Genomic DNA, 230,686 nt, shown 5'->3' with positions numbered 1-230,686 from the left:
GTTTCAAAATGGCTCTTGTAAGTCAATTGATATTGGTGATCAGTGCCTGATTTTAACGGTTCTTTAAACGCCACGGTAAACCCATCGGCTGTCGCCACCAGTGTATATTGATTCGCTGGCACAACTTGTTTTGTCGTTTTATCCATGATTTGGAAGCTATCTGTCAAAAACGTTTGGCCTTTTGATAACGTATCGGTTAAATACCAGTTTTCCATCATGTAACCGGCATTATTGATATCAATTTTCCACGGAATTTCGCGATTCGTATAATCAACACTTCCATCGATATTTTTAACGATACCCTCTTGATTAGCCGTCCCTTCTGAATGAGCATCTTCCCCTGTATCATTCGTGACCTTATTCGAAATTTTAGTTGGATCATCGACGTAACCGTCAACCTTCGTTGTGTAATCAATTTTAACCGCGTAATCAATATCTTTTAAAAATTCAATTTTAAACTTATTGGGATTTTTAGGATCCGGGATTAACTTGTAATCAACGCCTTCAACCAGCGCCGCCCCTTCAACTGGCTTACCGTTGTTATCAAACGTTACTTTATGCAACACAATACTATCTTGATTTAACGTTAAGCCATCGCCCATTGTATCTTCAATATAAGCGCCTTTATGATGCAATACTTCATTATAATTGTAATCAACTTCCCATTTGTACTCCTGATTTTCACCAGTCGAAGTAGGACCCGATTTCGTCAATGCTTTTTTATATTCAGCCGTAACACTAGCTGAAGCATCGGATTCGGTCACACCATCATCCAAGACCGCTGTGTTTTTGAAAGTAACGTCGCCACCATTAGTTGGTTTGACGTCATCGTCAATCTTGCTGGTATATACAACTTGAAAAGCCTGATTTGTTTCGGCATATTGGCCAATCAAAGTGACTTTGCCTTGCGCATCGACACGGTAATCAGTGCCTTCTTTTAACGGATGCGTTTTATCGATTGGTTTAATGACATTACCTTGTGCATCCACCTTAATCGGATAAATCGCAACACTCTCAAACTTGGTGCCACTTGGCATTGGATCAGTAACCGTTGCATCGGTCATCGTCGTCAATGGTCGGTTAATATTAACTTCCCAAATCACTTGATCCGGATTAGGGGTCTTATCAAAATGACCCGCCTTATCTATCGCTTGGTCATAATCTGGTCGAACATGAACGGGTTGTCCCGGGAAATGTTCCTCCGTTGGCGTCGTAATGACGATATCCCCGGTCCCAATCGTCTTATCAAATTTAGCATCATAATCAAACGTCCCATGAATATCATGATCAGTGTCGACTTTATCATTAAATTCAAAATGAACCGTGCCATCCGCGTTAACCGTATACGTCCCGTATTCACCCAACTTACCACTGCAAGGTTTGATTTCAACCCCATCTGGCAGTTTGAAATCAAAATAATCACCGGCTTGCATCTTTTGTAATACTTCTTCTGGGATTGACCAAGTATAGCTAACGTGGACTTGTGCATCAATTGGCACATCGGTTTGATCCGGATATGGATCACCATTCTTATCTAAATAAGTCACCGTTGCACTTTCAACAATCGTTGCTGGATCAATTCCTGCCTGAGTTAACAGATCACGAATATCTTGAGCTGCAGCTTTTTCTTGTTTAGGTTTAACGACTGCTTTAACCGAACTGCTCGAGCTAGTCGTCACTGTCGATTCCGATTGACTGTCAGTTTTAACCGATTCACTCTGGCTAGTCGCGCTGCTTGTCGAGCTTGAACTAACTTGATTATCCGTCAATTCAGCCGTCACTTGTTGTTGATTTAAGTGCGCCACTAAAGTTGTCTGACTCTTTAGAATTGTTGGGTCTAGTTTCAAATTCAAATTCAACGTCCCTTGTGTTTGGGGCGCAATTTTCAATTCAATTTGATTGTCTTTGATCGTATAACTAACGCCAGCAAGCGTTTGAGCTTGTTTAACGTCTAAAATATGGGCATCATCGATTTGAATCGCCTCAGTTTGTTCAGTATCCGTTTGGTTATTCACCTGTGTCTCAAGTTGTGCATCAACCGTCTGTGTCGTCGATTCTTTAACCTGCAACTTCTTCAACTGAACATAATCTGTTCGTTGCGCAATTGTTTCTGCTACAACTATTGCCGGTGTCGCCAAATATTGAACGATAATTATTAATGCCATTAATATAAAGACAGACCGACTCCAACCCTTTTTCTTTCCCATGATACCCCTCCATTACAAGCTACAATTAGTAGAACTTGCTTTCATTTTAGCACTGCAGTTGTTAAACACAACTAATCAATTGTCATATATCTGCAAAATTAACTGGTATGCAATTTAATTTAAAACTATTTATATTCAAAATCCATTAACATAATTGTTATTAAAAACATAATAGTATTAGGCCTTAACAGCCGATAACGGCAGTATATCATTTACACCGGATATCGTAAATACCGTTCACAATGTTCAATTTCATAAAATCAATTATCAGATATTGCTATTGTTGAGTTTCCGGATTTTTTATTAATTGCACAAAAAAACCGAATCGACTATCTTCACCATCGATTCGGTTTTTTAAATGTTATATATTAGTAAATAATAATAGTTATATTGATAATCGCCAATTGAAATCAGCGGTATAGGCGCCCACTGAATAGTGATTGCTGAACGGCAATCTAAAATACAAATATCGTTGTGTGCTAACAATAGCCGGAACAGAACGATTACCACCAATCCCAGCATCCGCCATAACCCCAATCGGACTCTGACTATTTGGATCGACCATAGGTGCGTAACCGCTCGTTTCACCACTCAATTGATACAATAAATTATTCGGTAAATCAAACGGTGAACCACCTGTCATCAATCGACCTAAATGTAATTGGTACTGCGCTTGTAATGGATTATAAACCGCTATTTCTGGTTGTTGTGCCGTTCCATGATTGGCTACTTTTAATTGTTTTAAGCTAATCGTATTCAACAACATTTTGACATCGCTATGACCAGTTTGTCCGAGTTGTTCTGTCCCAAAATCTAATGAATTAGGCACCGACACTTGTAGGCTCCCTTGCATGGCCAAGTTAAAGGTCAATTGACTACTCAATTGGCTCCCCATCGCATCCAAATCAGCTGTGGTGACAGCGGTCGATGCAACGCCAAATTCAATTTGATTCTGACGTTGCATTTGATAGCCCATCATATTAGTCGAATCAGCAAGCTGCCCGCTTTTTTGCGCTATCTTTTGGTAATCAGTATCCTTAGACAACACGCTTTCTAAATCTGGAATCGTCACCGAATCACCACTCAGATTGGCTTGATATTGACGCCATTTTCCTTTGTTTCCATTCGTGATTACTCGATAGAATAAATGATATTGATCAGCCGGATTCGTGATGTTGACCGTTGCCTGAATTCCCGATTTCGGCAACGGCTGTAATTGACTGGCTGCATCATCGTAATTAAACGCGGCAGTTTGATTAGCTGTAACCCTTTGCTGTCGATTGCCATTCTTTAACGTTATTGACGCTAACTGTTGTGGTAAATTAGCCGGGTTATTCGGATCCAACTTCTCAATCGTGTCGGTACTCAGCCCATCGGCGTCAAACCGACTAACAAGCGAACGTTCAGCGGTGATGTTGTTTTGAATACTTAAATCGCTACCCGTAATAATATTACCGAAAAAGTTCCCACCATCACCTAAATTTTCTATCGTGAATGAAGATGCATTTGGCGTTAGAATTGTTCCTGAAAAAAAGTAATTATTATCTTGACCTTTAAAACTAAATTTTTCAGTTTGATTCGGAAAGTTATTCAAAATATGACCAGAGACTAATTTATTGATTTTATTTTGACCATCTTTTGCGTTCGTGAGTACGTTGTTCTGTAAATCCTTAATAATAATTTGAAATTTACTCGAATGGTTATCCGTAAACTCAACACCCTTTGTCCAATTCAGAATTATATATGGGCTATACTTATATACTGAATTTCCTTCGCCCACATCTTCGCTTGTCGTATCCTGACCATTAATTTTAATCGTTAAATTATTTGGCTTTCCAGATAAATTCACAAACACCAATGGCGGATTATTCGCGTAATTTTTAGTGTAACCCGCATTTAAATTAATATTTATCACTGGATCAGCACCAATCCCATCATCGACCGTTACTGAATCAACAGTATCTTGGCTATAACTAATTGGTTTTTCCACAGATGTAAAACTTGCATAGAAACGACTAATTTTCTTTAATTGTTCCACCGCAGCTGAAAAATATGAGGACTCATCACCATTATTATTGATAGTTCCCGTTAATTTAGTTGCATTATCCTGAAAGCTAGGTGTATCTGAAACTAATTCTTTAGAAGTCCGGTTACTAAGAATTGTCGTTATTGCGCCTTTATCTGGATACAGGTCACCTAGTGTATTATCCTTAATTGCCATGTTAACATTGTTCGCAATAATCTGATTTGATTGTCCAAATTGACGAGAAGAATTCGCAAATTTTAAAGCATTATCCGACAATTTATTCGTTACAATTACCGGACGATTTTTAGTTACCTTAAAATATTCATCTGTTGTTGTTCCAAAATAATTAGGGACATCTAGCGAGCGACTGGCAAACCGACCTTCTAGTTGATGTGTACTACCCCCAACCGTCAAATTCCCTCCCGCGAACACCCCGTAATACGAGGCAACACCCAGCGGATAATTATCTTGGCCGTCTTTAGTGACTGGAATCGGTAAACTATCGTCATAATCACTAGCTTGTACAACAACAGTACGACCGTTTAAACAAAGAAACGTCGTTGCGAGCAAACAAGCCATTAACCATCTATTAAACTGTGCGACTCGCATCTTTCTCCCCCTCGGATTATTCTAGCGTTCTTTCTTGACGCGTTTTCTAGTCCCTAAATAGTAAGTTAAACCTAATAATAATACGACGATGACGATTGCTAATAACAACCACCAGAACCAATTAAACCGTTGATTATGCCGATTGATTTGAGTTGCTTGTTTTAAGCTAATCGTGAAATTTTGATTAAACGTCCAACGATATTGACTGTTACTAGCGACTAAATGAACTCGGTACTGACCCGGATTTAACCATTGATCGCCAACCGGAATTTGATAATTAAAATGAGAATTGGCCGCCATACTGCGATTCGTTTGTTTTTGGCGGAAAAGCACTTTATTCGGTTGCCCTTTTTTCGTAACCGTCGAATCAATCGTTAATTGACCAACTGTTGCCGGTTGATCATTTATCAATTGTGCCAGAATAGCTGGATTGGATTGATTGTTCTGACTTAATTTGATTTTTTGTAACTGTAATTTAGGTTGAGCATGCACCGTCGCGCTTTCACGGAGAATTACGCCGATACCCATTGCAAATTTATTCTTAATACTGAATCCGGATTGATTCGTTGCTTGCGCCTGACCAGCTGCTAAATCTTCGAAATAAAAGGCGCCTTCTAGAATTCCTGAATAAGCCTTCGCTGGCATTTGCGCCGTAAAAGTGACTTGCTTCGTTTCATTGGGTTTTAAAGTTATCCTTTGTACATCACCAAAAATTTGACTGAATTGATACGGCGCGGTTGATAGCACGCCTAAGTCATGTCGATTTATACTTTCTTGACCATCATCGGTCGTATACCCCGTATTGGCCTCGGCCTTGATGGTCTTCGATTGATTCTCTAAATTCTTAACGGTCACTGTGAAAGTTTGTTTAGCCCCCGGCGCCATTAAAACGTCAAAATAACTAACGGCTTGATTATATTGATTGCTCGGTAAATTAGCCTTCACTGTAAAACCCGTTCCCGCAGCTCGAACGGTTTGAACGCCACCAAATAGCATCATGAAAAAAAGTAAACTGCTTAATATTAATTTGAATTGTCGTTGATTACGCATTTATGCTCCTTATTAGTCATCTAAAAAAGGGCCGGCACTTTTGCCAACCCTTTTATTGCCGTCATTTTAACCTTGGCTTACTGTACTTGATTGATCATTTGCTAACGTCCACGTCATAGTGCCTTTATACGTACCGTTTTGCAAACCTTCTTTATTCGTTAAATCTAACTGAGTACCAGAACCCAAAGTCGCGGTAGCCTGATCAATCCCGTTAGTATTAGCCTCTTTGGCACTCCAAACTAACGAATCACCACTGCCGATTGTTCCACCATTGAATGTTGAAACGGCATCTGTATTCGCCAAGTCGGCCGTACCAGCTAGTGTCATCGTTCCTTCAACCGTGCTTGAACCATTCTTAAAACTAGACACATTAGCCTTTAGATTCCATTCCGAACCGGTTCCACGGTAATCTTGGACAACGATGGTTGGATTAACAGACGTTTTGGCGTCCATTGCTAACGATGGTGTTTTTGTTGCTAACAATTGATCCAAAGTCGCGGATTCAAAATTAATTTCCGTTGGAACACTAACTAAACTTAACGTCCCAGGATTAACCGTAAAATTGGCCCTTGTCGTCGTTTTACCATCCGTTGTGTCATCTGCATGTGCGATAACCGTGTTGCCCAATACCGTTGCAGCTAGGACTGTTGTTGCTAGTAACGTCATTTTTGTTAATTGCATGATGGATATCTCCCCAAATTAAATAGTTAGCGAGGTCTATACCATTATCGCTATAAACCTGCCCGATTGTGATAATTTTAGCCTAGTTTTCTGAAAAAGACAATTAGTTCACTTTGTTTATCATTTATGCCAGTTGTATTTAAATTCCAATGATTCAATTATCAATATAACTATTCTCCATAATCACTTCACCCGATGAATGGCATTCAATTAATTACCAATCGAAAATCGCTTACCGCGCTAAGTAAAACCCTTCACTAGTAAATAAATTAATTATTATGCATATTAAATTCATCTATTTTACCTGCAGATATAGATTTTTTTAAATTAATCCTCACTTTATTAAAAAAAAATTCATTATTTCCATATTGAAAATCCTCATTTTAAACGATTGTATTTCCGGAAATAACGACGCAACTCGCATTACTTAATACGAAAAATAATTAACAATTAAGAAAATACTGGTACATCAACATCAATTATTAAAAATATTTATTTCGATTATCTTTCGAAATTTAATAAATGACATTCATTATTTTCATTTTAATATTTAAAAAAGTGAACATCCTGAATACGACATTGTATTAATAGCAATTACTGTCAAATTGATTACTTTTGTTCATTTTCTAATTTGGAATAGTGCTCTAATCAACATAGATTTGTATTCAACGTGTGATACCAGTCTTTACTCAATCTTTGCTCGTGTTTAATCATCACATCCAGAAGTTGTTAGCCCCTCTATTATCATGCGTACAATTTTATTTCGCGCTATTATCTGATAGTTTCATCTGCAACTTTTCAAAAAAAGCGATAATTTACTTACCAAATATTAACCACTGTCAATCTCGACAACAGTTAAGTCATGTTCAGGCTTTAATCTAACCGCTAGATTCAGTATACTTAAACTATCTAATATCTTGGGGGAAATTTCATGCGGACTTGGCAAAAAATAACTTTATTAGCACTCGTAATTATCGCAATACCATTATTTTATTTTGAAAATCGGTATTTCAGTCAAAAAATGCAATCCACAACTTTAAAACAACAACAACAAAGTACGCTGCAAGTCTATCATACGGATGCCACCAATCAATACGCGGCTTTTAAAACTTATTTACAAACCGAGCCACAAGCTAATATTTATTATTTTGTTCCAAAAAATATTCAGAATCAACCGATTGACTTACTGGATGAAGCAAAAGTTTTGGGGGATCGGCTTTATCAACAGATGAAACAACAATCACCTAGCATTAAACGACTCACCCTCTATGTGACTTACCAAAGCACGAATATTCAAGATGATACATACGCGTTTAAATTATCGGCCGCCGCTTATGGCGAAACAACTAAGGGCTTTAAAACAGTCTATCAAAAATTAGACCACTTAGATGGTGCTGAACAAATTTATAACTTAACGAATCAGACCAAACCGGTCACCTTCCAGGCACTCGCAAAAAATAGTACCACCAAGACCACCTTACAACAATTAGCGGTCGCACAGTTAATCAAAAATCATCAATATACTTGGACTGATGTTCAAAAATTACAGTCCCTGACACTAGACAGTCAATTCAACTACACAACTGACGGTCTCGCCTTATATTTCAAAGATAATCCATTAAAGATTAATAAAATTGATTTACCCATTGAAACAGTTGGTCCTTATTTAAAGCCCGATTATGTTCCCTCTGACCATCAGTCAACTGCCGTCAAAGGCCGCAAGAAAGCCATCGCTTTAACGTTCAATACAACCTTAAAACCCAAAGTGACCAACGCGATTTTAGAAACATTAACGGATAATGATGTGCCAGCAACCTTCTTAACAACTGGGGCGGGTGCCAAAGACCATCCTGACGTTCTAAAAGCATTGGTGGCAGCTCATCAAGGCGTTGGCACGCAAACCTACGCTAGTGACGACAACCCCGCTACAATGACCACCGCCGATTGGCAAACCAACGTCACGAAAACTAATCAGGCCTTCTATCAAGTAACTGGCCAACTTCCCGCTTATCAACGGTTACCACTAGATACCGCTAATGCGAGTTTAGCCCAAGTCACGCACCTGCCATTCATTGAATGGAGTGTCGATTCACAAGATTGGTCAACAACCATTGATGCCGCAACGATTACGAGTAATGTTATTAAAGGCGTTAGTGGCGGCGATGTCGTCTTATTGCACACGACAGACGTCACTAATCAAGCGCTCCCCGGACTGATTAAACAACTCAAAGCTAAAGGTTATCATTTCACCACGGTTGACGCATTATTCAACCAACAATTAACACCCCAACAACAAATTTTCAAAGTCGGCGATCTTCGTACTTTAAAATAAAAATCAGGACTAGGCAGTCAGCTCAACTCGCGGTATAATCAGGATAAGCGTTTTCAAAAACCGTTTACATCCAAGGAGGATTTATCGTGTTAATTGGCAGTATTGAAGCAGGTGGCACTAAATTTGTGTGCGCCGTCGGAAATGAGAATTATCAAGTTCAAGATCAGGTCAGCATTCCGACCACAACCCCTGACGAAACTATCAAAGCCGTCATCGCGTATTTCAAACAATTCGAATTAGATGCAATGGGAATTGCTTCATTTGGCCCCATCGAAATTCGTAAAAATAATCCATTATACGGATACATCACCACCACGCCGAAACCTAACTGGCATAATACCGATTTATTAGGTCAAATTAAAGCCGCTTTCGACGTTCCAACAACTTGGACGACCGACGTTAACGGTTCGGCTTACGGTGAATACGTGATGTCCACTTTAGCGAATGAAAAAATTCATTCCCTCGCCTACTATACCGTCGGCACTGGTGTCGGTGCTGGTGCCGTCATTGACGATCACTTCTTAGGTGGCATTGGTCATCCAGAAATGGGTCACACTTTCGTTAAACGCCATCCAGACGACCTTGATTTCAAGGGAATCTGTCCTTACCATGCTGATTGTTTAGAAGGCTTGGTTGCCGGTCCCACTTTTGAAGCCCGTCTCGGGAAAAAAGGCGAAACAGTGCCGTTGACCGACCCAGTTTGGGATATTCTAGCTTACTATTTAGCGCAAGCCGTAATTCAGGCAACTTTAATCGTGCGTCCGGCTAAAATCGTCTTCGGTGGCAGTGTGATTAATGACGTCTTATTAAATAAAATTCGTCAATCCGTGACTGAGCAATTAAATGGCTACGTCGAATTACCACCACTTGATCAATACATTACCCGCCCCGCAATTGCCAACAACGGTTCAGCAACCCTCGGTAATTTTGCATTAGGCTTAAAAGAATTACAAGCATAACCCCAAAAGACCGGTACTCTCCTAATCTAGGAAAGTGCCGGTCTTTTTACTGCAGTGTCTAATCGAGTCCCGAACTAGATGAACCATCATCCGAACTGAGATGGTGGTTCATTTTGAATTGGACGGAGATTGATGAGTGCTAGAACGCGATTAAAAACAAAAAATATTTTAGAAATTGAGAAAATTTAACCCCAAAAGCGTAATTGAATATGTAGCCGTTACTGCAAAACGCCAGACTCTGTCAATCAAATATTGACTCTAGGAGGTGAGCGTCTTGCAAAAAACAAAAGGAGAATCGTTCATGAGTCTGTTTTTACAGATTCTAGCTGCGATCAAATTAATCTTGGTCATCTGGAAACAGATCCAAGATTTAATTGATCGCAATAAAAAAAGCCGCTAATTAGCGGCTGATCACCATTTTGCAATGCGACTACGTGAGGCGAGGTGTTGGACGACACCTTGCCTCTTTTGCATGGTTTTAGTATAACATGGAATTAATGATAATGGATGAAAAAGAATTTTTAGAAGATGCTCAAGGTTTAATCGCTCAAGTCGCGCTCTTATTTTTGAAACGCGCTCGTTCTCACAGTTTCCTGTGCTTAGCGACGTCTGTCAAACAAAGCCCTAAACCCGGCCTTTATTCGACAGACTAGGCTAATGCTCAGAAACTACCGTGAGAACTCGCGCTCTATTTTGTTAGGTCCACTTCTTCTAGTGGAATCAACTTTGTTTTGTGTTTAATTTTGTAATAAGTAAATAAGACGATGAATAACGGAATACTCATATAGCTGACACCGATGGCGGTCCAATCGAAGTTCTTGAAAGCTTGGATGTCTTGGCCGATAATCACCAACACACATAAGAACAACGCAAAGATTGGGCCAAACGGGAACAAACGGGCGTGATATTTCAACTCGCTAACATCGTGACCTTGCGCTTTGAAAGCGCGCCGGAAACGATAATGTGACACGGCAATCCCGAGCCACGCAATAAAACCGGTTAGACCACTGGCAGCGACTAAGAATAAATAAATTCGATCGCCAAAAATACTCGTGACAAACGTTAATGCGCCAACAATCGTTGTCCCAATTAGCGCAGCAATCGGAATCCCACGGTTGTTAGTCTTAGCGAAAATTTTAGAAGCAAAACCTTGTTCAGCCATTGCCCATAACATCCGCGTCGAAGCGTACATCCCTGAATTAGCGGCTGATAAAACGGACGTTAAAATCACGGCGTTCATAATACTGGCAGCCGACGCTAAACCAGCACGTTTGAAAACTAAGGTAAACGGACTAACGGCAATATTACTTTCGCTAGCGCCCAATAATGAATGACTGTCGTAAGGAATTAAACAAGCAATCACGAAAATTGATAGGATGTAGAATAATAAAATCCGCCAGAAAACTTGTTTAATCGCCTTCGGAATACTCTTTTCAGGCGTCTTAGATTCACCAGCCGTAATCCCAATTAATTCGGTGCCTTGGAACGAGAAGCCAGCGACAACGAAGACACTCAGAATCATTGGCATGCCACCAACAAAAGGTGCTTTACGGTAAGTGAAATTACTTAAACCGGTCCGATGACCACCCATAATCCCAAAAATTGTTAATAACCCGATCGCCAAGAAAATGAAGACCGTCACGACTTTAATCAAAGCAAACCAATATTCGGTTTCACCAAATGATTTCACACTAATCAAATTGATTAAGAAAATTAAGAATAGCGCGACCGAGCTAAAAATCCAACCGGGAATATCCGGCAACCAGAACTGCATGACAATTGCGGCGGTACTGACATCAACCGCTAGGGTAATCGCCCAATTAAACCAATAATTCCAGCCCAACGCAAAACCGAGCGCTGGATCAACAAAGCGCGTTGCATAAGTTGAAAACGACCCCGAAACGGGTAAATACGTCGCCATTTCTCCTAAACTGGTCATCAAGAAGAAGACCATAATCCCAATCCCGCAATACGCCAACAGCGCACCGCCGGGACCCGCCTTTGCAATCGCTGAACCACTTGTGACGAATAAACCCGTCCCAATACTCCCGCCTAAGGCAATCATCGACAAATGACGAGTCTTAAGCTCACGTTTCATTCCATTTTGTGCCATACTACTTCCGCTCTTTTCTTAATTATTTCAAGAAAATCGCACCAACACTGTCCTAATCAGCAAACAAAAAGAGTCCTCTTGTCTGCTAAAAACGACAAAAAGACTCTACGTCTCATTTCAACCGTTGATAGCGCCCCGCAACAAATTGTTACGACAGTTCTTGATTTATTCAACCAAGTCCCAACATCAATTTCATTAAGCAAACCGACATTTCGGCAAATTCCCCTTTCACTCTTCCTCATCGTTGCTTAATCAACTGAAAAGACTTACTCTTGGTTTTTGCGACCTCTTATCTTGTTAGCCATTAGTATAACGAACTTCACTAAATTCGTCAATCACCTTTATGATTTTTTTGAAGCACTCGAAACCGCATCCACTACTGGCATCGTCGGCTTTTCGGATGCAGCTGGTGCTGATTGGGTTTTCGAAGCGCTTGAAACCGCGTCAACTTGACCGCCCGCTAAAGTTTGCCCCGTTTGTGCTAGGTACCAATCAACAATTGGTTTGAAATCAAGGATGTATTCATTAATCCCCATATATTGGCCATCCGTCGCATGCAACGCTTGATAGTTATGCACAACGAATTGGTCATCACCGTGCTTAGGGACGTGCATCCGGACAACATCTTGTTTGCCAGCCCGCAATTGTTGAATCACCCATTCAACGTGTTTTTGGGCAGCCTTCGGATGACATTTCGCCAACGGATTACCGGCTTGACCGGGTTGGCGTGGTGCGAACATTTCATCCGATGGTTGGCGGTTTAAATTATAGTAGAGCGATTGATTATTGCTGTCAGCATAGGTAATTTCCATTGGCAATGATGCCAATAGTGCATTGAGTTGATCGACGGTTAATATCCCGCGGTCAAGTTGCACGTATTGATTACCCGAAATCGCACCGACTTTGGCGGCCGCTTGTTCGACCCAATCTTCAGCTTCTTTATCGATGCCTTCGATGGTCGTGTCAATTGAACCACTCGCCGTTAAATCTTCAGTTGGCAGTTCTTCTGGTTGCGGCTGATTCATCGTCTGTGTGACTTTAACGAACTGTAGGAATTTACCCAGACAGGTTTGCAAAAAGGCGACCGTGTCCGCGTCTTTCAAATTATGGGCATCGTCGAACGCTTCTTTAACCGTCCCTAGCAAGAATTCATTGCCCGGCATCACGACCGCGTTGACCCCTGGTGCATCTAGCACTTGACGTAAATGCAATTGCGCCCGCGATGAACCTTGATCGTAATACGATGCGCCGACAATCATCACTGGTTTACCATCAAGTGGGTGCAGTTGATACGACAACCATTCCAACGTATTTTTCAAACTGGCGGGAATCGTATGATTATGTTCCGGCGTGGCAATGATGACCCCATCCGCAGCCATAATCTTACGATTTAAATATTGAATCGCCGGATTGGCACTTTGGTCATCGTCTTGACTAAACATCGGCACATCGCGAATCTCAAGTACTTCAACGTCGACGATTTCTGCAAAATGGGTGGCGATATATTTCAACAATAACCGATTATAAGATTGTTCAGCATTCGAACCAACAATTCCAACTAACTTCATCTGAAACACTCCGTTCTATCTATAGATTCTCCCACGAAAAATGGGCCGCTTCTTTTTGAGCCATCTCATGCGCATGATTAAGTTGTTCGGTAATCCCAACAAACACGAGAAAATCGGCCAATAAACCATCGAGCTTCTGAACTTGATCCGCAGATTTCAATTGACCGTGTTCATCAAACGCGGCTAATGAGTTGCCCAATAAGAATTCAGAACTAGGCATCACCCGCGCTTTAATCTCGGGTGCATCCAAAATCTGACGTAAATGACTTTGCGCCCGCGATGAACCCAAACCACCATACGACGCCCCGATAATCATCACCGGTTTATCGAGCAACGGATAAATCTTATATGATAACCACGCTAACAAACTCGTTAAGACGGCTGGGACTGAATGATCGTACTCTGGTGTGCTGATAATCACACCGTCCGCTGCGGTGATTTTAGCCGCAATCTCAGTCACGGCTGCCGGCACTTGAAAATCGCTTGGTTTATCGAATAACGGAATCTGATTCAAATCAATGATTTCAATCGCCGCTTCCGATTCAAAGCGCTGTTGCATAAATTGCAATAGCGCCCTATTCGTCGATTGACGTGAATTACTACCCACAATTCCGATGAACTGTTTCATCTATATCAACTTCTTTCCGAAGAGTATGTGATTAAATAAACAAATATACCTTCTTAATGATAATCAATTTCATTTACAAAATCAATTATTTTAAACTAAGCCGTTCGACTTCATAATCGTGCCCGTCGCTGTCACAAGAATACCTTCAATTCCCGGCGTCGCGTTAATCTGGACTAGAATTTCAGCGTCGGGTAAGCCAAATAAACGGGTCGTCCAAATTTCACCGGTGACTGATAAATCACTGATAATCGTCAAACTCAATAGATCGCTTTGAATCGGATAACCGGTCTGACGGTCGAAGATGTGATGATAAGTCTGACCGTTGCGTTCTAAATGGCGTTCATAGATCCCTGACGTGACGACCGATTGATTCTGCACCAGCACCACGTCCAAATAGACGTCGCGGGGTTCACGCGGATCTTGAATCCCAATCCGCCAGTTGCCATCAGATTGGCGTTGATTCGGCCCATAAACTACGATATTACCGCCGAGATTGATTAAGGCCGATTGAACCGGCAAAGTCTTGAGTTCGACCATGATTAAATCGGCGATATAACCTTTCGCCAACGCGCCTAAATCAATCGCCATCCCCGCTTTAGGCAAGCGGACTTGGTGGGTATCATCGTTCAGTTCAATCTGACGCGGATCAACTAACTGCATGACCGCCTTAATTTCGGCCGCACTAGGGACCCGCGCATCATCAAAACCAATCCGCCAAGTCTGAACTAACGGACCGATGGTGATGTTTAAATTGCCATTCGCAGCCAAACTATGTTGTTGCCCTAGTTTGATTAATTGGTAGAGTTCTGGTGCGACCGTCACTGCTTGTTGCCCAGCGGCTAAATTAACCGCCATCAGTTCGGAAGTGTCATCATTGGCGCTAAAACGGTGTTCATATTCCGCTAATCGTCGTTCAACTAGCGCAATAATTGGTGCCGGTTGGTCGGCTTCAATTTGAATATCGATCACCGTTCCCATTAAATAGACCTGACTCGTTTCAAGCATTTGACCACTCCTTAATTGTGATTAGTTTAACATATTATCTAGGTCATCTCATCCAGTATCTGGCTCAATTACCCCCTAAATGAGCCAGATACTTCCCATAAAAAAAGCCAATCACATAGCTCGTGATCGACTTCCTTCTATATTAAGCATTATTCCGTTGGTTCATCTTCATCATTTTTACGACGTTTCCATAGTAACCAGATTAAGAACAAGATGATTACTGCTAGTAAGCCGATAATGATGTATGGCCACCAATTCATCTTTGGTAATTCGACCGCTTTATCATTGTACTTATTCGCTTGTTGACGGGTAATTGTGAATTCCTTGGTCAGAACCCAGCTGCCCTTGTTCCCTTTAATCGTCATTTTAAGTTGATAACGTCCCGCTTTTAACGGTTTATTCTTTAAATCAATGCCGTAATTAAAATTCGAGTTGGGCGCCATCTGTAAGTCTGTTTTGTGATTTTGATAAAGAACCTTTGATTGACCTACTTTACGAATTTCAGCTTTCACGTCCATTTCGCCGAGTGATTCAGCGCGGGTGTTTTGCAAGTTAGCAAGAATCGCCGTGTGCGAATTAACTAAGCCCGGTTTAACTGTCTGTAAGCGTAGATTGGGTTTAACGGCTGGTTGACCCTCTTGCCGTAAGATAACTCCCACCACGTAAGCATACTGATTGGTTAAAGTGGCCCCCTTGTCAGAAATCGACTTAGTCACTGAATCTTCAGCCACTTCAGTAACATAAAAACCACCGGAAATCTTACCCGTAAAAGCCGCTTTGGGCGATTGTAACGTGAAGGTCACCGTTTGACTACTATTTGCCGGAATCGTCACCCGTTGGCTCGCCGACATCAAATCACTAAAGGCATACTTCAATGTCTTGTCTTTCTTAGCCTCACTTGGCCGATAATCAATGAGACCACTATTATTAGTGGTCGCCGTTGTTGGCGTCACATCGATTTTTGCAGCTTTGCTCCCCGTATTTTGAACAACGATGCTAACGGTTTGCTTCTGACCCGGTTTAACCTTCAAATCGTAATAACCTAAGTTTGGATCAGTTTGATTTGCTGGATAAACTGGCGTTACCGAATAATTCACTTTTTCGGCTTGCACACTGTGCGGTTGCGCCACTAACATCATCAATGGCAAAGCCAATAGACTTAAACCGACTAACCATAATTTTTTAAATTGCTTCATTATTATCACTCTCTCATTAAGGTTCCGGTACGGACGCTAGCGTCCAATCAACCGTGCCCGTGTAATCGCCAACATAGGCGTCAGCATTCACATTCAACAAAATACCTTGATCAGCCGCCCAATTGACCGCGGTTAGTTCTTCATTATCAGTCGTCGTCGTTTTACTGGCAATCATGATTGGTGTGCTGGTCAACGGTGTTTGCTTCTGACCGTCAACATACATCATGCGACCCGCTAACTTTTTACCATCGGTTGTTCGGGTTAATCCCGTGGTACTCGCCGAAAGAGTCCACTGACTATCTCGGCCTCGTGAATCAGCGACGGTCGGTGCCCAATCAGTCGTTGCGCGTTGTGCCGTGACTGTCTTACCAACTTGAACTGGGTTAAAAGCGACGGTGGGATTAACCTTAGCAAACTTTAATTCGCCACCTTTAATCTGGAAATAAGCCGTCTTAATATTTGATTTCTCGTTATAACCCGCATTCGTCATGTAAGCAGTAATCTTATGTGGTTGATTCATCGTCAGACCGGCCGTCGAAATTGGAGCTGCCATTGCACCACCCGTCGAATCCAGTGCAACTGTCTGTTCAGCACCGTCATCAATCGAATAGTGCAACGTCCCTTTCGCATCGGCGTCAATCGCACCAGTTTTGGAAGATTGTTCCCAATTGCCGGTAAGATTAAACGCCTTGTCCTTCTCAACAATTGCTGGATTTTTGGCCGACGTATCCAAGAACTGACCATTTAACGTCATCGTTGGAATACTGGTGACATAGGTCATGAAGGTGCTCTTCTGTCCCACCGTACCGTTAGCTAGCCAAGCAGTTGCTTGTTGGCCCATATTCGTTTTACCGTTAGTATCGGTCGGATCCATCGCCGTTAATTGCATTTTAATCACCGACTGCCCACCAGGCGCGATGTTCCCCGTATTAACGCCTAGACCGAACCCGGCGCTATCTTTAGGCTCAAAAATATTGGTATCAACGGCCTTAGCCGGATTAGCAATCGGATTGCCATCCGTATCCCACTTAGAGGTCGTGAACAATCCCGTTGAAACCCCATTTGTACTGATATTTTGGTCATTAATCGTCAATCCAGTTTTCGCCAAGTAGCGAATACCGCGATCATCAGTCGTCCCTTCGTTATAACGTAACGCCACGTCTGACCATACCATTTGACTATCAGTACTAATATTATTCGCCGTCACTATCCCTAATAACTTCTCGTTAGGTTTGGCTGGATTCGTTTGGGTCACCACTGCGCCTTGACTACCATCTGCATTCTGATGGTAGATTTGGTAATTCTGCGACGTTTTGGGGACATTCGAAACACTAGCAAACGCCACTTTATTTTCTTCAGAACTATCACCCGTTTTAGCGGTAAACCCCCAGTAAACACTGGTTGTCCCCGCGCCAAACGCATCCGCTGGCACCGTAATTTCAACCGGTGAATTTCCTTCAAATGTATACTTCAACTTACGGGTACTGGCCGTCCATTCAACCGTAAACGCGTACCATTTATTATCCGATCCCGGGAAAGACTGGTCGTTCATATGGATTAATCGAATTTTAGGAAATAACCAAGAACCAAAATTTTTATAGGAGTCAGATTTAGCAGGATAATTCCACGCAATATGCTGAGCATCCAAATTAATACTACCTAATATACCCGATCTAGTATCCCAATTTTCATTATGATTCGTGTCAAATTCAATTGCCAAACTATTCTGAATTGCTGCACTAACATCAACTTTAGTTGTACTTCCCCAAACACCGAGCTGTTGCCCATTCCCGCCGGTTTGGATGGTATTAGTTCCGCGAGCATCATTGTGCATCACAAAGGCCATCCCATCGGCGGCATTACTGCCTTTATTACCGAAGTTTAATAACATCTCGGCTTTAAAATTCTTAGTCAAATCCATTTTATTCGCCGGTTTCGACCAAATCACACCCGATTGATTCGCTAAATCCTTGGTAATCACCGTCACACCTTCACTGTCTGTCGGCTGACTATTCGAACCAACTGGTGGAGCAGCAAATAGATTCGCTAAATTCGTGATATGGGGTGGCAATGTCACACTACCTGCAGCCTCAACATTCCCCATCGTCATCAAGGTACCAAAAAAGGCTAGCAATAATACTAACCCTTGAACACGCCGTAGATTTCGCATTATCCCTACCCCTTTCATGTTCAGATCAACTGTTACCTCAACCAACTTAAACTAAGTTAGCTGAGGTAACAGCTCATCGCTGAGCTATTACTAAATCTGGATCGATTAGGCTTTTTCTGTAGCCGTTAATGTCCATGTTAATTCACCAGTATAAGCACCAGCGTACATCCCAGGCAACACTCTCAAACCAGTCCGTGTAATTTGATAGTTCCAAGTTCCTAAGCCTTCATCCGTAGCAGCATTGATAATCTTATCAGTTGATCCCTTGCCACTTAAATCTGCATGACCACCTTTATCAATCTTAACTTCACTACCACTATCAGAACTTGTACCGTAATCGTTATTCATTGCTAAAGTTGAACCCGTTAATTCGTGTGATTCAGCGCTCGTAAATTGTTGACTCATCGCAACATCAACTGTATACCCTGCACCAGTCCCACGAGAATCAGAAACAGTTACTGTGCTATCTTTAGGATCTGTATTCGTTAAATTCATAGTTTCTAAACTCGTTGGTACGGCAGTTGTTCCAAAGTCTAAGTTAGGTACCGATACTAAACTAATTGTGCCCCCTGTTAATTCAGCAGTGGTTACAGATGTTTTTGCTTCAGGTGTCGTTGCTGCATATGCTTGGCCGACTGTTGCGACCATGCCTGCTGTCATTAATAATGTGCTTAATAATACGGTTGTCTTCTTCATATCATTACCCCTATTCTTTAATAGCCATTCGGCTTAATTAATCCCACTAGTAACGCCCCTAAAAAGGTTCAGATGGATACCTTTTCATGGTGAGTGTAACATGATTAACCCATTGTTGCAAATTTATTTGCTCACAATTTATTTAGCCGGTTAATGGCCAGCCATTAATCTCCACAATCCCTTGGGAGACAACGCTAGCCATCATCCGTGCAAATATTTATTTACAGCACCAATTCCAATAATATATCATCTTTTTAAACGGTTGTAAACAATTTAATGCCGTTAATTCTAAATATACAAAACCATTATTAATTGTATATAATGTAACCATTAATTAATTTAAAAAAAGTGTGATTTCGGACTAGTTTAATTAGCCGAAATCATACTTTTAAAAAAACTAAGTCGCTGCTTTTGCAGGCGGTTGTGTTGAAATTAAATTCCAAGTAATCGTACTACTGAAAGCCTCACCATCCGCTAATTGAATTGTCGGATTAGGATTCATCAATAGACTTGCTTTGACAGAGGATGTCAAATGCTCCGGTAAATCCGACGGCTCAGTCGCAATTGTACTTTCAGCCTCCGTTAAATCTTTCGATCCATAGGTTCCTAAGATATTCGATAACTGTAAAGTAACTGGATTTAATTCTTTAGCACCCGATGTGAACTTAGAGGCTTTCGCCGTTAAAGTCCAGTCATCAGAAGCAACTGCTCGTGTATCACTCACGGTTAAATCATCTTCAGCAGTTGGTGCAGTGGCGACATCTAGCGTCCCATTATATAGCTTAGAAGCCGTCAATTGGCCGAAGTTAAAATCTGGCACGGCATCTAAGGAAAGCGCACCCGTAGTAGCTGTTACTTTCAAACTTGCTGCATTAGAGTTAATTGTGATTGTCTGGTCTTTACCGCCACCACTTGGATCGGTAACATGCGCCGTTAAGACTTCACGCAATACATAATTGGTACCAGCAGCAGTAGCTTCCGCTGCTTTATTAATAAAACCACTTGTTTTACTAAAAGTTAAAGCATTTGCCGCTCCAAGGTCATTAGCAGTCGTAATAGAACCCCCTGCAAAATTCGTGACCCCATCGCCATTGCTCGCCTTTATATCATCAAAATTCTTACCAGCATCCGTACTATATTGCCATTGATACTTCCAAGTGACTCCTGTACCAGACGGATTAATAGCCGTTTCTAGCGACGCTAAGCCGTCAGTATCTAAATGCCATGTTCCGCCAGCATCCGAAGCCATTTCCTTTGCCACTAGTCCACCTGTAAGCGCACTAGTCGAACCGCTAACATCCCCTGGAGTGTCGCCGGTATTGGTGATAGTTGATGTAAAATTCACAGGGAGTCCAGCATTAATTGTGCTTGTATTAACAGTCGCATTTTGAGCATCAAAGCTAAAGTTTACATTACGACCTGTCTGTTGGTTCCAAGCAAGCCCTGCGGCATCCCCGGTCCAATTGATTTTGCCTGTTGCACTAACTGGATTGGTTGTCGCTGTCCCATCATAATCGATATTTTCAAATAGGACATTAGGAACTTTAGGTATAATCGTTCTAGCATCAACCGGCGCATCAACAACGACGACCTTAACCAATTTAGATATCTTATGATCTTTCCCTATTAGCCAGCCATTAAAGCCACCATCATATTGAATATAAAACGTTCCTAACGGTAGTGTTACCGTATTATCAACATGTGGGTTACCGTTCATCCAATATGATGCTGAATCATAATTTGTAATTTTTCTCGACCAACTTGTACCACCCCATGACCACACAGTTTGATCCAAATTAACCTTTGCACCTAATGGAGAAGCAACAAATGAAGCTTTAAAAGATAAATCTGCTACCCCAGTATGATCTGATGCATTAGCCACAACATATTGTTCAGCTTGCGGTTGCACTTGAAATCCCGTAATAATCGGAATAAAGAAAAACATCCCATTCCAATCGGCTTTCTGGACGCCCTCAGTCTCTGTTGGTGCTGGTGGATCTTCCCGCGGTGTCACCGCTTTAATTGTTGATTGATTCTGCACTTTCGACACACTTTTTTCACTGCTCGTACTTGTTGCTGCTTGACTACTGCTCGACAACATCACCGATTGGCTACTTTCACTGCTTGAACTGGTCGTTTCGGAACTTGCTGCTGATTCTGAACTTTGACTGACCTCACTGCTTGAAACACTTGAACTATTACTACTACTTTCTGCTGCACTAACTTGAGTTGGAAGATTAGTGAGACTAGCACTACTTAATAAAATAGCGAGCCCTAAGTAGATTACTTGCTTAGCCTTCATCGTTACCCTCCTTCTCAGTTTCGCGACGCGTTTGGCGTCCAATAATAACTATCAGAATCAAGCTCATCCCGATTAAAACTAGAATCGAACTTTGCAAAACACCAGTTTGTGGTAATTTTTCTGGGTTACTGCTAGCCGCTTCATAATGAATTTCTTGTCCGTTATCCGGAATATGCGGTTGGTCAACCCCACCGCCATTGCCAGAACCGTTTCCATTGCCGTCACCACCACCATCACCTGGGGCTGGACGATCGACGTTAATAACAAATCCGGCAGTACTACTGGCAGCCTGTGTTGATTGACTATTCAATAGTAAAAAAGTCCCAAGGAATATCGCCAAAAATGCGATAAACGACTTTGTAATCGTATGCGTCATGATCTCCTACATCTCTTTTTCTACCCACTTAAGTAGGTCAACTAGTTATTTTAGAAAAAACACAACGTTGACCAATCACTCAGTCTCGATTGTGCTTTTTCAAATCGTTATTTTGCCGCTAATGCAGCTGGTTGCGTGGTTGTTAAATCCCACGTAATCGTACTTCCAAAAGCGTCGCCATCTGTTAATTGAATCTTCGGATTAGGGTTCATCAGTAGACTTGCTTTTACTTTTGAAGTATCCGTACTTGCGGTTGCTTTCGTACTAATTACACTTTTACTTGTCGTTAAATCTTTGGTATCTGTTGCGCTCGCACCTAAGATGTTCGATAAGCGTAACGTTACTGGATTTAAAGTCTTACTACCTGATGTGAAATCAGTCGCAGTTGCTTTTAACGTCCAATCGTTAGTCACACCACTTGCTGGTACTCGTGTATCAGTAACCGTTAAGTCACCCTCAGCAGTTGGGGCTGTCGTTTCGTCTGTCCCAGCGTAAATCTGAGAAGACTTTAGCTGACCAAAGTTAAAATCTGGCACAGCATCTAATGAAAGCTTGCCGCCCACCGATTGTAATTCAGCAAGGTTAGAAAAAATCACAACTTTATTATCTTTTGCTGCTTTTGTATCTCCAGTGTCAGTAGCGGTTGTTGTAAATTTAATCTGTGCTCGGTATGGTTTACCCGATTGATTTGCCTTAGCAGCATCTTGCATAAACGAGCTCGTTTTATCAAATGTTAAAATATTTTCAGCACTATTCAAGGTAGTGATATCAGTGATTGATTTGCTTGTATTTTTCACACCCTGTGCAGTCGTTGGCGTTACAATTTTATTGCCATCCCCATCGAAGAACTGCCAATCATATTGCCATTTCGTAGTAGCATCAGAACCCAATGTTTGTGCAAGATCTGCAAGCCCCGCTACTTCCCAAGTCGATCCAGCATTGCTAGCTGCCTTCTTAGCAGCTAAACCGCCTACAACGATATCAGCTGGTTTATCGGCGGATATCGTCCCGGCAGTTGCATTGATTCTAGTTGGGAATCCAGGAACTGTCGTACTTGTATTGACCATTCGATTCCCCTGAACTGGGGTATCATTATCTTTCATCCCGGCATACAAAATATCAGCTAAGATATGGGTTTCCCGACCTTTATCTGGCGAGAATGTTAATTTGTCAGTAGTGTTCCATTTAACAATATCTGTTGAATTATTTGGTGTTATTGTTGCAGACGTTGCATAACTAACATTTGGGAATACTACCGGTTTAGCATTAATCGATAGGGCTGTCGCTGGTGCAGGTTTATCGGCAACTACGACCTTCGCTAATTTAGAATAATGGGTAGTCCCCACAACTGGCAAGCCAGTAAAGAAAGAAAACTGATAATAATAGGTTCCGACTTTATCTTCCGTTGGAAAATAATTTAATTCGTTAACCTGATTTCCTGTCCAATCAACTGCAGGTGCCCTTTTTGTCACAGCTTCCTTAGTCCACTTTGCCTTAGTTTCATCATAGGTCCATTTCGTAACAAAAATATTTTTATCCAATAAAGATATCCCATGAGCTATCTTGACGTAGAAATCTGGTTGATTAGCAGGATCGCCGGCCACCACATATTGTTCACTTTGCGGTTGATCTAGAAAACCATTTATTAAAGTGAAGACAATCCATAAGCCACCCCAACCAGGTGTCCCAACACCATCACCTTTACCAGGTGGCGCAATTTCAGCTTTCGGGGCCGCCATTAATACTGATTGATTTTGCGCGGTCTCTTTATCTTGCGTAGACTGGCTAGCTTGCTCGGAGGTACTCTTCTCATTGCTAGCACTTGAACCCGATAGCATCACCGATTGGCTACTTTCACTTTTAGAGCTTTCTGACGTTGAAGTTGCACTCTCTTTTGAATCTGAACTTTGACTCACTTCACTACTTGAAACGCTTGAGCTAGCGCTACTTTCTGCTGCACTAACTTGAGTTGGAAGATTAGTGAGACTAGCACTACTTAACAAAATAGCGAGCCCTAAGTAGATTACTTGCTTAGTCTTCATCATTACCCCTCCTCCTCAGTTTCACGGCGTGTTTGGCGCCAAATAATAACCATCAGGATTAAGCTCATCCCGACTAAAACTAGAATTGAACTTTGTAAAACCCCAGTTTGTGGTAATTTTCCTGGATTATTGCCATCCGCTTGATAATGGATTTCTTGACCGTTACCCGGAATGTGCGGTTGTTCAACGCCACCGCCATTACCAGAACCGTTTCCATTGCCGTCACCTGGGGCTGGACGATCGACGTTAATAACAAATCCGGCAGTACTACTGGCAGCCTGTGTTGATTGACTATTCAATAGTAAAAAAGTCCCAAGGAATATCGCCAAAAATGCGATAAACGACTTTGTAATCGTATGCGTCATGATCTCCTACACCTCTTTTTCTGACCACTTAAGTAGGTCAACTAGTTATTTTAGAAAAAACACAATGTTGACCAATCACTCAGTTTCGATTGTGCTTTTTCAAATCGTTATTTTGCCGCTAATGCAGCTGGTTGTGTGGTTGTTAAATCCCACGTAATCGTACTTGTAAAAGCTTCGCCATCCGTTAATTGAATCTTCGGATTAGGATTCATCAGCAGTTGCGCCTTCACTTTTGAAGTATCTGCAGTCGCAGTCGCTTTTGTGCTAATTGTATTTTCACTCGTCGTTATATCCTTTTCTTCAGTTGCGCCTAAGATATTCGATAAGTGTAATGTAATCGGATTTAACGAATTACTCGTTGATTTGAACTCAACATCAGATGCCTTTAACGTCCAATCATTGGTATCACCACTTGCTGGTACTCGTGTATCAGTGACCGTTAAATCAGATTCAGCAGTTGGTGCTGTAGTTGAATCCAACGTCCCATCATACAGCTGAGAAGCGGTTAATTGGCCAAAGTTAAAATCTGGCACAGCGTCTAAGGAAAGAGCTCCCACCGCTGGGGTTACAGTCAAACGTGCTTTATTTGAATTATACGTAGTTTTCGTTGTGCTACCGTCGTCTGCAGTAGTTATTGAACCTAATACAGCACGCATCACATAAGGTGTTGTTGCTGTAGATGCGGTTTTAATGAAAGCACTTGTTTTATCAAAAGTTAACTGCTTAGCTGTGGTACTCAATTCGTTAGCACTATTTGCAGTCCCCGAGGAATTAGAAACACCATCCCCATCTTTCATATCTGTAAAGTTACTCCCGCCATCCTTACTATATTGCCACTTGTAGGTCCAAGCAACCTTAAGACTATCACCTGGATTGACGGCTGTCTCCAAATCAGCGAGCCCCTGAGTATCTAAGCCCCAAGTTCCGCCGGCATTAGCAGCCATTGTTTTAGCCCTCAATCCACCAGTAAAGGGATCGGTGTAACCAAGCTTAGTCCCACCATCTGTATTAGTAATGGTTGCAGAAATTCTTCTTTTGATACCAGGATCAGTTGTACTTATATTGACATCTGTTGGTTGGTTAAAAGTAAATTCAGAATTACGTCCGGTCGCTTGAGCCCATGTGATATTTCCATACAGAGGATCACTCTTCCAAGCAATAGCACCAGTTGCATCTACTGGACTCGTTGTTGCGGTACCAGCATAATTTGCTTTTTCAAAAATTACCGGCGGTACAGCAACAGCAATGCTATCTGCTTCAACCGGACCGGCAAGCACTTTAACCTTTACTAATTTTGATACTTTATCAGTATAAGTCACCAAGAAATCACGAAGACTAGCAGAGTATTGGAAATAATAAGTCCCGACTGATAATTTTGTTTTATTGGTAACGGTTGGATTCCCAGTAAGTCCACTCTGTTTAATAACTGTATCAGTCGACTTCGTCCATGTTTGTCCGTCAGCATTAAGTGTCCACCTAGTAGGCGTTATGTTTGCACTACTACCAAATACAGGGGCCCACCAATAAGCAATACTAAAAGATAAATCTGCTGTTGCTTGTTTAGTCGTAGAATCTGCTACAAGATATTGTTCTGCTTGTGGCTGTTTTGTAAACCCAGTTAAAAGAGGAATAACGATATATATACCACCCCAGTTTGGTGTTTTAACACCTTCTGTTGGTGCAGCGGGTTCAACTACTGGCGAAACAGCCATTTTAGACTGTGTTGCTGCCTTTTTATTTGTTGTACTTTCAGTACTTTTCGCCTCAGAATTTTGACTACTACTCGACAACATCACCGATTGGCTACTTTCACTACTAGCGCTTTCTGACGTTGATGTTGCACTCTCTTTTGAATCTGAACTTTGACTCACTTCACTACTTGAAACGCTTGAGCTAGCGCTACTTTCTGCTGCACTAACTTGAGTTGGAAGATTAGTGAGACTAGCACTACTTAATAAAATAGCGAGCCCTAAGTAGATTGCTTGCTTAGTCTTCATCATTACCCCTCCTTCTCAGTTTCGCGGCGTGTTTGGCGCCAAATAATAACCATCAGGATTAAACTCATCCCGACTAAAACTAAAATTGAATTTTGTAAAACCCCAGTTTGTGGTAATTTCCCTGGATTATTACCATCCGCTTGATAATGGATTTCTTGACCGTTACCCGGAATGTGCGGTTGTTCAACGCCACCGCCATTGCCAGAACCGTTGTCACTTCCATTACCATTGCCACCAGTTCCTGGAGCCGGGGCATCAACGTTAATCGTAAAATTAACGGTACTATTAGTATCTGCCTGTGTCGGTTGACTATTCAATAGTACAAAAGTCCCCAAGAATATCGCTAGAAATGCGATAAACGACTTTGTAATCTTATGCGTCATGATCTCCTACACCTCTTTTTCGACCTACTAGATAAGCCATCAGCGCAACGACTAGAATGAGCAACGCAATTAATGAACCCCATAGCCACCAGTTTGGACCTGGTTTTTCTGGATTATTTAATTGTTGGTTAACCTTCTCACGGGCTGCACCACTGACTGTGAAATTATGTTTTGTATTGAATGTTTTTTTGCCTGAAACCATCTTGACGTGCATTGTATAACGTCCAGTTGGTAACAACTGATTATTGGTATCAATACTATATTCGAACGTTGAACGGGGTGCCATTTCATATTTATCCGCTTTTTTCTGATAGAGTTTCTTAGTTTGACCCCGTTTGGTGACCCAAGCATTGATCTTAATCTCGCCAAACATCGTTGGTGCTGAATTAGCAATTCGACCTCTAACCTGTGGCACACCGGAACCAGCAACTAATTTAGCACTCGTTAAAGCGATTTTAGGTGTTAGCCGTTGATTCAAATTTTGTGAAATCAAAACTGGGATAGTCATCGCAAAAGCGTTCTGAATACCGACGCTCTTCTTAGGTGTGGTTTGATGAGTGGAGGTCCGTTTAACATAGACACTCCCTAAAATTAGACCTTTAAAGCCTTTTTTAGGGACTTCCACTTGGAAAGTCACATCTTTGTTAGCGCCTGGTTCTAACGTAATCGATTGCTTCCGTGTTGCTTTAGACACTAAATCGGGTAAGAGTGGCGCCTTTGTTTTGACCATTTTTTGAGTGCTAACCCCATAATCAATCGTACCAGTATTCGACGTGGAGGCTTTGATGACTTGTGCGTCAAAGTCATTTGATTGCTTTGTATTTAGATTTAACACGTTGACAGTTAACGGATACGATTCACCCGGTTTCGCCGTAATCGAGAAATACCCCGCCGACTTATCCGATTGACCCAAGCCATACACTGGAGTGATCGTAAATTCCGCACCACTCGCAGCGTGTGTCGGATGGATTCCAATCCCGATACCCACTAACAATGCCATCATACTCAATACTGCAATTAAACTTCTCTTCTTCAACAATAGTCTGCCTCCTATAAAAATAAGGGGTGGGCAAATCGCTTTGCCTGCCCCTTAGTCAATCTTTCATTTACTTGTTAATACCATTATACCGCAATCCAGACTAGTTGGTTTGAATTATGGTGCTGTTGGTGGTGTTACAACTGGTTTAGCTGATTTTAATGTCCAAGTAATTGTTGATGAAACAGCTTCGCCATCAGTGAAGGTAGCAGCAGCGTTAGGATCAATGGTTACTTTGTTATCTGCAGCAGCAAATGTGTATGTTGAGATACCATGGGTGCCGGCAGCTTTAGAAGCAACAGCTGAAGCAGTTCCGTCAGTTAATACGTTTACAGCAGTAATGTCTGAGGCTGTGGCTGTACTAACCTTTGTTGCTGTTAAATCAACTGAACCTGTAAGGTTAGTTGTTGTCCCGTTAAATGTAGTCATAGATGCTGTTAAATCCCAATCATCTCCTGCGTCCGCACGTAAATCAGAAACAACTAATGTTTGATCAGCACCTGTTGCTGCTTTAGTGATCCCTTTATAGATATCACTTGTTTGGATTTCACCGAAATCGAAATCAGGAACTGCTTGTAATTGTAATTTACCATTAGGATCAGTAGGGTCTGTAGGATCAACCGGTGTTGTCTTAACAGTGAATTTAGCATCTGAAGTCCCGCTTTGTTTATCAGTAGCAATCGTATTTGCTGCTGATGCTGACCCCATTGATAATGCTGCTGGTGCAAGTAAAGCCAATACTGCTACTGCTGAGAATAATTTTGTTTTCATAATATAATTCCTCCCGTGAATTATTAAAATTTGATATTAATTTCGTGGTCAACTACTCGCTGACAAATGTATTATATATCATTAACGTTCTTAAGGTCAATCATTTAGCTATAAAATATTTTATGATTATGAGCATTGTTAATATTGTAAATTAAATTAGTTTTCATAAGCAGTGAATTCAATGTATATGCTATTATATCAACGATTATTTACATTTGAAACCTTTCGTTTTCATTTAAATCCATGGAAATACTTTGATAAAGCATTTTTTAGCCGCCCTTTAGCGTTCACTTGTGATCATCTGTAAACATTGACGTATCAACGTTTATTGCCCTTGTTAATATTTTTAGTGCAAATTGTATGCCATACAATTTTCATCAATTTTAATCATAATTATAAAAATAAATATATCGATTGTTTAATTAGAGTCTGCCGTTAAATTAATGGCGCCATGTTATTTAGCACGCAACCTTTCATTGCTACAGACGGCTTTCTCGTCATTTTTTACAATTTTATTTATTCATTTCCTGCAAATATCACCCCGAAATAACCATTTTCGGCTACTAACCGCTAATCTCATCATAAATTAATGAAACGCCAAAAAAGCAAAGACCAATTCTTACGAATACAACGATTCTTGCTTTTTTTAGTGCTAGTTTAGTTTTTGGAACAAACATCTATTCCGCTGCCAATTTATTTTTGTTAATCAAAAATAACCGGCAATCTTAAAATCAAGATGACCGGTTACCTCTATCGTTACTATTTAATTGCTGACTAGAACGGATGGTGTACTTTTTTAAACGTGCTAATCCATGAAAGTTCCTGTGCTTAGCTACGTTTCGCAAACAAAGTCTAAAGCCCAGACTTTATTCACGAAACTAGGCTAATGCTCAGAACTTACCACATGGATGAGCGCTCTAACCAAAACGTGCTTTTGCTTGCAACAACTTCCGCTTAATCTAAAATAACCGATAATCTTAAGTGCAAGATTACCGGTTATTTATAATTAATGCTCAGTTGCTACCGCAACCAAAAGCACTCTCATCTTAAACGCGCTTCTTGAGCGATCTTCTCCGCCTAACTACATAATGACAATTATGGTCAAGTTCAACCACAATTCTTTATTTTAGGCTATACTCAGAAGCTGACCAGCTCAGTCAGCGCTCTACTTTAAATTTTTAATGACTTTCTGGATCAACATTTCGCGTTGTTCGGCCGATTGGTTCCAGTCGATGACTGGGATTGCTTCGTGGCCGATGGTTTCGATAATTAACGCCGAAACGGTTTGTTTCTTCAATTCGTTGGCCCATAACATATCAGCTTTGTGGAACGCTGCGTTAATGATGAGGGTCCCTTGTTTGGCAACCGGCTGGAAATCGTTGAAGACGGTATCCAATTTGCCGGAATCTGGATAAGACTTAATCTGACCTTCAGTGGCTAAAACAACGTCGTATATTGAGACTTCACTCGATGGACGTGCCAAAGTAAAACCACCGCTATTCCCAGAAGCCGATTTAACCAATCCCGCCACGACTAACCGCCGAATAATCTTGCGTAAGTATGTCTGCGAGCCACCCAAACGATGATGGATGACTTCTGATGAGATTGGGTGTTCCGGATCCTGAGTTGCTAGCAATACAATAATGCAAGTTGCTTGTTCAAAAGCCCGTGTCAGTTGCATCAGTCTTATCCCCTTTTTTTGATGAAGGTCCCTGAAGCTTGGTCTGGTTCTGATTGAACCTCGAAATCATATTTCTTTAGAATATGTGCGACCTTTTTAAAACTTTCTTGATCGAACGTACTAATATTACCATTAATTTGTTCAATTTCAGCTTTATTGGCTAAATTACAAAATGCTTTTAACGCTAATTGTGCTAGACCGAGGTTTTGGAAATCATAAACGGCTAAGCGTGTTTCAGCACCTAACGTTTCTAAAACCGTCATGTGCATTTGTTTTTTCCATTTGTTCGTTTCAAATAAGAGTTGCGCTTGAAATTCGACCTTAGAATGACCGAACTTGTCCACATTAGCGTACGGTGTGTACACAAAAACTGAATTAGTTGTTTGTTGACTACCTTCTCGATAATCAGTATACACGATGTACTGATTAACTTTCTCATCATTTGCTTGATTCATACTCGATAGAATCGTTAAACTAGAATCCGCCTCAATTTTTGCCAGTTTTCTTGCAAAGGCTTGGTCATTTTCATTCGCCATTTGATAACCCCCATTTGTCTTTCATTCCGATTATACCACAGGTTAGTGATAAAAAGAGCATTTAACATGGCATTTTAATGAAAACACTTTCTTTTTAATCTTGTGGACTTTCAGATAATTAAATAACGAAAGTATTGCACGGTTTGACCGCCTAAATAGGCTGGTAATTGGGTTTGATAGTCTGCTTGAAAGCCTAATTTAAGCAATAGTTTTTGTGAATCGCGGTTGTCTAAGAAGCACGCGGCGTTAAAAACCGTCACCGCTTGTGTTTGCTGATAATGTTGCATGATCGCAGGCAATGCGGTGCTCATCAACCCGTGTTTTTGAAAGGCTGGTAAGAGCGCAAAACTCAATTCATAGCCGGCCACACTGACTTGGTCGGCCGCTAAATTCGGTGCCAACATCACAATCCCACAAACTTCTTGCGTCGTTTTCAAGGTCAGCGCCCAAGCATCCGGATCGGTTTGCAACATCTGTAAAAAACGTTGGGCTTCTGCGTCAGATTGAAACGCCGTCATATTCAACGGTTGCGTCAGCTCTGGATTGCTACCAATTTGGTAGACCGCTTCCGTGTCGTTTGATTGAAATGCCCGAATTAATAATTGATTGGTTGTGATTATCATCCCTTAAAACTCCTTTGAATCAACTTTTTAGCGCGCTTAAACTTTACATTTCGGTTAAGGATAGGCAAAAAAATTAGTCCTAGACCACTTTTTTCTTTATAATTAGTGTTGAAATTCACACAGTTGAAAGTTGGTAGCCCTATGACAATTCGCGATTATTTCCACGCATTCTCCACCGTCTCAGAACAAGCTGAAGCCTATGACTATCTGATTCAATTCATCGGTGACACCCCAGCTGATCTACATGATTATCCACAAATCACCCAGATCTGCGATTGGGCGACCTACACTAAAAATAGTTTTCGGATTTGGACCGATTTTCCGATTCCAGAATTCGAAGCCCGATTCGTCCAATTATCCGGGATTAATCCCAGTGACTTCCAAATTGATTATAGCCATAATTTCAAAGATAGCAATTTTTTCTAAAACTTGCTGCTTGACTTTTATAGTTATCTATCGTAAATTTAATAACAATTCTTAAACACGTGTCATTCAAACTAAGTAGTGCATTATCTGTGGGTCAGGAAGTCGGTGGTTGCTGCGAACCGATCAGGGTAATGTTGTCGAAATACTGAATGCTAGTTTCGGTCGTAACAGGTCCGTTATCCCCTGTCAGAGTGGTTCACTGTCTTAAAATTGGTGAATTAACTGGGTGGTACCGCGGTTTCCTGATCGTCCCTATTTCGCATATGCGAGGTAGGGATTTTTTTGTGGAAGCGGAGGAGACCGATATGCAACAACGAACTTGCGGCGGCTTATTACGATATTATTTTTTGACGATTCAACCTTAGATTACAATATGAAAAGGATGTTTTAGCATGTCAAAAAAATCAATTAGTTTACTAGAGGCCAGCTTGGTCTTAATCGGAATGTTAATCATTATGGGTAGCGGCGTGATAATTTTTCATTTATCACCCCAAACCCCAGTACTTGCCACGATTGCTTTATTAATGTTGTGGGCTCGCATTCACCGTTTTGAGTGGGCCGAGATTCATGGTGGGATTGAAGATGGTCTCAAAAGCGGGATTATCCCCATCATTATCTTTATTCTAGTCGGCGCGCTGATCAGTACTTGGATGGCGGCCGGCGTGATTCCGACCTTGATGGTTTGGGGCTTTCAAATCGTCAACGTGCATTGGTTCATCCCGTCGATTTTCGTCGTCTGCGCGCTCGTTGGGAGTGCTATCGGCAGTGCCTTTACCGTGATTTCAACGGTCGGTATCGCCTTCTTCGGCATCGGCGCCACCCTCGGTTTGAATACCACAATTGTCGCCGCTGCAATCATTTCCGGCGCGATTTTCGGTGATAAATCATCCCCACTATCTCAATCAACCAATTTAACGGCCGCCGTCACTGAAACTGATTTGTTCGATCACATCAAAAATCTAATGTGGTCTACGATTCCTGCCTTTGTCGGCGCCCTAATTCTATACGCCATTATTGGCCACACGTCACAAGACGCTTCGTTGACCAAGATTCACACAACCGTCGCGATTTTGAAAGCTAATTCACACATTAGTTTATTGGCCTTAATTCCAATTATCTTAATTTTCGTTTGTGCCCGTTTAAAAATGCCAGCCATTCCAACGTTATTTTTGAACATCGCCGTTTCGATTGGCCTCATCTTTTTCCACAATCCACACACATCACTCCAAACAATCGCTAACCTCATCGAAAACGGCTTCGTTGCGCATACCGGCAACCAAAGCATCAATGCTTTGCTCTCGCGCGGTGGTATTAACAGTATGCTCAGCACCGTCGCCTTGATTATTCTCACCTTAACCTTAGGTGGCTTACTAATGCGACTCGGTTTAATCGAACGCGTGATGACGCCCTTGGCCAAACATTTGCAAACACCTGGTCAATTGATCAGCGCCGTGATTGCTTCCGGCATTGGCGTCAACCTCTTTATCGGTGAAGAATTCCTATCCGTGATTCTGCCCGGCAAGGCTTTCAAATCAACTTTTGAAAAATCTGATTTAAGCAACCTCGCCCTCGGCCGTGCCTTAGAAGACGGCGGAACTGTCATTAACTACTTGATCCCATGGGGCGTCGCCGGCGTCTTCGCCGCCAACACACTAGGCGTCCCAACCCTCAGCTACCTACCATTCTGCTTCTTCAGCATCCTCTCCCCAATCTTCTCAATCCTAAGCGCAGTAACGGGAATAGGACTCAAACATAAAGAGCGCTGATACATGCGGATAAGTTCTGAGCATTAGCCTAGTTCCGTGAATAAAGTCCGGGCTATGGACTTTATTTGCGAAACGTAGCTAAGCACAGGAACTTGCATGTAGAAGCGCGTTTTCGTTAGAGCGTGACTTGGGCGTTTAATCTTCGAGTATAACCTAATAATGATAATTGTGGTTGGTCTTGACCACAATTGTCATTATGTAGTTAGACGGAGAAGATTGCTCAAGGAACGCGTTTAGAGCACTGATACATGCGGATAAGTTCTGAGCATTAGCCTAGTTTCGTGAATAAAGTCCGGGTTATGGACTTTGTTTGCGAAACGTAGCTAAGCACAGGAACTTGCATGTAGAAGCGCGTTTTCGTTAGAGCGCTGATTGAGCGTTTAAACCTTGAGCATCTTTTAACAATTCTTTTTCATTCATTACCATTAATTCCATGTTATACTAAAACCATGCAAAAGAGGCAAGGTGTCGTCCAACACCTCGCCTCACGTAGTCGCATTGCAAAAGTTGATTGGCCGCTAACTAGCGGCTTTTTTTATTGCGATCAATTAAATCTTGGATCTATTTCCAGATGACCAAGATTAGCTTAACCGCAGCAAGAATCTGTAAAAACAGACTCATGAACGATTCTCCTTTTGTTTTTCGCAAGACGCTCACCTCCTAGAGTCAATATTTGATTGACAGAGTCTGGCGTTTTGCAGTAACGGCTACATATTCAATTACGTTTTTGGAACAAAATTTTTCTTGAATTCTAAAATAACTTTCGATTTATTATTAATTATTCTACTCGCTTATCTTCCAATTATTTCTTACTCATCAATTCCTACTTTTACTCACCAATTCTATTCTTCAATTATACTATAGATATTGTCATTTCGTGATTAAGTGAATACCAAAAAAGACTGTGGTATAAGTCTTAATAGTCCAATATTAAACGAACTTTTTTTGACGCGCGCCAGAACTCATCAATTTCCGTTCAAATCAAAATAACTGATTATCCTCAGTTCGGGATAATCAGTTATTTTAACTTGATACTCGATTGATAACCGAGTGCTGTCACAGTTTATTTTTCGGACTAACCTTTTGTTTGCTTTAATTTTAGAAGAGGCCCATTAAGAATTGGCCACCGTAAACGAGTGCGAAACTGTATGCGATAATCGATGCGGGTTTGCACAAGATGATAATCCAGGTAAATTTCTTCAATGACATTTCGGTTAAGCCAGCCATCAAACATAACACATCATCCGGTGCGACCGGTAGGAAGATAGCGAGTGCGAAGAAGCGGGTGAAATTTTTCTTTTCAGTAATCGTGCCAATATATTTATCATAGGTTTTTTCACTAATCACGTGGAGGATAAACGGTTTGCCGAATTGGCGCGCCAGTAAAAAGTTGAAAATGGAACCAATCGCAATCCCCACGTAGTTATAAACGAAACCCCAGACGGGCCCGAAGACGAGCACGCCGGCTGCGGTACTAATCCCGCCCGGAATGACCGGGATGACGACTTGAATGATTTGAATCGTGATAAAAATAATCGGTCCAACCATCACTGACTGCCCCAGGTAATGCTGTAAGGCCGTTGTGTTACTGAATAATCCTAATCGTGACCAATAAACTGCTAGCGCAATGCTGCCGATTAATGCCATGATCGATGTCATACTAATCAACCGTCTTGAGATTACCGCACTCATCCCCGTCACCCTTCCTAGTTATCACTTTATTTATAATTTAGCACATTAACACACGCGTTGTTGTCCGCCGATAGTCTGATTTATAAAATCTTAATGATTTGATAGCCGACAATAAAACAGCGAATACTGATTCGTATTCACTATTTTATAAGACGCACTAACCACAACGCTAATTTTATGCCTCGTATTGTTCCAATATTGCTCTAAATGGGATTAACCCTTGAGCGTGATACTTTTTAATAAACGCTTCAACGGCTTGTGGGTCTTGCGTTTCGGGATCAATCACCAATTGTTCAACTGGTAATGGTCGTTCGTTGGCAATCTTCACATCGATTACAACCGGCCCCTTAGCAATTTTAGCGGCTGCAAAGGCGGTTTTTAGTTCAGCTAAATTATGCACCGTGAACCCTTGTGCTCCGAGTGCGGTTGCGACTGCACCGTAATCCGCACCTTGGATGGCCACGCCTGAATGGGGTTGGCCTTTATCATCTTGTTCCGCTTCAATGAATCCGAATGAATCGTTGCTTAACACAACGTTGATGATTGGCATCTGATATTTGGCTTGCGTAATGATATCTTGCATGACCATCGTGAAGCCACCATCACCACTGATTGACCAAACTTGACGATCAGGAAAAGCGGTTTGGGTACCAATCGCGGCTGGCACCGCACAGCCCATTGTGGCGTACCAAGCTGATAAGGTCATCTTTTGACCCGGATGCATGTCTAAGAACCGCACGCCGTCGATTGAAACGTTGCCGACATCTAAGTTAAAAATGGCATCGTCATTCGCCATTTCATTAATCGCTTTGAAGACGGGTTCGACCCGCATTGGGACTTGATCACTCTCAGTAAAACCAGCTTTCCAATCTTCCCAGTTGGCTTTGTTAGCCATGGCAGCTTGGTAGAAATCAGTTGGCGTTTCAACCATTTGACTAGCATCTAATAAGGCTTGTAAGGCCGTTTTAGCGTCCGCCAAAATACCGACATCGACATGGTGGCGGTGACCAATTTTAGTGGCATCAATATCAATTTGAATAAATTTAGCGTCTGGTTTGAAGAAATACGCGCCAAATTCATAATTACTACCAACGAAGAGGATTAAATCGGCAGCTTTCGCTAAATCAACCCCCGGTTTGGTCGCGACCCGGCCAGCCGAAACCATGTAAGCTGGGTTTTGATCAGCGATAATGCCTTTCGCCAATGCTGAAGACATCATTGGCATTTTTAATTTCTCTGATAAAGCCCCGATTTGTTGACCCGCGGCTTTGGCACCTTGGCCAAAATAAATAATCGGGTGTTTGGCCGCTTTAATCAATTTCAAAGCATCAGTAATATCAGTCGTCCGTGGTAACGGATAATGGCCTTGTTGGAATAGATTGGCCGTTGGTTCGAAATTATCGTCGATTGCTTGCCAACCTAAATCAGTTGGAATCGTGACGACCGCGACACCATTGTGTTTATAGGCCTGTTGGATTGCTTGATCGACGACCGCCGGCATTTGCGCCGCAGTCATGACCGTCCGATTGTAGACCGCGACATCCGCAAACATTGGATTTTCATTCATTTCTTGGAAATAATCAGTGTTCATCATATTCGTCGCTACTTGACCAACTAAAGCCAACATCGGAACGTTATCATATTTAGCGTCGTATAATCCATTTAATAAATGAACGGCGCCGGGACCAGCTGAACCAAACGCGGCGGCAATTTTACCCGTCACCTTCGCTTCACCGGCAGCGGCAAGTGTCCCCACTTCTTCGTGCCGAACTTGAATATAACGCATTGTTTTTTGGCGATTGTGTAACGCATTCATCGTCGAATCAAAAGAGCCACCAGGCAAGCCGAAAATGTGGTTGATACCCCACGCCTCCATGACTTTTAACATTGCATCTGATGCATTTATTTTTTCTACCAATTAGAAAGCCTCCAATTAAAATTCAACGTTCATGTCCATTATACGAGCATCAATGTAAGCGGTAAACTAAAAAGCATTTTAACGACTAATTTCAGCCGTTTTGACTGGTAACAAAGACACTTTTCTGCTATGCTTGCAGTGTCTTAGATAATAATGATTATTAATAATGAACAGTTTTTTGAGGAGGATGTTAGTATGGCTATTGAACCAAAAGATGCCCAAGATGTTTTTAAAGATGCTGGCGAAAATATTATTTTTACAACTCAGGAATTACACCGTAAGGATTATCAAAGTGATCGCGATGCGATTTCAGAATTGGCGGAGCGTCTCCCAGCCATTATTAATAGTATGAATATCCGTTATCCGGATGCGCATTTAAGCGTTGCGTTTGGGATTGGTTCTGACGCTTGGGATTATTTGTTCCCTAACGCCCCCAAACCAAAACAGCTTGAACCTTTTACAACCATTCCAAGCCCCAAACACGATGCGGTCGCAACGGGCGGCGATTTGTTCTACCATATTCGTGCTAAAGAAATGGCCGTTTGTTACGAAGTTATGGATCAATTGATGCAATTCATCGGCGACAACGTGACAACGATTGATGAAACCCACGGCTTCCGCTATTTTGAAGGCCGAGCAATCATCGGTTTCATCGATGGCACCGAAAATCCTGCGATTAACGAAACGGCTGAATACGCCTTAGTCGGTGACGAAGATCCCGAATTTGAAAATGGCTCATACGCCTTTGCCCAGAAATATATCCACGCGATGGATACTTGGAATAAGACCGCCACTGAAGAACAAGAAAAAACAATCGGTCGCAAGAAATTTTCTGATTTAGAATTACGTGATGCTGAAAAACCAACGAATGCCCACAACGTCGTTTCACAAGACAACGAAGACGGTGTTGAACATAAAATCGTTCGCATGAACGTCCCTTACGCTAACCCCGGCGAAAAAATGACCGGTACGTATTTCATCGGTTATTCGCGCGAATGGGCCGTTACGAAACGGATGTTAACCAACATGTTCGTCGGCAAACCAGCCGGCAACTACGATCACCTACTAGATTTCAGCGAACCAACCACCGGCGCTTTATTCTTCATCCCATCAAAAACAGTATTAACAAAGATAGCGGAAGAAGAAATTTAGAGCGCTGACAAGCCCGGTTAACTTCTGAGTATAGCCTAGAGTAATCAATTATGACCGGTTTTAGTCATAGTTGATTACTCGTAGCTAAACGGAAGAAGTTGGCTTGGAAGCGCGTTTAGAGCGCTGACTCGAGTTGGTCAGGCTTTGAGGATTAACCTAGGAACTCAAATTACGGTCGGGTTTAACCGTGGTTTGAATTCCGTAGTTAACCGGAAAAGGCTACTCGAGAAGCGCGTTTTCGTTAGAGCGCTAATTGAGCGTTTAAACCTTGAGCATAACCTAAGAATCTACATTATGATTTGAATTTTAATCATAATGCAGATTTTGTAGTTAGGCGGAAAGGTTTGCTCAAGAAGCGCGTTTACAAAGCAACCCACACATAAATAAAGACCCGTTAATCGCTATTGATTAACGGGTCTTTATTTATCAAGGACGATTCTTTGACTTTCAATTTCACACTTGGTAAACTACCGTATACTTACTTTTTATAAGAGAAAATAATGAGGCGATTTGATAATGACAGATACGATGCAAGCCGTTGTGATCAACCAATACGGCGATGAACACCAATTAGAAATGGCGACGTTACCCATCCCGACACTTGGTGCACACCAAGTATTAGTCCAAGTGAAAGCCACTTCCATCAATCCGATTGACTGGAAATTACGCGAAGGTTACCTGCAGAAGATGTTCGACTGGCCTTTCCCAATCGTTTTAGGCTGGGATTTAGCCGGCGTCATCACCCAAGTCGGCGCTGACGTAACCGCTTGGCAAGTTGGCGATGAAGTCTTCGCGCGCCCTGACACCACTAATCGAGGGACTTACGCTGAATTCGCAGCGGTTGATGACCATTTGTTAGCGCACAAACCCGCAAATATTTCTTTTGCGGAAGCAGCAGCTGTGCCATTAGCCGGTGAAACTGCTTGGCAAGCTCTTTTTGAACACGGTCAATTAAAAGCCGGGCAAACCGTCTTAGTCCAAGCTGGTTCAGGTGGTGTCGGTTCTTACGCGATTCAACTCGCCAAAGCAGCCGGTGCCCACGTCATTACAACGACTAGCGCCAAGCATTTCGACCTCGTTCGCGACTTAGGCGCCGATGAAATAATTGATTACCGAACTGAAAAAATCACCGATAAAATTCATAACATTGATTTAGTCATCGATACCCTTGGTGGCCAAAGTCAGATTGATGCTTGGCAAGTCTTAAATCCTCAAACTGGTCGGCAAATTTCGATTGTCGGTCCCGCTGAGCAAACGCCCGCAATCATTGCGGATACGGCTTTAACCTTTAAAGCGATTTGGTTGATGCCCAGTGGTGCTGACCTCACTGCGATTGCCGACCTAATGGCGGCCAAAAAAGTTAAATCAGTGATTGATTCCACAATTCCTTTTTCAGCAGCCGGCTTAATTCAAGCCCATCAATTGAGTGCGACGAACCATGCGACTGGTAAAATTGTGATTACTTTCTAAGCAAGCACCGAAATCATTAACAATCTAAAAGTTGTTAATGATTTTTTGTTGTTCAGTTTGCAAATTAACCCCATTAACAGAAAGTAATTGCTTAATGAATGGGGTTGATAGTATAATTTAAGATACTGAACAAAAGGAGGACGTTTTAATGCAAAATTCAACAAAAACACGCGCTGAACTCAAAAGCGAAGTTAAGTCGCTATTTGCTGGCCATTGGGGATTGGCCGTCAGATTAAACTTAGTACCAGTTCTTTTAACGATTTTAGGGCTACTGATTAGTGGGATGGCAATTGTGGCGCTACTTGCTTTTTTGGCCACTACACCTGATGTCATCAGTAGTTCAGCTGATGGGGCCAGCGGTAGTGCTGGTTCACCATTCGGCAGTACCATCGGTAGTTTCGTTATCAGCCTGATTATGGTTGGGATTAGCTTTACATCCCTCGATTGGTTGCGGACTAAAGAAGCTGACTTTAGTGCACTGAAAGGTACCTTCAGCGTCTTTTCGAAACGCTATTTCTTAGGCGTTTTTGTGATTCAATTACTTGTTAATCTTTTTACTTTCTTATGGACCCTTTTACTAATCATTCCTGGGATTATCAAAGTTTATTCTTATTCGCAAGCAAATCTAATTTTTAAAGATTTAACGGATGCTGATCCAGAAGCTGATGTTAGCTACTTTGACTGCATTACTAAGAGTCGTAAGTTAATGGATGGTCATAAATGGCGCCTCTTCGTTCTTCAGTTGAGCTTCCTTGGCTGGGATATTCTCGCTTGCTGTACTTTCGGTATCGGGTATATCTGGTTAGCCCCTTATAAAAATGCAACTTACGCAGCTTTCTACAAAGACTTAGTCGATTAATTAGCAATAGCGATTCTCAAACTTGAGAATCGCTATTTTTTATTGTACGGTGGAACTAACTCATAAAGGACGTGATTTTATGACCATCAATCACCAAATAACCTTAGATGCCGATTTGAATTGGCAACTCACTTCAGGAACAATCCCGACGCCGGCCGCCGACGAACTCTTAATCAAAGTCCTCGCTACCAGTTTGAATCCGGTTGACTTAAAACGCCGAACGGTGACTAAGACCGTCCTCGGTTATGACGGCTACGGCGAAATCATCGCTTGTGGCACCGCCGTCACTGCTTGGCACGTGGGCCAACTCGTCTATTATGCGGGCACGACTCAAAAAGACGGTAGTTTCCAAGACTATCAAGTCGTGAACGCCGCAATTTGTGCCTTAACCCCGACCAACCTAACCGGACCTGAAACTGCCGGTCTGCCGCTCGTCAGCTTAACCGCTTATGAACTACTCTTCGAACAATTTCATTTTCCAGCCCAAGCCAATGCTAATTTGGGCAAAAAACTATTAATCATCAACGGCGCGGGTGGTGTCGGTTCAATCATGAGCCAGCTGGCTAAATGGAGCGGTTTTGAAGTCTATGCCACTAGTAGCCCCAGTCATTTCGATTGGTTAACAAGCAACGGCGTCGACTTTCCAATTGATTACCATAATAATCGTTCACATAAAACGCTAGCCGATTATCCCGATCAAGCCTTTGATGCGATTGCCGTTTTATACGATATGACTGACTACCTCCCTGAAATCACACGGTTAATCAAACCGTTTGGACAAGTCGGCTCAATTGTCGGGACCGCCGAACCACTGGCGTTAACCCCTTTGAAAGCCAAATCGATTTCTTTTGCGTGGGAATACATGTTTACCAAAACGGATTACAACTATCAAGTCGCGAGCCAAGGGCAGATATTGCAACAAATCGCCGACCTTATGACAGCTGGCACCCTACACCCGATTATAACCCAAGATTACCACGGCCTAACGGTTGCAACTTTCGATGCCATCACAACCGAAGTAACAACCGGTCACTTGCCTGGTAAAAAAGTGATTGTTTATTAATGGAACTCAAAAGACGTTAAATTCCGGATATGGAATTTAACGTCTTTTTGGGTTGCAACAACTTTCGCTTAATCTAAAATAGCGAACCATGACTGGAAATCGTCATAATCCGCTATTTTTATTAATGCTCAGTTGCTGCCCGCAACCAACACACTCTGATTTTTTAAACGCGCTTCTCGAGTAGCCTTTTCCGGTTAACTTCAGGATCCAAATTATGGTTAAACCCAACCATAATCTGTATCCTTAGGTTAATCCTCAAAGCCTAACCAACTCGAGTCAGCGCTCTTCTGTTTAAACGCGCTTCTCAAGCAAACCTTTCCGCCTAACTACAGAAGTAGCCACTATGGTTAAACTTCAAACCATAGTGGCTATTCTTAGGTTATGCTCAAGGTTTAACCGCTTGATCAGCGCTCTTATTCTAGTAACCCATATTTGATCTTAAATCGTTTGATGATTCTGGACCACGATTCGTAGAATAAGAAGAGAAAAAAGACATTCGACAACGCGTGCGCTAAATCGAAATAGAAGCTAGCTACATAGGCGGCAATGAACGTTTTAACCGTCAACGGATTAACGTAGGCCACGACGTACCATAGATTCATGATCCACCCGAATAAGAAGCCCCAGACAAATCCAAAGACACAGAGCCAATACTTATTCTGAGCCCATTTATATCGGCCAATTAAGCCGGCGGTGACGCCCATCATCCCCCAGCAAAACATTTGCCACGGTGTCCATGGACCCTGTCCAAGGAACATGTTTGAGACGATTGCCGCCGTTGAGCCCACGATAAAACCTGATTCTGGGCCTAAAACCAACGCTGAAACGATAATCACAAAGCTAGTTGGTTGCACACTCGGTAGTGGTGCGAATGGTACCCGACTGACTGCGGCAATCGCGGCCAGCACTGCGATAAAAATAATCTCGCGGGCCCGAATATCCCGAGTTTCAAAACGCCAATAAAACGGCAACATACTGGCCACTAAACAAATCAAACTGAACAGTAGAAAGTGTTGGCCTTGAAGTGTGACGATAAAGAGGAGGAAAATCGCCATAATGATAAATGCTAGGCCAAACGACGACCAACTATTTTTTAGAATTGACTTCATACGCGTACTTCCTCCCAATTCAACGCGGCCGGTAATTGCGACCGCAACATCCGATTAACCGCCGTTGTATAAAAGAAATTATGGGCAAAAAAGTCATACGGTTCTTCTTGGGAAACCACTTCACCATCAAATAAGAGAGCACATTGGGTCGCAAAACGCGCGCTAAACTCCATATCATGACTGGCCATCACAATTGTTAAACCATCATTCTGTAGTTGCCGTAAAAGTTGTCCTAATTGCTGCTTCCGCACTGGATCAAGGCCCTTAGTCGGTTCATCCAATAACAAGAGTTTTGGTTGTGACAATAAGATGATACCTAACGCAATCAATTGTTGTTCACCACCACTGGCATCGTGCGGATTGCGTCCCGCTAAATAGGTAATCCCTAATTTAGCCAACATTTCCTGGGCAATAACCGTTGGATTTGGCAACTCTAATTGTTGCGCGCGTTCAAAGAATTCCATTTGGACCGTATCGTAACTGAAATGGTCACTCGGTGTTTGGGATAAATAACCTAGCGTCTTGAATAAATCATCTGATGCCCATTTACCCAATTTCTTCTGCTGTAGCTTAATTTCACCCCGACGCGGTTGTAACAATCCGACCAAAGCTTTCAACAAAGTTGATTTACCCGTCCCATTTTTACCAACGATTGCGACCCAATCACCCGCTTGCACCGTTAAATTTAGATGTTCTAGGATCATTGGATCGTTCTTTTCGTATTGGAAACTAATATTCTTGACGCTCAGAATCGGTGCGGCTTGGCTGACATTAATCGCACGTCGCACATGCTGCAGTTGCCAATGCCGTTGTTCAATCAGCTGTTTACCACTCACCACGGTTAGCGGCAATTCGGTGATTTGGTCTGGTTGAATCAACCCATTTTGCAAAAAAACGTGTGGCACATCGGGAACGAAATCGCGTAATGCCGGTTTCTCCCAGATAGCTTGTAAGCCGCCAGTAACTGACCCTTGGTAACTGATTTGACCTTGATCCATTAACCATAATTGGTTGGATAACGGTAAAATATCATCCAAATGATGTTCACTGATAATCACCGTAATCCCCAATTCATCGTGGACCCGTTGCAACAAGCTGATGAATTCCTTCGTCGCAATCGGATCAAGTTGGGCGGTTGGTTCATCCAACAATAATAAATCTGGCTGTAAGATTAAGACCGATGCTAAATTAACCAGCTGTTTTTGCCCACCTGATAAATCGTGAACAGACGCATACAATAGATCCTGAAAACCTAAGAAACTAACTAATTCAGCAATTCGTTTTTGAATATTGGCATTTGGGACGCCAATATTCTCGAGCGAAAAGGCGAGTTCTTGAATTACCGTATCCATCACTAATTGATTATCCGGATTCTGGAAGACCATCCCAATTTTCTGGGCACTCTGGCTTTGCGGTAGGTCAACAAGCGGCTGTCCTTCAAATTCAATCTCACCTGAACGTTCACCAACTGGCCATAATTCCTTTTTCAATTGACGTAATAATGTCGTTTTCCCACTACCAGAATTACCAGCCAATGTGATAAAATCGCCGTTATTAACCGTTAAATTGATAGCCGTTAAATTCGGTTCCGTCGCGAGGGCGTATTGAAAATTTAGATTTGTTACTTGCGCAATGACCACCATAGATATTCCCATCCTTCTAACAATAGCGGTAAGCTATCAATTATTAATACAAACCATAAACACAACCAACCGGGTCCGGTCAGTTGGACCGACCCTAGCACTGGATAAATCGGTAACCGACCAACACCGTGACTTGCTTGCCAAAAACAAAAACTACTAATCCCGACCAAACCGGCCAAGAGCCAGCCATCACGTTGCGTAAAGCGATAACGTTGATAACTGGTTCGTTTTTGGGCGCCAAAACCGCGGGCCGTCATTGAATCAGCAGTCTGCAATGCTTCAACCAATGAATTGGTTAACAACACTTCCATTAACCGCATGCCGGCATGCGCACGTTCTCGCAATTTACCCGTTTCCATCTGAACACCACGCGTTTTTTGAACATTTTTGATATTCGTAAAGCGCCGAATAAACAGCGGTACAAAACGCATCGTAATCATCGTCAACAGCGTTAGTTGTGGCGAAATTCGCACAAACAAATACATAAACTTATGATTGGTCATACTGTGATTATACGAAACAAAAACCAGCATCAGTATCGCTAATGAAAGGGCCATTAATAGACCATAAACGACCGCTTCAGCCGTAATCACCGTCCCGCCAATTGTCCAAATGATGTGCGCCCCGCGGTTATTAATAATCGGGTTCAGCACAACGATAAAAACCATCATAAACAAGGCCCCTTGCAAAGTCGCAAAGGTCTTTTTTTGTTGTTTAGCACTAAAATTAACCGCAATAATCACTAATAATTCGGCGACTAGAAAGATTGGATGGATAAAGACCATCGAAAACGCAATCGCAATCACATAATACGCAAAAATAACGATTGGATTTAACTGATCAAAAACAAGTTGTGATTTTAGCCCTGAGGCGCGTGACGATCGTTGCCGAGACTTTCCGTATACATCCAATTGATCACATCTCCACTCTTGACAGTATAACTACCACAGGAGTAGCTAGGGAATGTCCCATTGACTTGGTAAATCCAGCCACTCTGAGAACCTTTATCGAATTCGAACAAACCATTAATGCCTTTTACGTACACTGCACTACCAGTTCCCTTATAAGATAAGGCCATCCCGTGACTACTCATATCTCGTTTTAATATATCAATCACCGTTTCCCCGTCGTTCATGGCAACTGAATCATGATTAACGATTAACTGATTGCCTTCAGTCATTGGCCCATAGACACTAACTGTCACTTTTTTAGTCGTTGGTTGGGCTGTTGGCGTCGTTGCTTGTGATTGTTGATTGGTATTAGCCGTTGGTTGTTTAGTTGCTTGGCTAGCCACGGCTTGTTTCGATTGAACCGCCGCCCGGCTAGTTGAAGTCGCGTCAGCTTGTTGTTGTGCAACTTGTTTAGTTGATGACGCTTGAGCTGCCTTTTGAGCCGCTACTTTCTGACTGCTACTAGCTTGACTAGCAGCGACTTTCTTTTCAGATTCGGCTTTAATCGATTCCGCCTTTTTAGAAGCCTTAGTCGTCTTGGCTGATTTCTTAACTTTAGCTTTACCCTTTAACCCAATTTCTTGAGGTTGGGCATCTTTAGAACTCGTTTTCTTTTTTGAAACCTGGCTCGTGCTGGCGGTCGCGGAATGATTCTGCGTTAAACTAGCGTATGCACCGTAACCGATTCCGAAAATAATCAACAAACTGGCAACTAGCGCAATAATTCTTTTTTTCGACATATGAAAGCCCCCTAAGCTTCTTTAACCGATTTACGACGTAAAACGCCTACTGTCCCGACAATTAAAATAACCCCAATGACACTACCCGCAACTGCTGTTTCAACCCCTGTTTGTGGTAAAAAGCCAACCTCTGTTGAATCATTATTACGACCATCCCTTGTCCCAGGTACCGTCATTGATGCGGGTGCTGACTTGTCTATCTTCTTAGCAGGCACTAAATCAGCCATCGGTACTGTTTTAGAAGCCTGTTCTTCAAACGGTGTCGCTGGATTTACAATGAAATCGTAGACGCTACCTTGCCCAGCTGCATTTAATTGATAAGCTTTGATGGCTAATAACGCTTGACCCATCGCCATTGCTGTTGAATAATCAGCTTTAAAAATACCATCTTTACCTTGAAAACTCAATAAAGCCGTTAAAGCTGAATTGTCACCATTTTTAACGGTACTGGCATCAATTCCCATCGTTGATAATGCAACAATCGCCATTGCGGTACTGTTACTGTTAGATGTCTTAGCGCCTTCATAACCAAAACCGCCATCTGTCATTTGAGCGGATTGCATATACGCCGTTGTATTTTTCAACAATTCATTTGTTTGGCTGATTAATTGATCAGCTAATTGATACGTTTTAGCGGTATTAACCGTTGTTTTTAGCGCAATCATGGCAATCGCAGTCGTATCTAAATCCTTCATGAAAACACCAGCCGTTTCATAACCCCAACCAGCATTGCCATAATTACCCGCTTCAGTTACTAAATATTGAATCAACTCTTGAACGGTGAATTGCGCATTAGCAGGTGCTTGATAGTGACCACTAACCAATGCCAATAGGATTGTAGCAGTCATATACGTGCCTTGTTTCGTAATATCTTTAGTTTGGTAAAGTTCATTGACCAAGTTGCGGCCCGCAAACTTCGTTGGATTAAAGCCCATCGCTTGTAAGTTTAATATTACCCGGGCAATATCGTTTGGTCGGCTCACATTTCCGGCCTTAGCTTGCGCGACCATTTGATTATATAGTGTTTTAAGTTGCGTTTTGTTCAGTTGGTTGGTGCGTGCGGCCCCAAAAATTAAATCTGAACCGGTAAATTGGTTTTCTTTAATTTCATTAGCCACCATTGTTTGAATGGGTCCTTTTGTAGCGGCCAAACTATTATTAATAGTTTTCGTATCGGCACTCGTCGCTTGATCCGTATCAGGAATCGTTGGTGTCGTTGGATCAGTCGGTGTAACCGGGTCAACTGGATCAACAGGTTCAACCGGCGTTATTGTTTTAAAGTTATAAATTGAACCTTTGCCGGCTAACATAAATTGATATTGATCTAACGCATAAACCGATTGTTCAGTAGCCATTGCTAAAGCACCGATATCACTATCGAACTTCCATCGGAACTGACCATCGGCTTTTTGGAAAGCTAATAATCGACTGATTGGATTGACACCATTATCCCCAACAATCGTTGTTGGATTCACGTTGTTGGCCATCAACCCCATCAGTACCATCGCGATACTGCTAGAGTTCTCTTCCTTTGAAAAAGCACCTGGGATTAAGAAACCACCCGTACTTTTAACAAAAGCGGTTGTTTTTAACATTGTCGTTGCTCGATCCATAGCGGATTGGACCGCCGGTTGATCACGATGCAGCCCTAAAGCAGTCATCGCCATCCCGGTGATATCTAAATCACTCTTAGAACCACCAAATGACCAGCCGCCCGCTTGATTTTGTTTCGTTAAAAGGGCTTGAATCATATCGTCAATTGTTTGATTGGCTTCAGCACCGTAATCTTTCATGCTCAACGCAATAATTGCGTAAATTTGACCGTTAATTCCTGTTTTTTTAATATTTTCAGTTATTTTAGCAATTAAATTAATCCCATCAAAATTGGTTGCATCGTCCCCAATCGCCGTCACCCCAATTGAAATCCGTTCCAAATCAGTTGGTGTAAAACTATCATCACTAACCATGCTGTCCACTGACGCCTTCAAGGCTGCGCGATACGTCGCTTTTTGGGCATCCGTCATCGTGACGTTTGATTGCATGAGGGCTAATGCGCCCCAAGCACTTTGATAGTTACCACCCAAAATTTGGTTCACGCCTGCCGTAATCGCTGCTTGGTAATCCGTCTTCAACGGTACTGTTGCTGCTTTTGTCGTTGTCTCTTTCACCCCAGTTGTCGAAGACGATGGTGCGCTTGATTGCGCGACCTTTGCCGTCGACTGACTGCTACTAGCGACTTGGCGGCTCGCACTGCTGCTAATGCTTGATTGACTAACACTTGTGCCGCTAGTCGATTGTGCTGCCTGATTACTGCTAGCTGACGAGACCAAGCTACTAGTGCTAGCTTGATTGTTTTCTGCTGCTTGAACCCCTGTCACCGCCGTTAGAATAGGGGCTGTTAATAAAATACCAGCACAAATCGCTGTATAAATACTATGTCTTTGTTTCATTACACTCTCTCCTTGATTAACAATATGTAGTATATTAACCCGAAATACAGTTCCTTATTATACTACATCTCGTATGATATGAAATGTTGAACTTTAGATTATTCTATGGTAAGACGGTGAATGCTAACGCAGTATTATTTTTATCAATCGTAATTATTCCAAGAAAGGCCACTAAATCCCCCTTTAAAATTCACAGTTTATTCTAACAATCCGCCTAGAATTAATTTCATCAAGTTTTTTAAGGAGGACGTATCCATGAATTTTATCAAGCGTGCTTGGCAAAATGTCATTTTCAAAAAAGGGCGCAGCTTGCTACTAATTATTGTGATGACCGTGATCATGATTTTCATCATGGCCGGTTTATTAATTAGAAACGCTGCGGTTACCACCGTCAATACCACCAAACAGCAGGTCGGAGCGACTGTCTCACTAACCGCTAATCGGGAGCAAGCCTTCTCGAAGATGCGTAAATCAACGAGCACCTCTACTGATAAAACCACGAAACCGACTTTGTCGATGCCGTCCGTTTCATTGGCGAGTGCTAAAAAGATTGCTAAATTGCAGGCCGTTGCTAACTACAACGTTTCCGTCACCACTTCGGTCAACGCTTCCTCAATTGATGCGATTACCACCTCATCTTCTAGCAATAGCACCATGATGGGCGGCGGCCCAGGCGGTGAAACCACGTCATCAACGAGCACTGGTGATTTACAAGTTACTGGGGTGCTTAACATGAGTACCTTAACCGACTTCAAGAATAGCACCAATAAAATTACCAAGGGCCGTGCTTTAAATAGTAGCGATGTCGGCACTAAAAACGTCGTAATCGAATCTGAATTAGCGAAACAAAACAGCTTAAGTGTTGGTGATACCGTCAAAGTTAAAGCAACGACGACCGGTAAGACCGCTTATACATTAAAAGTCGTTGGGATATATAAGGCCAGCTCAACCAGCAGCACGAGCATGGGTCCTCAACAAAGTGATCCATCCAACACAATCTACACGTCTTATACGTTAGCCAACCAATTTAAAGGCCAAACGGGTAAAGTCGACAGCGCGACTTATACACTCAGTGATCCAACTAAGAAAACCAGCTTCTTGAAATCAGCCAAGAAACTCGTCAACACGAAGAAATTCAGTTTGACGGCTGACGATAGTACTTATCAAGCTTTGAAACAATCCATGACTAAAATGGCTAGCTTCGCCAACAAAATCGTTTGGTTAGTGGCGATTGCCGGCACGATTATTTTAGCTTTAATCATCATCCTAATGGTTCGTGAACGCCGTTATGAAATGGGCGTCCTCCTCTCACTCGGTGAAGGTCGGGCCAAAATTATTGGTCAACTGCTCGTCGAAATGTTAATGCTGCTCGTGGTCAGCCTAGCCCTCGCCGGAATCGGTGGCCGCTTCGCCGGCAATGTCTTGAGTAAACAAGTCCTTTCTTCGGTTAATTCAAGTCAAACAACCACCTCGACTTCAACCACCAGTCAAGCTGGCGGTCCTGGTGGCGGTGGCCAAGCCCCTGGCGGTCAACAAGGTGGTAAGCAAACCGGTGGCCAAATGCAACAGGCCGGGCAAACCACGGCCAACAAAGCCGTCAAGAGCAGTGATCTCAAACTGAAAATCAGCGCGGTTACCTTACTTCAATTAGGCGCATTCGGCTTTACGATTATCGCCTTTGCCGTATTACTTGCTTCAGCCAATATTCTCAGACTTGAGCCACGAAAAATTCTAATCGGATAACTAGGAGGAATGATGATGTTAACAGCTAAAAATGTGAGTTATTGGTACGATACGGAAGCCAATACACTCTATAAAGATGTCAATTTAGACTTTGAAGCCGGCCGCCTCTACGGCATTATTGGTAGCAGTGGTGCTGGTAAAACGACGATGCTGACCATGTTAGCCGGTTTAGACAAACCGCGGCGTGGCGAAATCCTTTACGAAGGGACTTCACTCCAAAAAATTGGCTTAACGCAATACCGTAATCGTTATGTATCGATTGTTTTCCAAGCCTATAATTTGTTACCTTACATGTCAGCTTTGGATAATGTCTTAACCGCCATGCAGATCACCCATTCAACTCAAGCTAATCCGACTGAATACGCCCTCAATATGCTAACCAAGGTCGGGATTGATGAAACGCTGGCTCGCAAGAACGTTCAGAAACTTTCCGGTGGCCAACAACAGCGAATCGCGATTGTTCGCGCGATGTGCTGTTCCGCACCAGTCGTCGTTGCTGACGAACCAACCGGTAATTTAGACGAAACCAATACGCAAGAAATTATCAAACTCTTCCAAGAATTAGCGCATGATCAACAAAAATGTGTGATTCTCGTCACTCATGAAAAAGAAGTCGCCGCTAGTTGTGACGTTCAATTCCATCTTCAAAATAAAACGTTCGAAGAAGTTTCTTAATTCATCCAATAAACGCAATGTCCCTGTAATCAATCGAGGGCGTTGCGTTTATTTTTGGTCTTATTTAGGCTACACTATCTAAAAAAGGCGGTTTACGATGACAACAATTTACTATGGCGAATGCATTCTGGATACTCAACGTTACTACCTCGCAACAACCGTCAATGGTCTCTGTTTCGTTGGTAGTCCCAATCAACCTTTAATTGAGATTGAGCACTTTCTGCCCGTTAACCAACTGGTTTTAGACCAAGCACGACTCGCACCATTTGTGACCGCCATCCAAACCTATTGGACTGGTCAAACAACCAATTGGTCTGTGCCGATTGATCTGATTGGCGGGACTGATTTGCAACACCAAGTTTGGACCGCGCTTCAAACAATTCCTTACGGGCAAACACGCGACTACAGTCAGATTGCCCAACAAATTGGTCGACCGACCGCCATCCGCGCGGTGGCTTCCGCAATTGGTCGTAATCCATTATTGCTGTTAATTCCTTGCCACCGCGTCCTACGTAAAGGTGGCACCCTCGGTGGTTATCGCGGCGGTTTGGCCCTAAAACAGCAACTACTTAAACTGGAACAAAATCCCCACCATTAAAAAACATCCGTTGCCGAATGATGGCAACGGATGTTTTGGGTTAATCCTCAAAGTCTGACCAACTTGAGTGAGCACTCAGACTATAACGTGCTAACCCAAGCAGACCTTTCCGCCTAACTACAGAATTGCCCATATGATTAAAGTTCAAATCATATGGGCAATTCTTAGGTTATACTCAAGGTCAAACCGCTTGTGTAAGCACTTCTTTATAACGTGCAGTCACTCACAGTTTCCTGTGCTTAGCGACGTTTCGCAACCAAAGTCCAAAGTACGGACTTTATTCACGAAACTAGGCTAATGCTCCGAAACTACCCGTGAGTGACGACACTTCGATGATAACGTGCTTTTGAGTTGCAACAACTTCCGCTTAACAAAAAATACCAATTATCTTAAGTTCAAGATAACTGGTATTTTTTGTTAATGCTCAGTTGCTACCCGCAACTCAACACACTTACTTATTTAAAATTAATTTTCTTCGCTACCGAATAATTGACCCGCTAATGCGGCCAAAATGGCGCCGACAACTGGTGCGGCGACGTATAACCAATAATGTGTTAAAGCAGCCCCACCCGCGAAAACAGCTGGTCCAAAACTTCTAGCAGGGTTTAATGAAGCACCCGTTAAGTTTAACGCCACGATGATTAATAGACTCAAAGTCACACCAATGGCTAAAGGTGCCATTTGGCTATTACCATAACGGTTACTAGTGACCATCAAGATCACTAAGATAAAGGCAAATGTCACAACTGTTTCAACTAAGAAGGCAACGCCGCCACCGATTTTAGGGAAATCAGTTTGACCGAACCCAGTCTTGCTCAAGCTTAAAGCGTTGATTAAAATCGCCATCAAACCAGAAGCTAATGCTGACCCGATAAATTGAGCCACGATATACGCAATCCCATCTTTAACTGACAAGCGTTGGTTAATCATCATCGCAATTGAAACCGCCGGATTAAAATGCCCACCAGAGATAGCGCCAAAAGCGTAGGCCATTACTGTGACCGTTAAACCAAAAGCTAGTGCAATCGTTAACGTATCGCCCTTAGCAATGACTACTGCCCCAGTCCCCACGAATACTAACATAAAAGTACCAATTAATTCTGCTACATATTTCCGCATTGTTAAACTCCCTTTTTTCTGCATTGTGAACCCAGTTAATTATAACACAACTCCAGAAGTTGTGAGCAATCAGTTTCAGTTTAACACCATTAATCCAGAAATTTGAATTAATCTGCCAAAACAACTATACTTATTAGTAAGACGCGGTTAATTACGTTTACCGCAAAATCCAATTAAAAGAGATGATTATTACGCAAGTCACTGATGTCTATGGTATTACGCATGAAAACTGTAAAGTCATTGAAACTGAAAATCAGTTTACGCGTATTTTTTTAGCTGAAGGTCCTGATGGTACTCGCTACACTTGTTTATTGCCTGATGCTAAACCGAATCCTAAATCTAATCAGCATTTTGAATACGGCAATCCAGCCGATGCACCTTACTAGCCAATAGCTTAAGGCCAACGTTTTCTTGACGTTTTGGTCCTAAGCTATTTTTATGGCCAATTTAAAGACGGATTATTTCCCGGGCTATACTGCCTCGTTTAAAACGTCTAAGAATAAATCGCCATATTTTTCCAATTTACTTTCGCCGACCCCTTTGACATCTAACATTTCGGTTAAGGAAGTGGGCATTAACTCACACATCGAATACAACGTTTTGTCCGAGAAAATCACAAACGGTGGTACGCCTTGTTCCTCGGCTAAATCGCGACGCAATTCGCGTAAACGTTCGAATAACTCGTTATCTTCAGGTAATGTTTTTTGAACTTTGACCGCCATTTTACGGGTCACCGCCGTTTGGCCTTTCAAGACTGCGACACCCTCAGCTGTTAGTTGGAGTACCGGAAACTGACCGCTTGAAGGCTGTAAAAAACCAGAAGCAACTAAATAATCAATCAATCCGCTGACTTCTTTTTGTGAATCTCCCCGTAATAGACCGTAAGTGGGTAATTCATCAAAGCGAAATTGCATAATTTTTTGATTTTTTGATCCGGTTAAGACTTGTGCGACTAGGACTTTACCAAATCGCTGATCCATTCGTTTGACACAGGATAAGACTTTTTGCGCTTCAATCGTAATATCTTGTTCATCGCGCGTATCTAAACAATTGCTGCAGCGCCCGCAAGGTTCACAGTGATCGTCGAAATAATTCACGATATATTGTTGCAAACATTGCTGAGTACTAGCGTATTGGGTCATTTCTTGTAATTTCGCATATTCACGTTGCTTATGTTCCTCATCCATTTCGGATTGATCGATAAAGAAATGTTGAATTTGGACGTCATTTTGTCTAAATAATAAAATGGCTTCACTTGGTAAACCATCACGACCGGCCCGCCCCGCTTCTTGGTAATAAGCTTCTAAACTACCGGGAATCTGAGCGTGCACGACAAAGCGTACATTACTCTTATCAATCCCCATCCCAAAGGCGTTGGTCGCGACCATAATTGGTTTGCGATCGTACAAGAAATCTTCTTGATTCTGACGACGAACCATTTCGTTAAGTCCACCGTGATACATCGCGACTGGCAGCTTTGCCTTTTCAATCAACTTGGTCAGCCGTTCAACCTCTTTACGGGTACTGGCATAAATAATGCCGGCTTTTTGTCGATTAACCTTTAAGTAATCGAGTAAATAGCGATCACTATTTTGATTTTTAACCACTTGAAACGCCAAATTTTCTCGTGAAAAGCCGGTTTTAACTTCGCGTTGAATACTTAACCGTTGCATAATATCCGTCGCCACTTGCGAGGTCGCAGTAGCCGTCAATGCAATAATCGTTGGTTGACTTTGGACCCTTTGAATCGTATCCGTTAAGCGTAAGTAGCTGGGCCGGAAATCATGGCCCCATTGCGAAATACAATGGGCTTCATCAATCGCAATCAAATCAATCTTCAATCCCGCCAAATCGCTTAGAAATTGTTCAGAATCTAACCGTTCCGGCGAAACGTACAATAGTTTAACGGCGCCTTGTGCTGCTTGATTTAAACGTTCTTGAACTTCGAAATAATCCAACGTACTATTGATAAAAGTCGCGGCAATCCCATTTTCATTTAGAGCATCCACTTGGTCTTTCATCAATGAAATTAATGGTGAGATTACCAAAGTTAACCCGGGCAATATTAAGGCCGGAATTTGATAACAGAGTGATTTGCCCCCACCAGTTGGCATGATGGCTAACACATTATCGCCCGCTAAAACAGACTCAATCACCTCTGATTGGCCTTGTCTAAATTGATCATATCCAAATTTTTCTTTTAAAACGGTTTGTGGTTGCATATTCTCTCCTAGTTCCTCATCAATCGCTACTCCTATCATACCAAAAAATGGGGTTCTTAAACGAACTGATCCGTTAATTGTTCAAATTAATGGTCCGTAGCTGACAGTCCGGTTTAATTAGTGTTTAATGGAAGTATATTCTCTTGAGGAGGTTCACGATAATGCTTAATTTAAAAGTTACCTTGTCCCCTGACCAGACTGAAATTCACTACAACCAACAATCGCTCATCACAATTGCGGCAAAACTACCCGCAAGCCAGTCACTGGCAAATGGTTTATGGCTCATCGCAACTCACCAACGACTGACTAACATTGGGGTACTGACTAGTTCAAATCCGCTACCAGTACTCACCGAACAACAAACACTGATCACTTTTACTGATCCGGATTGGACCGAACAACTTACGCTACTCGCTCAATTATTAACTGAAGAACTACCCCATTTAATCACGACGCAACTTGTCGTTCAAATTCCTAGCAATTATCGCGCCAGTTTACAACCAGTAATGGCCCAAATATTACTGATCCTGACCCGTTTCGGAATGAGTGTTCAACAACCGGCAGACGCAAAGCCAACCAAAGCACCGGCTAAGACCCGCCATCGTTGGACGAAGGCCGTTAGTGAGATTCCTTTTCAAATTAATACCCGCCAAGCAACCGGCACCGCCATTTGGCAAAAGCGCAATGAACTATTATTACAAGCCGGTGCGCATTTAATGCCGGAAATCCCCTTGAATAAAGACGGTTCACTCGGATTTGCCGCTAAGATGGGCACCCAATTACGGACCGAATACGCCGATGCTATTCAAAACCACCAGACCACGACCGACATCATTTTCAAAAGTGTCAACGAATTAGGGCTCTTTTTGTATTTTGGTGGCACCAATAGTTGGCTGGAACTCCTCGATAACGATGGTCGTTCGATTGACGATTGGACTAAAATTTAATCAGAATGAGGTTATAACGATGAAAATAACAAGTACTGGTATTGAAAATGGCTATTACAAGCCCATTTATGGTGGCAATGGCGACTTAATTAATGAAAACGGCATGCCGACCTATTCGATTCCGTTTACGATTCATGAAGCGCCAACCGACACTGTTAGTTTTGCGGCGATTTTCTATGATTTAGATGCCTACGAAGTCACTCAAGGTTTCCCGTGGATTCATTGGATGCTCGCTAATCTAATGACCACCGATATCTTAGAAAACAGCAGTCAACAAGCACCCGATTTCGTGCAAGGGGTCAACACTTGGCACAGTCCCATGACTGATCATCAGTCGGCCGAATTATCTGCCCATTACGGTGGCATGACGCCGCCGAATCGTGATCACACCTATACGCTCAAAGTTTACGCGCTAGATACGACGTTAGCCTTAAACGACGGCTTTTATCTCAACCAATTGACGGACGCCATCAAAGGCCACATCCTGTCCAGTGCAATCCTCGAAGCGCAATACGAACAATTTAAACATTAAAAAACGGCCTATCCTTCATTTTCAGGACAGGCCGTTTTTCTAGCTGTTAATTTGTCGATTTAAGCTCTGCCGTTCGTCTTCAGTGACCTTCACATAATCCTGTTCAATTGCTGCTGATAGCGTCGCAATGACGGTTTGCGCTTGTTTAAACTGTTGCGCATCCTCCTCAGTTAGAATCGCATTGTTGGCTAAACTCAAAATGCTGCGCGTTAATTGGACGTATTTCGGTAAATGATCATATAAAAATTCTGAAACATTTAAAATTTGTCGGGGGGCGCCCAATAATTCATTAAAGATCAAATTGATGATCCAAATATCTTGCGCGGCAGTCGGACTATGTTCGCCCGCCCGCACTTGCACCTTTTTAAGGTAAGTTAGTTGTTCATAAGATTTCTTAATTTCGCGTTTAAAGAATGACCGTTCCTCATCCGTTAAACCACTTTCCTTCAATAACCGATCACTAATCATTAATTGTTTAGTCTGACCGGATTGATTAATCTGTTGGGCAAATTGATTGGTTTGAACTCGACGCCAGAGGTATAAGCCCCCTTCAAACAAACTCGCGAGCACAAGCACTAATAATAAGATTGGTAGCACCGTATAATTATCCAGCGCATCCGTTCGGGGCAATAATATCAATAGACAGCCCGTCACGAGCGGTGTATAAAGCCCCCACGCGCGCCGCACATTAAATAACCATTGCAACACTAAACCGACTAATAAGAATAGCGCAAAGCTCACGGATCGATTGAACATCAAAACTACGAGCACAACGATTGTACTGATTTTAAGCAGTTGTGACTGCCGATATTGAATTAGATATTGCATGCTTACTGCCTCCCATTTGGTGCAACTTGGCTGGCAAACACCCCGTTTTGACTGGGGATTTTCTGGAGATTGATTGTATGCACTTTATCGGTGCCGGTATCCACCAGTAATCGTTGGTCATTATTGGGATAAAGCACAAATAAAACAGTATATTGTTTATGCTTGCCCGGTTTAACGGTCAGCTCTCTTTTGGTATTTAAGAGTGTCCCTTTTTTAAGTTGTTTCGGAATGTCCTCATCGATTGGTGATAATTCGTTAGGACCGACTTCCAAATGATAATCATAACGACCAGTCGTCCATTTTCGCCCGTTTTTAACAACGCTCAGTTCAAACGTCGCTAACAAATAACGTTCGAGTTCATCCGTATCGCTGTATTCAAACTTCGGTAACGGCGTCGTTAGTATTTGATAGTTCAATAGGGTGATGTGGACGCCCGCATTCTTCATCATAATTGGTTGATCCGGTTTATAATCGTACGTTTTAGCTTGAACCGCATGGCTATTGATTCGCCAACAACCGAGCAACAGCATGAGTAGTAAAAATCCTTTTTTAACCATTCGTCAATTCCTCCAGTTGCTCCGATTGCACGTGAATCACCGCCGAAGTATCGTCATAGTCATCCGGTTGTTCATCCAGATTATAATAGAAACCTTGATAGGTGATATCAAAGGTATCCGTGGCTGGCTTTTTGAAAATATAATTGAAGGTTTCTGGCGCATGTGGTTGATACCGACTACTACTAAAACCCTCCGTTAAAACGTTGATGACTGCGCGACTGGCCGTACCGTCTTGGATTTGCACATTATTTTGTTTATAAGCTAATTCGCCAAAATCACGACTATCCGCTTCAGCCTTTAACGTCCATTTCTTGTACAGCTTAAAATTACTACCGGCAATCCCGAAATTCGTCTTATTCGTCCGCGGCTGGGCGGTTGCATTCATAATAACCACCGCTTCGTCTTCGGTCGTCGTTGCTTGGTACAGATGATGAATCGTTATTTTCATTTGCCGCGTTTCAATCGTCTGATCTTTTTGATAGTTTAATTTCTGATGGTAATCGCCACCTTCACCGGCCGCTTGATGACTCTTCTTAGTGGTCGTCTTAGGCGTGACCGAACTATCGGGAATCACTTTCGGTTGCCAAGCAATCGTCATCCCCACCACAATCACAACCCCGGTAATGATGTTGCTCACCAAATGGCGTTGTACCCGGTGCACTGGCTGTTTCTTAACCCGGGCAATGTGTTCTAAAATGGCTTGTTGATTACTCATCTTTAGCGTTTTAATAAATTGGTTCAACTGTTTCTTATCAAAATAGCGGTGACTCAACATTAATTCGCCGTGCGCGGTCACTAATGCTTGCTGATGCCGATTGAATTGGAGTGCGTGTTGGTAGCGTAATTCAACCCCGTTTCGGCTAGGGACCAACGTCAGCCAATCCAATGCAATATAATACCGACGTACTTTTAACCCATAAAACGTCAACCAAATCCCGGTCCCCTCTTGATTGAGTTGCAAGACTTCAAATTCATTTTGGGCTAATTGCCGATAACTACGCCACAGATACCCACCTAGCAGCCCCAATAGTAACCAATAACTCAGCAGTAGCCCGTGAAAAAAGCGGTCCTCCATACGACTCGCGTAATGGACGCTTAAAACAACACTCACTACGGCGAACGCTAAGACAAGCACCCAAGTCAGTTGCCTAAAAATGGCGTGAATACGTTTTGGATTATAAACTAATGGCTTATTCATAGTGACTCTCCCCATCTCATGAACTTCGTTAGCTAAAATAATACGATGCATTTAATTAATATAGTGAATTAGTTATTTAAGTATACCAGAAATGATACTGTCACAGTCCCCAATTTTTTTAGATTTGTCTTCAATTTTAAACAAAAACGACTTATCCTTAGATTACAGATAGGTCGTTTTAGAAACGGTCTCTTGGAACGTTATTAACCACATCGTTCCCCATTGATTGGCATAAAAATTACGATTTAATTTGCCGTTTCAAAGATTCCCGTTCATCTTCCGTCACCTTTAAATAATCTTGTCCAAAATTTACCGATAACATTTGAATCGTGCTCTGTGCTTGTTCAATTTGATACTGATCTTCATCTGTTTTGATGACATTATTTCTAACACTCAAGGTACTGCGGGTTAGCTGCACGTATTTCGGTAAATGATCATATAAAAATGCTGAAACGTTTAGAATTTGGCGCGGTGCCCCCAATAATTCATTAAAAATCGCATTAATTAATTTGATATCGGCTAGATAAGTCGGTAAATATTGCGAAGCCACTTTTTGAACTTGCCTTAAATAGGTCAACTGTTCATATGAATGCTTAATCTCACGCTTGAAAAATAACCGTTCTTCATCCGTTAAGCCACTTTCTTTTAACAATCGATTACTAATGATTAATTGCTGAGTTTGGCCAGATTCATTAATTTCTCGAGCAAATTGACCAGCTCTTATCCGGGCTAGCCAGTATAAACCAGCTTCAATGACTGCCATCACGGCCAACACGATTAGTAATCCCTGAACCCAAAACAATCGATTAACGTTAGTAAATCCTGGCAACATTAATAATAACGCCATACTAACCAGCGGTGCATAAAGCCCCCACGCGCGCCGCAGATTAAAAATGAACTGCAAGGCTAACCCGACCATTAGATAGAGCGTTAGTCCTAATGATGGGGTAACACTCAATAAGACGCCACCGCAAATCAGCGTACTGACGATTGCCATTTGCCGGCGAGATTGACTTAAATTTTGCATACTATTAACCCCCTAGACTAGCTAATACGCCATTTTTAGAGGTTACTTTTTGCAAATTAATAATCGCCTGATGCCCCGCACCTAGATTAAGCACTAATTTGATATTATTATTCTTGGGCTGGATTCTAAAAATCACTTTATAGGCTTTCTTTTGCCCACGTTTGACCGTTACAGTGTTTGAAGAATACAACAAGTGTTGACCGTCCAACGAATCTGGAATTTCATCAGACGTAGCGTCTTTTTTGTTCGGTCCGACTTTTAACTCATAGTCATGCGTAGAAACGCTGAGGTTACTGTCATTGTTGGCGGCAACACTGGCTTCAAATGATAATAAAACGTACCGTTCGACTTCATCAACATCTTGTTGAACAAATTCAGGTAACGGGTTTTCCAAGACTTGATAATTTAAGAAGGTATAGTGGACCCCCGAATTTTTAATCAAGACTGGTTGCCCCGGTTGGTAATCATAAGTTTTAGCCTGTACAACCTGCTGATTGATTGCAACGTAACTGATTAGCATTGTTAAGAATAGTAATATTTTTTTAACCATTGGTTAGAACCTCCAAATCCTGCGTCTTAATGTGAATAATCACTGATGTATCATCTAACTCATCTGGTTCGTCCTCTTTCTCACGATATCTAAAGCCCTCATAGACTAAATCCATGGACTTCGTCTTCGGTCGCTTGAAGACCAAATTAAAGGGCTGGTTAAGTGATTCCTCTTCAAAGATAGCAAACCCTTCATCCATCACGTCCATAATGGGTTGATTAACGCCACCGACCTGGACGGCAATCCCTTTCGGTAGCTCTTCCATATTAGTCAGACTATGCTCATCTCTTTTAATTTCTGCTTTCTTAGACCACTTCTTAAAAATCCGAAAACTTTGACCTTCAATACTAATCAACGCTTCCGGTTTCGAATCAGTACTAACCGATACATTAGCAATCACTAGTGGCTCATTATCACTACTCGTCGCTTGATAGATACGATTAACCGTCAATGACATCAGCTTGGTCTCAATCGTCTGACCGGCTCGGTAATTCACCTTTTGAAAATAGGAGTCGTCTGCTGGCGTCTCAATTGATGCCTGCTTATGAGTCACCGTCGATTTCGATTCAGTTTGGGTCAAATTGGGTTTAAACTGCCAAGCGCCCACTAAACCGATTAAACAGACTGCTCCAAAAAGTGCAATTCTCCCCATTGGATACTTCGCCGCCCGTACGGGTTGCCCGGGGACGCTATCAAAGTGCTTCAAAATAGCGGTTTGATTATCCGGATTCAAGTTCTTAACGAGCTGAATCAGCTGCCCTTTATCGAAAAACGAGGTCGTTAAACTCAGGCTATCCCCATTTAATACTGTCGGTCGACCTTTTTGATTAAAAGCTAGTGCATGGGCATATCTAAGCTTGATTCCTTTGGCTACTGGTACTACCGTTATCCAATCTAAATCAATATAACACTGGCGAATTTTAAAACCATAGATCGTCAGCCAAAGCCCAGTGCCGTCCTCGTTAAACCGGACAATTTCAAATTTATGGTTCGCCGACTGTCGATAGCTGTACCAAAAGTATCCACCAACAAGTGCTAACAACAGCCAGTAACTAATCAACAAGCTGTGCACATAGGCGCTGTATTTGTGATCAGTATATTTTAACGCCAAGCCTAAACTGCCAAAAAAGACTAAGACAAAGACCAACAACCAAATAACACGGCTAAAAAAATACTGAATCCGTTTCGAATTGTACGCCAGTTGCTTATTCATGTTGCGCACCCTGTGGTAAATCACCTTGTTCGATTGTGGTTAGTTTAGCTTGCAGATTTTGTTCTAATTGTTGTAATTCAGTTTCAGCCGTTTGGCGTTGGACCTGACCGTTAGCTTGAATTTGGAGCACGTCCGAAATCGTATTAATCAAATTAGTTTGCGTTTCCTTCAGCGTCTCGATATCCACAACGCCCCGTTGACTCGCTTGCGCAATCTCGACGGCCGATTGATGTAATAGTTCACTGTTCTTCTTCAATAAATCATTAGTCGCGTCCGCGACCGCATTTTGGGTTTGCAAGGCTTCTTTCTGACTTAACAGGGCTAATGCAATCCCGACTTGGTTCTTCCACAGTGGGATGACGGTCGAAATTGACGCTTGAATTTTTTCAGCTAACACTGAATTACTGCTTTGAATTAAGCGAATCTGCGGCGCCTGTTGAATCGTAATCTCCCGCGTCAATAATAAGTCATTCGCCTTTTTAGACAGCCGATCTTGCATCGCTTTTAAATCCTGTAATTGCTGCAACGCCATTTGATCCGCGTTCACTAAGGTTGGTTGTAATTCGGCAATTTCCGCAGTTAATTGCTCATCTTTGAGTTGCGCGCCCACAATCAGCACATTTAATTCCTGATAAAAACGCAGATTTTGCGTGTACATCTCATCCAATAACTGATTATCTTCTAATAGAATTTTCTCTTGCTTGGCTAACTGTTCCGCCGAATTGTCAATTTGAACACTGACTTCTTGATATTTAGCGGTCATTTCAAATAACGATGTTCGTAGGCGCACAAATAGTTTCGCAAAAACGGAATCATTTTTTTGCACCAATTTATCGGGATTCGCTTCATTGAGACTCTTCACTAATACCCGCAAGCTATCCCCAATTTCACCCAAATCCTTATTTTTCACTTTACCCAGAACATCGTTGGCAAATGACGACAACTCTAATTGTTGATGCTTGCCATATTCAATGACCGTATTCTGCTGATTGACTGATAATTGTTCTGATAAAACCTGCGCTTGCGCCAATTCTTCTGGTGTTAATTGGGCTTTGATGTTTTTTGAAAGCTGACCACTACCTTCTATCGGCAGCGGCATTTTTTGATTGTCCATTTGATTTCCCCATTTCCTGACCTTCACTAATTAGAAAACGTCAGCCCCTTAATTAAACCGGTAAACTAATAATTATAGTATACCAGACGCCGCTCTAAAGCGACTCGATATATTTAATATTGGCCATTAAATTTATATTAAAAAACGACTCATCCGCACTTGCCGGATAAGTCGTTTTTTAATGATTGACACTGCTGGCCGATTAGCCGACTGCGCCGCCGAAATATAAGAACGCCGCGCCGATGATACAAATAATGAAACCCCAGAAAATCTGGGCAAACATACTCCGATCACCAAAAAATGCCCGTAAGAAAAAAAATTGTTTCCCAAATAGAAAAATAATCATTCCAATTACAAAAATAACTATCCCAATCATCACTAATGGATTGGCCACGTTAATCGACTCCTTTCAAATTAACTCGTCATTTTAACTATCTTTACTATAGCAAAATCCCCACCCTATTCGTCAAGTTTGGTGACTAGCGACGACATTGTTTAACAAAATCGTTGACTATCTAACTACTCCGTAATATTATATACCAGTACTCTGTAATAATTAGTAGGAGGCCCTATGACACAAAAATTAACGGAAATGCTCAAAGGCGTTCTGGAAGGACTCGTTTTAGAAATCATTAGCCACCAAGAAACTTACGGCTACGAAATCACTCAGACACTCAATACACTCGGCTTCACGGAAGTTGTTGAAGGCACCGTCTATACAATTCTATTACGCTTGGAAAAAGATCAGTTAGTGACGATTACCAAGAAACCATCCGAGAAAGGGCCGATGCGTAAATTCTATCGGCTTAATGCGGCCGGTCAAACCGCACTGACTGATTTTTGGACCCGCTGGACCTTTTTAACGACCCAAATGACCACGATTAAACAACAATTGGAGGCCACTGACCATGATTAAATGGCACGAATTAATGACCGGCACTAAAAACTGGCGGCAAGAAAAAGCCGACTACAAGCAGTTTAAGGCCCGCGTTGCTGCGCTACCGGCTGATTATCAATTTGTTTTCAAAGCAATTCAGGATTATCTTTGGCAATTCGCTGATTTTACTGGCTACCGGATGCTCGCCGCCCAAGAAGACTTGTTAATCTTATTCGAAGATGGCGTGACTAACGATCAGTCCGTCTATGCACTGACCGGCGATGACGTTGGTGACTTTGCCGACAATATCGTTCGGGCAGTTGCCGATACTTGGTTGGATGAACGCCGCCAAAAATTAAATCGCAAAGTAACCAATTATCGTAAGCGTTAATACCTAAAGGGCCCCGCTAATTCTGGACTGAATTAGCGGGGCCCTTTAGGTATTCATATTCTATTTTAAGACACCCGGATTTAAAAGATGTCTTCTATAAAAATCATTAACTTTACTGCGAATTATTTAATAAAGCCTGTCGCATACCATGTTCCTTCCGATATGATACTTCACACTGACTTCCATCTCTCATTATCACTATACGTGTTTTATCATCGTATTGCTGTACTTGATCAAGATTTATTAAGAAACTTTTGTGGCAACGAAAAAGCTTAGGATACTTCACTTCTAGCTGATTTAGATTGTAAGGATACTCCACCATACCATTTTCGTAATGCACTTCAATTTTACCTGGCTGTCCAGTGACCGTTGCGATATAAATCAGTTTAGACATTGGTATTTCATAGACTCGAGAACCAATTTGATAACTAAAATGCTGTTCAGACGTAAAAACGTGATTTGTATAGCGATGATATGCCACACGAATATCATCCCGAATATTTTTAGAGACTTCGTCATGGCCCTTATCCTTTAGTACATAATCAAGCGGCTCTACCTTACGCTCAAATGTTAAAAAAGCCATTTCGGAATGTGTGGTCACAAAAACAATTTCTGCAAAGTTTAATTGATTACGTATGCGCTCGGCTACTTGTAAACCATCCAAATCCGAATTCACCAGTTCAATATCTAAAAAGAACAATCCACGTAAATCTGGCTGAGTCGATACTTTCGCTAACAACGCTTCAGGACTGCAAGTGGCTAAATCTACTTGCATATCTAGCCCCTCAATAAAAATATAACTTTCAATCAGACGTTGGTAATTCTGTCGCTGTTGTTCGTCATCCTCCAAAATATAAACTTGTAACAAAAGAACTCACTCCTTAATTAAATCAATAATAATACGATACTGACCCGCCAATATCTTAGTCTCCAAAGTCATATTAGGTGTATTATCAATAATTTTTTTAACGGTGCTTAATCCAGTCCCATGACCGTTTCCTTTGGTTGTATAACCATCATTAAATATTTTATTGATGACTACATTGCTTCCCGTAGCAACGGTATTTTGAATAATAATTTCCAATTCAGTTGCATTATATTTGATATAGGCAATTCGAATACTGCCATTTTCTTGTTGCTGTGTTTCCTCAATCGCATTATCAAATAAAATGCCTAAAACACGAATCAGTTTGACGATATTAATTGGGGTTTCAGTAATATCCGTCCGTGCCTCCAGATAAGTTTTAATCCCACATTGCCGTGCTATGACTAACTTCTGATACGTCAGACTGCGTAATGCAGGTATTTTAATGTATTCCAACCCATCAAAACGTAGGTTATCAGTTTCTAATATCTGTTGGGTCTGGTCCACAATCTGAGCATAGTATGACTTCAAATCTGGTTGATTTGACTGTTTAATATACTCACTTAGCGATAATAAAATATTCTGATAGTCATGTTTGAACTTGCGTAAATGGGTATAGTTAGTTTCCAGTTTTTCAGTGTATGCAGCCAAAGTTTGCTTTTCTTTTTCTTCAGCTCTTTTTTTCAAAATAATTTGATAACTACGAATAAAATAAAACATGACTATAATAGTTGCTATGATAAAAAAAGATGTGAATAAAATGAGTAGCCACTGAAAAACGACCGCTATATCAAAAATATCCGCAACAAATTGGATTAATTGCAGTGACAAAAAAATGACTAAAGCAAAGTTAATCACAATTTTTAATAAACGCTGATCATTTAAATTACTAGTCTTAAAATTAGTGAGTTTGTCGCTCACAAATGGAACACTTAACATTAGAACAAGATACAAACAGGCATTAATTGCAATCGTTAAAAACATACTGGCCCAAGATGTCTGTTCAAAAATAAGATGTACCAAGAATGTACTCAAATTAGCCAATAACGTATCACAACATAGAACAAAGATAAAGGCTAGCGTTTCAAATGAATACCAACATTTCCGTTGATAGACATAATAAATGCTAAAAACGAGTAACGTCACTGATTCTGCAATATCAACAAAAAACCAACCGATTAACCCTATAAAGATTGCAAAAATAGTGTATCGTATTTTACAATACTTTGTATTAACTAACCGGCTGAAAAATAGCATCATTAAAATATTAGTTATGATATCACTAAAAATAATTTGATTGACGCTATAAATATACATTATTTATTAATAATCCCCTCAAACCACTTTATTATATTATTACCTGCACTCTTACCACCACTGAAGTTCACCGCTAAATATTTCGAATAAACTTTCTCAACTCCGTAAGCATTACTGCCACCCTTAATTTCTGCTAAACGTTGCTCATCCAATTCAATATCACTAAACTTTTTCATTATTATTCCGCCCCTTTAGCTTGTTTTATAAGATAATTAAAATAACTTGTTTTCCCCGTTTTTACATTCAGACTAGTTTGATGAGCCAATCATGCGACTGTCATTGGTGTTATACGGTCATCAAGTTGACTGATAACTCGTTAAAATACATGCTTTTAAAAATTGTCTGATATGATACCCACGTCCTTTATTTTACCATGAATACTGCCACCGTCAGCTTCTCTGAAATAAAAAGCATAACCTACTTTAATTCTTCTGATATTTTCTGCCAGAATTAAAAAGGTTAATTGTGAGTATTTCATTTTATCAATAACCATAATTTTGGCAACTCCAGAAAGTCTACTACTATTTAGATGAATAACACCTTGTTGCCGTGCATAAACAGACTGTATGATTATCAAAAGCTGTCATTCTTGTACCAATTTTAACATTATCACCTTCTTTAATAACAAGCTTATTAATTTGTACGTTATTGGGAGTATTGTAGTTGTCACTGATTACAGTGGTCACAATTTCAATCTTATTTAATGCACTCAGTATAACTACTAACAGAATTAAAAACATAAGCATTGGTATAATCAATAAATAATGTAGAGAAATTTTCAAATCATGTATGATAAAATTTCGCACTTTCAAAATAGGTATCTTTTAAGTTTTACCCTCCCATTCTTGAATACTAAATTATTTATTAACTAGTTCAAAATAGTAGCTATGGTTTTCCAACAATTTTTCGTGAGTCCCATATTCCACTAACTTACCGTCATCTAACACAACAACTTTGTTAGCACGTTTGGCCAATTCCAATCTATGTGCAACAAAAATAACTGTTTTATTCGGTAATGAAATTAACTTATCAACAATTCTTTTTTCAGTGATAGCATCTAAATTACTCGTTGATTCATCAAAAATTAAAATATCGGCATCTGTTAGCAACGAACGTGCAATTGTTAACCTCTGCCGTTGCCCACCAGAAAGGCTACCACCATTCTCAGATAATTCCGTTTTATATTGTAATGGCATTTTCTCAATATCATGTTCAATCTCAGCAGAAGCACAAGCTTCTCTAATGTCATCAAAAGTAACACCAGCACGATTCCCTAGTTGTAAATTCTCTAAGATTGTTCCAGAAAATAGATATGGCTCTTGCGGTAAATAGTTGACTTTTTGACGTAGTGACTTCTTATCAATGCGTTGAATATCTTCCGAACCAATATAAATATTCCCGATAGTTGGTTGATAAAAATTAACCAACAGTTTGACTAACGTTGACTTTCCTGATCCACTCATGCCAACGATAGCAATTTTATCACCAAAATTAATTTGCAAATTAATTTGCCGAAGAATATCTCGACCGAATCCATAACGATAACCAACATTATTAAAAGTAATATCTTTTATTTTCGGCGTACTTAGTTTACTATTATGATTAAATTCTGTTTTCACCAGATAAACTTCATTTAATCGATTATTAGCAACCCGTGCACTTTGAAACTTAGTTTGTAAATTAATTATATTTTGTAACGGATTTATAAAATAACTCAGTAATGTGTTATAGGTAATTAGTTGCCCTAAACTCATTTTATTTTGAATTACTAGTCGTGCACCAAACCATAAGATAAAAACGTTCAAAATCAAACGAATGCTATTTTTCAACGTCTGTTGCAAGAATTCCAATTTTGAATAAATGAACGAGTTTTTTAAATAGTCTACAAACTCATGATCAATTTTTTGATAACTGCTTCCTTCACAATTCAACGACTTAATTGTTTCTATACCGCTAATGCTTTCAATAATTGATGAATTTAGAATAGAGTTGCTCTGCATTGTTTTCTGATTATAATTTTGAAAAAGTTTAATAAATGAAAAAATAACCACAACATAGGCGGGTAACGAAATTAACGTAATCAAGAATAATTTCCAACTCTGAATTGCTAACACGATTCCCAAAAGAACTACAATCCATATGTCAAGAAATAGTGAGATAATAATACTTGCTAGTGCATCAATTATCTTATTTGCATCGTTAAAACGAGAAATGATTTCGCCTGTCCTTCTAGTTGCAAAAAAAGACATCGGTAACTCAAAGACATGCCGTAAATAACCTAAAACAAGATCTATAGTCATCCGTTGCCCAAGAATAACCAATAAAAAATTTTGTACAAATGTTAAAATTTGTTGAATACCATAGGCAACCAATAGTCCAAGTGAGATAATCGTTAAATCATTGACTAACCTATTGGGAATATATGTATCAATTAAAATCTGAAAATAATATGAACCAAGAATATCAATAATCATTATCATAATACTTGCTAGGATTATTCGTACAATTATTTGACGCTGCTTTAAAAGCATAGGAATAAAACTAAATAAAGACTCTTTCTTTTCTATTGTTGGTTGATAATCTAATCCAGGAACAAAAAACAAGGCAATACCAGTCCACTCTTTAAAAAAATCTTCTTTTTTCATCCACCTTTTTCTCACGGTAGGATCAGGATCACCGATTAAAATTTTATTACGAGTAAATTTAAAAACAGTATAATAATGTAGTAACTTACCATTTTTTAAAACATGTGCAATAAACGGATATTGAACATTCCTCTGATTAAATAGTGATTCATCGGTTTGTATAGCTTGTGTCGTAAAACCTAATTTTTCAGCCGCTTTGATTAAACCAAGTGCAGTTGTCCCTTCAGCATCAGTTTTTGCTAATTGTCGTAAATGCGCTAGTGATAAACGTGAATGATAAGCGGCCAGAACCATATCTAAAGCCGCTAAACCACAATCCCGCTCATCCACCTGTGCAACGTATATATTTTTCTTCATAATTAATCTCCAAGTACCCTTTTCTTTAATTCTACAACAAAAACAGTCAAGCTATCTTTCGGCTTATTAACGTTATATTTTCGACGATTAACGCTGATTTCTTACGATAATAAAATACAATAAGCATTTTACTGCTATAAACTCATTTACATCAAGTCGCTTTGATATTCATGCGTTAAACTCAAAATACCGATTATCCATAAAAATAGATAATCGGTATTTTGAGTTTAACTAATCAATCACTGGTTAATCTGATTAAAATCAGTACTGATATGTTGAAGATCCGATAAAGTGGTATCATCTCCAACTGTCATCGAAACTACTTTTCCTTTGTTGATAAGGGCAACAGTCGGTGTTCCCATAAACTCAAATCCATTATCGAAAGAACTGAAGAATTGATTTATCTGATCTTGAGATGCGGTTTTAAATGATCCCTCTTGCCCATAGTCTAGATAATATATTGGATGTGTTGCAGATTGCAAATATTGCTTCATTACTGGAGAAAACTTACGACAATGTGAGCAGTCACTGAAACCAATAAACACAATAAACCTATCATTATTAACCATCTTTTTCAAATACTGTTCAATAGTAATTGGTTTAGCATCAGCTATATTTTCTTCATATTGCGACTCACTAATATCCGTTGTCTGTACTGCCGTAACTGCTGAGGTACTAGTAGCTGCTACTTTTTGAACTGAAGTAAACGAAAAACCGGTAAATACTAAGATCAATAATAATGCAATACTTTTTTTCATAGTCATTTTCTCTTTTTAATTAATTTAATTAACGTACCGACGGCGAAGGGCCTCGTTTGTCTATTTTTCTTAATATAATGATCATCTAAAAACCCTAGTAAAGTTTTAAACTTTCAATTTCGTTTAGGTATTTCTTCAAAAATACTATAAAACTGAGATTTATCGGAAAAATCAGCCATACATAAACCATTTAAACCAGCCTTCTGACCAATTACACTTAATTCAATAAGCAACTTCTCTTGGTCAGTTGGGAAATAAACGTGACCTGTACTAGCTACAACTCGAATATAATTAACTAATCGATTCACTAACGCTTCTGGATTTTTAACCTCATCTATTTTTTTGTAGACTTGTAGAAGCACGTCCGTAATATCTAGAAGCTCTGATGATTGATTATCACGGTTTAACAAAAGACCATACAATTCCTTGACATAGCATTTCGTCTTATTTCTAATATCTTTTTCCTTATTGTTTTTCATTTATATAATCCCCCTCCTGCAACCACCATTTAAAAATAAGAAAGCAGACATTACAATAATGTCTGCTTTCTTATTAATCAATTAGCAAGAAACACCATTACCATAGTATGTCCCGCCTTTTACCTTGGTCAATTCTTCCATGCTTAAAGTTTTAATATTTTTCATCATCCAACATTCCTTTCTATATTCCAATAACTAATATTCGGGATTAACAAGTTGAGCTCGACTTCTCTTCCTTATCTATAAGTATAAGTATTAAGCTTTCACTTGACGCATTTTAATATTATCGTTCAAAAATCAACCATAACCGTTAAAAATTCCGTATTTTCTGATTTTCTTTTATTAGTCATTCAATTTTAGCAGCTTGAATCACATATTAACTAAATTAACACCCAAAGAATTAGGCACAAAAAAGGCAAGCTTCGTATGAAATACGCCGACTTGCCATAAAATATTGTTGTTTAATTTTTTAAACCCACTTGAATCAGCGGGGCTCTTTTTACTTATTTAGTTGTCTTAACCGTTCTGCGACTGGTTAAACCGTACCCTAACGCGCAAAGTCCGTAAAATAATGTGATTGCTACAATGCCGCGCATCTGTAACGCCACGCCGCCGAGGATTCCGGTAAAGACCCATAGTGGCCAATTAGCAACCATGAAGACAAACGCTCTAAAATACCATTTCGCCCACTTTTGACTCCGCATTTTTTGATCCATATATTTCGCAAAAATCATCATTAAGCACCCCACAATACTGACTATTCACAGTTAAAGTAACCGCTTTCTATACTTCTAAAATACGCTTTTGACGAATGAGTGTCAATTAAAAACCAGCAACTTAACGACTAAAAAAATCGGCTAGTCCCACTGCTTACTTGAAGCGAGTGATTAGCCGATTTTTTTAATGAGATTAATGCGCTTGTGAACCAATTCCCACACCTTCGCGATACTCAGAGGGGGTCATGCCGGTTTGTTGTTTAAAAATTTTATAGAAATAACCTTGATTCTGATAACCCACAAAAGAAGCGATATAGTTCACGTCAAGATGCGAACTGTGTAACATCTCTAATGCGATATTAATCCGATAATCATTGAGATATTTAGAAAAACTCCGCCCCGTATCCTGTTTAAAGAGTTGCCCTAAATAAACCGCATTCAGATGTAACTCGCCAGCAACAGAACTTAATGATAGTGGTTCGGCATAGCGTTGCTCAATAATCCGACACATCGCCATCACGTTAGTGGTGAAATGATATTTAACGGTTTGACCAGCTTCTTGGTAGATATCAATAATAATCTTAATAATCTCGGAGACGACATTTGCATTATTAATTTCCGTAATAGCGCGCGTTTTGGTATCGACTGTTGCTAATTTTTCATTCAGTACTAACAACACGACTAATGCAAATTGACGGACTAATACATCGGAAGCATTCGCTAACTTCAACCGTTCTACGCGTTCACTAAACCACTTTCTAAAATCAGCAATCGTCAACCCGCTAATCGCCTTTTTGACCTGCGAATAACCTGGTAACATGATAACGACCTCTGTTGAATTAGCATCCGCTAAGCGCTGTAGTCCCGCGGCTGATTCAAAGAAGTATTGCCGCGATATTTCTAACTTTAATTTTTGATATTGAGCGACTAACTCAACTAACGAAGTTGCTACGACTCCGATAATCATCGGACGGTGTACGACACTAACTTGCGTTGGCATTTGATCAATGAATTGTTTAAGGGCGACTTCATCCCCTTGAAAAATAATAATGTAATCACGTGATTCTAAGAAAAAGCCGTGGACCGCTGGCACCGTCTGTAAATAAATCAATAATGCACTAGGTGGAACGGGGTTTAAAATCCCGATTAGCCGAATCGATTGTTGACCAAATGCCAACCCTAACTCCTGGACAAGATTGACGCCGGTTTCAACGGCCGTATTTTGAAGCAACGTTCTAGCCTGGGCCTGAACGGCAAATCCCGCAATTTGTTGGCGCATCTTTTGTTCTTCGATATGCTCAATTGCTTCTTGTAGTGCTTCGATCAGTTCTTCGGTATCAATCGGTTTCTTTAAATAATTGACAGCCCCTTGTTGCAAGCCGGCCTTAACGTAATCAAAATTGGAATAGCCCGAAATAACCAGTAGTTCCATCTCTGGTCTAATTTTCTTAGCCGCTGTGACAAATGTCGGGCCATCCATTTCCGGCATATTCATATCTGATATTAAAATATCGATTGGTGTGGTTTGTAATATTTCTAATGCAACCAACGGATTTTTTTCCGTTACAGCGACTTCGAGTCCTAAAAGTTGCCAATCAATTATTTTACGATAACCACGTAACAACATATATTCATCATCAACAATCATCACTTTAAGCATTTTAGCATCATCCCTCTACGTTAGTAAAATGCATCGCTACTTTAACGCAACCGTCATTTTCAATCCCAATCGTCATATCAAAAGAATCACCAAAATAGGCTTTCATTCGTAAATAAACGTTTTGTAACCCAATTGACGTTCGTTTCTCAACATTATTGGATTCACGCATCTCGCGATTAATCTTGGCAACTTGATTCACAGTTAATGTTTTACCGTTATTAATCACAACCACATTCACTTGAGTTCCCACTTGCCAGACTTTAATACTCAACGCATTATTAAGCCGCGTGAAATCAACGCCGTGAACGAAATAATTCTCGACGATTGGCTGAAGACTAAATTTAGGTAATTTAATATCGGCAACATCGGCAGCAATCTTAATCTGATAAGCCAATCGATCTGGGAAACGCACCTGATATAGATAAATATACTTCTCAACAAATGATAATTCTTCTTTCAATGTTGCTTGTGCCGAAAAATCAGTATTATTGCGCAACAACGCTGCGAAACTGTAGACCACTTTAGCCAATTCAGGTTGATTAGCATCAAGCGCTGCCATCCGAATATATTCTAGTGTATTCGACATAAAATGCGGATTAATCTGCGCTTGTAAGGCACGCATATTCGATTCTTGATTGGAAATCCGCAGTTGATAGATGGTATAAACATACTCATGAATTTCTTCAAGCATATTATTGATACCTTCAGCTAATACTTTTAAATCAGTTTGTTCGGACACCACTTCAACCCGGGTCGATAAATCGCCCGCACCAAAATGACTCACCGTATCAACAATTTTTTTCAATTGTCTTTGATACCGTCTGAAAATAAAATGTAACCCGCTGCTCAAGATAATCAAGAATAACAAACCACCCATCATGAGCGGTAATATTCGCTTAAATATCATCTGTTTTACCCGATGCTGATTGGTCACCATCATGACGGTGTATCCAGAAGGTAATGATTTTTGAGCAACTTGATAATCTTTTAATTGATTAATTTGATCCCGCGTAATGGCCTTTTTAGCCCTTTTTTGCTCTTGCTTTGAGACCGATTGACCCGCGTAGTAGAATACCGATTTATTCTGGGTCGTTTGCATGAAAAGCTGCATCGGCCGAACCGTCTTAATCTGATCTAACTGTTTACGCAAATCTTGTGATTTATAAGTGATGCTTAATGTACCATCCGTATTTAACGTATATTGATTGATTAATGGCACCGTGATTGCGAACGGATCTTGTTCGTTATTGGTTCGTTTAGTGCTAATTTGGCCACCTGGTTGCGCCGGCGTCGCTATAAAAACTGATTTTTGATTAGCCAACTGCAATTTTAATTTTGAAACCTGTGGATGCATCATCAAGAAAAGTCGCGATTCATTCGGCCAAAAGAAATAATTACCCGAACTAATCGTCCGATCGGTTGCGTAGTCACTGTAGTCCATCAATGAATGTGAAAAATATTGATTCAGATTTTCAATCGTTTCCGGATTAGCGACTAATTGATTAGCAAATTGTTGTGTGGTCTGTAGATTCTGTGAAACGCTATTCGATAATTCAGTCGTAATCGTTGATTCAGCCTGTAACACTTCAGAATTATAGTTACGGATATTGGACCAAATCAAAAAGGCCGTCATCAGAACAACTGTGACTGTTAGCACGCCTGTATACAAATTAATCAACCAAATAAAACTAGATTTCATTAAGGCCACCGTCTTTCTGGATGATTAATTTAGTGGGCCAATAACCGGTCAATCTTTTGATACCAACGTCGTGAAAACCAGTTTGCTAAGACCACATAGGTCCCCGGTGTGAAGAATAGGATCAACCCTGGCCATTTAACCGAAGCCCCGACAATCACAACCGTAACACCAATAAAAAATAACAGTTGGTAGAAACTGCTGAAAAATTGCGCGATTGCTAACTTGATAGCATCTTTGAAGCCCACATCATAATGGGTTCGGATTAAAAGTGTGAAAATACTAACACAGAAAGTTAACGCTAAAGCGAAAATAATAATAAACTGAATCATCAACATCCAGCCATAATTCAACTTAGTACTGAGCATCAAATTATAAATCAACACTAACATAATCCCTAGAAAGACCCAGGCGTTTCGATTCACTCGCCAGAAATCTTTTTTGAATAGTTGCCACCCTTTTTTAAATTGATAATTTTGGGAATGCCACTGATTATCCATAAATAACTCGGTAATCGTGTGAAATGCCGGACCAATACCAAAGATAACCAGCCCACACAGTACATAAAACCAAAAATAAATGGTCATCAAAAAAATAACATAAACTTTCGTAAAAACACTTTGCGTTGCCTGTCCAATCATCGCTCTATCTCCCTATTGGCACGCCTTGAATGAATGCGCTACCACTATTAAGTTTAACAATTTATCCTTAATTGTCAAATAGTTCGTACTTACTAATTGATAGTAATTTATAAAATAAAAATACTCAGACCAGATTGATCCGAGTATCTTGACGCTCTAAATTATTTACCTGCTAAGAAATCATCATATTGTGATTGTAATTCTTTTTGAACCTTATCGTAACCAGCCGTCTTAAGTTCCTTATCCATCTTCTTGATGGTTGGCGCTGGATCAGCTGTCCCGGTATTCAAAATATCTAGATACTTACTCATCACATTCGAGATATTAGTCACTTCAGTTTTAACCATCGTTGTATCTGGGTTAAAGCCAAGTGCGGCTGATTGTTTAGCATCTTTGATCTTATCTTTACGTGTTTGAATCATGCTATCAGTCACTGAATCTTGCGTATATAGGTTATCATTATTACCCATCATCCATGCACCAATAAAGTAATTTGGTTTATATTTGTCAGTAATCTTGATTTTCCCTTTTTCCTTATCAGTGAAGTTCCATTGTTGCCCTTCAAGACCCCAAGTAATGTTGTTTAATAACGTCTTATCAGTGTTCAATAAATTCAAGACTTTAACAGCGGCTTCTTTATGTTTTGATGTTTTAGAAACAGTCCAGATCGCAACTTGTGATTGTGCTGAAGATTTGTATGGATCTGTAATTGCTTTAGAGGTTAATTTCTTACCACCGGCATTGTTAGATAACACTGTATCGCCATAATCGTAAGGGCCTTGTGTTTCTTGACGAACGAGCCAAGTGTTGTCTTGTAAGTTATATTGCGTGCTTGAAGTTGCAGCATCTTGTGGAATATAACCTTTCAAATAATAACTGTGTAAGGTTGCTAAGATGCCTTGCATTTCGTCTGTATCATAGGCGTTGACAATTTTCTTGTCCTGACCACTTGAATCAATTGCAAATGGCAAACCGTTCCCCAATGGGAAGTCCATATGAGCTGGTGAAGCTTTATAACCTTGGCCGATTGCAAAAGCTGCGACACCAGGGTTTGCTTTATGGAATTTAGCTAAAGCTGGTTCCATGCTAGCATAAGAATCAACATTGCTAATATCTAAATTGTTTTTATCAACTAATTCTTGGTTAAAAGTCAATGTATTTTGAGCAAAGACGTTGGCGTTAACTGGGAAACCATAAATCTTTTTGTTAACTTTTAAACCTTTCCAATAAGCTGGATCGACGCTGTCATAAGACTTCTTAGCGTCTTTCTTAATGAGACTAGTCAAGTCCGCGTAAGCCCCCTTAGCGGCATTAGCTGGATAGCTCTGTGCAAAGGCTAAATCGTAGTCATCCCCAGAAGTCACCATGACGTTATATTTCTGTTCATAATCACCCCAGCCAATAAAGTTCATTTCAAGATCAATATCTTTATAGGTCTTATGAATTTGCTTATTAGCCTTGCTGATAATTTGAGCATAATTTTTAGGCTTGTCCCCTGGCATATACATCGATACTGTTGTCTTGCCATTATCTTCAGCACTATCACTTGATTTACCACAGGCTGCTAAAACTGTCGCGCTAAGCGCAACCATTCCGAGCATTGTTATATTTCGAACCCACTTTTTCATTGTAACTCCTCCTTTTTATATCACACTATCAACTACGACGCTTACCCTTTAACACCCCCAATAGTCATCCCTTTAACAAAGTATTTCTGGAAGAATGGATAGGTTAAGGCAATTGGTAAGGTCGCCACAACAACGACTGCAAAACGCATCCCTTCGGCGGGTACATTTTGGGCAAGCATTGCTGAGCCCCCACTGTTCATCTGCTGAGTCATCACTTGGATGTTATTTTGAATCTTAACTAATAAGTATTGCAATGGCACTAATTTATCATCCGTAATGTACAGCAAAGCATTCATCCAATCGTTCCAGTAACCTAATGATGTAAAGAGACTGATGGTTGCAATCCCTGGAATTGCCAAAGGTACGACGATACTTCTGAAAATTCTGAGTTCAGAAGCCCCATCAATCCGGGCCGATTCAATAATCGCTTCTGGAATTGATGTTTTGAAAAACGACCGCATGATTAAAACGTTGTAAACCCCAAAGCTCATCGGTAGAATTAAAGCCCAAATATTGTCCTTTAACCCTAACATTTGAGTGATAACCAAGTAAGTTGGAACCATTCCGGGAACAAATAACATCGAAATCAGTGCAAAGATCGTAAAGAACTTGGCATAAGCGAAATCTTTCCGAGAAATGGCATAAGCATAGGTTGATGAGAATAAACTGTTGATAATCGTCCCAACAACGGTGATAAAGACCGTGACACCTAATGACGTTAAAACTTGTTTGCCCATCTTGGCGAGGTAAACATAACTCATTGTTCCCCAATGTTTCGGCCAAAATTGATAGCCATATAGCGTAATATCAGATTCTTTCGTTAAAGAAAGGATGATGATAAAAACAAACGGTAAGATACAACTTAGTGCAAAAATTGCTAAGAAGATATTGAAAAATAAATTGGTGCCGCTACTAAATTTTCGAATTTCAACGGCTGAAATACGTTTCTTTTTACGCATCGTTGACGCCTCCTAAAACAGTGCAGATTCTGGATGTTTCCGTCGAACGACCCAGTTTGATAAAACGATTAACAAAGCGCCAACAACTGATTGCATTAACCCGGCTGCAGTTGACATCCCAATATCGTTAGAAGTTGTCAAAGCCCGGTAAATATACGTATCAAACGTTTGTGTGACATTAATCAACGCCCCTGAATTGCGCGGTATTAAATAAAACAGACCAAAGTCACTGTGGAAAATCCCACCGATATTTAAAATTAACATCAAAGTTGCAATCGGTAGAATATGCGGTAACGTCACATTCTTAATCTGTTGCCACTTACTAGCGCCATCAATCATTGCAGCGTCATAGTAAGATGGATCAATCCCCATCGCAGTGGCGAAGTATAGAATACTGTTATAACCAATCCCTTTCCAAACGCCTAAGAAGATAATAATGACTGGCCAAACCCACGGCGAATTATAGAAATCAATCGGCTGCCCGCCAAAGGACTGAATCATGTGATTCAAGATCCCTTTATCACTACTTAGGAAGGCATAAACAAAGTAAGATAGAATTGCCCAAGATAAGAAATATGGGAAAAGCATCATCGTTTGATAAGTCTTCAATAACCGTTGATTACGTAATTGACTCATCACAACCCCAAAGAAGATTGCAAAGAAGAAATTCAATAGTAAGAAGGTCATACTATAACCAACCGTGTTTCGTAATACGAGCCAGAAATCGGCTGATTTAAAGAAGAATTTAAAGTTATCAAAGCCCACCCATGGACTGTGCAACACACTATAAATAAATCCTTGATCTGAATATTGGAAATTCTGAAATGCGACAACGTTCGCAAATACTGGTATATAGAAGAAAACGATTAAAAATAGCGTCCCTGGTGCAACTAACATTAAAAAGACTCGGTTATCCCACATGGTTTGGAAGAACTTTTTCTTTTTTCTAGGTATCATTGGTGTCTCGGTTGCTTTTTGTGCCATCGTTTCTTCCCCCTTTCTTTAAGTCACTTATTATTGTAACCGCTTTCCGATAATCTAACAATCTACAAATTTAATGATTTTATCTATAAATTCAAGATTTACTTAACTTTTTTGATGCCTTAAAACGAAATATCACCTGCACTGACAATTTCTTGATAAAGAGCATGACCAACTAGGCCATTACTTTTTTTATCCATTTGTAAAACGGGCGCTTGTAATTCCAGTAACGCATCCCGACCTGCTTGCCATTCAGTAATCCGCCAGATTACAGTATCCGCACGGGTCATCTGGGCCCCTAACCGTAAATCAATCACTTCATACCCGTTACCACGGCGTTGTTGATGCCAGATTTGCCGTGATACTTTGCTTAATTGTCGCAAAGCTTGTTGGAACAGTTTGATTTGTTCAATCGCCGTGGTCCCCGCCTGAATACCACCAGTCCGTAGTCCAGTAACGGTTTTTAACGCATTGGTCTTGGCGATTAAAGTTTGTGCCAAAATTTGATAGTACTGTGCGGTTAGTTGATTGGCCGCAGTTAACTTAGCCGCCCCCATTTTGGCCGCTAAAGCCTGCCATTGGCCAACGAGGTCAATTGATTTTAAATTGAATTCATAGCGTTGCAACAATAAATCCTCGTAAAGCACAATTTTACTGACATTATCACTATCGACATTGATACCACCCGTAAAATTATCAAATTGCTCTAAATCTTTATAAAAAGCTGGTGATTCGTTATTAATCAATTCAAAATCTTGATCAATCGTCGCTTGCGTCACATCGTCGTGATATTGATAGGCCGCAAATGCTTGCAAACCATACCAAGCCGCACTAATCGGGACTTCTGCCCCGTCGTCAAACCACATGGTCGCAATCACTTGTCTAACGTTTGCTTTTTTAGCTGCTGACAATCCGGCTTCGACTGTTGCTAACATCTTACTTTGATTAGGCGCTAACTCACTCCAGGTCCAAATGCCACCCGCAAAAACCACGTTATCGCTCAATTCAAAATGTTGCTTAAACCGATCAAGATAGGTGGCTTGGTCTTCATGATAATAATCCCAATAAACTTGGCCGACCTTGGGGAGTTGTGCTTTAAATTCCGGTGAGAAATGAACATCGGGATCATACATTTCATGTTTTGGTGACGCAAAAGTGAACCATAAATCACTCCACATATACGGATCCAATCCTAATGATTCGGTCACCTCAACAACCATTTTAAGTTGATTTAAAATTAACGTTTGTTGATCTGTAAAACCATTTTGATCTAGATAGCCCCCACGACCTAATTGATAGGCTTCGTCCATCCCAATATGAATCTTATTGGTTAAAAATGGGGCCGTTGCGGCTTGTAACAAATGCTGAATAAACGTTTTTGTCGCCGGGGCATCCACTAATAACGTATCGTTAGTATCCCGAACGGCATGATGAGCATCCCACTTTAGGGCATTATGCATATGTGCTAGCGTTTGAATCGCCGGCACAACTGTCACGCCAAACTGTTCACCGTAGACGGCCACCGTGTGTAAATCAGCTTGTGAATAGCGACCGCGCCCCTGACCGAAATAAGGTTCTTCCGGCACTTCGAATAAATCTTCCAAGTACAACCAGAGTTCGGTGTAACCCATACTAGCAATTTTACGAATATAAGTTTTAAGCATCTCAACCGTTGGCACCCCGTTACGAGCAACGTCCAACATCGCAATTAAACTATCAAAATGCGTCGTCTGTTTGATTTCAAAATCATGTTCCTCTTTAACCAGCCCACTATAGAGTGCAACGGCGTGCATCAAATCCGATTGAGTCCCAAAGGTAATGGTCCCGGTATTTCCCGTTCTCGTTAAACAAACCCCTGGTGCCCCTTGCTGACAATCAACGGTCAGTTGTTGTGCATCACCGTTATCGCTGATTAACGCCTCCGCTGCTAGCCGTTGTTCAGTTGTTAATCCTTGTAGTTTAATCATTTAATTGCCTCCCTGAATTAATCACGTCTAAATGATAGCGTTTTCTAGAAAGGATAAACAGTCATAAACTATAGTAATTTATCTATAAATTATAGATTGCTCATTTAATCAAAAAATCCAGTTATCTTTAGTTCGGATAACCGGATTTTTAAACTTGATAGGCAATTGATAACGTGCTTTTGAGTTGCAACAACCTCCGCTTAAGCCAAAATCCCCCAATTATCTTAAAATCAAGATAACTGGGGGATTTTCTGTTAATGCTCAGTTGCTACCCGCAACTCAACACACTTACAGCTGTGCCACTAAACTACTAAAGAAGTCAGTCAATTCGGGGCGCTTTTTCGTATTAATAAAATTGATAATCTTAACGGGCTCATTTTGATGTCCACAGATAAAATCATAAATTTGACGTTTCAATTCATATTCAATCTGCATCAGTTGTAACGCTTGTTCAGTTTGTTGAACCAAATTAAGGGCCGGTGAGACGCCTTCTTGTGTGATTGCAAAAATCGTTCGGTTATCAATCTGCAATTTCGGCCCGTCGAGCATCGCCATCTTAAAGGTTCGTGTTGACGGCACAATCTGCTTTGGATCGACCACGGTGACCGCCAAATGACCAGCTTGCGTCAATTTAAAGGTGGTTGTCGCGATTTGGTCGCCAAGGTGTTCATACATGACGTATTCGTGATCAGCACACCCGAAAATGTTTACGACAATCGCTTCCGGTAATATCGTCAAATTCTGGTGGGCCGATTCAGTCATCGGAATAATCCCACCTTGTTTCACCAAGACCGGGTATTGTCCCAATGGCCGATACAAATTAATTTCACGTTCACCCGCATATTTCTGGTGCGTAAAGAAATCATACCAAGTGCCTTCTGGTAGCCACGTGGTCGCTTTACTTTGTTGTAATTGCGGCTCGCGTTTAGTGACAATCGCCGACACCAACAATTCACTCCCAAAGAAATATTCATCCCGATAATCATAATAAGTGTCCATCTCTGGATATTGATAATAAATCGGTTGGACTAATGGCACCCCATCGAGGTTGGTTTTAATATTTTCACTGTCTAGGTACGGAATTAATTGATGCCGTAATCGGAGAAAAGTATCCATGATTTGTCGATTTTCAACGGGATAACGCCAAGGTTCCTTCCCCGAAAATGGATTATCAGAACTATGCAGCCGATTAATTGGGCTGAAGACCCCGTATTGAAGCCAACGGGTCTGTAACTCCGGATCATAACTACCAATCATGTGTCCGCCGATATCGTGACTCCACCAAGAATAACCAATATTGCTAGCCGTCGCCGTAAAGTACGGTTGAAACTTCAGTGATTCCCAGCTAATCCAAGTATCCCCCGAAAAGCCTAGTGGATAACGTTGACTGCCGGGACCTGCATACCGCGATAAAATCAGCGCATTGCCGTCATTCCGTTTTTGATTATCCAAATAATGGTAATGATTTAACGCTTTTAAAACATTAAAACCATCATTATTAAAATACCGATCTTGCTGCCAATCAATCCACCAGAAATCGACCCCTTCATCTTCTAACGGATGATGCACATCTTCAAAATAAGCCCGTCGGAAAGCGGGGTTTTGTAAATCAAAGACCGCCGGTTCCTTCGTTTCAGCATCAAGCGCTAAATGTTGCGCAACTGCCGGATAGTTTTTTTCAAACGACCGAATCCCCGCTGCCGGATGAACGTTCAAAGTCACCTTCATGCCTTTTTGATGCAACCAGGCTAATAATTGTTGATGTTTTGGAAATAACGCTTGATTCCAGGTATAACCCGTCCAACCGCTACCTTCGCTGATTGGGATATCGGTTTGATGCCAATCCATATCAATCACCGCCACCGAAAATGGCACTTTTTCTTGATCAAATCGGGTGAATAACGCTTGGTATTCCGCTTGAGTGTACGCATAATAACGACTCCACCAATTGCCTAATGCATAGCGGGGCAAAATGGGCGGCACCCCTGACAATTTAAAATAGTCTTTAATCGATTGCAAATATTGATGGCCGTAAGCAAAGTAATATAAATCCGTTTGATCACGATTTTGTGGCCCTAATTCTTGATTTTCTAAAATCACATTGTTATCAGCGTCGTCAATCAGTGCATAACCGTGGCGCGAAACAATCCCTTCTGCCAACGGGATTTCACCATCCGCTTCATCTAACGTTTGTGCGGTCCCAAATAAATTCCCGCCGATTAATTCACGGCCAAATAACCAACGACTAAAATACGGTTCATAGCCATATTTGGCATCAATCCATAATGTTTTATCTGAAAACGGGCCGCCTTCATAATATAAATGAAACCCATCTGTTTCAATTTCTAATTCATGTTCTTGACGGTGCCGATGCACCTGAACGGTAGTGGGTGTCGCAAAATTACGGTCCTGCGCAAAATAAGTTTGCCGGGTTTCAAATTGACCATCCACTGACCATTCAATCCGCATGAGATAGTCCGTCATAACGGTAAATCGATAATTTTCCCCTTCAATAACCTTGGCTGGCATCCATTTATCCTCCATCATAAAAAATCAATCATTGTTATCAATCAATCTTCAACATTGCGTATTGAGATTGGTAGAGATGATAATATTGGCCCCGGGTTTGCATTAATTCTTGATGATTACCGTGTTCCGCAATCTGACCACCGTTGACATAAAATATTTGATCACTATTTTTAATCGTGGATAAGCGATGCGCCACAATAAAGGATGTCCGATTCTTCAAGAGCGCATGTAATCCGGCTTGTAATAATTCCTCGGTTTCAGTGTCAATACTCGACGTTGCTTCATCCAGAATTAATATTTTCGGATCGGCCAGCAAGACCCGCGCGAAGGCAATCAATTGTCGTTGACCCGCAGATAACGTGTTGCCTCGTTCTTCAACCTGCGTTTGATACCCATCTTTCAAATGACGAATAAAGTCATCCGCATGGACCACTTGCGCCGCTGCAACAATTTCAGCTTCGGTGGCGTCTAGCTTACCGTACCGAATATTATCTAAAATGGTGCCCGAAAAAATAAACGAATCTTGGAGCATCACGCCCATCTGCCGCCGTAAAGACGCTAACGTCACGTCACGAACATCATGCCCATCAATTAAGACGGCCCCTTCGTTCACGTCATAGAAGCGACTCAATAAATTGATAACTGTCGTTTTCCCCGCACCCGTTGGTCCAACCAAGGCAATCGATTGGCCGGCTTGCACCTTAAAATTAACCTTTTTGAGAATATCCTTGCCCGGTTCATACCGGAAAGTCACGTTGTTAAAAAAGACATCACCAACAATCGCTGGTAATTCTTGCGCATCAGGTGCATCTTCAATCTCCACTGGTTCATCCAAGGTTTCGAAGATCCGTTCCAAATAGGCCGTTGCGGTAATCAATGAATTATAAAAGTTCCCGATATTAATCACTGGGTTCCAAAAATTATTGATGTAACCAATAAACGCAATTAACGTCCCGGTACTAACGTTGACACCAATCTGACGAATGCCGACAAAATAAATCAAACACGTAGTGATTACCGCTATATTTTGAACCCCCGGCCATAACAGAAATTGAATCTTGACCGCGTGCATCCACGATTGACTATTTTCAGTATTAATCGCGTTAAAAATTCTAAAATTTTCATCTTCTCTGGCAAAAGATTGGGTGACTTTAATCCCCGTAATACTTTCGTGGATATAAGCATTCAAATTGGATTGCTTATTACTGAGAATCTGGTAAGCTTTCCGTTGTCGCTTTTGAACGTACAACACTAAAATCACTAGAATCGGAATTAACGATAAACTATACCAAGTTAAGCGGCTATTAATCGCAAACATAAAGACCAAGGTAATCAGAACATTAAAGACATCCGAAATTAAATTGACTAAGCCATCGCTTAACAAATCACTTAACGTATTAATGTAATTGACCACTCGGATTAAAATTTTACCGTGGGGCCGATTATCAAAATATGAAAATGATAATTTTTGTAGATGTTGAAAAATATCTAACCGCATGTCTTTCAGCATATCTTGACCGACTTCGGTAATGTGATAAATTCGGTAACGGATACACCAGCCCATTAAGAATAACGAAATCGTGTATAACCCACCGATTAATAATAATTGCGAGATATTACGATTTGGGATGACCTCATCGATGACCACCTTGGTGAAATAAGGTCCTAACATCCCAGCAATATTGGCCAATATAATCACGCTTAAAATAATGTAGATTTTCTTTAAATACGGTTTAATATATTGGGCTAACCGCACATAACCATGCCAATTAAATTGTTCGACTTGGGCCTCATCGACATTTGACTTATTTCGTTTGACCAATTTGCTCCCCCTTTTCCAAACCTAATTGTTTTTGAAAGACATCGTAATAGCGCCCTTGTTGTTGCATTAAAACTTCGTGCTTACCCGCTTCAACAATTCGCCCTTTTTCCAATAACAGAATCAAATCCGCATCACGCACGGAAGAAATCCGATTGGCAATGATAAACGTCGTCTTCTTAGTCGTTAAGCCGGCTAATTCATGTTGAATCTTAGTTTCAGTCTCCATATCAACCGCCGAAGTCGTATCATCTAACATGAGAATCGCCGGATCTTTGGCAAGTGCTCTGGCCAACGAAATCCGTTGCTTCTGGCCACCAGATAACCCGACGCCACGTTCACCAACGATGGTTTCGTACCCCTCCGGCATCCGTTCGATAAAACCGTCCGCATCCGCCACACGTGCCACGGATTGAATATAACCGGTATCTAAATTAGGCCGGCCAAAGGAAATGTTTTCCGTAATTGAATTCGAGAACAAAAAGACATCTTGCATGACCATCGATATATTATCCCTCAATTGGCGAATTGGATATTGACGCACATCTTGCCCGTCAATCAGAACTTGCCCAGAAGACGGATCGTAGAATCGGCTTATTAAGTTAATTAAAGTTGTTTTCCCGGAACCCGTCTCGCCAATGATTCCAATCGTCTGCCCGGCTTTCGCACTAAACGACACATCGGTTAAGATATTATGCTCAGGATCGTCTTGAAAATGAAAAGTCACATTCTTAAACGTCACATCACCCTTGATGCGCAACGGTTCTTCAGTTGTTTCAACTTCGATTTCAGGTTTCGTCGCTAACATTTGCCGAATTTTGACACACGAAGCTGAAAAACGTTCGATATCATTAATCAACCAACCACTCATCCGCATCGGTTGATTCAGCATCCATAAATAACCGTTAAAGACGACCAAATCACCTAGCGTCATTTTATTTTGAATAACTAAATAGCCCCCAAAAATTAACGCAATCACGTTTAAACTATTCGCAATCCCATCTTGCCAAGGTAAATACGTTTTAGAGACGTTCGCCGCAGCTAAATTGCGTTGTTTATAATCGTCGTTATGTTCATTAAACTTGCTGATTTCAAAATCTTCACGAACAAATGCTTTAACAATCCGGTTACCACTAATATTTTCTTCGACCATCGAATTCAGTCGCGAAAAACTTTGCCGAATCGCAAAGAACATTGGGTGTTGTGCCTTGGCCATTGCTTGGGTTAACCAAAATATAATCGGCGTAACCGCTACCAATGCTAAAGTCAGTTGCCAACTGATCGTTAACATAATCAGGATTGATACAATAAAATAAAAGACACATTCCAAAACTTGATAGCTGACCCATGAAATAAAATGGCGAATCGCATCGGTATCGCCCGTCATTCGCGTCATTATATCGCCAACCCGATTATGGTTAAAAAAGTCGAAATCCAATTCGTGTAATTTATCATACATATCCATTCGTAAATCAAATAACGAGTTCTGACCCGTTTGTTCAAATAATATCTGATAAATATACCGTGTAATGGTCCGAGCAATGGTCACCCCAATCATCACCAGTAATAATGGCACCAATAATGAATCTTCGTGTCCATCAATCACACGATCGACAATTTGGCCCATCACATATGGGTTAACTAGAATTAAAGCGGTACTAATTAGAAAGAAAATCATGGCAATTATTAATTTATAGCGATTTTTAACCACATATTGCCAAATCCATTGAAAATTATTCATTTTAAATCCCCCGATCTTCAATGCCTTATTATCGTTGTTTTATTTGAAAATAACATGGTGAATTAACCTAAAAATAATGTACAATATCATTATTAAGAAAGCGATTTATTTGGAGGTCCACAATGAGTTATACTGATGCCAAAACATTTAATCCCGAAATACTATATGCCTTTGATCCTTGGAATCGCAACACCAGTGTTCATCCCAAACACGCCCACGATTTCCTAGAAATCAGTATCTTATTAGAAGGCCAATCACATTACTACATTGACGGTCAATGGCAAGACGTCGTTGCGGGCCAAATCCTGGTCTTTAACCCGGGTGTCCAACATGCCGAACGTCAAAAACACGATACCTTTTCCCATCAACTTCACATCGGCATTCAAAATATTGCGCTGCACGGCTTGCCACGTAACTACTTACCCAACCAAAATACCCAACTGCCGATTGGCGAACACCAATACAAAGTGATTGATCAAGCTTGGCGCTTAGTCTCCGAAATCAATGAGCAGGCCAGTGATTATCGCTTAATTAGTAAGGGCATCATTACTGAAATTCTGGTTTATATTCTCCGCGGATTAGCCCAACAACAAGCGGTCTCAACTAAACCCTTTATTTCGCGTACCGAAAAAAAACAAAGTCAACTCGTCGCAGACGTCACTTATTTTTTAGAGAATCACTACACCGAAGATATCAGCTTGGACCAACTGGCTCGAGACAATTACGTCAGCACAACTTACTTGTCCAAGACGTTTAAAGAAGCCACGAAAATGAGTCCCATTAATTATTTAATCCAGCTGCGCTTAACCAACGCGCGTGAACTCTTAAAGGATGAAAGCTCGGCAATTACCGTCAAACAAGTCGCAGCCACCGTTGGCTATAGTGATGCCTATCATTTTAGTAAACTCTTTAAAAAATATTATGGCCTCTCGCCTTCTCAAATCTCTAAAGAATAAACTGACACTTTATTTATTGGCTAGTTTCAACAAAAAAATCCCGTCCTCGTTGTTCAATGAAATGATTACTTTCATTTGATGACGATGGCGGGATTTTCATATTAAACTAATTCATAATCAGATGACATAACGTCAAATCATAATTGTTCCGTAAATCAAAACCCGTTAACTTATAGAATTTATCAATCCGATAAACTAGCGTATTTCGATGGATAAATAAAGCCTTTGCCGCTTGGCTCAACTTCCCATGGTATTTAAAGAACGTATTAATCATCTGCAAGGTTTCACTATCAGTTGGTAAACTCGTCTTTAACGCTTCAATTAAGGGCGTGTATAACCGATCTTGTTGAATCAAAGACTGAAACAGACTAGGGGCAAGCGTATTGACACTCGACCGTTGCACCTGTTTAAACAGCTGACGTTCCATCTGAAAAAGTGCTGGTAATTCAACCGAAACTGGCCAGAAATGACCGATGTAAAATACCGTTTTGGTGTAAAATACCGCATCCAATGATTGCAAAATACCGGTAAAATTAGTCTCAAACGAATCATCTGATTGGGTCTCAATTAAAATCCCCGTCGCTTCATCTAACCAAAAAGCATCGATTGGTTTCACAAAATAGGCTTGGAGCGCCTCTAACCACGCTGCTTTTTGACCAGAACTGTCGGTGAAGGTCACCTGAAACTGAAGAACCCTAACACTTGTTTCACGTTTCGTTGGCACCTGCTTTTTTTGACCCCACAAGAACGCATACCAAGGCCGGTGTTCATTATCAACGGTACAAGCTAGACTAAGCAACAACGCCTGTTCTGACGTTGATAAAGTCGCCTTTGGTATTGAAAGCCATTGATCATCAACCATTAACGCTAAATCAGCCTCATCGTGCTCTGGTGTTTGATTGACTTTAAGGGTTGGATAAATGGCCTTCAATTGGTTGACCGTTATCATTGGCTATCCCTCCCTATCTAAAACAATCATACCATATTACATTTTTTACAAACCACTTGCTTAACGAATCGCTGTGGTCGTTTCGCCGTCAAAGAAATGCGCTTTATTTAAATCAAAAGCCATCTTAATCGTATCACCAGGATTATGGAAATCACGAGCATCAACGGTTGCCACAAATTCAGTATCATCAACTTTAGAATACAACATTGAAGTTGCCCCTAATAATTCTGAAACAATGACTTCAGAACTAACAACACTGTTAGGCCAAGTTTGAATAAAGGTTTCTTCCGCATGAATGTCTTCTGGGCGAATCCCTAGCGTTAAATCTTTACCATTGTAGCCTTTGCTATTTAACATCTTAGCCCGGCCTTCTGGTACTTCTAAGACCAAGCCTTTGCCATCTGTAATTTGGCTATCTTTATAATGAATATCAAAGAAGTTCATCGCAGGTGAGCCCATAAAGCCCGCCACAAATTTATTCTTAGGCGTATCGTAAACTTCAGATGGTGAGCCGATTTGTTGGACTTCACCCATTGACATAACAACAATCCGATCAGCCATGGTCATGGCTTCAGTTTGATCATGGGTCACATAAATCGTGGTTGTCTTTAATTTTTGATGTAATTTAGCAATTTCAGCCCGCATGCTAACCCGCAATTTGGCATCCAAGTTTGATAAAGGTTCATCCATCAAGAAGATAGGTGCATCCCGTACGATTGCCCGACCTAAAGCGACCCGTTGCCGTTGTCCACCGGAAAGATCAGCTGGTTTACGATCTAAATAATCGGTTAATCCTAGGACTTCACCTGCATATTTAACTTTTTCAGCAATATCGGCTTTATCATATTTTCTCAATTTCAAACCAAAAGCCATATTATCAAAAACTGTCATATGTGGATATAAGGCATAGTTTTGGAAAACCATGGCAATATTTCGATCTTTAGGGGCCACGTCGTTCATTAATTCGCCACTAATTTTTAAATCACCTTTTGAAATATCTTCAAGTCCGGCAATCATTCTTAATGTCGTCGATTTACCACATCCTGAGGGACCAACGAATACGATGAATTCCTTATCTTTAATGTGCAAATCGAAATCTGATACAGCATACCCCGCATCTTCAGCATTTGGATATTGTTTATAAATATGATCTAAGTCAATTTCAACCATGATAAAGCCACCCTTCTTAACATATTTCTATTCTACCAATAAAGCGCTTACTTTAATATGACACTTTGAACAAAAATTAACGAACTCACTTGTCACTTTTATAAAAAAGCTTATTGATTCGCCTTAAACCGATAACTTCTGATTTCGGCATTCTGCAGTGGGGTCTGACAATCCTGCGCGATTGGTTGACTTTGGAAATCGATTAAATCACCAGTTGTATCATTAACACTCACCTGAATCGTGTGCGCCGTCCGGTCCAGGTTATACCCTCGGACAACCAAATCTTGATTTTGATCACGTTCGACACCCGTCACGGCAAAGGCCTGGGCAGAATCTTGAATCGTTAACCAAGTATCGGCAGTCGGCCGATTTCCCGTGTGCCGCGTCGTCCCTTGCGTCAAACATGGGATTGCAAAAGCACGGGCTAACTGATAACTCGTCAACCGGTCAGTCGCTTGTTCATTATGGAAAATTAACGCAAAACTGGCGTGTTGAGCCCCTTGGCATTGGGCTTCTGGTGTTAGGAAGTAACCCCAATCACCCAGTTCACCCACACAACGTAATAGAGTAATGGCAATCGTGTTGTTTTTCGGTAAAATTTCGTATTCGTTTAAACCGTCATTGGCCACCGTCACGCCACCTTGGTCATCGTGTAAATTAACAAAGGCTTGTTGTCGTTGTGGATTAGTTGGATTTTGCCAATCTTTTTCAGGTTGATTGGGTCGTTTGACAACTTCAAAAATTGATTCTGATTCATTTTCAGTGGTTGCCAATCCGGTTGGGAATAAGACTCGCAAACGGTGGTCTAAGGCTTGATTATCGTACGTGACATCAAATTTTAAAACCGGATTGTCCGCTTCTAACGTCACTAACGTATGCAATTCTAAATCAATTAATTCAGAACTTCTGGTCGCTTGACGATGCGTGATATCAATGACTGCTCGTTGTTCGTAAGCCAATTGTGGCGTTGCTTGTTTCGGAATGCTTAGCGTTGAAATAATTTCAATCGTGGCTACTTTTTCCGTATCCCGTTTAATTTGAATGCAGGGTGCTTGGTCGGTCGAATAAATCCGTTGTTGATCCGCTGTTTCTTTGTAGATGTATTCATTACCCATATCACCGGTATCTTCGATGACGGCCATTCGTTGATACGTTTTTTGCGTCTTCTTATCCAAGATATTCAAAGAACCATCAACTGCTGAAACGGCCACTTTTAAATATTGATTCTCTAACGTATGGTTCGCTGAAATTAATGAACTTTGGGGTTGATCAAAATACGTCAGTGCCCGGTCAACTTGTTTTAATGCAAAAGTCTGCCATGAAAAAGCCGCTAAATCTTTAACAAAGACTTCAACCTGGGCGTAAACCCCGATGTACGGTACTCTAAACCGATCAGTTGGTAAATCGGCATCAAAGCGCGTTGTAAAACCGGTAATTTCACCAGTCACTTCTTGTCCATCAGCATCAATCACGACGTAATGCCGTTTTTGTTGTGCAATTAATTGCATCTTGGCAAATTGGGCATCCGGACGGCCGTCTTTAAATAATGCGCGATCAAGTTCAACCTCGGCTTTAATCACACCGCTCTTAGGACTACCACTTGGGTTAATCACTACGAATGGTGTCGTTTCTGCAGGGAAAACGGCGGTATTAATTTCCGCGACTAAGGATGCTTGCGCTTTATCGCGGATGACTTCGGCAATTTGAGAGACCTTCTCAAACCGCGTCATCATTTCACGATGCACCGGATCAACTGAACAACCCGTAATACTATCGTGAATTTGATTTTCCAATAATAGCTTCCAAGCATAGGTCAATTGCGCTTGTGGATATTGACCGTCAGTACTCGTCACAGCCGCTAATTGAGTGGCTTCATTAATCAATTGGCGTTGCACCTTGGCATTTTCTTGTTTGAGATAAATCCGCGAAGAGGCGGTATTGGTTAGTGTGTACCAACCATCCGTTTCTTGTGACGTGAGTTCACCATTAATAGTGCTCAAATCGGCTGGTAAATCGGCTTTAACGGCCGCTAAATAATCATCTAAATTAGAATGAATGAATTCGTAATCTGGGAATAATTCCTGTGCGACCGCTAAGGCTTGCGTGATATCTTTTTGAACGGGTTGGTGATCGACACCGTTCATCATTAACAGATTATCGGTTGACGCATAACGTTCCACGTCGGCGAGTTTTTCTAACCAGTAAGCTTTAGCCTCAGCCTTTTCAACCGGCACTTCATTACCATTGCTGTACCAGTTAGCGAATAAAATGCCCAAGACTTGGCTTTGATCTGGCCCGACCCAATTCATTTCAGAATAAGCCGATTCAAAATTGCCATCTGAGACTTGGTTATTCAGACCGGTTGGTTTAACCCCGCGACCAAATGCAACCGCATCTAAGCCGGCTAATTTCAACATTTGTGGCGTTTGACCCATGTTACCAAACGTATCTGGGAAATAGCCAATTCCCATCATGTTGCCGTATTTTTCCGCAGTGGCCCGCCCAATTTGAAAATCTTTAACGTGCGATTCAGGGCTGATTAGAAAATCGTCTTGTAGGACGTAAAAAGGCCCCACCCGTAATTTACCAGCTGCAACTGCTTTTTCAATCCGTGGCTGATTTTCAGGCCGCATCGCTAGATAATCATCAATAATAATTGCTTGACCATCTAATTGGAAACTATTGAACTTTGGATCAGTATCAATTAAATCCAACACTTCATCCAATAATTCAACTAACCGCAAGCGATGTTTTTCAAACGGCATGTACCATTCACGATCCCAATGACTATGTGACACCACAAAAACTTTTTTCTTGCCCATTATGCTGCTCCTTTATAAGTTCGTGACTTTATTTTTTGACCTGCATCCCTAAATAATCCATTAATAATTCACAATACATCATATTCGCCCAAGAGAACCATTCACGTGTAAAGTTGGCTGGATTCTCAACATCAAAGCCTTCATGCATCATTTTAGTGCCCGCCGTTGTAGCCGCCAACAATTCTAACAAGCGTAATTTTTCAGAACGATCCGCTTGCGTTAACCCTTGAATTGACAAACCGATTGGCCAAATGTAATTGGCTGGTGTGTGCGGGCTGCCTAAACCTGAACCGTATGCGCCTGCGTAAAAATAGGGATTTTCGGGACTCAACAACGTCCGCCGGGTCGCTAAATAGGTTGGATTATCGGCTTTCAAATAGTCTAAATACGGTGCGCTCATCAAATTCGGAATATTGCCATCATCCATTAATAAGGCATTCCCCAAACCATCGACTTCATAAGCGTAAATTTGCTCACCGGCTTTATTCGTCATCGTCCCGTATTTTTCAATTCCGGTTTGGATTTCAGCTGCTAATTGTTCCGCTTTAGCCGCCATTTCTGGTTCATCCACAATCGTCGTCAAAATTTCGGTTAAATAACGTAAAATAACGACCGCAAACATATTGGCTGGGACTAAGTAACCATACTGACAAGCATCATCACTTGGTCGAAAGCCAGACCAACTCATCCCGGTATAACCAACTGGTTCACCAAGACCGCCGTGGGTTAATGAATCTTCGGGCCGATCTTCAACCCGTTCAAACCGATAATCGGAATGTTCGTGGTGTTGTTCAACTTCAATCACCTTTAATAATTTACGGATTGCCGAAATAAAGGTAACATCGAATTGCGTCGTTAAGCCGGTATTCTTATAAAGTAGGTAAGCCAATTGCACTGGGTAACACAATGAATCCAATTCATATTTACGTTCCCAAATCCAAGGGGTCATCTTCGTAACATCGGTTTGATGACCGTGGCCATTACCGGATAAATTAAACGCGTTAGCATACGGATCTAAATTCATATTAAAAAATTGACGGTTGACCACTTTCAAAATCAAATCCGCAACAGCTGGATCAGTTTGCGCCATGACTAAGTATGGTCGCAATTGTGCGGTGGAATCGCGTTGCCACATGGCCGGAATATCGCCGGTTAAAACAAACGCATTTTGATATTGATCCGCTTCAATCGTTGTTTCTAAAGTGTTGGTATAAGTAATATCGAAAATTTCAGCCAAATTCTCCTGGCCCTCGGCACAAAGTTGATTCACTTTTGTTACGAAATCGCGAACTGATTGTGTTACATATGATTTTGTCATTTTATCACCACTTGTTATATATTTTTACAAACCAAGTATATCATTTAATAAATTAAATTCTAGTATTTATCGCATAAAATATTTAATTCACCATCAAAATGGTATACAATACTACATATCAACTGTTGAATTTAAAGGAGCGATGTTATTGACTACTAATGCCAATAAATATTTACAAATTTTTGAAACATTAAAAAGCCAGATTTGGACCGAGGAGTACGTGGCCGGTCAACAATTACCCTCTGAAAATGAACTAGCCAAAACCTATCAAGTGAGCCGGATTACCTCCAAACGGGCCTTACAAGAACTAGCTGATATCGGTCTAGTCGAACGGCACCAAGGCAGTGGGACCTTTGTTCGACGGGGTTTTAAACACTATCCACGCACCAATCAACTCTTGCTGGTCATTCCATTCGCCTCTGAATCAGGACTGGGCGATTATATTACCGGTGTTAAAGAAATCTTGGCGCCGCTACAACAATCCTTGGTAGTCATCGAAAATAAGGATTTCACCTTCACAACCGTGGCGGATTTAGCAACCCAATATGATGGTCTCATCTATTATCCCCAAAATCTGGCCGCTGAATTACCACAAATTAATCAATTATTACTCCACCATTTTCCCTTTGTCTTAATCGATAAAACGGCGACAAATTTACCGGTCCCGTCCGTCGTTTCGGACAATACCCAGGGTGGCTATCTAGCAACCAACACTTTAATTGAAGCCGGTCACCAAAATATCGCCTTTTTGGCGCAAAGCGATTTAACCACCACCTTGAATTCATCTGCGACCTACCGTTATTTCGGATATATTCAGGCCCTTGGTGAACACGATTTAACCTTTGCAACGACTCCTCACTCGGCGACGGCCTTAACCAGCGATCATTTTGCTGAATTGTTACCAGCACTTCGTCAAAATAACGTCACCGCCTTGGTTTGCGAACACGATATTCTAGCGTTGCAACTCTTAACCTTTTTAACGGCGCACAACGTCAAAGTCCCCGAAACACTATCGGTCATTGGGTTTGATAACATTGCCCAAACGGCCACTAGCCAACCACAATTGACGACGATTATGCAAAACTTCTGCGAAATTGGTCGCCAGGCCGCACGCCTGTTACAAACCCGGATGGCCAATCCCTATGATCCCAAAGCGGCTCAGATAACCGTCCCAGTTGAATTAATGGCCCGCTTATCGGTCAATCCAGAACCAACAATCTAAGCCCGATTACTTGATATTGCAATTATTTTTTAAATAAACGATTAAAGGAGTATTTAGTTTGATGAAAATAACTGAAATTGATACCCGCCAAGGCACCCTCAATAATTACCGCTTTTCAAATGGCAATACGTTACCCTTGACCGGCACCCCCTTTGCCATGAATTATTTCACTATTCAAAATAATGGTGGTAATGGTAGTTGGTTTTTCGATCCCAATTCACGGCGTTTTGAAGGCTTTCGCTTAACCCATCAACCGAGTCCTTGGGTTGGTGATTTCCAACATCTTCAAATACTACCCCTAACACAACAACCCCATGAAGTCATCAATGAATTAGCCGGCTCGTTTGATCCGCAACAAGCTACTTTTAGCCCGACTAAACTAGCACTTCATGATTTACGCTATCAAGTGAGTAGTCAATTGACCCCTTCAACCTATGGGGCCATTTTACACAGCCAATACCCGTCAACCGGTCAAGCAGGTCTGCAATTCGAACTGCCAGGCCAATTTGAATTGACCATCACGGAACAAGCCGTTTACGGGTGGCTTTCTAATTTTTCTGATTGCGAAGATCCCGATTTTAAAATGTACGTGGCCTTTCATTTCTCACAACCATTACTGCTCGACCAAACACAATTATTAAACGCCAACTGTCAACCACTCGATTGCCCCGATAAACAACATATCAGTGGCACAGATGGTCGGCTATGCCTATTTTTGACTGGTCATGAAAATGACTTACAATTTGCCACTTCTTTTATTTCACCGGAACAAGCGCAGCTCAATTTACAACGCCAATTAACCAAAGATTTTGATCAACATTTATTGGCCGCTAATCAAAGTTGGCAAACTTATTTTGATCGGATTGCGATTCAAGATCAACAACATCCCGAGCGCGTGCAAACTTTCTACACGACTTTGTATCGCTTATTCCTATTCCCTCAAAAATTCTATGAATTGGATGCGAAACACCAACCCGTTCATTATGATACGAAAGCTCGGTGCGTTAAACCCGGTATTTTGTACACGAATAATGGTTTTTGGGACACCTATAAAACGGTCTATCCGTTCTTCTCGATTATTGCGCCCGAACTACTGCAAGAAATGTTGCAAGGCTTCCTAACGAGCTATTACGAAACGGATTATTTACCAAAATGGTTATCCCCCGACGAACGCGGAATGATGCCCGGCACGCTAATTGATGCCGTCATTGCAGACGCAGCTAGTAAAGATTTGATTGATAAATCGCAATTATCTGAATTTTTAACAGCGATGCTCAAAGGCGCCACTACTCAAAGTACTGATTCTAAATATGGCCGTCGCGGGACTGAAGATTATCTCGAATATGGTTACGTCCCAAACACCCACGACGAAAGTGTCAACCACACACTCGACTACGCTTACAGCGACTATTGCATTGCCGTTGTCGCCCAAAAATTAGGTCAAACTGAACTAGCAGCCAAATATCAACACAGCACGCTCAATTACCGCCACTTATTTGATACTCAATCGAAATTTATCCGAGCTAAAGACCCCCAAGGCAACTTCCAAGCTAATTTTTCAGCAATCGAATGGGGCAACGGCTACGCTGAGGGTGGTGCTTGGCAAAATGGCTTTGCTGTTTACCAAGATATTGCAGGGCTTAGCGAACTGCACGGCGGCAACCAAGCTTTCTATCAAAAACTCGTTGAATTAGTCAATACCCAACCACTCTTTAAAGTCGGTCACTACGGGTTTGAAATCCACGAAATGACTGAAATGGTCGCTTTAAACTTTGGCCAACTCGCTATGTCTAATCAACCAAGTTTCCATATTCCTTACCTCTTCGCTTATGTCGATCATCCTGAAATGACTGAATTGCTTGTTAAACAATTATTACTAAATGCTTTTAACGCCGGCTTTTCCGGTTTCCCGGGAGATGAAGATAACGGTTCGATGGCCGGCTGGTACGTCTTATCGGCACTTGGGTTCTATCCCGTAACACCGGGCAGTGGTCAATACGTTCTGGGCATGCCAATTTTTGACAATGTCATCCTCCACCTGCCTGATCAAAAAGAATTGACGCTAACCACGGTTAATAATAGTGATCACAATCTTTTTGTCCAAAATCGTCAATTAAATAAGCAACTTTATCGCCATTCGTACATCACCCATCAAGACCTCATGGCTGGTGGAACCTTTACGACCACTTTGGGATTGGCGCCTAATCCACAACCTAGCGACAATCAGCCATTTTCAATTAGTACTGAACATTAAAAACGACAAAATAAGCTGTGACAGAACTCGGTTATTAATTGAGTATCAAGTTAAAAAATCGACTATCCCGAACTAAGGATAGGCGATTTTTTGATTTGAACGGAAATTAATGAGTTCTGGCGCGCGTCGATGAAGAATGTTCGTTTAATATCAGAATGCTAAAACTTATGTCACAGCCCCTTTTTGCTATTCTTCATTTTGCGTATAATAATCAATAATTAACTTCAATTCGGTTGCCGCGCGTTGGTCACCCACTAACGCCGTGTAATACGCGGCAAAGCGTTCATCGGCGACGTATAGCGCGGCGATTCCGCGGTGCATCGCTAGGCTGTATTTGGGACTCGTTAATTGTAACCAGGTTTGGTGGCCGTAAAAATTTGCTGGGCTAATGCGGACGGCACATTCGGATTCTCCAGATAGCATTGCAAATCACGGACTAAATCAGCTTCGGTAGTTTGCATTTGTTGGTATTGTGCCTGACTCAATTCCCCAAAGTGCTGATTAGCCGCTTGTTGTTGGTCTTCGCCATATTTAGTGACGACTTCTTGGCCGTAAGTCGTTTGATTGGCGTCAATTTGAGCTTGTTTAAAGGCGGTAAATTTAGCTGAATCAGTCATTTGATTTTCCTCCTGATAATTGGCAATCGTTGCCGTCATTTGTTGTAGGGTTTGTGTTAATGCGGCTTGTTGTTGCTCCAGTAATCCTTTTTGGGCTTGTAGCCGTTCAAGCCGTTGCGCTTTAGGCAACTTGAGCAATTCTTTGATGGTCGTTAACTTAAATTGCAACCGTCGATACATCAAAATCAGTTGTAAGCGATCGGCATCTTGGCTCGTATACTCGCGATAGCCATTAGCGGCTTGCTGTGGCACCAACAAATTGATTTCATGATAATAGCGCAATGTCCGTTCCGAAACCCCGGTTAGTTGGGCGAAAGCTTTAATTTGATAGGCCATTTCGATTCACTCCTTTCTGACTATCATTAGCATAAACCCTGCCGTAACGTACAGGTCAAGCCCAAACTAAAATCAGCGTCTCATTCAATTCAGAATGGCACGCTGATTTTAGTTTATTTTTGAATGAGGCCTTTTTTAAGTAGGAATTGATGCGCAACGTCACTGGCCTTTTGGTGTTTGACTTGCACTTGATAATTCATCTGTTGCATTTCACTCGCCGTAATTTTACCGGCCAGTTTAGCCAGTGACTGCCCGACTTCTGGATGGGCCTTTAAGAACGCGGTCTTCATCACCGGCGCGCCTTGATAGGGTGGGAAGAATTGGCGGTCGTCTTCGAGGACGACTAAATGATAACGCGCGACTTCCGCGTCGGTCGTATAACCGTCGACCACATCAACCTTGCCATCCGCAATTGCCTTGTAGCGAATGCTGGGCTCCATAATCTTAGCGTCTAACTGCAAGCCATACGCCTTCTTCAATCCCGGATAACCATCAGGTTGATGATAAAAATCAGGATCAAAGCCGGCCGTAATCGGTTGTTGCAAGGCCGCTAAATCCGAAATTGTTTTAAGGTTGTAGCGTTTCGCAAACGCCGTACTGACCGCTAAATCATAACCATTTTGATAGGCCATCGGTTTTAGATAAGCCATCTTAAATTGTTGCTGTAAAGCTGTTTTGGCCGTTGTATAAGTTTTGGCCGGATCTAGATTCGTTTTGGTGTTGGTTTTGACCAACGTTTGTAACACCGTGCCGGTAAACTCGGGATAAATATCAATCTGGTCGGCCTTTAGCGCGTTGAATAAGAAGGTCGTCCCACCAAAATTAGGTTTGACCGTCACTTTGTAATTCGGTCGATCGGCCAAAATTAAATCTTTGTACATATTCATTAAGATTTCAGGTTCACTACCTAGTTTACCGGCAATCGTGATTTCGGTCGCTGATTGGCGCCAAGCAATGACACCAGTGCCCACGCCGATTAATCCAACGAAGACGGTTAAACCAACCATGATTTTTTTGAACGATAAGGTCCCTAGCCAACGGATTAAAGCACTGACCGTTAAGGCTAAAATGGCGGATAACGCCGCGCCAATCACCAGTAACGCATTATTATTGGATTGAATCCCGACCAAAATATAGGTGCCCAAACCACCAGCACCAATTAACGCGGCCAGTGTCGCCGTCCCGATAATCATCACCAACGCAATCCGCAATCCTGAAATAATCAACGGCATCGCTAGCGGAATTTCGATCCGCAATAGCTGTTTACGGCGGGGCAACCCAAACGCGATTTCCGCTTCTTTTAAAGCGGGATCAATCCCGGTCAGTCCTGCGTAAGTATTTTGGAAGATCGGCATCAACGCGTAAAGCACCAACGTAATCACGGCGGGCACCGTACCAATCCCGACTAACGGAATCAACAAACCCAATAACGCTAACGACGGAATCGTCTGCAAGACACTCGTCACTTGTAACATCAGTTCAGCCAGTCGCTTGTGTTCGGTCAAAATAATCGCCAATGGAATTCCGATGACGGCCGCAATCAGTAACGCGACTAATGAGATTGCTAGATGTTGCCCCAGTGCTTGGACAATTTCGCCCGATTGAGTGGTTAAAATATGCCAAATTTGAGTGGCCATTTTAGACACCCCATTTCGCAATAAAAGTGGTTAAATCAGCCATCGTCAGCAACCAAGTTTGTTGTGCGATTTGCACGGACACACCGGTGGGGTGATCAATCAGCTTCTGCGCCAACTTAGCAATTGAATCGGTCACTTGAAGTTGAGCCGGTTGGGAATCAACGAGCTGGCCTAGGCCACTGTCTAATAAGGCTTGAACCGTCTCGGCAGCCGCGGCCCGTTCAATATCAAAAAACTCGCGAACAAACTCATTTTCAGGTTGATTGAAAATCATTTCAGCCGTCCCGACTTGTTGGATGTGCCCCGCGCGCATCACCGCAATTGTTTGGCCGATTCGCAACGCTTCTTTCATATCATGGGTCACAAAAATAACGGTATTATGTAATTGTCGTTGCAATTTGACGACCAAATCTTGTAATTGCGTTTTAATGACCGGATCCAACGCGCTAAACGGTTCATCCATTAAAATCACTTTAGGGTTGTTCGCAAGCGCCCGAATAATTCCGATTCGTTGTTGTTCGCCACCCGATAATTCACTCGGATACCGTTGCGCATACTGCGCTGGCGCCAAATCAACTAACGCTAATAATTCATAAGCCCGTTGCTGTCTTTTAGCTTTGGGCCATTTTAAAACTTCCAGTTGAATCGTAATGTTGTCTTCAATCGTTAGATTCGGAAAAAGCGCGATATTTTGTAACACATATCCCGTATTTAAGCGCAACGTCTGTAAGTCTATTTGATCAATTGGCTGCCCATCGATTAAAATCGATCCGTTTGTCGGTTCAATTAAACGATTAATCATTTTGAGCGTGGTCGTTTTGCCACTACCACTCGGACCCACTAAAACAAAAACTTGATTGTCCGGAATTGTTAGCGTTAAATCATTCAAGGCAAGTCCCGCGTCGTACGCTTTAGTCACTTGTTTAAATTCAATCATCAGCCGTCTCCCACTGCCTAATTAGTTAATAATGTAACGATATTATAACACTCTAGCAATTTATAGCCCAAACATAAGTTCTGAAATAGATATCAACTTCCGTTCAAATCAAAAAATCCGATTATCCCTAAATTCAGGATACTCGGATTTTCCAACTTGAGTGAGCACTCAACTAAGCTTGTTTGATTTCTTTTTTGAAATGAATCTGGACCCAAATGTTAAAGATTAAGACAATCACTAATAGGACGGTCGCAATCAGCATGATATTGTGCAAACCTTGATACATAATACTGCGCATCTTCGGTAATAATTGGGCCGGTAATTGGCCGACGCTTTGCGAATCACTCAATTTATTCATCATCGCCATCGTAATCTGACCGTGCGATTGCGCGACACCACGCGTTAAGGCGTGGTTGAGAATCACCCCATAAATCGATGACATGAACGTTTGACTCAAAATCCGTAAAAGATACGCAAATGACGTGGCAATTGGGACATCCCGTTCTTCCGCATCATTTTGAACACTGACTTGGAGCACATTAAAACTCATCCCGAGACCAAAGCCTTCAAACGCGCCCATTAATAGTAAGAACCAGAACGGGGTCTGGTCATTGACCATCAGCATCCCACTAAAGGCAATCAAAAACGCCACCGTCCCTAAAGTCACAACCCGGTATTTGCCCAGCCGCGGTTCCAGTCCTGGTCCGGCAAGTGACCCGATTAAGTTGGTCACCGCGCCCGGAATCTGGGTCATTCCGCCTAATAAAGCACTTAGTCCAAGCAACCCTTGCGCCCACATTGGAATATAAATGTTAAAGGCGATAAACGCGCCCCACAAGACGACGAACAGGATGAAATCAATCACTAAGCGCCGATTTTTAAATAACCGATTCGGCACAATCGGATCAGCCGCACGATCTTCAATCCGAAACATGACGACTAATAAAATAATGCCTGCGACAATCAAGCCGAGGATTAACGCTAACGAGCCAGTCCCAATCAATTGAATCCCCGTCAATAACGTGACCAAACTGATAATCAACAGGCCAGCGCCGAGATAATCGACGTTGCCCGATAACCGTTTTTTCGGTTTTTCTTTGAAGAAGAAGCGGACACAGAGAATGGACACCAACGCAATTGGCACATTGATGTAAAAGACCCAATGCCAACTAAAGGCATCGACAATCCAGCCACCGATTAGTGGTCCCACAATTGCCGCAGCGCTATAACTGGCCGTCGCGTAACCAATGACCTGCGCACGTTTGCGAATATTTTGATACAAATCAGCGTAAATAATAAATGGTAAAGTATTCATACCACCAGCCCCAATCCCCATCACGGTTCGTGCGATTAAGAAGAGAATAATGTTATTGGAGGATGCTTGGAAAATCGCGCCTAATGCGAATAATAAGGTGGCCAATTGATAAGCCCCCCGGTTACCAATGCGTTCCCCTAGCTTGCTCCAAAGCGGGGTTGCCACCGCCATGCCTAATAGAAAGACCGCCACAATCCAGCCCATATATTGAATCCCGTGCAAATCACTGATGATTGCCGGTAACGCCGTGTTTATAATCGTGCCATCGAGCCCCGCCATTGTATTGGATAACAACAACGCAAACGTGACAATGATTGTATTTTTCTTATTCATAACTCGCCCCTGTTTCATTATATTTATTAATTATAGCATAAGGATTTTTAATGATTAAAAACCACTTAGTTAGCATAAACCTTAAAGTGAACTCGAAGGCAAACCGATTTTTAAAAATATGCAAAATGCTTCACGTGAAACATTATTCAACAATTGAAAACTTTTTAATTGACTTTTAAAATCCTTAGAATTATAATTTCCATAGAATAAATTAATCCAAGGAATGGTGACACATATGACAACAATCATTTTATTAGGTGGCAACGGCTATATCGGCCGTGAAGTCACACAACAATGGCTAACTCGCGACCCCTCAGCAGATTTTTACGTTGTTTCCCGCAGCGGTCAAAACCAATTACAAAATCCCTGTATTCAGAACATCGCAGCGGACGTCACTGATTTTGACGCCGTTAATCAAGTTATTCCGAAACAAATCGACTACATCGTTGATTTTGTCGGCCGGCCCGCTAAAACTGATGCGGAACTAATCGCCGTTAACCAAAAACCCGCTGAAGTCATGCAAAAAATCGCCGAAACGCATCAAGCGCAAGCGATGGGGATGATTGGCGGTCAACTCGGCCCCAAATCTTTCGTAACACTCAAAGCTAAGCTCATCAAGCAATTACAAACGTCACCAGTGCGCTTAGCGACGGTTAATCCGACCCTCGTTTATGGCGCTGGTCGTAGCGATTCAATGGCCAAAATGGTGCCCTTCTTAAAATTCTTCGGCTTATTCAGCGCAACGTTTAAACCGGTCACGGTTAGCGCAGTCGCGCAAGAATTACTCGATCAACTCATCTAAAGGAGTCTCTATATGCGATTACCCAAAAATTTTGAAACTAGCGTCTTCGTCCTACTCATTCTAGCGACTCAACAAAACCATGCCCCGCTAAAAAGCACGCGGCTTAGCGAACTGTTAGAAGTCTCCGATTCATCATTAAAGAAAACCTTGCGAAAACTCGTCGTCGCTGATTTAATTACATCGAATGCGAGTAAAGATGGCGGTTTTACGTTGAACCAAGCGGTAACGACCATCACTCTCGCCGACGTTTTATTGGCCGTTGAAGATCAACAACTACTAGATTACCAACCGTCGCAACTGACGACCCGCTTATTCCGCAATCCCGAACACATCGAGCAAAGCGAATCTTTGATTCAAGCCACTTTAAAACAAGGCGAAGCGGCGTTAACCGATGCACTCGGCCAACTCGTTTTAGCCGATTTATTGGAAGCTAACGCGTTTCAAACCGGCGTTGTGGACTGGCGTGAATGACCAAAAAAGAGCAGATAGAAAACCCCAATAATTTCTCTAATTATTGGGGTTTTCTATTTGCTTAAAAAATTCAGAATAAAGCACATAAAAACCGCATTATCCAAAACGGCTGTCCTTAAGACAACACGTCTAAATAATACGGTTATATAAACTGTTTTCCAATATTCTAAAAGGCGATCTTTTCGTCATTATTAAAAACCCGACTTACAATCTTCTTTTGTAGGCTTTACATCAGCAAGCGGTTAGAACCCTGCAAAGGCATTAACTGATATCGTTAAAAAGAACCCCCAGATTCAACCAAAAAGACCGGTTAACATAATTACCGCGCCTGTTATCCCCGGCGCAAAACCACCCGTTGCCGGCGTTTTCTTAAAATCCACTTTAATGCCAGCTTTATCAGTGGTTGCTTTACTAACTCGCATGTACTTATAACCGACATACATAATCACCAAACTTACCATAATTATTGCAATCCCAACAATTACTTTTGACATATTGAATATCTCCAATCTGACCGTACATTTCGTCAATATTTACGCTAAATCCACCTTCATAATAAACCTTACTCACTATTTTGCAAGCGGTTTATTTAATGTGCTGGCCATCATCACAGCTAGAAATTAGTTCAGTTGATTTTAAGCATCGATTGACCGCAAATTTAATGCCTAAACATTCAATTTCCGGCTGGCCATCCATTTGATGCTGGCTGGATCGGCGTGTGAGAAGAATTGACTTTCACCGACGTTCAACGTCGCGATGGCTGCTTGATCTTCGGTCGTTAATTCGAAATCAAAGATGTCCAAGTTTTCGCGCATCCGTTCGGGTTTCGTTGATTTTGCGAGTGTGATAATATCTTGTTCAACCACCCAACGTAAAATCACTTGCGCCACTGATTTATGGTATTTAGCCCCAATTGCTTGTAAAACAGGGTTGGTAAAAATCCCGTTCTTACCTTCTGCGAATGGTGCCCACGCTTCTACGGCCACCCCTTCGGCTTTAAGCGCTGCGATATTAGTCGTTTGTTGTTGGAATGGATTGATTTCAATTTGGTTAATTTGTGGCGTGACCTGATTAAATTCGGCTAAGTCAACCACCCGATCGACCGCAAAATTCGAGACCCCGATGGCGCGAATTTTACCACTAGCTTGGAGTTCTTCCATCGCACGCCAAGCACCGTAAACATCATTATAAGGTTGGTGAATCAATAATAAATCCACATAATCTAAGTTTAAACGACGTAATGACCGTTCAAACGACGTCATCACACCATCATAGCTGACGTTTTCAACCCAAATCTTAGTGGTGATAAACAATTCTTTACGATCAACGCCAGATGCTTGGATGCCTTTGCCGACAGCCGTTTCATTCATGTAACTTTGCGCCGTATCGATATGGCGGTAACCCACTTGAATCGCTTCTTTAACTGCTTGTTCGGCTTCGATTGGATCCGTGATTTGAAAGGTCCCAAACCCTAAGGCTGGCACTTCAACGCCATTATTTAATTGAATTTTTTTCATTATATTGCTCCTGTTGTTTAAAATTTTTTTGCCACAATGCTTCTTGATTTTCAGCGGTCAGCTCACCCGACTCGAACTGGGCAATGTGTTCGTCGTACGTTTCGATTTTATAAGTTAATAGATTTTTGACTTCTTGCATTTCGGCTAATTTAATTTCTAATTCAGCCAATTGATCCTTTAACACTTGTTTCTGCGCGGCTTCAACTGGTTGTTGACCCCGTAATTGGGAAAGGGTCGCAAATTCAATCAACGATTCGATTGAAAGACCGGCTGCGCGCAAACGCGTCACTAAGTAGACCCAGTTTAAATCCTTCGTTTGATAATCGCGGTAACCACTTTGATTACGGGGAATCGGTGGAATGATCCCGACCCGTTCGTAATAGCGCAGTGTATCCGCGGTTAAGTTAAAGGTTGCTGCAGCTTGTTTAATGTTCATCATGGTCACTTCCTTAATTGAATTGGATCCCTTTAAAGCTGATTATACTTTATTCTGCGCTAACCAAGCGGTCATCGCGCTTGAATTCGCTTGGTAACGCCAACCGGTTCCTAGTAAAGTCGGTTGCACCCACTGACGTAAAACCGCCATTGAATCAGTCATCGGCGTACTAGCACTGGTTGTAAAGGGTACAATTCGTTGCTTAGTTAATTGAACCTGTTGTAAAAAGGCTTCAATGATTAACGGCGGTTGTTGCCACCACGTTGGAAAACCCAGTAGCACCGTGTCATATTGGTTTAAATCAGGCCACGTGACTTGTAAATCCGGTAACTGATGATGCTCTAATTCGGTCTGCCCGCGCGCCACTGCAGCGTCGTAACTTTGTGGATAAGCAACCGTCGGGGTTAACGCGACTAAATCAGCCCCGGTCGTTTTTTGAATGGCCTCGGCCGCCTTTTTAGTCGTCCCACTCAATGAAAAATAAATCATAATAGTCTTTGTCATCTAACCAACCTCCGTTCAATAGGTTCACTATAAACCTTGGAGTTGACTTTAAGGCAAGCCTTTTATTAAAAAAAAATAAAACCACACCATCAATCGGCGTTAACCATTGATCATGCGGCTCTATTCCAGGTTTAATCCGGATAATGATTTAATTGTTGATAGATAGCTTGCATCTTGGTTTCAATCGTCGTTAATTCTTCAGAATAGTCCTTTAAATCGGTGCTGTATTGGGCCACCACGTCGGCGCCGATATCCGTTTTATACCGTAATTTGTGTTCAAGACTCGCCCACATTTCCATGCCAATCGTGCGAATCTGAATTTCAACGTTGACGACTTCCGCCCCGTTTGATTGAAAGACCGGTACCGCGACGACGATGTGTAAACTCCGGTAGCCGCTCGCTTTCGGCTTCTGAATGTAGTCTTTGCGTCTCACCAACGTTACGTCAGATTGATTCAACAACATTTTTTCAATCAGATAAACATCATCAATGTAATTGGTAATCACTCGGATCCCAGCAATATCAAAAATATTATTTTGAATACTTTCGATTGAACGTTCATAACCTTTGCGCTTTAACTTCTCCAGCAGGCTGGCAACTTCCTTCATCCGCTCTTCCATGTGATGAATCGGGTTGTGATCATAATTAACTTGGAATTCACTGTCCAAATTTTCTAATTTGGTGCCAATCTCGTTGGCACCAGCTTGGTATAACTGATAAAGATGTGCGAGTTCTTGCATTTCTGCGACCCGAATTCCTTCAGGGGGATTATCGACGGAACCTGCTAATTTTTTAAAATTCATTTGATTTCTGCGTTCAAGAATCATTGTCTATCCTCACCATTCTTTTCTATGCTTAATGCCGTTATTCTACCATAAATTAAGGACAGTCCCTTAACAATTAAACTAACTTAAATATTGTAAAAAAAGGGGCTGTGACATAAGTCGTAGTGTTCTAATATTAAACGAATATTATTTATTGACGCGCGCCAGAACTCAATTGATAACGTGCTTCTCAAGTAGTCTTTTCCGGTTAACTACAAAATCAGCGTTATGATTCAAAGTACAAATCATAACGCTGATTTTTAGGTTAATCCTCAAAGCCTGACCAACTTGAGTTAGCACTCAATTGATAACCGAGTTGTGTCACAGCTTGTTCTTCTAACGTATTATTTTAAATTTTTTGACGTATTATCCGCAATCACTTGATCATGCGCCTTCGTACCCGCATAAATATCATCCGTTAAGATATTGCGACGATATTTAACCGTCCGGTAAATATGCAAGATTAAAACGGCGACGTTAATCAATAGCGCAAGACTGCTGACCGTCATCAACGCGGCACTACTATGACTACTCTTAACGGCAAAAGCTGAATCCGTGACGAACGTTGGATAACTCATCGTAAACATCATCCAAAACGCCAAGGTTTGAGCGCGGGCTTGTAGCCAGCTCCCTTTTTTAACGAAGAAGGCGGCTAACGTACAGGACACTAGCAATGCCCCGCCAGCGTAAAAGGAATGGTCGCCAACGCAGTTATAAACGTAAGCAAAATTCCAAACATCGTACGCGATAATCCACGGCCAAATTTGGTCCGGCCAGATCATATCCTTTTGCTTATCATGACTAATCATGATGCCGAACCAACCAGAAATCGTGATGATATTGATGATTCCGGCGATCCCGTTCATGATGTTCCAAACGCCACCATTCATGACCACGCCATCTACTAGACCGTGCAGCCCAGCAACTTGGAAATCGCGAATCACGGCTTCCATAATGTTAAACGCTAGAATCGCAGGTGGAAAAACAAGCGCCCATTTGTTGGCTTGTAACTTAGGACTAAACCGTAATGCCAAGAAGCCCAGACAACCCGCTAAAGCTGAATAGACTTTGACCCAGTGAAACCAAGTCCCCGTACTACTATCGGGTCCGGCCGTTGTCGGCCATACAAACAACGTTAAAATAATGGGCACCCCAATAAATAAAAGCATTGCGACCCATTTATTCGCGCGGGCTGCTTCGTTTAGTAACATCAATGCTGCGACGACTAACACCCACATTAGCCAATCGATTGCTGAAATCTGTTGAAATAAGAACATCTTACTCGCCTCCTAGAATAATTGCAGTGAACCTACTCCTTCACTGTAACCGGATACTAGCGGGTAAGCTATGGACAATCAGGGGCGTTTGCCCAAATTATTAGGCATTTTGCTGTAAGATGTGCAGAATCGTCCCGTTCAACATCCGCTGCATGCGTTGGTAAAATTCCTGTTTCGGTTCTTCAAGATTGGTCACCAACCATTGCGTCATCTGGGTGGCCAAGGACCAGCCATAGAAATTGGCGATTTCATCTTGTAACGTTGGCGCACAATCAGTCTTCAAATCAGTCACGACCCCCGCCACCATCGTAAAGGCGACCCGGTATAAAAAACGACTCAATAAATCCCGATTCATCGAATGAAAGGTATTCAAACAAAAGTGCCGATTGGTTTCGATATAGGTCACCAATAAATCTAAGCCTTTTAACCAGTCCTGACCCTGCCGATAAGCTGCTAGTTGCGTGACGATTTCACGATTATAGATCCACGTGACCAATTCGTTAATGTCGGCAAAATGGTAATAAAACGTGTTGCGCGCTACGTTGGCGTGGTGCGTTAGTTGGTTGACCGTAATATGATCAACCGGCGTGGTCGCCATTAATTGTTTTAACGTATTGGCTAAATGCTGCTTCGTATCGATGTTCATCACCTCTTAATATGCTCTGTCATTATCCTAACATGTTAAGAATCTCAAAAGATAGTTAATAATTAATTATTGTAAGGGTTTTATCTATGACATTTGCCCAATCGGCGTTATAATGTAGATGTTAAAAGTAGCTGATGAGAGGAAGTGAACAACATGAAAAAATTTTTAATCGGTAGTTTAATCGTGACAGGCATTGCAGCCACTGGTGCATGCTTGCTTGCTAAGAAAATGGAACTATTTAGAGACGATTCAGTTGATTACGAAAAATTCGAAAGTCGTTAATTTTTAGCGCAATACCGCTAAAGTTAACAAGGGGGCTATTCTATGATTAAGAAAAAAGCGATAATGATTGGCGCTGGACTAGCAAATATGGCCGCAGCTGTTTACTTAATTCAAGAAGGTGGTTGGTCAGGCGATGCGATTAAATTCTATTCAATCGATGACCACGGTTCAAACGATGGTTCAACCGTTTCCGACCAAGTCGATGAATATTGGAACCAGAATCATCCACTCGAAAACACGCAAGGGTATGTCGCACGTGGCGGCCGGATGTTAAATTACCGGACCTATGTCGATTTAATGGATTTATTAGACCGCATTCCATCGGCAACTGAACCGAACATGACTGTTGCTGAAGACACCCGCAGTTTCGATGCCCAACACCGGACTTTTGATAAAGCACGCTTACTCGAAGGCAGCAAAGGAATTCTCGAAGCTGGCCATTTAGGTTTCAACACCAAAGACCGGCTCTTGATGACCAAATTGATTATGATGCCCGATTCTGAAGAAGAAAAATTGGACAACGTGTCGATTGCTGATTACTTCAAGGACGATCCACACATGTTCCAAACTAATTTCTGGTATATGTGGGAAACGACTTTTGCCTTCCGGATTCAAAGTTCTGTCCAAGAATTACGGCGTTACATGCATCAAATGATTTACGAATTCACTCAAATCGAACACTTAGTCGGGGTTAACCGGACCCGCTACAACCAATATGAAAGTATCATGTTACCCATCATCAACTATCTCAAGGCGCAAGGTTGCGAAATTGTTTTAAATCGGCGCGTCACTGATATGACCTTCAAAGATACCACGATGACCGATGAAATTACGGTCACTGGTTTGACGATGACCAATCTCGATACCGATGAAGTCGAACACGTCACCGTTGACGACGATACCGCCGTCATCTTCACCAACGGTTCGATTACTGATTCCGCAACCCTCGGCGATTACAACACGCCCGCTGCTGAAAACATGGATTACGGGGCAGCCGCTGGTCTTTGGAAGCAAATCAGTTCTCAATTCTACAACTTAGGCAATTCTGACAAATTCTTCGCTGACCGCAACGCCAGCGAATGGGTCAGCTTCACCTTGACGACTAAAAATCATATTCTCTTAAATGAAATCGAACGAATTACGACCCAAGCACCTGGGAACGCCTTAAACTCATTCCTATCAACGCGCCCAATTACCGCGCTAGGTCATAAAGACGTCAATATGTCGATTGTCGTTCATCACCAACCGCATTTCACTACGCAAAAACCAAACGAAGCCGTTATTTGGGGTTACTTCTTGTATCCACGGCGGACCGGTGAATTTGTCGATAAACCATACATCGAAATGACCGGTAAAGACATGCTTCAAGAATTAATTGGCCAATTAGCCAAAGTCGATCCCGGACCCGTCAATATTCGCGAAAAAGAAGCCGAAATCATGGACAGTGTGATTAATAACATCCCTGTTTACATGCCATACGCTTCAGCACTATTCAACAACCGGGCTAAAATCGATCGGCCAGAAGTCATCCCTGATCACTCAACCAACCTCGCCTTCACTGGTGAATTCGTTGAACAACCTTACCAGATGATTTTCACCGAACAAAGTGCCGTTCGCTCTGGCGAAATTGCCGCGTACCATTTCGCCGGTGTGCCAATGGCTAAATTAGTCGAAACACCACGTTACGATCGCGACATTAAGACCTTGATGCGTGCGACTAAGAAAATGTTTGAATAATAGGTAGTAAGAGCAGTGTCCTGACCGGTAAAACGGACGGGACACTGCTTTTTTTATGCTATACTGAAAAAATAAACACTATCATCAATGATTAGGAGCACCACTTAATGACTCAGAAAATTCTCCGCAATTTCACGTTAACCATCGCTATTTTGACACTATTACTGACACTTTATTCTTTTTTTAATCCCCGCTTTTTCACCGCGGTTTCGGTCTTAATCCCACTAGTGGTGCTGTTGACACTGATTGTCACCCATTGGGATGATCCCGAGACCCACCAAGCAAACAGTTTTGGCCGCCATCTACGACTAACTTTCGCAGTGGCCTACAAACATTTCTCAAAAACAGAATGGCTAATCTTACTACTCGCACTGATTTCACTCGTGGTAAAGATTGGTGAACTGTTTTTCTAACAGTTGATTAACCCTAAAAACCTGGTCATCATTCAGCGAAATGAATGATGACCAGGTTTTTGTGTTGTTAATTAATCCTCTTTTAACTGATGAATCTCATTTTTTAGTGCCTTGAAGTAATCTTCATCAACTTGAGTCACCTCATGATGATTTTTTTGATAATGCTCATACGCCTGATCAACTTTTAAATTAGCCGTTTGCCGACTAACCGCCCCTTTGTTTTTCAAAACATCAGCGCGTTGATAATCTAAATAACGATCAATTTCAGCTTGCCAATCCGCCATCGTCATTGCGGTTTGGGTCTCCGCTTGGTATTCCGCTGTATCAAGATACCCCGAAACAATTAGATTTAGGCGATTTAATTCCTGCTCATTCAAATAGTTCTTCGAAACCTTTAAATCTGATTTTCGTGGATAATGTCCTTGATAATTCGTAAGTCCTAAATCATCCTTTTGCGCATCTAACCTTGAAAAAATTAGTTCTGGTGCCGTTTGACCGGTCACAGCAAACAACATTTTATTTTGAACCGTTTGAAAAAAAGTCTTCGCAACGATATTTGAGCCATCATAATCAACACTGGTTGCAAATATATCGAGCACCTGCTGGTAAAAAAGACGTTCGCTTGACCGAATATCTCGAATCCGTTTTTGTAGTTGTTTGAAGTAGGTCACATTATTGGTTAATTTCTCAGTATCTAAAGCGGCCCCTTCAATTAAATATTCCTTTAAAATCGTCGACGCATACCGCCTAAATTGCGCACCCCTTGCTGACCGTACGCGATAACCAATCGCTAGAATCATATCGAGATTATAGACAATAATTTTCCGTTGAACTTTTCTGTCACCTTCATTTTGAACTGTTAAGTAATCCTTAACAGTTCCAACACTGTCCAGTTCAGCGTCACTTAGAATATTCTTGATGTGTAAGCTAATATTATTTTTAGTCGTCTGAAATAATTCAGCAATTTCAAGTTGTGATAACCAAACTGTCCCATCAGTCAAATGCAGCTCAATTTTTGTTAGACCGTCATCGGTACGATAAAGAATAACGTCGTTACTCATTAAGTTGACTCCTCTCCGATATAGAAAACCACTATTAATTTCGATTATAGCACAAATTAAAGGCCCTTATAAAAAGACCCGCTAACTTGAAAAAACACTTCAAGTCAACAAGTCCACTTAGCATTAGTAGCCGGATTCGACCACTATTCTATAATCTATTTTTTAGATCGTCACATTTTTACCGAGTGCATAACCACCATCAATACTAATGATTTGCCCAGTCATATATTTAGAACTATCGGACGCTAAAAATAAGGTCAGGTCCGCAATTTCAGCCGGTTCGGCATAGCGATTAAAGACCGTTTCTGCCGCTAATTTAACGTTTAGTCCGGTTTCAAAATCGACCTTAGCCATTTCAGTCCGCACTAAACACGGTGCAATCGCGTTGGCCCGAACACCTTGGCGACCATATTCCCAAGCAATCTCTTTCGTTAACCCATTGATCGCGTGTTTGGACGTCGTGTAACTAATGCCCCCACCGCTAGCCGACAACCCTGCATACGAACTCATATTAACAAACACGAGTGGCCGGTTTTGTTGAATTAAATGCTTGGTAATCGTAAAGACCGCGTTCAAATTTGTTTGTAAAATATCCGCGAAATCAGCCTCACTGGTTTCCGTAATTGGCTTAAAATCGTCTAATACGCCAGCAGTATTGCAGATGATATCAACCTCACATTGCTGCATAAACGCGACTAAAGCAGCATGATCACTTAAATCGAGTTTGACTGACGTTAAATGCGCATCAGTCAATTGACTCTCTCGGCGGTCAACACCAATGACCTTGGCGCCTTGTTTTAAAAAGGCCTCCACCTGAGCCTGCCCAATGCCACCGGCTGCCCCAGTCACTAGGACCCGTTTATCTTTTAAATCAGCGTAAACGGCCATTACTCAACGAGCTCCCAATCGTTCGCTAAAACTTCACATGAATTCGGTTGGAACATTGAATAGGCTGGCGTTTCATTCGTCTTGATTAACATGAAGGGATTGATTTCTTGGCCCTGCCACTGTTGGTCCTTGACCTCAAATACAAATTCTTCGGCTTGACTCCAAGAGGTTCTCCGGATTTTTTGACCTTTTTTTAATTGCTTCAATGCGTCACTAAATTCCATTTTAATTACTTCCTTTTTCCATTAATAAAGTCAATGCGCGTCGTTAAAAATTGGATCACCACCGCACCAACGATCATTGATAAAAATTCGCCCACTAAGACCGAGCCAAACGTTAATAAAAATGGCAGCTTACTAATCATCGTCAACTCCAATGACACGAGTAGTACGCCCGGAATCTGACACAGCGTGGCAATCGTGTAACGCGTTAAATTATTCGTCGTCTTACGCGTTAATAAATACGTTGAAACCGTCCCAATTGCCGTTCCTAAAGTGCCAACCAAGACATCGACAATGCCCAAGGGACTAAACAGATTAACCATTAGACAACCCAATATGAGTGCATAAATATAGCGCTTGTTAAAAGCCGCCAAATGATTAAACATCTCGGCAAACCTTAACTGCACAACGCCAAAGCTAAGCGGGGCGAATACTAACGAAATAACGACGTATAGCCCCGCAACAATTGCGGGGAGGGTAATATTATAACTCTTACTTTTTTCAGTTCTCATCATTAAAGACCACCTAGTTTTTTTTAGAGGCAGGAAGTTTCGAACTGCCTTATTTCATCCGTTACCGATAGACGATAAGGACTCGTTAAGTGTAGCCATGTTTTAAAGAAAAAGCAACCTGTAATTATAAAAAATTCTATTGTCAAAAAGGCCCCATCAACTTGAACAATCATTCAAGTTGACGGGGCCTTATACTAATTGACAAACGATGTATTCTTGGCTTTCCAGTCTTCGAGTTTAATCCCAACCCAGAAACTGTAGATGCCGATAGTAATGATTGATAACAACAGCCATTTAATCCAATTTCCAAATAGACCGACTGCGCTACCGCTAAAATGCAGCCGATGACCTTCAATCACCGTATGGTTAATCTTCCAACCGTAGACCAGGCAAAGCGCCCACGGGTAACAAATCCCCAACGTACAAACAGTAATGATCGTGCCGATAATTGTCCAACCAATCAATGACAACAACCCACCGTCGAAAAAAGAATCCCGCCCAAAACGTGTTTCCAAAAAATCACTCCTCAAACATTAAATACAGTAAAACGCTATTTCAATTAATTTTATTGCCAATATTGTACCGCAGAGTAAGCCTTGCTACGTTGTAATTCTTCAACTTCTCGTTCACTAATCATACTATTCTCTGCCATTTTACGAGTATAGTCGAATTTAGAATTCTTTAAAACAAGTAACACATCGGCATGATTTTTCATCCGAGAATATTCAGTTTTAGTAACAAGCAGTTTATTACCTATCAAATTTTCGTTGCCACAAAAAAGTATTAATAGATGGATATTTAATCCTTAAACTATCAATTAACATTTGATAATTAGTATTATTTCTAATTAACCAGTTCGCTTTCAATACTAAAAGTAGTAATTATATATAGTTCACCTCAACCACAGACTCTTGAAAAATGTTATAATAATCCTCATTGTGTATCTTATACGATACAAAAAGAACGCACGTTTGTCTTTCGCAAGTAAACCTGCTATTATTATAATAGATTGGAGGGTGTCCATATGGTATTAAGAGTGATCGAAACTTTTTCAGGAATCGGCGCACAAGCTAAGGCACTCCAAAACGTCCAGAACAGAATCCCCGGCTACGAATATAACATAGTTGCAACAGTAGAATGGGAGATTGGTGCCATTTACGCCTATGACATTATTCATAACGGCCAACAAGATCTGTCTATGTATGACGATCTAACAAAAGATGATCTCGTAGATCGACTTAGTCTGTATAATTTAAGTTCGGATGGGAAAAATCCAATTTCTAAAGATTTAACGGGTCGTAAATATACTTTAAAACGAATGAGTTTAGAAAAGCTTAAGGGCATCTACCACAGCATCAAGAACAACAATAACCTTGTTGATATTTCATCCGTCCATGCTGCTGACCTACCCGAAGCAGATATGTTAACTTATTCATTTCCCTGTCAGGACCTTTCTATTAGTTCTTACTGGCATAAGAATTTCTCTGGTATCGATCGTGATGCTCACAATAGATCTGGGTTATTATGGGAAATTGAACGTATTTTAAAAGAATATAATAATCAAGGACTTAATAAACCAAGATTTCTACTAATGGAAAATGTGACTGCTATCAAGAGTCCTAGAAATGTTGATAATTTTAATATGTGGCAAGAAGAATTAGAAAAATTAGGCTATAAAAGTTATAACGATCTTGATCTAAATGCCAAAAATTTTGGAATTCCACAAAATAGAGTTAGAACCTACATGCTTAGCGTACTCATTGAAGATCAACCAAAGTCTTGGAATAAAATCCATGAATTTTTGGACAATCGAAAAAATAACCTTCATCAAGTTAAAGATAACCCTGATATTTCAGGATTTCTTCGATTAAACTACAAGGAACGCCCCGAGTACTTACAAGAAGCTATCGACAGCACTCCTAATTGGACGCCATCAAGAGAAGCCATCTATAACGACTCTGTTAAATTAGCTCGCGGGAAAAAAGTATTAGGTCCAATTGCAAAAACTATCACGACAAAGCAAGATAGAAATCCAAATGCTGGAATTGTAATACACAGATTAAAGCTAGAAGGTAACAAAGCACCCTATCGTAACCTAACCCCGCGGGAAACATTCCTTTTGATGGGATTTGATGAAAAAGATTTTGATAGTTTAATTCAAAATAATATGAACGTCACTAAAAGTCGCTCAATGTTAAGCCACTCCAAATTACTTAAACTCTCCGGAAACAGCATCGTCGTAAATGTCCTTGAAGAAATATTTACACAAACATACAAAATAGATAATCTATTTTTTAAGAACATTCATCATCTTGATATACCACAACGTAAAATTATTTAATTCCCGCACACAAAGGAGGCGCAATCTGAAAACAGATTGTGCCTCCTTTGTGTGACCTTAAAAATGAATAGTGTAAGTTTCATCACCGTTATCCTCTAACGATAAATGTTGTTTACCATATCTTAGAAGATCAGAATACTCTATCATTTTTTCCTGTGAAATACCCAACTTACTTGTAATATAGGCTTTAATATCCTGTTCAAAATACAATCTTCTAGATTTCCGTTCATCAACATAGGCTGTAAGAAAATAACTTTCATCTGTTTTAAAAGTTATTTTCTTCCCCGGTTTAAAAATAGCTGTAAATGGTGCATTGTTGGACGCTGTTAAATAAGGCTTCTTCTGATTAATACCGGCTTGCTGCGGCTTATCATTTTCAAAAAGGACCGGTATTTCAAAAACATAGTATATTTTTTTTGAACCTTTAGTAAATTTATTTTTTGCTCTTTTATTTTTACCTTGTTTAACTGTGATACTCTCTTTTATTTGAATATCGTCCTCGTCAATTTCTTCTTCAACCTTCATAGTTTCATCGTCATAAATATTAATATCTTGCTCTACTGATTTATCGGTACATAGCTTAGACTGTTTTTTCTGTCGTTCAAAAATAGTAACTGATTCGATTAACGTCTCACTCATTGATTCATGCCAATTTAAAAAGCCATTTTCCGTAAAATTAGCTGAACCATTGAACGAAATCATCCTTGAATCTGCATACATAAAACTAAGCAATTTAATGTGCGTAACTGGCTCATTAATTTGATAAAAAACATTTAAATTATTGTACTTTACCATCAATGCTTTAAAACCGATATGATTCCGTCGGCTAATTCCTTGAGGTGTCATTCCTAAATATAAGTCTATATTGAGTTCTGGAAATTCAGTTATAACCCGCTTTAAGAACGTCGCTGATCCATACCCTGAAATAATATATATTTTAACTGCAGTTCTAGCATTATTTAAGATTATATTTTGGTATAGCGCTGCATCATAAAACTTCTCCATCACATTTCACCAACAACTGCACTATACAATTCTTCTACGTAACCCTCTAGTTCACCCTCAGCCAATTCAGGAGACATTGTTCTAGTTTTTGCATTGTTTAAAATCATAACATGTCGAAAAGCCATTCGATCTGTCTTACCCTCGTACTGTTTCATAATTTCTCTGTACAGCGGAATATTATAACCAAGTGTACTAATTCGATCTACCAATTGCATAATCGTATCCGTAGAATTATCTTTTAAAATGAAGATTGTTTTTTCTGGTGTTCCTTGCCAACCAAGATGAATATACCAATAAATCGTCTTGAGCCAGATTCGCCGGGTCTTCTTATAAAAATAATCTTCCTTCATCCCTTGTCTGATGTAAACAAGGTCTGGAACAACTTTTAATGATAAGAATCGCCAAATGTTATCATCAGTTGCCATTCGATTTGTTAACCCTTTTGAATTAAGAAACTTATACATCTCTAGCCCAAAGTACAAATCAATTATATATTTCTTATGCTCAATTCCATTACTTAAATTATGTTCAGAGTATACCTTTTCCCACAATTTCAATAATTCTTGACGTAATTCCTGGAATTCACTTTGAACAGAGAATAGACCATCCTTTATTGAATCGATATCTATTGCATCAAAATCTTTTTGTGCGTGATTTAGATCATAGTTTGGAAATGAAATCATCATTAAAACTCCCTAAAATTTATCTTCGTTCATTCGAATTGAATTTGAAATACTTACTGCATCAAACTCACTCTTACTTGTCCGAATATTAAATGATTTTACCCAGTACCATATCATTTTAGCAACCGTTCCATTCTCAGCATCCTCAAAATCGGCTATATCATAGCCTTCAATTTGTAATGCTTGTTGAATAATCATAGTCATTACTTGAATCAGAATTTCTTTCATGATATATCGATCTGCATTTATCTTGGGATCAACAAGCCCATTAAATCTCGGATGTGCACTATTGAGCTTTAAAATAACACTAGACTCATCTAACGTATCAATCATTGGATCACTCCATTGAATGTCCAAATTCCACAATGGTCCTCCCGGACAATCAATTTCAACAATCGGAAATATCGATCCGTTGCCATCAACAATAAATTGATAGGTCAGTAATGGGTCTGTCGTCATATGGGTACCGATAATTCCGGCTTGTCCATCTAAACGAACTCTTGCTTCCTCTAAATAAATAAAAAATTCAATCGAGAACCTTCCTCGTAGTGATCCTTTATGAAATTTTTTTTCAAATTCAATAACACACTCACTATCCTGATTAGGAATACTACCAATTTTACCAGTTTCTTGAAATCCAGATGTTTTTGAAGCCATTGTATAGCCTACTGCTAGTTTATTGGTGCTAGCTGTTACACCAGAATATCCAAAAAGCCCACTAGGTTTCTTAAAACTAAACTCCATACTTAGTATTAAATCATTGTCTTCCGGACTCCAACGAGGTTCAAATTCATTAATCACAATTGGATCTGAAATTGTAGCCGAACTAATATCAATTTCATATTCCTCGTTGTCTCGACTTGTATACATCATCTGCAGAGGAGTTTTTTTGTAACCCACCGTTCGTTGTAACGTCTTTGTTATAACCGCGTATAACGGAACTATATGAGCATTCACTACTTATTCCCCTCCTTAGTAGTTTTATTCCTAATATGGATACTTGGTTGTATGCTAAAATCTCTTACCTTTATAACTAATGCGCCATTAATCGTTACATTATTATCTAAATTATTGGTAATTTTTAATTCACTGTGCATACCATCCGGCACTTCTTTAATTACTACCATATTAGCCGTTTCCATAATACCACTATCAGTCTCACTGATTGTTGAACCACTAAATTCAAACGGAAATGGTACAACGCCTTCTAATTGGCTATTCCATTTTTCCTCGTTCATCAATCCATCATTTGTTAGTACTTCAATTGTAATTATATCATTGGAACATTTTGTTAATAACGCTTCATACTCTACACGTAATTGTTCACTACTAAGTCTTACAACGTTCACAATCTTTATATCACTTTGTTGAGATGCATGTGAAGCGCCCGACTTGGTATCATCCCCATCGCTACCGTTACTATCATCAGTAAGTGATCCAGTTTTTCCCCAACCAGATGGTGGCAATATTGATTGTCCAACTTGACGCGACAGGTTCGAAGTTCTCGAACTCATTGTGTTTTGCTCATTTTGATTAACAACTTCTCGTAATGAGCCTGAAATCCGATCCCGGATTCTTTTGATTAGGGTAATATTAGTTTTATCTTTCCACTCAGCATGATCTGCATTTTCAGTATCTCTCAAATAATCTTCCAATACATTATAGCCATTCTTATTGTAATCCGAATGAAGTTTAGCCGAACTAATAGGAACAAAAAAAGCTAATAAATAAGTATTATCTGGAATATTTACTTTTTGCATCCACGGCGATGCATCATTAACATATTCAACAACCATACCTGGCTTACGACTATATGCAATAATTCCTTGGCCCTGTTGTCCATCATCATCATTTTCAACACCTGCATACTGACTAGGGGTTAAATCCCGATCACTACCTACTAAATGGAGTTCTTCAAAGGAAACCTGTGTAAACGCCACTCGTCCCAATACTTCAGTTGTACTAGTGAGTGCTCTTCTCAAACCAGTTATTTCTTTAACTTCTATATCAGACTTAACTGATTCCCCTGTTAAAGCACTATCATATAGCCTTCTAAAAATTCTAAAAGTCTGCTCAAACTCCGCTGGCTGTGCATAATCACCATTTACAGAAACGGTTAACTCAGAATTGCCAGTTTCTTGATAATATTTATTATTTAATATGCGCGGCCCATACCATCTCTGTACCGCTAATTTTAATGAAGTGTTAAGCTCAGTTGCGTACCATGGAATTTTTTCATCATCTGTACTTCTGTCATTTGTTAACTTATCTCTATCAATATACGGAATAATGATCGTTGTCCCAGTTTCATCATCCACATATGGTTCAACACCTAAATCCGAAATAATAGCTTTAATCTGTGTTGCGTCCACAATTGGATGTGTCCCTAAACCATCAAAATTATTCTCTCCCCACCATGCAAGACCCATCTTTGAATCCAGTAATGGATTCTCATCAGCTGGATTTTCAATTAGCGACCCCGCTAAACGTTCTTGGTAGGTTCCATCAGCTAGTTTCACCCGTGTATAGTAAATAACAATACCTGCACCAACTCTAAAATAGCTTGTTTTTCCTAGTCCCCATGAACCACCAGCACCTTGTTCATCTTGATTCATCGAAAGTCCATAAACTAATTTATAGAATTTACTTTGTTTCAGTTCTGCATCATTATCTGTTCGAATGTCAATGGACCCACTCAAACCGGATGTATTCTTATCCTTTAAAACTAAAGCAAGTTGCTCACCAGGATATCTTTTCATTAATTCAAATTCAACTTCTTCAAAATGATGCGCTACAGCAGCACTATTAAATTCATTCGTCTGTATTTCAACAATTGTCTCATCAGTATCTTTACTCGTTGCGTCTAAACTATTTTGAAGGGCCTCACGAATCACAATATCAGCATAAGGCATATTCTCATTTTGTAGACTTCGCAAAATACCTTTGCCATCTTGGGCCATTAAACTACGTGGTAACTTGTATATTTGCATTCTAGTCTCCTAATTTATTCGTCTTGATCTAAATCTTCTGAAATTTCAGGACGCTTAATCCGTATTTTTGTAACATGTTCTTTACCATTACTATTTGGATTTAACTGACTTGGAATTAATAAATTCATTCCGATAATATCTTCTGAAAACTCTAAATCCTGACGTTTAGTATTTTCTTTAGCTTTTGAATCCTTATCAATCCGATAGATAACTAATAATGGGGTTTTCCCATAGTCATTCTCATATCGAATTCTCCGCATAACATGTTGTTGAGCTAATCTTTCAGATTCCCTCAATTGATCGTTTAACTCACGCGTAGTCAAATTCAAATCTGCGTATAAATCCACTGGCGTACGTAGCGCACCGATACTTACCAACCCTTCAGAGCTTTTCATTTTGGCTGTACGGGTAATTGCTCGAGGTGCATATCCCTCGATGTTCCAATCCGATGTTGGGCTGGCATTTGGGATCTCTTTAGTTGAACTAAACACAACATCCCAACCAGTGAAACTATTGGGATCAGACTCTGCAATATCTGTATACCATTTTAAAAGCCCTCTAATATTATTAAAAGTAGTATCTTCTTCTGCAAAATTGAAGTCCTCTAAGTATTCACATATCTTTTCAAATGGAACATCAGTCCAATTTAAATAGCCTCGACCGGCGCTGCTACTATTAAAATTATCCAAATCATTCAGAAATTGACTCGTTAGATTAATATTTGATTTTAAAATCTCAGTATCGTCTTTAAAGAGAACTGTTTGTTTATTAAAACCGGTAAAATCAACTTCTGCTTCTTCAGCACTCTGCATCTTATTACTTGCCGTCACTCTTAAAAATTGCAATGATGGTGAGTAATTCACTTTTGGTCGATAATCTTCTGGTGAAAAAGTTCCCCGTTCTGACATTTCAATGATTTCTTCCCGTAGATCATCCACCATTTGACTCATAAAATCAAACCGTTCTTTAATAATATTCGTTAACCATACACGCGGAAATATTTCATACTTTTGCCGATAACCAAACCAACGTCCCATTTGCATGAGAGTGTCCGCTTGGCTCGTTGCTCTAGTAAAGTAAGATGTAATTAAACCACTGAGTGTTAATCCTCTCGATAGCGTATTGCCTCCGATAACAATAAACATCGGTACAAACTCTGCCTTGCCCTTTTCAGGATAGATCAAGCGTAACTGCTCATCCCTTTTCACTTGAGGACTACTGTTATCTACAACCATATGAAATCCACGATGATAGTGTAACTCACCATTATCATCAATTTTAACTGTAGAAACATAGTGATCTTTATCGTCCAACACACGTTGAACTTCTTCACGAACATCTTCCCATTTGGGGTAAACTGGTACAATTTTTGGATTAGAATATTTCGGCATACCATCTAAAAAATTATTCCGTTTGAAATCTAATCTTTCTCGCCGATATATTTCTTCAAGATGGTTAACGTACTCATGCTTATTTCGTGCTCTTTCCAATAAATATTTCTCTACCGAATTTCTAATATTTTCATGATCAATCTTTTTTTGACTAGTATGAATCAACATTGATGTCGGCTTTTTAAAATTTAAAACTCTCAATGCACATGAAGCAACGAAATACCAATCCAACGCATCTTTAAATGAGTTTGGGATTTCATCCATTTCGCCTTTTTGAATATCTTTAATAGCAAGAACGTCATCATCTGGTATAGATGAAATAATATCTACTGCACTATTTGTTTCCGGTTGTTCTAAGCCAAATATCTGTTTTGGTCCAATATAATCATCTGACGGTGTCAACTGAACAATAAAATCCCTTGGATATAGCGATTCCTCACCAACCTCATTTAAAATATTTGCAAATGGTGTCGCTGTATAACTAACATAATTAACAGCCCGTAATTTTTTATCTTGAAATCCATTTACAATATCCAACATATGCTGATTAATTTGTGTCCGATTAATTTCGTCATCCTCATCAAAATTAATCGACTTAGTGTTGATACTTCCTTGGTCAGCTTCATCATCAATAATTAAAACTTTAAGTCCAGCACGTGCTGATTTGGACTTATATAACCATTGCTTCAGTTGTTTCATTCTTACTGTATTCTTCAAACAAACTGTAAAATATCTTTGCTTACTATCCTTACTAAGTTCTATATTAGACCATTTATGCTCTGGTGCTTTTTCTGCAGAACTCGGATTAGCAATTCGATTCCAAGATAAATTGGTCCCGGGAATATTTAAATCATCATACATTCTATCCTCAGTTTGTTTTCTTAAATTATCAATAATCCCTGAGAAAATAATAAAATAGTTAAATCCTAAGTCGGCTGCCATCGAAATAAGTCCAGCCATATTTGCTGTTTTGCCTGACTGAACATTCCCCACCACTAATCCTTTTACAGCACGTCCACTATGATTTTCATCATTTTCAATATACGTATTGGAATCTAGCTGTTGGAGAATTGTATGTACAGACTTTTGAATTTCGTTCACTGATGTTTCAGAAAAACCATTGTTACGTAATTTTTCCCGATAGTTTACCCACTGTGAACCGGATCTTGTCGGTACCTTCGCATCATTACCTGAGTGACGCGTTAATTTTGTTAAAGATGTCTTCTTTTCGATAGACTCCATATAATCAACAAGCTCATTCCAATTCTGTAGCGAGATTTCCCCATCAAACTTTCCACGTTTACGTAATATTTTAAGTCCCATTGCTAATTCATCTGGGGTTTCATAAGTATTATGAATATCCTTCCATTCGCTACCTTGTGATCTTTGATCTCTTATTGAATCTCTAAATTCTTCATACATTACATTAGAATAATCCATTATTAGCCACCTATCCTATCTTTAGGTTTTTGTGTCTATATCACTTTCATTATAGTAAAAGTGCAGTGCATTTCATAGAGCATACAGCTTAGAATTACTACTTTTATCAATCAGTCCGATTCCATAATTGACACCGCTTATTTTTAGTTATAGAACTTACATTGTATTAATATCTAATTTTTACTCATATGGTTGGATTTTGAACCTATATTATAGAATAGTAGGCAATAACTTTTTAAGTCGCTTTTCTACTCATTTCCAATATCCTTGAACCCATCAAAAGATCAATATGGAAGTAGTTACTTAATGATCAGGAATCAAAAAAATCCCTAGCTTAAATTTTTATCTGATCTCTAATTATCCATCAATAATCCCTATATTTATTAATTATATAGTCCCATACTCACTACAATTTAGATGATTTAAAATACAAAAAACGTCTGCCATCTCTTGTATAAGAGTATAACAGACGTTTATTTTAATTTATTCCCACTCTACCGTAGCTGGTGGCTTGCTCGTTATATCATACACGATGCGATTGACGTGATCGACTTCGTTGACGATGCGGACTGAAACTTTTTGTAAGACGTCCCAAGGTAATCTTGAGAAGTCCGCAGTCATGCCATCAATTGAGTTGACGGCGCGAATGCCGACGGTGTAATCGTAAGTGCGACCATCACCCATGACGCCGACACTGCGGATGCCAGGTAAGACGGTGAAATATTGCCAAACTTCTTTGTCGAGGCCAGCTAAAGCGAATTCTTCGCGAAGAATGAAATCGCTATCGCGGACAATCTTCAACTTGTCTTCAGTGACTGCACCGAGGACCCGAATCCCAAGACCAGGGCCTGGGAATGGTTGGCGCCAAACAAGTGGATGTGGCATGCCTAATTTTTCACCTAATTCACGAACTTCATCTTTAAATAACGTCTTTAAAGGTTCGATTAAGCTAAATTGCATGTCGTCTGGTAAACCACCGACGTTATGATGTGATTTGATGGTCGTGGCAGTACTCGTTCCACTTTCGATGATATCGGTATACAAAGTCCCTTGGGCTAAGAAATCAATCCCGTTTAACTTCGTCGCTTCTTCATCGAAAACTTGGATAAATTCGTTACCAATAATCTTACGTTTCTTTTCAGGATCAGAAACGCCCTCTAATTTAGTCATGAAACGTTCACGCGCATCGACTTGAATGATATTCAAACCGAATTTGCCGCCTAAACTAGTCATGACGTCTTCAACTTCGCCTTTACGGAGTAAACCGTGATCAACGAAGATGCTGACTAATTGATCGCCAATCGCGCGGTGTAACAAGACACCAACGACTGATGAATCAACGCCACCTGATAAACCAAGCAAGACTTTTTTGTCACCGACCGTTTCGCGAATCTGAGCGATTTGCATGTCGATGAAATCAGACATTGTCCAGTTGTTTTCAGCACCACAAACGTTGAAGGCAAAATTCTTCAGAATTTCGTTCCCAAATTGCGTGTTTTGAACTTCAGTATGAAATTGAATGCCGTAAATCTGTTTAGCTCGGTTTTCAATGGCTGTAAATGGCGTGTTATCACTTTCAGCAACGGTGACGAAACCGGCTGGAATTGACGTTACTTTATCGCCATGACTCATCCAAACGGTTTGTTTTTCAGGAAGACCCTTGAACAAATCGCTGTCTTTGTCGGTCACGGTGATTTCAGCTTTACCGTATTCACGTTCAGTTGACGCTTCAACGCTGCCGCCATTTTTATAACTGATCAATTGCATCCCGTAACAAATTCCGAGAATTGGAATCCCTAATTCAAAAATTCCAGGATCCACTGAAAAAGCACCATCATCATAGACGCTCATTGGGCCGCCTGAGAAAACAATCCCTTTAGGGGCGATCTTCTTGATTTCTGCTGCGGTTGTCGTATTAGGCATCAATTCTGAGAAGATACCAAATTCACGAATCCGACGGGTAATCAGTTGATTATACTGACTACCGTAATCCAAGACGATAATTTTATCAAAATCTTGCATGTCTGTTTGGGCCAAACCACTCACTCCTTTTTTATAAAAGCTGCATACTACTAAAGCTAATTAATTATTTATATTGTATTTATTTTACTGATAGTTTATGAAAACGTCAATGGATTGACAACATTACTTTGAAAAATCTCATTCTAAGATCAATATTTCCGTAGAAATACCTTGTCAATCACGTGATGTTTCGTTTTATGCAAAATAACATCGGCCCGATTGCGGGTCGGTAAAATATAATCGTTCAGATTACGCAGGTTAATATCGCGCCAAACCCGTCGCGCCATTTTAAAGGCGCTGGCCCGGTCACTAATCGCGTACGGATAATAATAATTGGTCGGATCATCCTTGGCCAAATCGAGTAACAGATCAAAGCGTTCCAAAAACCACTTTTCAATCAACGTCGGTTGCGCATCGACGTAGACCGAGAAATCGAAGAAATCGCTGATGTAAATTTGTTCGGTCGACGGCAACTGTAAAACGTTGATGCCTTCGACAATCAAGATATCCGGATCATCAATCACGTCGAATTCATCGGGCACGATATCGTAAATCTGGTGTGAATACTGGGGTGCTTTGACCGGCCCGATATTATTCTTGACTTCATTCATGAAATTAATCAGTTTTGGCATATCATAACTTTCGGGGAAGCCTTTTTTATCCAGAATCCCCTTTTGTTTGAGAACGGTGGTTGGGTACAAGAAGCCATCGGTCGTCATCATCTGGACCTTTTTATCCGGATAGACCCGGCTCAATAGTAATTGTAATAAACGGGCCGTCGTACTCTTGCCGACAGCGACACTGCCGGCAATCCCGATGACAAAGGGTGTCTTGTGTGATTGAATATTCAGAAATGTTGATTTCTGGGTTTGTTGTTGTTGGAATTGATCAAAATTAATTTGTAATAAATGACGGAGTGGAATGTAGATATCGCTGACGTCGGCCAGTGAGATTCGATCGTTCAAACCACTGATCTGTTGCAATTCGGCAGCGGTCACGTCGGTAAATTCTTGGCCGTGACCATGAAACGTCTGCCATTCATCCCGCGAGATTTCGTAATAATTCATCTCGTTTTTCATGCTGGTTATCCTCCTGGAAATTAACTAAGTGCTAAACGTTTTCATTCTACCATAGTTCGGCCAAAATCAACGCGAAAATCCCGAAAAAACAACGATTTGTCACTTTTATCTGTAAAAGACAAGCTGCGCCAGAAGGCATCAGTCTCTGTTCAAATCAAAATAACTGATTATCCTTATTTCGGGATAATCAGTTATTTCAACTCGATAGGCAATTGATAACGTGCTTTATGAGTTGCAACAACTCAACACACTTACTTCTTTAACGTGCCAACACCCACTGATTCCTGTGCTTAGCAACGTTTCGTAAACAAGCCCATAAACCGGACTTATTCACGAAACTAGGCTAATGCTCAGAATCAAACCGTAGCTGTGGGCACTCAGTCGTCTAATCACGATTCACGGTGTATAAATCAGCACTAACCGTTTCTAAGAGTGGTGATAGTTCATCAGTTGCGAGCAACGTTAAGCGATGCATCGCCCGTGAACAAATCGTATACAGCAATTGACGTTGATCTTCGTGGTTATAATTAGCGGCACTAATTTGCCAACCAATAATCGCATCGAATTCCAAGCCTTTCGCTAAGAAGCTAGGGACAACCAAGGTGCCAACCGCTAAGCGTTGATTTTCGGAACGAATCAACGTGACTTGCGTACCGGCCGCCTTGAGTTGTTCAGTCAACGCCTGGGCTTGTTCCAAGGTCTTGGCGATAATCGCCGTCGTCAACTGTTCAGCCGTGTTGGCCGCTACTTGGCGCTGCACGTCCGCCACTAAATCAGCTTCTTGTTGACGCACAATTAAGTTTGGTTTGTCGCCAACCCGGTTGAAGGCTTCAATTTTTTGACCACCCTTTAGGAGACCCTTGGTGAAGTCGGTGACTTGTTGCGTCGAACGGTATGACCGGGTTAATTGAACGACTTTGGTATTTTGCGCGTCGAACAGTTGTTGGACCTGTTGTAAGAGGTTCGAGCTATTACCTTTGGTGAAAATGGCTTGGTTTAAATCCCCTAATAGGGTGAACCGCGCTTTCGGGAAGTGGAGTTTCAAGAACGCCAATTCGTACGGCGTATAGTCTTGAATTTCATCGATAAAGACGAAACGCATGTCGCGTTCGCCGTGTTTACCGGTCATTAAATCATAGAGATGCAGATATGGCGTGACGTCAGCCAAGGTGATCTTTTTGGCCTTTAATTGGTCCAAAAATTTGGTGACGTGAGCTTGCCAATCGGCTTCAGTTAAACCAAAATCAGCTAACTTAACTAATTGAGGCACGACCCGCATAAATTGGACGTATTGGGCTTGGATGCTCAAGAAACGGTTGCGTTGAATTGATTTTTGTAATGGTTTGAAGGCCTTTAAAACGATTTGCTTGGCGATGTATTGGTTCTCATCCCCACCGGTTTTAAAGTCTTTGCCGGCCATCAATTCGCGTAATTCTTCATCGCTGAGATTTTCAGCCCGTTCAGCCACCCATTCGGCTTTGGTTTCGTGACTCATCTTATGGCTCAAACTCCGCAACAGTTTTTCTTTGGTCCCGTCTAAGCGATTGCCGAGATGGTAATTCTCGTTGAAGCTATAGTAAACTTCGGCAATTTTTTCTTTCGTAATGATTGGCCGACCGCTAACTTTCAAATCCCGAAAACGCATGCCTTCGGTTTCCAAAAAACGCGCGTATTTCTTAACGGCTTTGTAGAAGACTAAGCTTTCTTTCAACCGGCTAATCCGACCGTCCGTTTCTGAAATCGGTGTTTCGAATTGGTCAAATAAACTTTGTACATCAAGGTTCGGTAAACGCCGTGCGACGTATTGGAAATAGGTCATCTGAATCATATTTTGTTCGCCTAATTCAGGTAATACATCGGCGATATAATCGTTAAATAATTGGTTTGGTGAGAACATGATGACTTGGCTTGAATCCAAGTTACCGCGATACCGGTATAACAAGAAGGCAATTCGTTGGAGAATCGCAGACGTTTTCCCGGAACCAGCGGCGCCTTGAACAAATAAGAGGTCGGCATCAGTATTACGGATAATCTGATTTTGTTCGCGTTGAATCGTGGTCACAATCGTCTTCATCTGCGTATCAGACTTTTCACCCAGGACTTCGAGCAACATTTGATCGCCAATCGTTTCTTGCGTATCAAATAACGCCTTAATCTGGCCGTCTTCGATTAAGAATTGGCGTTTCAGCGAAATGTTGACGTCTTGCGGACCGTCTGGTGTTTGGTAAGTGACATCGCCCGTCCGACCTTCATAATAAATCGATGAAATCGGTGCCCGCCAATCATAGATTAAGAAATGATCATCGCTGTCCGTAAATGAACCCAAACCGATGTAGATTGATTCCGATTTTGGTTCGCCTTTTTCTTTAAAATCAATCCGCGCGAAATAAGGCGTCTTTTCCATTTTCTGTAAAGTCGCTAATTGGCGGGAAGATTGTTGCCAAGAATGATTTCGTTCTTGTAGCATTTGCCGTTGTTGTTCAATTGAGACGGCAGTTTCGGTCATCGCTGAATCATTATTAAAATTAAGGCGAACATCATTAAAGAAGTTTTCGTTAATTTCTTGTTCTTCCGATTTAGCGCGTTTAACCGCACCCTCAAAATGCTTTTCAGCCGTTTTGACCAGGGCCACAATTTCGTTTAAACGGCTTTGTTCTAATGATTTTTGTACGTCAGTCAAAGCAAATGCCTCCAAATTTCTAAATAAACAGTTTAAATAGTTTAACACTTATTTCACAAGAGTGCGAGTAAAACCACTCGTTTTATGGTTGGCCGATTAAATAGCCTGCCGCGGCAACCAAAATTCCCAAACCATAAGTTAATCCTAAATAGCCAAAGAAAATATGATAGCGCTGGCGGAACCACAATTGACTCAACTCGCTATTGAACGTTGAAAACGTCGTATAGCCGCCAAGCATACCGACTCCGAAAAAAGTCGTCAATGGTGACCCCAGTTGCGCGGCGGTCAACCAGCCGAGTGCAAAACTCCCGGTTAAGTTAATCAAAAACGTAATTAATGGAAATTCGCTAGCAATCTGAGTGCCGACTCTAGTTAATTGATAGCGTAGAATCGCCCCAATTGCCGCACCACAGCCGACTAATAGAATCGTCATCATTTGACCACCTGCACTTCGCCGTGCTTAGCAAGCAGCTTAACGGCCCAATAATCGGCTAATAAACTGCAAGCGACCCCACCAATCAGGCTAATACCGAGATACCAACCAAAAGCGGCCAGTTGGTGATTTTGCAATAACCGCAACGCGTCAACGCTAAACGATGAAAAAGTCGTAAACGCCCCAAAAAAACCGGTCCCGATGGCTAACGCTAATTGGTCGTTCAAATGATAATGGACGATGACATAACGCATTAAAAACGGCAGACAAAACGCCCCGATTAAATTGACCGCTAACGTCCCGTACGGAAAACCACCGCTGGAGTTGAAGCCCAAGCCGATTAAATAGCGGCTAATGCCACCCAAAAAAGCAAACAACCCAATGGCACAACTTTCTTTAATTTTCATCTGTCCGACCCCGTTTTCCAAAATATCGTACCTTCCATTCTAGCATGTTAATTTCATTTGTAAATTGACCCAAAGGACGACCTTTAATTTCTCAGCTAACTAGTATGTGCTTCTAAACAACTTATTAGGTGTTGAAAGGCTTTTGATCATGGAAAACCGCGCATGAGTCATCGTCTTAATCACGCCGCGTGGTGACCCCCAAATTCATCTCAATGATCATGTGCGATTAACACTCGCGCATCCTCTCTAATAGGTTTATAATGAAAATATCATAATTAAAGGATGGTGCAGATATGAAACAAGGAACAACAATCCTCACATTGGATAACGGTTATCATTTATGGACTAATACCCAAGGAACTGGCGACATTCACTTATTATGCCTACACGGCGGCCCTGGTGGCAATCACGAATACTGGGAAAACTTTGGTGAAGAATTAGCTGACCTTGGCGTGCAAGTTCATATGTATGATCAACTTGGTTCGTTTTATTCTGATCAACCTGATTATTCAAAACCAGGCAATGACCAGTTATTAACTTATGATTATTTCTTAGATGAAATTGAAGAAGTCCGTCAAAAACTCGGCATCGACAATTTCTATTTAATCGGCCAATCATGGGGTGGCGCTTTAGTTCAAATGTACGCTGCTAAATACGGCCAACATTTAAAGGGTGCCATCATCTCAAGTATGGTTGATGAAATCGACGAATATGTCACAAACATCAACAAGATTCGTGAACATATCATGACGCCTGAACAATTAAAATTCATGCAAGATTGTGAAGCTAAAAATGATTACAATAACGACCAATACCAAGCTTTAGTTGATAAACTAGATGCTGGTTATGTCGATCGTAAACAACCATTAGCGATTTCACATTTAATCTCAACCATGGCGACAGATGTTTATGGCGTCTTCCAAGGCGACAACGAATTCGTTGTGACTGGTAAATTAAAGGATTGGCATTTCCGTGACCAACTCCACAAGATTACCGTGCCAACGTTAATCACATTTGGCGAACACGAAACAATGCCAATTGCGACCGCTAAAATCATGGCAGAAAAGATTCCACACGCACGTTTGGTCACAACACCAAACGGCGGCCATCATCATATGATCGACAACGCACCAGTCTACTTCGATCACTTGAAGACGTTCATCAAGGACGTTGAAGATAATAATTTCAAAGATTAAGAGTGCTGACTCGAGTTGCTTAGACTTTGAGGATTAACCTAAAAACAGGCATTATGGGAGCGTTCTTAACCCATAATGCCTGTTTTGTAGTTAACCGGAAAAGGCTACTCGAGAAGCACGTTTTGATTAAGAGTGCTGACTCAGCCGTTTAGCTTCTACGGATTAACCTAAAAAACACGCCATCATCCGCTTATTTCCGGATGATGGCGTCTTTTTTAACGGCTCTTAGTTAAACCATTTTTTGTACTCTCTGACTTAAAAAGCCTTCTAATTGCTTCGTTTCATCAAATAATTGGCCTAAATTTGAGCGATGTGATTGTTGATAATCTCGCAATAATTCATCTAGTTCAGCCGTTAACTGATGCGTCAACTGTTGCCCCGCTTCACTCAATGCGATAAAGACTTTGCGCTGATCGGTTTCGTCTTTACGTTCCTTAGTAATTAATTTCTTACTGTATAAGATATTCACTTTACGTGAAATAGCCGGATTGCTAACCGCCAAAATTTGCGCCAGTTTCATCACTTCAATGGCCTCATCGTTGTCAACCTTCTTCAAAATTAAGTACTGTTCATAATTCAATCCATAACATTCCGTTAATTGGTTGATATCATTATAAATTCGCACTACTTGGATATACCATTCTTCTAATAATAGTCGTTCATTCGCTACTTGCGCCATTCTCTAATCCCTCATCTATATTAAACGTTTTATGTTTTAATATTATTATTTTAATTAATAAACTAGCATATTTTGCTTCCAATTAAAAGGATGGTTAACCACCTTCTATATCAAATTATGAGAATATTTTTCTATAATATTGCTTAATCATTATACCAATTCGCCCACTCCCCTTCAATTCTATGAATTTACGCTAATATTAAAGCGCTATCTATGCTAAAATAAGGTTAATAACTGATTGAGTTGGAGGTCGTTACATGAAACGTATTACTGTCTATTTAGTTCGTCATGGCCAAACTTTTTTTAACCGGTATAACCGGATGCAAGGTTGGTCGGATAGTCCATTAACGCCTAAAGGTATCGCCGACGCTGAATTAGCTGGCAAAGAACTCTCCAAGATTAATTTTGCCCAAGCCTATTCGAGTGATCGTAGCCGGGCGATGGATACGGCCCGCATTATCCTAGGTAAGAGTTTTTACCTTGATACACCCTATACGATTACCCCCCATTTTCGCGAAGAATTCTACGGCTATTTTGAAGGCGAAGATTCGCATAAGGCTTGGTACATGACTGGTGCTGGCCATGATGCTCAAACTTTTAAGGAGATCATTACTAAATACTCGCTCGATGCTTCTAAAGACTTTATGAAAGCAGCCGATCCCTTCCACGATGCCGAAAACGCCGTTGAATATTGGGCGCGGATTGGTAAAGGCTTCAAACAGCTCCGAACAGAATGTACCGATGGCGACAAAGTTCTGATGGTCAGTCATGGCACGACCATTCGCAGCATCGTCGGTAAATTTGGCCAAGGTCAATTCGATGTCAGCGTTAGTCCAATGAACGGCAGTATTACCAAAATTGTCCTAACGGATGAAGGCGTCGATGTTCTGACTTATAATGAAACGACACTTTAATGCCCAAAAAGCTCAGCAAATTGCCCAATCGCGGCGTTTGCTGAGCTTTTTTATATCGATTTAATCTTGCTTCTTCAAAACAATCCCTTGGTACAACCATGTGGTTAATACGTAATACAAACCGTATAAAACAATGAAAATCCCAAACGGTAACCATAAATTATGGTATGGATCGAGCATGATGGTCTTAAAGAGTTGTAACCCGAATAACACGTGAATCACACCGACAATTCCTGGTAAGAGGAATAAAACCCCAATTTCTTTGGCAATCGATTGGCGTAACAAACCTTTCCGGGTCCCGATTTTATCCAACATCGTGTAGCGTTTAACATCGCTAGCGGCACCAGAAAGAATCTTAAACATTAAGCAGCTCGCTAACATTGCTAAAAAGGCAATGCCTAAGAAGAAGCCCATAAATTCAAGACCACTAAAGATGCCATTGAGCATCGTATAGCCCGTATACTTACTGCTACTTAAATCTGGATTTTTTTGTAAACTTGGATTGGCCGCAATTTGTAGTCGATCTATTTGTTTAATCAATGGTAAATTCGCGGCAAAATCGGCCACTTGATAAACTTGAACGGTCTTAGTTGACGCTTGCAACTGATCAAAATCCGCCGCTGAAACTAATTTCGCTTGTTTGGCGAATTGATCGGGAACTTGTAAACTCCGAACCGTGTAACCATCGCCAATTTGTTTCGTTAATTCAGTGGTACTCATTTCCTCAGTCTTAGGTAACTTCATAGATAAGCCACCGGTCGATTTAGGGTAGACCTGTTTCAACAAGGGGGCTTCAACAAATTCAGCTTGTTGATAATAAATCGTTTGCCCGACTTCTTTAGTATGATAGGTTGCTTGAACTTCAACCCCCGTTAACTGAGCGGCTTTCTTTTGGGCAGCCTTCGTCGGTTGGTTCAAAACCACGTCGTAGGCACTGGTGGCCGAAGCCATCTTTGGAATCTCACTTTGATAGCCAATGCCGACCGTAATCGCACCTAATGCTAAAGCAAATAACATCGCGACTAACGCTAATATCTTCGTATAATCCTTAATTCGAAAACCGAGTTGGGCTAACGTAAAGTTGTTCAACCCGCGATTCGTTAACCAAGCACTCTTCTTCAAAAGCTTGATTAACCAACTGAAAAAGGCGTTAAACAACAAATAGGTCCCCGAGGTAATCGTGAACAGTGCCACGACCAAACCCGGAATTAAGAAAATGGCAAATTTGACCATCATCAAATAACCAATTGTGATAAAGCTGAGGCCCAAAATAATCTGAATAGCAGCCCACCACGGATTATTATGAACCCGATTAGGTTGTTGATCATCATGTAACAATCGTAAAACCGGCGTCTTCAATAATTGAAATTGATTAAACACCGCCGCAACGATAAACAAGATAATGAAAAAGCCTAATGTTACTAACACTGCTGGGAAATAAAACGGTGAAAAATGTTGCACCGCAGCGTCTAGCCGCTTAATCAAAAATTGACTCACAATTTGCGTTAAGCCCACCCCGAGCGCTGTTCCAACAAGGGTGGCCAACGTGCCAATCACAATTGTTTCAGTCGCAATCAGTTGCGCAATCTTACGGCCTTTAGCCCCGAGCATCATAAACATCCCGTAATCACGCCGACGCATAGTCATCAAGAAACTATTGGCGTACATGACATAGACCAAAGCAATCATCCCGAGTAACACTGAACCGATTTGAAAAATAATCGCCGTCGCTTGAACGGGTGAATTACCAGTGACAAAATCCTTATTCAACGCCATCGCTTCAAACATATAGAAAATAGCGCTGGCCATAATGAGCCCGGAGAATAGGACGAAATAATCTTTAAAGCGTCCTTTGATTCCGGTTAATGATAATTTCCATAACATCGCAAGCCGCCTCCTTATTGATTAAATGTCCCTAAGACACCTAGAATTTCTTGATAAAAGGCTTCGCGACTCTTATCACCGTGCACTAATTCTTGACCGATTTGACCATCTTTAATGAACAAGATGCGTTGACAATAACTGGCTGACAATGGATCATGCGTTACCAATAGAATTGATACACGTTGTTCTTCGTTTAGTTGCGCCATCGTATCCAATAATTCTTTAGCACTCGTTGAATCTAGCGCACCAGTTGGTTCATCACCGAATAAAATCGCTGGGTTGTGCACGAGCGCCCGCGCAGCAGCAACCCGTTGCTTTTGGCCCCCGGATAATTCCGTCGGATAGTGATCCAAAATGTGGTCGATTGACAGGGTTTGCGCAATTTTAGTCACGGCGACTTTAATTTTTTTGCTGCTGACATTTTGTAACGTTAATGGTAAGGCCATGTTTTCGTAAGCCGTTAAATTTTCGAGTAAGTTAAAATCTTGGAACATAAAACCAATTTCTTTAGCGCGGAAATCGGCCAAAGCATTGCCCTTTAAATGATCGATAGCTTGGCCGTTAATCGCCACTTGCCCCGCCGTTGGTCGATCGAGCGTTGATAGAATATTTAATAATGTCGTTTTACCTGAGCCTGAAGCGCCCATGATGCCGACGAATTCACCACGTTGAACTTCAAATGAAATATTCTTGAGTGCAGTGTATTGCTTTTCGTTGGGTTTACCGTAAGTTTTTTGAACATCTTTGACACTCACTACTGTTGGGGTTTCCATCACAATGCCTCCAAATTTAATTAATAACTTAATTGTACTGAAAAACAAACGCAAGCGCCCGCTATTTAAATGACAGTTTATGAGATTCAAATGACAAGTTTGTAAGTTTCACCTAGCGACTTTTAAAATTTCATGTGAAACATTCGAAATGTTTTGTCATCTCTAGTCGCTTTGATTATAATTAAAAACTGTTAAGTTTTCAGACGAAGGAGTCGTGGCATCATGGATGAAATTGAACCAAAAAAGAAATACATTACGTGGCAAGTCCTCGCTTTAATGGATTTTGTCACCGTAATTGGTTTTGACGATATTATTTATAATTTCCAAAATCAAGGCATGGCCGTCGTATTCTCTTGGATCGTGCTATTATTCGCCTATGTCTTACCCTACGAATTGATGGTCGGTCATCTCGGCTCGGCTTTCAGCGAAGATGGTGGCGGGCTTTCTTCATGGATGCGCCACACCAGCGGCGACGTTTGGGGTTACCTGACCGCTTGGTGTTATTGGGTCGCTAGTCTCCCTTACTTAGTCGACGTCGCTAATTCGATGGTTGTTTCGTTTTTCTGGATCATTACCGGAAATGGTAATCTGGAAGACCATTTATCGCGGGCGAGTTTCGCGTTATTAACCGCTGCGATTACGATCCTATTCATCTTTTTTCAACATAAATTCACCGCATCGTTGCAAGTTCTCAGCATTGTCGGGGGTGGCGCGATGTTCATCATGACGATGCTATTTGTCATTATGACCTTTTCCGGTTTGTTCAACGGCGCGCACATCGCGACGCAACCCATGAACTTGCACACCTTTATTCCGAAGTTTGATTTACATTATTTCTCAACCATCGGGTTATTAATTTTCGCGATGAACGGCGCCGAATTAGTCGCCCCGTACGTCAGTGAAATGAAGGATGGTAAAAAGGATTTTCCAAAAGCCATGATGGCCTTAGCCTTAATGACCGCTTTTCTAACGATTTTTGGTTCCTTTGCGATCGGCGTCTTCTTCGATGCCAACCATTTACCTAACGATTTGAAAATGAACGGCTCTTATTACGCCTTCTTAGCATTGGGCAAACAGTTCCACATGGGCAAAATCCTGCTCTACACGTTTGCCGTCACTCAAGCGATTTACATGGGCGCCCAACTCGCCATGCTATTAGACGGTGGCACGCGGATTTTCTTATCCGATACCGCGAAGAAGTTTTTACCGAAAGCTTTAACCAAAACCAACAAACAAGGCCTGCCAATCAACGGCTACTGGCTGACGACTGGCATTTGTACCTTCGTCCTGGCCTCAAGTGCCTTCTTACCCGGCATCAACGATATTTTCAATTGGTTATTGAATATCAATGGGATTGTCTCACCGTTTGTCACCTGTTTCATCTTCGTCGCATTCTTACGGGTCCGTTTCAATCCCGAGAAGTTCCCGTCTGAATACACCTACATCAAAAATAAACCGTGGGCGATCATCGTCGGGTTCTGGTGTCTGTTAATTACCGCTTTGGGGACCATCTTCAGTATCTTCCCCCAAGACGCGACACCGGGGACGTCTAAATACACCCACGAATTAATCTTAAACGTGGTCGTCTCAGCCGCCTTAATGGGCTTAGGCGTCATCTTACCGTTAATTGCGAAATACCAACGCAAACGTATTGCCTAAATCAAAAAGGATTCGACTTATTTTAGTCGAATCCTTTTTTTACTTTAATTGTTGTCGAATATTTGCCAACGTTAAATCAGCTGTCGTCTCAAAACGAATTTGGGCCGCCGTTAAGACGTCTTTGGCCCCAATCCCAACTGAGACTGCCCCGGAACCGTTAATCGCTTGAATCCCCGCTTGCGCGTCTTCAATGCCAAGACATTCAGCGGGTTGTAGCCCCAATAATGCAGCGCAGCGACTAAAAATTTCGGGATCTGGTTTGCCCTTACGCAACGTCGCGGGATCGACCCGTGCTTGGAAATAGTCGCTGAGACCCAACCGTTCTAATACAAACGGCGCGTTTTTAGAGGCTGAAGCTAACCCGATTCGATAATTTTGCACCTTTAATGCCGTTAAGAACGCCGTCATGCCGGGGGCGATTGCTGCCGGACTTAACTGCTGCAGCAGCGCTAGATAGCGGTCGTTTTTTTCAATCGCAAACTGCGCTTTTTGTTCGGCAGAATAATCATTCGGATGACCAGTCGCATTCAGCAATACGGCTAATGATGCTTCACGGCTAACCCCTTTTAACTGTTCCGCAAACGCCGCTTGCCAGTCAATCTGCAACTGATCTGCTAGTTCGTGCCACGCTTGTTCATGGTAAACCGACGTGTCGGTAATCACACCGTCCAAATCGAATAAAACCCCTTTAATCGTTTCAAATTTAGGCATCATTGCGCCCCTTTCAGCCTACTTAATTTAATAACTGTTGGCGACCGTTGAGTTCAATCGTCAACGATTGACCTTCAATCAATTTCACTTGTGTCCCGTTTTGATCAACGGTGATTTCAATAATCCGGCCACGGAAAACTTGGCGGAACGAATAACGTTGCCATTTCTTCGGTAGGAATGGTTTGTAACTCAACGTGCCATCGTCGTGAACCCGCATGCCAGCAAAGCCGTGAACAATCGCTAACCAACCACCGGTCATCGCAGTAATGTGCAAACCATCTTCGGTATCATTGTTGTAATTGTCTAAATCTAGGCGGGCCGTTCGTTCGTAGAGTTCAACGGCCTTGTCTTCGTAGTTCAAATCAGCGGCAATAATCGAATAAACCGCAGGTGATAAACTTGATTCGTGAACCGTTAACGGTTCGTAGAAATCAAAGTTACGTTTCTTTTCGGCTTCTGAAAAATCATCGATAAAGTTCCAAATACCTTGAATCACGTCGCCTTGTTTAATGTACGGTGACCGTAAAATTTTATCCCACGACCAGTTTTGATTAATCGGCCGTTGATCCGCTGGAATTTCGCTAGCCGGCGTTAAATCTTTATCCAAAAAGCCGTCGTGTTGTTCAAAAATCCCCAGTTCGGTATCGTAAGGCAAATACATTTGATCGACAATTGCTTGCCAATGCGCCCGTTCTGCTTCCGAAATGGCCAATTTGGCTGCTTGTTCGGGGGCGACTTGCGCCGTCATTTCCAACGTATATTCAAGTGTCCAACGTGCTAAATAATTGGTGTACCAATTATTGTCGACATTATTTTCATATTCGTCTGGACCCGTCACCCCGTGAATCATGTATTGACCCTTGCGTTGACTATAATGAACGCGGTCGGCCCAGAAACGGGCGATTTCGGTTAAGACTTCGCTACCCTCATGCAACACGTAATCGGTCTCGCCGGTATAGCGCGTGTAATTATAAATCGCAAAAGCAACATCGCTATTACGATGAATTTCTTCAAACGTGATTTCCCATTCGTTATGGCATTCAATCCCGTTAAACGTAACCATTGGGTACAACGCGCCTTTCGAACCTTGTTGCTTGGCATTGACGAAGGCCCCATCTAATTGTTTGTAGCGGTACAATAATAGATTCTTCGTGATTTCCGGTTTCGTAATCCCAAGGTAAACCGGCACACAGAATGCTTCGGTATCCCAATAAGTCGCGCCACCGTATTTTTCACCGGTGAAGCCTTTGGGACCAAAGTTTAACCGGGCATCATCCCCATAATAGGTGGTAAAAAGCCCGAATAAATTAAACCGCATCCCTTGTTGCGCCAACACATCGCCGTCGATTTGAACATCCGATTGTGCCCAACGCTCCGCCCAGATGGCTTGGTGGGCCGCCAATAAATCTGCATACGATTGTGGCGCGACTTTAGCCATCAATTGGGTCATCGCCGTCGTTAACGCAGCTTGGTCGGCATAATCGCGTGATGTCACGACCACCACCCGTTTTTCAATCGTGGCTTGCGCTTGTGGTTTCAAATGCGCCACGAAGGTCTGTTGAATCTCGGTCGCCGTAGTTGTTTCAGCCACTTGGGCTAACGTCGTCACGTGGGCGACTTGCATTCCAGTCATAAATTGCGGCGTGCCAAATTGATTGGCCTTAGTTTGCGCGATTAAATGGTCCGGCGTAATCGCCAAAACTTGCCAGAAGTGTTCATCGTAATTCGCATCTTCATTTTGAACGTTACTATCGACCGCCGAAATCACGGTCACGTCAACGGTTTGCTGGCCCAAATTCTGGAACGTTACTCGTTGCAACGACAATTCTTTTTGTGCAACGCTTAAGAACCGCTCGAACTTGAATTGTACTTTAGCAGCCCCTTTAGTCACCACGAATGAACGGGTTAAGGTCGCCGTCTTTAAATCGAGATTCAATTCGAATTGGTCAAAATGATCAGTGGCCAAATCGAGTTTTTCACCGTTAATGATGAAATTCATTTTAATAAAATTAATCGCGTTGATGACTTTCCCGAAATATTCCGGATAACCATTCTTCCACCAACCAACGCGCGTCTTATCGGGGTACCAAACGCCACCCAAATAGATACCGGGTAAGCTGTCGCCCGAGTAATCTTCTTCAAAAAAGCCACGCATCCCCATATAACCGTTGCCCAGACTCGTCATCGATTCCTGGAGGCGTTTATCAGCCGGTTTAAATTCATGTGTCACAATCTGCCACGGTTGTGCTTCAAATATTCTCTTCATCTAAAATACACTCCATTTACATAATTGACTTAAATAATTGTGATGCCAGTTTCAACATCGAAGTAGTGTGCTTTGGACATTTCAAAAGCTAAATCAACTTGACTACTATTTAAAATAATTGCTCTTGATATCTTTTATTATTCGCTATCGATTCCATTTTAGCAATCGCTTTCATCTTGTTACCGATAACAGATTATAACGAACCGTTAATTAAAAACGGGCTGTGACAGAACTCATCAATTGCCGTTCAAATCAAAAAATCGTCTATCCTTAGTTTTCTGGATAAACGACTTTTTTTAACTTGATAGGCAATTGATAACGTGCCAACAGTCACCGCTTGGTCGTTGTCACTTTTGTTCAAATAGATAGGCGTCATAAGCGGCGAGTCTAAAGTGTTGGGTGATTGTTTGAGAGGTCGTATTACTCAAGCGACATTGCCAGTCCTGTTGCCAGACACGGCGGGGTAACGTGATGGTTTTAGCTTGTGAACTTAAATTAACAAGCACTAAGCATGTTTGTTGCTGTGCACGGCGGACATACGCAAAGACGGTCGGGTCATTTTTCAACAATAGTTCAAAATCACCGTCGATCAAAGCGCCTTCTTGATGGCGAATGGCAATCAATTGCTGATAGAAATGCCAAGGCGATTGCGGATTTTGAACGGCCGCCGTCGCATTAATCGTTTGTGTGTTCTGATTAACCGCTAGCCAAGGTTGCCCGGTCGTAAAGCCCCCATTAGCCGCTGCAGTCCACTGCATCGGTGTTCGCGAATGATCGCGACTCCAACGCGTCAGTTGTGCAAGCGCCACACTGGGCGCTACCTGTTGGCTGACTAGCGCTGTATATTGCCGCCGTAGTTCTTCAGCATCGACTTGTTCAATCGTCGTAAACGGAAAATTGGTCATGCCTAATTCCTGACCTTGATAAATAAACGGCGTCCCTTTCAACCCGAGATACATCAAAGCAATCGCTTTGGCTGATTTAGCCGTTTCATCGCCCAGTATGCTGTTAATTCGTGGATTATCATGATTCTCGACATACAACGCGTTCCAACCGTGCTGGCCTAAATCAGTCTGCCACCGTGCCAAGACCTTTTTAAGGCCTAATACATCTAAGCGCGGTTGGCCCGTATCGGCTTGCCGGACATTGTGTTCAAGCTCAAAAATCATATTCAGATAGCCGGCCTGCGCCGGATCCGTCCAACTGACCGCCTTTTTACTCGTGACCCCACTGGCTTCACCAACGGTCATAATCTGATATTCATTAAACAAATCCCGTAATTCGGCCATATAAACTTCGATGCCGGCCACGTTCATAAACGGCGCCCACGGATTATCGCGAATCTTGAAATCCCACGGCGCCTTTTGAATGTGACTGATGGCGTCTAACCGGAAACCATCAATCCCAAGGTCTAACCACCACCGAATCATCTGGTAAATCGCTTGGCGAACTGCGGGATTTCGCCAATTTAAATCGGGTTGTTCTTTGGCGAAAACGTGGAAATAAGCCTGTTTAGTTTGCGCATCGTAAGTCCAGGTTGATCCCCCAAAGAAACTTTGCCAATTATTCGGCATTTTCTCCGGGGTCGCGTCGGCCCATAAATAATAGTCGCGATACGGATTATCCTTGGATTTTTGACTTTCGATAAACCACGGGTGCTGGTCACTGGTGTGATTAACGACTAAATCTAGAATCACTTTGATCCCAATTGCGTGAGCCGCTTGCAAAAGCGTTTTGAAATCCGCCAGCGTCCCAAATTCGGGTTGAATCGCTTGATAATCTGAAATATCGTAACCATTATCAACATTCGGCGATTGGTAAATCGGATTAATCCAGATAAAATCGATGCCCAATGATTTAAGATACGGTAACTTTTCGATAATCCCAGGAATATCACCAATCCCATCGCCGTTAGAATCGTTGAAACTCCGCGGATAAATTTGATACCCGACAGCATTTTGCCACCATTTAGTTGTCATCTGATTCAGCCACCTTTACCACGAAGGATTGCCAAGGCGTCAATTGCAAATTGGCCAACGAAGTCAGTTCAGTCTCGTCATTTTGAATAATCACCGTTTCGACTTTTTCGGCCGGTAAATCAATCTGTTGCGGTTCGTTTGAAAAATTATTGACGACTAACCAGGTTTCATTTTGATAACGACGTTTGTACGCAAAAACCGACTCCGCGGTCGCTAATAATTCAAAACTGCCCCACACCATAATTGGATTATTTTGGCGTAACCGAATTAATTTTTGATAAGTATAAAAGAGTGAATCGGGATCCGCCAAAGCGGCCGCCACGTTGATCGTCGCATAATTAGGATTAACCGCTAACCAAGGTTGACCGGTTGTAAAACCGGCTTGCTCAGTCGCATCCCATTGCATCGGCGTCCGCGCGTTATCGCGGCCTTTAACATTAATTGAATGCAAAATATCGGCCGGCGAATAGCCGTTTGCTAGACGTTCAGCATACATCCGCCGACTTTCGACATCCGCAACTTCACTAATATCATGCACCACCCGATTCGTCATGCCAATTTCTTCACCTTGATAAATATATGGTGTCCCTTTAAGCATGTGTAATAGAATCGCAAGCATCTTACCACTTTTAACACGATACTGACCATCATTACCCCAACGCGAAATAATGCGCGGTAAATCGTGATTATTCCAAAATAACGAATTCCAACCTTGGTCGCCTAATTCAGTTTGCCATTTAGCAAAAACCCGTTTCAACTCACTAATGCGTAACGCCTGTAAATCCCATTTAGATTTGCCAGGTTGTTCGTCTAAGCCAACGTGTTCGAATTGAAAAACCATTGATAATTCGTGATGTTCCGGCGCCGAATACAGTTTTGCAATGGCCGGGGTCGCGCCCCAAGTCTCACCAACCGTCAATAAGTCCCGATTACCAAAAGTGGCTTGATTCATCTCTTGCAAATAATGATGTAATTCCGGCCCATTACCGGTAATGCCTTGTGCCGGTTGTTTGCCGATTAAATCAATCACATCTAAGCGAAACCCGCCAATCCCTTTATCAATCCAGAAATTCATCATGTCGTAAATCGCTTGGCGCATCTGCGGATTCTGCCAGTTTAAATCGGGTTGTTTCTGACTAAATAAGTGTAAGTAATATTGTTGGCTAGTGTCGTCATATTGCCAGGCTGAACCAGAAAAAGTCGATTGCAATTGATTCGGCACACCGCCATCAGCCGCCGGCTCCGCCCACACATAATAATCCCGATACGGATTAGCTTTCGATTGCCGCGCTTCGACAAACCAAGCGTGTTCATCCGAGGTATGATTGACCACTAAATCCATGATAATCCGGATCCCGCGCTGCTTAGCTTCAGCAATCAGCCGTTCTAAATCAGCCATATCACCAAATTCGGCCATGACTGCTTGATAATCTGAAATATCATAACCGTTATCTTCATTAGGTGATTGATAAACGGGCGATAACCAGATTGCGCCAATCCCCAATTCCTGTAAATAATCTAATTTTTCAATAATTCCCGGCAAATCACCAATCCCATCCCGATTAGTATCGTTAAAACTCCGCGGATAAACTTGGTAAACGACGGTTGATTGCCACCAATATTGTTGCATAATCAATCTCCTCTTTAATATAGAATAAAGCCGTTCGGTGCCATTTGAACTTGTTGCTCTTGAAGCGTTATCTGCTGACTTAAAATAACGGGTTGGGTTTGCGTTAAACTAACCGTTGTTTGTCCCGTGTTAAAAATCGCCGTCAACTTTTTGTTACCTAAAATTCTCGTCATTTTTAGCACATCTGGTGCGCTCTCTTTAATCGACCATTTCAGTTGGCCTTCCGATAAAATCGGTTGGTACTGTTTCCGAACAGCGATCAAAGCTTTAACAAACTGATAGAGTTCTAAATCTTGTTGATCCGCATCCCAAACGAGACACTTCCGGCAATCCGGATCATTGCCCCCAGTCATCCCGTATTCATCACCATAATACAAACAAGGCACACCTGGTTGGAGATACGTGAAGGCCATGACTTGGCGCATTAAATCGCGATTACCTTGCGCTGCGGTCAACAGACGGGCCGTGTCATGCGAATCTAAAACGTTAAATTGAACTTGATTGGTTTGATCCCGGTATAACATCAATTGGTTATTGAGTTCAGAAACCATCTTATTGAGTGGGATTTCCTTTTTAACGAAATAGTCTAGAATCGCATCCGTATAGGCATAGTTCATTACGGCGCTAAATTCATCCCCATTTAACCAGCTTTGAGAAGAATGCCAAATTTCGCCTAGAATGTAAAAATCAGGCTTCGCGGCGTCGCAGACTTGGCAAAATTTTTTCCAGAAATGATGATCGACTTCGTTGGCAACATCTAACCGCCACGCATCAATATCAAATTCTTCAATCCAGTAACGCGCCACTTTTAAGAGATAATCCTGTACTTCGGGATTGGCCGTATTTAATTTCGGCATGTGGGGCGTCGTTGCGAAAACTTCGTAAGTCAAATCAGTCGCATCTTCAAAATTACGACCGGCTTGGTAGCTCACTGGAAATTCATGAATGTGGAACCAATCCGCGTATTGTGAAGCGGCCCCTTTTTGGAGCACGTCTTGCCATTGGGGTGATTGGTCACCCAAATGATTGAAAACCGCGTCTAACATAACCTTAATCCCGCGTTGATGGCATTCAGCGACTAATTTACGGAATAGCGCTTTGTCGCCAAAACTAGGATCAATTTCTAAATAATCAATTGTGTCATATTTATGATTTGAATGGGCCTTAAAAATCGGGCAGAAATACAAACCATTAATCCCTAAATCCACTAAATCGTCTAGATGGTCTAGCACCCCTTGTAAGTCGCCACCGTAGAAATCTTGGGCCTTAGGTGATTGGGCTGACCAGGGTAAACTGCCTTCCGGATCATTGCTCGGATCACCATTGGCAAATCGTTCTGGGAATATTTGATACCAAACCGTTTGCTTAACCCATTCTGGCGCCTTAAAGCGATCGATTTCGTGTAGATAAGGCATTTTAAAATAACTTTTCTTAGCTTGTGCTACTGGGTAACACCCTTGATCGCCGTAGAAAATCTGGGTCCCGTCGACCCCGGTAATTTGGAAACCATACGCCAACCGGTTATGGGTGGTGGTGACTTCCGCCGTCCAAAAATCATATAAATCCGTTGATAAGCCCCGGTGCATCGCCACCGGTTTTTGGTCCCATTTTTCACTGTCCATTAAATAGGGATCACCGGCCAATAAGCTGACTTTGGCAATATCCGCATGGGCTGTTCGTAACCGTAGATGCATGACACCGGCCTGATAGAGATAAGCAAATTCACTATCCGGGCGATGATAAATTGCTGCTGTATTCATTAAAATAACCATCCTTGTTTTAAATTTTTCAATTAAAAAAGCTGTACAGCAAACCAATTCAAGTTTTACCGAGTTGATTGTTTGTACAGCCTTTCTATTTAGATTACTGTTCTGACTATTTAACCGAACCCGATGTAATCCCTTCTACATAATATTTCTGCATGTAGATAAATAATAACGTAATTGGAATCGCAATCAGGACACACCCCGCTGTAAATGACATGAACAAGGAGTTCGCGGTGGTTTTATTCATCATCGAATATAGTCCGATGGCCACCGTGTAGTTCTTGACGTCATCGCCCATGATGACCTTGGCAAAAATGAAATCCATCCAAGGCCCCATAAAGGCCATCAAAGCGGTATAAACAATGATTGGTTTTGATAAAGGAATCGTAATCTTCGTAAAGATTTCCCACTTATTGGCCCCATCAATCATCGCTGATTCATCTAACGCCATTGGAATCGTATCGAAGAACCCCTTAGCGACGTAAAAGCCTAACGCTGCACCTGCTGAGTAGATTAGAATTAAAGCAAATAGACTTTGCGTTAAATCGAGTGCCTTCAAAATATAATAAACGGCAATCATACTCATGAAACCGGGGAACATATTCAATACTAATGCAACTTTTAAAAAGGGTCTTCTGAGTTTAAACCGTAGTCGCGATAATGAATACGCCATTGCAATCGTGATGAATGTTGATAAGATACAACTACAAATTGCGACAAACAACGTATTTAAGAACCAGCGGACAAACGGATAACTCCCCGTCGCATCAGCGATTAATTTTGTATAATTCGACAGCGTGAAACTTTTAGGCATGATGTACGGCACAAAAGCGCCGCCTTCTTTTCTAAAACTGGTTAAAACAATCCAGACAATTGGGAATAACCAAATCACAGCCATGATAATTAGGATGGCGTAAATCAGGTAACGCGTATTTCTCTGTTTTGCTCGATAATTTTTTGATTTCATTTGCGCTGCCATTTTTTACGCCTCCTTATAAGAATTAGTCCGGGTGTAAGCCCATAAACTAAAGACTGCTGATAAGATAAAGATCAAAATCCCGATGACGGATGCTAAATTATAATCCATCGTATTGACCGTCAAATTATAGAGCCAAGTGACCAATAGATCGGTTGAACCCGCACCGTAATAATTTGAATTTGATGGGCCACCACCCGTTAAGAGGTAAATGACGTTGAAGTTATTGATGTTCCCAATAAATTGTTGAATTAACGCGGGCATCATCACAAATAGAATTTGCGGGAACGTAATGGCTCTAAAAATTTGGAATTTATTAGCCCCATCGATCCTGGCTGCTTCAATTTGTTCCTGATCGAGATTTTGAATAATCCCAGTTGAAATCAACATCGTCGTCGGAATCCCAATCCACATATTCACCATGATAATCGATATTTTGGCTAAGGTGGGATCGGTTAAAAACGGAATCGACTGCGTAATTAATCCCATGTTCTTTAAAATCGCATTGATTGGACCCGCATCGTTTAATAAATTATGCATCGTCAACAATGACACAAACTGTGGGACTGCGATCGTGACCACAAAGATGGTCCGCCACATCTTCTTAAACCGAATCCCTTTAGTATTGATTAATAATGCTAAAATGATGCCAAAAAAGAAACAAGTGATTGTCGCAAATATCGCCCAGATTAGCGTCCAGCTTAAGACTGGAAAGAAGGTCGAAGCCATATCACCCGTAATCACATTAGAAAAGTTCTTTAACCCGACCCAAGTGAATAAATTCTTAGGGGGTAAATGCGTGTGATCATAGTTTGTAAAGGCAATTGAAACCATATACAGTAACGGTAAGATTGTAAAAAACAATACTCCTAATAGCGGAATGGTCATCAATGTCATGTGGAATCGTTCATTGACTAGACTATTTAAATCCTGTTTTAAAGTCGGTACTGGATCCCCAGCTTGCTTTAATTCATAGATATGCCGGGCACTTTTTAAATTAACAATGTACAAAATAATGATGACAATGCAGACTAACAATGCTGAAATACCGAATAGCAACAGGAGCATTGAATTATCACCTTTTTGTAACACGTCAATTCCTAAATTAGCGCTGTAGACTAAGCCTTGTTTCTTAGTGCCTAATGTTTGTAACATTGCTAATGCGTGGATTCCATTTCCCACAAACCAAGCAAGAAAGCCAACTTCGGCCGCTAAAAATAGCAACCCTTTTACAAATTGGCGATTGGCTAAATTGGCAGCACCCATGACGACAAACGCTAATTTAGTGGCAAAATCACCGTCTTTAAATAGTGTTCTAAATGGTATATGTTGTTCCTTGTATGCCTTTTTAAACATATCATCGCACCTTTTCTTTCATTTCAAGCAAAAATTACTTGGTCTTCTTAGCGTTATCTGTTACAAATTTGTCTAGTTTTTCTTGATATTGTGTTGATTTGATTTTACCTTTATAGACATCGTTAATTAATGAATCCATTGGTGGCCAGAAAGTTGTCATTTCAGGTAATTTAGGCATAACAACTGAATGTTTCGTATCTGACATTTCCATGACTGATTTAGCAACCACGTCCGTTTTAACCTTAGTGGTTTGTTGTGCTTGTTTATTAGATGGGACAACCCCGTTTTTATTAAATTCAACTTCTTGCGTTTTTTCATTGCTGAGGTAATCTGCCAAAGCCATTGCAGCTAATGGTGACTTCGTTTGTTGGTTAACGCCGTAGACCTTAACGCCTAAGAAAGCCTTCATTTGTTTGTCGCCACTACCGAAATTGACCGTTGGGTAAGCAGCCACACCCATCTTATCGCCTAAAGCCTTTTTAACATCGTTTTTAGACCAAGGACCTGATAAGAAGGCATCAATTTTGCCTGATTGAAGGTTTGCTAAAGCTGCTGCGTTGGTTTGAACGACGCCTGGATTTGATTTTTGTTTAGCAATCCAAGAAAGGACTTCGACCCCTTTTTGGTTATTGAAATTAGTGCCATCCAGATTTTCACCGTTTTGACCGTATAAGACATCACCATTACTCATAAACAATGGTGCAAAAATGTAATTAGTCCCATTTTCAGCAAAATTGGTGCCTAACTTGCCGGCTTTCGTTAAGCCGTCCCAAGTTTTAACATCATTTGCAGATAACTTACTCTTATTATAGTAAAGGACTTGTGATTCAATCCCGTATGGATAGCCGTAAACTTTATTCTTCCAAGTGACCCCTTGAACTGCAGAATCAACATTGTTCTTCTTAATCGTTGTAACTTGTTTCTTACCAATTGGATAGAGTAGACCCGCTTCAGCCATTTGGCCAATTTGATCATGCGGCATCATAAAGACATCCGCTGCTTTGTCGGGATCTTTAGAAACATCTTTCAAAGCATCCGCAGAAGAACCCGCTTTAACTTTGACATTCACATCAGGGTTCGCTTTTTCGAATTTGGCCACTTGCCCTTTAATCGCCGCAATATGGTCAGTATCAACCCATAACTTAACGTCGCCCTTCACTTTCGAGCTACTTGCTTCCGAACTAGTCGATTGATCACTACTCTTATTACCACACCCTGCTAAAGTAACAGCCGATATTCCTAACACGAGACCGCCGAGCCAAACTCGTTTCCAACTATTCTTCATCTTGAACTCCTCCTAGAACTTTAATCGTTTTGTTTTCTAGTACAGTTTCAGTATTAAACATTTATCGGCTCGTTGCAATCGTTTTCAATTTGTTACCGATAACAGCTTTTTACGCTGTCTACTCGTTAAATTAGTATCGCCGTTTAACTAATCGCCATTCTTTTAAACGCGCAATGTCCCACCAATTTCAATCTGCGGTTCAAAAATTAACGACCCTTGGCTGTCCTTTTGGCTAATTTTATCCAAGACTTTCTCGCCACAAGCACTGCCCATTTCAATCACGGCCTGTTTAATCGTGGTAATTTTAGGGGAGGCGACTTGATTCAAAAAGACGCCGTCAAAACCGGTAATGCCATACTCTTGCGGAATATTGCCGCCCCGTTTAGCGATCGCCCGTTCAACGCCAATCGCTAAACGATCTGTCGCGCACACAAAAACGGTATTCCGGTTGAATTGGGCCCAGTGTTCGTCCACAAAAACTTCAGTTAACCGACTATGATTTTTAAAATGATACATTTCTGGAATCAACTTACTGTCTTGCATCTGTTGTAAATAACCCGCTTCACGCGACTTCTCGAACGATTCTTGGCTATTCATCCCAATATAGACAAGGTGTTGGTACCCTTTGGCTAACGCCAATTGCGCAATCAACTGGATGCCTTTTTTATTGTTGGTGTCGACGTAATCAAAACCGTAACGGTTCTCACCAAAAACAACGAACGGTTTCGTCAACTTCTGAATCCATTCGACATCCGGTTGGCGCAAACCAGTGATGATGTAACCATCACAATTCCCGATATCGATATTGCGGCGCGTCACAAGTTGTAAGGAGTACTGGTGAGCATCCAACGCTTTGGCAACCCCAACCATTAAATTCATGTAATAAGGTTCCGTCACATCGATATCTTCTAAAATACATAACTTAATAATCCGGGTACTATTGCTGACGAGTGCCTTAGCAATAATATTCGGCCGATAATCGAGTTCGTTCATCGCTTGATACACGAGCTGCTTGAGTTCATCCGTCACTTGTTCAGGATGATTAATCACTCGTGAAACGGTCATTTTCGAAACATTCGCTAGTTTAGCGACATCCATTAAGGTTGCCATCTGTTTAACCCCTCTACCCATTATTAAAACTTAATGACAATTATAGCATTTATACCAATCGAGATTCATTAATAGCCTTTTTTATGCAAATCACGATTTAAGTTGACAACCCCAGTCACCTTCAATTTTAAATAAACAAAAACAGTCATACACCAATTTTTAAATTGATGTATGACTGCTCACTATTGCTCATTTTCACACTAATGGTATTTTCGCTCTAAATAATAGTAAATCGGCAAGCCCGCCAACGTGATTCCTAAGCCAATCAACGCTAACACCGTTTGGGTCATCAACGTGTTGATCACAATGTAGATACCGCCCAAAATGGCAATCAACGGCACAATCGGGTACAAAATCGTCCGATAGGGCCGCGGCATCGTCGGTTCGCGATGGCGTAAAATAATGACCGCCACAAAGGTTAACACGTAAAAAATCCAAATCACAAAAATTAACATGTCGGTCAAGGTGTTAAAGCCCCCGACGAAAATCATCCCAATCGCAATCACTAATTGAATCAGGCCACAAATAAAGGGGACCCCGGTCCGCGATAGTTTTTTGAGTTGGCGACTGAACGGTAAGCGTTGATCGAGCGCCATTGCGTACGGAATTCGCATACCGGTCATCGTGTAACCGTTAATCGCACCGTAAACCGAGACGAGAATCCCGACCGTGACAATTTTGCCACCAAACGGGCCAAACAAGACTTGGGCGACGTCAGCGGCTGCGTTACCATTGCCGGCAATCTGCCCCAGTGGTAAGACTAATAAGAAAACCGCGTTAATCAATAAATAAACAACCATCGTGCCCGATAATCCGAGTAGAATCGCTTTCGGTAAATCACGTTCCGGCTGGCGCAATTCACCGGCAATATTGCCGACATGAATCCAGCCATCGTACGCAAATAACGTGGCGAGTACCCCGTTGCCGAGTGCGGCTAAAACGTTGTTTGACTGACCGTGTGGTGTCACGCTAAATAACGAGACTTGAGGTGCGCCAGCCTGAGTGTGTAAAAGTCCCCAGATGATAATCACGGCTAATGGAATCAATTTAAAAACCATCGTGAACGCTTGAAAAGTGCCACCGACACGACCACCCAAGAAATTCAAGAGCGTTAAACTGGTGGCAACGATAATCGCAATTGGAATTTGCCATTGTGCTGACCACCCAAATAAATTTAAACATTGCGTTGCAAAAATAATTGCTAGCGCCGCGATACTCGCTGGAAAATAAACGACCGTTTCAGCCCAGCCTAATAAGAAAGCCGCGACACTGCCGTAAGTCCGTTCAATGTAGCGCATCATGCCACCGGTTTCCGGAATCGCGGCCGCTAATTCAGCGACTGTTAATCCGGCACAGATGGTAATTAAGCCCCCAATTAGCCAAGCTAATAAACTCAGGCCAGTGGCACCGGTGGCTTCTGCAACGGGGGCTGCTTTAAAGAAAACACCCGCGCCGATCACGGTGCCCATAACAGTTGATAAGGCGGCGGTGAACCCAATCGATTGGTTCAATGTCGGTTGCTTTTTAATCACAATCACTACTTTCTACCCAAAATAAAAAACACTTGTCCTAGTATTTTAAACTAAAACAAGTGTCGGATAAAGTTTTTTATTAAATTTTGTCTGGATAGGTCTGTTTGAAATCAACCATTGCACCAATTAAGTTGGCATCATTATGGTACTGACACGTGATTAACTTGGGGGTCACCGCTGCAATTTCAACCTGCTTGAGAATTTTTTGGATTGCCTTTTCCAAGGCGGGAATTAAGAAGTCAGCTTGTGACACACCCCCACCGATGATAATCGCTTCGGGATCAAAACTATATTGTAAATTATAGATAGCTTGCGCCAAATTATCATACATCACTTGGGCCTCTTTTTGAGCTAATTCATCCCCTTGTTGGGCTAAGGCGAAGACTTCTTGGCCTGAATAATTCGTGTTGACTTGTTGATTATACCGGTCAGCCATTCGAACGGCGGTCCCCATATTACTTAAGATTGAGCCGTTTTCGGTCAACATATAGCCAAACTCACCACCGAGTAAATGAGCGCCGTGTTGAACCTGACCATTTTGCACGACTGCCCCACCAACACCAGTGCCTAACACAAGTAATAAAACGTTGCTCAAGCCTTGGGCGGCCCCGTTGCCGATTTCAGCTAACGCCGCACAATTCGCATCGTTTTCCATCACGACGGGCAAACCGAAACGCGCTTCAAATTCACTTTGAATATCAAAATAATGAATATAAGGTAAGGCACTAGAACCTTCAATCATCCCGGTGGCTTTATTAACCGCGCCAGGCGTGCTCATCGCGACACCAACCACTTGGTCGCTGGCTTTAAAAGCCATTACAATTTCAGTTAAAGCTGTATAGTAGGCGTTTAACGATTTAGGCGTCGTAACTTGGCCCTTCTTAGTTAACTGTTGGTTAGCACCATCCCATAAACCATACTTAATGGTGGTGCCACCGACATCAATTAATACTAGATTTTTCATTTGGTTGTAATCCTCACTTATTCTCAATCTCTCATTGTTTATGTAACGCTTTCATTTTAGCACAATGGAAGTGCCTTGCCTAATTTAGTTTCAACGGACAGTTAATTTTAATTGTCCGCTGATTTTCAAGCCTGTAAGCGTTATGATACAGTTGTATAATAATTCACATAGAAAAGGAAGCCGTGCTTATTATGAAAACTAATTTTGATTTTTTAATGCCTAGTGTTAACTTTTTTGGCCCCGGAGTCATCGAAAAAATCGGTGCTCGGACTAAAATGCTCAATATCAAAAAACCATTGGTGGTCACGGACACTTTCTTAGAATCCGTTCCAAACGGCCCCGTTGCACAAACCTTAGCTTCATTAGATCAAGCTGGGATTGACTACGCCATCTTTAACGGTGTCGAGCCTAATCCAAAAGTCCGCAATATCAAAGCCGGCAAAGCCGCTTATTTAGCCGCAAACTGTGACGGGATTATCACTGTCGGCGGTGGTTCAGCCCATGATTGTGGTAAAGGGATTGGGATTTTATTGACCAACGGCGATGACATCACCCAATTGGCCGGGATTGAAACCCTCGAAAACGCTTTGCCACCATTATTGGCTGTTAACACCACAGCTGGTACGGGTTCTGAATTAACCCGTCACTGTGTGATTACCAACGAAGAAACTCATTTGAAATTTGTTGTCGTTTCATGGCGCAACATTCCACTCGTTTCATTCAACGATCCAATGTTGATGTTAGACGTTCCCGCTAAATTAACGGCCGCGACTGGGATGGACGCTTTCGTCCAAGCCATCGAACCTTACGTCTCAACTAACCGCAATGCGATTACCGATGGTCAATGTTTACAAGCGATTAAACTAATTGAAACCAGCTTGCGCGAAGCCGTTGCGAACGGTCACAACATCGATGCTCGGACTAAGATGTGTGAAGCCGAAATGTTGGCCGGAATGGCCTTCAATAACGCCGACCTCGGTTACGTCCACGCGATGGCCCATCAACTCGGCGGCCAATATGATGCGCCCCATGGTGTCTGCTGTGCCCTCCTCTTACCAATCGTTGAAGAATTCAACATCGTTGCTTGTCCCGATCGCTTTGCTGAATTGGCTGAAGCGATGGGTGAAAACATTTCAGGCCTATCAACCCGTGATGCCGCTGAACTCTCAATTAAAGCGATGCGTCAAATGGCGACTGATGTTGGCATTCCAACGAGTATCAAAGCCATCGGGGCTAAACCTGAAGATTTCGAATTGATGGCTGAAAACGCCTTGAAAGACGGCAACGCCTTCTCAAATCCACGTAAAGCCACGAAAGAACAAATCGTCGCACTCTTCCAAAAAGCTTACGACGCAGAATAAACTGTGACAGAACTCATCAATTTCCGTTCAAATTCAAAAAATCGTCTATCCATACAGGATGGGCGATTTTTTTACTTGATTCTCAATTGATAATCGAGTTCTGTCGCAGCTTCTTATATCTCGTTTTCGGCACCTAATTAGTCTTTTAACCCATTTCATGGTACACTTAATGGATAAATTGGCTGGTTATTCGCCAACTCACGAAGGAGCGTCAACGACATGTCAACTCAATTACGTTTAACAGCCACAACTAAATAAACGTTTGACCCATTCGTGGTCGCTTCTGTTGACATCCGCTTTTTAAATTCGATTATCAATCGTAAGAAGCTGCCAAACAGCTTCTTTTTTAATACCTTCATTTGCATATCAGTCGCGACCCACGCGGTCAAGTCAACCTTAAAGGAGTTATATATGAAAGACACAACACCACAACCTAAAAGAGTATTAGTCACCGGCGTTAGCAAACGCCAAGATAATTTCGATTACACCATGATTGAACTCGGTGAATTGGCCAAGGCCAACAACCTGAACGTCGTTGGTGAAGTTCGCCAAAACGTCGATCAAGCCAACCATGCCACTTATTTCGGTAAGGGCAAAGTTCAAGAAATTAAAGAGCAAGCTATCGCGGACGATGTCGATATTATTTTAATCAACGATGAACTCTCACCTTCCCAAATTCGGAATCTCGAAAAAGAACTCGGAATTAGCATCCTCGATCGGACGCAACTGATTCTAGAAATCTTTGCCAATCGTGCACAGACTAGAGAAGCGCAACTGCAAGTCGCGATTGCCGAGGCGAAATACCAATTACCTCGTTTACACCCTTCTGACAACAAACTCGATCAACAAAACGGTGGCGGCGGTGGCACTAACCGGGGGACTGGTGAAACCCAACTGGAATTGGACCGCCGTTTAATCGACAAGCGGATTACCAAACTAAAAGGTGAACTCGCTAAGATTGATCAACAACAAGCGACCCAACGCCAACTACGGGATAAAAACGCGATTCCAGTCGTCGCTCTCGTCGGTTATACCAATGCCGGTAAATCAACGACGATGAACCACATTTTACAACGGCTAAGTCCCGATACACCCGAAAAACAAGTCTTTGAAAAAAATATGTTATTTGCGACCCTTGATACGAGTGTTCGCGAAATCACTTTACCTAACCAACAAAAATTTCTGTTGAGTGATACGGTTGGTTTCGTTAGCAAATTACCACATCATTTGGTCCAAGCCTTTAAAGCCACTTTGGCTGAAGCTGCTGGGGCCGACTTATTAATCCACGTAGTCGATTATTCTGATCCAAACTACCTGAACATGATGCAAACGACGCAAGAGACGTTGGAATCATTAGGTATTAAGGATATTCCAATGATTGAAGCTTACAATAAAGCGGATTTAAAACCAGATACGCGTTATCCAGAGGTTGATGGCAACCAGTTGGTCTACTCAGCACGTGATGAAATCGCCATCGATGCTTTAATTGCTTTAATTGATAAGCAACTATTTGGCCAATACCCCGTAATTGATTTCTTAATTCCTTTTACAGAAGGTCAAGCAGTCACTTATTTAAGCGACCGAGCCAACATTCTTGAACAAACTTATGAAGAAGAGGGCACTAAAATCAAAGCCCAAATCAATCCTGACTTACTAGGACCCGTTCAAAAATATACAACGATGACTGACTAAACAACCAAAAAACGACGGAATCTTCATATTGAAGATTCCGTCGTTTTTATTAGTTATAAAGTTGTTTATTGATATTTTTGAAATACTTTACTAGCAGCAGCCATCATTTCTTCGACTGCGGCCATATCCATTTTAGGCACTGGGACAACGTCATTGTCGTACGTTGCAGCAATGGCCTGTAAGCCATTGATTGCTTTGGGCGTCAACATAATATAATGCTTAGCGTGTTCTGTATCCCACATTCCCATCAATAATCCGGCTTCTTTATAGGTCATGATTTGTTCGATTGAATAACCAGCTGTTTCAACGGTTGTCAATTCGACATACCGACCAGCGGCCATTTCTTTGATTCGTTGTAAGACAATCGCATCGTCTAAACTGAAGCCGATTTGATCACAAATGGCATCCATTTTTTCAAAATATTGTAAACTAGCAACACTTGCTCGTACACTATCGACGATTTCATTGACTGCTGGTTTTTTTTCGAGATAATAGATTGCCATTTTGTTAGCCCCACTTTTAGAATTAGTTGTCGTTCTTGAATAACCTAATTCTATAATATTCAATGGGGCTTAAAACGCGGGCTTTTTTAAGTTTGAATAAAAAGCGCGAAAAGATTATTTTAACCGGACGTCACTGCCGGTAATTCTGAAAACAACCGGCTTTTCAAGTAACGCATAACCCTTAGGTGCTGTGACTTCTACTAATTGATAAACGGCCGGTGTCAAATAACTCATAATCACTTGTCCCCGACTATTACTCTTTAAATTCGTGATTAACACGTTGCCGAGTCGATCTTGTAATTCAAATTTAGCACCCGCTAACGGTTGATCCGTATTGCCATCCACTTGGTTGACAATCACTGAACCCGGCCGTTGCTTATTGGTCACTGTGACTTTCGTCATTTGATTAGCCGTAATTTCAAACGTTTGCGTTGGCGCAATTTGATAAGCCGTCGCGGCCGTCGTTTGAATCAAACGATATTGACCCGGCACTAACTTAGGCATCACTGCCTGACCATTTTGATCAATCACAACTTGTTTTTTAACCGTTTGACCGGTCGCCGTTTCAATTCTGAAAGTCGCGCCAACTAAGGCTGTTTTGAGTTTGGCATCCCTATTGCTCACTACTAAAATACCGGCTTCAGTCGTCGTTGTTTGCTTCTGATCGATGACGTTCAACTTGGCGGTCGTCTGGTCCGTTACCATGATTTTAAAGGTTTTCGCATTCAACTGATAACCATCTGCTGCTTGGGTTTCTTGAACCGTATACGTCCCCGGCGTTAATTCTGCGACCTCTAATTGGCCATTGGCATCCGTTTGGTAATTCCCAATAAACTGGCCTAATTGATCTTTAAGATCAAATCGAGCACCCGTTAAACGGTCACCCGCTTGATTCGTATTGGTCACCGTCATCTGACCGGTTTCAGGCGTATCTTGAATTCGTAACTGTTGATCCGTTTCGCCATCAATCGTGATTTGATGGCTAGTTGCGTCTAATCGGTAACCCGTTGGGGCCGCCACTTCTTGCACGCGATATTGGCCGGCAGCTAAATTAGCGGCGGTTGCAATCCCGTGTTGATTCGTGGTCACTTTTTGAGTTTGACCTGTCTGCACGGATTCGACCGCAAACGTTGCGCCCGCAAGTCGTTGATCTTGCAAATCAGTTTTCACAATCCGCAAGTCGTGGGGCACAATCGTTGGTTCGTGGCTGATTGACAATTGATTGTAGCCATAAGTCGTCACACTCAACCGGAAGACGGTTGCGTTCAATTCGTAGCCTTTAGGGGCTTTAATCTCAGTAATTCGATATTGACCGGTGACCGCGTTCGGTAAGACAATTAAGCCGTTTTGATCAGCCGTTAATACCCAAGTATCTTGACCTTGATCATCCGCTTGATTGGTGGTGACTTTAAAAATCGCCCCCGCGACTGATTGACCGTCCGTATTCATCGTCTGAATCGTCAATGGATTGGTGGGTGCAACGGTTGTCCGTTGATCCGCGAAATTCACTACATGGTTTTGCCGTTGTCGTGGATTCACCGTTACGGTTTTCGTCTCAGTCGCTAATTGATAGCCAGCTGGCGCCTTGGTTTCTTGAATCCGATATTGGCCGGCAGCTAGTCCGGTAAAGCGTACTTGGCCGGCTTCTGTTGTCTGAAACTGCGTTGTACCGTCAGTTAGGTTAGTGAGCTTAAACTGAGCCTGATCAAGGCTAAAACCTTGTGCATCGGTTTTATTGACCGTAATCTGGCCAGTTGTCGTTGGTTGTACCGCCTGATTGGTCAAAATGAACTGTTGACCCTCAGTTCCAAGTGTCGCGCCGTGAATCTGGCTGTCCACCACGTAATTTTCCGCGGTCGTCACTTGTTGATACGTCAATTTACCAACGGGCACGCGATCAACCGTCACTACGCCATTACTATCGGTCTTACCCGATAAGAACGTTGTCTGACCAGTATCACTAGCGACCATTGTTTTAACTTTAACGCGCGCACCGGCTAACGGTTGACGTGTTGTTTGATCCACCACTTTAAACGTGACTGGTCCAACAGCGCGTTGCAAGCGCTGTGTAAATTCATTGACACTTTGATTATCAATCGTGACCGTTTGCGCCGTTGGGGTTACTTGATAACCCTCTGGTGCGGCCACTTGTGTAATCCGATATTGCCCCACCGGTAAGTTCGCTAAAGTTGCAGCGCCATTCGCATCGGTCGTCACATTTTTAGCAACTGCTTCAACCGAATCGATTAACTCAACTTTAAATTGAACACCCCTTAACGCTTTTCCTTGGTAATCCGTCGCTTGTAAGACACACTTATGACGCGTATCCGTTTTAACGACTCGGTGTTTAAACGTAACCGTTTGCGTTGCCTGATCCGTTAACGTCACATGCTGCGTCTGACTAGTTAATTGATAACCCGCCGGCACACTCTTTTCAGTCACCCGATAACGCCCAATTCGAAGGTCATTGACCGTTGCTTGCCCATTGGTATCCGTTTTGACATCCTGACTCGTACTACCATCAGTCGCTTCAATGCGGTAGTCAACATTCGGAATAGGTTGCCCGCTCGCTGAAATACTCGATAAGTGCAAGCCACTGGTCTGTTCATAAGCTAGAAAAAGATTTTCAGTCGTTTGTTGCGCCGTCACTGTCACCTTTTGACTGGCCGGAACGGTCGCTGAATAACCTGCGATTTGACCCGCAGGCTGGATTTGGTACTCGCCAACCGGCAAGTTTGACCAACTGACTTGGCCATTTTCGTCTGTCGTCCCCGTAACCGTTTGTTGGTCATTTTGCAATGCAATTGCTTCAAACTGAGCGCCGGCAATTGGTTTTTGAGTACTCTGATCTTTTAAGGTTGTTTGAATAGCCCCCACTTGTTGTTCAAACTGAATAGCCTGACTAACCAGTGTTTCTTCAGTCACGGCCATGGTTTGCATCGTGGTTTTCAATTGATAGCCTTGCGCAGTTTTAACTTTAATTTGATACTGCCCAACTGGTAACGCCATTATTGTTTGGCCATTAGCCCCGGTTACCGGTAATTGATAACTTTTGTTAGTTGTTTGATTAGTGGCCGTCATCAAAATATCCGCCAGCGGTTGCTTAGACTGATCGGTCGCCGTTAAGGTTAACTGGCCGGTTGGATTGGTATCAACATACGTCACTTGACCACTGTTGAGATCATTTTCAGCAACCTCAATGATTTTCGCAGTAAGCTCTAATTGGTAACCAGTCGGCGATGTATCGGCGGTTAATTGATACCGTCCCGGATTAATATGGGTTGCCGGTTGTTTAGCAGTCACATCATATGCGGTCGTAAAATTTCCTTGATCGTCAGCGGTTAAATTATACTTCACCCTTTGACCGGATAATGCGACAATCTGAACCGTCGCATTTGGCACCGATTGGCCTTTCTTATCGACCGCTTGGTAATGCATATTATCGAGACCGCTCGTCGCGGGTGTTGTGTCCGTTGCAAACGCAGCAATTGGCACACTAAAAACGTTCACCAATAAACCCAATATGGCGAACATGACGGTTAACTTTTTAAATAGATGTTGATTTTTAATCAAATCGGTAGTCCTCATTTCTAGTCCACTGACTAATCATTCCGAACTGCAAATAAACTATGCCCTGCTAATTCACCGAAAACTACCCCAACATTGGTACTCGCGCCGCCACTACCACCAGCAGCTGGCGAACCTGATTGACCGCTTTGGAAAGCAACGATATCTTTTTCAACTTGAGCGTGGTGTTTCTTAAAATCGCGCCGGTGCTTCGTTTTAGCAGCCGCTGAATTCGCGGTCGGTTGATTCCCATTAATCATTGGTTTTTGTTGTAATTTTGATTTTGGTGCCGCTTGACCATTCGTCGTGCCCGCCAAAATAGCCGCCGGTTGGGCGGTTGGTTTTGATCCTTGATCACTCGCTGAATTAGGCGTCACAGATTGGGCCGCCACGGGTGCGGTCGGTTGAATCACCGTTGTTCGCTTAGTTGATTCAGTCGTTGTTTGACCTGATTGTTGTTCAGCGGAGTCTTGCGCTATCGTACTCGATTGTTTCGATTCACTGGATTCACTCGAATCACTTGGTTCCGGTGTTTTAGGGTCAACTGTCGAAGCTTTCGGATAGCTCTTGACGGTAATGTTGATTTCCCCGCCCGTAATCGGGACTGATTGAACCGGCTGCCCAACAGCGACCGTTGCCGCCGTTACCTGTTGTACCTGTTGGCGTAAAAAACCTTGTGAAAAACGATAAACCCCTAAGCTTAAAATAGTTAATGAAAGTAAAGTCGTCCCCTTTTTCATAACTTCTCCTTCTTAAGTGCCACCACAATATCCCCAAATTGTTGCCAATTATGCACGGTTGGCGGATTTTTCCAAATTAATTGTTCGCAAGTTAGCGCACTTGAATAAAAATCTGATAGATACAAATCAGTTTGTTGATTAACCATGGTTTGTAGTTCAATATTCAAATTGTTAAAGTAGTTGACCATCTTACGCATATATTGATTATATAGTTTCCCTTGCGAGAAATCTACGCAAATATAAATTCGATCTTTTAAAATTGCTAACGGAATATCTTCGATACAGGCAAACATATAATCATAATACAAACTAGCCTGTTTACGCCAAGCTAGTGGTGTCTGTTGATCCATAAAATCTTGTATAATTTGATGGAACAGTGGATTAGCCTCTGCAAAATAAGCTAATTGATTTTCGTCGATAAACGTCGTCGGTTCAACATAGAAAGTCAGCATCCGCATATGAATCTGATCTAAATGACCCTTTAAACGGACCAAAGCCTTATCAAACTCGGCCGCTTGCATAGGCCGACGCTCTAATCCCAAACGAACTTGGTTTAAAAACCGTTGTGTTTTATCTGAAACTTGATTCTGTAAATTAGCATCCAAATAATCAGTCGTTAAAGTTAGATAACCTTCGGCAAATAAGAAGGCCAAGAGTCCTTCCACTTCCGCTTCAAGCGGGACATTCAATAATTGATAGTGTTTGGTTAAAATGGCCATCATCGTTTGCCAAAAATTAGCTTGCGTTTCTTTAAAATCAACCGCCAACAAACGGCCATTTAAACTCGCCTTACCCCGCATTCGTAAATATTGAACTTTAATGTAAATCTCAAGTTTAGTATCCGTCGTCGGTAGCAATTCAATTTTCAATTGCCGACTAATTTCGGTAACAATTTGATCAACTGTCTCTTGCAATAATAAAAATGGCTTTTCAATCCCGTTAAAATAACTATAATAGATTTCGAAAATAAATTGACGAATTTGGCTTTCAGGACCGACGAGTTGATTTTTAGTGAATTCTAGACCAAACTGTTCGGCCACTTCGACCATTTCTTTACGTAATTCGTAAAATTTAGTTTTCCCAATAAATAAGGCATCACAAAAATCGGCCGTTTCCGTTTGTTTTGGATTCATTAAACTAAATTCTAATAGCTTAAATAACGTTGAATCCTTCAAATATACTAACCGGATTTGTCGCACAACCGCCTCAGTAATTTTTTGGCTCTCAAATAAGCCGTCCCCATTAATCGTTAAATGGCTCTGTGGACTGATGGTTGCTAAATCTACATTAATATTTTCGACGTATTGACTAATTTTAAACTTAGACAAACCAAGGATTTTCATTGCTTTGGCCGTCGTCAAATAGTAGTCACCATTATCAGCGACTAATTCTAATAAATAATATTGATAGCGATAGTTTAAATCTAAAAATTCATTATGGATTTCCAACAGTTTTCCTCCAACCAGTTTAGCTGCGTTTTTGGTACGCAATCTGGACCATGAGTTGGTAAGGATCATGACCCTCAACCACACCACTCCGCCCCGCTATTTTGTGTGGGCCCCCAATCAACCACGTGTGAGCAACGGCTAACTGATAATCAGTCGCCAATTGTTGAACTGGTGTTAGCCCGACCGTTTTAATCGTCGCCAAGGGTTCTTTGTCAATCGCATTAATCCCACCGTACAAGAGCCATTGTTGATCAACGTGTTTCAATTCATAAAATGGAATCGCGACTTTATCCCCAATGGCATAAATCGGCCGTTGAAACTGTTGCGCTTGTTGATAGATATCTTGATCGTCTAAGCCAGAATAGTTCAAGCTGACATAGCCTGATTCAATTAATTGATTGACTAATGCAGTCAATTTTTCAGTCTGCGCCGCGGTCATCGTCAATTCAGTGGGCAATAAATCTTGTTCTTCAAAAAGACCCGTTGCTGGTTGAATTTGGGAGATGACTTTCGGTTTAGCGCTCAGTCCATTTAGTGGGTGCGGTGCATTCGGATCGCCACCCAACGCCTTTTCAACGTAAGGCGAGACGTCAACAATCGCATTCTTGCCGCGGTAATAAAAATAGAGATTCATAATGGCAAAATAGAGCAGTATCAAAAAAACAAGTAAATTTAGAACACCCCGGCCAATTGCCGCCGCTCTAAAATAATAGATACTCTTATACAATAGATAAAAATCGCCGAGTAAACAAACCACCGAAAAAATGCGGTTTTTAACGCGACCGTTAATATTTAAATAACCAAAATAATGATTAACAATGTCAAGTAATGATAACATGGTTACCCACCTCCTTCATGCTATTGGGTTGTTGTTTGTCCGGTAGTTCCTTGAGTCGTCTGCGTCGTTGTCGCCCCTGTACTGCTAGAAACCGCACTGCTACTCGTCGTATCATCGGCCGTATCCTCTTGTGCTGATGAAGCCGTTTCAGTAGTAGCACTTGACGTATTCTCATCTTCATCCGCCGTTGAACTACTATCACTACTTGTAGTGGTACTGTCGGCCGAACTCGTTGACTGACTGACGGATTCGCTAGATTGACTCGATTCTGAAACCGATTCTGAACTCGATTTTGGTTGACTACTACTCGTGACTGATGCACTGCTACTTGAACTCGATACTTTTTCCGTTTTAACGGACTGGACCGGTTTAACCGTATTCACCACCACGTTGGTGGCACTCATTGCAATAATTAACGAGATAATGGCAGCCGGTGGAATAATCGGCGGTGTATGATAAGCCATATTATTTTCATCCTTTCAAAACTAATTGGTCTGGCAATCGTCACAGAGACCATATAATTCAAAACGGTGGCCTTCAATCTGACAATTGGGTAATTGTTCACTAAAAAAGTCGAGTGGGCACATCTTTAATTCGATGACTTTCCCACATTGTCGACAAATAAAATGGTGATGATGCCGATGCTCAAAATCACATTGGTACTTAACGTGGGCCTGTTCACCTTGAATCTGTTGTTCAATTAAGCCTAACTGTTCGAAATCTTTGATATTCCGATAAATCGTATTATGACTCATCCCCGGGAAAATCGCCCGCATATGATCGTCAATTTGAGTCACCGGAATATAATGATTTTCATATTCAGCTAAATACCGCAACATTTCTCGGCGTTGCTTTGTGATTTTAAACCCATTGGTCTTCAAAACAGCCAGAGCCGTCGTCATCTCACTCATTTAATCGATTCCCTTCTTAATTGGTACACTAACAGAAATCTTATTTTAGCATACTACTATTTCAATTCTGCAACTAACTGATTGCTTAAGTTTAACAAAGTTTTAGCAATCGCGCATCAAGTGTAATCATTACTATTATTATACCCGTTCTCTTCTCCGATAGTTTAAAAATAAGCTATTTCAAAAACTTATTAGTTGCATTTTAAAAAACTTAGCGTTATGATAATGTACAAATGATTTTTATAGAAAACGGCTTCATTGGTCTTCTACCAGTGTTTCATTCGTTTTTTGAAGGGAGACTTTACTATGCAATTCCAAGAACAAACTACTAATTGGTACCACGTTTCACTTGATACACAAACGCAAAAATTTATCGCGACTAGTACTGCTGATGAATCAATCAGTGCTAGCGGGATTACAATTGAACAAGCCATTCAAAAATTAGCCTTTAAAGTGAAATCAACCAAGCACACCATTCAACAATTCGCTTAGTGGTGACAATAAAAGACGTTAGTGCAAAACGAACTGTTTTGCGCTGACGCCTTTTTATTTTATTTTAATTTAGCGATCAGCTCGGCTAATGTTTGTTTCGTAATTTCCCAATCATCATTAATAATCACTTTCGCATGCTGGTTCAATTCGCTAGGCACCATTAGATCCCGTTTAAACTCGGCACTCGCTAAACGTTTCTCAATGGCTTCCGGTGAATCGCGCCGTTTCTGTAAACGGGTCACTAACGAATCCGGCGCAGAAACCGTCAAGAATAATACCAGTACTTCTTGCGGAAACGTCTTTAAATAGGTTTTAGCCCCTTGGGTATCTACCACTAAACTAATCACTGGTGACTGTTGCCACGCTAATTCTAAAGCTTCGTACGACGAACCATATTGATAACCTGAATAAGTCACCGATTCGATCAAGTGTTTGGCCTGCATCGATTCCGGCGTTTCAAAATAATAATCAATCCCCGCCATTTCGTTATGCCGTTTGGGTCGTGTTGTATGCGTCACCACTTGTGGAATATCATAAGCTTCTTTTAAATAGTGACTGACCGTCGTTTTACCGCTACCCGTTGCACCGGTAATGATTAATAATTTTTTATCCATTGTTAATTAACCACACTTTATCTATTAAAAAAGTTTGACCGGCAATGTGCCCAATCAAACTTTCTAATCGTTATTTTTTTAGCTTACAAACGACGACCAAAGTCTGGTTTGTAATATTGCATTGACATGGTTGTCACGCTTTGACCAGGTGCTGGTGCGTGGACGTATGAACCGCCACCGATGTAAATCCCAACGTGGTAAGCTGAACCAACGCCACCCCAGAAGACCAAATCGCCCGGTTGTAGTGCTGATAATGAGACTTGCGTACCTAATTGGCTTTGAGCTTGTGATGTCCGTGGTAAGCTCATTCCCGCTAATTTAGCAGCGTAATAAACTAAACCTGAACAATCAAAACCACCAGGTGCTGCGCCACCCCATGCATAGGGTGTGCCGACAAATTGTAACGCGTTACCGACAAGTGAACCCGTATTAGCGGATGACTTAGGTGCTTCAGTCGTTGCTTTTGGGGCATTTTTTTGGATATTATTAGTCGTCGTTGGCGCAGTTGGCGTAGCGGTTGTCGTTGGTGCTTTAGTTTCAGTTACTTTTTTAGCAGCGTCAACAGCGGCTTTCGTTTGTGCATCTAATTGTGTTTGTAAAGTGGCTAATTGTGTTTGGTGACCATCAACTTCTTTTTGGAAGTCTGTTTGTTGCTTTTCAGCATCAGTCTTTAAAGTCACTAATTGTGTTTTATCAGCTTCTAAAGTCGTTTTAGTCGTTTCTAAAGTGGCTTTTTTTGTGATTTGTTCAGTCTTCAAATCAGCTAATTTTGTTTCTGAATCCGTGACAGAAGTCATCGCTTCTTTGTTAGCTTCATTTAATTTACCGATCACTGAAGCGCGGCCAATCATATCTGAGAAATTATCACTATTGACGATGAAATCAACATAAATATTCCCCGACACGCTGTCGCCCGTTTGTTTTTGTAAAGCAACCACTTGTTCTTTTAAAACCGCTTTGCGGGCTTTAACTTCAGCTTGGGTCTTAACGATGTCTTGGCTAATGGTCGAAATCTTAGCGTTAGTCGTTGTAATATTTGTTTTGGCTTCATCGATTGCAATGACTTTATCAGAAACTTTGTTGTTAATTTCAGACACTTTATTTTGTGCTGTGTTTAATTTCGTCAAAAGCGCAGTATTTTCACTGCTAGCACTGCTGATTGCAGCTTTAGTATCTGTAACGGTATCGGCACTAACGGCCCCAACGCTAACAGCTACCGTTGCACTCATTGATAATACGGCTAAAGCACTAAATACTAACTGACTAACTTTTTTCACCATGTCCACTCCATCTAAAATTTATTAACCAACCTAATTATCAGTCGGTCCCCAGTCTTTCAAACAGTAATTAGTGTACCACGTCACTATTACAAAATTGTTACAACTAAATTACTATCTTAAGACTAAAGTCCGATTTACTTTTTCTGGGTTAAAAGTGATTGATACTGTTGCCATTCTTGATAGCTGATTAAAACTGCCTGTGCTTGATGATTTTCATCCACAATTTCATAGGTGACCGGTTTAACCGCCACTTCTTTAATCAGTTGGTTAAACATCTTTTTAGCGTAAAGTGCTTGAATTTGAGTCGTTGTCATTGGTTTCCTCCATTGTTGGTTCAGTAAGCCTGTTTAATTGTATTATTGATTGAATCCCTTTACAATTAACTTAATCTTTTAATACAGAAATGAGGTTATTCAGATGCAAATTACCCGTCATGACCAACCAATCGAAACCATTGGGACACCACCAGCAATTGGGGAACAACTTCCTGATTTTAAACTGGTAACAGCACAACACAAAACGGTATCGCGCGATGACTTAATCGGCCAGCTGACCTTGATTAGTGTTGTCCCCGACATTAACACCCGTGTCTGCAGCATTCAGACCAAACATTTTAATACGACCGTCGATCAATTCGACGATATTCATTTTTACACCATTTCGACTAACACCGTTGCCCAACAACAAGATTGGTGTGCGGCTGAAGGGGTTCATAATATGCAACTCCTTTCCGATGAACAACTCAGTTTCGGTAAAGCCATGAACCTTTACGTACCCAGTAATAATACATTACAACGTTCGATCTTCATCGTCGATGCGACCGGCAAGATTGGTTATCAGGAATTAGTCGTTGAACAAACCCAAGAACCAGACTACCAAGCAGCCATTACCTTTTTAGAAAACGCTCGTTAAGCGATTGAGAAACGCCGCCAGGCTCTGGCGGCGTTTCTTGCTTACCAAGCTTTTTTGGCGTATGATACCACTATTAATTTAGACTTAAAAAGGAGTCATCATGACTGAACTGAGTAACGATTTGTTTCAAACTTTTAACAAAGTAATTCACCTGTATCGCCATTATTATGGCATGCAATTTTCGTCACACCATCGTTCGGTCAGTCAAATTCGGATTCTTAAGCTACTCAATCGCGAGAACGGCCAAATGCAAGGCCAACTTGCTGACACTTTGGATATTCGGCCGTCTTCACTCACTGAATGTTTAAAGAAGTTGGAGACCAAACACTATATCCAACGCCAATCCGACCATTACGATAAACGGATTACCCACGTTTTCATCACCAACCAAGGCCGTTCAATCATTAAAGAAGCCTTAGATGGCCGCAATGAGTTTACTGAGACCCTTTTTAGCAGTCTCACGGCTGATGAACAGCAACTACTCAGTAAGCTCTTAAATAAGCTCGAAATGACCTTAGACGATAAACAAAATTTCGATTTCATGGCCGAATTTACGGAACGGCTTCACCAGGCCAAATTATAAAAAAATTCCGAGGATCGATGTTATGAAACAGATTATTAAATTAAGTGTTGTTGGACTACTTGCATGGTTATTCAGCACCATTTTTATTCAGCGAATTGTACTGCCCACCTTATGGCATTATCCCCGCTTAACCCGGGTCATGGCCCGCTTTCCTGACACACCATTTTTACTGATTGCCTTTTTAACCCTGACCCTTTGGCTAGGCTGGTTACAGTGGGACTTACGGCAACCGTCTGTGATTTATGGGTACCTCGTTTACAGCGTTTATTTACTACTCTTATTCATTGTTCTATTTACCAAAGCATCGACCTACCACGCCATTAGCTTAGACCCATTTGATTTTCTAAGGCTGAATAAGCAAACCTTAATCGAGGCCGGTCTCAACGTCATCTACTTCATTCCGCTCGGCACCTTATACGCCATCAAAGCCGATTTGAAACAGACGATTGCGATTGCGGGCTTCACGATCTTAGGAATTGAAATTCTGCAATACGCCTTTTATCTCGGCACGTTTGCCGTTAGCGACATCCTACTCAACGGCCTAGGCTGTTTGATTGGTTTTTACTGTGCCAAATTGCTCAAAAAACGATTCAATATAAAAAGCAGCTGAAAACTTTCAGCTGCTTTTTTGATAAACAATTTGATTAGCTTTGAATATCCAACACTTGTAACTTCGTTTGATGATCTTCAGTTCGACCCAAAACCACTGGCACTAACTCAATCACCAATTCACCGGTCCGGGAAATCACTGCCCGCTCTAAATGACCGCCAAAAACGCTCGTATCTAACCGGGCAAACGTACTGTGTAAATGGACCGCAATTTTACCCGCAGCATTTTCCACGTTACCGTTTAAACTCAATAGTTCAACTTGCTCTTGGGACCGAGTGGCCACGTACTCGTCACGACTCGGCGAATAAATACTAACTGTCACGTCATCACAAGCGCCAATGCCAGAAATCGCGCCAAACTGATCCGGAATCGTGGCTGCCAGATATTTTAATTCAGTGATAATTTCATCGCCGACCTCTAATCGACAAATAATTTGCTGGTCCTTTTGAACAGTTTGCATCTAAGTAAAGCCTCCTTAAGCATGGTTGTTTAGTATCATACGACATCGCGTCTCCAAAACCAATCATTATGCTTAACTAATTATTATTTCTCAGGAAATAATAACCAAATAGACGTTCTTTTAGCTATTGTTAACGTCAAAAAAGCCCCCAAGGTTAGCTACCTTGAGGGCTTTTTTATGCATGGAACTAGGCTAATGCTCAGACGCTACCGTGCGCCTCAGCAACTTTTTTTCTTAACGTGCTTTTGAGTTGCAACAACTTCCGCTTAACCTAAAAATACCAATTATCTTAAAAATCAAAGATAACTGGTACTTTTCCGTTAATGCTCAGTTGCTAACCGCAACTCAACACACTTCTTTTCTTAACGTACCACCGTTACCGAGCATGGTGCGTATTTTGATAAATAACTGGCATGCGTGCCAATCAGATGTTTTGATGGTTTCGTTTTTGAACCCACGATCACCAAATCAGGTTGGAAAGCGGGAATAATTTCTTCCACAATCACGTGACCTGGATTGCCTTCACCAACGAATGGTGTCACTTCTTCGACTCCAAATTCTTGAGCCTTTTGGACGTAAATTTCCAAATCAGCGGCAATTTCATCCCGGCGATCAGCAACGATGTTCGGTGACAATGATTGATAGATGTTCAAATCACCGGTTTCCAAAATGCTGACGATTCCTAATGGAATTTGGTAAGCCTTGGCAACGGTACAAGCGTAGTTAAAAGCGCGTTTTGATGACGTCGTATCGTCATCGTCAATCGCGATTAATAATTTTTGATAGTGCATTGATTCCACTTCGATATTCAATTGACGTTTTTCTGACATAATAAACGACTCCTTTATTTTTCGATTAATAGGGCTTCTTTAGTATGAACTAATTCGGTAATCAATTGATTGATGGGTGTTGCAATCCCACGTTCAGTCCCTTTGCGCGCGACATAGCCATTGAGATAATCAATTTCAGTTGGTCGGTGATGTTGAATTAAATCTTGATGCATCGACGGATAGTGGTTACCCGCTTCTGCTGGATTAAACAGTGGCATAATATGCGCCAACATCTCTGCCGGTTTCAAATCAACACCTTCAGTGGCAGCAACTGCCGAAAATTCGTCAACAATTGCGGTCAATAACGTCGGTGCTTGGCTAGTCTGCCCTAGTTGTGCAATATTACAATCCAGTAAAGCGCACAGACTATTTAAAGTCCCGTTGACACAGGCTTTACGCCAGATTGAAAATAAAACATCCGTACTATAATGCGCCTTTAACCCGGCCGCACTCAGCAACTCAACTAATGTTTTAGCCGCATTTTGACTATCAGGGGCCACGTTTTGTAATTCAACGCTCCCCGAACCACTTAACGTAATTTCACCAGGCCCCGTTAATCCGGCTGTCCATAAGGTGATTCCAACAAAAATATTAGTCTTCGGTAAATACCGTTCAATCGTTTCTGGATGACCCAATCCGTTTAATAGACAAACTACTTTGGTCTTAGGCCCAATCAACGGTTGAATCGTCTGTAGCATGCTCGTTAACTGCATTGATTTCGTAAATAAAATAATCACATCTTGGATTTCTTTAATGTCCGTCGGCAATGCGGCTGGAATCTGAACTTGCAGTGGTGCTTGCCCCGCAACACTAACGGTTAATCCGTTAGTGTTAATCGCTTGAACGTGTGCTGCCCAATTATCGAGTAACACCACCGAGTTCCCCGCCGCTTGTAACATGTAACCAAACCGACTGCCCATCGCACCCGATCCAGCAATTGCAATTTTTGTCATTCGCTTAATAACTCCCTTACTAACTGACTCCCTATTATCATGCCACACTTTCACCAAATTTTCATCAGAAACCGCTTAAATCGCTTTTTTTAGTCTGCCGGTCTATACTGGAGCTAATCTCAAGTAGAAAGAGGGCTTTTCAATGACTAAAATAACTGATTTTACCGTTACCGACATTGCGGGTGAATCCTATCCGTTATCACGCTATCAAGGACAAGCACTACTGATTGTCAACACGGCTAGTAAATGTGGATTCACGCCCCAATTTGCCGGTTTAGAAGAACTTTATCAAACTTACCGCGATCAAGGTTTCACAATTCTGGGGTTTCCTTGCAATCAATTCTTGATGCAAGATCCCGGTTCAGACCAGAAAATTGCGACATTCTGCCAAAAAAACTACGGGGTTAGTTTCCCGATGCACCACAAAATTAAAGTTAATGGCGCCCAACAAGACCCACTTTATCAGTATCTAATCGACGTTTCTGGTGGGGCTAATATTAAATGGAATTTCACTAAATTTCTGATTGATCAAAACGGTCAGTTCGTGCAACGCTTCGAACCGAAAGAAACCCCGGACAGTATTAAACCAGTCCTCGAACAATTATTGAAGACTGACTAGTCCGAATGATATCGGGTACAATCAATGATTAGACTTTAACGCGTGCCATAACTCATCAATTTCCGTTCAAATCAAAAAAGCTGGTTATCCTGATAGTTCGGGATAACCAGCTTTTTTAAAATAAAAATTGTCTGCGCGATAACACAACTTGATGAATCATCAATAGGAAGATACTGTATCCTAGGCTCATTAACCAGGCTAAACAGAGATCCAAAACGCCGATGTGCACGCTCGAATTGAACAGTTGGGCAATCGTCGAAATCGGTGGCAATAACCCTAGCATATAGAGATACGGGTGCCAATAAGTGACAATCGCTTCGCCACAAGTCCCTAACACAACCATCAACACGGTTAAAACCCCCGCAAGTCGCCGGTTACTCAAGACCCGTCGTTGCCAAATTAAACCGGTGGTAATCGCGACCGGTACGACACTCAGCAACATTAAGAAGCCGCCGAACCAATCCCACCAATTTAACGTTCGACTGAAATAGTGCGCGCCATGGAGCCATAAACCGAGCGCCGAAGCCCCGATTCCTAGAATGACGAAGAAGACGCCAATTAAAGCTAGATAACACAATAAACTTTGATAAAAACGGCGCCGTTTTCTTAATTTCAGACTGATTACTTTTTCCAAACCGATTGGCAATTGATTGATATAACTGTAGGTCAACCAAGTCATTAACACAAATAAGCCTAATAGTAAGACCGCGAGACTGCCGACGAAATCTTGTGGGTACGCGACAAAGTTCACGGCTAACATAATCAACCAGAATAAAAGTGGTCCCCACAAGCTCCCATTGTCCATTAAAACCCGTTGGTGCAATTTTAACTGTGCACTAAAGGACCTCATAGCGTAACCCCCTCAAACTAAACCCATTTTTAAGCATCGCTTCAATTAACGCGTCACTTTGGTGAACATTAGCGTAAACAATCACGCGCCGAGAACCATCCGTAATTTTAAGTGCTAATTGTTGCAGCGCTGCTGGTAACGCTAATGACCTTGGTGTCGTTGCAAACTCAAGCCGCATCACTTTTTCTTCCGGTTGTGGTAATTCTTCGACTGGCAATAAGCGCATTGCATCTAATTCATAGATGGTCGTCGCTAATTGTTCAATTAAAAAAGCGTTGTTGGTCCCTAAGATTAGCGCGCCCCCTTTTTGACGGTAATCCTTTAACCAATGAATCATGCGCATCTGCGTCGGACCATCTTGGCCGGTTAGCGGTTCATCCATGATTAATATATCAGGGGTCCTCAAAATCGCCTGCAAGAAATTAACTTTCTGCAAGTTTCCTCGTGAGAGTTGTTTTAAAGGGACCTCTAAAAAGGCGGTTAACCCAAATTCATAGGCTAACTCGGTGATCTGTTGATCTAAATAGCGATTATCGACCCGATTCATCTCACCCAATAAGTGCAAATAAGTGCGCGGGGTTAGGCCGGTTGGCGCTAGTTGTTCCGCCATATAACCAACCCGCATCTTAGGCGCTAATTTCAATTGGCCCTGACTAATGTTGGTCAGTCCCGCCAAAACGGTTAGTAACGTGGTTTTTCCCGCACCATTTTGGCCCGTAATCGCGATACATTCTTGACGCCCAATTTGTAAATTTAACCGTTTAAAAAGTTGGCGCCGTTGATATTTTTGCGAAAAATCGCGTAACTCCAAGACTGCCTGCATGTCTGTTTGCCAACCTTTACTATTATTTAGCTTGCCAATTCGCAATATTTTGTGCGGCTAAGGCCAAACTCAAAACGGCATCTTTAGACAAGTCAGCCTGAATTAAATTATGTTTAACCGTTGCAGCCACTGCCCCAATCACGGCCAAGCCGTACGTCAAAACTTCTAAATCGCGTTTAACCAAATATTGATCTTCGTAAACGGCTTCGTGGCTATATTCAAAATTAACTTTATTGTCGGCTAAAATACCATCGACGTGGGTCACCATAATCCGATCAGTAACGTCGATTAATAATTTACGATCGTCTGACAAGGTTAATTTATGATCTGATTCTGATTGATAGTAAGTTTCTTCGGTAATGGCTAAGTATTTTGCGACCGGATTATTTAAAACAGCAAAACTATCCAATACGGCAAAAATTTCAGTTGGTTTAATCATTACTTTTCGTTCTAAAATTGCGGTCATGTTTGCTTCAAGCCAATCTGCTAATTGGCGAACATTATCTTGTCCCATGGTTGCACCCCTTATTATCTTTAAATATTCTTAATATATACTTACCATAATACACCATCGACAAATGAAGCAAAAGCCGGAGTTACTGTTAATCCGCTTGCGGATGATCATCGATTAAACCAGCACCTTGTAAATAGGCGTAAATGATGACCGGCCCAACAAATTGACAACCCCGTTTCTTTAAATCACGCGCGACTTGGACCGATAATGGGGATTGCGACGGCACCGCCGCCCAAGTCGCCGGATGATTGATAACCGGTTGGTCATCCACAAACTGCCACAAGTAATCGGCAAACTGACCAAATTCACGTTGAATGGCTAAAACAACTTGTGCATTGTTAATCGTCGCCGTTAGCTTTCTCCGATTACGAATCAAATCCGGGTTCAACATGAGTTGGTCGATATCGTCGTTCGTCATTGCCACGACTTTAGCAATTTCAAATTGATGAAATGCTTGACGAAAAGCGAGACGTTTAGCAAGGACCGTCCGCCAACTCAACCCCGCTTGATAAGTCTCTAAACACAACAACTCAAACAACCGCTGGTCATCATATTCTGGTCGTCCCCACTCAGTTTGATAATAGGCTAATAACGCTGGTGTTTCATTCATCCAATTGGCATTTGACATTTTAATCACTCCTTTAGTTTCAATATACGATAACTAAAAAGAATGCCACTAAAATAACCACCAAAAATTAATTTTAGTGGTTATTTTTTGGTACTATTCTAATCATTATTTATGTTTCTTAATTTGAGTTTGATTATCAACATCCGTCTTCACAATTAGGACGTCACAAACCGCATTCCGGTTAACGTATTCCGTTACAGAACCCATCAACATCCGTTCAACAGCGTTCAAGCCGGTCGAACCCATCATAATTAAATCGGTTTGATGATCATTAGGGAAATCACGGGCAATCACGTTTTTGGGACTACCAAAACGAACGTGAATTTCAACATCCTCTAAATGTTCCTTATTTTGAATATCGTACTTCAAGCTATTTAAATAATTCTGAGCATCTTCTGAAATTTGGAAAATGGCGTCTCCAGAAAGCATCCCACTGTAACTACCAGCGAATTGTTTTGTATCTAAAACGTTCAAAACATCTAAATGAGCGTCATTCATCTTAGCGACACGAACCGCCTTATTCAAAGCTAATTCAGCTTCTTCTGAACCATCAACGGGGACTAGTATCTTCTTATATTCTTGAACCATGATTCTCATCTCGCTTTCTCAATCTCAATTTGCACATTGTTACTAACCTAAGAATATACCGCTACCGCGGACAATTCAAGCAAAAAGGTAAGGGCTTTTACAAAATGGTTAATCACTAGAAATAGTATTGAGGACACAAAGTCCATAGTTCGGACTTTATTCACAGAACTAGCCTAATGCTCAGAACCTACCATGCGCCTCAGCAACTTTTTAGAAATAGTCTTTCTTTTTTAGCCACCAACCCGCTAGGAGGCTGATGATTAGGGTTAGGCCTAATAATAGTAGGAATCCTTTGCCACTGTGGCTGAGTGGGACTGGGACGTTCATCCCCCAGAAGCCGCCAATCATCGTTGGAATTGTTAAAATAATTGACAACGACGTCAGAGTTTTCATGATGTTATTCAAACGATTTGAAATAATATCCGATAATAAATCACTTAATTGAGCCAATAATTCCCGATAAGTCGTGACGGCCTTATCCGATTTGGCAAATTGAATGTCGATTCGGTACAGTTCGTCGGCTTGATTGGCGACTAATTCAAATAAGCGGGTTGCTTTAATTTGCGGCATAATTTGTTGGTTACTTTTTAGACCTAAATCGAGGAAGACCACACTTTTACGCAACGTTTTTAACGCGTACAATGTTTGATTGCGCGTCGAAACGTGAACGTTCTTTTCGAGTTGTTGAATTTGTTGCGCGACAATATCCAACGCTGATAAATAACGTTGATAAATTAATGAAATGCTGCGTAAGACCATCGTTTCTAACGGTTGTTGTTCGATTAACAACTGGCGCATCTGGTTAACTAACGCCGACTGTTGGTGACCAACCGTCATCAAAATATGCTCACTAATGATAAACGAAAACGGTCGCGTAATGAACTCCGCGTGCTCTTCCGTATCCTGTGTCTTAACCGGGACCAATAAACAAATATGGGTCAATTGTTCACCGGCTTCGGTCGTAAACGTTTCATAGCGCGCCACTTCATTGATATCTTGGGCGACTTCAAAAAGCGTGACTGGCAAATGATATTTTTTAGCAAAATGTAACATTTCATGCTTGCTCGGATCTTCAAAATGAATCCAATTGGCCTGTTTTTCAGACGCACTAACTTGAATCGGTTGACCCGGTGTAATTTCAAAATACGATAACATGTTATCCACTCCGTTCTCACTATTATTATCATACTGTGCAAAGCCAACGAATAACAAGTCTCAACCGTTAAATTAATTAATATGCTACAATATCAGTAGTTTAAAACGGGAGGGTTATCTGATGCAAAATCGAATTTTACCACTACAACAAGGGCGTAATTTTAGGGAATTAGGCGGTTATCAGACCATGGATGGTCACACACTCAAATGGCACAAATTAATTCGGTCAGCAACTTTGGCAGATTTAAACCAATTTGATTTGAACTACCTAGCCGATTACGGGCTTCAATACGATGTTGATTTTCGATCGGTCGATGAAACAACGGCTGCACCAGATCGCCTACCAAAACAAACCACTTATGAATTTCTGCCCGTTTTTGCAGTGGATGAAACGGCCAATTCCGCTAGTGAAGAAGAGATGTATCAGTTATTCAGCCAAGATGCGACTAGCGGTTACCAACGGATGGTTAAAGTCTACGATAATCTCATCAATCAAGAACATTCTAAAGCGGCCTACCGCCAATTCTTTGAATTATTATTAGCCAATGACCAAGAAAATAGTAGTCTCCTTTTTCATTGTTCCGCCGGTAAAGATCGCACTGGTATGGGAGCGGCCTTCTTACTGAGCGCACTCGGCGTTCCCGAAGCCACGATTCAAGCCGACTACCTTTTAACAAATCAAGCTTCTGCCAATTACATTCAAGAATATTTAAACGACTTGAAACAAAAGACAAGTGACCCCGCCATTATTCAAAGTGTTCATGCCCTATTGACGGTTGATTTAGATTATTTAAACACCGCGAAAAAAGCAATTCAAGCACAAACCGGTAGCGTTCAAAATTATTTAAAAACTGACTTAAAATTAACCGATCATGATTTGGCAGACTTACGTCAGATTTATTTAAACTAATCAGTTCCACGAGAACGGAACAGCATTTTATAAACGTTTTTACCCTGACGGTTTAGCATCGATTATTCGGTCCCTATCACACTTAGATTGTAATTGATGACGTCTCATGCTTTTTGATTCTAGTTGATGCATTTCCCATAATACTCCCGATATTTAATAATTGATTAAGCGCCCACTATCATTCCAACCACCATACATTTTATTTTCTCTGGTGTTTTCGATAAATTTATCCAAACGTTTTTGGAACAGTTCGGGTTGCTTTTTTTTAATTTGGATAGTATCAATACGGACTCGTTGATAAAGTTCTGGAAATTTTTTGAAATTTTCGTATACTACTTTGTCATTTTGAATGGCCTTCATGACTTCCTCGTCAATCGTAAACGAATCCTGTGATAAATCTGGGCAGCATTCTCGCCCCTGATCAGTCATTAAACCAAGCTGTTCTAGTCGACGTACACGTTCCTTGTTTAGTTCTGACCATTGACTTTTTTGACGCCTTGGCGACATTCTCTGAGCTAACTGCGTTTCTGAAACCTTTTTTATCGTACTATCTATCCACCCAAAACACATAGCTTCCTCGACAGCATCTAAATAATCCATTGTTTTATTGAGCGTCCCAGATTCTGTTGCTCTTGTTGTCAAAACCCAACATTGCTTTTTAGTATTAGCATTTTCTTGAAGCCACTTTCTAAATTGCTTCCGTGTTGTGACTTGTAAGATAAAATCGATTTCCATCTAGATCAGCTCCAATATTGATATTACGAATTATTATAAGCAACACTATTGATATTGTAAATATTGTCTTCACTTCTAACAAGTGCTATGAGCCCTGGGACTATCGTATTTATTAGAATGTTCCTGTCGGTTCGTTCCACGTGAAACATGATTTTTTGAAAGGAATTGATGGCGCCATGCCAACCCTTAAAGAACAAGTCATCGCAGCCAGCCAATCGATTGGAATTAACAAGATTGGTTTTACAACCGCGGCCCCCTTTGATTACTTAGAAGCCAGCTTAAAAGAGCAACAACGAAATGACCATTCAAGTGGCTTTGAACACAAAGTGTTAGAAGAACGTCTTTATCCCGAATTGATTTTCGACCAACCAAAATCAATTATCGCCATTGCCCTCGCCTATCCGACGAAAATGGCAAATAAACCGGCCCGAACAGGTGCTAAACGCGGCAGTTTTGCGCGGGCCTCTTGGGGCATTGATTATCACGATATCTTGCGTGATAAAATGGCGCAATTAATCGACGCGATCAAAGACTTAGCCGCTGACGATGCCGAGGTGACGTTTAAACCAATGGTCGACACTGGCGAACTGAGCGATGTGGCTGTTGCACAACGCGCCGGTTTAGGGTTCATCGGCTTGAACGGTTTATTGATTACCCCTGAATTCGGTTCATACGTTTATCTAGGTGAAATTATCACCAATATTAAGTTCGAACCCGACGTTCCGATGAGTAATCAATGTGGCAGTTGTACGCGCTGTATCGATTACTGTCCACCATCCGCATTGCTGGGTGATGGCCGGTTGAACGCCAAACGTTGCTTGTCTTATCAGACGCAGACTAAAGGTTTCATGCCGGAAGAATATCGGCCTAAAATTCGGAGCGTGATTTATGGCTGCGATATTTGCCAACAGGTTTGTCCGTTTAATAAAGGTAAAGACTTTCATTTCCATCCCGAAATGGAACCCGATCCGGAATCGGTCATGCCAGAACTCCAACCGCTCCTAACGATTGGTAATAAAGAATTCAAAGTTAAATTCGGACACCTAGCCGGTTCTTGGCGCGGTAAAAAACCGTTGCAACGAAACGCCATCATCGCGTTAGCCAATGTTAAAGACCGTTCGGCTGTGCCCCAACTCTTACAATTGATCGACACCGACCCACGGCCCGTCATTCGCGGGACCGCCGCTTGGGCAATTGCCCAGCTGACTCGCGATGTGACGCCCGAATTAATCACTTTTATGCAACAAGCCGAAGCGCAGGAATCAGATCCTGAAGCCCAAGTCGAATTTCAAAACGCTTTAATCAAATTGAATGAACAACTATCTGAAAATTAGTCAAAAAAGCGGCGGAAATCTCAAGATTTCCGCCGCTTTTTTAGGTTGTTTAAGTTAATTCTAATTTTTGCACTGAAAAGTAGTCTTGTAATAAGCCAATAATGAACATTGCACCACAAAATAAGACGAAGTAACGTTCAAAATCAAATAGTAATCTAATCACAATCACCGTGCCAATGATAATGACACCCCAACTGATTTTTGACCGTTGCCAGTTTTGCGGATTGTAAATGGGATATTTGCGATAAATGACTTTCGCTAACAGCCATAGATAACCGATCATTAGCGCGATTAAAGTGCCTGCTTCAAACCAGTAAAATTGATTACTCAAGCTTGAAGACTGGCGCCCAAAGGCAATCAGTAGCAGTAACAAGCAATAATTAACATTATTGATTAACGCATATTTTAAATGAGTCATCGATTATCTCGCCGCCATTCCTTGAGCCAACTCAGCATTAATAAGAACACCATGAAACCGATTATTCCCAACCAATCAGTGTAGAGACCCCTGATTAGCGCGCCAATGATTAACACCGCGCTAAGTATTAAGAGCCCCTTAAAATGAATCATAATCCAATCCAGTAGCGCATCAATGATACTAGTCATCGGAATCACCGCCTTCACTAAACCATTTTCTTATCTTGATTATACTACCATTGACCATCGCCGTATATATTTGGTATACCAATTCCAATTATTCGATTGGTTCGTTTAATAATCTCTCGATAATTAGTCCCGCTACCAACAATGTCATTAATAGTATTAATTTATCCGAATTATTCGATAAATTCAGTTGTTGCACTAATAAGATATTTAACCCGAACCCACCAATCAAGATAAATGCCCGTTTTATTAATCGTTTTGTCACCACCTAACTAGCCCCCATTAATACACTTTATGCCCTGTCTTTCATTATGCAGAAGTTCATTAAACTTAAATAGCAAGTAATGCTTACCTAGGGGGAAGTGATGCTTTCCCCCTAGGTCGCTTAAGTCCATCTTTTTATTTCCCGGGAATTATTAGTTCCTAAAAAATAAACGGCTGCCACAATTAATTCAATCTTGTTTAGTCATTCAGAATTACTCAGTGTTTTTAATTTACTTTTTGACTAGCGTTAGTTGTAAGCCTTATCCATTGACACTTGCTCATTAGCTCCTTAACATGAATATTATCAATAGATTAATATTAAGACATCTTTTTAGGAGGTTACTGATGGCCCATTATCTAGAATTTGACCATGTTTCTAAAATTTATCGCGGTGGCAATAAAGCCGTTGATGATATTAGCTTTTCGGTTGATCAGGGTGAATTTATCTGCCTGATTGGGACCTCTGGTTCCGGTAAAACAACCACGATGCGTATGATTAACCGCATGATTAATCCAACGCACGGGACAATTACACTCGACGGTCATTCACTAGCCGATACTGATCCGGTTAAACTTCGGCGCCAGATTGGCTACGTGATTCAAAACATCGGATTAATGCCCCACATGACGATTCGCGATAACATCACAATCGTCCCTAAATTATTAAAATGGCCGGAAGACAAACGCGAACAAAAAGCCAAAGAACTATTGAAACTCGTCGAGCTGCCCGAAGATTTTTTAGACCGCTATCCGAGTCAATTATCGGGGGGCCAACAACAACGGATAGGTGTCATCCGCGCTTTAGCGGCCGGCCAAGATATTATTCTAATGGATGAACCGTTTGGGGCATTGGATCCGATTACCCGTGAAGCCCTACAAGACCTTGTGAAACAACTCCAAACTAAAATGGGCAAAACGATTATCTTCGTGACCCACGACATGGACGAAGCGTTGAATCTGTCTTCGCGGATTGCGATTATGGACCACGGCAAAATTATTCAATTCGATACCCCGGCTGAAATTTTACGGCATCCCGCCAATGATTTCGTTAAAAATCTAATTGGCCACGATCGTTTACTAGAGGCTAAACCGGACGTTGAAACCGTTGGTCAAATTATGTTGACCACGCCGGTCACGATTACGCCCGATAAATCACTGGAAACGGCGATTAAATTGATGCGCGAGCGCCGGGTCGATACCTTACTAGTCGTTGATGAAGGCCAGCACCTGAAGGGCTTGGTCGATTTAGAAAATATTGACCATCATTATCGTGATGCGACCGCCGTTAGCGATATTATGTTGACCAAGATCAATCACGTCAATCAAAGCGATCTCGTCCGCGATACTATCGAACACATCTTAAAACGTGGTTGGAAATACGTGCCCGTCGTTGATGATCAACAACACTTAGTCGGCATTGTCACCCGAACAGCCCTCGTTGATGTCGTCTACGATGCTGTTTGGGGCGACACAACCGATTAAAGGAGGTCATTTGGATGCTTACTTTTCTCAACCAAAATGGTACAGAATTACTGATTAAAACTTGGGAGCAACTCTATATTTCAGCGATTGCTTTATGTTTAGGCGCATTGGTCGCAGTTCCGTTAGGTATTAGCTTAACGCGCTTTCCAAAGACTGCTAAAGTTGTCATCGCCATCGCCAGCATGCTCCAAACAGTCCCCTCTTTAGCATTATTAGCGCTGATGATTCCACTGTTCGGGATTGGTAAAGTGCCCGCGATTATCGCGCTCTTCATCTACTCGCTATTGCCGATTCTACGCAATACCTACATCGGCATGAACGCTGTTGATCCCGTTTTAAAAGATAGTGCTAAAGGTATGGGCATGACGCCACTTCAATCGATTCTACAGGTGGAAGTTCCAATGGCGACCCCAGTGATTATGGCCGGGATTCGTTTATCGGCCGTTTACGTGATTGCTTGGGCAACGTTAGCGTCTTACATTGGCGCTGGCGGTTTAGGTGATTTCATCTTCAACGGTTTGAATCTCTTCAAACCCGATTTAATTATCGGCGGGACGATTCCCGTTACCCTTTTAGCATTAATCGTTGATTTCTTACTCGGCCGGCTTGAAAAAAAGCTGACGCCAGTGGCTATCAGATAGGAGGTCGCTATGTCTCATATTCGTAAATTAATAACAACCATGACACTGCTCACCAGCTGCCTCTTACTCTTGAGTAGCTGCAGTTTCCCAGGATTAGGCGGTTCCGCTAAAGATACAATTCGGATTAGTTCGCAAAGCACGACTGAATCGCAAATCTTGGCCAATATCGTCAGCCAGTTGATCGCCCACGAAACAGATAATCAGGTTGAACTCGTCAATAACTTAGGCTCTTCGACCGTCACCCATGAATCATTGATCCGTGGCGATGCCGATATCTCCGCCAGTCGGTATGCCGGGACTGAAATGACCGGGACCTTAAAATTAGCACCTACCAAAGATCCCGTTAAAGCACAACAAATTGTTAAAACCGAATTCAAAACACGTTACCAGCAAACTTGGTTCCCAACTTACGGTTTCGCGGATACTTACGCGTTCATGGTGACCCAAGCCACCGCTAAAAAATACCATCTCGAAACCGTCAGCGATCTCGGCCGAGTTGCCGACCAGTTAACCGCCGGCGTTGATTCCGTTTGGGTCAACCACGAAGGTGATGGTTATCGCGAATTCAAGCAAACTTACAACTACGACTTCAAGAAAGTCGCGCCAATGCAAATCGGTTTAGTTTACAGCGCTCTAGCGGCCGGTAAAATGGACGTCGTCTTAGGTTATTCAACTGATGGCCGAATTAAAAGTTACGACCTGAAAGTACTCAAAGACGATCGACAGTTCTTCCCACCCTACGACGCTAGTTTGGTCGCCACTGATCAAATTTTAAAGGCGCATCCTGAATTGAAACCCTTATTAAATCGGTTATCCGGTCAGATTGATTTAGCGACGATGCAAGCGCTCAACTACCAAGTCGATAACGATTTATTGGAACCGTCCGTCGTCGCCAAACAATTTCTCCAAAAACACGATTACTTTCAGAAAGGAGCCGCCAAATGACCAATCTGAATACTTGGCAACAACTTATTTATTATTTTGAACATAATGGTCTTTACGTTTTAAGCCAGTTTAACCGTCATTTCTTGATTTCAATTTACGGCGTCTTACTCGCGGCGATTATTGGCATTCCCCTCGGAATTCTGATTGCGCACCGCAAACGGCTAAGTGATGTTATAATTGGGGTAGCGAATGTGATTCAAACCGTCCCCTCGTTAGCGATGCTGTCGATTATCATGCTCGCCATGGGGCTGGGCACTAACACCGTCATTATGACCGTGTTATTATATTCCTTACTGCCGATCATCAAGAACACCTACACTGGCATGATTAACGTCTCAGAAACGATTTTGGATTCTGGTCGGGGCATGGGCATGACTAAATGGCAACTGCTAACCATGGTCGAACTGCCACTCTCCTTATCAGTCATTATGGCTGGGATTCGAAACGCATTAGTCGTGGCGATCGGGATTACGGCGATTGGTGCCTTCGTCGGTGCTGGTGGACTTGGTGATATCATTATTCGTGGCACCAACGCGACTGACGGTGGCGCCCTAATCTTAGCGGGTGCTTTACCAACGGCTTTAATGGCGATTATCGCCGATCTAGTCTTAGGTTTTATCCAACACCGCCTCGAAGCGCCGCAAGCACGTCTTTAATTTAGGAAGGTGATTTTATGAAACTCTATCAAGCGCTCACGCAAGTCACGCTAAATAACCAAATGGTCGATGATCTACCCGATTTTACGATCAAATCAATTCTTGAAAAACCGTTAACGTTCTCACCATCGACGTTATACCACTACATTGATACTGTCTTAAAAAGCGGTTCTCGCCATGACGAAAATAATTTAAAGTTCGTGACTGACGCGATTTTCATCACGGAAAACTTCAATTTTAAAGCGACGGATTTCGAACAATACGCCCAAAGTTTCGAAGAACGGGTGACTCTTTCCCGCCAAATCGTCGCTGATTTAAACCGGCACGTCTCCGTCAATCTCGATTTAAAACAACATGAATTCCAACTTGTTTTTGTCGATTAACCAGTCACCACCAAAAAGCCAATCCTGCGCAATTGGGTTGGCTTTTTAATTGCTGTTAAAGGAGTCCTTACCCGTGCCGAACGCACAACGTCAAAATAGCGCCCTCTACAAACTGAATCTCACGACTAATCAATTAACCAATGAACAATCGCAATTAAAAACGCAGATTCGCCAATTTTGTGAAGCGCATATCACTGCTCAACACGCCACATTTTTAATCCAAGGGGCGGCCGGTACTGGCAAAAGTGTGATTCTCAGTAGTGTCTTCACTGAACTGCAAACACTCGCCCGCCAGACACCAGATTCACCACTCTTTCACACTGACAACCGTCTATTGGTCAACCATCCCGAAATGTTGAAACTCTATCAACAAGGCGCTGCCGACTCAGCCGTGCTCTTCAAAAAAGACTTTCAACGGCCGACAACCTTCATCAACCAAGCGCTTAAAACCGAGACGGTTGCCGATATTGTCTTAGTCGATGAAGCTCATTTATTATTGACCCGCAGTGATCCGTACAATCATTTCAATCAGACCAATCAGCTAGATGAAATTATCAATCATAGCCGAATTACCATTCTGGTTTTCGATGAACAACAAGTACTGAAGGTCAAAAGTTTCTGGTCTGATTCTCAGCTACAACAACACTTACTAACTGGCCCAACCCAAACCGCACAACTGACCCATCAATTTAGAATGCAGACCGATTTAGCCGTTACTAATTGGATTAGTGCCTTGCACAATCGACAACTCCAATCACTCCCCAATCCCACTGACTTTGATTTCCGCATTTTTGCGGACGCCAACGAACTGTACCAACAGATTCGGTTTAGAAACCAGACCAGCGGCTTGGCGCGGATGCTAGCGACCTATGATTTTCCGGCCACTTTGAATGACGGCCATGACCATTTCGTTTCAACACCGACTTTCAAACTGCGCTGGGATCGTTATCAACCAACCGCCAAAACTTATTGGGCAGAACGCGAAGATAGTCTGGATGAAGTCGGTTCGGTTTATACGATTCAAGGTTTCGACTTAAACTATGCAGGGGTCATCTTAGGCCCTTCGGTTGGTTACGACGCGCAAACCAATCGACTAATCATTCGGCCTGAGTATTACGAAGATCAAGCCGCCTTCGCGGGGGCCACGAAATTACCCCATCCCAATCAAGCCAAATGCCAGATTATCTTAAATAGCATTTACGTCCTATTAAGTCGGGCACGCAACGGTTTATACCTGTATGCTGTCGATCCCGCATTACAAAATCGGCTTTTAACGTTACAATCTTCAAAATTTCCTGGGAAATAATCGCGAGTTCAATCACTTTCCAATAATAAGTGGAACAGTTAAACTATTAGAAGTACTCAATTCATTCAAAAGGAGTCTTTCTCATGACACACTTAACAGATCCTTATATCTTAAATAACGGCCTGGCAATCCCTAAGCTTGGTTTTGGCACTTGGCAAACCCCAGATGGCGCAACTGCCGTACAAGCCGTTAAAGACGCGCTGACGGCTGGCTATCGGCATATTGATACGGCCCAAGCTTACGGTAATGAATCTAGCGTCGGTCAAGCCATCCAAGAAAGTGGCGTCGCGCGTTCAGATTTATTCTTGACCACTAAAATTTGGAATGCTAATCACAGCTATGAACTAGCTATGAGCTCATTTGCAGAATCACTTCAAAAACTACAAACAGACTATGTCGACTTACTATTGATTCACTGGCCTAATCCAATTGACTTCCGTGACAACTGGCAAGCTGCGAATGCCGAAACTTGGCGGGCGATGGAAACACTTTATCGCGCTGGCAAAGCCAAAGCCATCGGGGTCAGCAACTTCCAACCGCAACACTTAGAGGAACTCGCTAAAACGGCTGAAATTCAACCGATGGTCAATCAAATTTTCTTAGCACCTGGTGAATTACAACCTGCCGTAGTCAGCTACTCACAAGACCATCACATGCTACTTGAAGCTTACAGCCCCCTTGGTACCGGTAAAATCTTCAAAGTTCCTGCCATGCAACAATTAGCTGATAAATATGGCCGTTCAATTCCACAAATTGCACTCCGTTGGTCCTTACAACACGGCTTCTTGCCACTCCCTAAATCGGTGCATGCTGAATACATTCAACAAAACACCGACGTCTTCGATTTCGAATTAACCAACGAAGACATGGCCTTAATTGACGCGTTAGACGGCGTCGTCGGGAAGGCTCAAAATCCAGATACGGCCACTTTCTAAGCGTACTTTGAGTGATGAATAACAACTGAGCATTAACCTAAAATATCATCTAAAAAGCGTCTGTTTAACCAAAAATCAGGTTATACGGACGCTTTTTGGTGCCCGTCAGAACCGATGACCTAAAACCCCATTTCCTTGCCAAATTCGTTTAACGCATTGATCCTAATTTCGATTTAGTTTAGATATTTAACAATTTGGTTTACCTAACCTTTGAATTATGGTATTTTCATTATGACACGTTATAAAATCAGACTTATGACCGACGTTATTTACCGTTGAGAGTCTGAAAATGGTAGAATAGAATTAGTTATTAAAGAAATGGGGAATTATATTGTCAAGTGGTCAGATATTTTCCAATCTGTTCATTATGCTCGTCACCTTCTTTTTTGCCGCCTTCTTCGTGGCCGCCGAATTTGCACTCGTTCAAACTCGGCCTAGTGCCCTAGAAGACGCCATTAATTCAGGTAACGGCAGTCCTAAAAAATTAGGTCTCGCCCTTAAAATGACACAAAACTTGAATGAGTATTTATCAACCACTCAAGTTGGGGTCAGTGTTGCCGGGATTATTTTAGGTTGGATTGGTGAATCAACGGTTGAAACCATTCTGGTTGATTTATTAGGGTTAACGCATTTAGTCTCGAACGGTAGCCTGCACATCATTGGCGCAATCGCCGGGGTCTTAGTTTTAACTTATTTAGAAGTGGTTTTCACTGAAATTGTGCCTAAGAATATCAGTATCGATATTCCAATGGAAATGTTGATGGCCGTTGCACGACCGCTTCATTACTGTCACCTGCTGTTTTATCCCTTCGTCTGGTTACTCAACATCTCTGCAACCGGCGTTGTGAAATTAATCGGTTTTGCACCCGCCGATGAAGGTGGCGACGTCCTTTCTCAAGCCGAAATTATTAGTCTCTCTAAAAATGCCGTGACCGGTGGCGAACTAGATCGCAACGATTTAGTTTATATGCAACGGGCCTTCGATTTTAACGATCGGATCGCCAAAGACGTGATGGTCGATCGGACCAGTCTGTATGTCGTTGATATTACCGATACCGTTAAAGAAGTCTTAAAAGATTATTTACAACAAGGTTTCAGTCGCTTCCCAGTCGTCGCTGAAAATGATAAGGATAAGATTCTCGGTTACGTCTACGCTTACGATTTAGTGCGCCAATCACAGGTCGATGATTCAATCCGCGTTAGCAAATTGCTCCGTTCAATCATTTCAGTGCCCGAAGCCACACCAATTCACAGTTTATTAAATCAAATGATTAAGAAACAAACCCCAATCGTCGTCGTCGTTGATGAATACGGTGGGACGAGTGGGATTGTCACTGATAAAGATATTTACGAAGAATTATTTGGGACGGTTAAAGATGAAATTGATGATGTTTCCGATGAATACATCATCAAAGAAGGCGATAATCATTACCGCGTTAGTGGTAAAACAACCTTGTATGATTTTGACCGTTTCTTTAAAACTAAAATCGACACGTTTGAAGCTTCCGATAGCGTTACCGTTGCCGGTTACGTTTTAGAAAATTTTGATCACCTACAACAAGATATGGTGATTCAAATTGACCAATTTGATTTAAAAGTCGCTGAATTCAACCGCGGCTACATCGATTGGTTTGAAGTTACGACCCGCCCAGTTGAACTTGACGACTCGTCAGAAACAACTGATTAATCACACAACAAAAAAACGGCATCACCACTATTAATGGTGACGCCGTTTTTTGTTTGTACTAAATAGTTAAATAATCTCGACTCCAGATAACGCCCATGACTTTTTCACCAGTGTGTACGCCGACCACCGGCCCGATATGACTGGCTTCAATCGGAATTTCGGGGAACTCGGCCTGCAAAGTCGCCACCCATTCGGCACTTTCTTCCGGATTATTGCCATCGACAACGCACGCCCGAATTGGATAATCAACATCAGCAATCGCTGCTTTGAAATCCGCCAATACTTTTTGGAAAGCCCGTTTTTTTGTCCGTTCCTTGGTCAACGCCACAATCTGGCCCTGGTCATTAAAACTGAGAATCGGTTTAATTCGCAACAGATTACCGACAAACGCGGCACTGTTTGAAATCCGCCCCGTCCGCAATAAATGACTTAAATCGTCGACAACAAAATATACACCAACCGTCTGGCGCATCGCTTCTAATTTAGGGATAATCGTTGCAGCGTGTTCACCCTGCGCTACTAATCGAGCTGCGGTTAAGACTAAGTAAGCTTCACCGGCGCTCGTGACTTTAGAATCGAACGGGTAGATTTTAAGCCCCTCGATTGTTTGCGAATAGGCCTGTAAATTATTGATAAAACTCGTAATCCCACTGGAAAGGTGGATACAAATCACTTCGTCAAAACCCTGTTCAATCAATTGGTCAAACACCTGTTGCATTTGGCCCATCGTAATCTGTGAAGTCGTTGGTAATTTATCCGTTTCACGCATCTTGGTATAAAATTCTTCTGCGGTAATTTCAATATTTTCTAAATAAACTTGTTGGTCAAAAATAACGGTAATCGGCACCACAATCACGTGATTCGCCTTGGCAACCGCTGGCTCTAAATAAGCAGCACTATCTGTAACAATCGCTGTCTTCATGTCATACTCCTTCATGGTACACCACTTTTGGTTATTATCCCACCTTACAACCAAAATAACAAACTTGACTTATCTCATCATTTTCGCCCACCTAAAAAGCCACACTCATCTTGAATCTACGACGAGTGTGACCTATGATCAGATAAAGCAAATTTATTTAGCGAGTTCTGCAGGATCTAAAACGACGATTTGAACGCGATCATCTACTGCCCCACCGTTATTCTTTAAGGCGATAATTTGATTTCTAGGGTTTAATGATAAGACCTCATGGCCGTCAAAATAAGTGTCTGAATAGCCTTTATAATAGACCGGGCCTAATTCTGAATCGAAATGGGCTTGATAATCTTTCAATTCAATATTCCCAGGTACGATTAACAAGCGGAAGTTCGTGTCTAAAGTACAATACCCAACCTTTGAAAGTTCACCGACCCCATCATCTAAATCCAACAATAATTTTTGGTCTGCTGTCAATTGCTTTTGAATCTTTTGCAAAGCTTCTGGTTCAATCTTTAATAACACTGCAATCATCCCTTTCAACTATTCAGTTTACACCAATTTAGGTTTTACACAATCTATTTGCTCATCCGTTTGCATTTTGTTGAACAATCGGTTGTTATCTATCTCACAAAAAGCGATAAGTAATTGATAACGTGCTTTTAAGTTGCAACAACCTCCGCTTAACCTCTTTGTGGCATTAATTTAGCGAACAGCCAAACAATGGCACCCGCCACTAAACCAATCAGACTGAATTGACTGGCCACGGCTAAAACGTCTAATCCATAATTCGTCACAATTTGGCTGAAGTTGCCAGCCCGTTGCGCGACCGCTGCAATCAAACCACTATATTTAACGATTGCGGTCAGTAACCATAGTAATAAACCGGCCCAAGCAAAAGCGGCCCCTAGGCTCCCAAAGACAATCTTAAAATGCTGACTGATCGCAAATTGGACTATAATTAAGACAATTCCCATGATAATCGCAACCCACATCATGATTGAAACCACCATTTTGACCGTCTTCATTTCAGAAGCTAGTGGTGTTAAATAAGGCGTTTGAATTTCAGTCTCTAAATAAGTTTTGACGGGCGCTTGAACCGCAGCGACAGCCGTCGTCACCAATGATTTCAGCAAACCACTACCTGGAATCGCTGTGGTTAAATGTCCCGCCATTTGGCTAATCACTTGATCGGTATCTAGCGGATTAGCCTTGCCGGCGTAGATATTCGTAACGGTCGTTTTTAAATCCGTTTGAACGTTATTCTCCGTTAACATTTTAACTTGAACACTTTGTGGTAGCCCATTTTTTTGAGCGGCATCTAATAGCATCACGTTGATTTCGTTAGTCACCGTCGTTAACGTCGCTGGCTTCTGGAGTTGTTCTTGCGTAAACGATTCTTTTAAGACGGTTTGATTTAGAATTAACCCCCCAATCCCAAAGAAAACACATAGGAAGATTAAAAAAGTTAAGGTCCGACTCAACCCTCTATTGGGGCGTTTAACGGCTTTACCCGCTTGTACTCGACTAATTGGTTCCATATATAAACATCCTTCCTGTCTCGGTTCATTCAAAACAATAAAACTATGATTTATTCAAATTAAATGCTAAAGTGAAGTTATTCAGACTGCCTGGAGGTTCTTACAATTATGACTAATCTATCGATTTTATATATTTCACTTGCTGGTAATACCCGTTCTTTCGTCAATGACCTACAAGAATATGCGAACGAGCAACATCAAATCAACCCGGCGCGGCCAACGATTACCTTAACCGAAATCTCAGATGCCACCCCACCTAAAGCCGAAACGGCACCGTTCTACGCCTTTGTACCGACCTATTTGGACGGCGGCAATGGTATCGATAACGGGGTTAAAGAATTAATGACCAATAGTCTTGGTGAATACATCGACTACGCTGATAACGCCAGTTTATGTCGTGGCATTGTTGGCAGTGGCAATCGTAATTTCAACGAACAGTATTGTTTAACGGCTAAACGTTATGCGCAACAATTTGACGCACCATTTTTAGCCGACTATGAGCTTCGTGGCACGTCTAAAGACGTCGCGCGGGTCTATACATTACTGGTCGCTAATTTACATCAGAGCCATTAAAATTGCAAGGTTTTCGGTAAAACGGTCACTAAATCAGTCGGTTGTGCGACAATTGCCAGCGCACCGGCTTTTTTGAGTTCTGCGGTACTGCCATAACCGTAACTAACGCCGACGGCTGGTATTTGGTTGGCTTTTGCGCCTAAAATATCATTTTGGCGATCGCCGACCATCACTAAAGATTCCGATTGGGCGGATAAGCCCATTGCATTAAGCGCGTAAGTAATCACGTCTGCTTTTTTGACCCGGGTGGTTTCATCGACACTCGCCCCATACACGCCACTAAAATAACGGTCCAAGGCTAGATGCTTAATAATTTTTTGGGCAAACGGTTCCGGTTTCGACGTTGCAATTGCGAGTTGATAATCCTGTGCTTGCAGCTCAGCCAAAGTTTGAATCATGCCCGGATAAAGTTCGTTTTGGTATAAGCCAGTTGGTTCATAATAAGCTTGGAAGGTTTTAATCGCATGTTGCGTCGCCACTTCATCCAATCCGAAAGTCGCCATAATCGTTTCGTTTAACGGTGGGCCGATGAACTTCAATAACGCAGCCGTGGTTTGTGTTGGTAACGCTAATTCTTCAATCATGTATTCCAAAGAATTCAAAATACCGGTTTGCGAATCCGCAATGGTACCGTCTAAATCGAATAAAATGGTGCCTTTTGTCATCATACCAACCTCATTTTCTTTATGCAGTAACCCTATTCTAGCACATTCTAGAATCCTTAAACTTTCCTTATCCTTTTTTTCATAAATCTATAAAGTTCTGTTCACACAATCTTCACAAATTCCCATTATAGTAATGAGTATAGAAAAGCGATACTTTTCTATTTCATACTACTTAACTTTTTCATTTTACTCCTCCAAAGTAAAATAACGGTGAGGTCAAACTTACCGCACAGGCTGTTCCCCCAAAACAGACCTGTGAAACCCTTACTCCTTTTTAGATCTTCGGATCTACAAAAAAGTCGGTCCCCCCAAGACCGGCTTTTTTGTTGCGCTCAAATCAAAAAAGCAACCACCAACCTTGAACGGTTTTGGTGGTTGCTTTTGGTTAATCCTGATTTAATAAATATTTTTGCATCATCGTAACGGTATCCAGTTGGGCTTGATCAGAGACTTTATGTTGTCCCTGATCTTCCGTTGTTAAGCTGACGTTAGCCGTCGCCGGATCAGTTGCGACCAATGATTCAACAAACTGGGCCGTAAACTGATAAGGCACCATTGGATCGGCCGTCCCGTGATAAAAATGCAAGGGTCGGCCGGCTAAACGGTCCGCATTCAACGATAAATCATAAGCCGCTAACTGCGTTAATGTTGTTTGAATCGCCTCTTGATACTTGGTTTGTACGTCGGTCGGAAACTGGGCGACCTGCCATTTCGCAAACGCGACCGGCATCGGTGCACCAATCTTATCGACCCCGACTTTGACGTTTGGATACTGGGTCATGATCGCATCCGTCGTAATCCCGCCCATCGAGGTCCCAGTGACCCCAATTTGTTGCGGATCAACTAACCCTTCAGCAGCTAATTGCTCAACTAACTGACCAAATTCAGTGACCGATTGCATCACAATTTGCCAAAATTCGAGCATCAATTCGGAAAATAATTGATGACCGTGGCGTTGACCATGATATTTCGCATCTGGTAAGATTACCCGCAAACCAGCTTTGGCTAAGAAATTGGCCAACATTAATTCGGATTCTTTACGATGCGTCCAACCATGGTAAACAAAGACGGTTGGTAATAGCGTTTGTTCTTGGCCGCTAGGGGCCACAATTAAAGTACTAATCGCGCCAAATTGGCGTTCTTGAATGGTAATCATTTTTTTGACCCCTTCTGATTAATCATTGCCTGGGAAATATTAGCCGAAGAATGTCCCAGTAATTTTAAATCGGCGTTTAAGGTAAATCCGGACCCCGATTAAGAGTGCTGCAATCACGATTTGAACGATTGATGGCACAACTGGATTTAAGACGGCTGGAATTAAGATGGTGACGCCGTAAGCCGCTACGAATAATAACGTCAAGCCGACGACAATCAACGCCATCTTCCAGAATGGTGGCCGTTGATCTTTAGGCATTTGTGTATAGCGCATTGGATACGTCATAATCACGCCAGCTAAAACCGCTGTAATCACGATCGATGTAATCCCAATCCCGGTTGCGTTACCCTTCGCAAAGTACGCACTAATCCCGTTAATCGCCAAATACATAATTAAGAAAATCAACCCATTATCTAGCATTTGTAATTGAATTGAGGTTTTAACGGGCGCTTTAGGCGCGTGTAATAAACTATTAATTTTAACCGTCACTGACCCGTATAATTGGTTAGCTGGTTGACCTTTATGTTGCGCCGTCAACATTTCGGGTAACATTTCGGTTAACATCGCCGTTTGTTGTTCCTCTGAAATGCCTTCCGCCTGCAATGCCCGTTTAAATTTAAATAAATAATCCGCATTTTTCTTACTTAACTTCGCTGATAGTGCCTCGATATCAACCACTGGCACTTCAGGGACTTGTTTTGCTACTTCTTTCGTCAACTGACTTTCCTCCTCGATTAAACGTTGAATCTAAATTCAATAATGTCGCCGTCTTGAACGTCGTATTCTTTACCTTCTGAGCGCAAGCGGCCCGCTTCTTTAACAGCTTGCATTGAACCGTATTGATCTAAATCGGCAAAAGCGACCGTTTCAGCCCGGATAAACCCGCGTTCAAAATCAGAATGAATCACACCGGCCGTTTGGGGGGCTTTCATGCCTTGTTTAAAGGTCCAAGCACGCGTTTCTTTACCACCAGCCGTGAAGAAGGTTGCTAACCCTAATAGATGATAAGCCGCGCGAATCAGCTTATCTAAGCCGGGTTCAGTGACGCCTTCAGCTTCTAAGAATTCAGCCTTATCAGCATCGTCTAATGACGCAATTTCTTCTTCGGTACGAGCAGAAATCGCAATCACTTCAGCGCCTTCTTTAGCTGCGAATTCCCGGATTTGTTGCACATAATCGACACTATCAGGGTCGGCCATGGCTTCTTCGGCAATATTAGCAACGTATAAAACGGGTTTAGAGGTCAATAAGAAGAATCCTTTGACCATTTTAGCTTCATCTTCGTTGAAGTCGATTGAACGGACTGAACCGCCTTCTTCTAAAACGGGTTTAATTTTCTTCAAAACGTCAAATTCAGCTAACGCTTCTTTATCTTTAGTCCGCGCAACCTTTTCAACTCGTGCGTAACGCTTTGTCACGCTCTCTAAGTCCGCCAAACTCAATTCGAGGTTAATCGTATCAATATCATCTAACGGATCAACAGTGCCCGTTACAGACGTAATATTGTCATCATCAAACGCGCGCACCACGTGGACAATCGCATCGACTTGACGAATATTTTCTAAGAACTTATTGCCTAAACCTTCACCCTTACTAGCGCCTTTAACAATCCCGGCAATATCCGTAAATTCAAAAGTCGTGGGGATAATTTTCTTAGCGGGCACAATTTCTTGAATCCGCGCCAACCGTTTGTCTGGGACTTCCACCATGCCGACGTTTGGATCGATCGTGGCAAATGGGTAGTTGGCCATTTCGGCACCCGCTTTAGTAATCGCGTTAAATAACGTTGATTTTCCGACGTTGGGTAACCCAACAATTCCTGCAGTTAATGACATATTTTCTGACACTTTCCTTTACTCTAAAAATTTGTTTGGTTCGGACCTTGTTGCATGACTTGATAATGGGGTTCGGTGCTTTGTTCGACCGCTTCAGCCGTCGTTAACACCTTTTTAAGCTTCTTATCAAATTCACGTCGCGGTAGTAGAACGGCATGGCCGCACCCCATACATTTAATCCGGATATCCATGCCGAGACGCACGACTTCAAACCGGTTCGTCCCGCAAGCGTGTTGTTTCTTCATTTGGACTAAATCACCTAATTGATACATGTGGATACTCCCATCTAATCAATATTGACATCTAGCAACGATAAAATCCGGTTCAAATCGTCGACCGTTTGATAATCAATTTCAATTTTGCCCCGGCCCTTGCTATTAATCGCAATATTGACCTTCGCATCAAATTTATCGACTAGTTGATTTTCACTGGCTTGGATATACGGTGATTTAATCTTAGTTTTAGTGACTTTCGTCGCTTTGGTTTGGTTCATTTGGTTGACCAACTGTTCAAGTTGTCGAACCGTTAAGCCTTCCGTAATCGTCCGTTTGGCTAAAGCGCTAATTTGCGTTTTCTTCTTGAGCGCTAATAACGTCCGCGCTTGACCCATCGACAAATCACCATTTTGTAAAAGTTGTTTAACATCGGCGGGTAAGCCCAACAATCGTAAGTAGTTAGCGATGTAGGGCCGGCTCTTGCCCAGTCGTTCTGACACTTCAGCTTGCGTTAAATTAAGTTTTTTAAGTAACGTTTCGTACGCTTGGGCTTCTTCTAACGGTGATAGATCTTCCCGTTGTAAATTTTCAAGGACGGCGACTTCCATCATTGCGGCTTCATCAAATTGACGCGTAATCGCTGGAATCGTTGATTTACCCGCTAATTTAGACGCTCTAAAGCGCCGTTCACCGGCAATAATTTCGTAGCCGTTAATACTTTTACGCACGATAATCGGTTGAAAAACACCTGACTTTTTAATCGAAGCGGCTAATTCATTTAACGCCACTTCATCAAACGTTTTCCGGGGTTGGTAAGGATTGGGACGAATATCGGTTAGCGTTAATTCTTCCACTAATTCATCGTCACGGTTTTTATTAGGCCCTTCGAACGCGGAGAAAACGGCGTCTAATCCGCGACCTAAGCCTTTTGAATTTCTATTGACCATTAGCGGCTAGCACCTCCTTCGTCAAACTCTGATAAACTTCAGCCCCTCGTGATTTAGCATCGTAATCCACGATCGACATCCCGTGGCTAGGTGCTTCAGCTAAGCGGGTATTCCGCGGAATAATCGTATCATAGACGCGATCACCGAAATACTTGCGAACTTCTTCAATGACTTGTGCCCCAAGATTCGTCCGGGCATCATACATCGTCAATAAGACCCCTTCAATCGCCAAATTGGGATTAAAGTGTTTTTGAACCAAGCGAACAGTATTCAATAATTGGCTTAACCCTTCTAAGGCGTAATATTCACTTTGAACGGGAATTAAGATTGAGTTGCTCGCCGTAAAGGCATTGATCGACAATTGACCTAATGAAGGTGGGCAGTCAATCAACACGTAATCATAATCTTTCAAAACAGGTTCTAACCCTAATTTCAAACGCATTTCGCGCGCCATTTGGGCCGTCAATTCGATTTCAGCACCGGCGAGTTGAATCGTCGCGGGGACAATGTCTAATCGTTCATGCGCGGTGTGGATAATCGTTTCGGCTAACGGATATTCATCAACGAGGACATCGTAGATATCTTTGCCAACTTGCGCCTTTTGAACGCCAATCCCACTCGTGGCATTGCCTTGTGCATCGGAATCAATAATTAACACCCGGTGACCTTCATCGGCTAAACAAGCGCCTAAATTAATGGTCGTCGTCGTTTTACCAACGCCGCCTTTTTGATTTGCTATTGAAATAACGTGTGCCATTATGCAACCCTCCTATTTCTTAGGAATTTCGATAATCATCCGGTAAACATCATCTTGGTCTTCTTCAGTAGTCTTAACGGTAATCCCACTTTTTTCAACCAATTGAACTGATTTTTTAATCGTATTAACCGCAATTCGTGTATCGTGTCCGACGTTCTTTTCTTTTTTCTGGGCCGTTTTTTTAGTCGTCTTTTTAGTTTCAGCGACAGATTCGTCAGCCGCCACTTCTTCGGCTGGTGTTTCTTCGACTGGATTGACGATCCCGTCAACTACCGCTTCAGTATCTTTAACGGTTAATTTATCCGCCAAGATTTGGTGGAGGACCATTTGTTGTTTGAATTCATCTAATTTTAAAAGGCTCCGGCCATGACGTTCAGAAATTTCATGATTCATAATTGCGTCTTGAACGGGTTGGGATAATTTCAAAAGTCGTAACTTGTTAGCGATGAATGATTGGCTCTTACCCATTTTTTCAGCTAGGCTTGCTTGGGTAAAATCATTGAGCGTCATTAAACTCTTGTATGCGTCCGCTTCTTCAACCGCGGTTAATTCTTCACGTTGTAAGTTTTCAATCAACGCCATCGAAGCCGTTTCGTGATCGTCCATTGTTTCCACGATTGCGGGTAGTTCAGCCCATTTTAACGATTGAATCGCTCTAAATCGGCGTTCACCCGCAATAATTTCAAATTGATGATTCTCATATTCGCGCAAGATAATCGGTTGTAACAAACCATGTTGTTCAATCGTACTGGCTAATTCTGCGATATTTTCAGTATTAAATACCTTCCGGGGTTGGAAACGGTTGGGCACGATTGACGCGACCGGGACCATCACCACCTGCTTAATATGTTTGTCGTCTTTTTTCTTACCAAAAAATGAAATTGCCATTATTTTTCCTCCTTAGCCATTAACGGTTTTTTAACCGGTACACCAGCGCGCCGCGGATATTTATCCGGCGTTGATTGAATTTTATCAATGATGATAATGTGTCGTGAATCGTTGGTTTCTGGTAACGTCAACGCAATATCGTCAACTAACCGACCACCAAGCACGGTTAATGCGTAATCCGCATCCGCCAGTTCAGTCGCACTTTGACTCGCCTTTAACGCGATAAATTGCCCGCCGACTTTGACGGCTGGTAAACAGAATTCTGCTAAAACATTCAATGAAGCGACTGCACGGGCCGTCACGATGTCGAATTGTTCCCGGTACGGACTCTTAAGCTGGCTAAACAGTTCCGCTCGATCATGCACTAAGCGGACGTCGGTTAAACCAAGTTCTTGGACTAATTCTTCTAAAAAATGAATCCGTTTATTTAATGAATCAACAATTGTAATTTTAAGTTGGGGAAATAAAATTTTGATAGGTAACGACGGAAAGCCCGCACCAGCACCAATATCACAAATACTTAACGGTTCGCTGCGCAATTGATTGAGATAGAGCGCCGGCGTAATTGAATCGTAAAAATGTTTTAAATAGACGGCTTCTCGTTCCGTAATCGCCGTTAAATTGACGTTTTGATTGACGGCGACTAACCGTTCAAAATAACGCGCAAACTGGTCGGTTTGTTTTTGTGAAACTGGAATATCATGAGCTTTTAGCGCTGCTACAAAGGCGGTAGGTGTCATTATTTCTCCTTATATATCGAGTTAATTAATCATCGTAAATCGTGGAACAATAATTGTTTCACACATACATTTTAGTTTAACCTACTTATTATTAAAAAACAAGGTTCAGGCAGAGCGATTTGTTGTTTCATGTGAAACGTCACTTATCCGTAAATTAAGAACAATCAGTCCCTTAATCACAATCAACATTCATTAAGAAAACCCTTTTACATCAATCAAATCGACGATTACCCATAGAAAACGAACAATCCCGATTATCTAAGATTGTATATTCGCTTTTTACTCAAATTTTAATTTGAAGTCACCAATAGCGTGTGCTAAACTGAATGTTAAACAAAATTTAAACAACGATACGGAGGGACACTTTGTGGCAGATATTCAGTCCGACTCAGTGCAAACAAATCACCCAGCACCAAAACTTTCCCATATAAAGGCAGCCATCCTTGGTTTACAACATCTATTAGCCATGTATTCCGGCGATGTGCTCATTCCGCTTTTAGTCGGGGCAGCACTGCATTTTAATGCCGCTCAAATGACCTACTTAGTTTCTGTTGATATTTTTATGTGTGGGGTCGCAACCTTACTCCAATTAAAACGGACGCCACTCACGGGGATTGCCTTACCAGTCGTCCTCGGCTGTGCCGTCGAATACGTCGCGCCTTTAACGGCGATTGGTACGAATAGCCAACTCGGCATCGACGTCATGTACGGTAGTATTATCGGCGCCGGCGTCTTCATCCTTTTAGTTTCAGGCCTGTTCGCCCGACTTCGGTGGCTTTTCCCACCAGTTGTTACGGGTTCATTGATTACTTTAATTGGGTTTACCTTAATTCCAGTCGCCTTCCAAAATTTAGGCGGTGGTGATTTAACCGCTAAAACTTTCGGGAGCATGCCCAACTTAATCGCCGGTTTTGCCACGATTGCTTTAATTCTCATTTTCAGTATCTGGGGCCGCGGCTTCGTTCAACAAATCGCAATTCTGATCGGCATCATCGGTGGCACGCTAGTCGGCGCGGCCATCGGATTGGTCTCACTTGATCCAGTTGGTCAAGCCAGCTGGTTTAAATTACCGCAATTATTCTATTTCGGCACCCCCCGCTTTGAATGGTCCTCAATCGCCTCGATGTCACTCGCTGCTTTAACCACGATGATCGAATCCATCGGCGTCTTCTTCGCACTCGGCGAAATCGTCGGTCGCGATATTACGAGTGATGATTTAAAACGTGGTTTCCGTGCTGAAGGGATTGCCGCCATTCTTGGTGGTCTGTTCAATACCTTCCCTTATTCAACTTTCTCGCAAAATGTTGGGATCGTCCAATTATCCGGGATTAAAACGAAAAAACCCGTTTATTATTCAGCCTTCTTCTTAATCTTCTTAGGCCTCTTACCTAAGATTGGGGCGGTTGCGACAATTATTCCGTCATCCGTTTTAGGCGGCGCAATGGTCGTGATGTTCGGAACGGTCGGCATTCAAGGGATTAAGATGTTACACAAAGTTGATCTTGATGATAACCGCAACCTGCTCGTTTCAGCCGTCTCAATTGGCTTGGGTCTCGGGATTGCGATTCATCCAACCTTACTCCAAGGCTTACCAATCAGTGTTCGGACAATCTTAGGTAACGGCCTAGTCGTCGGTAGCTTGAGTGCTGTCATCTTAAACTTATTATTTAACTACAAATCATTACTTGCTAGTCGGCATAATGCATAAATAAAGCCCAAAAAGGCGCTATTCCAGTTGGAATAGCGCCTTTTTCCATGACTTAACGTGTCATATTAAACGTCAACTCGCCACTCTTCATCTCTAGTAGGTGGTGAATCATCATTGAGCAGCCACCTAATAATGAACATTTACGAACATCATCTACCACATCAAGAATCACTTTATGCTGCGTGATTTGTTCGATATTACCGCGAATTTGACTCATTAATTCTGGCAGCTGTTCGATTAACTCTGATTTAATCGCAAGTCGATCTGGACTAACCGTCACAACTAAATTATAGATAGCAGTTGCCACATACTGACAGAATTGTTGTAAATATTCTTGGACAATCTGATCGCCGGCTCGATATCTAGTAACGATTGCTTCAATGCCAAGATCATTATCACCAAGCCTTTTCAAGATGGCGGTTTCAGCATAAAGCGCTTCAGCTTTAATCAGCTTAGGCTTACCTGGTTTGTCATCGGCGGCTACCAAGAGATGCCCAATTTCACCGGCCTCACCATGTAAACCCGTGTATAACTGATTATGAATAATAATGCCAGCACTGATGCCTTCGTTAATGCTGATACAAACTATATTTTCGGTCTGTTCTCGAGCAGAAAAATCACGCTCATAAATCGCAGCTAAATTCGCTTCATTTTGTAAAATGACGGGGACCGATAATCGACTTTCCAGGATTTGAGCAATATCAAGCCCCTTAAAATCAAAAAACGGTGATTCAACCACTTTATTCCGATCAACTATGCCGTGGATAGCAACTGCGACACCGGCAAGCGGAATCGGTTCAACAACTGAACTCAAATTATTCTGAGCCCGATATGAAGTCACTAAATCGATAATATCGCCAAGAATAAACTCCGCTGATCTAGAAGGATTCACCCGTTTCATCGTTATAATGGTGCCATCCATTCGATTTGCCATAATATCGACAAAGTCAGGACCAAAATCAACACTGAGGATATAACCCATATCTCGATTAAATTTTAGAATGGTCGGTTTTCGACCACCACTATGCGTACTATCTCCTTGCCCTTGTTCAACCAGATACCCTTTGTTCATTAAATCCACGACTATTTCAGAAACCGTCACTTTATTCAGTCCGATATTCTTTGAAATTTGACTACGCGAAATAGCACCTTGACTAAAGACTTCTTGCAAGATTCGTTTTTCATTTCTCATCCGTAGTAAACTTTTATCATTCTGCATATGACCGTCCTCTTTTGGTACTTATGATTAATCAATTTAATTCAGCTTGGCTAGAAAATAACTTCCCCAATATTCTTTTTGAAAGCAAATCGTTTAGTCTGACCTTGCTCATGGATAACCAACTTAAAATCGGCTAGTTTAGTTGATATAATCTGAACACCTTGTTCACTGACGTTAACAGTAACTGTATCTATGATTTTACCATACTCATCCGTCAAATTTTGTTTATGCTGACCATTCGTGACATTATAAAGATGAATCGTCGGATTTTGACAATAATCATAAACAGCGGTTTCATCATGTTCGCCCCTAATCAAGACTGTATTGGGCCGAACTAGCAACGGTAGATGCATGTAATCGTACACCTCTGTGTACCAACAACCACTCTTATACGTTTTTTCAGTCAATAAGTCGGTCCAAACACCGGTCGTTTCAGGAATATAAAAAGTACCCGTTCCTTCACTGTTAAAAATAGGCGCCACTAATAGGCCATCACCCAACATATATTGTTGGTCTAAAGATTCGGTGTTGCGGTCATCTGGAAATTCTAAAACCATTGAGCGCATCATTGGGTAGCCAAATTTATGCGTCTTTTGAGCTTGCGCCATTAAATACGGCATCAACGTTAATTTTAGTTTGGTAAACTTAGCCGAGACGGCGACCGCTTCCTCACCATACAACCATGGCACCTTATATTGCGTACTACCATGATAGCGACTGTGTGATGATAATAAACCAAACTGCGTCCATCGTTTATATAAATCTGGATCTGCTTGGTCTTCAAACCCAGATATATCGTGGGCCCAGTAACCAAAGCCGCTCATCCCAAATGACAAACCAGCTCGTAATGATTCTGCCATAGAGGCGTAGTTTGATGAGTTGTCGCCACCCCAATGAACTGGGAATTTTTGAGAACCAACCGTTGCAGAACGCGCGAATACAACGGCTTCTTGTTCACCTTTCACACGTGCCGTGACATCATAGACGGCTTCATTATAAAGCAATGTATAGTAATTATGCATTCGTTCGGGGGCCGATCCATCAAAATAGTTAATATTTTCAACTGGAATTCGTTCGCCAAAATCAGTCTTGAAGCAATCAACACCTAGATTTAGAAGGCCTTCAAGTTGTTTTTCATACCAATCTTTAGCAGCTGGATTCGTAAAATCAACAATCCCCATGCCCGCCTGCCATTTATCCCATTGCCACACGGAACCGTCAGTTTTTTTGATTAAATAACCCTTTGCAGCGGCTTCATCAAACAATGGTGATTTTTGCGCAATATACGGATTAATCCAGACACAAACTTTAATATTGCGATCATGTAATTGTTTGAGCAGTGCTGATGGCTGTGGGAATTTGCGTTTATCCCACGTAAAATTACACCATTCCAATTCTTGCATCCATAAACAATCAAAATGAAAAACGGAAAGTGGAATATTGTGTTCTGCCATGCCATCAACAAATTCAAGCACGGTTTTCTCATCATAATCGGTGGTGAATGACGTTGATAACCATAATCCGAAGGTCCAGGCAGCGGGTAGCGCTGGCTTGCCGGTTAAATCAGTGTAGTGGGTCAAGACGTCTTTCATGTTGTCACCGCCGATGACTGAATAAGTCATTTCTTGACCGGGAACACTGAATTGAACGCGTGACACTTTTTCACTAGCCACTTCTAAACTAACTTTTTGGGGCGTATCAATGAAAACGCCATAGTTTCGATTAGATAGATAAAACGGAATATTTTTGTAAGCTTGTGCGGTTCCAGTCCCACCATCTTGATTCCAGATATCGACAGTTTGACCATTTTTAACAAAATTACTAAACCGTTCACCCAGTCCATAAATCTTTTCATTCACGTTTAAAACCAGTTGTTCAGCAATATAGTCTTGCTGATTAGCATCCGTGACAAGGGCTTTCGCTTGGGTCGTCGATTTCGTCAGTAATTTATCTTGGTAATAATAGGTAAACCCGATTTGATCACCCAGGTCAATTTCGAGCCTTAAATCACCGCTTTGATAACAACATTTTTGAGCTGTCATTTCGATAATCGGTTTCACATGATTCGTATTTAATTCAAATTCTGGTCCTTGTTTAATCCCACCGCTAAAATGGCAAAGTTTAGTTGTAATAATATCCGGACGCGGGGTCGTCACTTCAATTGTCATTAACCCACCATCAAGCGTATCACCCATCGCCTGAATTTTTCTAAATGGTGCATATAGGGTTAATTTCTCCCCATCGTTTTTAACGTCGTAAATATTTTGCGCATATTCAACTGAATAACCGTCTTTGACTAACCAGCCACCATTTAAATACTTCATTCTGAATCCTCCTTGGGATTACTTTTAGGCATTATTTGAGTGCCATTAGTTGCGATTAATTTTTGATACCAATAATAACTTTTTTTAGGAATTCGAGCGAGCGTTAATTCCGACTCATCGTTCCTGTCGATATAGACAAAACCATACCGCTTCTTATAGCCATTCAACCAGCTCAATAGATCGGTAAAACTCCATGCACAATAACCAATAATATCGACACCATCGGTCATTGCGGCTTTCATGGCCAAAATATGTTTATCAAGATAATCAATTCTATATTGGTCATCGACTTGACCATCTTTTAATTCATCAACGGCCCCTAACCCGTTTTCAGTCACAAATAACGGTAGTTGATATTTTTCATAGATTTGTCTGAGTGCAATCCGGAAGCCAACAGGATCAATCTCCCAACCCCAATTAGTTTTCTTTAAATACGGATTGGTCACTGAATTAAACATTCTAACCTCAGGTGTCTGGGCCTGATTATCTTTCGGTTGCATTAAGTAAGGGTCAATTGCTGAAAAATCCTTTTGTACCGAATTATCCTGTGCCACGGGTTTTTGAATGCGATTCGTTTGAACCGTCCCCCCGTGATAATAATTAACGCCCAAATAATCTGGTTTAGCAGATTTCAATAATTTCTGGTCAGCTTCGGTGACTTCAGGTGCAACCCCCATTTTTTGAAGTTGTTTCATCAAAAAATAAGGATATTCCCCCCGACAATAAACATCTAACCACCAGTTATTATTGAAATCGTCGGCATTAATTGATGCTAAAACATCATTCGGGTCGCCCGTCAACGGATAGGCTGGTCCGTAACCAAAACTGGGACCGATTTTACCATTAGGCACGACTTGATGAAACAGATTAATCACTTCAGCGTTGGCCAAATTGACAACGTGATTAGCCGCAAACATCCGTTTTATATTAGAAACCTTTGGCGGATGCATTTCCCAACGATACCCCATGCTCGTAAATACATTTTGCTCATTAAAGGTCACCCAGTAAGTCACGTCATCTTTAAAAGCATCAAATAATACCCGACAATATTTGCTAAACGCCGGAATAATGGCCCGTGATTCCCAACCATTATATTTATCCTGTAGCGCCTGGGGTAAATCCCAATGATACAACGTCAAAACCGGTTCAATGTGGTGTTTCTTTAATTCTTGGATTAGATGCCGGTAAAAAGCGATACCCGCTTGGTTAACCACACCTTCCCCATCCGGAATAATCCTAGTCCACGCAACTGAGAAGCGATAAGCTTTCAAGCCCATCTTCGCCATTAAAGCAACATCTTCGTCAATCCGATGATAGTGATCAATTGCGACATCACCAGTCGTGCCTTGATACGTATTTCCAGTGGTGTGCGCATATTCATCCCAAATCGACAATCCTTTACCATCAGTTTGATAAGCACCTTCAATCTGGTAAGCCGCACTGGCTGCACCCCATAGAAAATCCTTAGGAAACTCATCTAGTTCATCATAATACATCTTGCAATCTCCCTCTCTTAATGGGCCGACAACGCTTTATTCTTCTGTATTGTTAATTTTTAATGATTCTTCTTTAACCGCTTGACGATCAAGTGAATGGAAGAATGGGTAGTAAGCAATAACTGCAATGACTAATTCAATAATCTGCCAAACAGCCGCACGCCAATCTCCACCAGTCATTAAAAAGCCGTTGATGATTGTTGGTGTCGTCCATGGTACTTGGGCAACAATCATGCCAATAATGCCAAATTTCATTAAATAATACGTCATTAAAATCAATACCATCGGTGTCACGATAAATGGAATCATTAAGGTTGGATTTAAAACAACGGGTAACCCAAACATCATAGGTTCACTGATATTGAATAGTGAAGGCACTAAGGCGACATTGCGCATCATCTTATACCGTTTACTTTTAGCGGTAAACATACATAATGCTAATCCAAGAATGGCACCCGTACCACCGACTGTCATCCCAAAATTAAGGAAACCTTCGCAAGTAATAAATTGCGGTGCTTGTCCTTTAGAAACCGCTTCAATATTTGAAGATAGGAAAGTTAAAAAGACCGGTGTATAAATACTCCCGATGATGTTGGTTCCATGAATACCAACGGCCCATAGTACAAGTACTAAGAAGACTGCTAATTCAACACCCCAAATGCTGTTAAGTCCGACAACTAATGGTGAGAAGATAGCGGTAATCACTTTGTTAATATCAATTTTTAAGACAACCCGCAATAACCAAATTAATGTTAATGCTAGGGCCCCAGGAATCAAGGATGAAAATGATTTAGCAACTGCTGGTGGCACTGATTCCGGTAACGTGATAACCCAATTACGCTTGATAAAGAAATGCATCACTTCAATGGTTAAGATTGTGATGACAATTGCTGTAAAAATCCCACCTGATCCTAATGTGGTTGGATCAATTTCCAGTTTATCATTGAGCATCGCCAGTAAAAAGGCCACGGTCCCAATGACAGTCCCAGACATCGGATCCATTTTATTAATCTTAGAAGCTTGATAACTAATCCCCATCGCCACAATAAAGGCCAAAATATTAAATGTAATCGTCACAGGCGCATTTAGCGCAGCAGAGAACGGTTTAATAAAATCTGCCCATCCGGGAAACGGTAAATTATTAATAATCATAAAAATACTACCAAAAATAGTGAATGGAATTGTAATAATCATCCCATCTCTAAGAACGACCATGTACTTTAAATTCCCAAATTTAGCAAGTGCTGGTAGAATCTTGGCTTGAAACAATTCAGTAACTTTTTTCATTGGTATCTCCTCTATCATCTTAGTTTGTAAAGTTAACTTACTAACTCAACGAACAAAGCATACCACTTGAAAATGTAAGCGTCAACAACATTTTTAAATCGTTTTCAGGATTTATTAACACTTAATCTCGTTAACTTTTTAATTATTATTATGGGTACGCAAAAAAGCTGACTAACTTTAAAGATCTCCGTTAGTCAACTTTTTTAGGTTATACCTAGGCGTTATTTATACAATAATCCTTTATTCTGGTGCATACGAAATCGATGAGAATTTATTAAAAGTTTTGACGAACAATAATTTGACCGTCCCCCGAGCGCCTGCCCGGTTTTTTTCGATAATGACTTCCACTTCACCGACATCGGAATCTTCTGGTTCTTGCGGTGCTGGTGCGTTACCACCATTATAATCGTCACCATCTTCGCCAGGTTCATCACGATAATAGTCATCACGATACAAGAAGGCCACGATATCGGCATCTTGTTCGATTGAACCCGATTCACGAATATCGGAGAGCACTGGTCGTTTATCCTGACGTTGTTCGACGCCCCGTGAAAGTTGGGATAGCGCAATGACGGGTACCCGTAATTCCTTGGCTAACTTCTTGAGTTGCCGTGAAATCGCCGAGACTTCTTGTTGACGGTTTTCTTGGCCGGAACCTTCAATCAATTGCAAATAATCGATCACGATTAAACCGACGCCATCTTTTTCCTTGGCTAACCGACGACATTTAGCGCGAATTTCAGCCATTTTAACGCCGGGTGTATCGTCGATATAAATATTAGCTTTAGACAAACTACCCATTGCGACGATTAAATTCTGCCATTCTTGTTCATCCAATTGACCCGTCCGTAAATGGTTGGCGTCAATACTGCCTTCCGCACACAACATCCGGTTAACCAGTTGTTCCGCACCCATTTCCAAACTAAAAATCGCAATATTTTCGTTGGTTTTAGTCCCAATATTTTGGGCGATATTCAAGACAAACGCCGTCTTCCCGACCCCGGGACGGGCCGCTAAGATAATTAATTCATCGGCATGTAAGCCGGCGGTAATCTTATCTAAATCACGGTAACCGGTTGAAAGACCCGTGATATCTTCTTCGTTTTGATACAATTTATCAATTTGTTCGATGGATGAATTCAAGACGTCCGAAATCGATTTAAACCCGGCCTTATTCTGACGTTCAGAAACGTCCATAATTTCTTTTTCAGCCGAATCAAGAATATCGGTGACGTCTTCATCTTGCGCGTAACCTTTAGCGACAATATTTTGGGCCGTTTGAATCAAGCGCCGTAACATCGCTTTTTCAGAGACGATTTTAGCGTAATAAACAACATTGGCGGCGGTCGGCACTGAATCGGCCAATTCGGCTAGATAGCTAATACCACCGATATCTTCTAGTTGATTGCGGGCGTCAAGTTCACTCTTTAAAGTGACCGCATCGATGCCTTCGCCCCGTTCGTTAAGTTCAACCATCGTTTGAAAGATAAGTTGGTGGGCTCGGCGATAAAAATCATCGGTTGAAACGTATTCCATCGCTTCAACTAATGCGTCACCACTAATAAACACAGCACCTAACACGGCTTGTTCGGCTTCATTATTTTGTGGTGGTGTCTGTTCGATTAGTTCATTATTCACCCTGATTACCCCTTTATTTCTGTCCTGTTTCATGCTCATATCATAATACCACAAAAAAAAAAATCGTGATTCAATGATTGATCACGATTTTAAGGCAACTTTATTCAGTGACAATGTGGACCCGGATAGACGCTTCAACTTCTGGATGAATCCGAACCGTCACACTCCGATATCCCAATGCTTTGATGGGTTCTGGTAAATCAATTTTACGTTTGTCGACTTTAATTTTATATTGTTGTTCTAAAGCTTGCGCGATTTGTTTGCTAGGAATCGAACCGAATAGTCGGCTATCTTCGCCCGCTTTAGATTTGATTTCAACGATTGTTGCGTCGTCTTCAATTTTCGTTTTTAACACTTTCGCTTCGGCTAAGTCAGCCGCGGCATTCTTGGCTTCAGCATGTTGTTGCCCTTTTAAAGTACTGATGGCTGAAGTTGTGGCTTGTTTCGCCTTACCATTTTTAATTAAAAAGTTTTGTGCGTAACCATCTGGCACGTCTTTGACTTGGCCTTTTTTACCTTTACCACGAACATCTTCTAAAAATATGACTTTCATCTTTGGGACCACCTTTATCAAATTTAATCATGTTTGGTTGTTTCATCGTCTTCGGCTGGATCAAATAATTCAGCTAAGACGGTCAATAACTTAGCTTTGGCTTCACTAACCGTCGCATCTTTCAATTGCGTGGCTGCGTTGGATAGATGCCCACCGCCGCCTAGCCGTTCCATAATGACCTGGACGTTAATGTCCCCTAAACTACGAGCGGAGATGGCAATCAAACCGTCTGGTCGTTGGACCACGACGAACGCCGCTTCAATCCCCGATAACGAGAGCAACGTATCCGCTGCTTGGGCCGCAATCACCGGATCATAGGTCCGATTGTCTTCCCCAAGACATAATGCCATATTCGGTTCAACCATATCAATCGTTTCGATTAAATGGTTCTTTTGGATATAATTATCGACGTTTTCTTTCAATAAATGTTGGACCATCGACGCATCCGCGCCGACCGACCGTAAATAACTAGCCGCATCGAACGTTCGCGTCCCAGTCCGCATTGAAAATGATTGGGTATCGACCGTAATCCCGGCCAACATCGTTGTCGCTTCAAACTTATTAATATTCGCCACGTTTTGGGGTTGGTATTCAAACATTTCGGTGACTAGCTCACAAGTTGAAGACGCGTAGGGCTCGATATAAACCAACATGGGGTTTTCTGGGAACTCTTCCCCCCGCCGGTGATGATCGATGACAATCGTCTTTTGATTGAGCTTCTCGTACAAGTCTGGTGCCATCGTGATGGATGGTTTGGAATGATCGACCATCACTAACAAACTATTGTCGGTCGCTTTTTCAACCGCTTCTTCTGGCGACAAAACCTCGACCGCAATATTAGGATAAGCTTTCACTTCTTCTAACAGGCGTTGAATGTCGGTATGAATATTATTTTGATCAACGACCACGTAACATTTCTTACCATTCATCTCGGCAATTCGGCGAATCCCAAACGAAGCGCCGAGTGCGTCCATATCAGGGCGAATATGGCCCATGACGAAGACCGCATCGACTTGTTTGAAGACTTCTTGGAGCGCTTGCGAGATCATCCGGGCCCGTACACGGGTCCGTTTTTCCATCGGGTTGGTTTTCCCACCATAGAAGCGGGCTTGACCGCCGCTCGATTTAACGACGACTTGATCGCCACCCCGACCTAACGCTAAATCTAAATTACTCTGGGAAGTCGTGGCTAAAACGGCTAAATCAGATTCCCCATAGGCAAACCCAACACTCAAGGTTAATGGGAAGTTTTGTTTAGACGTTTCTTCACGAATCTCATCTAAAATTTTGAATTTTTCTTTTTCAGCAGCGTGCAAGGATTTCGCATACGCCAGCACGAAGAAATGGTCATCATCAACGCGTTTTAAAAACATCTGGAACTGATTCGCCCACTTCGATAATTCGTTGGTGACGTAATTATTCAGATTTGAGATGGCTTGATCATCCATCGTCTGGGTAATTTCATCGTAATTATCTAAGAAAACTTGGCCGATCGCAACTTGTTCGTCTTCATAACGGTCTTCAATCGCCGCATAACGCGTGATATCGAGTAGATAAACAACCCCGATGCTTTCTTGAATAATAATTTGGAACTGATTATCGCCCCAATGAACAATTTTCGTATCACTAGCGGCTTCATTTTGGGTGACCAATTCGGCTAGTTCCGGATCAACCTCTTTAATCGGCTTGCCCAAAACTTCCTTATCACCTAAATACTGTTGTAAATACGGATTGGTCCACTGAATCTCGCCTTTTTCATTATACAATAAGATTCCGATTGGCATCTTAATCAAAGCCTCTTGTTCGCCCCGTTTAATCCGGTAAGACAAATCAGAGACGTACTTCGCCGTATTCTCAGTCACCGTTTCAATCGCGTACAACACCGTAATCACGGTCCCGATTAATAGGACAAACAAAATCAAGGCGATTAGCCAGTCAAGCATCGCGGCAAAAACCAAACTAACGACGGTTAAGCCCATCAAAACGAGCGCAACGGTCCGTAAGCGACTATCGTCTAGAAACTGCGGCATTTTAAACTGCTTAAATTTATTTTTCATGTAAACTCCTTAACTCTTAAAAAAAAGTATGCTGGTCATTACATTCACAAACAATAATATGATCCCTTTACTAAATCTTAAAGAATCATTACCCTATTTTAGCACATTTTAAATCAGAGTGCGTTGGTTGCGGATAGCACCTGAGCATTAAGCCAAACTGACCAATTATCTTGGGCTTAAGATGATTGATCAGTTTAGATTAAGCGGAAGGTGTTGCAACCAAAAGCACGTTTTCGAACAGAGCGCTGACTAAGCCAGTTTACGCCTGAGTATCGCCTAAAATGGTAAATTATGACGAGTTTAGTCATTTATCATTGGACAAAAAAACCACCGACCAAGTTAACCTTGGTTGGTGGTTTGAATTTAAAGTTTAGTCTTCAGTAACGAATGGTAGTAAGCCCATGATCCGAGCGCGTTTGATTGCAATTGTCAAACGACGTTGGTTCTTAGCACTTGTACCAGATACGCGACGAGGTAAAATCTTACCACGTTCTGAGATAAAACGTTTCAATAAATCAGTGTCTTTGTAGTCGATGTAGTCGATGTGATTAGCAGCGATAAAATCAACCTTACGACGGCGACGGTTGCCGCCTCTTCTTTGTTGAGCCATTGAAAAGTCCTCCTTCCACAACAATCTATTTGATTTCAGTTAGAAAGGTAAATCATCATCTGAGATATCAATTGCTTGACCATTATTTGCAAATGGATCGGCAGGTTTGTTATCTGCAACTGGTGCATTACCCGTTTGTTGAGGGTTGGTAAAACCGGTTTGTTGGCTACCAGTATTTTGTTGACCGCCAAAGTTTTGGTTTGTGCTTGCGCTTGAACCTTCACTTTGTCGGTGTTCAGTTGTCGTCCGTGATTCTAACAATGAGAAATTATCAACAACCACTTCAGTCACGTAGACCCGTTGACCTTGTTGGTTTTCATAATTTCTAGTTTGTAAACGGCCTTCAACACCAACTAATGAGCCTTTCTTAGTAAAATTCGCGAAATTTTCCGCTGATTTACGCCAAATAACACAGTTGATAAAGTCAGCTTCACGATCACCATTGGCGTTTGTGAATTGACGATTGACCGCCATTGAGAAAGTCCCAACGGCTGCTCCACTAGAAGTGTAACGTAGGTCAACATCGCGTGTTAGCCGACCAACGAGTACAACTCGATTAATCATGCTATTAGCTCCCCTCTATTTCTTAATTACAATTCAAAATTAGTCTTCGCGTTTAACGATCATATGGCGTAGTACTGAGCCATCAATCTTAGCTAGACGATCAAATTCGTTTAAAGCTTCATCATTATCAGCTAAAACATTTACAATATGGTAAATGCCTTCGTGTTGATTGTTGATTTCATAAGCTAAACGACGTTTTGACCAGTCTTTTGAATCAACCACTTCAGCGCCGTTGTCTTTTAAGATGCCGTCGTAACGGTTGACAAGGGCTGTTTTACTTTCTTCATCAAGTGTTGTAGTGATGATATAAGTAACTTCGTATTTTGATTGAGCCATGACTGTTCACCTCCTTATGGACTTTAGGTTCTTACTCAATAAGAACAAGGAGTAACTGACTAATAAATTAGCCTCACGATTTAGGCCCGATGCCTAAATCACAGATACTCACAATATAAAATTGTATCATACCGTTTCTGAAAATACAATCCCAAACAAAAAATCGCTTTTGCAAATGAATGCAAAAACGATTAATGATTTAATTATTTTTCTGAATCTGGTTGTTCGTCTTGATCCGCTTCAGCGCGTTTTAAGAGTTCATCAACCTGTGCTAATCCCGTATCCGTTGAATCTGATGCAACTGGTGTTTCAGTGGTTTCAGGCGTTGTTGCTTGCCCTTCAACGACTTCGGCTTCATCCGGTTCAGCTTCCACTTTGGCCATTGTTGCGACCTTGGCTTGATCATCCACCCGGATTAAACGGACCCCTAAGGTTGCCCGACCGGTTTGTGAAACGTTAGCAACTTGGAATCGAATTAAGACCCCAGTATCGGTGATTAAGAGAATGTCTTCTTCACCCGTGACAGCCGTAATCCCAGCTAATGGGCCGTTCTTTTCAGTGATATTGGCAGTCTTAATCCCTTTACCACCACGACCCTTAATTGGATAATCACTAACAGTCGTTCGCTTACCATAACCCTTTTCAGAAATGACTAAGATTTCTTGACCAGGAATCAGTAAGTCAGAACCGACGACGTAATCGCCTTCGCGTAAACGAATCCCACGAACACCGGCTGCAGTCCGGCCCATCGAACGAACCGCTGATTCGCTGAATGAGACGGCGTAACCATTGTGCGTCCCGATAAAGATGTTTTGTTGACCATCCGTCAATAAGACGTTGATCAATTCATCGTCTTCTTTTAACGTCAAAGCCTTCAACCCGTTACTGCGGATGTTGGCAAATTCGCTAACGGACGTCCGTTTAACCGTCCCTAAACGCGTGATAAAGAACAAGGCTTGTTCGTCTTTGATTTCTTTACCTAAGTTAACGACGGTTTGAACCCGTTCATCCGAATTAATCCCTAAGAGATTAATGATTGGAATCCCTTTGGCCGTCCGACCGTATTCAGGAATTTCATAGCCTTTAGCACGATAAACTTTACCCGTATTGGTAAAGAATAAGAGCACTTCATGGGTTGACGTTGAGATTAAGTGTTCGATGAAATCATCATCATGAACGCCCATCCCTTGAATCCCACGGCCACCACGATTTTGGACTTTGAATTCACTGGCTGGCAAGCGTTTAATATAACCATTGTGCGTTAACGCAATGACAACATCTTCTTCTTCAATCAAGTCTTCATCTTCTAAGCTGAGGACTTCACCGACCAATAATTCAGTCCGACGTTTGTCGCCGAATTTATTTTGAATTTCTAACAATTCGTCATAAATAATTTTTTGGATTCGTTCAGGTTTCGCCAAAATATCTTTCAAATCGGCAATTAAAGTCATTAAATTATTGTATTCATTTTCGACTTTATCCCGTTCCAAACCAGTTAATCGGACTAATCGCATGTCTAAAATGGCTTGGGCTTGTTTGTCTGAAAGTTGATACTGATCCATCAACAAGACCTTTGCCGTATCACCGGTTTTAGCGCTCCGAATAATCTGGATAATCGCATCAATATGGTCTAAAGCAATCCGTAAACCGGCCAAAATATGGGCACGGGCTTCGGCCTTCTTCAAATCAAATTCAGTCCGGCGACGCAAGACTTCTTCTTGATGGATTAAATAATATTCCAAAATTGATTTCAAACTCAAGACTTTAGGGGCACCGTTGACGATGGCCACCATATTAAATGAGAATGATGTTTGCAATGGTGTCAGCTTGTATAAGTTATTCAAAACCACTGAAGCACTCATATCACGGCGCACATCGATTACAATTCGCATCCCGTCACGATCAGATTCATCGTTTAAATCGGTAATGCCTTCAAGTCGTTTATCGCGGGCCAATTCAGCAATTCGTTCCACTAACTTAGCCTTGTTGACCATGTAAGGAATTTCCGTGACGATAATCCGTTCACGACCACTCTTTTGGACTTCAACATCGACCTTGGCCCGTAAGGTAATCGTACCCTTACCGGATTCGTAAGCGTGGCGAATACCAGACTTACCCATCACTAAGCCACCCGTTGGAAAATCAGGTCCCGGCATTGCTTCCATCAAGTCAGCAGTCGTTGCTTCTGGATTATCCATCAAAATATGCAACGCACTAATGACTTCCGCCAAATTATGGGGCGGAATATTAGTCGTCATCCCAACGGCAATCCCTGTGGCCCCATTGACGAGCAAGTTCGGAAAACGCGCTGGTAAAACAGCAGGTTCCCGTTCTGATTCATCATAATTGGGTACGAAATCAATCGTATTTTTATTGATATCGCGTAACATTTCAACAGCCATCTTGCTCATCCGGGCTTCGGTGTACCGCATTGCGGCAGCGCCATCGCCATCGACTGAACCAAAGTTACCATGACCGTCGACTAACATATACCGGTAACTAAAATCTTGGGCCATCCGCACCATGGCTTCATAAATTGCAGAATCCCCATGTGGATGGTACTTCCCCATAACATCCCCAACGATCCGGGCCGATTTCTTATACGGTTTTTCAGGGGTAACCCCTAATTCATTCATCCCGTATAGGATTCGGCGTTGAACGGGTTTTAAACCGTCACGTACGTCAGGTAATGCCCGGGCAACAATGACACTCATTGCGTATTCAAGGAATGACTTGCGCATTGTTTTAGATAAATTGACGTTTTCAATCCGCCCGCTTTGGACATCTTCGTTTGCCATTAATCGATAAACCCCTCTCAATCAATTTCAGTTCAAGCTTTTATTAAGCATCAATACTCTTTGGATCCATATAAACGGCATTTTCTTCAATGAAAATCCGACGCGGTTCAACCCGGTCGCCCATCAACATTTCAAAAATTTGATCTGCTTCTTCAGCGTCTTCCACATTGACCCGTAACATCCGACGATTGTCTGGATCCATGGTGGTATCCCATAATTGGCTGGCATCCATTTCACCTAACCCCTTATACCGTTGAACTTCTGGTTTCGGACTTGGTTGCAATGTCCCTAAAACTTCTTGGAGTTCTTCATCTGAATCGATGTAACGCATCATCTTACCCTGCTTAACCCGATACAAAGGTGGTTGGGCAATGTACACGTAACCCGCTTCAACGACGGGCCGCATGTAACGGTAGAATAACGTCAATAACAACGTCCGAATATGGGCGCCATCGACATCGGCATCGGTCATGATGATTAATTTATGATAACGCGCTTTGCTGACATCAAATTCTTGACCAAAACCCGTGCCCATTGCGGTAAATAAGGTCCGGATTTCTTCATTGGCGAGAATTTTTTCCATGCTGGCTTTTTCAACATTCAAAATCTTCCCACGAATTGGCAAGATGGCTTGCGTTAAACGTGAACGACCTGATTTAGCTGAACCACCGGCGGAATCCCCTTCGACGATGAATAATTCAGAAATTGCGGGATCTTTACTACTATTATCGGCTAATTTCCCGGGCAAGTTTGAAATTTCCAAACCATTTTTCTTCCGAGTCACTTCGCGCGCCCGTTTAGCCGCTAAACGGGCTTTAGCAGCGAGTGAGCCTTTGTCGACGATTTGACGAGCAATTGCTGGATTTTCCATCAAGAACTTCGTAAAGTGATCTGAGAACATCCGGTCAGTCACCGTCCGCGCATCAGAATTACCTAATTTCGTCTTCGTTTGACCTTCAAATTGAGGATCTGGATGTTTAACCGAGACAACGGCCGTTAAGCCTTCACGGACATCTTCCCCCGATAAATTCGTATCGTTAGCTTTCAAAATATTTTGTTTAGTCGCATAGTCGTTGATGACCCGCGTTAAAGCCGTCTTAAAGCCGGATTCATGCGTCCCACCTTCGTAGGTATGAATATTGTTGGCAAACGTCATCAAATTCGTCCGATAATCGTTGGTGTATTGTAGCGCGACTTCAACGGTGATTCCGTTTTGTTCGCCTTCAACATAAATCGGTTCGTCTAATAACGTTTCTTTGCCATGATCTAAGAATTCGACGTAACTCTTAATCCCACCTTCATAGTGGAATTCTAGTTTTTCATGCGTCGCTGCACGTTTATCGGTGAATGTTAGTTTTAAGCCTTTATTCAAGAATGCTAATTCCCGAATCCGGGTCGTTAAAATTTTATCGTCATAGACGGTCGTTTCCGTAAAAATATCAGGATCTGGTACGAAATGGACTTTCGTGCCGTGTTCATGTTCAGGGGCATCGCCGATTTCTTTGATGGGTGTGTTGACCTTACCACGATTGAAATCGATATAGTAACGTTTGCCTTCATGTGTGACAACGGCGTCTAACGTCGTTGACAAGGCATTGACGACTGATGCGCCGACCCCATGCAAACCACCAGAAACTTTGTAGCCGCCGCCGCCGAATTTACCACCGGCATGCAAGATTGTGAAGACCGTTTCTAAGGCTGATTTCCCCGTTTTGGCTTGGATCCCGATTGGAATTCCCCGGCCATCATCGGTGACGGTAATACTATTATCCGCTTCAACGACGACGTTAATTTCCGTCGCAAAACCCGCTAAGGCTTCATCAATCCCGTTATCGATAATTTCCCAAACTAAATGATGGAGACCTTGTGCACTCGTAGAGCCAATGTACATCCCGGGACGTTTACGAACCGCTTCAAGTCCTTCTAAGACTTGAATTTGACTGGCATCATACTCTTTAGCGCGTTCTTCTTTTGCTTCAATCTGTTCTTCTGTTGGTTGATTTAATTGTTCGTCTTCTGCCAAGTGAAATTCCTCCGCTCTCTAGTCTGTTTGTGCTGCTGTTGCTTCAGTGACAACCACCCCGTCGGTCACGTTAAAGACCTTGGGCGTTGCAATAATATCTTTTTTAACGTTTTCAAGACTAGTCGTCGTTAAAAAAGTTTGCACTTTATTTTGAAACGTTTTCAACAGATGTGTCTGCCGTAAATCATCAAGTTCTGACAAAACATCATCCAATAAAAGAACCGGATATTCACCGGTTTGTTCTTTCATTAAATCAATCTCGGCCAACTTAACACTTAAAGCCGTCGTCCGTTGTTGACCTTGTGACCCAAAAGACTGCACATCCTTATCATTGACGATAAATTGAACGTCATCGCGATGCGGACCGACTAAGCTGGTCCCCTGTTCGATCTCACGACTCTGTTGTTGTTCATACAGTTTCTGAAATGATTGATACAACGTTTCTGAATCTTGACTCAATTGCTCGCTATCGAGCTGTGTTTGGTAACGAAACGTTAATTTTTCGCGACCTTTAGTAATTTCTTGATGCAGTTTTTGCGCCCATTTCTCCATTTGTTGCAAGAATTGATAACGCGCAACCGTCACCTCAGCCCCATACGCCGCTAATTGATCCGATAAAACGCCTAAATAGACCAAATCTTTGGCTTGATGCCGTTGGAGTTGTTTCAAATATTGATTACGTTGTTTTAAAATCGCTTTATATTGTGAAATATTGTAGAGATATTTGGCACTCATTTGGCCAAATTCCATATCAATAAACCGCCGCCGAACTGCTGGTGATCCTTTAACGATGTTTAAATCTTCCGGGGCAAATAAGACGACGTTCAGTTGGCCAATGTATTGGGACAACTTAGCTTGCTCTAAATGATTGACCTTGGCTTTTTTGCCTTTATGGCTCAACACCAATTCCAAAGGCACTTGACCAACCGTCCGTTGCACTTGTCCGGTAATTTTAGCAAATTCACTATCCCACTGGATTAATTCGCGATCATTATTGGTGCGATGTGACCGCGCCAAAGCTAAGACGTAGATGGCTTCTAATAAATTGGTTTTACCTTGCGCATTCTCACCAATCAACACATTGGTATCCGGCGAGAATTCTAAGGCCACCTGATCATAATTCCGGTAATGGTCCAATTGGAGCGCACTTAAATACATGATGTGCTACAAGCTTTCTTGTTTAATGATCTTAAACTGACCGTGATCAGGCACTTCAACCACGTCATCAGCGTATAACTTCCGGCCCCGACGATCATCCGCTTCACCGTTGACTAAGACGGTTGTTTCGCGTAAATACCATTTTGCTTTGCCACCTGTTGAGACAACGCCTTCTTCTTTGAGTAACTGTCCTAATGTCACGAATTCAGCCTCTAGTTGCACTTCTTGTATCATAACAACCCACCATTCTTAATGATCTTAATTAATTTGTGACTAATCTCAAATCTTACTCACAATTATAGACTTTTTTACCCTTAAAAACAAATAAACATCGTTAAAATCGCTTCTCAGCGTTTTTAGCGATTTTAAACATCTCCTACTTGCAAATGCTGAAATCGCTCTAACATAATTTATTTTAGATTTGACCACGATCCCTAATTACACGATTTCTCAAAAAAAGAGCTGTGATATAAGCCGCAGTATTCTGATATTCTTCGACACGCACCATAACTCAGATTGATAACGTGCTTCTCAAGTAGCCTTTTCCGGTTAACTACAAAATCAGCGGTATGATTCAAAATACAAATCATACCGCTGATTTTTAGGTTAATCCTCAAAGACTGATCAACTTGAGTGAGCACTTCGACTTTAACGTGCTAACCCAAGCTGACCTTTCCGCCTAACTACATAATTGTCCATATGATTAAAATTCAAATCATATGGACAATTCTTAGGTTATGCTCAAGGTCAAACTGCTTGTGTGAGCACTTCGACTTTAACGTGCTTTTGAGTTGCAACAACTTCCGCTTAACCTAAAATTCCCAGTTATCTTAAAAAACAAGATAACTGGGAATTTTCTGTTAATGCTCAGCTGCTAACCGCAACTCAACGCACTTAATTTAGAACGTCCGTACAGGGGTGATCAATTGAATATAGTGTTCTTGATCTTCACTAGGCACTAAGGTAAATGGGCGTAGTGCTGAAGTGAAGTTGATATTAATCGTGGTTTGGCCAAATGAGCGAAGTGCATCTTTCATATAATCAGGATTAAATGAAATTTCCAAATCTTCACCCGTTAAGTTTTCGAATTGGAGTGCTTCTTCCACATTCCCGACATCTGGCGAATTACCGTAAATAACGGCCGTTTGATCGGCATTATTTAACGTTAAGCGCACGACGTTGTTCCGACTTTCATGTGATAACAATGAAGCCCGTTCAATGGCGGCTAATAAAACAGGGGCGTTAAATTCGATTTGGGTACTTGAACTGGTTGGAATTAAACGGGCTGTATCAGGATAATTACCTTCCAATAAACGTGAATAGAACGCCAAATTACCCGCTTTAAAGAGCACTTGGTTTTCAGCAATCCGTAATTCAACGTTATCGACATCGTCTGCAAGTGTTCTGGAAAGTTCAATTAAACTTTTCCCTGGAATAATCACGTCGTAATCCGTATCTTCTGGTAGATCAACCGTCAATTTACGTTGGGCTAATCGATGACTATCGGTTGCAACGGCCAACATTTCACCGTTGTCCAACACTAAATGTACGCCGGTTAGGATTGGTCGACTTTCTTGGTTTGAAACGGCAATTACGGTTTGATGAATTAATTGTTTTAAGACATCCGTACTGATGCTAAATGGATTTTGTCCCGCAATTTCAGGTAAATGCGGATAATTATTAGCGTCTAAACCATTAATTGTAAATTCTGACTTACCTGAACGAATCGTGGTTTGGAAATTATCACCGACAGCAACCATCATTTGGTCTTCTGGTAATTTTTTAACGATTTCACTAAAGAAACGTGCTGGTAAAACAATTGAGCCCGTTTCTTCAATCACTAATTGATTTTTTTCATCATTAGTCGCTAAAGTCGCTTCAATAGAAATATCAGCATCACTACCGGTTAGTGTTAAGCCTTCTTGAGAAAGCATTAATTTAAGCCCGGTCAAAATTGGAATAGTGGTTTTAGCTGAAATGGCACGTTGAACATCATTAAGCGTTTTGATGAATAAAGCACGATTAATTGAAAATTTCATAAGTCTAATCCTCCGGAGATTTAAGTATATATATATATTAAAGATTTTTAAGTAATAGTAGTAGGGCCTGTGGAAGCTGTGGATAAAGTAGAAAACCTAAAGTGCCAATAGTTTTCCACTTGTGGACAAGTTGTGTAATAACCTCAGGATAACCTTACCAGTTGTCCACAGGCCATTTTAACCGTTTAACGTATTTTTTAAATCTAAGATGGCATCTTTTAAATTTTGATCAATGGCCATGCCTTGGCTGATTCGTTCGTGGGCGTGCATGACAGTTGTATGGTCTTTACCGCCAAATTCTTGGCCAATTTTGGGTAGAGAGCTATCAGTCATTTCGCGGGCTAAATACATGGCAATTTGCCGTGGTAGGACGATTTCTTTGACTCGTTTACGGCCTTTTAAATCAGCAATTGTTAAACTGTAATATTTGGCGACCACGGATTGAATCTTCGCGATTGATAATTGGCTGGATTTGCCATTCAGTTTCAATCCTTTGAGGGCGTCAGCTGCTAAACCAGTTGTGATTTCAGCATTTTGCATCGTCGCGTAGGCTTGGACCCGCACGAGTGCCCCTTCGAGTTCTCGGACGTTGGAATCAATTTGACCCGCAATATAGCTGAGCGTATCTTCCGGAATTTCAAGATGTTCAGCGTCCGCTTTATTTCGTAAAATGGCGATTCGAGTTTCCAAATCAGGTGGTGTGATGTCGACCGGTAGGCCCCATTTAAAACGGGAAACTAACCGTTCTTGTAACTTGGGAATTTCATTAGGTAACCGATCAGAGGTCAGGACGATTTGTTTTTTATCATTATATAAATCGTTAAACGTATGGAAGAATTCTTCCTGCGTCCCCTCTTTATCGGCGAAAAATTGGATATCATCAACTAATAAAAGATCGACATTCCGATATTCCTGACGAAATTTTTCCTGATTTTTAGTTTGAATTGAATTAATAAAATCGTTGGCGAATGCTTCACTCGTCACGTATTTTACGTTGGTATCGGGTTTAGATTCCAATAATTGATGCCCAATCGCTTGCATCAAATGGGTTTTTCCTAAACCGACGCCACCATATAAAAAGAGTGGATTATACAAGACACCAGGTTCTTCTGAAACCACGAGTGCTGCGGCGTGCGCCATTTGATTACCCTTGCCGGTGACGAAGGTGTCAAATGTGTATTTACTATTTAAATGGGTTTCACGCAAAAAAGTCGGTGTTTCAGCTTTCGTTAAAGGTCGCGAAGTGAGTGATTGATCGGCAGCTAAGTTGTCAGATTCTCCAGGCAACACAAAAATAGGGGTCAATTCGATTTCAGCGAATTCATACGCCCCTTCAACGACTTTAGTCGCTAAATTATTTTCCCAATATTCTTTGTGTAGAACTGACGGTACCTCAATCACTAATTCATTCGCTCTAAAAGCAAGTGGTTTGGCGGTTTTAATCCAAGCATTAAAACCAACCGGGGTTAAATCTGTTTGGAATTTATCCCGCAAATAGTTCCAAAGTTCCTGAAGATCAGGCATGTAGCGTGTCCCCCTTAAATAAAATAACCACTTTATTGAAAAAAACAGCAATCAATAAAGACTAATCCTATTTTAGCATTATGAAAAAAAGTTTTCCACAAGAAGCGCTAAATCCACAAGCTTTATTTTAAAAGTTTTCCACTAATCCACAAGCTTGGGGATTAAGACAAATGACGATTGTGGAAAAGTAACGAAAAAAATAGTTTTTTAGAGTTATCCACAAAAGCAGTGTGTAAAAGAAGCTATGGTGTTATACTGTTTTTACGAGTTATCAACAGATCAAAAACAGCCTGTGGATTACTTAAGAACAACCTGTGGTTTTCTGGATAACGTCGATCGTTACTTGGGGATAACAAATTTGGATGATCGCCCGGATTGTGCTTATCCACAAAACAAGTCACTAAAAAAATAATAATCGACCGGGATTTATTCAGAACTTTTTTAGAGAAAGTGTTTCAACTTTTGCAGAAATATGCTATTATATTTTAGTGAATGTCGTAGGTGGTATTGATCACCGTTGTTTCTGAATAGGTAACAATAGACACAGTCAATTAGGAGGTGCCAGATTAATGACTACAAAGAGAACTTTCCAACCAAAGAAACGCCATAAAGAACGTGTTCATGGTTTCATGAAACGTATGAATACTAAGAACGGTCGCAAGGTACTTGCAAGACGCCGTGCTAAGGGCAGAAAAGTATTATCTGCATAGGCCACTGATGCTTCAGTGGTTTTTTTATTATCCTCGATTTTAATTTTAAACAAAGAAATGCCGGAGTGAATTATGAGAAAGTCGTACCGTGTTAAAAAGGAACAGGATTTCCAAACCGTTTTTGAAGCTAGCCAATCGGTGGCCAATCGCAATTTTGTGGTTTACCACTTAGACAAACCTGGCCAAAAACATTTTCGTGTGGGCCTTTCCGTGGGTAAAAAAGTCGGAAATGCAGTCATGCGTAATCAGGTAAAACGGTATATTCGGCAAAGTTTGACCGAATTAAAACCGGATTTACCGCAAGCTGTTGATTTTTTAGTCATTGCAAGACGGGGTGCCAATCAGTTAACGATGGCGGAAACCAAACAGAACATTAGCCACGTCTTAAAGCTGGCTAAGTTATTAAAGGAAGAAGCAGATTCTGCTTCTGAATAAGTGAGGGATATTGGCGTGAAGTCTAAAAATCGTAAACGACTATTATTAGTCGCTAGTTTGTTCTTATTTATGTTAATCGCAGCAGGGTGTAGTACCGCACCAGTTAATAGTAGTAGTACTGGTGTCTGGGATCATTATATTATTTATAATTTCTCACGCTTCCTATTGTGGTTAGCGGATTTGTTCGGTGGTAGTTACGGTTGGGCGATTGTCGCATTTACTTTAATTATCCGGATTATTATTTTGCCGTTAACTTGGTGGCAAAGTAAGAGTATGTTGAAACAGCAAGAAGTTGCGCCTGAAATTCAAGCGTTACAGAAGAAATACGCTGCTAAAGATACTGAAACGCAACAAAAATTGCGTGAAGAAACGCAAAAATTGTATGCTAAAGCCGGGGTTAATCCGGTTGTCGGCTGTTTACCATTAGTGGTTCAAATGCCCGTTCTGATTGCGTTATACCAAGCGATTTATCGGACAGCCGCTTTAAAATCAGGGACATTCTTATGGATGGAACTGGGTAAAGCCGATCCGTATTTCATTATGGCAATTTTGGCAGCCGTCTTTACGTTTGGGACTTCTTATTTAACGATGTTGTCACAACCAACGAAGAATGCGGCGTCAACAGCGATGCTTTGGGTCATGCCGGTCATGATTTTTGTCATGGCGATGAACATTGCCTCAGCCGTTTCTATTTACTGGGTAGTAACCAACGCCTTTTCAGTGGGTCAAACACTGGTGATTCAAAATCCATTTAAGATTCGCCGAGATCGTGCTGCTAAGGAACAAGACAAGCGCGATCGTGAAAAAGCGATTGCGAAAGCGCGCAAAAAAGCAACACGAAAACGTTAATTAAATAGCTGAGACAGAACTCGTTTATCAAATGAGTGCCCACAACCACGGTTTGATTCTGAGCATTAGCCTAGTTTCGTGAATAAGTCCGGTTTATGGGCTTGTTTGCGAAACGTCGCTAAGCACAGGAATCAGTGGATGTTGGCACGTTATCAAATGAGTATCAAGTCAGAAAAATAGCCAATCCCAGAACTTAGGGATTGGCTATTTTTAGATTTGAACGGAATTTGATGAGTTATGGCGCGCGTCGGAGCATGTATTGATGAATCAAATGATTTCAATCAATAATGTGTTGCGTAGTTTAATTGATAATCAGTGAATAGGCGTAGGGGCTTTCGAAAATGCCGGCCGTTTGATACGTAATCGGTTGTTTAAACAAGGGACCATCGACGACTAAGGTGTGATATTCACCATTTTCACCACAAACATCTAAATCATGGACCTGTAAATAATCAATGAAGGTTTGATCGAGTGGCTGGCCGAGAAAAGCTGTTGGGATTTTTGACGCTTTGTTAACAGTTTTAATAATCGCGGTATAACCCCGGTCTAGAAAATGGTGGACGTTGGCGGTTCGATCCGCTTGCCACAAAGGTAACAGCGGGATTAATTGCGCGGCATGGGCGACAGTTTCGTCCCACTGCCGATTTTGGAGAATGTCGATATCGCCAAAGCCACAATAGGTGACGCCTTGTTTCTGATACTGGGTTAAAGCCGCCACCATGACCGTTTGATAATCATCAACTTGAGTATTGACGAGTGTCATCGGTAAGTCTAAGCTGGTACCAATTTGGGTCAGGATTGCGGGCGGTACGCCATGGAACCAAGAACGTTGGATATCGGCGTTCAAACTGGTGATTAAACCGGCTGGTTGGTAGCCCGTCTGAATTAAAGTATCTAGGGCAATCAAACTATCTTTACCTGTGCTGAAACTAAAGCAAAATGAAGTCATTTGAGTAACCTCCTTGTGATTAGTTTAAGATTAACAAGAATTTCCTGGGAAATAAAGAGCAATCATCGCACTTTATAGACAGATTGGTTATAATAAACACCATCAGACTAACTGGAGGACTTAAAATGACATACGCAGAACAGTGGGATTTAGAATCAATCTTCACCGGTGGGTTAAAATCAACCGAATTGACGACGCGTTTACAAACGTTGAAGGCCCAAATTGCGACGACCTTCAAACAAATTAATGATTGGCAATATGCAAAAGAGGCAGCTGACTTTAGCCAACTGCAACAAATTACCAATCAATTACAAGCGATTGAAGATGGGCTAAAACAGACCGGGAGCTTTGTCAACATGCACCAATCCGTTGATGAACGCAACCAACAAGTCGCACCGCTAATGGGCCAAATCAATCAACTCCAAAATGCCGCGACGCAAATTGACGTCCAACTGACCAAAAAATTGGTGGCGTTAACGGCGGCTGAGTTTGAAACGTTGGTCGGACAACCACTTTTTGCACCGATTGCGTTTAATTTGCGTGAAAAGCGGACGCAAGGCGCGCAATTATTAGATGAAAAGACTGAACATCTGATTAATCAATTGGCGTTAGATGGGTTACAGGGTTGGAGTGACCATTATGATACGTTGGTGGCTGAAATTCAAATTCCGGATCAGGATCAATTATTGTCAGCGGGCCAAGCCCAAAATAAATTTGAAGCCGATCCAGATCCAAAAGTACGTCAACGCGTGTTTACCAATTGGTCGCAAACTTGGGATCGTTATTCACCGTTATTGACGGACACGCTTAATCATTTAGCCGGTTTTCGGTTGAGCGATTATCAAGCGCATGGGTTAACTGATTTTATGCAGAAGCCGTTGGAATATAATCGGCTCCAATCAGCGACTTTAAAGACGATGTGGCAAGTTGTCAGTCAAAATAAAGCCCCATTGGTCAGTTTTTTAAACCGAAAAGCAGCCCTGATGGGTAAAACGCAATTGGCGTGGCAGGATACTTGGTCACCCGTAATTGTCGGTGATTTTAAACCTGCGACGTATTCGTACGATCAGGCGGCTGAATTCATTATCCAAAACTTCAAGGCGTTTAGTCCTAAGATGGCGGCCGTTGCGCAACAGGCGTTTGAAAAGCGTTGGATTGAAGCGGAAGACCGACCAGGCAAACAACCCGGCGGCTATATGACTGAATTGCCGGAAACGCAAGACTTCCGCATCTTTATGACCTTTGATGGCACACCGAGTGGGGTATCGACGTTAGCCCACGAATTAGGTCATGGTTTCCACACGATGATGCTGAATGGCTTACCAAGTTGGCGCCAGGATTACGCGATGAACGTCGCTGAAACGGCTTCAACGTTAGCTGAATTGATTGTGGTGGACGCAACGGTTCAGGCCGCGGATTCAATCGAAGCTAAAATTAACTTATTGGATCAAAAAATCACGAATGCGATCGATATGTTTATGAATATTCATGCACGCTATTTATTTGAGCATCATTTTTATGCAGAACGGCAAAATGGATTTGTGCCAACTGCGCGGTTGAAAACGTTGATGTTAGACGCTCAAAAAGAAGCGTATGCGGATGCTTTAACGGATTACGATCCGTTGTTCTGGGCGGATAAACAACATTTCTTCTTTGACGATGTGCCGTTCTATAACTTCCCCTATACGTTTGGGTACTTATTCTCATTAGGAATTTATGCGAAGTCGCAAGAAGTTGATCATTTTGAAGACCAATACATTGCCTTGTTGCAAGATACGGCCAATATGACGACGGAAGCATTAGCCCAGAAGCATTTAGGCGTCGATTTAACCCAACCGGCCTTTTGGCAAGCGGCAGCAACTTCAATTCAAAGTGATATTGATCAATTTATGGCGCTAACCGAGGCCTATTTACCCAACCGACGCGCGTTAAAAGACTAGCATGTTATAATAAAGAGAAATACGGAATAATGGGAGGATTGAAAGTGCAAACTTTTCAAGGAGCCAATATTCAAGCAGCGATTGATCAAGGATTGGCCGTTTTAAAGGTCACGCGTGATGAAGTGGCTGTCGAAGTGATTGAAGAAGGCAAAAAGGGGTTTCTGGGATTTGGTAAGAAGCCAGCGGTGGTCGAATTAAAGTTGGTCGCACCGGTTATTAGTGAGGCACCAACCACGACGACGCAAACGGTGGCACCAATTAAACCGACAGCCCACCCGAAACCAGCGAAACGGGTCAAACAAGATGAAGCCGAAGCCGTTCAAGCGGTATCGACTTATTTAAGTCAAATGACCACGCAAATTGGGACGCCGGTCACAATTAAAGTCCAACGACAACATAAAGTGTTAACGTATCATTTGCAGACCGATAAAGAAGGTCTGTTGATTGGCAAACACGGTAAGACGATTAATGCGCTCCAATATTTAGCGCAGACTTACTATAATCATCATGCTAAAGGAAAACAGACGATTATTTTAGAAGTCGGTGATTATCGTAAACGGCGCGCAGCGATTCTAGTGCATTTGGCGGATAAGGCGGCGCGTGAAGTCGTTGCGACCGGTCAATCGGTGAAATTAGACCCCATGCCGGCGTTTGAACGGAAGATTATCCATGGTCATTTAACTGAAAATAGCCATGTGCAAACCCATTCTGAAGGCCATGGCGATCGCCGTTATTTGGTGATTGACAGTAACCGTTCTTTTTAGTGGTTGATAATTGACGTGCGATTGTAATCGTGTATAATGTAATTAATTAAATATCGATAAAGTAGTGAAAGTGCTTTGTCCATTCCGACCTACCAAGGCGCGGAGTGGACGCTAAGCGCTTTTTTTATGCAGCTATTTCAGAAAGGAAGCTTTTGCATGCCAACCAAAGTAACAGAATTTGATACAATTACGGCGATTTCAACACCACCTGGTGAAGGGGCGATTTCAATTGTGCGCCTATCCGGTGATGAGAGTTTGGCGATTATCCAACGGGTTTTTAAAGGAAAAGATTTAACGCAAGTGGCTAGCCATACGATCAATTATGGTCATATTATTAATCCGGAAGATCAAGCCGTCGTTGATGAGGTAATGGTTTCTGTCATGCGGGCGCCCAAGACGTTTACGCGTGAAGATGTGATTGAAATTAATTGTCACGGTGGAATTGTCGCCACTAACCGGATTTTACAACTATTGATGAGTTACGGTGCGCGGATGGCCGAACCTGGTGAATTTACGAAACGGGCCTTCTTAAATGGTCGGATCGATTTAACGCAAGCTGAATCCGTGATGGATTTGATTCGCGCTAAAACGGATCGGGCGATGCAAGTCGCCGTCGATCAATTAGATGGTAGTTTAACGCATTTGATCAAAAATCTGCGTCAAGAAATCTTAGAAGTTTTAGCCCAAGTCGAAGTTAATATCGATTATCCAGAATACGATACCGACGAAATGACGACGAAGCTATTGCTTGAGAAAGCCCAATTGGTTCAAGGCCGAATTGCGGAACTCTTACAAACGGCCCAACAGGGTAAAGTGTTGCGTGAAGGGTTAGCGACCGCGATTGTTGGCCGGCCCAACGTTGGTAAATCAAGTTTGTTGAATCATTTATTGCATGAAGATAAAGCGATTGTGACCGACGTCGCCGGGACGACCCGCGATGTGTTAGAAGAATACGTCAATGTCCGCGGCGTACCATTGAAGTTAGTCGATACGGCGGGGATTCATGATACCGACGATAAAGTTGAAAAAATCGGCGTTGCGCGCAGTCGCGCGGCCATCATTAAAGCTGATTTAATTTTATTAGTGTTGGATCAAAGCGAACCCTTAACGGTTGAAGATCGTGAATTATTAGAAGCGACGGCTGATAAGAAACGAATTATTATTTTAAATAAAACCGATTTAACGAACCAAATTGACCGTGCTGAATTATTGACGCTCGTTTCAGAATCGGAATTGATTCAAACGTCGATTTTAACCAGTGATGGTGTGACTGATTTGGAAAACCAAATCGCTAAACTATTCTTTGGTGGGATTGAAAATAGTCAAAGTACGGTGATGATTACCAATGCACGACAAATTGGTTTGTTAAACCAAGCGCAACAATCATTGACGGAAGTCATCAATGGGATTGCGGCTGGTATGCCAGTTGATTTAGTTCAAATCGATATGACTAACTGCTGGGATCAACTCGGTGAAATTACCGGTGACTCAGCACCTGATGAATTAATTACGGAACTGTTCAGCCAATTCTGTTTAGGAAAATAGTAAAGAGCGAGACAAAGGAGTATTTTGAATGCGCGAATATGATGCAAAACATTATGATGTTGTCGTGGTCGGTGCCGGCCATGCTGGTTCGGAAGCGGCTTTAGCAGCTGCCCGGATGGGTCGCGAAACATTATTATTAACGATTAATTTAGATATGGTCGCCTTTATGCCTTGTAACCCATCATTGGGTGGTCCGGCTAAAGGGATTGTTGTCCGTGAAATCGATGCACTCGGTGGCCAAATGGGTCGCAATATCGATAAAACATACATTCAAATGCGGATGTTAAATACGGGTAAAGGGCCGGCTGTCCGCGCATTACGCGCGCAAGCTGATAAGCACGCTTACCACCGAACGATGAAACGCACGATTGAAACGACGCCGCATTTAACGCTCCGCCAAGGTATTGCTGAAAGTTTAATCGTGGAAGACGGCATCTGCAAAGGTGTGATTACGAATACCGGGGCGCGTTACACGGCTGATAGTGTGATTTTAACGGCCGGAACAGCCTCACGGGGTAAGATTATTATCGGTGAATTAACGTATTCATCGGGTCCTAATAATTCGATTCCTTCTATTAAACTTTCAGAAAGTTTAGAAGATAACGGTTTTGTCTTAACGCGTTTTAAAACCGGGACGCCACCGCGAGTTGATGGCACCACGATTGATTTTTCGAAAACGGAAGAACAACCAGGGGATACCGCACCTAACCACTTTAGTTTTGAAACACCGGATAGTGCCTATCTCAAAGATCAATTGTCTTGTTGGATGACCTACACGAATGCGAATACCCATCAAATCATTCGCGATAATCTAGACCGGGCACCGATGTTTACCGGAGTGATTGAAGGGGTCGGTCCACGTTACTGCCCATCGATTGAAGATAAGATTGTCCGTTTTGCGGATAAACCCCGGCATCAGATTTTCTTGGAACCAGAAGGCCGCGAAACTGAAGAATACTATGTCGGTGATTTTTCAACGTCGATGCCTGAAGAAGTCCAACATAAAATGATTCATTCGATTGAAGGATTAGAAAACGCCCAAATGATGCGCCCAGGCTACGCGATTGAATACGATGTCGTTGAACCTTGGCAATTAAAACCCACTTTGGAAACCAAAGTGGTTGAAAATCTCTATACCGCAGGCCAAATGAACGGGACTTCTGGTTATGAAGAAGCTGCTGGACAAGGTTTGATGGCGGGGATTAACGCCGCGTTGAAACAACTCGGACAAGCACCGTTTGTTTTGGACCGTAGTGAAGCCTACATCGGGGTCTTAATTGATGACCTCGTCACGAAGGGCACTAAAGAACCTTATCGGTTATTAACCTCACGTGCTGAGTACCGGTTGATGTTACGCCACGATAATGCCGATTTACGGTTAACCGCTAAGGGCCATGACTTAGGTTTGATTGATGATGCGCGTTTTGCCGCCTTTGAAATCAAGAAAGCCGCGGTTGAAGCTGAATTAGCACGACTAGCAACTATTCGGTTGAAACCAACCACTGAAATCCAAGCCTTTTTAGCCGCT

Annotated in this window: 212 protein-coding genes, 1 pseudogene and 1 riboswitch (2 of these 214 only partly in view); of the genes and pseudogenes, 56 read left to right on the top strand and 157 right to left on the bottom strand. The window is 41.7% G+C overall.

The genetic code is table 11. From position 1 onward, the window contains the following. The 4 genes from ACVPPQ_RS05515 to ACVPPQ_RS05500 form a co-directional block, all read right to left on the bottom strand. On the bottom strand, positions 1–2,207 hold the beginning of the coding sequence (locus ACVPPQ_RS05515) for a SpaA isopeptide-forming pilin-related protein (protein ID WP_463496279.1). It extends 4,441 nt beyond the left edge of the window; only the first 2,207 of its 6,648 coding nucleotides appear in the window; the start codon lies at positions 2,205–2,207; the stop codon falls past the left edge of the window. A 385-nt stretch (positions 2,208–2,592) separates the two neighbouring features. Beyond that, positions 2,593–4,842 carry a hypothetical protein gene (locus ACVPPQ_RS05510; RefSeq protein ID WP_463496277.1) on the bottom strand — a complete coding sequence of 750 codons (2,250 nt, stop codon included), beginning with the start codon at positions 4,840–4,842 and terminating at the stop codon, positions 2,593–2,595. A gap of 21 nt (positions 4,843–4,863) precedes the next feature. Further along, positions 4,864–5,892, bottom strand: coding sequence for a DUF916 and DUF3324 domain-containing protein (locus ACVPPQ_RS05505; protein WP_463496275.1), 1,029 nt, complete (start codon positions 5,890–5,892; stop codon positions 4,864–4,866). 66 nt (positions 5,893–5,958) lie between these two features. Continuing rightward, positions 5,959–6,573, bottom strand: coding sequence for a WxL domain-containing protein (locus ACVPPQ_RS05500; RefSeq protein WP_463496273.1), 615 nt, complete (start codon positions 6,571–6,573; stop codon positions 5,959–5,961). A gap of 931 nt (positions 6,574–7,504) precedes the next feature. On the opposite strand from ACVPPQ_RS05500, the gene ACVPPQ_RS05495 reads away from it, so the two are divergent. The 4 genes from ACVPPQ_RS05495 (at position 7,505) to ACVPPQ_RS05480 (ending at position 10,517) form a co-directional block, all read left to right on the top strand. Beyond that, complete coding sequence (locus tag ACVPPQ_RS05495; RefSeq protein ID WP_463496271.1) at positions 7,505–8,905, top strand: polysaccharide deacetylase family protein; 1,401 nt, start codon at positions 7,505–7,507, stop codon at positions 8,903–8,905. An 86-nt stretch (positions 8,906–8,991) separates the two neighbouring features. After that, complete coding sequence (scrK, locus tag ACVPPQ_RS05490) at positions 8,992–9,864, top strand: fructokinase ScrK (protein WP_463496270.1); 873 nt, start codon at positions 8,992–8,994, stop codon at positions 9,862–9,864. A gap of 274 nt (positions 9,865–10,138) precedes the next feature. Continuing rightward, positions 10,139–10,264, top strand: coding sequence for a hypothetical protein (locus tag ACVPPQ_RS05485; protein WP_463496268.1), 126 nt, complete (start codon positions 10,139–10,141; stop codon positions 10,262–10,264). Between the two features lie 103 nt (positions 10,265–10,367). Further along, positions 10,368–10,517 carry a hypothetical protein gene (locus ACVPPQ_RS05480; RefSeq protein WP_463496267.1) on the top strand — a complete coding sequence of 50 codons (150 nt, stop codon included), beginning with the start codon at positions 10,368–10,370 and terminating at the stop codon, positions 10,515–10,517. A 35-nt stretch (positions 10,518–10,552) separates the two neighbouring features. On the opposite strand, the gene ACVPPQ_RS05475 is transcribed toward ACVPPQ_RS05480, so the two are convergent. From ACVPPQ_RS05475 to ACVPPQ_RS05390, 18 genes are all read right to left on the bottom strand, one after another. After that, on the bottom strand, positions 10,553–11,977 hold the full coding sequence (locus ACVPPQ_RS05475; protein ID WP_463496265.1) for an amino acid permease: 1,425 nt from the start codon (positions 11,975–11,977) through the stop codon (positions 10,553–10,555). A gap of 121 nt (positions 11,978–12,098) precedes the next feature. Beyond that, a riboswitch (Lysine riboswitch) is annotated at positions 12,099–12,276 on the bottom strand. Positions 12,277–12,318: 42 nt separating this feature from the next. Next, positions 12,319–13,545, bottom strand: coding sequence for an NAD(P)H-dependent oxidoreductase (locus tag ACVPPQ_RS05470; RefSeq protein ID WP_463496264.1), 1,227 nt, complete (start codon positions 13,543–13,545; stop codon positions 12,319–12,321). A 19-nt stretch (positions 13,546–13,564) separates the two neighbouring features. Next, positions 13,565–14,173 carry an NADPH-dependent FMN reductase gene (locus ACVPPQ_RS05465; RefSeq protein ID WP_463496263.1) on the bottom strand — a complete coding sequence of 203 codons (609 nt, stop codon included), beginning with the start codon at positions 14,171–14,173 and terminating at the stop codon, positions 13,565–13,567. Positions 14,174–14,263: 90 nt separating this feature from the next. After that, the gene (locus ACVPPQ_RS05460) at positions 14,264–15,178 is read right to left on the bottom strand and encodes an FAD:protein FMN transferase (protein ID WP_463496261.1); all 915 of its coding nucleotides are present in this window, start codon (positions 15,176–15,178) and stop codon (positions 14,264–14,266) included. Positions 15,179–15,327: 149 nt separating this feature from the next. Then, the gene (locus tag ACVPPQ_RS05455; protein ID WP_463496259.1) at positions 15,328–16,374 is read right to left on the bottom strand and encodes a WxL protein host-binding domain-containing protein; all 1,047 of its coding nucleotides are present in this window, start codon (positions 16,372–16,374) and stop codon (positions 15,328–15,330) included. 16 nt (positions 16,375–16,390) lie between these two features. Beyond that, positions 16,391–18,544, bottom strand: coding sequence for an L-type lectin-domain containing protein (locus ACVPPQ_RS05450; protein ID WP_463496257.1), 2,154 nt, complete (start codon positions 18,542–18,544; stop codon positions 16,391–16,393). 105 nt (positions 18,545–18,649) lie between these two features. Then, positions 18,650–19,240: a WxL domain-containing protein gene (locus tag ACVPPQ_RS05445; protein ID WP_463496255.1), complete on the bottom strand. Its 591-nt coding sequence runs from the start codon at positions 19,238–19,240 to the stop codon at positions 18,650–18,652. 397 nt (positions 19,241–19,637) lie between these two features. Then, positions 19,638–21,542, bottom strand: a complete 1,905-nt coding sequence (locus tag ACVPPQ_RS05440) for a WxL domain-containing protein (protein WP_463496254.1) — start codon at positions 21,540–21,542, stop codon at positions 19,638–19,640. Beyond that, positions 21,532–21,918: an LPXTG cell wall anchor domain-containing protein gene (locus tag ACVPPQ_RS05435; protein ID WP_463496252.1), complete on the bottom strand. Its 387-nt coding sequence runs from the start codon at positions 21,916–21,918 to the stop codon at positions 21,532–21,534. The genes ACVPPQ_RS05440 and ACVPPQ_RS05435 overlap by 11 nt, the downstream gene beginning before the upstream one ends. Positions 21,919–22,025: 107 nt before the next feature. Next, positions 22,026–23,960, bottom strand: a complete 1,935-nt coding sequence (locus ACVPPQ_RS05430) for a WxL domain-containing protein (RefSeq protein ID WP_463496250.1) — start codon at positions 23,958–23,960, stop codon at positions 22,026–22,028. Positions 23,961–23,962: 2 nt separating this feature from the next. Next, positions 23,963–24,325, bottom strand: a complete 363-nt coding sequence (locus ACVPPQ_RS05425; protein WP_463496249.1) for an LPXTG cell wall anchor domain-containing protein — start codon at positions 24,323–24,325, stop codon at positions 23,963–23,965. Positions 24,326–24,432: 107 nt separating this feature from the next. Further along, a complete protein-coding gene (locus tag ACVPPQ_RS05420; protein WP_463496247.1) occupies positions 24,433–26,322 on the bottom strand; it encodes a WxL domain-containing protein in 1,890 nt (629 codons plus the stop codon). A 2-nt stretch (positions 26,323–26,324) separates the two neighbouring features. Continuing rightward, a complete protein-coding gene (locus ACVPPQ_RS05415; RefSeq protein WP_463496245.1) occupies positions 26,325–26,705 on the bottom strand; it encodes an LPXTG cell wall anchor domain-containing protein in 381 nt (126 codons plus the stop codon). Beyond that, positions 26,695–27,744, bottom strand: coding sequence for a DUF916 and DUF3324 domain-containing protein (locus tag ACVPPQ_RS05410; RefSeq protein ID WP_463496243.1), 1,050 nt, complete (start codon positions 27,742–27,744; stop codon positions 26,695–26,697). Before ACVPPQ_RS05410 ends, ACVPPQ_RS05415 begins: the two co-directional genes overlap by 11 nt. A 114-nt stretch (positions 27,745–27,858) precedes the next feature. Continuing rightward, complete coding sequence (locus ACVPPQ_RS05405) at positions 27,859–28,512, bottom strand: WxL domain-containing protein (protein ID WP_463496241.1); 654 nt, start codon at positions 28,510–28,512, stop codon at positions 27,859–27,861. A 1,165-nt stretch (positions 28,513–29,677) separates the two neighbouring features. After that, positions 29,678–30,193, bottom strand: coding sequence for an Rrf2 family transcriptional regulator (locus ACVPPQ_RS05400; protein ID WP_025083976.1), 516 nt, complete (start codon positions 30,191–30,193; stop codon positions 29,678–29,680). Positions 30,194–30,198: 5 nt separating this feature from the next. Next, entirely contained in the window at positions 30,199–30,729 is a 531-nt protein-coding gene (locus ACVPPQ_RS05395; protein ID WP_463496239.1) for a hypothetical protein, read from the bottom strand. A 110-nt stretch (positions 30,730–30,839) separates the two neighbouring features. Beyond that, positions 30,840–31,352 carry a GNAT family N-acetyltransferase gene (locus ACVPPQ_RS05390; protein ID WP_025083978.1) on the bottom strand — a complete coding sequence of 171 codons (513 nt, stop codon included), beginning with the start codon at positions 31,350–31,352 and terminating at the stop codon, positions 30,840–30,842. A gap of 141 nt (positions 31,353–31,493) precedes the next feature. Between ACVPPQ_RS05390 and ACVPPQ_RS05385 the strand changes: the two genes are divergently transcribed. Both ACVPPQ_RS05385 and nhaC read left to right on the top strand, forming a co-directional pair. Continuing rightward, the gene (locus tag ACVPPQ_RS05385) at positions 31,494–31,778 is read left to right on the top strand and encodes a hypothetical protein (protein ID WP_463496237.1); all 285 of its coding nucleotides are present in this window, start codon (positions 31,494–31,496) and stop codon (positions 31,776–31,778) included. A gap of 392 nt (positions 31,779–32,170) precedes the next feature. Next, positions 32,171–33,544, top strand: coding sequence for a Na+/H+ antiporter NhaC (nhaC, locus tag ACVPPQ_RS05380; protein WP_463496235.1), 1,374 nt, complete (start codon positions 32,171–32,173; stop codon positions 33,542–33,544). A gap of 1,098 nt (positions 33,545–34,642) precedes the next feature. On the opposite strand, the gene ACVPPQ_RS05375 is transcribed toward nhaC, so the two are convergent. Next, positions 34,643–35,236: a TVP38/TMEM64 family protein gene (locus ACVPPQ_RS05375; RefSeq protein WP_025083126.1), complete on the bottom strand. Its 594-nt coding sequence runs from the start codon at positions 35,234–35,236 to the stop codon at positions 34,643–34,645. Positions 35,237–35,411: 175 nt separating this feature from the next. After that, complete coding sequence (gene spxB, locus ACVPPQ_RS05370; protein ID WP_463496232.1) at positions 35,412–37,154, bottom strand: pyruvate oxidase; 1,743 nt, start codon at positions 37,152–37,154, stop codon at positions 35,412–35,414. A gap of 195 nt (positions 37,155–37,349) precedes the next feature. Here spxB and ACVPPQ_RS05365 point away from each other — a divergent pair, with 195 nt between their 5' ends. Next, positions 37,350–38,306 carry a Dyp-type peroxidase gene (locus tag ACVPPQ_RS05365; protein ID WP_025083125.1) on the top strand — a complete coding sequence of 319 codons (957 nt, stop codon included), beginning with the start codon at positions 37,350–37,352 and terminating at the stop codon, positions 38,304–38,306. Here ACVPPQ_RS05365 and ACVPPQ_RS05360 read toward each other — a convergent pair. After that, positions 38,305–38,355: pseudogene (locus ACVPPQ_RS05360) on the bottom strand (hypothetical protein); the annotation flags it as partial. The gene ACVPPQ_RS05365 and the pseudogene ACVPPQ_RS05360 overlap by 2 nt on opposite strands. Before the next feature lie 479 nt (positions 38,356–38,834). On the opposite strand from ACVPPQ_RS05360, the gene ACVPPQ_RS05355 reads away from it, so the two are divergent. From ACVPPQ_RS05355 to ACVPPQ_RS05345, 3 genes are all read left to right on the top strand, one after another. After that, on the top strand, positions 38,835–39,776 hold the full coding sequence (locus ACVPPQ_RS05355) for an NADP-dependent oxidoreductase (RefSeq protein WP_463496340.1): 942 nt from the start codon (positions 38,835–38,837) through the stop codon (positions 39,774–39,776). Positions 39,777–39,924: 148 nt separating this feature from the next. Next, positions 39,925–40,635: a DUF975 family protein gene (locus tag ACVPPQ_RS05350; RefSeq protein ID WP_463496230.1), complete on the top strand. Its 711-nt coding sequence runs from the start codon at positions 39,925–39,927 to the stop codon at positions 40,633–40,635. A 79-nt stretch (positions 40,636–40,714) separates the two neighbouring features. Then, on the top strand, positions 40,715–41,698 hold the full coding sequence (locus tag ACVPPQ_RS05345) for an alcohol dehydrogenase catalytic domain-containing protein (RefSeq protein ID WP_463496228.1): 984 nt from the start codon (positions 40,715–40,717) through the stop codon (positions 41,696–41,698). Positions 41,699–42,111: 413 nt separating this feature from the next. Here the strand turns inward: ACVPPQ_RS05345 and ACVPPQ_RS05340 are convergent, their stop codons facing one another. From ACVPPQ_RS05340 to ACVPPQ_RS05320, 5 genes are read right to left on the bottom strand one after another with little or no spacing between them, the layout of a single operon-like run. After that, complete coding sequence (locus ACVPPQ_RS05340) at positions 42,112–42,807, bottom strand: ECF transporter S component (RefSeq protein ID WP_025083122.1); 696 nt, start codon at positions 42,805–42,807, stop codon at positions 42,112–42,114. After that, the gene (locus tag ACVPPQ_RS05335; RefSeq protein ID WP_463496226.1) at positions 42,804–44,450 is read right to left on the bottom strand and encodes an ABC transporter ATP-binding protein; all 1,647 of its coding nucleotides are present in this window, start codon (positions 44,448–44,450) and stop codon (positions 42,804–42,806) included. The genes ACVPPQ_RS05340 and ACVPPQ_RS05335 overlap by 4 nt, the downstream gene beginning before the upstream one ends. Next, positions 44,429–45,361 carry an energy-coupling factor transporter transmembrane component T gene (locus tag ACVPPQ_RS05330; RefSeq protein WP_463496225.1) on the bottom strand — a complete coding sequence of 311 codons (933 nt, stop codon included), beginning with the start codon at positions 45,359–45,361 and terminating at the stop codon, positions 44,429–44,431. The genes ACVPPQ_RS05335 and ACVPPQ_RS05330 overlap by 22 nt, the downstream gene beginning before the upstream one ends. Next, positions 45,310–46,140 carry a DUF4430 domain-containing protein gene (locus tag ACVPPQ_RS05325; protein WP_463496223.1) on the bottom strand — a complete coding sequence of 277 codons (831 nt, stop codon included), beginning with the start codon at positions 46,138–46,140 and terminating at the stop codon, positions 45,310–45,312. Before ACVPPQ_RS05325 ends, ACVPPQ_RS05330 begins: the two co-directional genes overlap by 52 nt. 11 nt (positions 46,141–46,151) lie before the next feature. Then, positions 46,152–48,590, bottom strand: a complete 2,439-nt coding sequence (locus ACVPPQ_RS05320) for a prenyltransferase/squalene oxidase repeat-containing protein (protein ID WP_463496222.1) — start codon at positions 48,588–48,590, stop codon at positions 46,152–46,154. A gap of 255 nt (positions 48,591–48,845) precedes the next feature. Between ACVPPQ_RS05320 and ACVPPQ_RS05315 the strand changes: the two genes are divergently transcribed. The 3 genes from ACVPPQ_RS05315 to ACVPPQ_RS05305 all read left to right on the top strand — a co-directional run bounded on the left by ACVPPQ_RS05315 (position 48,846) and on the right by ACVPPQ_RS05305 (position 51,606). Further along, on the top strand, positions 48,846–50,333 hold the full coding sequence (locus tag ACVPPQ_RS05315; protein ID WP_463496221.1) for an ABC transporter permease: 1,488 nt from the start codon (positions 48,846–48,848) through the stop codon (positions 50,331–50,333). Between the two features lie 15 nt (positions 50,334–50,348). Further along, positions 50,349–51,008: an ABC transporter ATP-binding protein gene (locus ACVPPQ_RS05310; protein ID WP_463496219.1), complete on the top strand. Its 660-nt coding sequence runs from the start codon at positions 50,349–50,351 to the stop codon at positions 51,006–51,008. A gap of 97 nt (positions 51,009–51,105) precedes the next feature. Beyond that, positions 51,106–51,606, top strand: a complete 501-nt coding sequence (locus ACVPPQ_RS05305) for a methylated-DNA--[protein]-cysteine S-methyltransferase (RefSeq protein WP_463496218.1) — start codon at positions 51,106–51,108, stop codon at positions 51,604–51,606. A gap of 465 nt (positions 51,607–52,071) precedes the next feature. Here the strand turns inward: ACVPPQ_RS05305 and ACVPPQ_RS05300 are convergent, their stop codons facing one another. After that, positions 52,072–52,725 carry an MIP/aquaporin family protein gene (locus tag ACVPPQ_RS05300; protein ID WP_025083093.1) on the bottom strand — a complete coding sequence of 218 codons (654 nt, stop codon included), beginning with the start codon at positions 52,723–52,725 and terminating at the stop codon, positions 52,072–52,074. Positions 52,726–52,907: 182 nt separating this feature from the next. Here ACVPPQ_RS05300 and ACVPPQ_RS05295 point away from each other — a divergent pair, with 182 nt between their 5' ends. Then, the gene (locus ACVPPQ_RS05295) at positions 52,908–53,111 is read left to right on the top strand and encodes a hypothetical protein (protein WP_035439012.1); all 204 of its coding nucleotides are present in this window, start codon (positions 52,908–52,910) and stop codon (positions 53,109–53,111) included. A gap of 84 nt (positions 53,112–53,195) precedes the next feature. On the opposite strand, the gene recQ is transcribed toward ACVPPQ_RS05295, so the two are convergent. Further along, positions 53,196–54,947, bottom strand: a complete 1,752-nt coding sequence (gene recQ / locus ACVPPQ_RS05290; RefSeq protein WP_463496339.1) for a DNA helicase RecQ — start codon at positions 54,945–54,947, stop codon at positions 53,196–53,198. Between the two features lie 161 nt (positions 54,948–55,108). Between recQ and ACVPPQ_RS05285 the strand changes: the two genes are divergently transcribed. Together ACVPPQ_RS05285 and ACVPPQ_RS05280 are read left to right on the top strand one after the other, a co-directional pair. Then, the gene (locus ACVPPQ_RS05285) at positions 55,109–55,894 is read left to right on the top strand and encodes a hypothetical protein (RefSeq protein ID WP_463496216.1); all 786 of its coding nucleotides are present in this window, start codon (positions 55,109–55,111) and stop codon (positions 55,892–55,894) included. Positions 55,895–55,913: 19 nt separating this feature from the next. Further along, the gene (locus ACVPPQ_RS05280) at positions 55,914–56,426 is read left to right on the top strand and encodes a YbhB/YbcL family Raf kinase inhibitor-like protein (protein WP_463496214.1); all 513 of its coding nucleotides are present in this window, start codon (positions 55,914–55,916) and stop codon (positions 56,424–56,426) included. A 39-nt stretch (positions 56,427–56,465) separates the two neighbouring features. Here ACVPPQ_RS05280 and ACVPPQ_RS05275 read toward each other — a convergent pair whose 3' ends face one another. The 8 genes from ACVPPQ_RS05275 to ACVPPQ_RS05240 form a co-directional block, all read right to left on the bottom strand. After that, positions 56,466–57,254 carry a 5-bromo-4-chloroindolyl phosphate hydrolysis family protein gene (locus ACVPPQ_RS05275; protein ID WP_463496212.1) on the bottom strand — a complete coding sequence of 263 codons (789 nt, stop codon included), beginning with the start codon at positions 57,252–57,254 and terminating at the stop codon, positions 56,466–56,468. A 2-nt stretch (positions 57,255–57,256) separates the two neighbouring features. Beyond that, the gene (locus ACVPPQ_RS05270) at positions 57,257–57,811 is read right to left on the bottom strand and encodes a hypothetical protein (RefSeq protein ID WP_463496211.1); all 555 of its coding nucleotides are present in this window, start codon (positions 57,809–57,811) and stop codon (positions 57,257–57,259) included. Beyond that, positions 57,804–59,009, bottom strand: a complete 1,206-nt coding sequence (locus ACVPPQ_RS05265) for a hypothetical protein (RefSeq protein ID WP_463496210.1) — start codon at positions 59,007–59,009, stop codon at positions 57,804–57,806. Before ACVPPQ_RS05265 ends, ACVPPQ_RS05270 begins: the two co-directional genes overlap by 8 nt. 238 nt (positions 59,010–59,247) lie before the next feature. After that, the gene (locus tag ACVPPQ_RS05260) at positions 59,248–60,036 is read right to left on the bottom strand and encodes a 5-bromo-4-chloroindolyl phosphate hydrolysis family protein (RefSeq protein WP_463496208.1); all 789 of its coding nucleotides are present in this window, start codon (positions 60,034–60,036) and stop codon (positions 59,248–59,250) included. A 4-nt stretch (positions 60,037–60,040) separates the two neighbouring features. Then, entirely contained in the window at positions 60,041–60,586 is a 546-nt protein-coding gene (locus ACVPPQ_RS05255) for a hypothetical protein (protein ID WP_463496207.1), read from the bottom strand. Next, a complete protein-coding gene (locus ACVPPQ_RS05250; protein WP_463496205.1) occupies positions 60,579–61,799 on the bottom strand; it encodes a hypothetical protein in 1,221 nt (406 codons plus the stop codon). The genes ACVPPQ_RS05255 and ACVPPQ_RS05250 overlap by 8 nt, the downstream gene beginning before the upstream one ends. Beyond that, positions 61,792–62,913 carry a toxic anion resistance protein gene (locus ACVPPQ_RS05245; protein WP_463496204.1) on the bottom strand — a complete coding sequence of 374 codons (1,122 nt, stop codon included), beginning with the start codon at positions 62,911–62,913 and terminating at the stop codon, positions 61,792–61,794. The genes ACVPPQ_RS05250 and ACVPPQ_RS05245 overlap by 8 nt, the downstream gene beginning before the upstream one ends. 202 nt (positions 62,914–63,115) lie before the next feature. Next, on the bottom strand, positions 63,116–63,307 hold the full coding sequence (locus ACVPPQ_RS05240) for a hypothetical protein (protein ID WP_463496203.1): 192 nt from the start codon (positions 63,305–63,307) through the stop codon (positions 63,116–63,118). 177 nt (positions 63,308–63,484) lie between these two features. Here ACVPPQ_RS05240 and ACVPPQ_RS05235 point away from each other — a divergent pair, with 177 nt between their 5' ends. Both ACVPPQ_RS05235 and ACVPPQ_RS05230 read left to right on the top strand, forming a co-directional pair. Next, positions 63,485–63,829, top strand: coding sequence for a PadR family transcriptional regulator (locus tag ACVPPQ_RS05235; RefSeq protein WP_463496202.1), 345 nt, complete (start codon positions 63,485–63,487; stop codon positions 63,827–63,829). Beyond that, positions 63,822–64,181 carry a DUF1048 domain-containing protein gene (locus ACVPPQ_RS05230; protein WP_463496201.1) on the top strand — a complete coding sequence of 120 codons (360 nt, stop codon included), beginning with the start codon at positions 63,822–63,824 and terminating at the stop codon, positions 64,179–64,181. The genes ACVPPQ_RS05235 and ACVPPQ_RS05230 overlap by 8 nt, the downstream gene beginning before the upstream one ends. 112 nt (positions 64,182–64,293) lie before the next feature. Here the strand turns inward: ACVPPQ_RS05230 and ACVPPQ_RS05225 are convergent, their stop codons facing one another. From ACVPPQ_RS05225 to ACVPPQ_RS05140, 18 genes are all read right to left on the bottom strand, one after another. Further along, on the bottom strand, positions 64,294–65,049 hold the full coding sequence (locus tag ACVPPQ_RS05225) for a LytR/AlgR family response regulator transcription factor (protein ID WP_025083078.1): 756 nt from the start codon (positions 65,047–65,049) through the stop codon (positions 64,294–64,296). A gap of 6 nt (positions 65,050–65,055) precedes the next feature. Next, positions 65,056–66,363: a sensor histidine kinase gene (locus tag ACVPPQ_RS05220; RefSeq protein ID WP_463496198.1), complete on the bottom strand. Its 1,308-nt coding sequence runs from the start codon at positions 66,361–66,363 to the stop codon at positions 65,056–65,058. Next, on the bottom strand, positions 66,363–66,539 hold the full coding sequence (locus ACVPPQ_RS05215; RefSeq protein WP_155833360.1) for a hypothetical protein: 177 nt from the start codon (positions 66,537–66,539) through the stop codon (positions 66,363–66,365). The genes ACVPPQ_RS05220 and ACVPPQ_RS05215 overlap by 1 nt, the downstream gene beginning before the upstream one ends. A 155-nt stretch (positions 66,540–66,694) precedes the next feature. Next, positions 66,695–66,856, bottom strand: coding sequence for a hypothetical protein (locus ACVPPQ_RS05210; protein ID WP_155833359.1), 162 nt, complete (start codon positions 66,854–66,856; stop codon positions 66,695–66,697). Positions 66,857–67,220: 364 nt separating this feature from the next. Further along, positions 67,221–69,365, bottom strand: a complete 2,145-nt coding sequence (locus ACVPPQ_RS05205) for a peptide cleavage/export ABC transporter (RefSeq protein ID WP_463496196.1) — start codon at positions 69,363–69,365, stop codon at positions 67,221–67,223. A gap of 239 nt (positions 69,366–69,604) precedes the next feature. Next, positions 69,605–70,123, bottom strand: a complete 519-nt coding sequence (locus ACVPPQ_RS05200; RefSeq protein WP_056950109.1) for a PedC/BrcD family bacteriocin maturation disulfide isomerase — start codon at positions 70,121–70,123, stop codon at positions 69,605–69,607. 113 nt (positions 70,124–70,236) lie between these two features. Further along, positions 70,237–70,602 carry a bacteriocin immunity protein gene (locus ACVPPQ_RS05195; protein ID WP_025083691.1) on the bottom strand — a complete coding sequence of 122 codons (366 nt, stop codon included), beginning with the start codon at positions 70,600–70,602 and terminating at the stop codon, positions 70,237–70,239. 503 nt (positions 70,603–71,105) lie between these two features. After that, positions 71,106–71,336, bottom strand: a complete 231-nt coding sequence (locus ACVPPQ_RS05190; RefSeq protein WP_463496194.1) for a hypothetical protein — start codon at positions 71,334–71,336, stop codon at positions 71,106–71,108. A 175-nt stretch (positions 71,337–71,511) separates the two neighbouring features. Beyond that, positions 71,512–72,978 carry a response regulator transcription factor gene (locus tag ACVPPQ_RS05185; RefSeq protein WP_463496193.1) on the bottom strand — a complete coding sequence of 489 codons (1,467 nt, stop codon included), beginning with the start codon at positions 72,976–72,978 and terminating at the stop codon, positions 71,512–71,514. 7 nt (positions 72,979–72,985) lie between these two features. Further along, the gene (locus ACVPPQ_RS05180) at positions 72,986–74,677 is read right to left on the bottom strand and encodes a sensor histidine kinase (protein WP_463496191.1); all 1,692 of its coding nucleotides are present in this window, start codon (positions 74,675–74,677) and stop codon (positions 72,986–72,988) included. A gap of 29 nt (positions 74,678–74,706) precedes the next feature. After that, on the bottom strand, positions 74,707–75,315 hold the full coding sequence (locus ACVPPQ_RS05175; RefSeq protein ID WP_056950107.1) for a YesL family protein: 609 nt from the start codon (positions 75,313–75,315) through the stop codon (positions 74,707–74,709). Between the two features lie 161 nt (positions 75,316–75,476). Further along, positions 75,477–76,943, bottom strand: a complete 1,467-nt coding sequence (locus ACVPPQ_RS05170) for an ABC transporter substrate-binding protein (RefSeq protein WP_463496190.1) — start codon at positions 76,941–76,943, stop codon at positions 75,477–75,479. Between the two features lie 41 nt (positions 76,944–76,984). Then, complete coding sequence (locus ACVPPQ_RS05165; RefSeq protein ID WP_056950104.1) at positions 76,985–77,902, bottom strand: carbohydrate ABC transporter permease; 918 nt, start codon at positions 77,900–77,902, stop codon at positions 76,985–76,987. Between the two features lie 12 nt (positions 77,903–77,914). Next, positions 77,915–78,859, bottom strand: a complete 945-nt coding sequence (locus ACVPPQ_RS05160) for an ABC transporter permease (protein ID WP_035439178.1) — start codon at positions 78,857–78,859, stop codon at positions 77,915–77,917. 146 nt (positions 78,860–79,005) lie between these two features. Beyond that, positions 79,006–80,850 carry a family 20 glycosylhydrolase gene (locus tag ACVPPQ_RS05155; protein ID WP_463496189.1) on the bottom strand — a complete coding sequence of 615 codons (1,845 nt, stop codon included), beginning with the start codon at positions 80,848–80,850 and terminating at the stop codon, positions 79,006–79,008. A gap of 288 nt (positions 80,851–81,138) precedes the next feature. Further along, positions 81,139–83,394 carry a glycoside hydrolase family 31 protein gene (locus tag ACVPPQ_RS05150; protein ID WP_463496188.1) on the bottom strand — a complete coding sequence of 752 codons (2,256 nt, stop codon included), beginning with the start codon at positions 83,392–83,394 and terminating at the stop codon, positions 81,139–81,141. 22 nt (positions 83,395–83,416) lie between these two features. Beyond that, the gene (locus ACVPPQ_RS05145; RefSeq protein ID WP_235715859.1) at positions 83,417–85,051 is read right to left on the bottom strand and encodes an ABC transporter ATP-binding protein; all 1,635 of its coding nucleotides are present in this window, start codon (positions 85,049–85,051) and stop codon (positions 83,417–83,419) included. A gap of 133 nt (positions 85,052–85,184) precedes the next feature. Continuing rightward, positions 85,185–86,939: an ABC transporter ATP-binding protein gene (locus ACVPPQ_RS05140; RefSeq protein ID WP_463496186.1), complete on the bottom strand. Its 1,755-nt coding sequence runs from the start codon at positions 86,937–86,939 to the stop codon at positions 85,185–85,187. A 122-nt stretch (positions 86,940–87,061) separates the two neighbouring features. On the opposite strand from ACVPPQ_RS05140, the gene ACVPPQ_RS05135 reads away from it, so the two are divergent. Next, positions 87,062–87,895: an AraC family transcriptional regulator gene (locus tag ACVPPQ_RS05135; protein ID WP_463496185.1), complete on the top strand. Its 834-nt coding sequence runs from the start codon at positions 87,062–87,064 to the stop codon at positions 87,893–87,895. A gap of 106 nt (positions 87,896–88,001) precedes the next feature. Here ACVPPQ_RS05135 and ACVPPQ_RS05130 read toward each other — a convergent pair whose 3' ends face one another. From ACVPPQ_RS05130 to ACVPPQ_RS05115, 4 genes are all read right to left on the bottom strand, one after another. Then, complete coding sequence (locus ACVPPQ_RS05130; protein WP_025083682.1) at positions 88,002–88,844, bottom strand: PucR family transcriptional regulator; 843 nt, start codon at positions 88,842–88,844, stop codon at positions 88,002–88,004. Between the two features lie 60 nt (positions 88,845–88,904). Further along, complete coding sequence (locus ACVPPQ_RS05125) at positions 88,905–90,014, bottom strand: ABC transporter ATP-binding protein (RefSeq protein WP_025083681.1); 1,110 nt, start codon at positions 90,012–90,014, stop codon at positions 88,905–88,907. 110 nt (positions 90,015–90,124) lie between these two features. Then, a complete protein-coding gene (locus ACVPPQ_RS05120) occupies positions 90,125–92,836 on the bottom strand; it encodes an alpha-mannosidase (protein WP_463496183.1) in 2,712 nt (903 codons plus the stop codon). A 28-nt stretch (positions 92,837–92,864) separates the two neighbouring features. Further along, on the bottom strand, positions 92,865–94,154 hold the full coding sequence (locus tag ACVPPQ_RS05115; protein WP_463496182.1) for a glycoside hydrolase family 125 protein: 1,290 nt from the start codon (positions 94,152–94,154) through the stop codon (positions 92,865–92,867). Positions 94,155–94,302: 148 nt separating this feature from the next. On the opposite strand from ACVPPQ_RS05115, the gene ACVPPQ_RS05110 reads away from it, so the two are divergent. Together ACVPPQ_RS05110 and ACVPPQ_RS05105 are read left to right on the top strand one after the other, a co-directional pair. Beyond that, the gene (locus ACVPPQ_RS05110) at positions 94,303–95,376 is read left to right on the top strand and encodes a GntR family transcriptional regulator (protein ID WP_463496180.1); all 1,074 of its coding nucleotides are present in this window, start codon (positions 94,303–94,305) and stop codon (positions 95,374–95,376) included. 61 nt (positions 95,377–95,437) lie between these two features. Further along, on the top strand, positions 95,438–97,630 hold the full coding sequence (locus ACVPPQ_RS05105; RefSeq protein ID WP_463496179.1) for a GH92 family glycosyl hydrolase: 2,193 nt from the start codon (positions 95,438–95,440) through the stop codon (positions 97,628–97,630). Positions 97,631–97,816: 186 nt separating this feature from the next. Here ACVPPQ_RS05105 and ACVPPQ_RS05100 read toward each other — a convergent pair whose 3' ends face one another. From ACVPPQ_RS05100 to ACVPPQ_RS05080, 5 genes are all read right to left on the bottom strand, one after another. Continuing rightward, positions 97,817–97,951 carry a hypothetical protein gene (locus ACVPPQ_RS05100; protein WP_463496177.1) on the bottom strand — a complete coding sequence of 45 codons (135 nt, stop codon included), beginning with the start codon at positions 97,949–97,951 and terminating at the stop codon, positions 97,817–97,819. A gap of 23 nt (positions 97,952–97,974) precedes the next feature. Next, positions 97,975–98,583, bottom strand: coding sequence for a MerR family transcriptional regulator (locus ACVPPQ_RS05095; protein ID WP_463496176.1), 609 nt, complete (start codon positions 98,581–98,583; stop codon positions 97,975–97,977). 113 nt (positions 98,584–98,696) lie between these two features. Next, on the bottom strand, positions 98,697–100,220 hold the full coding sequence (locus ACVPPQ_RS05090; RefSeq protein WP_463496174.1) for an ABC transporter permease/substrate-binding protein: 1,524 nt from the start codon (positions 100,218–100,220) through the stop codon (positions 98,697–98,699). A 1-nt stretch (position 100,221) separates the two neighbouring features. Continuing rightward, the gene (locus ACVPPQ_RS05085) at positions 100,222–101,157 is read right to left on the bottom strand and encodes an ABC transporter ATP-binding protein (protein ID WP_463496173.1); all 936 of its coding nucleotides are present in this window, start codon (positions 101,155–101,157) and stop codon (positions 100,222–100,224) included. 172 nt (positions 101,158–101,329) lie between these two features. After that, positions 101,330–102,805, bottom strand: coding sequence for an MFS transporter (locus ACVPPQ_RS05080; protein ID WP_463496171.1), 1,476 nt, complete (start codon positions 102,803–102,805; stop codon positions 101,330–101,332). Positions 102,806–103,040: 235 nt separating this feature from the next. Between ACVPPQ_RS05080 and ACVPPQ_RS05075 the strand changes: the two genes are divergently transcribed. Both ACVPPQ_RS05075 and ACVPPQ_RS05070 read left to right on the top strand, forming a co-directional pair. Next, positions 103,041–103,607, top strand: coding sequence for an NAD-dependent epimerase/dehydratase family protein (locus tag ACVPPQ_RS05075; RefSeq protein WP_463496170.1), 567 nt, complete (start codon positions 103,041–103,043; stop codon positions 103,605–103,607). 12 nt (positions 103,608–103,619) lie between these two features. Continuing rightward, positions 103,620–104,078 carry an Rrf2 family transcriptional regulator gene (locus ACVPPQ_RS05070; protein WP_463496168.1) on the top strand — a complete coding sequence of 153 codons (459 nt, stop codon included), beginning with the start codon at positions 103,620–103,622 and terminating at the stop codon, positions 104,076–104,078. A 293-nt stretch (positions 104,079–104,371) separates the two neighbouring features. Here ACVPPQ_RS05070 and ACVPPQ_RS05065 read toward each other — a convergent pair whose 3' ends face one another. The 7 genes from ACVPPQ_RS05065 to ACVPPQ_RS05035 form a co-directional block, all read right to left on the bottom strand. After that, on the bottom strand, positions 104,372–104,572 hold the full coding sequence (locus tag ACVPPQ_RS05065; RefSeq protein WP_463496166.1) for a hypothetical protein: 201 nt from the start codon (positions 104,570–104,572) through the stop codon (positions 104,372–104,374). Between the two features lie 171 nt (positions 104,573–104,743). Then, positions 104,744–105,595, bottom strand: a complete 852-nt coding sequence (locus ACVPPQ_RS05060) for an aldo/keto reductase (protein ID WP_463496164.1) — start codon at positions 105,593–105,595, stop codon at positions 104,744–104,746. Next, positions 105,573–106,031, bottom strand: a complete 459-nt coding sequence (locus ACVPPQ_RS05055; protein ID WP_463496163.1) for a MerR family transcriptional regulator — start codon at positions 106,029–106,031, stop codon at positions 105,573–105,575. Before ACVPPQ_RS05055 ends, ACVPPQ_RS05060 begins: the two co-directional genes overlap by 23 nt. Before the next feature lie 42 nt (positions 106,032–106,073). After that, complete coding sequence (locus ACVPPQ_RS05050; RefSeq protein ID WP_463496161.1) at positions 106,074–106,535, bottom strand: flavodoxin; 462 nt, start codon at positions 106,533–106,535, stop codon at positions 106,074–106,076. Positions 106,536–106,666: 131 nt separating this feature from the next. Next, the gene (locus ACVPPQ_RS05045; RefSeq protein ID WP_463496160.1) at positions 106,667–107,362 is read right to left on the bottom strand and encodes a GTP pyrophosphokinase; all 696 of its coding nucleotides are present in this window, start codon (positions 107,360–107,362) and stop codon (positions 106,667–106,669) included. A 341-nt stretch (positions 107,363–107,703) separates the two neighbouring features. Further along, positions 107,704–108,636, bottom strand: coding sequence for a DUF5692 family protein (locus ACVPPQ_RS05040; RefSeq protein WP_463496158.1), 933 nt, complete (start codon positions 108,634–108,636; stop codon positions 107,704–107,706). Between the two features lie 100 nt (positions 108,637–108,736). Continuing rightward, positions 108,737–109,282: a TetR/AcrR family transcriptional regulator gene (locus ACVPPQ_RS05035; protein WP_463496156.1), complete on the bottom strand. Its 546-nt coding sequence runs from the start codon at positions 109,280–109,282 to the stop codon at positions 108,737–108,739. Between the two features lie 153 nt (positions 109,283–109,435). Between ACVPPQ_RS05035 and ACVPPQ_RS05030 the strand changes: the two genes are divergently transcribed. From ACVPPQ_RS05030 to ACVPPQ_RS05020, 3 genes are all read left to right on the top strand, one after another. Then, positions 109,436–109,564, top strand: coding sequence for a hypothetical protein (locus tag ACVPPQ_RS05030; protein WP_268870685.1), 129 nt, complete (start codon positions 109,436–109,438; stop codon positions 109,562–109,564). Positions 109,565–109,606: 42 nt separating this feature from the next. After that, positions 109,607–111,301 (top strand): oleate hydratase, encoded by a 1,695-nt coding sequence (locus ACVPPQ_RS05025; RefSeq protein ID WP_463496155.1) that lies wholly within the window; start codon positions 109,607–109,609, stop codon positions 111,299–111,301. 107 nt (positions 111,302–111,408) lie between these two features. Beyond that, positions 111,409–111,714: a hypothetical protein gene (locus ACVPPQ_RS05020; protein ID WP_463496154.1), complete on the top strand. Its 306-nt coding sequence runs from the start codon at positions 111,409–111,411 to the stop codon at positions 111,712–111,714. Positions 111,715–111,785: 71 nt separating this feature from the next. On the opposite strand, the gene rhuM is transcribed toward ACVPPQ_RS05020, so the two are convergent. From rhuM to ACVPPQ_RS04990, 6 genes are all read right to left on the bottom strand, one after another. Continuing rightward, entirely contained in the window at positions 111,786–112,775 is a 990-nt protein-coding gene (gene rhuM, locus ACVPPQ_RS05015) for a RhuM family protein (RefSeq protein ID WP_463496153.1), read from the bottom strand. Between the two features lie 162 nt (positions 112,776–112,937). Beyond that, on the bottom strand, positions 112,938–113,663 hold the full coding sequence (locus ACVPPQ_RS05010; RefSeq protein WP_463496151.1) for an SDR family oxidoreductase: 726 nt from the start codon (positions 113,661–113,663) through the stop codon (positions 112,938–112,940). Beyond that, positions 113,663–113,887 carry a DUF2829 domain-containing protein gene (locus ACVPPQ_RS05005; protein ID WP_463496149.1) on the bottom strand — a complete coding sequence of 75 codons (225 nt, stop codon included), beginning with the start codon at positions 113,885–113,887 and terminating at the stop codon, positions 113,663–113,665. Before ACVPPQ_RS05005 ends, ACVPPQ_RS05010 begins: the two co-directional genes overlap by 1 nt. A gap of 5 nt (positions 113,888–113,892) precedes the next feature. Continuing rightward, the gene (locus ACVPPQ_RS05000) at positions 113,893–114,396 is read right to left on the bottom strand and encodes a QueT transporter family protein (protein WP_463496147.1); all 504 of its coding nucleotides are present in this window, start codon (positions 114,394–114,396) and stop codon (positions 113,893–113,895) included. A 194-nt stretch (positions 114,397–114,590) separates the two neighbouring features. Beyond that, the gene (locus ACVPPQ_RS04995; protein WP_463496145.1) at positions 114,591–114,911 is read right to left on the bottom strand and encodes a DUF898 family protein; all 321 of its coding nucleotides are present in this window, start codon (positions 114,909–114,911) and stop codon (positions 114,591–114,593) included. A gap of 50 nt (positions 114,912–114,961) precedes the next feature. Next, positions 114,962–115,111: a hypothetical protein gene (locus tag ACVPPQ_RS04990; protein ID WP_463496143.1), complete on the bottom strand. Its 150-nt coding sequence runs from the start codon at positions 115,109–115,111 to the stop codon at positions 114,962–114,964. A 309-nt stretch (positions 115,112–115,420) separates the two neighbouring features. Between ACVPPQ_RS04990 and dcm the strand changes: the two genes are divergently transcribed. Further along, the gene (dcm, locus tag ACVPPQ_RS04985) at positions 115,421–116,737 is read left to right on the top strand and encodes a DNA (cytosine-5-)-methyltransferase (protein ID WP_463496142.1); all 1,317 of its coding nucleotides are present in this window, start codon (positions 115,421–115,423) and stop codon (positions 116,735–116,737) included. A 57-nt stretch (positions 116,738–116,794) separates the two neighbouring features. On the opposite strand, the gene ACVPPQ_RS04980 is transcribed toward dcm, so the two are convergent. From ACVPPQ_RS04980 to ACVPPQ_RS04935, 10 genes are all read right to left on the bottom strand, one after another. Then, a complete protein-coding gene (locus tag ACVPPQ_RS04980; RefSeq protein WP_463496141.1) occupies positions 116,795–117,742 on the bottom strand; it encodes a phospholipase D family protein in 948 nt (315 codons plus the stop codon). Beyond that, complete coding sequence (locus ACVPPQ_RS04975) at positions 117,742–118,425, bottom strand: hypothetical protein (RefSeq protein ID WP_463496139.1); 684 nt, start codon at positions 118,423–118,425, stop codon at positions 117,742–117,744. Before ACVPPQ_RS04975 ends, ACVPPQ_RS04980 begins: the two co-directional genes overlap by 1 nt. Positions 118,426–118,437: 12 nt before the next feature. Beyond that, the gene (locus ACVPPQ_RS04970) at positions 118,438–119,295 is read right to left on the bottom strand and encodes a hypothetical protein (protein WP_463496138.1); all 858 of its coding nucleotides are present in this window, start codon (positions 119,293–119,295) and stop codon (positions 118,438–118,440) included. An 86-nt stretch (positions 119,296–119,381) separates the two neighbouring features. Then, positions 119,382–121,415: a hypothetical protein gene (locus ACVPPQ_RS04965; protein ID WP_463496136.1), complete on the bottom strand. Its 2,034-nt coding sequence runs from the start codon at positions 121,413–121,415 to the stop codon at positions 119,382–119,384. Positions 121,416–121,429: 14 nt separating this feature from the next. After that, positions 121,430–124,246, bottom strand: a complete 2,817-nt coding sequence (locus tag ACVPPQ_RS04960) for a Z1 domain-containing protein (RefSeq protein WP_463496135.1) — start codon at positions 124,244–124,246, stop codon at positions 121,430–121,432. A 483-nt stretch (positions 124,247–124,729) separates the two neighbouring features. Continuing rightward, positions 124,730–126,283: a glutamine-hydrolyzing GMP synthase gene (gene guaA, locus ACVPPQ_RS04955; RefSeq protein ID WP_463496133.1), complete on the bottom strand. Its 1,554-nt coding sequence runs from the start codon at positions 126,281–126,283 to the stop codon at positions 124,730–124,732. Positions 126,284–126,417: 134 nt separating this feature from the next. Continuing rightward, entirely contained in the window at positions 126,418–127,347 is a 930-nt protein-coding gene (coaA, locus tag ACVPPQ_RS04950; protein ID WP_413476121.1) for a type I pantothenate kinase, read from the bottom strand. Positions 127,348–127,732: 385 nt separating this feature from the next. Next, entirely contained in the window at positions 127,733–130,027 is a 2,295-nt protein-coding gene (gene helD / locus ACVPPQ_RS04945) for an RNA polymerase recycling motor HelD (RefSeq protein WP_463496131.1), read from the bottom strand. Positions 130,028–130,109: 82 nt separating this feature from the next. Continuing rightward, on the bottom strand, positions 130,110–130,460 hold the full coding sequence (locus ACVPPQ_RS04940) for a fluoride efflux transporter FluC (RefSeq protein ID WP_463496130.1): 351 nt from the start codon (positions 130,458–130,460) through the stop codon (positions 130,110–130,112). Beyond that, on the bottom strand, positions 130,460–130,867 hold the full coding sequence (locus ACVPPQ_RS04935) for a fluoride efflux transporter FluC (RefSeq protein ID WP_463496128.1): 408 nt from the start codon (positions 130,865–130,867) through the stop codon (positions 130,460–130,462). The genes ACVPPQ_RS04940 and ACVPPQ_RS04935 overlap by 1 nt, the downstream gene beginning before the upstream one ends. 293 nt (positions 130,868–131,160) lie before the next feature. On the opposite strand from ACVPPQ_RS04935, the gene ACVPPQ_RS04930 reads away from it, so the two are divergent. Next, on the top strand, positions 131,161–132,063 hold the full coding sequence (locus ACVPPQ_RS04930; RefSeq protein ID WP_463496126.1) for a proline-specific peptidase family protein: 903 nt from the start codon (positions 131,161–131,163) through the stop codon (positions 132,061–132,063). Positions 132,064–132,292: 229 nt separating this feature from the next. On the opposite strand, the gene ACVPPQ_RS04925 is transcribed toward ACVPPQ_RS04930, so the two are convergent. Next, complete coding sequence (locus ACVPPQ_RS04925; RefSeq protein WP_463496124.1) at positions 132,293–132,742, bottom strand: transcriptional regulator, SarA/Rot family; 450 nt, start codon at positions 132,740–132,742, stop codon at positions 132,293–132,295. 257 nt (positions 132,743–132,999) lie between these two features. Between ACVPPQ_RS04925 and ACVPPQ_RS04920 the strand changes: the two genes are divergently transcribed. Then, entirely contained in the window at positions 133,000–133,656 is a 657-nt protein-coding gene (locus ACVPPQ_RS04920; protein ID WP_463496122.1) for a histidine phosphatase family protein, read from the top strand. Positions 133,657–133,716: 60 nt separating this feature from the next. Here the strand turns inward: ACVPPQ_RS04920 and ACVPPQ_RS04915 are convergent, their stop codons facing one another. After that, positions 133,717–135,540, bottom strand: a complete 1,824-nt coding sequence (locus ACVPPQ_RS04915; RefSeq protein ID WP_463496121.1) for an FtsX-like permease family protein — start codon at positions 135,538–135,540, stop codon at positions 133,717–133,719. A 14-nt stretch (positions 135,541–135,554) separates the two neighbouring features. Continuing rightward, positions 135,555–136,313: an ABC transporter ATP-binding protein gene (locus tag ACVPPQ_RS04910; protein ID WP_463496119.1), complete on the bottom strand. Its 759-nt coding sequence runs from the start codon at positions 136,311–136,313 to the stop codon at positions 135,555–135,557. Between the two features lie 222 nt (positions 136,314–136,535). On the opposite strand from ACVPPQ_RS04910, the gene ACVPPQ_RS04905 reads away from it, so the two are divergent. Next, complete coding sequence (locus ACVPPQ_RS04905) at positions 136,536–137,972, top strand: APC family permease (protein ID WP_463496117.1); 1,437 nt, start codon at positions 136,536–136,538, stop codon at positions 137,970–137,972. Between the two features lie 39 nt (positions 137,973–138,011). On the opposite strand, the gene pgmB is transcribed toward ACVPPQ_RS04905, so the two are convergent. From pgmB to ACVPPQ_RS04850, 11 genes are all read right to left on the bottom strand, one after another. Beyond that, positions 138,012–138,683: a beta-phosphoglucomutase gene (gene pgmB / locus ACVPPQ_RS04900; protein ID WP_463496116.1), complete on the bottom strand. Its 672-nt coding sequence runs from the start codon at positions 138,681–138,683 to the stop codon at positions 138,012–138,014. A 22-nt stretch (positions 138,684–138,705) separates the two neighbouring features. Then, complete coding sequence (locus tag ACVPPQ_RS04895; RefSeq protein WP_463496114.1) at positions 138,706–140,949, bottom strand: glycoside hydrolase family 65 protein; 2,244 nt, start codon at positions 140,947–140,949, stop codon at positions 138,706–138,708. A gap of 347 nt (positions 140,950–141,296) precedes the next feature. After that, positions 141,297–142,928, bottom strand: coding sequence for a glycoside hydrolase family 13 protein (locus tag ACVPPQ_RS04890; RefSeq protein WP_463496113.1), 1,632 nt, complete (start codon positions 142,926–142,928; stop codon positions 141,297–141,299). After that, the gene (locus ACVPPQ_RS04885; protein ID WP_463496112.1) at positions 142,918–144,558 is read right to left on the bottom strand and encodes a glycoside hydrolase family 13 protein; all 1,641 of its coding nucleotides are present in this window, start codon (positions 144,556–144,558) and stop codon (positions 142,918–142,920) included. The genes ACVPPQ_RS04890 and ACVPPQ_RS04885 overlap by 11 nt, the downstream gene beginning before the upstream one ends. Before the next feature lie 14 nt (positions 144,559–144,572). After that, the gene (locus ACVPPQ_RS04880; protein WP_463496110.1) at positions 144,573–146,318 is read right to left on the bottom strand and encodes a glycoside hydrolase family 13 protein; all 1,746 of its coding nucleotides are present in this window, start codon (positions 146,316–146,318) and stop codon (positions 144,573–144,575) included. Between the two features lie 115 nt (positions 146,319–146,433). Next, positions 146,434–147,303 (bottom strand): sugar ABC transporter permease, encoded by an 870-nt coding sequence (locus ACVPPQ_RS04875; RefSeq protein ID WP_106482810.1) that lies wholly within the window; start codon positions 147,301–147,303, stop codon positions 146,434–146,436. Between the two features lie 3 nt (positions 147,304–147,306). Next, entirely contained in the window at positions 147,307–148,656 is a 1,350-nt protein-coding gene (locus ACVPPQ_RS04870) for a carbohydrate ABC transporter permease (RefSeq protein WP_463496109.1), read from the bottom strand. Positions 148,657–148,690: 34 nt separating this feature from the next. Continuing rightward, positions 148,691–149,941 (bottom strand): extracellular solute-binding protein, encoded by a 1,251-nt coding sequence (locus ACVPPQ_RS04865; RefSeq protein WP_025083020.1) that lies wholly within the window; start codon positions 149,939–149,941, stop codon positions 148,691–148,693. 162 nt (positions 149,942–150,103) lie between these two features. Continuing rightward, positions 150,104–151,051, bottom strand: a complete 948-nt coding sequence (locus ACVPPQ_RS04860) for a LacI family DNA-binding transcriptional regulator (RefSeq protein ID WP_463496107.1) — start codon at positions 151,049–151,051, stop codon at positions 150,104–150,106. Positions 151,052–151,251: 200 nt separating this feature from the next. Further along, complete coding sequence (locus tag ACVPPQ_RS04855; RefSeq protein ID WP_463496105.1) at positions 151,252–152,589, bottom strand: APC family permease; 1,338 nt, start codon at positions 152,587–152,589, stop codon at positions 151,252–151,254. Positions 152,590–152,662: 73 nt separating this feature from the next. Beyond that, positions 152,663–153,547 carry an ROK family protein gene (locus tag ACVPPQ_RS04850; protein ID WP_463496103.1) on the bottom strand — a complete coding sequence of 295 codons (885 nt, stop codon included), beginning with the start codon at positions 153,545–153,547 and terminating at the stop codon, positions 152,663–152,665. A 191-nt stretch (positions 153,548–153,738) separates the two neighbouring features. Here ACVPPQ_RS04850 and ACVPPQ_RS04845 point away from each other — a divergent pair, with 191 nt between their 5' ends. Next, complete coding sequence (locus ACVPPQ_RS04845; protein ID WP_463496102.1) at positions 153,739–154,908, top strand: iron-containing alcohol dehydrogenase; 1,170 nt, start codon at positions 153,739–153,741, stop codon at positions 154,906–154,908. Between the two features lie 227 nt (positions 154,909–155,135). Here ACVPPQ_RS04845 and ACVPPQ_RS04840 read toward each other — a convergent pair whose 3' ends face one another. Continuing rightward, entirely contained in the window at positions 155,136–155,267 is a 132-nt protein-coding gene (locus ACVPPQ_RS04840; RefSeq protein WP_463496100.1) for a hypothetical protein, read from the bottom strand. Between the two features lie 52 nt (positions 155,268–155,319). On the opposite strand from ACVPPQ_RS04840, the gene hflX reads away from it, so the two are divergent. Continuing rightward, complete coding sequence (gene hflX / locus ACVPPQ_RS04835) at positions 155,320–156,600, top strand: GTPase HflX (RefSeq protein WP_463496099.1); 1,281 nt, start codon at positions 155,320–155,322, stop codon at positions 156,598–156,600. 65 nt (positions 156,601–156,665) lie between these two features. On the opposite strand, the gene ACVPPQ_RS04830 is transcribed toward hflX, so the two are convergent. The 7 genes from ACVPPQ_RS04830 to ACVPPQ_RS04800 all read right to left on the bottom strand — a co-directional run bounded on the left by ACVPPQ_RS04830 (position 156,666) and on the right by ACVPPQ_RS04800 (position 164,607). Further along, positions 156,666–157,166, bottom strand: coding sequence for a hypothetical protein (locus ACVPPQ_RS04830; protein ID WP_463496098.1), 501 nt, complete (start codon positions 157,164–157,166; stop codon positions 156,666–156,668). A 51-nt stretch (positions 157,167–157,217) separates the two neighbouring features. Next, positions 157,218–160,637, bottom strand: coding sequence for a SpaA isopeptide-forming pilin-related protein (locus tag ACVPPQ_RS04825; RefSeq protein ID WP_463496097.1), 3,420 nt, complete (start codon positions 160,635–160,637; stop codon positions 157,218–157,220). A 68-nt stretch (positions 160,638–160,705) separates the two neighbouring features. After that, the gene (locus tag ACVPPQ_RS04820) at positions 160,706–161,410 is read right to left on the bottom strand and encodes a hypothetical protein (RefSeq protein ID WP_463496095.1); all 705 of its coding nucleotides are present in this window, start codon (positions 161,408–161,410) and stop codon (positions 160,706–160,708) included. Beyond that, the gene (locus ACVPPQ_RS04815; RefSeq protein ID WP_463496094.1) at positions 161,407–162,858 is read right to left on the bottom strand and encodes a helix-turn-helix domain-containing protein; all 1,452 of its coding nucleotides are present in this window, start codon (positions 162,856–162,858) and stop codon (positions 161,407–161,409) included. The genes ACVPPQ_RS04820 and ACVPPQ_RS04815 overlap by 4 nt, the downstream gene beginning before the upstream one ends. 19 nt (positions 162,859–162,877) lie before the next feature. Then, positions 162,878–163,696, bottom strand: a complete 819-nt coding sequence (locus ACVPPQ_RS04810) for a DUF6681 family protein (protein WP_463496093.1) — start codon at positions 163,694–163,696, stop codon at positions 162,878–162,880. 20 nt (positions 163,697–163,716) lie between these two features. Continuing rightward, complete coding sequence (locus ACVPPQ_RS04805; protein WP_463496091.1) at positions 163,717–164,160, bottom strand: cell surface protein; 444 nt, start codon at positions 164,158–164,160, stop codon at positions 163,717–163,719. Positions 164,161–164,181: 21 nt separating this feature from the next. Next, a complete protein-coding gene (locus ACVPPQ_RS04800) occupies positions 164,182–164,607 on the bottom strand; it encodes a Fur family transcriptional regulator (RefSeq protein ID WP_463496090.1) in 426 nt (141 codons plus the stop codon). Between the two features lie 306 nt (positions 164,608–164,913). Between ACVPPQ_RS04800 and ACVPPQ_RS04795 the strand changes: the two genes are divergently transcribed. Beyond that, a complete protein-coding gene (locus ACVPPQ_RS04795) occupies positions 164,914–165,099 on the top strand; it encodes a hypothetical protein (RefSeq protein ID WP_463496089.1) in 186 nt (61 codons plus the stop codon). A 59-nt stretch (positions 165,100–165,158) separates the two neighbouring features. Here the strand turns inward: ACVPPQ_RS04795 and ACVPPQ_RS04790 are convergent, their stop codons facing one another. The 3 genes from ACVPPQ_RS04790 to ACVPPQ_RS04780 all read right to left on the bottom strand — a co-directional run bounded on the left by ACVPPQ_RS04790 (position 165,159) and on the right by ACVPPQ_RS04780 (position 167,307). Next, on the bottom strand, positions 165,159–165,713 hold the full coding sequence (locus tag ACVPPQ_RS04790; RefSeq protein WP_463496087.1) for a guanylate kinase: 555 nt from the start codon (positions 165,711–165,713) through the stop codon (positions 165,159–165,161). An 83-nt stretch (positions 165,714–165,796) separates the two neighbouring features. Beyond that, complete coding sequence (locus tag ACVPPQ_RS04785) at positions 165,797–166,993, bottom strand: C40 family peptidase (protein ID WP_463496086.1); 1,197 nt, start codon at positions 166,991–166,993, stop codon at positions 165,797–165,799. A gap of 134 nt (positions 166,994–167,127) precedes the next feature. Beyond that, entirely contained in the window at positions 167,128–167,307 is a 180-nt protein-coding gene (locus ACVPPQ_RS04780) for a hypothetical protein (protein ID WP_463496084.1), read from the bottom strand. A gap of 103 nt (positions 167,308–167,410) precedes the next feature. Here ACVPPQ_RS04780 and tpx point away from each other — a divergent pair, with 103 nt between their 5' ends. The 3 genes from tpx (at position 167,411) to ACVPPQ_RS04765 (ending at position 169,098) form a co-directional block, all read left to right on the top strand. Further along, on the top strand, positions 167,411–167,905 hold the full coding sequence (tpx, locus tag ACVPPQ_RS04775; protein ID WP_463496083.1) for a thiol peroxidase: 495 nt from the start codon (positions 167,411–167,413) through the stop codon (positions 167,903–167,905). 100 nt (positions 167,906–168,005) lie between these two features. Beyond that, positions 168,006–168,488, top strand: a complete 483-nt coding sequence (locus ACVPPQ_RS04770) for a MarR family winged helix-turn-helix transcriptional regulator (protein ID WP_463496082.1) — start codon at positions 168,006–168,008, stop codon at positions 168,486–168,488. Between the two features lie 22 nt (positions 168,489–168,510). Further along, positions 168,511–169,098, top strand: a complete 588-nt coding sequence (locus ACVPPQ_RS04765) for a VanZ family protein (protein WP_463496080.1) — start codon at positions 168,511–168,513, stop codon at positions 169,096–169,098. A 34-nt stretch (positions 169,099–169,132) separates the two neighbouring features. On the opposite strand, the gene ACVPPQ_RS04760 is transcribed toward ACVPPQ_RS04765, so the two are convergent. The 3 genes from ACVPPQ_RS04760 to ACVPPQ_RS04750 all read right to left on the bottom strand — a co-directional run bounded on the left by ACVPPQ_RS04760 (position 169,133) and on the right by ACVPPQ_RS04750 (position 171,341). Then, positions 169,133–169,558 (bottom strand): PPC domain-containing DNA-binding protein, encoded by a 426-nt coding sequence (locus ACVPPQ_RS04760; protein WP_463496079.1) that lies wholly within the window; start codon positions 169,556–169,558, stop codon positions 169,133–169,135. A gap of 362 nt (positions 169,559–169,920) precedes the next feature. Further along, complete coding sequence (locus ACVPPQ_RS04755) at positions 169,921–170,388, bottom strand: universal stress protein (protein ID WP_463496077.1); 468 nt, start codon at positions 170,386–170,388, stop codon at positions 169,921–169,923. A 14-nt stretch (positions 170,389–170,402) separates the two neighbouring features. Continuing rightward, positions 170,403–171,341, bottom strand: coding sequence for a 2-dehydropantoate 2-reductase (locus tag ACVPPQ_RS04750; RefSeq protein WP_463496076.1), 939 nt, complete (start codon positions 171,339–171,341; stop codon positions 170,403–170,405). Positions 171,342–171,483: 142 nt separating this feature from the next. Here ACVPPQ_RS04750 and ACVPPQ_RS04745 point away from each other — a divergent pair, with 142 nt between their 5' ends. Next, positions 171,484–171,960 carry a glutathione peroxidase gene (locus ACVPPQ_RS04745; protein ID WP_463496075.1) on the top strand — a complete coding sequence of 159 codons (477 nt, stop codon included), beginning with the start codon at positions 171,484–171,486 and terminating at the stop codon, positions 171,958–171,960. Between the two features lie 115 nt (positions 171,961–172,075). On the opposite strand, the gene ACVPPQ_RS04740 is transcribed toward ACVPPQ_RS04745, so the two are convergent. The 6 genes from ACVPPQ_RS04740 to ACVPPQ_RS04715 all read right to left on the bottom strand — a co-directional run bounded on the left by ACVPPQ_RS04740 (position 172,076) and on the right by ACVPPQ_RS04715 (position 176,518). Further along, on the bottom strand, positions 172,076–172,810 hold the full coding sequence (locus ACVPPQ_RS04740) for a hypothetical protein (protein ID WP_463496073.1): 735 nt from the start codon (positions 172,808–172,810) through the stop codon (positions 172,076–172,078). Then, a complete protein-coding gene (locus tag ACVPPQ_RS04735) occupies positions 172,797–173,633 on the bottom strand; it encodes an ATP-binding cassette domain-containing protein (protein WP_463496071.1) in 837 nt (278 codons plus the stop codon). Before ACVPPQ_RS04735 ends, ACVPPQ_RS04740 begins: the two co-directional genes overlap by 14 nt. A 22-nt stretch (positions 173,634–173,655) precedes the next feature. Continuing rightward, positions 173,656–174,147, bottom strand: coding sequence for a hypothetical protein (locus ACVPPQ_RS04730; protein WP_463496070.1), 492 nt, complete (start codon positions 174,145–174,147; stop codon positions 173,656–173,658). 88 nt (positions 174,148–174,235) lie between these two features. Beyond that, a complete protein-coding gene (locus tag ACVPPQ_RS04725; protein WP_463496069.1) occupies positions 174,236–174,775 on the bottom strand; it encodes a DNA-3-methyladenine glycosylase I in 540 nt (179 codons plus the stop codon). A 105-nt stretch (positions 174,776–174,880) separates the two neighbouring features. Next, positions 174,881–175,363 carry a universal stress protein gene (locus tag ACVPPQ_RS04720; RefSeq protein WP_463496068.1) on the bottom strand — a complete coding sequence of 161 codons (483 nt, stop codon included), beginning with the start codon at positions 175,361–175,363 and terminating at the stop codon, positions 174,881–174,883. A gap of 210 nt (positions 175,364–175,573) precedes the next feature. Further along, on the bottom strand, positions 175,574–176,518 hold the full coding sequence (locus ACVPPQ_RS04715; RefSeq protein ID WP_463496066.1) for a magnesium transporter CorA family protein: 945 nt from the start codon (positions 176,516–176,518) through the stop codon (positions 175,574–175,576). A gap of 121 nt (positions 176,519–176,639) precedes the next feature. On the opposite strand from ACVPPQ_RS04715, the gene ACVPPQ_RS04710 reads away from it, so the two are divergent. After that, positions 176,640–177,428, top strand: coding sequence for a tyrosine-protein phosphatase (locus ACVPPQ_RS04710; protein ID WP_463496064.1), 789 nt, complete (start codon positions 176,640–176,642; stop codon positions 177,426–177,428). 153 nt (positions 177,429–177,581) lie between these two features. Here ACVPPQ_RS04710 and ACVPPQ_RS04705 read toward each other — a convergent pair whose 3' ends face one another. Beyond that, entirely contained in the window at positions 177,582–178,163 is a 582-nt protein-coding gene (locus tag ACVPPQ_RS04705; RefSeq protein ID WP_463496062.1) for a YdeI/OmpD-associated family protein, read from the bottom strand. A gap of 176 nt (positions 178,164–178,339) precedes the next feature. Here ACVPPQ_RS04705 and queG point away from each other — a divergent pair, with 176 nt between their 5' ends. Then, entirely contained in the window at positions 178,340–179,497 is a 1,158-nt protein-coding gene (queG, locus tag ACVPPQ_RS04700; RefSeq protein WP_463496337.1) for a tRNA epoxyqueuosine(34) reductase QueG, read from the top strand. Between the two features lie 49 nt (positions 179,498–179,546). Here queG and ACVPPQ_RS04695 read toward each other — a convergent pair whose 3' ends face one another. The 3 genes from ACVPPQ_RS04695 to ACVPPQ_RS04685 form a co-directional block, all read right to left on the bottom strand. Further along, positions 179,547–179,915, bottom strand: a complete 369-nt coding sequence (locus tag ACVPPQ_RS04695) for a hypothetical protein (protein WP_463496060.1) — start codon at positions 179,913–179,915, stop codon at positions 179,547–179,549. Continuing rightward, positions 179,912–180,103 (bottom strand): hypothetical protein, encoded by a 192-nt coding sequence (locus ACVPPQ_RS04690; protein ID WP_025082767.1) that lies wholly within the window; start codon positions 180,101–180,103, stop codon positions 179,912–179,914. Before ACVPPQ_RS04690 ends, ACVPPQ_RS04695 begins: the two co-directional genes overlap by 4 nt. A gap of 88 nt (positions 180,104–180,191) precedes the next feature. After that, positions 180,192–180,368 carry a hypothetical protein gene (locus ACVPPQ_RS04685; protein ID WP_463496059.1) on the bottom strand — a complete coding sequence of 59 codons (177 nt, stop codon included), beginning with the start codon at positions 180,366–180,368 and terminating at the stop codon, positions 180,192–180,194. Positions 180,369–180,709: 341 nt separating this feature from the next. Here ACVPPQ_RS04685 and ACVPPQ_RS04680 point away from each other — a divergent pair, with 341 nt between their 5' ends. The 8 genes from ACVPPQ_RS04680 (at position 180,710) to ACVPPQ_RS04645 (ending at position 188,399) form a co-directional block, all read left to right on the top strand. Continuing rightward, positions 180,710–181,846: a betaine/proline/choline family ABC transporter ATP-binding protein gene (locus ACVPPQ_RS04680; RefSeq protein WP_463496058.1), complete on the top strand. Its 1,137-nt coding sequence runs from the start codon at positions 180,710–180,712 to the stop codon at positions 181,844–181,846. A 14-nt stretch (positions 181,847–181,860) separates the two neighbouring features. Further along, positions 181,861–182,487, top strand: coding sequence for an ABC transporter permease (locus ACVPPQ_RS04675; RefSeq protein ID WP_463496056.1), 627 nt, complete (start codon positions 181,861–181,863; stop codon positions 182,485–182,487). Positions 182,488–182,496: 9 nt separating this feature from the next. Then, positions 182,497–183,432, top strand: a complete 936-nt coding sequence (locus tag ACVPPQ_RS04670) for an osmoprotectant ABC transporter substrate-binding protein (protein ID WP_463496054.1) — start codon at positions 182,497–182,499, stop codon at positions 183,430–183,432. Continuing rightward, a complete protein-coding gene (locus ACVPPQ_RS04665; RefSeq protein WP_025082770.1) occupies positions 183,429–184,088 on the top strand; it encodes an ABC transporter permease in 660 nt (219 codons plus the stop codon). Before ACVPPQ_RS04670 ends, ACVPPQ_RS04665 begins: the two co-directional genes overlap by 4 nt. A gap of 17 nt (positions 184,089–184,105) precedes the next feature. After that, positions 184,106–184,471 (top strand): hypothetical protein, encoded by a 366-nt coding sequence (locus ACVPPQ_RS04660; protein ID WP_463496052.1) that lies wholly within the window; start codon positions 184,106–184,108, stop codon positions 184,469–184,471. 73 nt (positions 184,472–184,544) lie between these two features. Continuing rightward, complete coding sequence (locus ACVPPQ_RS04655) at positions 184,545–185,777, top strand: DUF2075 domain-containing protein (RefSeq protein ID WP_463496051.1); 1,233 nt, start codon at positions 184,545–184,547, stop codon at positions 185,775–185,777. 83 nt (positions 185,778–185,860) lie between these two features. Beyond that, positions 185,861–186,712: an aldo/keto reductase gene (locus tag ACVPPQ_RS04650; protein WP_463496049.1), complete on the top strand. Its 852-nt coding sequence runs from the start codon at positions 185,861–185,863 to the stop codon at positions 186,710–186,712. Positions 186,713–187,043: 331 nt separating this feature from the next. Further along, positions 187,044–188,399, top strand: coding sequence for a hemolysin family protein (locus ACVPPQ_RS04645; RefSeq protein ID WP_463496047.1), 1,356 nt, complete (start codon positions 187,044–187,046; stop codon positions 188,397–188,399). 58 nt (positions 188,400–188,457) lie between these two features. On the opposite strand, the gene ACVPPQ_RS04640 is transcribed toward ACVPPQ_RS04645, so the two are convergent. The 3 genes from ACVPPQ_RS04640 to ACVPPQ_RS04630 all read right to left on the bottom strand — a co-directional run bounded on the left by ACVPPQ_RS04640 (position 188,458) and on the right by ACVPPQ_RS04630 (position 190,856). Continuing rightward, positions 188,458–189,321 (bottom strand): DegV family protein, encoded by an 864-nt coding sequence (locus ACVPPQ_RS04640; RefSeq protein WP_463496045.1) that lies wholly within the window; start codon positions 189,319–189,321, stop codon positions 188,458–188,460. A gap of 153 nt (positions 189,322–189,474) precedes the next feature. Beyond that, positions 189,475–189,849, bottom strand: a complete 375-nt coding sequence (locus ACVPPQ_RS04635) for an iron-sulfur cluster biosynthesis family protein (protein WP_463496044.1) — start codon at positions 189,847–189,849, stop codon at positions 189,475–189,477. Between the two features lie 149 nt (positions 189,850–189,998). Beyond that, positions 189,999–190,856, bottom strand: a complete 858-nt coding sequence (locus ACVPPQ_RS04630; protein WP_463496042.1) for a hypothetical protein — start codon at positions 190,854–190,856, stop codon at positions 189,999–190,001. Between the two features lie 108 nt (positions 190,857–190,964). Here ACVPPQ_RS04630 and nrdI point away from each other — a divergent pair, with 108 nt between their 5' ends. Continuing rightward, the gene (nrdI, locus tag ACVPPQ_RS04625; protein WP_463496040.1) at positions 190,965–191,429 is read left to right on the top strand and encodes a class Ib ribonucleoside-diphosphate reductase assembly flavoprotein NrdI; all 465 of its coding nucleotides are present in this window, start codon (positions 190,965–190,967) and stop codon (positions 191,427–191,429) included. Here the strand turns inward: nrdI and ACVPPQ_RS04620 are convergent. The 9 genes from ACVPPQ_RS04620 to rsmG all read right to left on the bottom strand — a co-directional run bounded on the left by ACVPPQ_RS04620 (position 191,426) and on the right by rsmG (position 198,632). Continuing rightward, complete coding sequence (locus ACVPPQ_RS04620; protein WP_463496038.1) at positions 191,426–192,094, bottom strand: HAD hydrolase-like protein; 669 nt, start codon at positions 192,092–192,094, stop codon at positions 191,426–191,428. The genes nrdI and ACVPPQ_RS04620 overlap by 4 nt on opposite strands. Before the next feature lie 385 nt (positions 192,095–192,479). Next, positions 192,480–193,250, bottom strand: a complete 771-nt coding sequence (locus tag ACVPPQ_RS04615; protein ID WP_463496036.1) for a prolyl oligopeptidase family serine peptidase — start codon at positions 193,248–193,250, stop codon at positions 192,480–192,482. A 39-nt stretch (positions 193,251–193,289) separates the two neighbouring features. Further along, entirely contained in the window at positions 193,290–193,967 is a 678-nt protein-coding gene (locus ACVPPQ_RS04610; protein ID WP_463496034.1) for a DUF1129 domain-containing protein, read from the bottom strand. A gap of 17 nt (positions 193,968–193,984) precedes the next feature. Beyond that, positions 193,985–195,085, bottom strand: a complete 1,101-nt coding sequence (gene ychF, locus ACVPPQ_RS04605; RefSeq protein ID WP_463496336.1) for a redox-regulated ATPase YchF — start codon at positions 195,083–195,085, stop codon at positions 193,985–193,987. Between the two features lie 23 nt (positions 195,086–195,108). After that, positions 195,109–195,357: a DUF951 domain-containing protein gene (locus tag ACVPPQ_RS04600; protein WP_463496032.1), complete on the bottom strand. Its 249-nt coding sequence runs from the start codon at positions 195,355–195,357 to the stop codon at positions 195,109–195,111. Positions 195,358–195,371: 14 nt separating this feature from the next. Next, positions 195,372–196,247, bottom strand: a complete 876-nt coding sequence (locus ACVPPQ_RS04595) for a ParB/RepB/Spo0J family partition protein (protein WP_463496031.1) — start codon at positions 196,245–196,247, stop codon at positions 195,372–195,374. Beyond that, positions 196,237–197,004: a ParA family protein gene (locus tag ACVPPQ_RS04590; protein WP_025082785.1), complete on the bottom strand. Its 768-nt coding sequence runs from the start codon at positions 197,002–197,004 to the stop codon at positions 196,237–196,239. Before ACVPPQ_RS04590 ends, ACVPPQ_RS04595 begins: the two co-directional genes overlap by 11 nt. A 12-nt stretch (positions 197,005–197,016) precedes the next feature. Next, entirely contained in the window at positions 197,017–197,892 is an 876-nt protein-coding gene (gene noc / locus ACVPPQ_RS04585; protein WP_463496029.1) for a nucleoid occlusion protein, read from the bottom strand. Continuing rightward, positions 197,892–198,632: a 16S rRNA (guanine(527)-N(7))-methyltransferase RsmG gene (gene rsmG / locus ACVPPQ_RS04580; RefSeq protein WP_463496027.1), complete on the bottom strand. Its 741-nt coding sequence runs from the start codon at positions 198,630–198,632 to the stop codon at positions 197,892–197,894. Before rsmG ends, noc begins: the two co-directional genes overlap by 1 nt. A 367-nt stretch (positions 198,633–198,999) precedes the next feature. On the opposite strand from rsmG, the gene ACVPPQ_RS04575 reads away from it, so the two are divergent. Beyond that, the gene (locus tag ACVPPQ_RS04575) at positions 199,000–200,340 is read left to right on the top strand and encodes a nucleobase:cation symporter-2 family protein (protein WP_463496025.1); all 1,341 of its coding nucleotides are present in this window, start codon (positions 199,000–199,002) and stop codon (positions 200,338–200,340) included. A 52-nt stretch (positions 200,341–200,392) separates the two neighbouring features. Here the strand turns inward: ACVPPQ_RS04575 and ACVPPQ_RS04570 are convergent, their stop codons facing one another. The 16 genes from ACVPPQ_RS04570 to dnaA form a co-directional block, all read right to left on the bottom strand. After that, positions 200,393–201,559 (bottom strand): ROK family protein, encoded by a 1,167-nt coding sequence (locus ACVPPQ_RS04570; RefSeq protein ID WP_463496023.1) that lies wholly within the window; start codon positions 201,557–201,559, stop codon positions 200,393–200,395. A gap of 50 nt (positions 201,560–201,609) precedes the next feature. Continuing rightward, positions 201,610–203,883 carry an alpha-xylosidase gene (gene yicI, locus ACVPPQ_RS04565; protein ID WP_463496021.1) on the bottom strand — a complete coding sequence of 758 codons (2,274 nt, stop codon included), beginning with the start codon at positions 203,881–203,883 and terminating at the stop codon, positions 201,610–201,612. Beyond that, the gene (locus ACVPPQ_RS04560; protein ID WP_463496019.1) at positions 203,880–205,379 is read right to left on the bottom strand and encodes a glycoside hydrolase family 1 protein; all 1,500 of its coding nucleotides are present in this window, start codon (positions 205,377–205,379) and stop codon (positions 203,880–203,882) included. Before ACVPPQ_RS04560 ends, yicI begins: the two co-directional genes overlap by 4 nt. Positions 205,380–205,415: 36 nt before the next feature. After that, the gene (locus tag ACVPPQ_RS04555) at positions 205,416–206,666 is read right to left on the bottom strand and encodes a PTS sugar transporter subunit IIC (RefSeq protein ID WP_463496017.1); all 1,251 of its coding nucleotides are present in this window, start codon (positions 206,664–206,666) and stop codon (positions 205,416–205,418) included. A gap of 240 nt (positions 206,667–206,906) precedes the next feature. After that, entirely contained in the window at positions 206,907–208,337 is a 1,431-nt protein-coding gene (dnaB, locus tag ACVPPQ_RS04550) for a replicative DNA helicase (protein ID WP_155833349.1), read from the bottom strand. 67 nt (positions 208,338–208,404) lie between these two features. Further along, positions 208,405–208,857, bottom strand: coding sequence for a 50S ribosomal protein L9 (gene rplI, locus ACVPPQ_RS04545; RefSeq protein WP_463496015.1), 453 nt, complete (start codon positions 208,855–208,857; stop codon positions 208,405–208,407). A 23-nt stretch (positions 208,858–208,880) separates the two neighbouring features. Further along, entirely contained in the window at positions 208,881–210,914 is a 2,034-nt protein-coding gene (locus ACVPPQ_RS04540) for a DHH family phosphoesterase (protein WP_463496013.1), read from the bottom strand. Between the two features lie 370 nt (positions 210,915–211,284). Then, a complete protein-coding gene (gene rpsR, locus ACVPPQ_RS04535; RefSeq protein WP_025082791.1) occupies positions 211,285–211,524 on the bottom strand; it encodes a 30S ribosomal protein S18 in 240 nt (79 codons plus the stop codon). Between the two features lie 39 nt (positions 211,525–211,563). Next, positions 211,564–212,088: a single-stranded DNA-binding protein gene (gene ssb, locus ACVPPQ_RS04530; RefSeq protein WP_463496011.1), complete on the bottom strand. Its 525-nt coding sequence runs from the start codon at positions 212,086–212,088 to the stop codon at positions 211,564–211,566. A gap of 39 nt (positions 212,089–212,127) precedes the next feature. Then, a complete protein-coding gene (gene rpsF / locus ACVPPQ_RS04525) occupies positions 212,128–212,424 on the bottom strand; it encodes a 30S ribosomal protein S6 (RefSeq protein ID WP_025082793.1) in 297 nt (98 codons plus the stop codon). 203 nt (positions 212,425–212,627) lie between these two features. Continuing rightward, on the bottom strand, positions 212,628–215,222 hold the full coding sequence (gene gyrA, locus ACVPPQ_RS04520) for a DNA gyrase subunit A (RefSeq protein WP_025082794.1): 2,595 nt from the start codon (positions 215,220–215,222) through the stop codon (positions 212,628–212,630). A gap of 43 nt (positions 215,223–215,265) precedes the next feature. Continuing rightward, positions 215,266–217,203, bottom strand: coding sequence for a DNA topoisomerase (ATP-hydrolyzing) subunit B (gene gyrB, locus ACVPPQ_RS04515; RefSeq protein WP_056950013.1), 1,938 nt, complete (start codon positions 217,201–217,203; stop codon positions 215,266–215,268). A 60-nt stretch (positions 217,204–217,263) separates the two neighbouring features. Beyond that, entirely contained in the window at positions 217,264–218,403 is a 1,140-nt protein-coding gene (gene recF / locus ACVPPQ_RS04510; RefSeq protein WP_463496009.1) for a DNA replication/repair protein RecF, read from the bottom strand. A 6-nt stretch (positions 218,404–218,409) separates the two neighbouring features. Beyond that, positions 218,410–218,637: a S4 domain-containing protein YaaA gene (yaaA, locus tag ACVPPQ_RS04505; protein WP_025082795.1), complete on the bottom strand. Its 228-nt coding sequence runs from the start codon at positions 218,635–218,637 to the stop codon at positions 218,410–218,412. 665 nt (positions 218,638–219,302) lie between these two features. After that, positions 219,303–220,442 (bottom strand): DNA polymerase III subunit beta, encoded by a 1,140-nt coding sequence (dnaN, locus tag ACVPPQ_RS04500; protein ID WP_025082796.1) that lies wholly within the window; start codon positions 220,440–220,442, stop codon positions 219,303–219,305. Between the two features lie 177 nt (positions 220,443–220,619). Then, positions 220,620–221,966, bottom strand: coding sequence for a chromosomal replication initiator protein DnaA (dnaA, locus tag ACVPPQ_RS04495; protein WP_463496006.1), 1,347 nt, complete (start codon positions 221,964–221,966; stop codon positions 220,620–220,622). A gap of 569 nt (positions 221,967–222,535) precedes the next feature. Between dnaA and rpmH the strand changes: the two genes are divergently transcribed. The 3 genes from rpmH to yidC all read left to right on the top strand — a co-directional run bounded on the left by rpmH (position 222,536) and on the right by yidC (position 223,960). After that, on the top strand, positions 222,536–222,676 hold the full coding sequence (gene rpmH, locus ACVPPQ_RS04490; RefSeq protein ID WP_004265830.1) for a 50S ribosomal protein L34: 141 nt from the start codon (positions 222,536–222,538) through the stop codon (positions 222,674–222,676). A 72-nt stretch (positions 222,677–222,748) separates the two neighbouring features. Beyond that, entirely contained in the window at positions 222,749–223,111 is a 363-nt protein-coding gene (rnpA, locus tag ACVPPQ_RS04485; protein ID WP_463496003.1) for a ribonuclease P protein component, read from the top strand. A gap of 15 nt (positions 223,112–223,126) precedes the next feature. Then, positions 223,127–223,960, top strand: a complete 834-nt coding sequence (gene yidC, locus ACVPPQ_RS04480) for a membrane protein insertase YidC (protein WP_463496001.1) — start codon at positions 223,127–223,129, stop codon at positions 223,958–223,960. Positions 223,961–224,261: 301 nt separating this feature from the next. On the opposite strand, the gene ACVPPQ_RS04475 is transcribed toward yidC, so the two are convergent. Beyond that, positions 224,262–224,909 (bottom strand): Dph6-related ATP pyrophosphatase, encoded by a 648-nt coding sequence (locus tag ACVPPQ_RS04475; protein WP_463495999.1) that lies wholly within the window; start codon positions 224,907–224,909, stop codon positions 224,262–224,264. A 125-nt stretch (positions 224,910–225,034) separates the two neighbouring features. Between ACVPPQ_RS04475 and ACVPPQ_RS04470 the strand changes: the two genes are divergently transcribed. From ACVPPQ_RS04470 to mnmG, 4 genes are all read left to right on the top strand, one after another. Beyond that, entirely contained in the window at positions 225,035–226,849 is a 1,815-nt protein-coding gene (locus tag ACVPPQ_RS04470; protein ID WP_463495998.1) for a M3 family oligoendopeptidase, read from the top strand. A gap of 44 nt (positions 226,850–226,893) precedes the next feature. Further along, positions 226,894–227,613, top strand: a complete 720-nt coding sequence (jag, locus tag ACVPPQ_RS04465) for an RNA-binding cell elongation regulator Jag/EloR (RefSeq protein WP_463495996.1) — start codon at positions 226,894–226,896, stop codon at positions 227,611–227,613. 156 nt (positions 227,614–227,769) lie between these two features. Next, positions 227,770–229,158 carry a tRNA uridine-5-carboxymethylaminomethyl(34) synthesis GTPase MnmE gene (gene mnmE / locus ACVPPQ_RS04460; RefSeq protein ID WP_463495995.1) on the top strand — a complete coding sequence of 463 codons (1,389 nt, stop codon included), beginning with the start codon at positions 227,770–227,772 and terminating at the stop codon, positions 229,156–229,158. A 28-nt stretch (positions 229,159–229,186) separates the two neighbouring features. Continuing rightward, positions 229,187–230,686, top strand: partial view of a tRNA uridine-5-carboxymethylaminomethyl(34) synthesis enzyme MnmG gene (mnmG, locus tag ACVPPQ_RS04455; RefSeq protein WP_463495993.1) — the 5' portion only. Its footprint extends 393 nt past the window's final position; only the first 1,500 of its 1,893 coding nucleotides appear in the window; its start codon is at positions 229,187–229,189; its stop codon lies off the right edge, out of view.

Source organism: Latilactobacillus parafuchuensis, from assembly GCF_055271665.1.
The sequence above is the reverse complement of the archived record's forward strand: the minus strand, read 5'-3'. Positions and strand labels throughout refer to the sequence as shown.

Excerpts from the sequence above, each read along its gene's own strand:
- ACVPPQ_RS05510 (WP_463496277.1), bottom strand. The coding sequence starts at position 4,842 with ATGCGAGTCGCACAGTTTAATAGATGGTTAATGGCTTGTTTGCTCGCA.
- ACVPPQ_RS05505 (WP_463496275.1), bottom strand. The coding sequence starts at position 5,892 with ATGCGTAATCAACGACAATTCAAATTAATATTAAGCAGTTTACTTTTT.
- ACVPPQ_RS05500 (WP_463496273.1), bottom strand. The coding sequence starts at position 6,573 with ATGCAATTAACAAAAATGACGTTACTAGCAACAACAGTCCTAGCTGCA.
- ACVPPQ_RS05495 (WP_463496271.1), top strand. The coding sequence starts at position 7,505 with ATGCGGACTTGGCAAAAAATAACTTTATTAGCACTCGTAATTATCGCA.
- ACVPPQ_RS05480 (WP_463496267.1), top strand. The coding sequence starts at position 10,368 with ATGGATGAAAAAGAATTTTTAGAAGATGCTCAAGGTTTAATCGCTCAA.
- ACVPPQ_RS05475 (WP_463496265.1), bottom strand. The coding sequence starts at position 11,977 with ATGGCACAAAATGGAATGAAACGTGAGCTTAAGACTCGTCATTTGTCG.
- ACVPPQ_RS05470 (WP_463496264.1), bottom strand. The coding sequence starts at position 13,545 with ATGAAGTTAGTTGGAATTGTTGGTTCGAATGCTGAACAATCTTATAAT.
- ACVPPQ_RS05465 (WP_463496263.1), bottom strand. The coding sequence starts at position 14,173 with ATGAAACAGTTCATCGGAATTGTGGGTAGTAATTCACGTCAATCGACG.
- ACVPPQ_RS05460 (WP_463496261.1), bottom strand. The coding sequence starts at position 15,178 with ATGCTTGAAACGAGTCAGGTCTATTTAATGGGAACGGTGATCGATATT.
- ACVPPQ_RS05455 (WP_463496259.1), bottom strand. The coding sequence starts at position 16,374 with ATGAAGCAATTTAAAAAATTATGGTTAGTCGGTTTAAGTCTATTGGCT.
- ACVPPQ_RS05450 (WP_463496257.1), bottom strand. The coding sequence starts at position 18,544 with ATGCGAAATCTACGGCGTGTTCAAGGGTTAGTATTATTGCTAGCCTTT.
- ACVPPQ_RS05445 (WP_463496255.1), bottom strand. The coding sequence starts at position 19,240 with ATGAAGAAGACAACCGTATTATTAAGCACATTATTAATGACAGCAGGC.
- ACVPPQ_RS05440 (WP_463496254.1), bottom strand. The coding sequence starts at position 21,542 with ATGAAGGCTAAGCAAGTAATCTACTTAGGGCTCGCTATTTTATTAAGT.
- ACVPPQ_RS05435 (WP_463496252.1), bottom strand. The coding sequence starts at position 21,918 with ATGACGCATACGATTACAAAGTCGTTTATCGCATTTTTGGCGATATTC.
- ACVPPQ_RS05430 (WP_463496250.1), bottom strand. The coding sequence starts at position 23,960 with ATGAAGACTAAGCAAGTAATCTACTTAGGGCTCGCTATTTTGTTAAGT.
- ACVPPQ_RS05425 (WP_463496249.1), bottom strand. The coding sequence starts at position 24,325 with ATGACGCATACGATTACAAAGTCGTTTATCGCATTTTTGGCGATATTC.
- ACVPPQ_RS05420 (WP_463496247.1), bottom strand. The coding sequence starts at position 26,322 with ATGAAGACTAAGCAAGCAATCTACTTAGGGCTCGCTATTTTATTAAGT.
- ACVPPQ_RS05415 (WP_463496245.1), bottom strand. The coding sequence starts at position 26,705 with ATGACGCATAAGATTACAAAGTCGTTTATCGCATTTCTAGCGATATTC.
- ACVPPQ_RS05405 (WP_463496241.1), bottom strand. The coding sequence starts at position 28,512 with ATGAAAACAAAATTATTCTCAGCAGTAGCAGTATTGGCTTTACTTGCA.
- ACVPPQ_RS05400 (WP_025083976.1), bottom strand. The coding sequence starts at position 30,193 with ATGCAACTGACACGGGCTTTTGAACAAGCAACTTGCATTATTGTATTG.
- ACVPPQ_RS05395 (WP_463496239.1), bottom strand. The coding sequence starts at position 30,729 with ATGGCGAATGAAAATGACCAAGCCTTTGCAAGAAAACTGGCAAAAATT.
- ACVPPQ_RS05390 (WP_025083978.1), bottom strand. The coding sequence starts at position 31,352 with ATGATAATCACAACCAATCAATTATTAATTCGGGCATTTCAATCAAAC.
- ACVPPQ_RS05385 (WP_463496237.1), top strand. The coding sequence starts at position 31,494 with ATGACAATTCGCGATTATTTCCACGCATTCTCCACCGTCTCAGAACAA.
- nhaC (WP_463496235.1), top strand. The coding sequence starts at position 32,171 with ATGTCAAAAAAATCAATTAGTTTACTAGAGGCCAGCTTGGTCTTAATC.
- ACVPPQ_RS05375 (WP_025083126.1), bottom strand. The coding sequence starts at position 35,236 with ATGAGTGCGGTAATCTCAAGACGGTTGATTAGTATGACATCGATCATG.
- ACVPPQ_RS05365 (WP_025083125.1), top strand. The coding sequence starts at position 37,350 with ATGGCTATTGAACCAAAAGATGCCCAAGATGTTTTTAAAGATGCTGGC.
- ACVPPQ_RS05355 (WP_463496340.1), top strand. The coding sequence starts at position 38,835 with ATGCAAGCCGTTGTGATCAACCAATACGGCGATGAACACCAATTAGAA.
- ACVPPQ_RS05350 (WP_463496230.1), top strand. The coding sequence starts at position 39,925 with ATGCAAAATTCAACAAAAACACGCGCTGAACTCAAAAGCGAAGTTAAG.
- ACVPPQ_RS05345 (WP_463496228.1), top strand. The coding sequence starts at position 40,715 with ATGACCATCAATCACCAAATAACCTTAGATGCCGATTTGAATTGGCAA.
- ACVPPQ_RS05340 (WP_025083122.1), bottom strand. The coding sequence starts at position 42,807 with ATGAAGTCAATTCTAAAAAATAGTTGGTCGTCGTTTGGCCTAGCATTT.
- ACVPPQ_RS05335 (WP_463496226.1), bottom strand. The coding sequence starts at position 44,450 with ATGGTGGTCATTGCGCAAGTAACAAATCTAAATTTTCAATACGCCCTC.
- ACVPPQ_RS05325 (WP_463496223.1), bottom strand. The coding sequence starts at position 46,140 with ATGTCGAAAAAAAGAATTATTGCGCTAGTTGCCAGTTTGTTGATTATT.
- ACVPPQ_RS05320 (WP_463496222.1), bottom strand. The coding sequence starts at position 48,590 with ATGAAACAAAGACATAGTATTTATACAGCGATTTGTGCTGGTATTTTA.
- ACVPPQ_RS05315 (WP_463496221.1), top strand. The coding sequence starts at position 48,846 with ATGAATTTTATCAAGCGTGCTTGGCAAAATGTCATTTTCAAAAAAGGG.
- ACVPPQ_RS05310 (WP_463496219.1), top strand. The coding sequence starts at position 50,349 with ATGTTAACAGCTAAAAATGTGAGTTATTGGTACGATACGGAAGCCAAT.
- ACVPPQ_RS05305 (WP_463496218.1), top strand. The coding sequence starts at position 51,106 with ATGACAACAATTTACTATGGCGAATGCATTCTGGATACTCAACGTTAC.
- ACVPPQ_RS05300 (WP_025083093.1), bottom strand. The coding sequence starts at position 52,725 with ATGCGGAAATATGTAGCAGAATTAATTGGTACTTTTATGTTAGTATTC.
- ACVPPQ_RS05295 (WP_035439012.1), top strand. The coding sequence starts at position 52,908 with ATGATTATTACGCAAGTCACTGATGTCTATGGTATTACGCATGAAAAC.
- recQ (WP_463496339.1), bottom strand. The coding sequence starts at position 54,947 with ATGCAACCACAAACCGTTTTAAAAGAAAAATTTGGATATGATCAATTT.
- ACVPPQ_RS05285 (WP_463496216.1), top strand. The coding sequence starts at position 55,109 with ATGCTTAATTTAAAAGTTACCTTGTCCCCTGACCAGACTGAAATTCAC.
- ACVPPQ_RS05280 (WP_463496214.1), top strand. The coding sequence starts at position 55,914 with ATGAAAATAACAAGTACTGGTATTGAAAATGGCTATTACAAGCCCATT.
- ACVPPQ_RS05275 (WP_463496212.1), bottom strand. The coding sequence starts at position 57,254 with ATGCAATATCTAATTCAATATCGGCAGTCACAACTGCTTAAAATCAGT.
- ACVPPQ_RS05270 (WP_463496211.1), bottom strand. The coding sequence starts at position 57,811 with ATGGTTAAAAAAGGATTTTTACTACTCATGCTGTTGCTCGGTTGTTGG.
- ACVPPQ_RS05265 (WP_463496210.1), bottom strand. The coding sequence starts at position 59,009 with ATGAATAAGCCATTAGTTTATAATCCAAAACGTATTCACGCCATTTTT.
- ACVPPQ_RS05260 (WP_463496208.1), bottom strand. The coding sequence starts at position 60,036 with ATGCAAAATTTAAGTCAATCTCGCCGGCAAATGGCAATCGTCAGTACG.
- ACVPPQ_RS05255 (WP_463496207.1), bottom strand. The coding sequence starts at position 60,586 with ATGGTTAAAAAAATATTACTATTCTTAACAATGCTAATCAGTTACGTT.
- ACVPPQ_RS05250 (WP_463496205.1), bottom strand. The coding sequence starts at position 61,799 with ATGAATAAGCAACTGGCGTACAATTCGAAACGGATTCAGTATTTTTTT.
- ACVPPQ_RS05245 (WP_463496204.1), bottom strand. The coding sequence starts at position 62,913 with ATGGACAATCAAAAAATGCCGCTGCCGATAGAAGGTAGTGGTCAGCTT.
- ACVPPQ_RS05235 (WP_463496202.1), top strand. The coding sequence starts at position 63,485 with ATGACACAAAAATTAACGGAAATGCTCAAAGGCGTTCTGGAAGGACTC.
- ACVPPQ_RS05230 (WP_463496201.1), top strand. The coding sequence starts at position 63,822 with ATGATTAAATGGCACGAATTAATGACCGGCACTAAAAACTGGCGGCAA.
- ACVPPQ_RS05220 (WP_463496198.1), bottom strand. The coding sequence starts at position 66,363 with ATGTATATTTATAGCGTCAATCAAATTATTTTTAGTGATATCATAACT.
- ACVPPQ_RS05215 (WP_155833360.1), bottom strand. The coding sequence starts at position 66,539 with ATGAAAAAGTTTAGTGATATTGAATTGGATGAGCAACGTTTAGCAGAA.
- ACVPPQ_RS05210 (WP_155833359.1), bottom strand. The coding sequence starts at position 66,856 with ATGGTTATTGATAAAATGAAATACTCACAATTAACCTTTTTAATTCTG.
- ACVPPQ_RS05205 (WP_463496196.1), bottom strand. The coding sequence starts at position 69,365 with ATGAAGAAAAATATATACGTTGCACAGGTGGATGAGCGGGATTGTGGT.
- ACVPPQ_RS05200 (WP_056950109.1), bottom strand. The coding sequence starts at position 70,123 with ATGAAAAAAAGTATTGCATTATTATTGATCTTAGTATTTACCGGTTTT.
- ACVPPQ_RS05195 (WP_025083691.1), bottom strand. The coding sequence starts at position 70,602 with ATGAAAAACAATAAGGAAAAAGATATTAGAAATAAGACGAAATGCTAT.
- ACVPPQ_RS05190 (WP_463496194.1), bottom strand. The coding sequence starts at position 71,336 with ATGATTTTTGCGAAATATATGGATCAAAAAATGCGGAGTCAAAAGTGG.
- ACVPPQ_RS05185 (WP_463496193.1), bottom strand. The coding sequence starts at position 72,978 with ATGCTTAAAGTGATGATTGTTGATGATGAATATATGTTGTTACGTGGT.
- ACVPPQ_RS05180 (WP_463496191.1), bottom strand. The coding sequence starts at position 74,677 with ATGAAATCTAGTTTTATTTGGTTGATTAATTTGTATACAGGCGTGCTA.
- ACVPPQ_RS05175 (WP_056950107.1), bottom strand. The coding sequence starts at position 75,315 with ATGATTGGACAGGCAACGCAAAGTGTTTTTACGAAAGTTTATGTTATT.
- ACVPPQ_RS05170 (WP_463496190.1), bottom strand. The coding sequence starts at position 76,943 with ATGAAAAAGTGGGTTCGAAATATAACAATGCTCGGAATGGTTGCGCTT.
- ACVPPQ_RS05165 (WP_056950104.1), bottom strand. The coding sequence starts at position 77,902 with ATGCGTAAAAAGAAACGTATTTCAGCCGTTGAAATTCGAAAATTTAGT.
- ACVPPQ_RS05160 (WP_035439178.1), bottom strand. The coding sequence starts at position 78,859 with ATGATACCTAGAAAAAAGAAAAAGTTCTTCCAAACCATGTGGGATAAC.
- ACVPPQ_RS05155 (WP_463496189.1), bottom strand. The coding sequence starts at position 80,850 with ATGATTAAACTACAAGGATTAACAACTGAACAACGGCTAGCAGCGGAG.
- ACVPPQ_RS05150 (WP_463496188.1), bottom strand. The coding sequence starts at position 83,394 with ATGGAGGATAAATGGATGCCAGCCAAGGTTATTGAAGGGGAAAATTAT.
- ACVPPQ_RS05145 (WP_235715859.1), bottom strand. The coding sequence starts at position 85,051 with ATGTTAGGACCTTATTTCACCAAGGTGGTCATCGATGAGGTCATCCCA.
- ACVPPQ_RS05140 (WP_463496186.1), bottom strand. The coding sequence starts at position 86,939 with ATGAATAATTTTCAATGGATTTGGCAATATGTGGTTAAAAATCGCTAT.
- ACVPPQ_RS05135 (WP_463496185.1), top strand. The coding sequence starts at position 87,062 with ATGAGTTATACTGATGCCAAAACATTTAATCCCGAAATACTATATGCC.
- ACVPPQ_RS05130 (WP_025083682.1), bottom strand. The coding sequence starts at position 88,844 with ATGATAACGGTCAACCAATTGAAGGCCATTTATCCAACCCTTAAAGTC.
- ACVPPQ_RS05125 (WP_025083681.1), bottom strand. The coding sequence starts at position 90,014 with ATGGTTGAAATTGACTTAGATCATATTTATAAACAATATCCAAATGCT.
- ACVPPQ_RS05120 (WP_463496183.1), bottom strand. The coding sequence starts at position 92,836 with ATGGGCAAGAAAAAAGTTTTTGTGGTGTCACATAGTCATTGGGATCGT.
- ACVPPQ_RS05115 (WP_463496182.1), bottom strand. The coding sequence starts at position 94,154 with ATGACAAAATCATATGTAACACAATCAGTTCGCGATTTCGTAACAAAA.
- ACVPPQ_RS05105 (WP_463496179.1), top strand. The coding sequence starts at position 95,438 with ATGAAAATAACTGAAATTGATACCCGCCAAGGCACCCTCAATAATTAC.
- ACVPPQ_RS05100 (WP_463496177.1), bottom strand. The coding sequence starts at position 97,951 with ATGCACCGCGGAATCGCCGCGCTATACGTCGCCGATGAACGCTTTGCC.
- ACVPPQ_RS05095 (WP_463496176.1), bottom strand. The coding sequence starts at position 98,583 with ATGGCCTATCAAATTAAAGCTTTCGCCCAACTAACCGGGGTTTCGGAA.
- ACVPPQ_RS05090 (WP_463496174.1), bottom strand. The coding sequence starts at position 100,220 with ATGGCCACTCAAATTTGGCATATTTTAACCACTCAATCGGGCGAAATT.
- ACVPPQ_RS05085 (WP_463496173.1), bottom strand. The coding sequence starts at position 101,157 with ATGATTGAATTTAAACAAGTGACTAAAGCGTACGACGCGGGACTTGCC.
- ACVPPQ_RS05080 (WP_463496171.1), bottom strand. The coding sequence starts at position 102,805 with ATGAATAAGAAAAATACAATCATTGTCACGTTTGCGTTGTTGTTATCC.
- ACVPPQ_RS05075 (WP_463496170.1), top strand. The coding sequence starts at position 103,041 with ATGACAACAATCATTTTATTAGGTGGCAACGGCTATATCGGCCGTGAA.
- ACVPPQ_RS05070 (WP_463496168.1), top strand. The coding sequence starts at position 103,620 with ATGCGATTACCCAAAAATTTTGAAACTAGCGTCTTCGTCCTACTCATT.
- ACVPPQ_RS05065 (WP_463496166.1), bottom strand. The coding sequence starts at position 104,572 with ATGTCAAAAGTAATTGTTGGGATTGCAATAATTATGGTAAGTTTGGTG.
- ACVPPQ_RS05060 (WP_463496164.1), bottom strand. The coding sequence starts at position 105,595 with ATGAAAAAAATTCAATTAAATAATGGCGTTGAAGTGCCAGCCTTAGGG.
- ACVPPQ_RS05055 (WP_463496163.1), bottom strand. The coding sequence starts at position 106,031 with ATGAACATTAAACAAGCTGCAGCAACCTTTAACTTAACCGCGGATACA.
- ACVPPQ_RS05050 (WP_463496161.1), bottom strand. The coding sequence starts at position 106,535 with ATGACAAAGACTATTATGATTTATTTTTCATTGAGTGGGACGACTAAA.
- ACVPPQ_RS05045 (WP_463496160.1), bottom strand. The coding sequence starts at position 107,362 with ATGATTCTTGAACGCAGAAATCAAATGAATTTTAAAAAATTAGCAGGT.
- ACVPPQ_RS05040 (WP_463496158.1), bottom strand. The coding sequence starts at position 108,636 with ATGTTCTTATTTCAACAGATTTCAGCAATCGATTGGCTAATGTGGGTG.
- ACVPPQ_RS05035 (WP_463496156.1), bottom strand. The coding sequence starts at position 109,282 with ATGAACATCGATACGAAGCAGCATTTAGCCAATACGTTAAAACAATTA.
- ACVPPQ_RS05030 (WP_268870685.1), top strand. The coding sequence starts at position 109,436 with ATGAAAAAATTTTTAATCGGTAGTTTAATCGTGACAGGCATTGCAGCC.
- ACVPPQ_RS05025 (WP_463496155.1), top strand. The coding sequence starts at position 109,607 with ATGATTAAGAAAAAAGCGATAATGATTGGCGCTGGACTAGCAAATATG.
- ACVPPQ_RS05020 (WP_463496154.1), top strand. The coding sequence starts at position 111,409 with ATGACTCAGAAAATTCTCCGCAATTTCACGTTAACCATCGCTATTTTG.
- rhuM (WP_463496153.1), bottom strand. The coding sequence starts at position 112,775 with ATGAGTAACGACGTTATTCTTTATCGTACCGATGACGGTCTAACAAAA.
- ACVPPQ_RS05010 (WP_463496151.1), bottom strand. The coding sequence starts at position 113,663 with ATGGCCGTTTACGCTGATTTAAAAGATAAACGGGTCCTAGTGACTGGG.
- ACVPPQ_RS05005 (WP_463496149.1), bottom strand. The coding sequence starts at position 113,887 with ATGGAATTTAGTGACGCATTGAAGCAATTAAAAAAAGGTCAAAAAATC.
- ACVPPQ_RS05000 (WP_463496147.1), bottom strand. The coding sequence starts at position 114,396 with ATGAGAACTGAAAAAAGTAAGAGTTATAATATTACCCTCCCCGCAATT.
- ACVPPQ_RS04990 (WP_463496143.1), bottom strand. The coding sequence starts at position 115,111 with ATGAAAAATCATGCCGATGTGTTACTTGTTTTAAAGAATTCTAAATTC.
- dcm (WP_463496142.1), top strand. The coding sequence starts at position 115,421 with ATGGTATTAAGAGTGATCGAAACTTTTTCAGGAATCGGCGCACAAGCT.
- ACVPPQ_RS04980 (WP_463496141.1), bottom strand. The coding sequence starts at position 117,742 with ATGGAGAAGTTTTATGATGCAGCGCTATACCAAAATATAATCTTAAAT.
- ACVPPQ_RS04975 (WP_463496139.1), bottom strand. The coding sequence starts at position 118,425 with ATGATTTCATTTCCAAACTATGATCTAAATCACGCACAAAAAGATTTT.
- ACVPPQ_RS04970 (WP_463496138.1), bottom strand. The coding sequence starts at position 119,295 with ATGTATACAAGTCGAGACAACGAGGAATATGAAATTGATATTAGTTCG.
- ACVPPQ_RS04965 (WP_463496136.1), bottom strand. The coding sequence starts at position 121,415 with ATGCAAATATACAAGTTACCACGTAGTTTAATGGCCCAAGATGGCAAA.
- ACVPPQ_RS04960 (WP_463496135.1), bottom strand. The coding sequence starts at position 124,246 with ATGGATTATTCTAATGTAATGTATGAAGAATTTAGAGATTCAATAAGA.
- coaA (WP_413476121.1), bottom strand. The coding sequence starts at position 127,347 with ATGAAAAACGAGATGAATTATTACGAAATCTCGCGGGATGAATGGCAG.
- ACVPPQ_RS04940 (WP_463496130.1), bottom strand. The coding sequence starts at position 130,460 with ATGACGATTCTATTAGTCGGCTGTGGTGCGGCAATTGGGGCGATTCTA.
- ACVPPQ_RS04935 (WP_463496128.1), bottom strand. The coding sequence starts at position 130,867 with ATGAAAATTAAAGAAAGTTGTGCCATTGGGTTGTTTGCTTTTTTGGGT.
- ACVPPQ_RS04930 (WP_463496126.1), top strand. The coding sequence starts at position 131,161 with ATGAAACAAGGAACAACAATCCTCACATTGGATAACGGTTATCATTTA.
- ACVPPQ_RS04925 (WP_463496124.1), bottom strand. The coding sequence starts at position 132,742 with ATGGCGCAAGTAGCGAATGAACGACTATTATTAGAAGAATGGTATATC.
- ACVPPQ_RS04920 (WP_463496122.1), top strand. The coding sequence starts at position 133,000 with ATGAAACGTATTACTGTCTATTTAGTTCGTCATGGCCAAACTTTTTTT.
- ACVPPQ_RS04915 (WP_463496121.1), bottom strand. The coding sequence starts at position 135,540 with ATGTTATGGAAATTATCATTAACCGGAATCAAAGGACGCTTTAAAGAT.
- ACVPPQ_RS04910 (WP_463496119.1), bottom strand. The coding sequence starts at position 136,313 with ATGGAAACCCCAACAGTAGTGAGTGTCAAAGATGTTCAAAAAACTTAC.
- ACVPPQ_RS04905 (WP_463496117.1), top strand. The coding sequence starts at position 136,536 with ATGGATGAAATTGAACCAAAAAAGAAATACATTACGTGGCAAGTCCTC.
- pgmB (WP_463496116.1), bottom strand. The coding sequence starts at position 138,683 with ATGCCTAAATTTGAAACGATTAAAGGGGTTTTATTCGATTTGGACGGT.
- ACVPPQ_RS04895 (WP_463496114.1), bottom strand. The coding sequence starts at position 140,949 with ATGAAGAGAATATTTGAAGCACAACCGTGGCAGATTGTGACACATGAA.
- ACVPPQ_RS04890 (WP_463496113.1), bottom strand. The coding sequence starts at position 142,928 with ATGACAACTAAATGGTGGCAAAATGCTGTCGGGTATCAAATTTATCCG.
- ACVPPQ_RS04885 (WP_463496112.1), bottom strand. The coding sequence starts at position 144,558 with ATGCAACAATATTGGTGGCAATCAACCGTCGTTTACCAAGTTTATCCG.
- ACVPPQ_RS04880 (WP_463496110.1), bottom strand. The coding sequence starts at position 146,318 with ATGAATACAGCAGCAATTTATCATCGCCCGGATAGTGAATTTGCTTAT.
- ACVPPQ_RS04875 (WP_106482810.1), bottom strand. The coding sequence starts at position 147,303 with ATGGCAGCGCAAATGAAATCAAAAAATTATCGAGCAAAACAGAGAAAT.
- ACVPPQ_RS04870 (WP_463496109.1), bottom strand. The coding sequence starts at position 148,656 with ATGTTTAAAAAGGCATACAAGGAACAACATATACCATTTAGAACACTA.
- ACVPPQ_RS04865 (WP_025083020.1), bottom strand. The coding sequence starts at position 149,941 with ATGAAGAATAGTTGGAAACGAGTTTGGCTCGGCGGTCTCGTGTTAGGA.
- ACVPPQ_RS04860 (WP_463496107.1), bottom strand. The coding sequence starts at position 151,051 with ATGGCAACCTTAATGGATGTCGCTAAACTAGCGAATGTTTCGAAAATG.
- ACVPPQ_RS04850 (WP_463496103.1), bottom strand. The coding sequence starts at position 153,547 with ATGAAAAATCTAGTATTAATTGATGTCGGTGGCACCACCATTAAGTAT.
- ACVPPQ_RS04845 (WP_463496102.1), top strand. The coding sequence starts at position 153,739 with ATGAAAACTAATTTTGATTTTTTAATGCCTAGTGTTAACTTTTTTGGC.
- ACVPPQ_RS04840 (WP_463496100.1), bottom strand. The coding sequence starts at position 155,267 with ATGAAGGTATTAAAAAAGAAGCTGTTTGGCAGCTTCTTACGATTGATA.
- hflX (WP_463496099.1), top strand. The coding sequence starts at position 155,320 with ATGAAAGACACAACACCACAACCTAAAAGAGTATTAGTCACCGGCGTT.
- ACVPPQ_RS04825 (WP_463496097.1), bottom strand. The coding sequence starts at position 160,637 with ATGTTCGCCATATTGGGTTTATTGGTGAACGTTTTTAGTGTGCCAATT.
- ACVPPQ_RS04820 (WP_463496095.1), bottom strand. The coding sequence starts at position 161,410 with ATGAAAAAGGGGACGACTTTACTTTCATTAACTATTTTAAGCTTAGGG.
- ACVPPQ_RS04810 (WP_463496093.1), bottom strand. The coding sequence starts at position 163,696 with ATGTTATCATTACTTGACATTGTTAATCATTATTTTGGTTATTTAAAT.
- ACVPPQ_RS04805 (WP_463496091.1), bottom strand. The coding sequence starts at position 164,160 with ATGGCTTATCATACACCGCCGATTATTCCACCGGCTGCCATTATCTCG.
- ACVPPQ_RS04800 (WP_463496090.1), bottom strand. The coding sequence starts at position 164,607 with ATGAGTGAGATGACGACGGCTCTGGCTGTTTTGAAGACCAATGGGTTT.
- ACVPPQ_RS04795 (WP_463496089.1), top strand. The coding sequence starts at position 164,914 with ATGCAATTCCAAGAACAAACTACTAATTGGTACCACGTTTCACTTGAT.
- ACVPPQ_RS04790 (WP_463496087.1), bottom strand. The coding sequence starts at position 165,713 with ATGGATAAAAAATTATTAATCATTACCGGTGCAACGGGTAGCGGTAAA.
- ACVPPQ_RS04785 (WP_463496086.1), bottom strand. The coding sequence starts at position 166,993 with ATGGTGAAAAAAGTTAGTCAGTTAGTATTTAGTGCTTTAGCCGTATTA.
- ACVPPQ_RS04780 (WP_463496084.1), bottom strand. The coding sequence starts at position 167,307 with ATGACAACGACTCAAATTCAAGCACTTTACGCTAAAAAGATGTTTAAC.
- tpx (WP_463496083.1), top strand. The coding sequence starts at position 167,411 with ATGCAAATTACCCGTCATGACCAACCAATCGAAACCATTGGGACACCA.
- ACVPPQ_RS04770 (WP_463496082.1), top strand. The coding sequence starts at position 168,006 with ATGACTGAACTGAGTAACGATTTGTTTCAAACTTTTAACAAAGTAATT.
- ACVPPQ_RS04765 (WP_463496080.1), top strand. The coding sequence starts at position 168,511 with ATGAAACAGATTATTAAATTAAGTGTTGTTGGACTACTTGCATGGTTA.
- ACVPPQ_RS04760 (WP_463496079.1), bottom strand. The coding sequence starts at position 169,558 with ATGCAAACTGTTCAAAAGGACCAGCAAATTATTTGTCGATTAGAGGTC.
- ACVPPQ_RS04755 (WP_463496077.1), bottom strand. The coding sequence starts at position 170,388 with ATGTCAGAAAAACGTCAATTGAATATCGAAGTGGAATCAATGCACTAT.
- ACVPPQ_RS04750 (WP_463496076.1), bottom strand. The coding sequence starts at position 171,341 with ATGACAAAAATTGCAATTGCTGGATCGGGTGCGATGGGCAGTCGGTTT.
- ACVPPQ_RS04745 (WP_463496075.1), top strand. The coding sequence starts at position 171,484 with ATGACTAAAATAACTGATTTTACCGTTACCGACATTGCGGGTGAATCC.
- ACVPPQ_RS04740 (WP_463496073.1), bottom strand. The coding sequence starts at position 172,810 with ATGAGGTCCTTTAGTGCACAGTTAAAATTGCACCAACGGGTTTTAATG.
- ACVPPQ_RS04735 (WP_463496071.1), bottom strand. The coding sequence starts at position 173,633 with ATGCAGGCAGTCTTGGAGTTACGCGATTTTTCGCAAAAATATCAACGG.
- ACVPPQ_RS04730 (WP_463496070.1), bottom strand. The coding sequence starts at position 174,147 with ATGGGACAAGATAATGTTCGCCAATTAGCAGATTGGCTTGAAGCAAAC.
- ACVPPQ_RS04725 (WP_463496069.1), bottom strand. The coding sequence starts at position 174,775 with ATGTCAAATGCCAATTGGATGAATGAAACACCAGCGTTATTAGCCTAT.
- ACVPPQ_RS04720 (WP_463496068.1), bottom strand. The coding sequence starts at position 175,363 with ATGGTTCAAGAATATAAGAAGATACTAGTCCCCGTTGATGGTTCAGAA.
- ACVPPQ_RS04715 (WP_463496066.1), bottom strand. The coding sequence starts at position 176,518 with ATGTTATCGTATTTTGAAATTACACCGGGTCAACCGATTCAAGTTAGT.
- ACVPPQ_RS04710 (WP_463496064.1), top strand. The coding sequence starts at position 176,640 with ATGCAAAATCGAATTTTACCACTACAACAAGGGCGTAATTTTAGGGAA.
- ACVPPQ_RS04705 (WP_463496062.1), bottom strand. The coding sequence starts at position 178,163 with ATGGAAATCGATTTTATCTTACAAGTCACAACACGGAAGCAATTTAGA.
- queG (WP_463496337.1), top strand. The coding sequence starts at position 178,340 with ATGCCAACCCTTAAAGAACAAGTCATCGCAGCCAGCCAATCGATTGGA.
- ACVPPQ_RS04695 (WP_463496060.1), bottom strand. The coding sequence starts at position 179,915 with ATGACTCATTTAAAATATGCGTTAATCAATAATGTTAATTATTGCTTG.
- ACVPPQ_RS04690 (WP_025082767.1), bottom strand. The coding sequence starts at position 180,103 with ATGACTAGTATCATTGATGCGCTACTGGATTGGATTATGATTCATTTT.
- ACVPPQ_RS04680 (WP_463496058.1), top strand. The coding sequence starts at position 180,710 with ATGGCCCATTATCTAGAATTTGACCATGTTTCTAAAATTTATCGCGGT.
- ACVPPQ_RS04675 (WP_463496056.1), top strand. The coding sequence starts at position 181,861 with ATGCTTACTTTTCTCAACCAAAATGGTACAGAATTACTGATTAAAACT.
- ACVPPQ_RS04670 (WP_463496054.1), top strand. The coding sequence starts at position 182,497 with ATGTCTCATATTCGTAAATTAATAACAACCATGACACTGCTCACCAGC.
- ACVPPQ_RS04665 (WP_025082770.1), top strand. The coding sequence starts at position 183,429 with ATGACCAATCTGAATACTTGGCAACAACTTATTTATTATTTTGAACAT.
- ACVPPQ_RS04660 (WP_463496052.1), top strand. The coding sequence starts at position 184,106 with ATGAAACTCTATCAAGCGCTCACGCAAGTCACGCTAAATAACCAAATG.
- ACVPPQ_RS04650 (WP_463496049.1), top strand. The coding sequence starts at position 185,861 with ATGACACACTTAACAGATCCTTATATCTTAAATAACGGCCTGGCAATC.
- ACVPPQ_RS04640 (WP_463496045.1), bottom strand. The coding sequence starts at position 189,321 with ATGAAGACAGCGATTGTTACAGATAGTGCTGCTTATTTAGAGCCAGCG.
- ACVPPQ_RS04635 (WP_463496044.1), bottom strand. The coding sequence starts at position 189,849 with ATGATTGCAGTGTTATTAAAGATTGAACCAGAAGCTTTGCAAAAGATT.
- ACVPPQ_RS04630 (WP_463496042.1), bottom strand. The coding sequence starts at position 190,856 with ATGGAACCAATTAGTCGAGTACAAGCGGGTAAAGCCGTTAAACGCCCC.
- nrdI (WP_463496040.1), top strand. The coding sequence starts at position 190,965 with ATGACTAATCTATCGATTTTATATATTTCACTTGCTGGTAATACCCGT.
- ACVPPQ_RS04620 (WP_463496038.1), bottom strand. The coding sequence starts at position 192,094 with ATGACAAAAGGCACCATTTTATTCGATTTAGACGGTACCATTGCGGAT.
- ACVPPQ_RS04615 (WP_463496036.1), bottom strand. The coding sequence starts at position 193,250 with ATGATTACCATTCAAGAACGCCAATTTGGCGCGATTAGTACTTTAATT.
- ychF (WP_463496336.1), bottom strand. The coding sequence starts at position 195,085 with ATGTCATTAACTGCAGGAATTGTTGGGTTACCCAACGTCGGAAAATCA.
- ACVPPQ_RS04600 (WP_463496032.1), bottom strand. The coding sequence starts at position 195,357 with ATGTATCAATTAGGTGATTTAGTCCAAATGAAGAAACAACACGCTTGC.
- ACVPPQ_RS04595 (WP_463496031.1), bottom strand. The coding sequence starts at position 196,247 with ATGGTCAATAGAAATTCAAAAGGCTTAGGTCGCGGATTAGACGCCGTT.
- ACVPPQ_RS04590 (WP_025082785.1), bottom strand. The coding sequence starts at position 197,004 with ATGGCACACGTTATTTCAATAGCAAATCAAAAAGGCGGCGTTGGTAAA.
- noc (WP_463496029.1), bottom strand. The coding sequence starts at position 197,892 with ATGGCAATTTCATTTTTTGGTAAGAAAAAAGACGACAAACATATTAAG.
- rsmG (WP_463496027.1), bottom strand. The coding sequence starts at position 198,632 with ATGACACCTACCGCCTTTGTAGCAGCGCTAAAAGCTCATGATATTCCA.
- ACVPPQ_RS04570 (WP_463496023.1), bottom strand. The coding sequence starts at position 201,559 with ATGCAGAATGATAAAAGTTTACTACGGATGAGAAATGAAAAACGAATC.
- yicI (WP_463496021.1), bottom strand. The coding sequence starts at position 203,883 with ATGAAGTATTTAAATGGTGGCTGGTTAGTCAAAGACGGTTATTCAGTT.
- ACVPPQ_RS04560 (WP_463496019.1), bottom strand. The coding sequence starts at position 205,379 with ATGTATTATGATGAACTAGATGAGTTTCCTAAGGATTTTCTATGGGGT.
- ACVPPQ_RS04555 (WP_463496017.1), bottom strand. The coding sequence starts at position 206,666 with ATGAAAAAAGTTACTGAATTGTTTCAAGCCAAGATTCTACCAGCACTT.
- dnaB (WP_155833349.1), bottom strand. The coding sequence starts at position 208,337 with ATGAAACAGGACAGAAATAAAGGGGTAATCAGGGTGAATAATGAACTA.
- rplI (WP_463496015.1), bottom strand. The coding sequence starts at position 208,857 with ATGAAAGTCATATTTTTAGAAGATGTTCGTGGTAAAGGTAAAAAAGGC.
- ACVPPQ_RS04540 (WP_463496013.1), bottom strand. The coding sequence starts at position 210,914 with ATGAAAAATAAATTTAAGCAGTTTAAAATGCCGCAGTTTCTAGACGAT.
- rpsR (WP_025082791.1), bottom strand. The coding sequence starts at position 211,524 with ATGGCTCAACAAAGAAGAGGCGGCAACCGTCGCCGTCGTAAGGTTGAT.
- ssb (WP_463496011.1), bottom strand. The coding sequence starts at position 212,088 with ATGATTAATCGAGTTGTACTCGTTGGTCGGCTAACACGCGATGTTGAC.
- rpsF (WP_025082793.1), bottom strand. The coding sequence starts at position 212,424 with ATGGCTCAATCAAAATACGAAGTTACTTATATCATCACTACAACACTT.
- gyrA (WP_025082794.1), bottom strand. The coding sequence starts at position 215,222 with ATGGCAAACGAAGATGTCCAAAGCGGGCGGATTGAAAACGTCAATTTA.
- recF (WP_463496009.1), bottom strand. The coding sequence starts at position 218,403 with ATGTATTTAAGTGCGCTCCAATTGGACCATTACCGGAATTATGATCAG.
- yaaA (WP_025082795.1), bottom strand. The coding sequence starts at position 218,637 with ATGATACAAGAAGTGCAACTAGAGGCTGAATTCGTGACATTAGGACAG.
- dnaN (WP_025082796.1), bottom strand. The coding sequence starts at position 220,442 with ATGAAATTTTCAATTAATCGTGCTTTATTCATCAAAACGCTTAATGAT.
- dnaA (WP_463496006.1), bottom strand. The coding sequence starts at position 221,966 with ATGCCTGATCTTCAGGAACTTTGGAACTATTTGCGGGATAAATTCCAA.
- rpmH (WP_004265830.1), top strand. The coding sequence starts at position 222,536 with ATGACTACAAAGAGAACTTTCCAACCAAAGAAACGCCATAAAGAACGT.
- rnpA (WP_463496003.1), top strand. The coding sequence starts at position 222,749 with ATGAGAAAGTCGTACCGTGTTAAAAAGGAACAGGATTTCCAAACCGTT.
- ACVPPQ_RS04475 (WP_463495999.1), bottom strand. The coding sequence starts at position 224,909 with ATGACTTCATTTTGCTTTAGTTTCAGCACAGGTAAAGATAGTTTGATT.
- ACVPPQ_RS04470 (WP_463495998.1), top strand. The coding sequence starts at position 225,035 with ATGACATACGCAGAACAGTGGGATTTAGAATCAATCTTCACCGGTGGG.
- mnmE (WP_463495995.1), top strand. The coding sequence starts at position 227,770 with ATGCCAACCAAAGTAACAGAATTTGATACAATTACGGCGATTTCAACA.